Here is a 230,686-nt window from a genome sequence, read left to right as displayed (position 1 = left end):
ATAGGAAGAACACTTTAGAATAATTCTAAACTGATTCTCAATGATAATCAAGTCATTTCCTAAGAGCCCCTGTTCCTTGCAGGAAATATTATTCTATCTGATTCTATAATAAATGCCCAATTGAATCAAATGAGAAAACATCTTCGTCAGAGATAGACAGTGAGAAAAATCACAGTAAATCAACCTTTTATCTGATTCTTCTACGCTAATTAAAAAGGACTTATCCATATCGTGGACAAGTCCTTCCGTTAGTAACATTACATTTTGAGCATTTCGTTAATCTTCTGTGCCTGTTCGTCAAAATCCGCAACGTCCACCGCCGGCGTCATTTCGCGCGGCACTGAACCATTCGGAATGGAAATCCAGGAACGGCAACCATTATATTCAGGTAGTACTGGGATCTCCATCGGTTCATTCAAAAGGTACACACGTAGAATCAATACATGGAGCGGATCTTTCCGTTTCCATTTCAAACGGTCTTCGGCAAAATCCGCTGTCCACATATGAAAGTCAAAAAGCCGATCCAGCATCTCCTGATCTCGTATCTCCAGATCCTGCGTTACCTCGGCATATGCCGTAATGCGGATTGTCGAAGCTTCGGGCACCCATTCGGCCAATGATTCTTCAACATAGGATTGATCCGAGGACTTAATCAGTTCTTTACGCTGATGTTCATAAGTCGGATACAGGTAAAATGCCGGACTTTTCAGCTCAAAATGTCGGGTTTCCTCCACAATGCCTCCTTTGCGCATCACCATAATCTGGCGACCCGTTTCCAGTGCTTTAATTGCAGATGCCCATTCTTTTAAAGCCGGAATCGTTGGTTCTAACATAAGCGGTCCCCTCCTATCGTTCTTGTCAGCAGTATAGACGCTCACTGCGTTTCTGACAACATGATCCGGATCAGGAAGCTTACATTAAAAATCCACTTGAATAAGGTTTTATCGTGGATATATTAACCCAGGAAAGAGCGAAGCATCCACATATGTTTCTCCAAATCCGCCTTAAAGCCAGTCAGCATATCGGATGTTGGTTGATCTTCAGCTGCATCTGCAACTTCGATCCCTTCCTGATATTCGTTCGAAAGCGTAGCGAAGTCCTCAATCAGGTTTTGTACCATTGTCTTGGCGTCTTCACCGCCTGCTGCTTCCTGGATAGAGGAAAGCTCCAGGTACTCTTTCATTGTTGCTGTAGGGCTACCTTTCAGCGTAAGAATACGCTCAGCGATTTCATCCATTTGCACGGTAACTTCATTGTAGAATTCTTCGAATTTCACATGCAATGTGAAGAAGTTAGGTCCTTTAACGTACCAGTGATAGTTATGGATTTTGACATACAATACGTTCAGGTTAGCTACCTGACGATTAAGTACTTGTTCCACCGATTTCGCTTGATCTGTTTTGTTTTTTGTAGCCATATTAATCCCATCCTTTATTTAAAATTAGTCCGTCATGCTTGGTTCGCAGGTCGGGCCTGCAATGCATAACAGAGAGTTAATGATACGTCACCGCATGGTAGCGGAGAGGCTTGTTAACGGCGTTTCTCTCAACCGTCCGGCCTATTTGTTTTTACCCTTACACAGGAAGTTCGAATCAGGATTGACTTAGCTTGTCTCAAAAAAAAGTTCAAAAGCCGCGCTATTTCCGATATACTGACATATACCAAGCAAAGAAGTGGGTTTTCCTGTTTCTTCATATATATGGAGGTGGCACCTTTGTCCCAATATCGCCCTTTTACCCCCCAGGATGCAATTGAACTGGCCAAAACATTACCGGGTCCGTTTGCGGCAGATGCGAATCTGGATTGTCACGAGATCGGCGACGGCAATCTGAATTTGGTATTCCACATCACGGATCAGAACTCCGATAAAAGTATCATTATCAAACAGGCGCTTCCTTATGCGAAAGTGGTTGGAGAATCTTGGCCACTCTCTCTGGTACGCGCCCGAATTGAACGTGAAATTCTGCAGGAGGAGTATCGTCTATGTCCGGGGATGGTACCCGAAGTGTATCATTACGATGACGACCTCGCGTTAACGGTTATGGAAGATCTAAGTGATCATGTGATCATGCGTAAAGGCCTGATTGAAGGTGTTACCTATCCTCTTTTTGCACAGCATATTGGGGAATTCATGGCAAGAACGTTGTTCTTCACATCTGACTTGGGCATGGATCAGCAATTGAAGAAGGAACAACAGGGCAGATTCATTAATCCGGACCAATGCAAAATAACGGAAGATCTGATCTTTGATGAACCCTATCGGATCGCCGAGAAAAATAATTATGATGTTTCCATTGAAGATGAAGCTGAAGCGCTTCGTTCCGATGGAGAGCTTCACCTTGAAGTGGCCTTGCTGCGGGAAAAATTCCTGACACATGGGCAGGCACTGCTTCATGGAGATCTGCATACAGGCAGTATTTTTGTTACACCGGAATCAACCAAGGTTATTGATCCCGAATTTGCGTATTATGGCCCCATGGGATTCGATGTCGGTGCAGTACTTGCCAACCTGCTATTAAACTACGCATCCCTGCCAGGATGGATTCAAGAGGGGACGGCTCTGCGTAAGCGTGAAACGCTTTTGCTGAATATGGTTCGTGATGTATGGACTGAGTTCGAATCCCGTTTCCGTGGCCTCTGGGCTAACGACCTGGTTGATCCGATGGCAAAAACGCCAGGTTATCAGGATCTGTATGTGCAACAATTGTTCCGAGATTCGATCGGCTTCGCAGGTGCCAAAATGGTTCGCCGTATCGTGGGCCTCGCTCACGTGGCTGATATAGATACCATTTCGGATGCGACTGAACGTGAGCATGCTCAGCGTAAAGCATTGTCCATTGGCAAAGCATTGATCAAGAACAATCGTCGCTTGAATACCATCGGTGAAGTACTCGATATCGTATCTACAGCTGTCTCTACTACTAAGGCGTAACATAAAGAACGGAGGAACCATCCATGACAACCCCTGAATATCAGCCTCTGTCCTCTCTGATCTGGAAAAAGGACAAGCTTGAAATGCTTGACCAGCGTCTGCTGCCTGAAACGATCCTCATGTTGAAATTGTATACACCCGAGGAAGTATGGGAATCCATCCACTCCATGAAAGTACGCGGTGCTCCGGCAATTGGTATTGCTGCTGCATTTGGTGTCGTACTGGGTGCGAAATCATATGATGGAACGACCATTCAAGGCTGGCTGGATCACGTAAAATCCATATGTGCTCATCTGGCTACTTCCCGTCCTACAGCGGTGAACCTGTTCTGGGCTTTGGATCGCATGATGCAAAAAGCAAATGAGGTCGTTGAATCTGGTATGAGTTTGGAAGAGGGCAATGATGCTCTTGAAGTAGAAGCTCTGTTGATTCAGAAGGAAGACGAAGAAGTATGCCGCATGATCGGTGAGAATGCACTGCCTTTGTTCGAAGATGGTATGGGTGTACTCACCCACTGTAATGCAGGCGGACTGGCTACTGCAAAATACGGTACAGCAACCGCTCCGATGTATCTTGCACAGGAACGCGGCATTCATCTGAAAGTATTTGCAGACGAGACTCGTCCCGTACTCCAGGGTGCACGCCTGACTGCATTTGAGTTACAGCAAGCCGGCATCGACGTTACGCTGATCTGTGATAACATGGCAGGCATGGTGATGTCCAAAGGTTGGATTCAAGCGGTTATCGTCGGAACAGACCGTGTTGCAGCGAATGGCGACGTAGCCAACAAAATCGGAACCTACAGTGTGGCGGTGCTTGCCAAAGCTCACAACATTCCGTTCTATGTAGCGAGCCCGTTGTCGACCATCGACTTGTCCACTCCATCCGGAGACCTGATTCCAATTGAGGAACGTGCTGCGGAGGAAGTGACCGAAGGATTTGGTAAACGTACAGCACCGCAAGGTATTAAAGTATTCAATCCAGCATTTGACGTAACCCCTAACGAATATGTAACAGCTATCATTACGGAGAAAGGCGTTGTTCGCGCACCTTTCAAGGAAAACCTGGCTGCCTTGTTCGCGAAGGAAGAAGCTTAACTTAATAAGAGGATTTAAGAAGAGTCTGTGTATAGAATTAGTGGCTACGACGTGCCAGACTCTATATTAAGATGCTAAAGTAGAAGGGCTTCCCATAAGGGGAGCCCTCAGATTGTCGAGAAACCCGGTTCTCTTTCGAGAGTCGGGTTTCTTTGTTATCCAAGTAGACATACTTTCCTCGACCGGCAGGCCAAGAAGGCCGTTTAGGTCTTCTTGGCCTGCCGGTCGAGGTGGTTCGCTACCTTCTTCATATTCTGTACGGCAGCGGTTAGGAGAGCCTGCTCTGTCACATTCACGAGTCCACGCAGCCTAAAATAGCGAAAGCCATGCAGTTCTTTGGCATCGGCAAAGCTTCGCTCAATCGTCTCTTTTCGTTTGCGGTACAACTGCTTGCCCGAGCGGCTCAGACGGTTTTCCCGTATTTTTTCTTTGCTGTCTTCCCAGACATGGCGGGTCACCACTTTTCGCTGGTTCGCCGAGCGTGTGCAGGAGGTAAGCAACGGACAAATCCGGCAGATCGCTGGATCTGACGCGTACTGTCGGTAACCTTGGCGGTCTGTGGTGCGGTAAGGTAGCTCTTGGTCCTGCGGGCAGGTGTAGGTATTTAAGTGGGCATTGTACTTAAATTTTGTTTTGGGAAATAAACCTTTCACGGGCATGAATCTTCGGTGTGCAATGACGCCGTAAATCTGGCGTTCTTCCAAGCCTTTGCAGATTGGGTTGGTCAAATAACCGGCGTCTAGTGCCACAGCTTCCACGGGAAGACGAAATCGCTCACACTGTCGATCCAGGCGCGTGAGGTACGGCACGGAATCATGCACATTTCCTGGCGTTACATACACATCGGTAATCACATTGTACTTGCCGTCCACCGTGCGGTGGTCCAGATAGAAAAAACCTTCCGGCTTACCGTCACGTACCATGTAGCCGCTGTCGGGATCGGTTGTGCTCACCTTCACTTCCTTCGTTTCTTCCACCTCCTCTCGTTCTTTCAGAGCTTTTTTCCGTGTGCTTTTCGGTCTGCTTCTACCGCTGCATTTAGTTCATTTACATAGTCTTTTGTGTTTTGCAGTACTTCTTGTTTCATGTACTTATGTTTGTTGGCACTTGCTTTTATATGTGTGGAATCGGAGAAGAGCACACGCCCGCCCACCATTTTGTGCGAGATTGCCTGTAACACAATTTCATCGAAAATATCTTGGAAAATCGACGTATCCTTGAACCGAGTCCGACGGTTCCAGCTTATCGTCAAATGGTCTGGAACCTTGTCCGTCAGTCCAAGTCCCAAAAACCAGCGGTAAGCGAGATTCGTCTGGACTTCGCGTTCGAGCTGACGTTCAGAGCGAATACCATAAAAGTAACCAAGGAAAATCATCTTAAAAAGGAGTGTTGGGTCAATGGCTGGACGACCATTGTTTTCACAATACAAAGGGCGTACTTTTTCATCGATGAAAGAAAAGTCGATATATCGATCAATTTTACGTAGCATATGGTTTTCTGGAACCAGATCTTCGATCGAGACGAACTCGTAGGTTTGTTGTTTCTCTCGACTTTTACGCAACATGCGAACACCATCCAATCCTTAAAAGTTACCTATATTATATAACATTAACGCGGTGCCGTCATGAATTAGAAAGGCATGAAAAGGCTGCCGATACTTTCTCGACAGCCTGAGGGCTTCCCATAAGGGGAGCCCTTTTGTTAGTCATTAGATCATTTTCAATAAAGCCTCTACACCTGTCATACCAACCGTAATGCCCATGGTCTCGGCTTCTGTTGTCACCGACTCCATAGGTGCATGCAACAATTGCTCCAGTGTACGCACACCAACCGCCCGAGCTGCAATAATTTTGCGATCCCCGAGCTTCTCATTAAGTAATTCTACGTCGAGTGCTCCGCACATGATATATCCTTTGGATGTGTTAATGGTCAGCAACGTTGTTTTGGGCAGCTTGACTTCTACCCCTACCAATACATGCTCTCCAACTACAATGGGCTCCATCGTCACCATAATTTCCCGATCCACCTCCTCTTCCACAGGTCACGATAATTGTATGCCTCATTCTGGATTGTCGTGTGGACACCTGCGGAAAGACGTGAATACCGGGCTGTAATTGTAACTTTTTACCATTGCATCAACTCATTTTCCGCGTCTCTAACACTATGATTATCACCTTTTTAATGATATAGTGTATTGAAGCGTTTTTTTGAGCTGACATACTTTTTAACGGGGCTGGGATGAATGAAAGAAACCTTATCCAATCAAGAGGAAATCGGCTTTTTATTTAATGTCGATATACTTATTAAGAGCCGCTCAAATGCATTGGCACTGCAGTCCCTGTTGGAGTTCATAAACAAAGAGGAACAAATTGCGGACTTTCGGATCCAATCCGGCATAGAGCTAGGCAAAATTATTGAAGCGACACTCCAGTCCAAGAAGGACTCTTTCGTTACACTTCACAACGAACGTAAAAAATCACAAGCTAACGCAGCACAGAAGGCGTCCACTGCCACACAGACACCTGCCTCACCTGCTCCAGCCGAAACACAGAATCAGCAAGAAAAACCGGTTAGCGAGAAAAAGCCTGCCCCCCAAACATCCAATGTTTCCGGTGGAAATTCGTTTGATGCGTGGATTGACACGCTCATTAAAGAGAATAAACTCACCCGTATTGTTGTCAATAACAAGAACGGTAAACATCAGAGCATTCCATGCCGCATTTTGAATTTTGATCGGGATACAAGTATTGTGAGTATCTACCATGTAGATGAAAAACAAGTGTACACGTTCCGGACCAATGAAATCGATGAATTTCTGTAACTATGAGATCCAAAACATTAAAAAAGCAACTTATGTGGGAATTAACATAAAATTCTCACGCAAGTTGCTTTTTTTAGTTGATGATTAGAATCACGCTATAACGTTATTTTTCATATGTCCCGATTCGAAACAGGACGATACTCTTCCTGAATTAGGAGCGATCCTTACCTCGCTGCCATACGTCCACTGCGAGTAACAGCCACCCGGCAATAAAGGCTACCCCACCTATTGGTGTGATGGCTCCCAGAATCTTGATACCGGAAATACTAAGCACATATAAGCTACCCGAGAACACGATAATTCCAATAAATAAGAGGCGCGCCGCCCACTTCAGTTTCGTAGATGCCCCAAGTTGACCAGCCGTCAAGCCGATAATGAGCAAAGCAAGTGCATGAATCATGTGATACTGCACACCAGTCTCATATGTAGCTATGGCAGCCGGTCCAATCGCATCCTTGAGCATGTGTGCACCAAACGCACCTATTGCCACAGATAGCATGGTTAATACAGCTCCAAGCATCATCCATCTTCGTTGCATGTAAGTTCTCTCCCTTAATTCAACTCTTCACTCCCTTTATTGTAGCGAATCCACTCCTCCTTTACCAGTCGGCTCGGAGCTACGAAGAGTTATATGTCTGTTTATACTTACTAGTCCTATCCCTGCCCTACATATCATAGAAAACTGGGGCAAATCCTTGATTTTTATCGATAATTATGGAAAAGTAGACAGGTATGCCATCGTTCTATTCTAAGGAGAATTATTATACGCCGATTAGGTTAATAACACTCAGTACAATGATTAAGGGAGGGATATTACAATTATGGATAATCACAATTCGTACAATTCAGGTTCCAACAACACGGATCAGAACGCTAACCATGCAGATCAATACAATAACAATATCTATGAACCATACCCGCCGGATTATGAGAGGCAACCCTTGGCTCCACTAAAACATTCTGGACCTGGAATCGCCAGCTTTGTCATTGGATTACTTGCGATCTTAGGTTATATTCTGATATTCTTTATTGCCACCATGGCTATAAACGAGTCAATCGGAGTTCTCACCCCGTTGCAGGCAGAAGAACTGGCCTTGCATCCAGCGGTCATTCTGGCTTCTCTAGCCATTCTGATCTGCCTGATTCTCAATCTGGTCGGAAGCATCCTCGGAATTATTGGTCTAGTCCTCAAGAACCGAAAGAAAGTCTTTGCCATTATCGGGACCATATTAAATGGAATCATGATTCTGTTATTCGTTGGACTTATTTTGGTAGGCATGACGCTGATGTAACGGTTTGCATCAGCGTCATGTTTCCTTATAATTAAAATGAATGGGTTTACAACACATAAGTATAATCTATATTTTTCGCCAAAATTATTGTATTTCAAAGGAGATTGACATGTCACGAATCAAAATTTTTGCGGACAGCACAAGTGATCTGGCTCCAGAATGGATCCAGCAGCACGATATCGGCATCATCCCCTTGTATGTGGTGTTCGGTGAAGAATCACTGAAAGACGGTGCTGAGATTAAGCCAGAGCAGCTATATGAGCGTGTCAGTCAAGATGGGCGTCTTCCCAAAACGGCTGCACCTTCACCCGCTGATTTCATGACGGCATTTCAACCTTACATAGACCAAGGGGATGAAATTTTATATATCAGCTTATCCTCTGAACTTTCTTCTACTTACCAAAATGCACGACTCGCGAGTTCCGAGTTCCCGGAAGGTCGCATTTCTGTCATCGACTCACAGAATCTGTCATCAGGAATTGCACTTATGGTGATGAAAGCTGTCCATGCGGCCGAGAAAGGACAAACCCTGAATCAGATTACACACCTGATTGAGGCGATGAAAGCAAATGTGCGCACGGAGTTTGTCATCGATACACTGGAGTATCTGCACAAAGGCGGACGCTGCTCAGGTATGCAAAACCTGATTGGAAGTCTGTTGAAAATCCGCCCTGTCATCCGGGTTACGGATGGCAAGATGGCACCGGCTTATAAAGTGCGCGGCAAAAGGGAGAAAGCCCTGGAACAAATGCTGCAAAACACGCTCAGCGCAAAGGACCAGATTGATCCAGACCTGCTGATCGTTGTGCATACGATGGCTGAAGAGGATGCGCTCGACTTGCAGAAGTCTTTGCAGGAGCAAACCGGTGCCCGGGTAGAACTGACCACTGCTGGTTGTGTTATATGCAGTCATTGTGGTCCCAAAACGATCGGAATCATCTATAACACCGTTTTATAGAATTACACATACAACATCTTGTAATATCCCAGAATCCTTCTCATCTGGATTCTGGGGATTCTGATCGGTATGGTGTCACATCTAACGATTGCGCCCAACATACCAATACAACCTAAAAAGGGCATTCCGAGCTTCATTCGCTCAGGATGCCCTTTATATTTAGCTAAACTTTGGAAAGACTTAAGTCTAGCCCATTGGTCATTATGATAATGGATCAATAACTTTTGGTCCGCAGATCATCCAGACTTTTGAATGCGTACCCTTGTTTGCGAGCCTCATCAATGATGGAACCCAAGGCTTGAGTGTTGTCTTTGGATACTGAATGAAGCAAAATGACAGCGCCCGGATGGAGTTGTTTCAACACCTGTTGATGAGCATATTGTGCACCACGTTGCACATTGGTATCCCAGTCTTTGTAGGCAACAGACCAGAACACGTTCACATACCCTTGGGCATGACTCTCTGCCAGCGTACGATTGTTAAAAATTCCGCGCGGTGGCCGCAAAAAGGTCGCTTGTTGACCCGTCAGCCGATTGACCTCCGACTTGACCTTCTCCAGTTCCTCTCTAAGCTTCTCATTGGAGATGCGAGTCATATCCGGATGACTCCATGAATGATTACCCACAATATGACCTTCAGCCGCCATACGTTTGACCAACTCAGGTTGATCCTTTAGATAGTGACCTGTCACAAAGAAAGCAGCAGGTACCTTCTTGGCACGCAAAACATCCAGTATCGCAGGCGTGAGTCCATTCTCATACCCGTTATCAAACGTGAGATACAATTCCTTCTGTTTCGTATCCCCCAGGAAAATGGCATCGTTATGTTGTAAGATCGATTTAAAGCCTTCCTGATCAATCGAGGGCAGCTGACCGTTCTGGCTTTTCTTGAAGCCAAAGTGATAAGCTCCGGTAACCGGCGATGCTTCAACTTGTGCCGGAACCACACTGATGGATAATAGCCCCAACAGTATGTATAGAACCATTCGCTTCATTCTATCCGCTCCTGTTCCTGAAAAGATTTGGTTTGTCGTTTGCACACACGAACACCTTCAGGTAATATGCCACAGGAACGGCTAATGTATGTAAATACTTATCGATCAAAACGTTTATTTTCTTGGTGGCGGAGTTTGATGGAACAATTCCAGCAAGGTCTGGGGTTTTCCACTGGAAGCAAGCCATTCCCTCACCGTCTGTATGGCACGTGTCTGGCCATCTCCCCGATCACGCCATGTCAGCAACTCTATGACTTTGATAATCAAGGCCGACATATTATGATTATCCAGTTCAGACCGCTCTGCTCGCAGCTTGTGATACAAAGCCTCCTGTTCCCAATCAAGTAGAATCTCATCACCGATGGTTGGCTTCATAAGCGAATACGCTCGGTCACACCCCCCACAACGAACAGTACTTACTTGTTCGTGTATAAATTCTGCTCTTATATTCTGCTGGCAATCTGGGCATTTGAACCCAACCTCTATATTTTGAATGTTTTCGCTCATGATATTGTTCCTCCTGCTATGTATGTACTACATCTATACCCGATATTTTGTCGATTCACGCTTATTATGAAGAAAACCACAAGGTGCTATAATCTTGAAAATATGTTAAAATATAATACATATCATACCTATAGGAAGAGGCGGGATACCATGTCGAAGGAAGAGCGCAATATAACCTGGCAATCATCCAGCATTGATAGACAAGACCGGGAGAAACATAATGGGCACCACAGTCGAGCCATATGGTTCACCGGCTTATCCGGTGCAGGCAAATCTTCTCTTGCATTTGCCCTGGAGCAGTATCTCTACGAGCAAGGCGTACGCTGTTTTGTTCTGGACGGGGATAATGTACGTCATGGACTGAACCGTGATCTCGGTTTTACAGCTGCGGATCGTCAAGAAAATCTGCGCCGAATTGGGGAAGTATCGAAGTTAATGGTGGATGCAGGTTTGTTTGTACTTTCGGCCTTTATCTCTCCTCATGAACAGGATCGGGAGATGGTTAGACAATTATTCGAACCGGATGATTTCATTGAAATCTATGTGCGCTGTTCGATAGAAGAATGTGAGCGTCGTGATCCCAAAGGACTTTACAAAAAAGCCCGCAATGGTGATATTCCGCATTTCACAGGCATTTCCGCCCCTTATGATGTACCAAAATCTCCTTCATTCATCATCGATACAGAGCAATGGTCCATTGAGGAAGCCGTGCAAGAGATCGTACAGCATTTGGAGCAGATCGGTGCTCTTCATTTGCCGCTTCCTGCGAAAACAGCCGTTGTTCAATAAACCTTGCTCAATATACCAACCAATAATAAATGAAAGGCGCGCCCATCGTGGCGCGCCTCTTTACGCTGTATCGTGCCCATACTCGCGCTAGAACGTCTTCTGAATCTCAACTCATTTACTGTCCTACAACACCCGCTTGCATGTTCAAAAGCTTGCTGAACGTCCCTACCGGATCAGTAGATAGCTGTTGATATCCGCCCTCTTGAATTACGCGACCTTCATCCAGCACAATCACACGATCTGCCGTTCGGATCGTAGACAATCGGTGTGCAATCACGATAATCGTCACATGTCCTTTCAATCGTTCCAGCGCCTCATGGATGTACTGTTCATTCTCACTGTCCAGCGCACTTGTCGCTTCGTCCAGTACCAATACCGAAGGATTACGCAGCATAGCCCGGGCAAGCACCAATCGCTGACGTTCCCCCCCGGATAGCCGAATACCTCGATCACCTATGATCGTATCCAGACCTTGGGGTAACTTCCGTACAAAAGCTGCAGAGGATGAAAACTGCAAAGCCTGCCACATCTGTTCTTCACTTGCATTCGGATCAACCAGACGCAGATTCTCACGAATGCTCGTATGAAACAGGAATGGATCCTGGGAGACATATCCGATCGAACTTCGCCAATTCAGTAATCGTTCCTCTGACAGAGGTACACCGTCAATCAAAATGCGACCACTCTCAGGTCTGACAAGGCCCATAACCAGATCAATCAACGTGCTCTTGCCTGCTCCGGATTTGCCCACAATTGCGGTCATGCCCTTTGCCGGAATAGAAGCTTGCACATTCATCAACGAGTACGTATCACTTCCCTCATAACGATAACAGACATCCTGACACGTAATGGATTCCTTCAGTTCCATCGGTTGAATCCCATCAGATCCAGCATCTCCTGCTGAAATCTCTTCGCTAATCTCACGACTTTTCGCCGTCTGCGCTTGCAGTTCTCTTACCACCCGAAATGCAGGCAACATCGAGCTGATGTATTCCAGATTGGACTGAATTGCCGTAAACCTTGGCCATAAGCGGGAAAAGATAAGGATGATGAGCAGCAAACTTGCGGGAGGTACTGTCATTACACGAAGAGACAGATAGATGAATGCAGCAATAATAACAGCTGCGGACAGCCGATGAATAAGCTGTGTTCCACTGTTCAATTGGCTAAATTGAATGACGTTGCGTTCAATCTGTCTGCACATACGCTCAAACCAGTTCATGTGTGAGCGTTCGAGCATATTGCTCTTAATATCCTTGATTCCGTTGAAATGCTCCGTAATGCCATTATAATAACTTTGGGAAAATTGAGAGGTCTGATCCCCAATCTGCTTGGCCCGCTTGACGAATTTTCGTAAGACAAAAAATAATAACAATCCACAGACCAGCACAAGTGCCGTCAACTTGGCGGATAACCAGAAAGCGAGACCGATCTGAATTCCCGTAAAGATCAGAGAGGCTGCCATTTGCAGCATAATGCTCGTTCCCTGGCTCACACGTGCAAGTTCAGTGGTTAATATATGGTTAAAATCGGATTTTCGTTTTTGGAGAAAAAATGACCATTGCGCCATAATAATGGCACCATAGGTTTCCATGCGCAGCGTTCGCACAAATTGCTGCTGGATTCGAGTATTACGGATCGTCTGGAGACGCTGCATCCAGGCCTGTCCGGAGACAATCAACACAAAGGTGAACAGTACGAGTAACAATTGGCTATTCTCAGAAAAACGATTCAACACTTCTCCAATCCAGGGAATGTTCAAGCCTGTGGAGCCCATCTCAAATATGCCGATCAGACTCAGCATCGGAACAAGCATGTAGATGCCGATCCCTTCCATGAGACTGATACAGATCATCCCCAGCAGATTCCAATATAAAATGGGCCCCGTGACATGATGCAGCTTTCGCATGAAGTACTTTAATTCGGAGATCATACTTTACCCCTTTCCGTCATCGTATACCTTTTAATGCGCCGCCAGAACCAGAGAAACGGACGTAACGGAAAGTACAGAAAAAACAATGAACGTGGAAGCGGCAATTGATCCACATCCCATGTACTTGGATACAAACGTTCAATGAAAAAGAACCATTTCTGTTTCGTACTTCGCAGTTTAAACAGATACGATTGATAATTTTTCATGTCAGCTGGACTTTCGAGCATGTCATTCATGAATTTTGCGCCTTCGCTGGCTAATCGCTTGCCTGTACGGTCACTCAAGGACATCAAAGACCTATACGCTGCATCCAGCGGCGTGTTCAGTAGCTCCGAGGCAAGATAAAGAGCCTGTGAACCGATCGATAAACGTCCCTCCGCTTTCAGACGTCTTTCTACTTTCTTCACATCGAGTGGCATGCTGCGGATCATCTGGTCGATATCCAGTAACCAGCGCAGTCTGAACCAGCCGTGTCGTGCGCCATGGGTTACGAGATAAGCCCACAGGTCTTCTTGTTCGAGCATACGGACAGGTGTCTGTGTGTATGAACTGAACCGGCTGCGTTTCCACAGCAATTCAAAATCGGTTTCTTTCCCCGAATCCGGGTTGAGCCGCCAATGAATCTCGACTTGAGTCCGTTTGACCGGATGGGTGTAACAGATGTGGTGTTCACGCCACTTCCAGCTGCCAACCGTAGGTGTTCGCTCTCCTTCCTTGCACACATAACCAAGGGTTGCGAGAATGCTTTCAGCCGCCTCTACATCAGCCAATGGTATCAGGATATCCAGATCTTTGGAGGTACGCATGGATACATCCCCATAGAGATCATGAGCCAGCGCTGGTCCCTTCAGGGTAATATTGCGGATACCACATTCTCGGAATGCTCCGCACACCTGCTCCATCTCTGCTGTCAGATGCAACATACGGAACGTATTGGCCGTGTATTGTTGTCTCAGACTCTCGAGAACATCTGCCGGAATGATTGAAGAGTTCATTTCTTTCATTTTCAAGTAGAGGATAGAGTACAAGCGGTGATGATACACAAGCCGTAGAAAAAGCTGCCAATCCGTTCCCTGCAAACGCGCCTGGACTTCTTCAGGGGATAGAGACGTCAGCTCACCTCTAATCATGCTTAAGATCAGCTTAAGTTCCTTTGGAAATCCTGATGAATAGAGTTCAATTTCATGTGTCATAGACAATCTCCCCAGATCCCTTCTCCGGACAACGTTTGCCAAACACGCCGACAACCGTATATTGGTCCATAGTATCAGCTCCGGTCACGATCAATTTTCCACTTCGCAGCCAGGCATGAGCCATCATATGTCCTTGCTTGTTCCGTGCAGTCCCCATATATAACGTGCTACCTATCTTCCGTCGCTCAAGCATCTTCATCCCGGCGATCGCCATCACAAGGCAGCGGCTTTCCCATAGCGTATATTTGCTGGCGATCATAATCGCCTTGGAAATATTCCGTATAGCGATCACCTCGCTGCGATCCAACCCAGTCATCGGTGTTTCAACCATAGGCGTCCCCAGCCCTGGTGCAATTTTGGCGAATGGCATAGCCTTCTGTATGCGTGCCCAGCCAAGGAGGATATAGGCCTCCCATACCAGTTGACGTATCGCGCGCGGGAGCGAGAAATAAGCCTTTATTTTTCGCAGCATGTTCTATACTCCGCGAGTAACGTCGATTAATCCTTCACGGGACAGATGTTCAAGAAATTGCACCACCTGCTCACGACATACATCTGGCTCAATCTCATACTCCGCAGCCAGCACCTCAACCAGTTCACCCAGCGTCCGCTCCTCTGCGATCAGATCCCAGATTCGCCCACCGGTACTCCCGAGATTATAATATTTTCCAGTGTTAATGCTCATCATGACTTTCTCACTGCCCATATCACTAACCAGATTGCCTTCTTTCCGGGTTACCCGGTCCTCCACATTCATCGGCGTAGTCGCTGTCATTGTCCTGAATGCACTCCTTTGCGTATATGATCTGTGATTCGATCCACCATCTCAAATGCTGTAAATTCAGCACCCGTTCTGGTCAATCTGCCAATTTCCACACTTGCCGAGAGTCTGGAGGCGGTCTCGAACAGCCACTGTGCCAGCCCCTGTCTTGCAACCAGTCCACCACGGAACGTATGAGAGCACAATACATGCAATCGTTCCAGCCCCGTCACTTCAACCAGTTGAACGGACGTATGGTCTTCTTCCGGTTGTGGAGCAAGTTCGAATACCCCCGCTAGTGGCACAGCCATCTCGTGAAAATAATGCTGAACGGGTATCGCATACTTCGTAATCTCCGCGTGAACCGTTGCATAATCCTGTTCCTTCATGCCGAAGCCATCCAGACTGGGTTGCCATAACTTCTGTTGCGGGTAACCAGGTGAGACGATAGCTCTTCCTCCGGCATCCCAGGTCAGTGCGACAACATCATCGGTGAGAAGGGGATATCCACGTGATGCCAGTGCAGCCGACAACGTCGATTTACCTGCCCCCGAATGTCCGACAAATGCGTAAGCCCAGCCATCAATAACAACTGCACTACCATGCAATGGAAGAATGCCACTCTGCATCATAATGACCGCCATACAGGTGCCCAGGATGAATAATCTGACCTTCTTCTCATCCGCTCCTGGCTGAGGGGATACAACGATACGCTTTCCATGCTCCATTAGAAACAGGCCTGCATCTTCGATTTTGAAAAAAAGACTGCCTTCCCGTGCCACAAAGTTGTCATTGCCAACATCCCAGCTCTTCCACAGTGGGTTCAGATCTGAAGACTCAATGTGTACATCTACGGCATCAGCATTGTGCTCTGCACCCTCGGGTACGCACTGCAGTTCAGGCATTGGAATTTGGCTCGACCAGCGCAAGCCATACGCTACATAATGCACAGGCAACAATGAACGACGCCTCCTTCATAATAAAATGTAAAAAAAGCCCTTATATTCATGTTGCTCAATATAAGGGCGGAGGCGAAAAGCTGGATTGGTTCCATTTCCGCCCTTTAAGTATGATGACACGTTTTAAAACTAAACAACTTAGGAAGTTGGATCGTACAGATCCGCATCGTGAACTGTGATCCAGTCAATTTGTCTGTAGCCAGTACCGGCCATCGTTTGATTGACTTCCAACACTTCAAGAGCTGGTGCTTGCCATTCCTTTTTTTCCATTTGCATCGTATTCACCTCCCTTCATGTACTCTCATTCAGAATTTTCGAATGAACCGATAGACGATCAGACTATGCATCATCAATCGCAGATCTGGATGCGAAGCAAGTTCAGGTCTTGGGCTGGGGAAATTGGCCAGGGCAGACTTGATGCGCTCCGTGTTTAATATGCCAGCAACCTTGCTATCAGAACACAAGGCACGCAACTCGGCCGTAAAGGCATCCCAATTTGGAATGATGCGATGCAGCCAATCCGCCGGCTGTACACCCCGTACTCGCTGATTCAGTCTGACCTTGTCAGGCAACTCCGGTGAAGTTGCCCGGCGAATCAATGAACGATCCGTCCCATGTTTCACATATTGTTCAATCGGAACGGACAGACAGAACCGGATGACTCTGGCATCACTTGTTGGATCACGTTCCCAAGCCCGGTAACGGAGAGAACATTTCGTAGCTACAGCACCATTTTTGTTCGCAATGGCCAGATTATTGAATTTCTCGGCACGTACTTTGAGTGCATCAGCCTGGGCACCACCCTGCAGAACAATAATGGATTTGAGTCGTTCCAGTACACCTGTTCTTTGAGCAAAATCAGGATGGATTAATTGTACAGATGCGGCTTGACTCGCTCCCTTGGACATCGTTTTGAAGAATTCGGGATATGCCTTTCGACCTGTGATCTTGGCAATACGGGAGAAGGGCATCCCGGTCCGCTCACTATACTGCTGCATCTCACGGAACCAGCGGTACCAACGGCCACCTTTCAGTAAGCTTGCGTAATAATCCAGAGCTGGCCCCCAGGAGATGGTGAAGTTACCGCGTGCTCCTGTGAGCAGAATACCTGCATCCTGCTGGCTCGCTTTTTCATAGAATCCGCGGATCCAGAACGAATTTTCAAAGTATTTATAGGGCATTTCCATAATGTCGAGCCAGATGTCTACTTCACTGAGAGGACTTCTGCCTTCAAAATCCAGATAGTTCTCTGTGATATTTCCGACGTGATTAATGGTCGAACGTATGAATGGTCTCTCGTCAGCAAGCAACGTTTTCGACGTGTAATCCGTGAAATCCGGGACGGGAACATAGCTATAAGCATGCAGCCGTTTGCCCTGACTTCTTAGTGTTCCGGAAGCAAAACCAACCACGGCTCCCGAGTCCAGTCCGCCACTTAATGCAGCTGCCACCTGCCTGTGAGTTCGTAGTCGTGATCCGACCGCCTGCCCAAAGACCTCTCGAAACGCTTCTACATACTCACCATCGGATTTAAGCCTTAGAGGCTCCACTTCATCCCAGCGATGGTACTGCTTCAGTTCCAGCCTGCCGTCCCGGAAGACAAGTGTGTGTGCAGAAGGCAGCTGGCTTATTCCCTGATATACGGTCGAGTTGATATCTGCTGAATCATGCATGTCAGGAATGGCAAGGAACTCAGACAACCAGGTCTCATCAAGTTCTTTATGTACCCCTTCAAGCCCAAGCAACGGATTCATGAGTGTGCAGAAAGCAAAGCGTGAGCCATCATGTCGATAATAAAAAGCTCTCATGCCTGTAATGTCTCTCGCTGCATACAATTTACGATTACGATCATCCCAGATGGCAAATACAAAATCCCCTAGCAATCGGACAGCCACATCGTCTCCCCAGCGTTGATAGGCACGCAGGATCAGTTCACTATCCGCCAACATCGCCAGTTCAGCCCTGGATATCTGTAATTGATCCGCCAGTTGTTCCCGATTATCCAGAATGGCATCTGCCGTGATGGTCAGACCACTCTCTTCATCGTATAAAGGCAACTTCTCGCTAACCGATTCCGGTGTAATCCATTGAGCATGACAGCTAAGGAACGCCTCATTGCCTTTCCATACCCCTGTCGTATCTGCAGGGACATGCCCCAGGCTTGCGTACAAGCGCCAGCTATCTTCCCATAGCGCCTGCTGACCATCGTTGTGAACAATTCCTGCTATGGCGCTCATGACTTACCTCCCCGAAGTATCTTGCGCTGTGAAGCCCAGGCGCTGATCTGATGACCGAATGGTACCCATGATTTAATGCGTTGTATTTTACCTTGAGCAGAAGCCAGCTGGACTTTCAAGCGCTCTCGTTCACTGTATCCCCGTTCCAGACGATGATCTGCCGCCCGTAATGCGGCCTGCAGCTGCCTGATCGTTGCCAGTGCAGCCAGTGTGGGATCTATCTTTTCCGGTTCTTCGAGAACTGAATCATTCCGATTTTCATGGGAATCATGGACGAGAGAATCAGCTGGCTGCATCCGATAGTGCTGCTGCCAGTCGCAACCGGTCGCTGTCGTCAACTGATGCGTAATTCGCTCGATGACCTCTTGATCCGGACTTGCTTCATAACGAACACCCGTCCATTGTTCAGCTTCTGCCAACTGGTCACTGTACCCCATCCGATGGAAAAGATCCGCTCCCATCACACGGCAATACAGTTCAACTTCTTGGGGTTCCAATATGTTTTTCCAGTTGTTAACAGAACCTTGATGAGCCTCTTGATGTGAAGAGAGGAATGGATCGCCCACGCCCATACTGTAGAACATGTCAGATTTTGCACTGTCCAGAAACTGTCCATACTGCTCCATACCCTGTTCATATCGAATCCCCAAGAATGAGCATAGTTTCTCAAGTTCTTCTTGAGGTTTGGTGACCAATTGTTCATATTGCAATTCATATGCATTCGCATGCGGTTCGGCAAAATATTCATTCAAGCGGAGCATACCCAGTGTGAGATCTACGGATTTCATATTTAATTTGGAGCTCTGCAGACTATGGGTCAGGTCGAATCTTTCACCTGTATGGCGGTTTACCTTTTTGAATGATGCTGCTATGGCCAGAGGATTACGCTGGAGATGAATGCGCTTGGACTGTGGGAACAGACGATCCAGCCATTCAAGCATGTAATAATAACGCGGAGATTTATCAACGATGAAGTCTGCTCCGCTCCCTTCCAGGAATCCATTGTAGATCTCAAGAGCAAAGCTTCTGCACGCCTTTTCGAAGACATCCTCGGATACCATGGCATTGTAGAACTGACGCATGATGGAGCTGCCACCATAAGCACGTGAATCCGTTTTTGGCAGATCGACAAGACTCATCAGAAACCACATTTCCTGGGTGGCGAATATACGACTGTGATTTTGCAGCATGACTGTGGATAATGAACTACCACTGCGGGGAACACATAGTAAGAAAACAAGTCCGTTACCTTGAGCGTCGATCAATGGCAGCCTCTCCTCTGTTCAATAAAATAAGCATGCAGCCGGGATAGACCAGACTCTACTTTTGTGTTTGGTAAAACGATTACTACGCATACTATTAGGTCAGCATTTTGCAACATTACGTCGGAACCTTACCCGAGAGTGATGCAAAATACATGTATTCTTTCGACAACTCTCAGATACATTATGTATTCATAGTTTTACTCTATGATACAAAATGTATCATGTCAATCTTTTATTTTCACCTTTTCATAAATTCTTACTCTTTCACTGTATTCTGCTGTCTGTCGTTTAAGCACTTATTCATGATCAATTATGTTCTCATTGCACAAACGCGAATAAGCTCCAGACATGTTCTGTGAGGAACACTGCCTGAAGCCATGCGTAATCCGTTGAGAAACTTAATATGAAAACCGTTGAACAATCATCAGGTGAACCTTACATTTGAACTTTTCCCAGGAGCTCCGAAGCTCCCATTTCGCCCTTCCTCCTGATCTGCCAGTGTAGCATCCTGCATTCCCTTCTGTACCTTCACGCTTAACAATACAGCAATGCCCGCGACGAAAAAGAAGATAAGCGACAGAATGCCCCAACGCGTGGAACCTGTGATCTGTCCGACATAACCAAACACAAATGGACCGAAGATCGAAGAGAATTTGCCTGTAATATTCACAAAACCAAAATACTCTCCTGTTCTGCCTGCCGGCATCAGATTGCTAAACAGGGAACGAGCTGTGGATTGACTCACACCTTGCACGACTCCAACCAACCCGGCGAGCACATAGAAGTGCATCGCTTGTGTCATGAAATAACCCAGAATCACGATACATATGTATATCGATAGGCTAACGATTAATACCTGCTTTGCTCCCCAGCGCTGTGCCCATGCTCCCAGTAACAATGTGCATGGGAAACCGATGAACTGGGTTAACAGTAGTGCGAGCATCAAGTCGGCTGTGCCTATGCCTATACTTGTCCCATAGATGGTAGCCATCAGAATGATGGTATTAATGCCGTCATTAAAAAACCAGAAAGCCACCAGCATGCGGATTAACTGGGGAAAACGCCGCATCTGACGAAAGGTTTGCCGCAGTCTGCGAACTCCCACCGCAGCATACCCTTTCCACGATCCGGGCATATCCGGTGAAGCAGGCCTTCTCGGAGCATGGCGAAAGATCGGTATCGAAAACAGTAACCACCACAATGATACGGAGATGAACGCAAGCCTTGTACCTGCCAGTGTACTCTCCATTCCGAACCAGCCTGGTTGCTGAATCATCAGCATGTTCAAGGCAAGCAGCAAGCCTCCTCCAATGTAACCATAGGCATAACCTTTGGAGGATATCATGTCCCTTCGTTCCACAGGTACCAGATCCGGCAGCATTGCATCGTAAAAGGTGTTGCCACCCGCAAAACCAATGGTGGAAATGACCAGCAACGCCGAAGCAAGTAACCAGTCCCCTTCTCCGATCGCACTGAACCCTAATGTGGCAAGGACGCCTATAATGGCAAATACACGCAGGAAGTCGCCCTTCCGTCCTGACAAATCAGCCAACGTGCCAAGCAGCGGTGTTAGCAGAGCTACGCACAACATGCCAATGGAATGTGTGTAGGCCAGATAGGAGGCGGCTGTATCCGTATCCAGCGTTGCTGCAGCCACCGAAGCATAGAATACGGGCAGTACCGCTGCCAACACAGTTGTCGCATAAGCCGAATTGGCCCAATCATACATAATCCAGGCCTTGATTGCCTTTTTATTCACATAAATCCTTCCTTTTCATCTCTATTAAATGATTGATGTCTTTCTCCTATTGTAAAGGAAGGATATCACACTTGTTCACTGTTTCTGTAAAAAATGGAGCAGGTTCTGTTCTGAAGACTCACCTGACCTCCAGGGTGAACTTGCGGAATTGTATCATTTTATATCCGCTCTCATCACATATCGTCCTCGCCCGTGAATATACTTAATTACCGACAGGCCAAACTGTGCCGCGTAATCAATGGGGGGTGCCTACATGTCAAATTCACACCAGCCTTACTCGTTCGTCGTGTCGAAGGAAGATTGGTCGCTTCACCGCAAAGGGTACCAGGACCAGCAACGCCATCAGCAAAAGGTGAAAGATGTCATCAAGCAGAATCTGCCTGATCTGATCACGGAAGAAAACATCATCATGTCTGATGGAAAACAAATCATCAAGGTACCAATCCGCAGTCTGGATGAGTACCGTTTTGTGTATAACTACCAGAAGCAAAAGCATGTCGGTCAAGGAGACGGTGACAGTCAGGTCGGAGACGTCATCGGCCGTGATCCCGCTGCTTCGCAGAAACCCGGCAAAGGCGAAAAAGCTGGTGATCAGCCTGGTTATGATATTGTGGAAGCCGAAGTGAGTATTGAGGAACTGGAAGATATGCTCTTCGCTGAGTTGGAATTACCCGATCTGAAGCAGAAGGACAAAGACCTGATTGAGACACATACGGTAGTATTCAACGATATTCGTAAAAAAGGCATGCAGTCCAATATTGACAAGAAACGTACCATTCTGGAGAATCTGCGCCGCAATGCTACGACCGGTACGCCAGGCATCCATCACATCAGTCCGGATGACTTGCGCTACAAAACATGGGAAGACAAAATCATTCCACAATCCAATGCCGTTATTATTGCCATGATGGATACATCCGGGTCCATGGGTTCATTTGAGAAATACTGCGCGCGCAGCTTCTTCTTCTGGATGACCCGTTTTCTACGCCGTCAGTATGAGAAAGTCGAGATTGTTTTCCTCGCCCATCATACAGAAGCCAAGGAAGTGACCGAAGAAGAGTTCTTTACCCGTGGCGAGAGCGGAGGTACCATCTGCTCCTCTGTATATATGAAGGCACTGGATATTATTGACAGTCGATACCCGCCTTCCAGCTACAATATCTACCCATTCCACTTCTCTGACGGAGATAATCTGACCTCGGATAACGAACGGTGTGTGAAGCTGATCGGTGAGTTAATGAAACGCAGCAACATGTTCGGATATGGCGAGGTGAATCAGTACAACCGTAGCAGCACACTGATGTCGGCTTACCGTCATATCAAGATGGATCAGTTCATGTATTATGTGATCAAAGAAAAAGGCGAAGTGTACAAAGCTTTGCGCAGCTTTTTCCAGAAACGGGAAGGAGGCAGCGTTAGATGACAGATGAGATCCGCGACCTCGAATACGCCATTGCCGAGATTATGGAGATTGCCGATGGATTCGGTCTGGATTATTACCCCATGCGGTACGAAATCTGCCCATCGGATATTATTTATACCTTTGGAGCCTACGGCATGCCAACCAGATTCAGTCACTGGAGCTTCGGCAAAACATTTCATAAGATGAAAATGCAATACGATTTTGGACTCAGCAAAATTTATGAACTTGTCATCAACTCCAACCCTTGTTACGCCTTCCTGCTGGATGGCAACTCCCTGATTCAGAACAAATTGATCGTAGCCCACGTGCTGGCGCACTGCGATTTCTTCAAAAATAATGCCCGCTTCTCCAAATCCAACCGTAATATGGTCGAAAGCATGGCCGCTACGGCGGATCGGATTAGCAATTATGAGATGGAGTATGGTACCGAAGCGGTTGAAGCCTTTATCGATGCCGTGATCGCGATTCAGGAACATGTGGACCCACAGCTGATTAAACCCCGCCATTTGGACAAACAACGCTATATGGAGATGAAAATGCGGGAGCAGCGCGGTGAGAAAGCACCCAAGCCGGAAGGCCGCTATGATGATTTATGGTCACTTGATGATGTAAAGATCGAAGAAACACCGGCCGAAGGCATACAGGTCCATCACTTCCCCCCTGAACCAGAGAAGGATGTCATGTGGTTTATTCAGGAATTCTCGGAAGTGTTGACTGACTGGCAGCGAGATATCATGAGTATGATGCGTGAAGAGATGTTGTATTTCTGGCCACAGATGGAAACGAAAATCATGAACGAAGGCTGGGCTTCTTACTGGCATCAACGCATTATCCGTGAACTCGATCTCAACAGTGAGGATACGATTGAATTCGCGAAGCTCAACTCCTCCGTGGTGCAGCCATCCAAGCAAAGTCTGAATCCGTACTATTTGGGTCTGAAGATTTTCGAGGATATTGAACGGCGCTGGGATAACCCAACCCGGGAAGAACAGGATCGTTGGGGCCGTAAACCGGGCCAAGGTCGTGCCAAAATGTTCGAGGTACGTGAGTTCGATTCCGATACCTCCTTTATCCGCAATTACATGACCAAACAATTAACCGAGGATCTCGACCTCTACGTCTTTGAGAAAAAAGGCCCCGACTGGAAAATTACCGACAAGTCCTGGGAAAACATACGGGATCAGCTCGTATTTTCACGTGTCAACGGGGGTTCCCCTTATCTGGTCGTGCAAGATGCCGACTATCTGCGGACCGGGGAACTCGTACTGAAGCATCAATATGAGGGCATCGAGTTGGACCTGAAATATATGGAGCGCACCATGCCTTATCTGTATCGCCTCTGGGGGCGTACGGTACATGTGGAGACACGTGTTGAGGATAAACCGATCTGGTTTACGTATGATGGCAAGAAGCACCACCGCAAGTTTATGTGAGGTTCAAACAGGCCCTTTCCCTTTTGAAAAAGAGAACCTTCGTATCACGCATGAAGGATGGCGACATATCATAATAAAACACAAAAAGCGGCAAGTTCCTGATATACACGGGGACTTGCCGCTTGGCACATACTTCACTCTGATTATACCGTTGGTGTTCCATTGCCCTGCAACCGTAGCGGTACAAAAAAGTCATGTTCGACTTCACTTGCCGGCAGCGGACGACTGAAATAATATCCCTGAATCTCACGGCAGTCATTCTGCATCAGAATATCCAGTTGACCTTTCGTCTCAATACCTTCGGCAATGACTTCCATCTGGAGATTCTGAGCCATCGATATAATGGTCGCTACAATCGCCTGATCGCTGTGGCTCTCTGTAATGTCCGTCACGAATGAACGATCAATCTTGAGCTTGTGAATCGGGAAATTCTTCAGATAACTCAGTGAACTGTATCCTGTACCGAAATCATCCAGGCTGATTTTGACACCCAGTGCCGTGAGTTCTTTCAGGATTGCTGTGGAGACTGTTGCATCCATCATCATGCTCTCTGTAATCTCCAGCTCCAGATAACGGGCTTCTAGCCCTGTCTCATGGAGGGCGTTCTTCACCTGTTCCACCAAGTTGGATTGATGGAACTGCTGGCTGGACAAGTTAACCGATACCGGAATGAGCGGTCCGCCACTGGCATGCCAGAACTTCATCTGTCTGCATGCTTCCCGTAGTGTCCAGTTACCAATCTCATAGATCATGCCCGTCTCTTCTGCAAGCGGGATGAATACATTGGGTGCGAGCAGACCTTTGAGTGGATGATTCCAACGAATAAGTGCCTCCACCCCAATCATGCGGCTATCCTGGGTACGAATCTGCGGTTGATAGTACAGGACCATCTCATCGCGCTCCAATGCTTTACGCAAGTAACCTTCCAGTTCAATGCGTTCATAGAGCTCCGAGTCCAGTTGGGCAGTGTAGAATTGAAAACCATTCTTGCCGTTCTTCTTCACTTCATACATGGCGGAGTCCGCATGTTTCAGCAAAGAATCTGCTCCTGCTCCATGGTGTGGATACATCGCGATTCCGATGCTGGCTGTCACGTAAAAGTCATTTTCCTTCAATCGGTAAGGTAGCTGTATGGCTTCTACAATCTGTTTTGCAAGCTCGGCCACCCGAACCTCAGTCGCTTGCTCATGGGTTACCACCAATGTGAATTCGTCACCGCCTATACGGGCCAGCATGACATTGTCCATGGCTTTTGGATCAGAAGCTTCGATCGCTGCCATGATTCGGCTGCTGACTTCTTTTAGAAATACATCCCCAATGGAATGTCCCAGCGAATCATTAATCATTTTGAAACGATCTATATCCATCACCATAACGGCAAAAGAATGCCCTGTTTCCTCCGAAGCTTGGATCGTGTAAGCCAGCACGTCATCCAACTTGCGTCGATTGGGCAGCCCCGTCAGCGGATCATGCAGGGCTTGGTGACGAATGCTCTCCTGAACCCTCTTCTCTTCCGTTATATCTTTGATCAAAATGTGGCTTCCCACATGTTTACCATCAATGACAACAGGAACCACGACGATACTAAGGTCCAAAAGTTCACCCTGTACGTCCCTCATCTTGGCCATATAATGCGCCTGCTCAAGCCCATAATCATCCCAATCGATGGAATCAAATTCACTTATCCACTCGATATCGATCTGCTGAGCGATATCATCAATGGAACGATCCATGACCTCTTTTTCAGGGTATCCGGTGATCGTCGTTACAGCAGCATTAATGCCTTTGACAATGCCTTCCTTGTCCACTGAAATTATAGCATCGGAATGGTTATGATACAGGGCCTGATACCACTGCTCATTCTCATGAATCCGTTGATCCTTCTCAGACATTCGTTGATTGATAAATATGCCGAACAACGTCAAGCCCAATGCAATAAATGTACCTGATGCAATCAAATAGGCGAGAATGTCTGGCTCAATCTGCATGCCTGAACTTACCATCGTGCCATGTGAATGATGGAAATGTGCGGCTGACATCCCGGTATAGTGCATTCCTGAGATTCCGATGCCCATAATGAGACCGCTGCCCATCTTGTAAACCCAGGTATGTCTGGAATGACGATAACGGAAGAAAAACATAAGCCACAATGCCGCGAATGAAGCAACTGCTGCAATCAAAATGGACAACACCACTCTGCCTGGTTCATACGTAACAGGAGTCGACATGGCTGCCATGCCCACATAATGCATCGAGCTGATCCCGGCAGTCATGAGTACTCCAGCAATCATGAGCTTGCTTATCTTGCCGGATTGTCTGCCCGCAATGTTCAAGGCCACCCCGGATGCGACAATAGCGAGTAGAACAGATAAAACAACCTTCTCCGTGGAATAGGAGACCTGCGTAGGCAAAACAAATGCCAGCATACCCACGAAGTGCATGGACCAGATTCCCAGACCCATGGAGACTGCACCGCAGGTAAGCCATACATTCCGCGCTACCCCGCTAGCCTGACTTACACGGCCTGCAAGGTCAAGCGCTGCATAAGAAGCTAACGATGCAATAATATAGGATAAAATAACAAGTTCTAAGTTGTACGTACCATGTAGGTGCTCCACTCACTCTGTCCTTTCAACCGGGAAATGCCTCATATGTATGCAAAAATGTAAAAAAGAAGCGAGTGCGCTGTCTGGATGACAGGCACTCCCTCCGCATCATTTGACTTGTGAACACGGACTTAGTTCAAGCCAGTGTCATACATCGGAACCCGTTAATATCAATGTTTATAGTCTAAACGTCCTAGCCTTGGAAATCAACACTTTTTTCCAGAAACACGGATGTTTAATACCTGACATTTGCACATCCAAATACAGATCGAATATCTATTTGCGAGTCAGTAACAGACTGCCAAAACCGGAAGTGTCTTGATAAGAATTACCTGATGAATCACTCCAGATGGAGACACTGCTTCGCTTGCCGTCTCCGGCTCCATCATCATTAACCTGGAGATCAAATCCAATCCATCTTTTCCCTTCAGTCAGAACACTCTCCAGTGGTATTGCCACTTCAACTGTATATCCTTCACTGGTTAATCGGGTGGCTGATTTGAAGCTTTCTTTCTGTGCATTTCCTCCAAAAGAAGTCTCATTATCAAAGTTAACCCGGTACTGGGCGTCATCCTCCTGGTAGTATGTTGTCTGGTCTTTACTTGGGTCGATAAAAATCTCGATTGAATCCTGCTCATGTGCATTGGAACTTGACTTGCTTCGCAAAGGATCTTTGACGTCTGCCAGCACATATACATACTGTTCATCCCATAGGAGCTGTGCTGTCGCCGTTGCACCGGAATTTCCAAGCACCCAGACATCTGTGGAGATCGATGTTGCCTTTTTCCAGACTCGATCCTTCTGACCGTCTACAACCGGCGTGCCATAAGTGACCTTCACATGCTTCAGGGCAGAACCCAGCTTCAGTTTACCCCGATTGGCAGGTTTATCGGGCTGCTGATTGGAAATATCGTTCCATACGATCGTGGCTGTCTTTCCAGCAACATATTCGTCCATAATTCGAAAATCCAGAGACAGTACCTGCCCCTCTGTTAATAAAGCGGCTGACAAAGGCAGGGAGGCATATACGATATATCCCGTTTTGGTCTCCTGTACGCTGTATGCAATCTTATCCTTGCCTTTGCTTCCCTCCCGCTTGAACGTATACTGACCATTCGTGGAAGGCGGATTTTTTTTCTTGGCTGATAAAATCTCTCCAGAAGGTGCAGCGGCTGTGCCCTGTGTTTCTTCCGTAAGGAAAACCTGAAGCTGATCACCTTTGCGACGTGTCGTGTCCTTAACTTCCACTCGCAAATTCACCTTTTTGGCATCCCAGAGAACTCTCGCCTCACCGGTAACCCCGGATGTACCATCTGCCAGATCATTAATATTCAGTCCTCTTACAGCACCCCACAGCATATCTTCCTGCCCTTTGCGATCTGGGAGAGAAGGGCTAGCCTTAGGCGCTGTCCATTCATTTCGATATATCGGAAGAGTGGCAGGATCCACCAATGCCCAATAGGCCGGTTTCGCTTTCAATTTACGATCGAACAGCAACGGTGCGTCTTTACGTCCTTTGACCGGATGATTGTCAAGCCATGTCCCATCATCGGCAAGTCCCCATACGGTGACACTGTCCATTACGCCGCGTTTTCCCAAATCTTCGAACAGGTCGAACAGTTCACGATAACGATAAGCTTGTTGCAGCATTAATTCATCTGTGACAGGCATCTCCAGTTCTGAATTACTTGAATAGATCGAAACGTCCAGCTCGGTAACCTGTACATTCACACCAAGAGCGATCACTTTCTCAAAAGCCTCACGAATGAGCTTTACATCCGGTCCGTACATCGACACATGCATCTGGAATCCAACCGCATCAATGGGTGTCCCTTGCGCCAGCAGCTTCTCTACAAGCTTCACCATATCGTTCAGCTTGCTTGCACTGCCCTCCAGTCCATAGTCATTAATCACCAATACCGCATCAGGGTCAGCCTCGCGTGCATATCGGAAAGCCAGCTCAATGTAATCACTGTCATCTCCGTCGCCATCCACATCCCCTATAATGTCTCTCCACTTGGAACCACTAGCCTGATTGCGCAAGCCGCCTCCATCCGAGATGACTTCATTGACGACATCCCATGTGTGAACCTTTCCTTTGTACCGGGTCACGATGGTCTGAATATGTGTTTTCATCCGTGCAAGCAACTGTTCCCGCGTGGCAGGTTTCGAAGCATCGTTCGGATCGGTAAAGAACCACTCCGGCACCTGACTATGCCATAACAACGTATGACCTCTGACCTCCATGCCATTTGCCTCGGCAAAGTTCACCAGACGATCCGCTTCGGACCAGACAAATTGTCCTTCCTGAGGCTGCATCGCATCCATTTTCATAAAGTTTCCAGCTGTAATGCTATTAAAATGTTTCGTCAACAACTGGGAATGCGGATCTTCCGAATCCAGTGCAGACTGGTCGATTGCCGCTCCCATTGCATAATGTTGTCCGACGATATCCACTAGATCCGGAATGTTCGGCTCTATTTCAATTTTTTCAGCTTCCGTAATCAGAACATCATCCACGTAAAACGTGATCGTATCGGACGGTGTCACTTCCGCTGACGTCTTCCATGGTGTCTCTGCGTACATCCGGAATCCCGTGATGCCGCTATTTTCTCCAGGGATCACCACATCGGCCTCAATTTTTTTCCATTGCCCTTTGTTCAGGGTAGCAGAAGCAAACGTAGCATATTCTCGACTTGAGGCGTCGTTATTGTACTCCTTCTCCAGTGACCCGTTAATGACCTGACTGTCGGGTCCTTCATCGTACATGGCCCAAAACGAAATATGAACCGTACTGCCTTTCTGTACATGGTTTATTACCTCAATTAAGGGTCCATGGAACGTTTCTGTACGGGATGAGGTTCTCAGGCTGTGCGTACTGTCATGGCCCACTTCCGTCACGATATCGAGCTTCTCATTTCCACGTGGACGCCATTGTCCCAACACACCGTCTTCAAAATTAGCTTCAAACAGCGGTTCATCATTGCCTGTCTTCACGTCCGCAGCCGCTTGAGCATGTGCCCCTCCTGTTCCCATACTTGGGAACAGACTGAAGATCAATACCGCCGACAAGCACAAGCTCCACCATTTTCTCAAATGCATCCAATCTCCTCCTTGGTTAGTTGTTTGTGAAGAGTAACTTTTGCTCTGTCATGTGCCAGCCCTGTACAAGATCGTTGTGCAGGATTAGATAGACATTAATGAACAGAGAAATTGTAAGCACTTTCATTATACGATTGCCAGCAGACTTTGTTTACCCGTTAAACTATAGGACTTGCTCTAAATATGTTTAATCCTATTTAGGGAAGTATAGAACGACAAAAAGCACAGCTTGTTAGCTGTGCTCCGTGTTAACGTCATTACATAGTTACACCTTTAAAGGTGCTGTCGTCTGACGGATCACCAGATTGGAAGGTTCCGTAACGACGGGAGGAGAATAAGCCGGATTCTCGATCATGGCAATCAGATATTCGATAGACTTGATGCCAATGGAATAGATATTCTGATTCACCGTGGTCAACCCAGGTTTGAATACCTCAGCATAATATGTGTTGTCGAACCCGACAACCGAGATATCTTCTGGCACACTCAGTCCATGCTTTTCAATTTCATGAATTGCACCAAAGGCAGACATGTCTGAAGCACAGACAATTCCTGTGGGTTGATCCTGAAGTGCCAGCAATCGCCGGGCAGCCTTGCTTCCCCCATCGAATGAATAATCGCAAACTTCCAGATATACCGTTGAATACGGAATGCCGCATTCTCGCAGCCCTTCCCGATATCCTTCCAGTCGCAGATTGGCTACGGCAGGTCCTAGTGTCCCTGAGATATAGGCAATCTTGCGATGCCCAAGCTCATGCAGATGTTTGACACTCATCGAGATCCCGTTTGCGTTATCCGTAGTAATGTAACCCGCACGCTTGCCGAGCATGTCCGTATCAACAAACATCGTTGGAATCTCTGCATCCACCAGTTCCTGAATACTCGCATTTTCTCTGCCTTCCCCGAATACCACAACGCCATCTACATTACGACTACGGCAATGTTTGATGAACGAATAAGCCGGATCATCGAATCGAGTCGACAAGCGGACAAGATCATACCCACTGTTCTCCAGCGCAGTCTTGATCCCCTCCAGCAATTCTGATACAAAAGGGTTCGTAAACGGAACCGTTAACAGTACGCCTACCGTCCATGAACGGCGTTTTACAAGTCCACGTGCGACCACATTGGGTTGATATTTCAATAATTCGATGGCTATATTGACTTTTTTGCGCGTTTTTTCACTTACATCGGGATAATCGTTTATCACTTTGGAAACGGTTGCAACAGATACTCCCGCTTCCTTGGCCACATCATGGATAGAAGCCATCTGATCACCTCAACCTCTTTCAAATCCCCTGTCTCCGGCTGCATTTTCTATAACATCGGCAGGTTTGTCTACCCATTATAGCTTAAAACAGCCTGAAACGGTATGGAAGCTTCCTAATGGATTTAACGTCTATTCCTGCTGTTCCAGTTTCTTCAAATCCAGAGACAGTTTCTCCATTGTTGTTGCAAATACAGCGAGTTCAGCCGAGCGTGACGCTTGGCTACGTGCCCCTCTGGACGTATGATCCGACTCCTGCTGCACACTGCTCAGTTTCTTCATGATTTGCTCCAGATTAGACTGGATTTTACCTTGGGCATCCCGGGAGCTAGCGGCAAGTTTGCGCACCTCACTGGCGACCACTTCGAAGCCCCGGCCGAACTCGCCTGCATGAGCAGCTTCAATTGCTGCATTCAGGCCGACAAGATGACTCTGATCCGATATCTCGCGAATGAGTTCACCCATTTTTCCAATCTGATGGATCTCCCCTGTTAATTCGGTGAGCAGAACCTGAGCCTGATCCTGAGAAGCTGCTGTTTCTTTGGCTACACTCGATATAGCCATTGCATTTTCATTTAATTCACTAATCATGCCTGTAAGCTCTTGGGTAATCTGCGTAATCGCCTGCAATGTATGTTGTTGGTCATCGGCAAGCTCATGTAACTTTTCTTTTTCTTTCTTCTCATAGGCCTCAAGGACAAGCTGTGAATCCAGATTGAACATTTTGCTGAGGGCTTGAATGACACGATGCCAGGAATCAGGGATAACCTGTTGGAATATGCTCGTTGCAATATCAAGATAGACCATATAGGTACCCAGATAATAATCTTCAGACAGACCAATACGGGAATGCACAAGTGCAATCGCAATCCGTTGCTCAATATATGCGTCGTCAACAATTCCGTCCGTCATGGATAACCAGTACATTTTCTGTGTTTCTTTTAGACGATCAATGGTAGAGAAGCGAGCGATCAGATCTACCAATTCAGGATAATTTCCCACATGATTGTAGAAATGATCTACCACTTCATTAACGACTTTTTTAAAAACAGGCCGATGATCGGCAAGCAGTGCCAGATCCCCTGCGGTTAATCCCATGTAATCAAGTTGCTTCTGTCTTGTTGCGGAAATACTGCTCATATCGGGTTCAGTCAGCTCCTTAATAAACACTAAATTACTTTAAAATGTAAATATATGTATCGATTATAGACTAAAATACCTAAATATACATATACCATTAGAACTAATTCTCTTTAAAATTAACCTTATTTGTCAGCTTTTAGATTAATATGACCCTCATAGAATTAAAAAGGCCCTGACCCTGCTGTGAAGGAGCCTCACAGCAGGCATCAGGAGCCTGATCCGGAATGGTTCGTTGCCGATTAGCGATTAAGCAGACTGCCCACATAACGTAGCAGTTCATTCGCGCTGGCTGCGGTGTATCCATGTTCCTCAATTAAGCGTTTAATGACTTCATTCATACGTTTCAATTGTGTTGCATCCGGTGTTTTGGTTGAGGTTGTGATCTTGACGATGTCTTTCAGATCGGTAAACAACTTCTTCTCAATCGCTTCACGCAAACGGTCATGGCTGCTGTATTCGAACTTGCGCTCCTTGCGGGAGTATGCCGAGATTCGGATTAGAATCTCTTCCCTGAACGCTTTCTTTGCATTCTCGGAGATCCCGATCTGCTCCTCGATGGAACGCATCAGACGCTCATCCGGGTCCATCTCTTCATCCGTGAGCGGGTCACGAATTTTGGACCAGTTGCAGAATGCTTCAATGTTATCGAGATAATTCTCGAACAACGTTCTTGCGGACTCCTCGAATGAGTACACAAATGCTTTCTGCACTTCCTTCTTGGCCAGTTCATCATACTCCTTGCGTGCAAGAGCGATAAAGTTCAGATAACGCTCCCGCTCTTCCTTTGTAATCGAGGCATGCTGGTCCAGACCATCCTTGATCGCCCGCAGAATGTCCAGCGCGTTAATGCACTGAAGATTTTGCTTGATCAAAGCACTCGAGATCCGGTTAATGACATACCGTGGATCAATGCCGGACATCCCTTCATCCAAATACTCATTTTGCATCTCGCGCAGATCGGCTTCTTTGTAGCCTTCCACTTCTTCACCATCATACATCCGCATCTTTTTAACGAGATCCATGCCTTGTTTCTTCGTTTCCTTCAAGCGGGTAAGTATCGAAAAAATGGCTGCAGTCCGCAGTGCATGCGGTGCAATATGAACATGCTTCATGTCACTTTGTTGAATGAGCTTGGCATAGATTTTCTCTTCCTCGGACACTTTCAGATTGTACGGAATCGGCATGACAATCATCCGGGATTGCAGCGCCTCATTCTTCTTGTTGGAGATAAACGACTTATACTCCGATTCATTCGTATGCGCCACAATCATTTCATCCGCACTGATTAAGGCGAAGCGTCCTGCTTTGAAGTTCCCTTCCTGCGTGAGCGACAGGAGATTCCACAGGAATTTCTCATCACATTTCAACATCTCCTGGAACTCCATCAACCCACGGTTCGCCTTGTTCAACTCCCCATCAAAACGATAGGCACGTGGATCAGATTCGGAACCGAACTCCGTGATGGTGGAGAAGTCGATACTGCCCGTCAGATCGGCAATATCCTGCGATTTCGGATCGGATGGACTGAACGTTCCGATCCCCACCCGATTATCTTCAGAAACAATGACCCGTTCCACCGGCACCTTGCTGATATCACCACCATATTCGGTACGGAGTCTCATCTGGCAGGATGGGCACAGGTTACCCTCAATTCGGACTCCAATTTCCTTCTCCACTTCAGGACGAAGCTCCAATGGGATCAGATGCAGCGGTTCCTCATGCATCGGGCATCCATCAATGGCGTATATGGCACCTCTCTCTGTCCGTGAGAACTGTTCAAGACCTCGCTTCAACAACGTCACCAGCGTGGATTTCCCTCCACTTACGGGACCCATAAGGAGCAAGATCCGCTTCCGTACATCCAGACGACGTGCTGCCGAGTGGAAGTATTCTTCGACCAGCTTTTCAATCGAACGGTCCAGCCCAAAGATCTCCTGCTCAAAAAACTTGTACCGCTTATGCCCACCTACTTCTTCCACGCCAAACGATTCAATCATCTCATACACTCTGGCGTGAGCCGTCATTGCCGGAGTCGGGTCCTCTCTCAGCAGTGCAATATAATCTTCAAATGTTCCGTTCCATGTCAAACGGTCACTCTCTGCCCGATGTTCCGCAACGCGTTCAAAAATATTCATGCTTGGTACCTCCCATGGCTCCTTTAGTGTGATTGTCAACCATTCCGAATGGTATGAAGAAATCAATAGAATTGCGGCTCCTGCTTGAATACCAATCTTGCGGTCCTGTGTAGTCCCGCCACCCTCTGTTCAAACGTCTTGTATTGTTGTGAAAAGTGTATTACATACCTATGCGGCAATTCGGGTAAGTTGACCTCTTTTTTTCAATCCAAGGTTTCGAATTTTGGCTATTCCCTGTTCTATCAGACATCTTGTGCCTTCAGAAAAAAAAGAACGAATATGATATAATGAGGGTTCTAATTCAGGAAACCGGACAACGTATGGCCAGAGACAAGGACACTTCAGGAAAGGAGCAGGGACGATGGCAGTGAAATACGAAACCGAATTATATCCACCTGTGAAGGCTTTTTTCGAGCAGCGCGGCTTCGACGTCAAGGCGGAAGTCAGACATTGTGACCTCGTCGGGGTCAGATCGGACCAGGATGAACCACTGATTGTGGAGATGAAAAAAACATTCAACCTCTCCCTGTTGTTGCAGGGCATGCAGCGCTTGAAGCTTAGTCCGTTCGTGTATCTGGCCGTCGAGCGCAATCGCAGCAAACGTGGAGCTGTGAACCAACGCTGGAGTGAACTGACTGCACTATGCAGGCAACTTGGTTTGGGACTGCTGACTGTCACATTTTACAAAACCAAATCACCCCTAATTGATGTACTGTGCGAACCTTCCGTCCTGACAACCCCCACTAGCCGCAATGAAGTTGCCCGCAAAAGCGGTGTTCGGCGGAAACGATTGCTCAAGGAATTCGACGAACGCAGCGGAGACTACAATACGGGAGGCAGCACACGAAGACAGTTGGTCACGGCATATCGTGAGAAGGCCTTACGTGTCGCATCCGCTCTACGAACGAACGGAGAAGCCTCTCCCGCCAACCTTGCCAGACAGACAGGCGTAGGTTCTGCAGCGGCGATTCTGCAAAAGAATTATTATGGCTGGTTCGAACGCCTCTCCCGTGGGAAGTATATTCTGACGATTAGGGGAGTGCAGGCGTTAACCGAGCATGCACACATGCTTGAGGATAATGATATGATTGAACGAACCATTAATGAACTTGATGTAACGTTTTCCGTACCTGGTGAAAATAAGGACGACCTTGCACACATTGCTGAAGCAGCAGCGTTGTACTTGAAAAATACAGGCAATATCTGATCCGAAATCACCCGAAGTGACGGATGCGAAAAAATGAGAATGCAAAAACACCTGTAATCTCTACTCGAGACTACAGGTGTTTTTGTTTGTTCTATATAGATGATTGCTATTAGAAGCTTGCTGCTACATCGGAAGCCAATTTCAGACCTGCAGTAACGATTTCTTCAGCACGATCTGCAGAAGCGTTATGTCCTTCAACGATAACCACTTCAGGGTTTTGAATGCCCCACAAGCCGATAACTGTTTTCAGGAAGTTCAGGGACATTTCAGCAGCTGCCATTGGGCCTTCGGAATAAACGCCACCACGTGCGTTAAGCAAAGCTACTTTTTTGTCGCCAGCAAGTCCTACAGGACCTTCAGCAGTGTATTTGAATGTTTTACCAGCTTGGCTCAGGTAAGCAATGTAGTTTACCAATGGAGCTGGAACAGTGAAGTTCCACAGTGGGAATGCAAATACAACTTTGTCAGCTGCCAGGAATTGATCTTGCAATTGTGCTGCAAGTGAAGCTGCTTTTTGCTCGTCAGCTGTCAGTTCAAAACCGTTAGCTGCTTTGTAAGTACCTGTGATAGCTGTGTTACCATAGAATGGGAATTCTGTATTGTAGAGGTCCAGCTCAGTAACTGTGTCACCTGGGTGGGACTCTTTGTATGCGCTCAAGAATGCATCGTACAATTTAACGCTGACTGCTTGATCTGCAGGACGGTCATTTGCTTTTACGAATAAAATATTAGACATGTTGAATTTTCCCCCGTTAGATAAAATATATGAGTGCTTTTTCTGAACTCACCACAATTGCAGCTTATATAAAGAAACCAACAACTCATTAATTCATATTATATATAAAAATGTTAGTGGATGCAATAACGTAATCACAATGTTTATGAACCAATTTGGATTTTGCTACAATCTATTTTTCGATCCGGCTCAGCTGCGAGCCGTAAATTCAGATATGGTTTCACTGATCAGGTTCATGCCAAGCAGCAATTCATCGCGTCCCGGATGGCTAAAGTTCAATCGAATGTAGCGTTGATCCTGTACACCTGTGGAGCATAGCGATCCAGGTAGAAAAGATACACCTTTGGGCAGAGCCGCCTTGAGCAGAGCGGTACTATCCAATCCTTCCGGCAATTGTACCCACAGATACATTCCGCCTTCAGGGATATTGTATTGACACCCTTTCCATCCCGGTCTTTTCAACAGTTCAAGCATCAGTTTGAGCCTGGTCTTATACTCCCGATTCAACATGGATAGATGATCACTCCATCGAAAAGGGGAATGGGCGAGCAGTTGATATAACAGCCGCTGATTCATCGGACTGGACTGACCATCTGCAATTCGTTTAACTGAAGCCATGGCCTGAATCAGTGCAGGGTGCCCAGCGGCCCATCCGGTTCGAAGAGCGGGCGCTACCGTTTTGCTAAACGAACCGATGTAGAGAACATGTCCACCCTGGTCGGCAGTATCCAGTGCAAAGAGTGAAGGATATTTACGATAGAATTCCGCCGGCTCCAGGCCATCGAAATGAAGCTCTCCGTAAGAATCATCTTCCACAAGCAGTACACCATAGCGTGAACACAGATCAAGCACAGCCTCCCGCCGCTCCATACTCCACAAAGCACCGGTCGGATTCGAGAAACTGGGTGCAGCAAAAAGCAGCTTCGGTCTCACCTGCTGCATGTGATGCTCCAAAAGGTCAGGCAGTATCCCGTCCAGATCACCCATCACGGGCACAATTTTGGCTCCTTGCATCTCCAGAACCTCAAGACAACCTGGAGATGTAGGATGTTCAACCAGCACGGAGTCTCCTGGTTCAAGCAATAGACGCATCACCAGATCGATGGCCTGCTGGGTACCAGTGGTCAACAGAATCTGCTCGGGTACCGTTCGTATGCCTTTGCGTGCATTCCAGTCTTTGTTCAGCCACTCTCTTAAGGGGGTGTAGCCTGCAGGCTCTCCATATTGCAATGCAGAAGGGCCTGAACTAAAGACAGACACCGCTGCTTCTTCCAGCAATTTGAAAGGAAACAACTCCTCCGCAGGCAATTCCTCTGCCAGAGAAATGAAATAATCCCTGCCAGACATCTCACGTATGTCCCTCAGCGGTGATGACAACAGCCTGTTGGTACGGGAAGCAAAGAAATATTCCATCGATCCGATCCCCTTTCGTCCCTATCGAAACTGAACTCGCAGTCCGCAGCCCTACAACCTATTCCTGCTCGCCATCGAATATGACCGGATGCACACCTGACCTGTTGTGATGCTAGAAGAACATACCTGGTTCGTCAGGATACCGTCTTCGATTGCCTTGCATGCAAGGCATAACGTTCAATGGCCTGTGCTCTGCTGCTTACTTCCAGCTTCACGTATATTTTACGCAAATAATTATCAATCGAGCGCCTGCTAACGTTGATCTCACTCGCTATTTTATCATAGGTTACCCCTTGAACAATTCTTTCCATGATAAAAGTTTCGGTTTCTGTTAATTCAATGACATGTTCTTCTGTTGGAGACTCGACGGGTTGCGCCCACTCCGCACTGTTTAACCACGATAATGGAATGGATACATGGCCCTCACGTAACCCCGAGATCAGATGAATCAGCTGGCTAGGGGAAGCCTGTTTGGATAGCATGCCGCTTGCACCAAGACTTATCAGATGACGAAACAGTTTCACATTGTCTTCATCGGTTAAAATGATGATGTGACTATGTGCTGACAGATTCTTCATCTGGGCAATATATTGATCTGCCTGGCCCTCCGGAAGACGATAATCCATGAGAACCAGATCAGGCTGGTGAATGTTCACCAGTTCGAGCCCTTCTGTTCCGGTCGAAGTCATGCCACGTACCGTCAGATCTTGCTGCTCTTCCAAAATCAATTTTGTACCGAGCATGCTGGTGGGGTGGATATCTACGATGACCACCTGCCATACTTTTTTCATTGTTGTTCCCCCTGTTATGTATTGGATAAATAACTTCTACCTTCTGTCATGATGATTCCCTCGTCTTGCGACAGTCCGAGTATAGAAGAAGCACAGGTCGGATTATGTCGAAAAACATAAAAATACAGGATGCAGCTGTTAAAAAAGCTCTATGTTCACTTTATTTTGTTATAAAAACACCATGACGTTCATCTCTCCATGCCCGGAAAAGTCAAAATATAGTATAAATTTCCTGCATTTCTATCTAAAAAAGTCGAAAAACCTGCCCAAAGTTCCTACTTATTGCATCTATAAGAAATTGTATCCTAGGACTTCCTTCCGATGCAATCTCTTTTTGCTCTATTAAGTAAAGAATTTCATTTTTGCGTAATCAATAGGGGCATGATAGAATGAGGACTGGAAAAATTATTTTTGTACCTATAAATGACCAGGAGTGATGATATGAAACCATCTGCCCCGCCCTCTGACATCCATCACACCCGGAGTGCCAAAGGCAAGGCCGGATCTTCAATCAAGCTGTTTCTGGTAATGTGGATTGTTCTCATTGCACTAGGAGTCGTTGGAACCTACTATTATAGTAACCATCTCCAGCAACAGATGATTAACCAGCTTCAGGCCCATAATCAGCAGCAGATTGCAGCGCTAAAAACCGACTATGAAAAGCAGCTAACAACGATATCGAAGGAAGTAGCCGACCTGCAAGGACAGGTTCAATCCTTCAATGAATTGCTGACTTTTACCAAGGATAATGCAAGTGACAAAACGGATAACAGCAACAAACTGTATACCCAGCTGAGCGAAGTCAAAAAACAACTGGAGACACTCCAGAAAAAGATGGACCTGCTCAAATGATTACACCCGTCAAACAGGTTAATCGTTTTTTTATGCTTGCACTCGCTCCTTTTGTTGGATTGATATTATGTCTGCTGCTGCTTCGTCCTCCGCTTGAACCCGGAGGTTTGATTCCCACCGAGTTGTCAGAGGACAGCATTACTCCCCGGACCCAAGCAATTAGCCAAGAGCTTGCCGGGGCAAAAGACGCTGCTGTCCAGACTTCTTCTTCTATTAAAAGAACGACACAGCTCTACAATAAGACAACGAGTACGATGTCTACACTTGTGCAGAAGGCTACTGCTCAGGCGGATCGCCCAGAAAGCATTTATAACAAACGAATCTCATCCAAGCTGGGCGTTCCATTTGAACGGGTAGACAGTGACCGGCTGACGATTGAAATGTACAGAGTGAATCCTGGTAGCTATAAGGGCTATGCCATGAAGATTAAGCTAAAAGATCCCACGGCCATGCAGATGGCTCTGGATAGCGAACCTGGACGTTCTGAGACAACCATGCAGGCTGTGAAGCGTAACGGCGCAATTGCCGGGATCAACGCGGGAGGGTTCGCTGACAGTGGCGGCAAACGTTATCCTCTCAGCACAACCGTCATGGACGGGAAATACGTGAATGGTTTTCAGGCCAGTTTCAAAGATCTGTTCTTTGTAGGACTTAACGATGCCGGCAAGCTGGTCGGAGGCAAGTTCTTCGATAAAAACTCGCTGGATCGCCTGCAACCACAATTCGGGGCTACGTTTGTGCCGGTGCTGCTACAGAATGGGCGCAAAACAGCAATTCCCGATAAGTGGAAGGTATCACCCAAACGAGCACCTCGTACAGTCATCGGCAATTATAAAGACGATCAGTTGTTGATCATTGTGGTCGATGGATATAATGAAGGCGGAAGTTCTGGTGCTACCCTTGAAGAATTGCAAGGACGGTTGTACAAGCTTGGGGTCATTGATGCCTATAATCTGGATGGTGGTGGATCTTCCTCGCTTATTCTGAATAATCGGGTTGTGAATAACCCTTCGGATGGCAGCCTCAGACCGGTACCCACACACTTTTTATTTTATAAATGATGGGGTGAAGCATTTCTTTTCTACTTATAATGGTTATAATAGAAGAAATAAAAGAAAATGAGCTTGTGCAGGAGGTGCGAAGGGTATGTCGTTTTCACTGACATTCTGGATTATTGCAGTTGTATTGACTCTCTTCATAACAGGCATTCTCACTTCATCCTACAACAATGACAAGACAAAAGGCCTGTAAAGGCCAAGCCTCTCTCCGGAGAGGCTTTTTTTAATGCTTTATCCTCGAAAATAGCAAGAGACAAGGCTTAAAAGAATGCTTCAATTCTTCTAAGCCTTGTCTCTTGCTAGACGGGATCAATAGCTAACCGCCCGATCACTTTGCATTGGTATCATAGAATCAGACAGTGTAGGTCCACTCACCGACCCACCCTCAACCAGTGTCACGTAAATCCGTTCATGGTCAACGGGTTCTCCAGCAATAATCTTGATTAATTGTTCAGCAGCGAGTGATCCCCACTTGCGTTTGGAATAATCAATGCTTGCCAATCTCGGCTGCACGTATTTGCTCAGTTCAATATTGTCGAATCCGATGACATCAATCTCCTGACCAACGCCAAGTACACTGTCTGCGAGACGATCACACAGGCCAATAGCCATCTCATCATTGAGGCAGAATACAGCTGCAGGTCCATCATATGCCTGTACAATCTGATCTGCGGCTCGTTCTCCACCACTCTTCTCAAAATCCCCCGTGATCTCAATCCATTCTACATCGGCTTCACGTTCCGCAACCTGTCTTACAGCCTTCAAACGCTGCATAGAGTCAAACGAACCTTCTGGTCCCGTCACCACATAGATTTTCTTATGTCCCTGTTCAATCAGATGCTCCATGGCAAGTGTCGCCCCGGCTTTGTTATCCAGCAGAACCTGATTAATATTGGGATGATCCATCTCCCGGTCCAGTACAACGATTTTGTGCCCTCGATCGGCATATTGCATCAGTTCTTCACTTGCAAACGTATGATCCAGAATGATTGCACCATCAATCATCCGTTCTGGAAGCATGCGATGGGACTGTTTACCGCTGCACACGATCAGGTCATAACCTTGAGCATTACATACGGCTTTCATGCCACTCAGCAAGTCTCCATATACATCTCCGCTAAAATCGGTCAAGAAAACACCCAGAATTTTGGATTCTCTCTTCTTCAGTGTTCTTGCAGCGGCATTTGGAACATAGTTCAGCTCTTTGGCTATGGCCAAAATTTTGGAACTCGTCTCATCGGTCACTTTGTTGCTGCCATTCAGCGCATATGACACGGTGGATATAGAAACTCCCGCCTGTTTGGCGATATCCTTGATACTGACCACATTCTTCGCTCCCCTGTTATGTTGAATCAGGCCTCCCATAGTGAAAGGCCTGACACATTACTCTTTCCATCCATCGGATTACACGAGTCGGAATGATTTCTTTTGGGTATCCCGGCTGTTCGGACCAACAAGAAGATGGAATTCGCCCCGATCACTGCGATGACTTAAGTCGGAATGGTGATAACGAAGCTGTTTCTCATTTAATGTAAACGTGGCTGTACCACTCTCGCCTGGCGCAAGTGCAAGTCTCACATACCCTTTCAACTCACGCATCGGACGAACCACTTCACCCGTTACATCACGAACATACAACTGAACAGTCTCCACTCCCGCGCGCTCACCTGTGTTCGTTACACGAACCTGGATGCTCAAAGACTCATCAGCAGTCAACTCGTTACTTGACACTTCAAGATCACCATAAGCGAAGGAAGTGTAAGAGAGACCGTAACCAAATGGAAGCAAAGGTTCATTCGGGCTGTCAATATATTTGGATACATAACGTTCTTCCGTCTTTTCCGGGTTCAGTGGACGGCCTGTATTGAAATGGTTGTAATAGACCGGAATCTGACCTGCGGATTGCGGGAAGGACATGGTCAAACGTGCAGATGGATTCACTACACCTGTCAGAACATCTGCAATCGCAGCTCCACCTTCACTACCGGGGAACCAGGCTTCAAGAACAGCATCCGATTCATCGATTACACCATGCAGATCCAATGGACGGCCATTGAAAATAACGGTGGCAATAGGTTTCCCTGCTGCTTTGAGCTGTTTGACCAATTCCAATTGGGCCGCTGGCAGACGAATATCCGTACGTGAGCCACCTTCTCCGCTCATCTCGGAGTCTTCACCTAGAGCCAGGACGATCAGATCTGCTTTGCTTGCCACGTCCAGAGCTTCGGCAATCTGCTCAGCTGTAATGGTATGAACATCACTGCCTTGGGCAAATTGAACTTTCCCACCCGTCAGACGCTCTTTCAGAGCTGTTCCCAGCTTGACTGCATCTTCCTTAACCCCTTCACAAGACCACCAACCCAGAATGTCTGGACTCTGTGCAAAAGGACCAATAAGAGCTACATTAGCTTCCGGCTGAAGCGGAAGAACGTTGCCATCATTTTTCAACAGGACAGCTGATTTCGTTGCCAGTTCATACGATACCTGACGGTGCTCTTTGGAGAACACAATCTCGCGCTCACGTTCCGGATCAGCTGCACGCAGGGGATTATCGAACAATCCCAGCTTTTCTTTGAGTTGCAAAATTCGCAGAACGGCTTCATCAATGAGTTCCTCTTCTACTTCGCCGCTCTCAATCAGCTCAGGCAGATGATGCACATAACAAGGTGTCATCATCTCCATATCCACCCCTGCGCGAATGGCACGATATGCCGCTTCACGGTCATCTTCCGCAGCGCCATGGGCAATCATCTCGCGAATGGAAGCCCAATCCGAGATCAATACGCCATCAAAGCCCCACTCGTCACGCAATATACCGCGCATCAGCTTTTCGTTGCCACTCGCCGGAATACCGTCGACTGTATTGAACGAAGTCATGACCATTTCCACACCCGCATCCAATGCTGCTTTGTACGCTGGCAAATAGTACTCACGCAGGTTACGCTCGGACATATCCACGGTATTGTAATCTCGACCACCCTCAGCCGCTCCATACGCCGCAAAGTGTTTGACACAGGCAGCAAGGCGATCAGGCTCATCCTTCAAGCTATCTCCTTGATATCCACGTACGAATGCAGCCGCGAACAAGCTGTTCAGATAAGGATCTTCGCCAGTCGTCTCCATCACACGGCCCCAGCGCGGGTCACGAACCAGATCCACCATCGGTGCAAAGGTAACATGCAAACCAGATACAGCTGATTCACGTGCTGCAATTTCAGCACTTTTCTCAGCGAGTTCGGTATCCCATGAGCAACCGATGGCCAGCGGAATCGGGAAAATGGTTTTAAATCCATGTACAACATCAGCCATGAACAAGAGTGGAATGCCCAGACGACTTTTCTTCATATAAGCTTGCTGTACATCAATGATGGCCTGTGCACCGGACAACCCCAGAATGGAGCCACTGGCGTCCACGGACTGCTCCGTGATTCCCATTTCTTCCATCGGTCCTGTGATCTGACCTTCAACATTCGTTCCTTCATAAAAGTTGGCAGTCAACTGAAGAAGCTGAGCTGTTTTTTCCTCCAACGTCATCTGTTTCACCAGGTCTTGCAACTGCTCGTTATTCATCAATAGTATCCTCCACTACAAGTTGTTGAAATAAAGAACCCGGCTGCGTTCGGGGAGAGACCGCGCACCGGGTTCAAAATTAATTACTGAACGATTACTAGAATTTCTCGTTTAGCTCATCCAGATAAGGTTGAACCAGGGACATTTTACTGTTCACCCATTCTTTCCAGTTCGCCTCCAGATCTCCGCTTTTCAGAATCAGGTTGGCATATTCGTTCTGGTAATCGAATGAAGCTTGACTCTTAGCTTTGGAATCGTACAGGTTGATATCCCAATCATATGCTGCAAGTGATTTGCCTTCTGTACCGAGTTTTGCTTTTTCTTCGAACAATTTCACGGCTCTATCACGGTAATCTTTTTTGATTGCGGGGTTTACAACACTGAAGTCGTCACCCAACAAATAGAGACCTTCGAAACGTGCTGGATATTTGTCTTCCAATACTGTTCCTTCTGGCAACAAGCTAACCAGTTCTTGGTTCTCATCGTATTTCCAATCTGTTCCTTCAAAGCCCATGTTGATGAGCAACTGGCCTTCTTTTGTTGCGGAGTAATCGATCAGATCCATGATCCGTTCGAATTTCTCATCGCTGATCTCAGGGTTGAAGATCAGTGCGGACCAGAAGTTTGCTTGCTCCAAGTTACGGTATTTTCCGTCGTCTCCAAGAACAATTGCTGTGTGGACCAAATCATCACTGCTCACACCCAGATTTTTCTTCATATCAGAATCCAGACCTTGTCTGTACGAAGCCAGTCCGCCCAGACTTGTAACTGCAGCTGTACCTGTTACTTTGAAGTTATTTTGACCTTCATTGTTTTTCCAAGTGTAGAACTCAGGGTTAAGCAGTCCATCTTTATATGCTTTTTGCATCAATTTCAGACCTGTAAGTGTCTCAGGATCCGAAGGACCCCAGTGGAACTGGCCGTCTTCACCTTTGTAGAATGGAGCATCCGTCATCGCATGAGCACTATTTGGCATGATCATGTTTGTCATCGCATCTGCCGCATTATAGGACAGTGGTACAAGCTTGTTACCCACTTTACCTGGATCTTTCTCTTTTACAAGCGCTGCGAATTCATTCAGTTCAGTTGTTGTATACGCATCTTTCAGTTCAAAACCAACCGCTTCTGCCCAGTCTTTACGGAGTGCAATAACCCCGATTTGGTTGGTCAGTGGATTAGCAGGTTTGTTCTCATAATAGATTGGTCTAGGCAAGAGATACGTTCCACCTGTCAGTTCTTCCAACTTATCACCAAGTCCCGTCAAGTTGTACGCAGCGGCAACATTTGGCCAGCGCTCTTTCCAATCATCCGGGAATTTGTAGAACAGCCCTTGATCAATATTATTCAACGCATCGCCATGGACATAGTTCCATACCGATACATCCGGCAAATCGCCCGAGTTGATCCACAGACGAAGCTTCTCCCCCCATGAATCCCAATCGATATAGTTGTAGTCCCATGTTACGTTGAATTTGTCTGTCCAGAACTTATGGAACTCATTATCCAAATTTCCGTTTTTAATTTCTGTCAGGTTTGCCACGGAGATGGTCAGGTTATCTGTATAATTTCCTTCAGCATCCTTCTCGTTACTACCTTCAGAACCACCACTGGAACAAGCTGTCACCACCAACATCAAGAGACAGAGTGTGATGGCAAAGAGAGATTTAACTGACAACTTTCTGTTCGTTTCCATGCTTTTACCCCCATGTTTTTAGTCGAATTTGTAGTCCAAATCCTATGTGTATATCAGGTTTTGATTGCCCCTGTTAATACCCCTTTGGCAAAGTGCTTTTGCAGCATTGGGAAGAAACACATAATCGGTACCATCGTTACAAATACAGCCGCCATCTTCATACCCATGGAGAAGTTGCTCACTTGGGTTGCATCTACGCTGGATGCGTTGGATGCGTTCGTCTGGGATGTGACAATAATGGTCCTCAGTACGTTTTGCAGCGGTAACTGATCCGCTTTTCGCAGGAAGATCATCGCATCGTACCAACTGTTCCAGTAAGCTACACCGTAGAACAATGTGATCGTAGCCATAATAGGTGTAGCCAGCGGGAGAACGACGGAGAACAGGATTCTCCACTCCCCGGCACCATCCAGTCTCGCTGATTCCATCAGTGATTCCGGTAAGGTGTAGAAGTAGTTCATCATCAGGATCATGTTAAATGCACTGAAGCTTCCCGCCAGAATAACGGACCATAACGTGCCTGTAAGATGCAGTGATTTCATGATCAGATACAGGGGTACGATACCACCGTTAAAGATCATCGTGAACAGAACCAGGAAAAAGAGAAACTTCTTGAACGGGAAGTTACTGCGGCTAAGACCATAAGCCATACTTGTTGTCAGGAACAAGCTGAGCGGCAAGCCGATCACCAGCAAGATAATCGTGTTTTTGTACCCTGACAAGATACTTCCGTCAGCGAACAAAGCTTTATAGGAATCCAGTGTGAACTCTTTAGGGAACATCAAAAATGGATTTTCAGCGTACTCTTTTTGTGTTGCAAACGAGATCATGATGACATTCCAGAATGGAATCAAAATCATTAAGGCAAGTACAAGTAATATGGCAAATATGAAGTAATCGAGAAGTGTCATTCTTTCTGTGCCAATTCTCGGCTTTTTGTTAGCTTTCTTGCTCATCTCATTTCTCCTCCTCTCTTATCGGAACAAACCGTCTCCGCCAAGCCACTTGGCAAATCTGTCAGCGAGAAGCAGCAAGGCCATATTCACCAGGGAACGGAACAAGCTGACCGCTGTCGAGAAGGAGAAATCGGTTGATGACTGGAACGTAATCCGATAGATATATACATCGAGTACTTCCGATACGTTTTTGGTTGCTGCATTTGCCAAGTTGAAGATCTGGTCGAAACCGGAAGACATCAGTCCACCTACCGACAGAATGAACATTACCGTGATGGTTGGTAGAATGTTTGGCAAGGTAATACGGAACATCTGTTGCATACGAGAAGCTCCGTCAATCTGTGCCGACTCATACTGATCCTGATCGATACCTGAGATGGCAGCCAAGAAGATAATCGCGCCCCATCCACTTGATTTCCATATATCAGTCAACAGCAACATCGGTACAAAGTTGGATTCGGACCCCAGGAAGTTAATCGTTGGCAATCCGAGTAATCCGAGCGCGCTATTGACCAATCCGTCATATGCCAGGACATTGATGACAACCCCGGATACGATGATCCATGACAGGAAGTGCGGGAACGTAAGTACGGTTTGGAACCACTTTTTCCCTCTGCGCATCCGCAGTTCATTCAGCAACAACGCCAGAATAATCGGGAACGGGAACTGAATAATCAGTTTAAGAATATTGATGTACAGCGTACGCCATACCGCATCGATAAAGGTTGGATCACGGAAAACATATTTGAAGTTCTCGAATCCGCTCCATGGACTTCCCCAGATGCCCAGATTGGCCTTGTAATCTTTGAACGCCAGAGACAGGCCGCCCATTGGCATGTAGGCAAACAGGATTAGCCAGACAAGCCCCGGAATAAGCAGGGTGTATGTCATTCGGTGCTTCCAGATTTCAGTCCAGAGCGAATTGCCCTTCACGTTTCCCTTCAGCTTTTTGCTAGGTCCTTCGACTGCAGGTTTCACATTGCATCTCCTCACTCTACTTTGGTCTTGTCGTTGTACAGAAAATCAAACATCGTTCTCAGGTGGTGCTCCCAAAATCTCCATTCATGAGCACCCGGCGTCTCCACATACCGAAAATCAAAGGCAATACCCTGCATGTATTTCGCGTAATCGCGATTCATCTCCACGAAGGGATCACTATCGCCGCAGCAACTGAGGATTTCCGGTAAAGGTACACCCTGTTCCAGCAACTTGGCAGACAGTGCGTAAATATCCTGATCGGCTTTTACCTGTAACCGTTCTCCAAAAACCGCTTTCATTTCCTTGATCATAGTCGCTGGCATATGGGGATCATGAAGTCGTGTTTGAATATCTGTAACGCCAGATAAAGATACGACTTTGCGATAGCGCTCTGGATAAGTTAGCCCACATTTCAGTGCACCATATCCACCCATGGATAAACCGGCAACGTACGTTTTCTCCGGATCAGGATTTAGATTGAGAAGACGTTTGCAGACTTCAGGTAACTCCTGAGTGATGTAGTGGAAGTAATTCAGGCCGTATTCCATATCGGTGTAATAGCTTCGATTCGCTTCTGGCATAATGATGGTACAGCCGTATTGCGCTGCATACATCTCAATTGTGGTTAACCGCTGCCAGGTACTCGCATTATCGCCTGCCCCGTGCAACAAATATAGTGTACCGCCTGAAGTCTCTCCGGAGTCACTGGACACAACATGTATGCTCGTGTTCATGCATAATGTTGGCGATCCAGTTTCGATCGTTATATGCGCCATAATGTAACCCCTCTCATCATCGCCTGCTGTCTTTACTCATTCGCTTCTCTGGCGTTGGATTGCAGGCTGTTGTAGATTCCCTTGTATTACGATGGGTTATCGAAACGATTTTCTCGAATCGTTTCAAAACATAGCCAACGTTGATCCACATGGACTTGATTACAACACTTTTAATGTGGAAGCGATTTCTTCGAATCGTTTCGAATAAATCATAAGCCCGATGAGTAAATCCTGTCAATAACCTTTTTACAAATTTCGCGTTATTTTCTCGAAAAAATGCTTTTTCAAGTCTAAATTTGCGCCCAAAGACACTATTATTGCGAAAAAATGAAATTTTAGTCAGTGCTATTACAACTTTAATTGACACCCAACCAGGTTTATACTAACATGGGTTCTGATTTTGCATTCAAATTACGGAAACGTTTCACCAACCGATTTTACTCAGGTTTTACCTGATATTAGGGAGGTTAATATGTCTAAGCAACTCAAAGGCTTCGTTCAAACGATTACCGAACAACAATTGAATGTTTTCTCCATTCGCATATTACATAAAGGGCACCTGCTTGCCCATTGGGACAGGGACAGGGATCAGCGCCGTGTACAACATTCCATCAGCAAATCCTTCACCAGCATGGCCGTTGGTCTTGCGATTGAAGAAGGTCTTTTACATCTGGATGCCACACTCGGTGATTATTTCGCCTATAATCACGCACCCATTGCACAGCACAATATCCCCTCGCCGCGGGATTTGAAACTACGTGATCTTCTCCGAATGTCTTCGGGCCATGACTCTCCCCCTCTTTGGGCTGATGAACGAGCTTCATTGACCGAGAAGGATTGGGCAAAATATTACATGTCTCTGCCTCTGGACCGGGTACCTGGTGAACAATTTACATATAGCAGTGGTGATACCTTTATGATCTCGGCCATGCTGCAGGCTGCCACCGGGCAAACCGTGAAAGATTACCTGACTCCACGGTTATTCGAACCGCTTGGTATCCATGATGTAGAGTGGGAAACCTCTCCACTAGGCGTAACGCTCGGCTGTGCTGGTCTATGGATAAGCAATGAGGAACTAAGTCGATTTGGACAGTTCATGCTGCAGGAGGGTCTCTGGAACGGCACACAGCTTGTACCTGCGGATTGGGTCAGACGGGCTACGTCCCGGCAGATCGAAACGACTGGAGGCGGTGATTGGGGAGAAGGATACGGATATCAGTTCTGGATGTGTTCTCATGGCGCTTATCGCGCCGATGGAGCTTATGGTCAATTGTGTATCATCATTCCCTCAAAGGAAGCTGTCATATGTATCAACAGTGAGGAAGAGAATATGCAAGGTATCCTGAATGCCGTATGGAATGAGGTTTTACCCCTTTACACCCAGCGTTAGTCTACGTATTTTTCTTTTTTTCAATATTGAAATTATGCCATCTGCTGGATAATAAAACAAAAAAAAAACGCCACGGGGACATAAAACCCCTTGGCGTTACTTCTTACCCGTGCTGTGGAAGCTGAGTCATTTCATCTAAACATTGTGCGCATATGTAACGCTCTTTGAACTCGTTGACTTCCTCGATGGATCCGCAGAAAATACATTTTGGACGATATCTCTCCAAGATAATATGGTCCCCTTGTACTAAAATCTCTACAGGATCTCCCTCATTCATTTGATACCTTTTACGCAAAGATTTAGGCAATACGATCCTACCTAATTGGTCCACTTTGCGAACTACTCCAGCTGGCTTCATAGCTACGGCACACCTCTCCTATCTTACTCTAAATTTCTAGGTACATTTGTACTATGTTTATAGATTCGCCAAGATTTTGTCGAATCCTGCTGGAAATAAACATTTTTTGTCCTTTTTTTTGAAAAATGTTTTTTTACCGAATTCTAGTCGGCATGAATAACCTTAATTTATCCTTCTAACCCCGGAAAATTGAGCTGGCGTAATGCTTCATATACAATAATGGCTGCCGAATTCGACAGATTTAATGATCTAACATCACCAGTCATTGGCATTTTCATACATGTATCGGGATTGGCAGCAATTAATTCAGGCGGCAGGCCTTTAGTCTCTTTACCAAAGACGAGGAAATCCCCATCCTGAAATTTAAAATCACTGTATCGGTTCTTCGCCTTCGTAGTTGCGTAGAAGAAACGACCTTCCGAATATTTTTCCTGAACCTCGGCGAACGAGTCGTGGTATTCAATATGAACAGCATGCCAGTAGTCCAGCCCTGCCCGTTTCAATGTAGCATCATCTGTTCGAAATCCAAGTGGACGCACGAGATGAAGATGGGTGCCGGTTGCCGCACAAGTACGAGAAATATTTCCTGTGTTTGCCGGAATTTCTGGTTCAACCAGAACGATGTGTAAAGCCATATGTGTTCAATCTCCTTTTCATTTCATGTTGACGACAACCCTCTAATCTTAAAGAAAAGCCCTCCACACGTCAATGTGGAAGGCTCTGGTAAGGCACATTGATTAGACACTAAGGTCTATGACACAGTACCTATACTATTTATCCATTTGTCTTCTGAAAGTGGTTCATGAAGTCTGTGAGCGCCTTAACACTCTCATAAGGAGCAGCATTGTATATGGAGGCACGGAGACCACCCACACTGCGATGTCCTTTCAGACCTACGAATCCTTCTTCTTCCGATGCCTTGATGAACTTCTTCTCCAGTTCTTCAGAAGCAAGACGGAAGGTTACATTCATCAGGGAACGATCTTCTGGTTCGACACAACCACGGTAGAAATCACCGGAAGAATCAATCGTGTTATAGAGCAATTCCGCTTTTTTCGTATTTTTTTGCTCAATACCAGCCAATCCGCCCTGTTCTTCAATCCATTTCAACACTTCATTCACCATATATACCGAGAAGGAAGGTGGCGTGTTATATAGGGAGTTATTATCTACATGCGTGCTGTAACGAAGCATCGTTGGAATCGTTTTGGGTGATTCGCTCACCAGTTCCTCACGAGCAATAACAACCGTAATTCCGGATGGACCCAAGTTCTTCTGCGCACCCGCGTAGATCATGCCAAATTGATTGAGATCAAATGGTTTACAGAAGATGTCACTCGACATGTCAGCAATCAGAGGTACAGAACCCGTATCCGGGAATGACTTGAATTGTGTACCTTCAATCGTTTCGTTGGAAGTCAAATGCACATAAGCCGTACGTTCTGGCAGACTCAGATTCGAAACATCCGGTAATTTCATGAACTTCTCTGCTTCCGAAGATGCTGCGACATGCGTCTCGCCGATCAGCTTCGCCTCAGACAGAGCCTTCTTGGCCCAGCTGCCAGTCATGACATAACTTGCAGTCTGTCCTGCCCCAAGCAGGTTCATTGGCAGCATCGCGAACTGAGTGCTTGCACCACCCTGCAGAAAGAGAACCTTATATCCTTTTGGATTGCCTAGAAGCGACAATAAGCGCTCCTGAGCTTCATTATGTACAGACTCGTACACCGCTCCACGGTGAGACATCTCCATAATCGACATGCCTGTGTTACGAAAATCTACAAATTCCGCCTGTGCACGCTCCAGTACCTCAAGTGGCAACGCCGCAGGTCCTGCATTAAAATTATACGCTCTCTTTGTCACAAAATCCCCCGCCCTTTCCATCCGTAACTGACATACAAACGCATTTTGCACAATTCGATTAGAATCGCTCACGGGTATAAGATATAAGACGAATTGAATCATTTCGATCTATATCTTACTTATTGGAAGTCGCTCTATGGATTTGTGCAAAATGCTCTCAAAGTAAATATTATCGCTATGATAGCAGTATTCTCTATCTGCTTCAAGGGCAATATGCACTGAAGTGTTGATTTCAGGCCATCAAATTCCTTTATCACCCTGCAAAGTTAAAGCACTACATTCTTTAATTCAAGGAAAAGCCTCCGAGAGCGTGTCCCGGAGGCTTTAAGTTGGAACAAGAGCTGTTCCGACCCCGACCGATTAGCAGTCGAAGTAGAGGCTGTACTCGTGCGGATGAATGCGAATGGCTACTGCTTTTGCTTCATCACGCTTGAGGTTGATGTAGTTTTCAATGAATTCTTTTGTGAATACGCCGCCTTCAGTCAAGAACTCGTTATCAGCTGCCAATGCATCAAGTGCTTCTTCGAGGGAAGCTGGCACACTGCGGATGTTTTCTTTATCTGCATCAGACAGGTCATAGATATTTTTATCGAGCGGACCATATCCAAGCTCAGTTGGGTTGATTTTGCGTTTGATTCCATCCAGACCAGCCATCAGCATTGCTGAGAATGCCAAGTACGGGTTAGCTGTGGAGTCAGGTGTACGGAACTCGATACGACAACCTTTTGGTGTCACAGCTGCAACCGGAATACGTACTGCTGCAGAACGGTTACCTTTGGAGTAAACCAGGTTTACCGGTGCTTCGTAACCAGGTACGAGACGTTTGAACGAGTTCGTACTAGGGTTAGTCAAAGCGATCAGTGCCGGAGCATGGTACAGGATACCTCCGATGTAGTGCAGAGCCATTTCACTCAGGTTAGCATATCCCGCTTTGTCATAGAACAATGGGGAATCGCCATCGAAGATGGATTGGTGAACGTGCATTCCGCTACCATTATCACCGAACAATGGTTTTGGCATGAATGTTGCTACTTTACCATATTGACGTGCAGTGTTGTGCACGATGTATTTGTATGCAAGCAGGTTATCTGCTGTTTTCTTCAGTGTATCAAAACGGAAGTTGATTTCGGCTTGACCCGCTGTCGCCACTTCATGGTGATGACGCTCGATGGACAGGCCAGCTTCTTCCAAAAGGCGACACATTTCGCTACGAATATCTTGTTGTGTATCGACTGGAGCTACTGGAACATATCCGCCCTTAGTGCGAACTTTGAAGCCCAGGTTACCGCCTTCTTCTTTGCGGTTGGTGTTCCATGAAGCTTCTTCGGAATCTACATAGTAGGAAGAGCTGTTCGTACCGCTCTCATAACGTACATCGTCGAAGATGAAGAACTCGGATTCAGGTGCGAAGAATGCCGCTGTACCTACACCGCTCTCTTGCAAGTAAGCTTCTGCTTTAACAGCGATGCTACGTGGGTCACGCTCATAACGCTCGCCATCCGGAGTGAAGATATCACACATAACATTCAATGTAGGGTGTGCAGTGAACGGATCGACATAAGTCGCTTCAGGATCTGGCATCATAACCATATCGGACTCTTCAATTCCGCGGAAACCTTGGATAGAAGAACCGTCAAAAGCTACTCCATTTACGAACGTGTCTGCATCAACAGCCGAAGCTGGCAACGAGATGTGATGTGCACGACCAGCTAAATCTACAAAACGAAAATCTACCCACTCGATGTTGTTCTCTTGAATTGATTTCAATACGTTTTCAACCGACATGTATTCGTCCTCCCAAATATTCCGAACATTAAACAACCCCACTAAGAAAATGTCTAAATTCGAATTTTTTTCTGTCGTCATTATAAATTCTGAAATATGACATCGTCAATACTTATGTAAGGTATTTTTTGCGAGGATGTTAGATATACTCACATTTTATAAATATGATAAATGCATATAACAACATAACTACTATACATTTAACTGATTTAATGCGGTAAAGTGACCCCTTTTACATCCTAAATCATGGAAAAAACTTCACATCATAAATATTTCTTATCACTATTGATTAATAAATACGTTCAAAACTGCAAATTGTACAAAAAACCGGACATCAGCCTGCTTCCGTCGCAATGAACACGACCACAGGAGATGCCCGGAATTGATCCAGACTTTGACTATGATTTCTTAAATTATACGCCTACACGAGCCGGGAAAAACGCTGCCGGTTGTTTGGCTGTGCTGAATGATTTCCCTACGATTGGTGCCAATTTCTCCAAATCCTGCAGCAGGTTGGCGAATTGATCAGGGAACAAGGACTGCACACCATCTCCTGTCATGGAGTTATCCGGATCGGTATGCATTTCAATAATCAGACCATTGGCACCCGCTGCAACGGAAGCCTTCGTCATCGGTTCCACCAGTTCACGGCGTCCAGTACCATGGCTCGGGTCCGAAATAACCGGCAAATGGCTCAGAGACTGCAGAACAGGGATCGCTGACAGATCAAGCGTATTCCGTGTGTAGGATTCAAACGTACGAATACCACGCTCACACAGCATGACATTCGGGTTACCACCCGCAAGAATGTATTCAGCCGCATTCAACAATTCATCGTATGTCGCACTAAAGCCACGTTTCAACAATACCGGTTTGCCACACTCACCCAATTTGCGGAGCAGGTCAAAGTTCTGCATGTTACGTGTACCTACTTGCAGAATATCTGCGTACTCGGCGCAAATATCCACATACTCTGGTGTCATGACTTCTGTAATGGTCAGCAGATCATGTTTCTTGCCTGCTTCCGCCATCATGATCAATCCCTCTACGCCCGTTCCTTGGAAGCTGTAAGGACCTGTACGCGGCTTGAATGCGCCCCCACGTAGCACTTGCCCACCAGCAGCTTTCACTAGCCCAGCAATCTCATCAATCTGTGCAGCAGATTCAACCGCACATGGTCCGCCCATGACAACAAGTTCTTTCCCACCGATATCTACACCTTTGATGGAGATCACCGTATCTTCCGGATGGAAGTCACGGCTCGCTAATTTGTAGGATTTTGAAATCTTAACGACATTCTCAACGCCCTTCATTTGGCGAAGATGCTCTTGCATTTTAGGTTCAACTTTGCCAATTAGACCAATGATGGTACGATCCTCTCCGCGAGAGATATGCACCTGAAGCCCTTCTTTTTCGATGACTGCAACGATATCCTGAATCTGTTCCTCCGGAGTAGCTTTGCCTGCAATAACGATCATATAAATTCCCATCCTTCCTTGTATGAGAGCACAATACTTTATTAACGTGCGTCTGATTAAATATAAAAACTCTGTCGCGCTTAAACGCTTGTTCGCTTTTAAGCTTTTATCCACTAAAGTAAATATATCATAGTTCCCTTTTTGCGTCAAGGTACACATTCCTTATCCATATACAAAAGAACCCTGTTACACAGGCTCCGAATTCGGTTCTGTGTAACAGGGTTCTTCTTATTTCCACTTACATTTCGTCGACCTACGGTGTACGTGTCTTTTCTCTGACTGGCGGCAGCAATTTGCTCATGTTCACGGTACGCTTGATTTCCCACGTCTCCGGCTTGTCATGTTCATACTGTTCCAGATAAAGAATAACTTCCTTCGTGATCGGTGTAGGTGTTGAAGCACCCGAAGTAACCGCCACCTTATTTACACCTTTCAACCACTCCTGTTGAATCTCAGCCACATCCGATACCCGGTAGGCCGTAACACCCGCGATCTCCTCCGACACTTGTGCCAGACGGTTGGAGTTATTGCTGCGAGGATCACCCACAACGATAACCAGATCCGCCTGCCCTGCCTGCTCAGCGACAGCTTCCTGACGTACTTGAGTCGCCAGGCATATTTCATTATGAATCTCTGCGCCCGGGAATTTCTCCAGCAGACGACTCATAATGTGCTTGATATCCCATTGGCTCATCGTTGTTTGATTCGTAATCAGGATTTTGCCTGAAGGAACGTTCAGTCCATCGATCTCTTCTTCCTTCTCGATCAGGTGAACGAGGTCTGGCGCAACGCCAACAGCACCTTCTGGTTCAGGATGATTCCTTTTACCAATATAGATAATCTGATACCCTTCTGCTGTCTTTTCACGAATGAGATCATGTGTCTTGGTCACATCAGGGCATGTTGCATCCACTGTCGTCAATCCTTTGTCCCGTGCCAGCTTGCGCACTTCAGGAGACACACCGTGAGCTGTGAAAATAATCGTGCCACTCTCCACTTGGCTCAAAATATCCATCCGGTTCGGACCGTCCAATGTAATAATGCCTTCATCTTCAAAGGAATTCGTCACATGTTGGTTATGCACAATCATACCCAATATATAAATAGGCCGTGGTAAATCCAGATTGCGTGCCGCTTGACGCGCGAGCACCATCGCATCCACAACACCGTAACAATATCCACGCGGCGAAATTCGCAGTACTTCCACTTGGTTGCCACCCGCTTTCTTTCTCGGCAACGTTGCCGATGTAATTGCAGTCCTGTCTATTATACCTTTATTCTATAGGCGGAGCAAAGACAACCGGCAACCAAATAATAAAGGTCGTTCCTTCTCCGCGTCTAGTCACAACCTCGACCGATCCATGGTGTTCCTCAATAATCCACTTCGCAATCGAAAGTCCGAGACCTATGCCCGGTGTAGCCCCGCGGGATTCATCTGCACGATAAAAACGATCAAAGATGAACGGTACTTGGTCCCGATCCATTCCGATGCCGGTATCGCTTATACGTAATCCCACCTGACCTTTGTACAATATAGCATCAAGTGTCACAGCGCCCTCCGGCGTGTATTTAAATGCATTTTCGATGAAAATAAACAGCATCTGTTGCAGATAATCCTTGCTGCCGTTCACATAGATACCATTGAGAATCGAGAGATCACCCGGACGCCAGTCCGCATGATGATCGAGGAATTGCGATCTTCGCGCGACTTCCTGCACCAATATCTGCAGTGGTATCGGATTCAGTTCAATTTTCTGTCCTGTATCTGCTCTCGCCAATGACAACATGTCACTGATCAATCTGCTCATACGCTTGCCTTCATCGGCCATGTCTTCCAACGCTTCAACGGACATCTGTCTTACTGTTTCTTCATCCAGGTTGGGTCGGTCGGTCCCCTCCTGATCCCACAGTTTCTTCAGGAAGTCTACGTTCCCACGAATGGTAGTCAATGGGGTACGAAGTTCATGTGATGCATCAGATACAAACCTGCGCTGGGCAGCATTCGTCTCTTCCAACCCGCGGAAAGACAATTCTGTACGCTCAAGCATATTATTCACCGTTTCAATCAAACGCCCGATCTCATCCTTCGGCCCCGCATATTGAATTCGTACACTTAAGTCATCCCCGGATTGGATCTGATTCGCAGCATCAATGACATTCACGAGCGGGCGCATCGACTTCCGGGCCAGAACGAGACCTGAGGTTATAGCCAATGCCATAGCCACCAGCCAACCAAAGACCAGAATATTAAGCAATGCCTCCAGCAAGCGTTCCTGTGAACTTACATTGGCTCCCACTTGAAGAATTCCTCTGACTTCATTGGTGCCTTGAAGAGACAGCGGTAGCTGATTCACCAGAAATGGCGTTCCATCCACATAGATCTTGGAGATTCCACGCTCTTTAAGAATTTCATTGGATTTCAATACTGGAAACTGAATCCCCAGTTTCTCCATATTACCGGAAATTCTGCCTGAACGACTCTGATAATCCCAGAGTTGAATATAAATTTGCGCCTCCTGAAGCTGGCTCTCTGTAAATGGGTCCAGATCCAACGACTGTGAAAGAGGATTTACACCGATTTGCTCCGTTATCCGGGCACTCTTCACCTTTAATTGCTGTTCGACTTCCTGATAGGAGTTAAAATACACAAAGGCATAGATGACAACGCCCCAAAAAATAAGCACGGCGGCCAGGATACCAGAATACCATGCGGTTAATCTTAACCGGATGGACATGTCAGGAGTCACCTCTCAGAATATAGCCGGCTCCCCGGATGGTCTGGATTAGACGTTTGCCACCGTATTCTTCGGTCTTCTGTCTGAGCATGGCAATGTACACTTCAAGTACGTTAGACTCACCGCTGTAATCATAACCCCAGATTTTATCCATAATCAGATCGCGGGATAGGACCCGTCTTGGATTTTGCATAAACAGATTCAGCAGTTCGAATTCCTTGGCAGTCAGTTCCAGACGTTGCCCATCCCGCAATACTTCACGTGAGTCATTGTCCAGAATAATATCCTCGTACATCAGGCGATTGTCCGGCGTGCCCGCGATGTCTGACTTGCGACGCAGCAATGCACGAACACGTGCCAATAATTCTTCCAACGCAAAAGGCTTCACGAGATAGTCATCGGCCCCTGTGTCCAATCCGGTCACCCGGCTCTGCACTTCATCCTTAGCTGTCAGCATTAGCACAGGCACTTTGCTGCCTGCTTCTCTCAGTCTGCGACATACCTCAAATCCGTCAATCTGCGGCATCATCACATCAAGCACAACGATGTCCGGCTCTTTATCCATCAGTTTGCTGAGGCCTTCGGCTCCATTGGAAGCAGTCTGCACCTCATATCCTTCAAATGCCAGCCCCCGGCGGAGCATGGACACAATTTTTTCGTCATCATCGACAATCAAAATAGTTGAGCGCATGGTCTTTCTCCTTTATCCTAACGTTTTATCCCATTGTAACAGGCAGAAGCACAATCTGCATCTTCAAGCACGAGTCTCGAATCAAGCTTGCTCCATTGTTATCCCGTTAGTTCAGGGCAAAAAAACGGAAGGGCCTTCAAACCCTTCCGTTCTGTCAATCCTAACCCAATATTATGGTTGTTGTTGTGTACCTGTTGTTTGTGAAGTATCAAAATCATTTTTGTTTCCAATTTTGATCTTCAGATCCATCTTCTTACCATCACGCACAACATTCAATGTCACTTCACTGCCGATTTCCTGTTTCTTGATAAAATCAATCAGATCCTGACTTGTGGCGTAAGGCGTACCGTTCGCACCTGTGATGATGTCATATGCACGAAGATCTGCTTGGTAAGCCGGTGATTGGAAGATCGTGCTGGCAACAACAGAACCTTCGGTCACATCTGTTCCCATTTGTTTAGCGACTTCAGGTGTGAGAGCCATCAGAGATGCACCGATAAAGGGTACTGGCTCTTTGGGAACTTCTTTGTTCTCTTTAAGGTATTTAACCGCTTCAGAGATGACGCTTGATGGGATCGCAAAACCAATCCCTTGTGCATCTGCGCTAACCGCAACATTCATACCGATAACTTCTCCGCTCAGGTTAAGCAACGGACCACCGGAGTTACCTGGGTTAATGGAAGCATCCGTTTGCAGCAAGTGGCTGTATTCACGTGTTTTGCCCGTTTCTTCATCCGGAATGCTGATCGTACGTTCTTTGGCACTCAGTACACCTGCTGTAACGGTGTGTTCAAATCCTTCAGGATTACCGATAGCTACAAGCCATTCACCGACTTGAGTACTGTTGGAATCGCCCAGTGGAGCTACAGGGAAAGCATCGTCACCACTATTTTTCTCAATTTTTAATACGGCGAGATCCAGATCAAAGCTGCTTCCCAGTAATTTGGCTTCATAAGGCTTGCTGTTGTTTTCCAGCGTAACCTGAATCACATCTGCACCCTGAACCACGTGCTGGTTCGTCAGGATATATCCTTCTTTATCAAAAATGAACCCCGAACCAATACCCATTGGCACAAGCTGATTACTGCTTTGTGGTTGCTGGCTTTGGCCTTGATTGCCTTCCGTTCCGCCGCCATTACCGAAGAAGTATTGGTACAGCGGATCGCTTGTATTCGATCCACCCTGACCAGTACCTGTACGCGAGGACTGCTTCGCGAGTGTTTCGATTTTGACGACAGCCGGACTTGTACTTGTGACTACAGAAGAAACATCTTCTTTGCCTGTTGGCAGTAACGACGCTGTTACATTGTTGCCTCCGCCTGTGTTCGTGGATGTTTCCTGTCCCGAGCTTTGACTGTCCGCGTTCGTAAGTGCTGTCTCCGGTGTGAACATGTTCGTTCTGTCAGCTGTGTACATGAGAACGGTAATGACCAGCATCCCGGCAATAAAGGAAAACAGAAGTGATCTTACGGAAGAACGCGGCTTGCGGTTATTATAATTCCAGTTGCTGCCTTTGCCGCCATTCCCTTGATCTCCACCGTTACCTGAGCCGTTTCCGCCGCCTCCGGACGATCTTTTCGCTTGCTCGTATGATTCGCTGTTATAGTAAGTAGGTACGGGTCTCACCGGATCAGGTTTTGTAATCTCTACATTACCTTCTTCACGCTGATTATTGCTTCCCATGTGATTTGCTGTATCTTCCTGATTTACGGACTGAAAAGGTCCATAAGAATAATAATAGGAGGATTCGTCCGTTCCGGAAGAATTGCGATTCTCCGTTTGTTTGGTTTCGTTTTCATCGTCTTGACGGTTCGATCTATAATTACGTTCGTCCATGCCTCTCTACCTCCCAATCTCTTATTCGCAAGAGATATTCTTTAACTGTCCTTATTTTGTACTTTAAACCTTAACCGTACCTTAAAAACAATTAAAAAGGAGATAAAAGCACGTAAGAATAGATTATTTTCCCCGTCATGACAGCATTTTACCCTTTTGTTTTCACCCAGCCCTGACGATGCGCATAGATAGCCAATTGTGTACGATCATCCATCTCGCATTTCATCAGCAGGTTGCTCACATGTGTTTTGACGGTCTTGATACTGATATGTAATTCTTCTCCAATGTCTTTGTTGGTCTTTCCCTCTGCAATAAGCAACAGCACTTCCTTCTCTCGTTCAGTCAGACCAGATTCGCTCTCTCTCGCTGTACGCTGTCTGATTCCACGAGTTAATGCCTGTGAAACATCACCTGTCATCACAGGCATGCCTCTGTAAGCCCCTTGAAGAGCATAGATCAGTTCTTCGGCGGAGACCGTCTTCAGCACATAACTGACCGCACCCGCTTCAATCGCTTGAACAACAAGATCATCCTCCAGGAAACTGGTGAGCATCACAATCTTCATCTTCGGAAATTCAGTCATGATGGCTTTCGTTGCTTCAGCGCCATTCATTATTGGCATCATCAGATCCATCAGGATCAAGTCCGGCATTTCATTATCATTTAACTTACGCAACTGATCAAGAACATCCTGCCCATGGCTCGCTTCCCCCATCACATGAAAAGTAGGCTCCAGCATCAGATACGTTTTCAATCCCATGCGCACCATATCATGGTCATCCACAATCATCACGTTTACTTTACCACTCATTCCGTCTCCCCCTCTGGTTCACTCAGGAACGTTCGGGAATTTTGGGATAAATACCCGTACCGTCGTTCCCGCTCCCGGCTTCGATATAATCTGAACTTGCCCCCCAAGCTTCTCCGCCCGTTCACGCATGGTGGATAACCCGTATGACCCTGGACGCTCGGCTTGCTGTAAAAATCCCTGGCCATCATCGCTGATGCTCATACTGATCTGATGTTCACTTTCCCGTATGGACAGACTGACCAGCCCAGCCTCTGCATGCTTCACTACATTGGCAACGGCCTCCTGGATAACAAGAAACAGCTGGTGCTCAATGGCATCCGAAATTCCGCCATCCAGTTCCAGCTCTTTCACACCTTTAAGACCATTCTGCCTGCAATAATCAGGAAACCAGCTATCCAGTGCCGCGGAGAGATCTCGCCCCTCCAGCTCCACTGGTCGAAGCTGGGCAATAAGTCCACGCATCTGACGCTGTGCAATATGTGACATCTGAATCAACTGATCCAGTACTTTACCGCCATGTTCCGGGTTCATCTCCAGCAAACGCGGCAAGGACGAAGCAGACATATGCATCGCGAACAGCTGCTGGCTAACCGTGTCATGGAGGTCCCTTGCCATACGTTTGCGTTCTTCCAGCACCGCCCGCTCCGAGGCTTGCTCCTTCTCAATGACTTCCTGCTCACCGAGGCGCTGAAGCAGTCTCATCTTTTTCTCAATCGAATCCATCATGACATTGAACTCCTGATAGACACGACCAAACGAAGCATCGTCGGCTTCAGGCATACGAACCGCCAGATTGCCCTTGGACACTTTCAACATATTAAGATCCAGCAGATCGATCTTGCGCTGAAGCCGCAAAGCAGCGATGTACCCGATTATAACGGTGGCCAGCACAACAACGGCAACATAGGTCCATGCCCGCTGACGTCCAGCCCCCACCAGTACCTCTCCATACAATAGATAGAATCCGCCCAGCGTAATCAGACCGGTTAGCGCAAAATACATCATCAGTTCCCATTTGTTTGCCTTGAGAATCGTTCGAATCATGCGTTAACCCACCTTATTGACTTTGACGTCTCCGATAAACACACTCACAATAATCCGTACCTTTTTGCTTGCTTCACGATAGTGGGCTGTTTCAGCCTGGGCACTACTCAGGAATCCGCCACGTTTCTGGTTCAACAATGACATATCTCCAATGAAGGAATTCGTCGTTACTGTCACACCCAGATCCATATCTTCTGGAACAAATACTTTCACATCCCCAATAAATGAAGAAATGACAATCTTCGTCTCACCATAAGGAATCTGTGCTTTGGTCAAATCAATTACGGTATCTCCGATAAAAGCCGAGATGTTCATGGGTTTCAACGAGAATACTTCCTGCCCCATGTACAGATCACCGATGAACGCCGATTTGTTAATTGTATTGCCGCTCCCGTAATCCCCATAACCATTTCCGTAGCCATCATCATAATGTTGTCCATATCCGGTATTGTTAGAGTTATGCGATTGATATTTCTTCTTATCCTGTTGCGCTTGTGATGATGAATCCGTTGATCCTGTGAAATGAGAGCCATGTGAATCGTTCTTCTGTTCCTGTTTCGGTTTACCAAATGTTTTCTCGAACTGTTCGTCAAACGAGGACGGCATCTCCAGATCCTCCGGAGACAACGGTTTATAAGGTTGCTCAGGTGCTGGAGGTGGCTGCATCTTGTCATGATGTTTCCGATCACGACGTCGTGGCCCAATCAGCACGAATAATCCTCCGCCAATCAGCATAACCGGAATCAGATAACGGATGAACTCCCCCATAGAGTAATCAATCCATCCCAGGTTACGGGCTAGAAAGTAACCACCGATCGCGAGGACAACTACCGGTCCAATGAAGGCGTACCCCCCATTGCGACGAATCTCCGATATTCCTTTGACCCCCCACCAGATCAGAAATAACGGCCAATATGTTCTGAAAATATATCCAACATCAATGTCATATCCCAATTGTCTGAACAAGATCATCGCACCAATAGCAATAAGAGGTATGCCAACCCACCAGCGGTCACGCGTAGATCGTTTCATCGCTCATGTCTCCTTCGTCTGTATTATGTATCCAGTGTAACTCAGACAGAACAATGAGAACAGCGGCGGCAGATGGAAGTTATCTCGGTCTCGAGACTGAGATGGGAGGATATTTATGTAAAAAATTCGAATATGTAAAACACCCCGGAGCTTTTGCTCCAGGGTGTTGAATCTTTATCTTCAATTATTTCTGGAATTTCCCTGCACGGCCTTGGTTTGTTTGACCAGTGTTTTCTACACCGAACTCGGCATTGAATTTTTCATCAGGTGTTTGGAAATTTTCTTGTACTTTGTTTTGAGCGGATTGCTTCACTTTAGCTGCTACATCGTTTGTTCCATTTTCTTGACCAAACTCTGCATTGTACTTCTCGTTTGGCGTTTGGTACCCTTGAGTTTTCTTAGCCACAACGAATCACCTCTCTCTTCATATTTACGTTGCATTTCTGCTCCGCGGGGTTCGTCCCCAGTCAATATTATGTGAAGAGAGCACCTCAGTTATTCATGTCCAACACGCCAAATTAAATCGCCTTGTCCAGCCAAGAGTCGGGTACGGATTTGTACACATCGATCGCATCTGCCAACTCGTTCAGCATTTTTTCTGTGCACTTCCCAGCGCCTTGTCTGATCACTTGTACCTCAACATCCTTTTTGCCCCATTCCTTGTACACTTGCTTCGTTGTCGGAAAATACAGATCGATTTTATTGCCTTTGATCGCTGAACCGGTATCTGCGACAATCCCGTATCCGTAGCCCGGAATATACAGAATGGAGCCCATTGGGAATAATTTGGGATCAGCTGCAATCGTGGAAACCGTTTCTTTATCACGACGTACTTTTACACCGGAATACGTAATTCCGTATTGTGGGTGTTTAGGTCCTTTTCCTGTAGACTCGACCCCTGCCGTATATCCCGTTGCTGTCACCTTTTGTGTACCCAGTACTTGTTCTGAACGCGGAGCAAGCACCGGCATAGCTGGATCAGTCACTTGTTTCTCGGGAAGCTCAGGCCTTGGAATGACCATTGGTTGCGGTGACCATAGTAAAGCCATATACACCATGGTCGTCAGCTGAGCCTCATCGCTGTATTGATTGCTTACATGTTCCAGAAATTTCTGATGAGACTTGCTCGAAGTCTCGATGATCGAAGCTTCACTGCTTCGACTCTCGACATGCAGTACCGCACTTTCCTCTTCAAATGTATAAGCATCCGCCTGGTTCAGGCCGAACATCATTCCGGCGAACATCACACAGCCAACCAGTAAACACCGTATATTTATTTTTTGAATTGAGATTTGCTTTTTCATTGTATAACCTCCCCCTCACTGCAAAGGTTTTCCAAAAAGCAATTAATCTATACTTTTCACACCAAACACTACGAAAAAACGCCTGAATAACATAGGTTAATCCCATGGTATTCAGGCGTTTCTGATTGATCAGTGCAACTTATGCACTGGTTATTCGATAATACATTTGTTCAATTACACCAAACGTGTTGAAATCTCCTCTTTCAGTTGAGCGATAATCTCATCAACCGGTTTCATGCCCAAATCGCCTTCTCCGCGCTTACGAACAGAAACCGCTTCTGCATTACGCTCATTCTCACCTACGACAAACATATAAGGCATTTTCTCAAGTTGCGCCTCACGAATTTTATATCCAAGCTTCTCGTTTCGCAGATCGGCTTCAGCAGAGATTCCGGCACGTTTCAGCTTCGCTTCTACTTCACGCGCATAATCGTCGAAGTTTCCGGATACCGGGATAACCTTGGCCTGTACCGGAGACAACCACAGTGGGAAAGCTCCTGCAAAGTTCTCCAGCAAGAATGCTGTGAAACGTTCCATTGTACTAATTACCCCGCGGTGAATAACGACTGGACGGTGTTTCTGTCCGTCATCTCCCACATATTCAAGTTCAAAGCGCTCAGGCAACAGGAAGTCCAGTTGAACCGTAGACAATGTCTCTTCTTTGCCCAGTGCTGTTTTGATCTGCACATCCAGTTTCGGACCGTAGAACGCCGCTTCACCTTCAGCTTCATAGAATGGAAGGTCAAGTTCTTCCACAACTTCACGCAGCATGCGTTGGGACATCTCCCACATCTCGTCGTTTTGGAAGTATTTCTCGGTATCCTTCGGATCGCGATAGGACAGACGGAAACGGTATTCGTTGATACCGAAATCTTTGTATACCGTTTGAATCAACTCGATAACACGAGCGAACTCTTCCTTGATCTGATCCGGACGTGCAAAAATGTGTGAGTCGTTCAGAGTCATTGCACGAACACGGTGCAGACCTGTTAACGCCCCCGACATTTCGTAACGGTGCATCATGCCAAGCTCGGCAATCCGGATGGGCAGATCACGGTAGCTGTGCATGCTGGACTTGTACACCATCATATGGTGAGGACAGTTCATTGGACGGAGAACGAGTTCCTCGTTATCCATAACCATTTTCGGGAACATATCTTCCTGGTAGTGCTCCCAGTGTCCGGATGTTTTGTACAATTCCACGTTACCCAAAACCGGTGTGTATACATGCTGGTATCCAAGACTTTCTTCCAGATCCACAATGTAACGCTCCAAAGTCCGGCGCAGTTTTGCACCGTTAGGCAACCAGATTGGGAGGCCTTGACCGACCAGTTGGGAGAATGTGAACATTTCCAACTCTTTACCGAGCTTACGGTGATCGCGTTTGCGCGCTTCTTCAAGGAAGTGCAGATGCTCGTCCAGCTGTGCTTTCTTCACAAAAGCCGTACCATAGATACGTTGAAGCATTTTGTTTTTGCTATCTCCACGCCAGTATGCACCAGCCACATTCATCAGTTTGAACACTTTGATTTTGCTAGTCGATGGTACGTGAGGACCACGACACAAGTCGAAGAATTCACCTTGCTCATAAATGGTAATTACGCTGTCTTCCGGCAAGTCACGAATCAACTCAAGTTTGTATGGATCGCCTACTTCTTCAAACGTTTTAATCGCGTCCTCGCGGCTAACTTCCTTACGTACAATTGGCAAGTTCTCGTTCACAATACGTTCCATTTCCTTCTCAATCTTTTGCAGATCTTCAGGATTAAGCGGGTGTTCGAGGTCCATATCATAGTAGAAACCATCTTCGATGACAGGGCCAATGCCGAGGCGTACCTCTTTGTTACCGTATAAACGTTTCACTGCTTGAGCCATCAAGTGAGCTGTACTATGACGCATCACTTCAAGTCCTTCTGGTGAATCCAAAGTTACGATCTCCACCAATGCTCCTTCATGAAGCGTTGTGGACAAGTCCACCACAATACCATCCAGCTTGCCGGCTACGGCATTTTTGCGCAGTCCGCTACTAATCGAAGCCGCTACATCCTCAATGCTGCTGCCATCCGCGTACTCCCGTACCGAACCATCCGGTAATTTAATGTTCACTGCCATTTGTCTCATTCCTCCTGTAAATGTAACCTTCGTGTCCAGATGTTCATGGACTGATGTTCTATTGCTATTCCAGTCATTTTGGAAAGGAACGCAAAAAACACCCGTCCCGGCAAAGGGACGAGTGACATATACTCGTGGTTCCACCCTAATTCAGCTGATTCATTCCTATTTGGAATACAGCCCTCATTGGCATGGCGATAACGGGCATGACCCGGCAGATCCTTACTCGCGGATAATCCCCAATAAAGGCGATATTAGACTCCACTTTCAAAATTGCAGCTACAAAGGGGTAAACCATACGTGATATCCGGAGGAAATTTCAGCCTGGGGTTCCTCTCTCTGCACCGATCTTGCGTGTGGTTGTTGTCTTTGTCAACGCTTTTGATTCAATGGTAAACATGTAAAATTCATGGATCAACAGTTATTATAATTGCCGAGATCACTTGCGTCAAGACCTGTCAACAATCCTGAGCGCAGCACTTCGCATTCCGGACATTGATGACATATCTGCACCTTGTCTTCAAAGATCTGGCATATGGTCGAGATAATCGGCAGATCGGGAGTGCGCGTATGCAGCATAACTTTCTCAGGAGAGATCGAGATGAGTGTACTCACAATCATATCTTCGATATCCATTTCAAGTTCTAGACCCGGCATCTCCACGACAACCTGCTCATCCTTCTGCACGGGTAACAGATTAAGTCCAGCATCAAGCACCTGAAATTCATGCATGCCCTTGTGTACAAGATGGACCAAAGGTACTTTGGCTTCCTGAAAGAATACAAAATATTTTAACAGTCCCATAAACTCTTCATACTGCCGATCCATCCAGAACTCATCGAGCGCATACTCCACTAATTCCTGAAGCTCCTGCTTATATGCCCGTATGCGAAAATTGATAATGCCTTCAAGGTGAAAAAAGTGAACATCCTCCAGATCCTGCCGTAGTCCACTTGCCAACGTAGTACGGCGACGTTCCCGAAGTCCAGGCTGATCCAGATCCCCATTTAATAATAGCGGCATACAGATCCGATTGACCTTCTCCACCTCATGCTCATCCATAACAGAACACGCTTTGGCGATCATATTCTCCACCATGTTCCGTTCTTGTGTATCCATAATGAAGTCGGCGAGTCCAAGGGAGAGAAGATCACTGATTCGGGGAAGCCATTGCTGGAAGTCTTCGTGATTCTCATTCCCTCTGCACACCCAGGCTGCTCTTCCATCATTATGTTTGAAGGTGAGCCGAAATCCTCTTTTACTTATATGTAAACCTTTAGTTTTTTCTTTGACACAACGATAAAATTGATCTGCTTCCTCTTGCCCCGATACATCGGTCCATACAGCGAACAGTTCCACTAGAATCACTCCTTTCCTTCCTGTTCAAAGTATATGGCAAGGCCGATGGGGATATACGAAGCGGATTGATGGAAAGCGTGTCATGATTTCTCAGTATAATATGAAGAGGTTTGGAGTTAAGACAAAAATGTGTTATTATTTTAATAACAGTATGTTTCACGGAAAAGGAGGGAAGCCAAAATGAGACAACAACCTAGAATACTCCACTACACCATTATTATCATTTTGTGCGTTTTCCAAGCCTTGTGCTTCCCTATTCCAATGCAGTCCGAATCTGCCGTTGGGGTGTCTGTTGATGCAACTTCCAACAAGGAAGTTTTGTTGCAAACATCCGAATCCCAGCAGAAACCTGTCATTCGCAAATACCCACAAGTCATGTCCAAGCTGATTGCGATTACGCATAATAAGCCTGTCTTTCTTGTCCTCGCATTGGTATTGATGCTGCGAATCCCTACACCGGGTCTGTCCTTTAAACCGTGGTATTGTCTGTTTAAACGCAGATTATTTCTGCTACCTATCAAGTTTACCAGCATGTATGTATCCCTCACCCCTATGGCACCAAAATACGTGAACGCTCTTCACTAGACGTTACGACGTATTTACAGGTTGCTTTGCATGGAGACACCTCTGTATTTATTAGACGGTGTGCTTGTGCATAACTTTTAACCCTTTTAGTACACGTTAGATACAAACCATTCGTTTATGACAGAACCTATTTTTGTTGTACCCACACCGACAAATTCAAATCATATGGCTGTGTCAGGAATTTCTGGCTCTGTTTACCCGCATCATTTGATGTTCCTTTGAGCAGCAGACTATCTTTCTCGGGAAATAAGCCTGTCTTCTGTGGCCAGCCCCTAATTATAAGGAGGCAGTATCCATGGATGTACGCGAAACAGACTTGCCGGGAATCGGCAAAAAATTTCAGATTGAAACAAGCAGCGGTGATAAAATTGTCATTATTATTCACGATGACGGTCGCCGGGAAATGTACCACTTCGAGTATGATGATCCCGATCAAAGTATCTCGATGATTACGCTTGACGACTACGAAGCACGACAGATTGCTGCGATTGTTGGTGGATTAACTTACAAACCGAAGCAGCTTGAAAATATTGAAGTTACGTTTGACGACCTGATTATCGAGTGGTACAAAATCGAAGCATCCTTCGGATCTATCGGTAAATCCATTGGTGAACTGGACGTGCGTCAAAACTCTGGGGCAACGGTAATTGCCGTTGTTGAGAAAAATCACAAAAAACATATCAGCCCAGGTCCGGAGGTAGTTATCAGTGCAGAATCTACGGTGGTAGCCGTTGGCGAACGCAATCAACAGAAGCTGTTTAAATCCCTCCTCCTGACTGGAAGGGGGTAAATAAATGGATCACCTGATTTTTGAAGTAGGTCTGGCCCTTGTGCTCATTGCGGCAGCCGGCCTTTTATCGGCAAAACTAAGATTTTCGGTCGTTCCGTTTTATATTCTGATCGGAATGGCCGTTGGGCCACATGCCATGCACATATGGCATCTGGACTTCCGTTTTATTGAAAGTCAGCCTTTTATTGAATTTATGGGTCGAATCGGTATTTTGTTCCTTCTCTTCTACCTCGGACTTGAATTCTCGGTAGGTCGTTTAATTAAATCGGGCCGCTCTATTGCTGTTGGCGGCTCGATCTATATCGGGATCAACTTTACACTGGGACTGGTTTTTGGTTTTGCTTCAGGTTTCCCGGTTGCGGAAGCACTCATTATCGCTGGTATAACCACCATATCTTCCAGCGCCATCGTAGCCAAGGTACTTGTCGATTTGAAACGAACGGCCAATCCCGAAACAGAAATGATACTGGGTATCATTATGTTCGAAGATGTATTCCTCGCTGTATATATCTCGATCTTGTCCGGGCTTGTGCTTAGTGATTCATCCTCCATCGGTGGCGTCATCATGTCCGCACTTATTGCCCTCGGATTCATGCTTATCGTGATTATCCTTGGACGCAAAGCGACACCGCTACTCAACAAATTGCTTAAAATTCGATCGAATGAGCTATTCTCTCTCGTTGTATTTGGCGCTTTGTTCCTGGTAGCCGGTTTCTCTGAAACCATTCATGTTGCCGAAGCGATCGGTGCCTTGCTGGTTGGATTGGTTCTTGCTGAAACAGAACACGCGAAACGGATTGAGCACTTGATTCTGCCGTTCCGTGACTTCTTTGGAGCAATCTTCTTCTTCAGCTTCGGATTGTCCATTGATCCGTTGTCACTGGGGGGCGATGCCGTATGGTTGGCTCTGATTGCAGTTGTTATTACATTGTTCGGTAACTTCCTTGCAGGCATGCTGGCTGGACGCAGTGCAGGACTATCTCCGAAAGCGTCGGCCAATATTGGATTGACCATCGTGTCACGTGGTGAATTCTCCATCATCTTGGCTAATATGGGTAAAGCCGGAGGACTGTTGCCACTGATTCAACCTTTTGCTGCATTGTACGTACTGATTCTAGCCATTCTGGGTCCTTTATTAACCAAAGAGTCCAAACATGTATTCCGTATCTTAGATAAGATATTCAAGTTCAAAGATAATCGGAAAAAGAAAGAAGAACCGAAGGTTTTGCCGAAAGAAGGATAATTCCTTATGTCTGTACATGACAGACATACTATCGTACTTCGCGGCTCTACGCCGATCTTTCTGTGACTAACCCAGGGAGAATGGATCGAAAGCCGCACTAAGGAGGATGACCTATGAAAGCACCTCTGATATCGGCTAATCCGGTGCCAAACACCGCCAAGACTAGAATAACGTCTACCCGCCGCTGGTTGAACCTATTGCTCGTGATCGCGGGCGGAATTCTGGCCTCCGTGGGACTTGAATTGTTCTTACACCCTAATAAGATCATTATTGGAGGCATTACAGGCATTTCCTCACTATTCGCCCACTGGACCGAAATGAGGATTGGATTGTTCTTATTTTTATTCAACGTTCCGTTTATATTTCTGTCCTACAAGATTGTGCAGAAGAAATTTGTTCTCGTAACTGTTCTAGGTCTGGTTGTCTTTTCGATCGGTGCCATTGTGCTTCATCCCATGCCGCCACTTGTAGAGCATCCGCTGGCTGCCGCCATGTTTGGTGGTTTGTGTCTCGGACTCGGAATTGGGCTCGTCGTACGGTATGGTGGGACACTGGATACGCTGGAAATCGGTGATCCGTCTTCCCGCCCACCTGAACGTGTATTTAGCGGAAAACGGATGCTTATCGAAAAAATAATCATGCTGTTTAACTTGTTGATACTGACAGCCGCTGGTGTTGTCTTTGGCTGGGACCAAGCGATGTATTCCGTAATCGCCTACCTTATTGCTTATGAAATGGTGTACATCTCGTTCAGGGGCTTCTCTTCCAAACGCAGAATTTGCATTTTGACCACACAAAGCTCTCAAGTTGAAAAAGCTGTACGCAAACGGCTGCGCCGTGAACCTGGAACGCTGGAAGCAGCTTCTGACTCAACACAACTTGCTATGGCTGAAGGATGGATCAAGCAGATCCCCGGTGCGCTTTATTATGAAGTACATGTCTTGGAAATGATCTGGCTAAAATCCATTGTTCGTCACATTGATCCACATGCGGGGATTGTGACGAATCCGGAAAAATAATAGCTCATATAAGTTGCACTAAAGATATTTACACTGACTACGATGACAGAATAACCTTCCAATCGCTGTTATCCCCAGATTTTTTCAATTCCCTTTTCTGAAGGGAAAAATCCGGGGATAGCGTATGCTTTCGATGTAGCTTTCTTTTAGAAAGCTTTTAGGCTAACGCTTCGCTTTTTCAGGTTTTTTCTGTCCTCTTCGTTATCGTGTAATTTTAATTCAACTTATATATTATACAAAACAAAAAAAACGCTCTCTTACCCATGGATGAACAGTTTTGTCCAACAAGGTCAGAGAGCGTTTTTTTCTTTTTCTGTTATCAGAATTACTTGATATTATAGTTCAACAATCGCTTTGACTACATGTGAATCTGGCAATAGCCATTGGTCTATTGCAGAAGGTAACTCATCAAATTGCACGCGGTGCGTGATGTACCCATCCATACTTAATTTCTTATGACGTAAGGTTGATAGGACTTGTTCAAAATCTTCACGGGTTGCGTTCCGGCTGCCCAATATGCTCATCTCGCGCTTATGAAACTCAGGATCATGAAAGGTAATATCGGCCTTCACCAGTCCTACAAAAATGAGCTGACCACTATGAGCCACATATTGAATGGCCTCATTCATCGAATTCACGTTACCCGTTGCATCGAAGACAGCTGTAGCATAGTCACCTCCCGTGATTTCTGCCACTTGCTGCACAGTACGTTCATTGGCCTGAACCAGGTCATCTGCTCCAGCCCAAGTCCGACTGAGCTCCAGCCTGTCCAGATTACGATCAACGGCAATAACACGCGCCCCCGCCTGTTTGGCGAATGCCATCACACCAAGTCCAATGGGACCTGCTCCAATCACAACCACATGCTCACCAGGCTTGATTCCTGCTCTCCTGACGGCATGGGCACCAATACTTAATGGTTCTACCATTGCTGTTTCATCCAGCGTTAAGCCTTCTGCTGAGAGCAGATGTGAGACAGGTACGCTGACTCTCTCTCTCATGCCTCCGTCTACGTGCACACCCATGACTTGCATGGATACACAGCAATTACTTTTTCCACCGCGACAAGCAACACAATGACCGCAGTGCAGATACGGGATAATGCTAACCTGATCGCCAGGCTGTAACCCGGCATCGTTCGGACCGATCTCTTCAATAACACCCGCCAGTTCATGACCCAGAACGCGTGGATAGGTAAAGAATGGCTGGTTGCCTTTGTACGCATGCAGATCCGTTCCACAGATACCAATCCGCCGAATGGCAACCAACGCCTCTCCTTCTGCTCGTTCCGGTTGAGGCAGGTCCTGGAGCTTCAATTGATCTATTTCTTCACATACAATGGCTCTCATCGTTGTTCCCCCTTGGATGCTTCTGATGTCATGTTGCTGTGCTTCGTATTATATTCAGGACGTCCGCTTGACCACGTCTCATTATGCAATGGAGCCAGAATATGTAGCACTTCATCCAGCAGATTTTGATCTATCGATTCTTCTATCCACGTTGCGTTATTGACGATATTGCGCTGGTTGGCACTGCTAACCAGCGTTGTTGGAATTCGTTCATTTGCCGTCGAGAATTGCACGGCCATCTTGGCAATGTCACTGCCTTGTTCTGCACAGAAGCGGGCAGCCTTCAGACAGAGCTGTTTCACCCGTTCATCTGCCGGATGCCAGGCAGGAGCACCACGGGTACTTAACAAGCCCATAGAGAGAGGCGAAGCATTGACGAGGCCAATTTCTCTCTTTTCCAACAGCGGCAGCAACGATAACAATGAGGTATCATTCAATGCGTAATGGCAGTACGAGATGATGGCATCCGCATCGATCTGTGGCAGAACCTCCTCAAACAACGGCAAAGGCAATCCGCAAATCCCCGCATGACGAATAACTCCCTGCTCTTTTAGACGCAGTAACGTTGGAAAGGCCTCTTCAACAATGATCTCTGCTGGTACAAACTCAATATCATGCAGGAACAAAATATCAATATAGTCCGTATGCAGTCGATCCAGGCTCTCTTGCACACTATTCAGAATCCGCCGACGTGAAAAATCAAATTCATTTTCTCCATACCGTCCGGCTTTGGTGGATAAAATATAAGAACTGCGCGGCAAACTGCGAATGGCCTCCCCCAACACCGTCTCTGCCTTCGTCAGTCCATAGTACGGCGAAACGTCTATGTAATTCATCCCCGCATCAACGGCAGCATGTACGGTACGAATACCTTCATCCCGATCTATATCACGAAATACAGAACCGAGTGAGGATGCTCCAAAGCTCAATACAGGTACGTCCAGTTCTGTCTTTCCAAGAATTCTTCTCTTCATCGGTTGGCTTGCCCCTTTCCAGCATGTCTGACTACACAAGTTCCTTCTCATTGTAACAGTTCAATTTCAACATAAAATATCGGCAATTGCGTAACATGTACTGTTTGATGACCTCGATCCGCGGAAAGAAATCAAAAAACCCGCCGTCTCTCCAAACAGAGCAGTCAGCGGGCTTGCTTCATAAATACTCATCGAATGATCAGAATTTATGGGAATAGTATTAAATTATTTAGGATTAGTTCTGCATTACGAAATCTTCATGCACGGAATTCTCTTCGTCGAACATGCGCACGATGTCATATCGGGTGTTACGTTGTGCCGGAATATAACCGGACTCCCGAATCAACCGAAGGATGGATTCAATGTTAACTTTGTACGTTGCACCTGCAGCAGATACAACGTTCTCTTCGATCATCGTGCTACCGAAGTCATTACAGCCAAATTCAAGCGACTTCTTACCGATCTCAGGACCCATTGTTACCCAAGAGGATTGAATGTTCTTGATATTATCCAGCACCAGTCGGCTGATGGCTACAGTCTTCAAGTACTCTTCCGGCGTCTGACGCTCCAGCTTGAGATTGGTATTATCCGGTTGGAAAGTCCACGGAATGAACGCCAGGAAACCTTCGGAATCATACTTGTTCGCAATACATTCATCCTGTGCTTCACGTACACGGAGCAAGTGCAGTGCACGCTCTTCCATCGATTCACCAAGTCCGATAACCATCGTTGCGGTGGTGTTCATACCGATTCGGTGTGCCGTTTGCATAACGTCCATCCAATCCCGCCATGAACCTTTCAAACGGCTGATCTTCCGACGTGTGCGGTCATCCAGAATTTCAGCACCGCCGCCAGGCAAGGAATCCAGTCCAGCTTCATGTATAGCACGAACAACCTCTTCCAATGTAAGCCCATCGGATACTTCAACCATTTTCATAATCTCAGCTGGTGAGAAAGAGTGCATCGTGATGTTCGGGAAACGCTCCTTGATGGCTTTCAACAGGTCTGTGTAATAGCTGAAAGGCAAATTCGGATTCGTTCCGCCTTGCATCAGAATCTCGGTACCATTCACATCTTCTGTTTCCTGAATTTTCTGAAAAATGACTTCGTCTGGAAGTACATATCCTTCCTCCGAACCAGGTCTGCGGTAAAAAGCACAAAAACGGCAGTACACATCACACACGTTCGTGTAGTTGACGTTACGCCCTATTACAAATGTTCTGTATGGTTCAGGGTGCATGCGTTTCATAATGACATTAGCAGCTGCCCCGATTTTGTCCACTTCATTCGATTCGAATAGCTGAATCGTGTCTTCCAAGTCTAAACGTTCGCCCCGAAGGGCTTTATCTAAGATACGGTCTACCGTACTCATCGTAAAAAAGCCTCCCTCATGAAGAGAAATTATATAACGATCCGTCCCAACTTGTTCAAGAGAAGCAAGTTCTGGTGGCAACATCGTATTTCTGTACTCCACATATCGTAACACAGGTTACATGTGAAAAAAAGCACCTTATGAACAGGTGCTTTAAAAATAAATAAAAATTTTTACATATGAAATCCAATTAATTTGATATTAAATGATATGCATAGACGTATTTCGGTACCACTTTTCTAGGATTCCTGAAGTGCTTGTTCCAAATCGGCAATCAGATCATCGATGTCTTCCAGACCTACCGAGAAACGAAGTAATCCATCTGTAATGCCACGGTCACGGCGAACCTCAGCCGGCATTGCCGCATGAGACATCATCGCTGGGTAAGACAGGATGCTCTCTACAGCTCCCAAGCTTACAGCCACAATGGGTAACTTCACCTGGTTAAGAACTGCTTTTGCTCGATCCCCTGAACCGACGTCAAACGAAACGACAGCTCCATAACCTGTTGACTGGCGCTCATGTGCCTCGCGGCCCGGATGATCCTGCAACCCCGGATAAAAGACAGCGGCAATATCACTACGCTCATTAAGCCATGCGGCCAGTTTGGCTGTGCTCTGTTCACTGTGAGCCATGCGAGCCCCCAAGGTTTTCATCCCGCGCATCAGAAGCCATGATTCTTGTGCCCCGAGTACCGTTCCGAGTCCATTTTGTAACTGTTTCAGCTGTACGCCAAGTGATTCCGTGCGAGCAACGGCTAACCCTGCCAATACATCACTGTGACCCCCGAGAAACTTGGTAGCACTATGTACGACGATATCCACACCAAGCTCAATTGGACGCTGATAGTACGGTGTCATAAAGGTGTTATCCAGAATCGTAATCAGGTCATGTTCCTTCGACCAGTCAGTTACGGCAGCGATATCCGTAATTCGCAGGGTCGGGTTAGACGGTGTTTCCATATAAACTGCCTTGGTGTTCGGTTTGAGCGCCGCTTTTACTTCATCTATATTGGTCATATCTACAAAGGTCGTCTCGATCTGCATACGACTCAATATGGAAGTAAGCAAACGATACGTACCTCCATATACGTCTTCCGTTACAATCATGTGATCCCCTGCCGAGAACATCATGAACACGCTGGAGATCGCAGCCATTCCGGATGAATAGGCGAATCCTCGTGCTCCACCTTCCAGCAGTGTGATGTAATCTTCCAATGCCTGACGTGTCGGATTACCCGAGCGACTGTAATCATGTTGAGGCGGATTGAAAATATCAAAATGATGGAATGTGGATGCTTGATAGATCGGCACACTGGAGGCCCCAGTCGTTTTGTCGATCTCGTCGCCGAAATGGAGCAACTTCGTATCAAATTTCAACTCGGAATTCGGCTTGTTGTTGGACTCACTCATGAGTGCACGCCTCCTTCAACTTCCTGTTGTGCAGCTGTCAGCGCATTGCCGAGATCTGCAATCAGATCATCCGAATGTTCAATACCTACGGAGAACCGGAGCAGTCGGTCATCCACACCTACGGCGTCACGAATTTCAAGCGGTATATCCGCATGAGTTTGTACTGCCGGGTAGGTCATGAGTGATTCCACTCCGCCGAGACTTTCGGCAAAGGCAATAAGTTTGATATGACGCAGCAAAGGTTCAACATAACGAGCATCCTTCACTTTGAAAGAGAAGATACCTGTGTTACCGGTGGATTGTTTGTTCTGTATTTCATAACCCGGATGATCTGACAGGCCTGGATGATACACTTCAACCACCGCTGGATGCTCAAGCAAGTATTTGGCAATGGTAAGTGCATTGTGCTGATGACGCTCCATGCGAAGAGCTAGCGTTTTCATGCCTTTCATCAACTGATAAGAGTCACTTGGAGACAATACAGCTCCAATGGAATTATGCAGGAAAGCCATTTCCGCGGATAATGCCTCACCCTTGGTTATAATTAATCCGGCCAGTACATCATTGTGTCCGCCCAGATATTTGGTAGCACTATGAATGATGATATCGGCACCCAGTTCAATCGGACGTTGGAAAAATGGAGTGAGCAACGTGTTGTCAACAATGGTCAACAGGTTGTAACTTTTCGCCCAGGAAGCGACGGCTTCTACATCTGTAATCATCATCAGCGGATTCGTTGGTGTCTCAATGAATACAGCTTTGGTATTCGGCTGACGAACATTCTCCAGTGCTGCAAGATCATTCGTGTCCACATAACTTGCGGTTACGCCAAAACGGGACAAGATGCGTTCAAGCAGACGATAGGTTCCGCCATACAGATCCAGCGATACAATCAGATGATCTCCCTGACCAAACATGGCAAAGATGGTTTGCAGCGCGGCCATGCCTGAGCTACAGGCAAATCCTGCGTCACCGGATTCCAGCGCTGCAGCTGCTTCTTCCAACACTTTGCGGGTTGGATTGGTTGTACGAATATAATCAAATCCCGTGCTTTGTCCAAGCTTCGGGTGGCGAAACGCAGTGGATTGATAGATCGGAAAGTTAATGGCGCCTGTTACCGGTTCATTGATGGACCCAATTTGTGCTAAGCGGCTTTCGATTTTCAACTTGTTGTTGTCTTCCATTGCTGCATCCTCCTGTGGTCTCGATTAGATTTGCGGGCCAATATCGTAAGGTGTTTCCTGATACACATAGTAATTAAGCCAATTAGAGAATAATAAGTTGGCATGAGCGCGCCAAGTAGCTGGTGGCACACGGGAAGGATCGTCATTCGGATAATAATGCCTAGGCAGCGCGATATCCAACCCTTTCGCTACATCCCGGTCATACTCCCACTTTAATGAGAAGGGATCATACTCGGCATGCCCTGTGGCAAAAATCTGTTTGCCATCTTTGGTAGCAACCAGGAAGATACCCGCTTCCTCGGATTCAGCCAAGATCTCTAACTTCTCGTTCTTTTCAATATCTTCACGTCGCACTTCCGTATGACGGGAATGCGGAACATTGAATACTTCATCGAATCCACGCAGCAACGGAACATGGGGTTTGTTGATGGTGTGCGGGAAAACGCCAAAACACTTTTCATCAAGTGCAACCTTGGGTACGTCAAAATGGTGGTATAAACCAGCTTGGGAGGCCCAACATATGTGCAGGGTTGATGTCACATTGGTTTTGGTCCATTCGAAAATCTCCTGGATTTCATTCCAATAGTTCACGTCTTCGAAATCCATCTGCTCCACAGGAGCACCCGTGATAATCATTCCATCAAAGCGGCGGTGCTCAATCTCATCGAACGTTTTATAGAACAAATCCAAATATTCCTGAGACGTATTCTTCGAGGTATGGGATTTGGGATGTACCAGAACGACATCCACCTGAATGGGCGTATTTCCTACCAGACGAAGCAATTGTGTTTCCGTCGTTTCCTTTGTGGGCATCAGGTTTAATATAGCGATACGGAGTGGACGAATATCCTGCTGGTATGCAGAAGTTTCATCCATGACGAAGATATTCTCTCCTTCAAGTACTTCTTTTGCTGGCAGAGTATCAGGTATTTTGATTGGCATGGTAAGTCTAACTCCTCCTTGTGCATTGATAGATGCAGCTACCGCTGGCTTGATGTGTCCACATCAATGCAGTTATAGGCTGCCATGAGTTTGTCTACATATGTTGGATTACAAGTCCATCCAAAGAAAGTTACAGACAACCTCAAGTTCCTTAGCGAAAATCACTGCTGAGAAGTCGGGGCATACGACAAAGACCTTCCTCGGATTTCGAGAAAGGTCATATGTAAATAGATATGCGCCTCTCTCATCTCTCAGTTACAACAGTGCCACTTGGGCACTTGGTCGCTGCAAGAATTAGCACCGTGCGGTATACCGCCGGTTGCCGGGTTTCATCGGGCCAGTCCCTCCACCTACTCTTGATAAGATTTCGCTGTATTTGATTGTAATTTAATATGGTTCACCGTCTACTTTATTACATTAATGCCCTCACGTCAAGTTGCAGTTCAATGTCTGCTTTCCAGATCGGAACCGTTCATCATTCGTTGTCATACACTGCCTCAGAGCGCGAAATAGACACATTTTTGCGCTTGAAAGCACCTTGTACCAGCGGTATACTAAACAAGGTGTTATAAACCCTTATGTGAGAGGTGACATATTAAATGGATGGCGACCCGAGGCCTGACTGGCAGCCGAATTCCGACAAACTGCATAGAGAATTGACATCAGCATGCCGGCAGCGGGACGTAACTTCCGTTTGATTATAAAGTGAACGCAGCCCTGATCTCCAGGCTCCGCTGCCGACCGGCTGATTTGTTCTTTTTGCGCCCATAATGATAATATCCGCCAGGTTGGCGGGTGCAGAAGGAGTAGATTAACGATGAAAATCCGGTTGGTTAACAACGGTGTATTTATTCCGGTGGACGACATTCAGCAGGCGCTGACTCCACCAGCGGAAGGATTTTACTGGATTGATGCGGATGTAGACGATTTGGCGGTACTTCAACCGCTCTTCTTAATGCATGATCTGGCTGTGGAAGACTGTCTCAGTGACGAAGAACAACGTCCGAAAATTGAGATATATGAGAACCATTATTTTATTGTGATTAATAGCATTCGTTTTGATGATGAAGAGATATTTCTACGTGCGGTCAACCTGTTCCTCGGCAGACATTTCATTATAAGTGTTACGAAACAGAAGGTCAGCGAATTGCGCACATTGAAACCCATCCTGTGGGAACAGGAAATCAGTACACCCGATCGTCTGCTGTACCTGCTGGTTGACTTGATTGTTGATAATTATTTCACCGTAGGTGACCGAATTGAAGCTCGGATCGAGAAGCTTGAGGAAGATATTCTGATGCACACCAAAAAGTCTCATCTGAATGAAATCATCGGGCTACGCAGTGAGATTCTGTGGCTGAAAAAAGTGCTCGGACCTCAGAAAGAGGTCATTAACACCCTTAACAAAAAAGATCTGCGTCTCATTGATGATCAACTTCAAAAATATTTCAGTGACATCTATGAGAATGCCGTAAAAATATCTGAAACCTTTGAAACCTACCGCGACCTGATGGGTAACTTGCGAGAAGCCTATCAATCCAGTATTGCGAACCGGGCGAATGAGATCATGCGTGTGTTTACCGCCATTACTACGGTCTTCATGCCGCTGACGGTCATTACCGGTATATACGGCATGAACTTTACGAATATGCCAGAACTTAACTGGAAATACAGCTATTTTGTTGTGATTGGCCTGATGGTAACGCTGGGCCTGAGCATGTTCTTTATTTTCCGCAAAAAAGACTGGGTATGAACTCGTATGAAATAACGAAGACGAAGCGCTCCTCCGGGAGAAACGCCTCGTCTTTTTTCATTTCCGATCATTAACCAACATGCTGCTCTGTCTCTGCGTGCCGACGAAAGCGGATTCGAATCATGCGCAGTCTTTCATAGACCTGCTCCAGACTTCCTCCGTCGGGCTTCTCTCCTCCATACACCTTATGTAATACCGGCTTCAAGAACGTATCTCCCAGCTCCTCATATGCACTCCATACGGCCTCTTGTTCGTTCTCTGGCATAACTGCCAGCTCCACATCCAGAAGACAATCGGTGTCATAACCTTCGAGATCCAGTGTCTCCAACAGCTCAATCAATTCGCGTCGAGATAATCCGGATCGATTAACAATCTCTTCTAACGTATGCCCGTCCTTCATGCCCTCAAGCACCTGCTTACGCGTGGTGAACCTATCGAGTTCCTGCTTGTACTTCTGCTCTCTCTGCTTGTATAACCAGCTTTCATATTCTTCTTCCTTCAGAGCTGTGTATACCCAATCCAGCGGGAACGTTGTTGAACGCTCCAATCCATTCGTAATCTCCATCCACTCCGTACCATACTCGGTCGCTTTGCTCTCCCCTACGCCAGGCAGTTGCATGAGTTCATCCATCGATTGCGGAACAAAGGCACTGATCAAACGCAGCAGACGGTTCGTTGCAATAAAATAGGGTGCCTTCCGGTCAGATACAGCTCTCTTCCTGCGCCACGTGCACAGATCCGTATATAACTGCTCATTGCCGTATAGTTCACTGTAGCAATGGAGTCGCTGACCACCATAACTGCGTGATTTCAGATCATCATTCTCGTGAAATAAACCCTGCAGCTGCGGTCGGTATCCTTCGCTCATCTGTATGGCAAGCTGATGACGGTAGATATGAAGCAGCTCCTCCCAGGAAGTTCCTTCGAACCAGATGCTGTCCTCTCGCTCACCTTCCTCGTAGCGGCTCCATCCCAGTTGCCAGCTATCTTCCTCTTCCCCAATCCATAACTGCGCATACTCTGCGTTCTGATCTGACATTCTGGACAATCTGTTCATAAAAATAACTTCCATTTTCGTTCCCTCCCTTAGAATATTCAGCTTATACGAGTTAGATCTGCTACCTACAGGCAGCACAAAAAACACCTCTCCTGCAAAATCCATGCAAGAGAGGTGCTTCCTCATTAACCGTACTATGCTGTTGCCCATATCATACCACAATGGTAAATTTCGTCAATCCCTTATTGATCTAGATATTCAATGCCAACTTGGCAAGCGCCAGCGAACCACACAGCCCTGCATTGTCACCAAGTCCTGGTGAAACAACATACTGGTCAATGTCAGATTGAATTGCTGGATGCTGAACGTATCCAGCAAGCAACTCCTGCAGTTTGCTACGAACCATCGGGAACAGATGCTCCTGCTTCATTACTCCGCCACCCATTACGATTTTCTGCGGAGAGAGAATCAGAACATAATTCATCAGTGCATGTGCCAGGTAATGTGCTTCGATCTCCCATGCTTTATGATCTGCGGGCAGTTCATAAGCCGGTTGCTCCCAACGTTTGTTGATGGCCGGGCCAGCTGCAAGACCTTCGAGGCAGTCCCCATGATACGGACAGAAACCCTCGTATGTATCCTCCGGATGTCTGCGCACAATGATGTGTCCCATCTCTGGATGTGACAATCCATGGACCATTTTACCGCCAACCACAGCGCCTGCACCAATGCCTGTGCCCACAGTGATATACAGACAACTCTCAAGACCTTGTGCAGCGCCCCAGGTTGCTTCTCCAAGTGCAGCACCATTCACATCCGTATCAAATGTCATCGGTACATCAAAATGCTCCTTGAGATTGCCAATCAGGTTGTACTGTCCCCAATGTGGTTTGGGTGTTGTTGTGATATAACCATACGTTGGGCTTCCTTCAATCGGGTCAATCGGGCCAAATGAACCTACGCCCAGCGCTTCAATGCCTTTGCCTTCAAAAAAAGAAATCACTTGAGCCATTGTCTCTTCCGGTGTCGTCGTTGGAAAACTTACGCGTTCAAGAACTTCTCCATTTTCCGTGCCAATACCACATACAAATTTGGTTCCGCCTGCTTCAATCGCGCCTAAGATCGTCATGTTAGTCACACTCCCAAGTTAGTTTAAAAAAGGATTGATCGTTCCTTACTGGATGACACTATAATTACCCTGCTACTCGATATCCAGCTTGGACAGTCGTTTCATTAACGTCTGCCTCCAGCTGTCTGACAGTGCAGAAATGGCCAGCAGCGCCCGAATCCCTTCGGCATCTTCTTTCCCCTGATGCATAATTCGATTGGCTTCAAGAACCGTCATGGATGATGGATCAGTGCTGATTCGTCGAAATATCGACGAAGGCCGTACCTCCCCTTCTTGCAGTACACGAAAGTAAAAGCCGGTATGTCCACTCTCCTGAAAATATACAGGCAGCTCCTTATAATCATACCGTGCACCCAGCTTAAAACATGGTTGTCTGGGCTGACTGACCTGCACTGTAGCCTCGCCCAACTCGTACACGTCACCAATTCGGACATCTTCTTCGGCACAGCCCTCAACCGTCAAATTTTCACCACAAGCTCCCCAGTCCAGCTTGCGATCCATCCGTTGTTCTAACGCCGGATAACGACTGTAATCGTATACACAAACGGCCTTGTCGGGTCCGCCATGATGCACCAGGTCCGCCTGCGCATCCCCTGTCATTCCAGTGAATGACAGGAAAACCGCGCCGGATACAGGATGTTTCACAATGCCGCTCATCACTTCACGCTTTTGCCCAGGGAGCGGCCGCGGCAGTCCTACATTAATAGCCAGAACAGCTGTGTTGCCTTCCCCCAGCTTTTGATCAGATGTGAGTGTCATTTGCATCATACCTCCCATAATCACTTTCTTTTAACGCACAGAGCCACCAAATACCAGCGTATTACTCAAGAGTCGGCCCGGAGAAGTTAGCATTTTACCCCCGGCATACATGCCTGAGGATGCACCTCCGTCCAGATTCATGGCCTGTTTGGCACCAAGTTTCTGCATCACCGCTGCCCACTCCTTAACTGTCGCTCCGGAAACAGTAGCCAGCATTACGGAACCATCCGCCATGATGGCGATACCACTTCTGGCTCCGGACGCGGTAAGAATCTTGGCATCCTTGAAACCTTCACTCGCCGGGTTTACAGCTACCTTACCGTCTTTGACCAGACGTGGTCCTGCTCCAACAGCGGTCACTACATCTTGCCATGGGATCTCTTTGCCTGCTGCATTTGTATACTTATAATTCATTTCTACGGTTGAGCCAACAGTGAAACGGTCCGAAGAAGATTTCTGATTGCCGGTGAAGACCAATACCGAGCCATTCTTAGGAATCGCTACATTGGTGTTTGGCACCTTTTTGGTCACAATCCCCTTCTCCATGACAACCGCAGTACCACCTTTGAATCCGACTGTCGCACCTCGTTCAGGCGTATACAACATTGTAATGCTGGCATTCGCTGAAGGCGTTCGATTAATAAAGGTCGCATACCAACTGCGTGATTTGCCTTTCGTATCTGTCACTTTACCTGTCAGGCTCACCTGAAGTGAATCCATAATCGCCGAGCCGTCTTCCTTGAATCCGATGGATGTTCCGTATCTTCCAATATGTATGACCTTGCCATTTGCTATTAACATGCCATATGGATCTGGTGCTCCATTATACGCTTCAAAAAATGCTCCGTTAATGGCTGCTTGTGCGCCATAGGCTTTCACAATCGATGGCAGTGTTGCCGTCTGGCCAACTTGTTTCTTCGCAAGTCCCACAGTAACCGGTGTTCCTTTTGGAATCGTAACCGTCTGCACGGTAAAATTGCGTCCTGCTGCTTTTACTTTCTGTACTTTGGTGCTAATTGCTGCTTTGGCATCCACTGTCTGTGGCGCACTTACTGCTCCCGAAAGAATCACGGGCAAGGCCAGGACGAGGGCCATAGCCCCTGTCCACCACTTTTTGCCTGTTCGTACGTTCTGCATGTTGCTCACCCTATTGCCACTCCCATCCAAGAGCCAAGGCTCTTCATCTCAAGTTGTTCAAACTTGTCCATCACCATATCCGGATCAAGACGCAATTCACAGATATCCAGCGCACAGGCAACCGGAACAGCGCAATGAATCTCTGCCAGTTTGCGGGACAGATGAAGCATGTCCAGATCATTCTCAATCTTGTTACGCACCGAAGGGGTAAGCTTGTCCATGTTGCCCAGAATCCCTTCAATAGAACCGTACTCCTGTACAAGCTTCAACGCTGTTTTCTCACCAATTCCCCGCACTCCGGGATAATTGTCGCTGGCATCTCCCATCAGACCCTTCATGTCAATGACTTGACGAGGGGTAAGTTGTTTCTCTGCCATGAGCGTTTCAGGGTTATACACCATGTAGTTGCCATGGCCTTTTTTCATAATAATGATACTCGTGCGGTCATTAATCAGTTGCAGCATGTCATGGTCACCCGTCAGTACCATTACATTCATATCTGTCTCTTCGGTGTAATACTTCGCAAGTGTTCCGATGCAATCGTCGGCTTCGAATCCTTGTGCACCTATATTCGGAATACCCAAGCTATCCATCACTTCACGGATCAGGGCAAACTGGGGAATCAGGTCATCCGGAGCTTCGGCCCGGTTGCCTTTGTAAGCTGCATATTCTTCACCGCGGAACGTCTTACCGCCCATATCCCAACAACATACAACATGACTTGGCCCAAAAGTCTGAACCGCATCCCAGAAATAACGGATAAATCCGTAGACTGCGTTGGTAGGCAATCCTGCCTTTGTACGTCTGATATATCCGCTCGCAGATGTCGCATAAAAAGCACGGAACAACACCGCCATACCGTCTACCAGCAACAAAGTAGGTTCATTACGTTGATTCACTTGAATTTGTTCTCTCCTATCTAAATCTAGCATATAAATTATCGAAACTAATTCTATCATTATAGCATAGTTCCGCCAACCATCGTTCAGCCAAAAAAGCCCTGAATTTTGAACAATTCAAGGCCGGTAATCACCAAGCTTATGCGTTATTCCATTCCTGCTCATACGTTTCTTCCTTGAATCCAACGGTCACCTTTTCTCCATTCGTAACGATCGGGCGTTTGATCAGACGACCATTCGAAGCCAGCAAACGAATCTGCTCATCAGAAGACATGCCCGGCAGCTTGTCCTTCAATTGTTGTTCTTTATATACTTCCCCACTCGTATTAAAGAACTTCTTCACTTCGAGTCCGCTCTGTTGGATCAGCTCGGTTAATTCCGCTTCCGATGGCGGTGTATCGAAAATAGGGATTAGCTCCAGCTCATGTCCTTGAGCTTCAAGCCATTTTACAGCTTTGCGGCATGTCCCGCATTTGGCATAATGATATACTTTTAAGTTGCTCATGTTGTGTTCCTCCGTTTGCTCCGGTCTCGACTTCTCGCTTCCCTTGGTTTGCTTCGCAAATCCAAAAGTCGCTCAAAATCGATACCATCGCCATGTAATTTTACTGATTTTTGCGAATGAGATCAAAAACACACATTCGCTATATTTTTTGGGATCAAAATCTTACAGCTTTAATATCTTTAAAAGCTTCAAAAGATTTGAAATCTTAAAAGATTTAACATGAAAATGCTAAACATCAATACATTAAACCATGGAACCGTAAAGATTAGCCTACGGCATGCTGTTCGGGTACATTAAGCATCCCTCACATAGGTAAGCAAACAGCGTTGTCCCAAACAGGACGGGCCATTGCTAGAAAAATGCGACACAGGGTGCAGATCTAAGGCCTCGTCGCAGCTTCTACAGTTCTTCTCTGGGAGCTGCCTCATCATTCAAACGCTTCTCAAGCGCGGCCATATCTGCTGGAAAAGGAGCCTGGAACGTCATGCGTTCCTGTAGAATTGGATGGTCAAACGTCAATTCACAGGCATGCAATGCCTGGCGTTCGATCCAGCTTTCCCGTTCCTCCCGAACAGCCAAAGTCTGCTCATCGATCTCGTGCACAGGTAGTGTCTTGTACATTCGATCGCCGATTAATGGACAGCCGATGGACGTCATATGTACCCGGATCTGATGGGTTCTGCCACTTTCCAGCTTGAGGCTTATCGCACTGGCGCTGCCCCCTGACCAACGTGTTAAGGTCGTGTACAGCGTTCTTGCTGCATATCCGTCAGGTGTCACGATTCTGCGGTGTGGCTCTTCAGGATCACGATCAATCGGTCCATCCACTGACCCTTGTTCCGGGACAGGGCTACCATGCACAAGTGCAATATATTTCTTGTCCACTGTTCCAGCGATCATCTGTTCAGACACATGCTGATGCACATAGGGATTCTTGGCTATCGCTAGTACTCCTGACGTTTCTTGATCAAGCCGATGAATCGGTCTGAACCGGAATCGCTCGCCCTTTGATTTCCAGTAATGAACGACGCCATTCGCCAAAGTACCTGTGTAATGCCCATGTGTCGGATGAACAATGATGCCCGCATCCTTGTTTACAACAAGCAAGTGCTCGTCTTCATACAGAATGGTAAAAGGAATAGGTTCAGGCAATATATCATCTGATTCCTCTTGCACCATCCGAACTTCAACGACATCGCCCGCAGCTACCTTGACGCTAATGTATACACGTTCTCCATTAAGCATGACACCTTGCTCGGTCAGCTTGATTTTGGATAGAAGCTTGCGCGACACCAGCAACCGACGCTGAAGCACGGTCTTCAGCAGCCAGCCATCTTCTTGTTCGGTCACCGTGTAGACAATCGGCGAATAGTAGTGGCTCATTCTTTGCGGCGGAACACTTTTTTGCTCCGCACATATTCAATATCAGCCACCTGTTGTCTTGCGTTGGCCGTCCGTGCAACCACGAAGAAATAATCAGACAGTCGGTTTAAATACCGTCGTACAGACGGGTTAATGTCCGTATGTTGTCCCAGTGTTACCGTGCGACGTTCTGCGCGGCGACATACGGTACGGCACACATGAAGGGCGGAAGACAGCGGGCTGCCACCAGGAATAATGAATCGTTCCACTTTTGGATTCTCAGCATCATACTGGTCGATCCATTGTTCCAGACGCGTGACCATCTCATCTCTGACCTTATATTTGGTTTCACTAATCTTCACGAAGGCCAGATCGGACCCACAATCAAACAATTCCTGCTGGACTTCCAGCAGATGTTCGCGCAGATCTTCGAATTGCCCTTGAGCAGAATCAATGAGGCTGATCGCCTGACCGACAAAACAGTTCAGTTCATCAATCGTACCGTAGGCCTCAACTCGATCATCATCCTTGATGACGCGTCCACCGATGACCGAAGTCTGTCCTTCGTCACCTGTTCGTGTATATATCCCCACCGTAATCCCTCCAATTGTTAATTTAATCATGAATACGAGAATGCCATTTTTTCAGAAACCAGTCCATCGCTTTACACGTATATAAGAATTGGTGTGCTCTGCCGAGTATACGACAAATCGAAGGAAACCAAAAGTAAAGGAGACGATTATGCAAAACTGGATAACCGATTTCATGGAACAATACGGCTACATAGGCATTGCACTTATTATTGCTTTAGAGAACGTATTTCCCCCGATTCCATCCGAAATCATCTTGCCGTTTGGCGGATTCATGACCACCTATACCAGTCTCACACTTCCAGGTGTTATTATTGCCGCTACCATCGGCTCCGTCCTTGGTGCTGTGCTCCTGTATGGTATTGGACTACTCATTGACGTCGAACGCCTTGAAAAAATTGTGGAACGCTGGGGACATGTTCTACGCATCAAAAAAGAGGATATTCACCGTGTCGATGCATGGTTTGACAAATATGGCATGTGGACCGTATTGTTCTGTCGAATGGTTCCCCTTGTCCGTAGTCTCATCTCAATTCCTGCAGGCATGTCCAACATGAAATTTGGTTTATTCCTTCTCTTTACAACCATTGGTACATTGGTATGGAATATTATTCTTGTCTCTGTTGGCGCTGCGCTCGGCGCATCATGGGAGAGCATTTTGCACTTTATGGACGTCTATTCCATTGTCGTGTATGTTATTTTGGCCATCATTGTTATCGGATGTATTATCTGGTGGATCAGACGTAGCCAAAAGCAGAAATAAATAATGACAGACTCAATAAATAAAGCCTCCTTGCCACCATTTCGTGGTCGAGGAGGCTTCTTCATATCACCCGTTTATGTCATCTCGCTACCGTTCATCTTCATCTCGCATTCCCTGACGCTTAAGATCGATAGCCAGACCGGATACCAGCATGTACATCTTTTCAGCACGTGTCTGCAGCATCCGGTTAACCGAAGCCATTCTCGCTGTAAATATTCGTTCTTCCTCTGTGGGATGCAATGTGCCATGCATTTCATTGGTAATCACAAGCAACTTCCCCTGATAAGACAATAATGCATCAAGCAAAAGCTGCGTCTCTGCACGCTGGTGATTCAGATCCTCTGTGGCCCTGAAGCCGGCAGCCATCCAGGAGGTAAGACTGTCTACAATTACAATTCGCTGATCCGCCAAAAACAGATTGGATTCCCGATTAATCTGGGTGATCACCTCTGTCAGATGCTGACCGTTCCCGGCATGAATGGCACGATAATGAGCGGATGGCAATTCGGGAATAACGGGATCATGATCACCAGTGGATAAATATACGCCCTCCCGGCTAATGCCGGCTGCGTACTTGAGGGCAAACCGGGTTTTACCACTACCTATGCCGCCTGTGACCGTAATCAACAATCCGCTTCCCTCCTTCCATAGCCATTCTGTATTTCGTTTACTCTGTTAGCGCCTTCAGCACTTTTTTGGATTCTTCGACATTGGAAGCTGATACCGGAATGGTGGCAAACAGATTACTTGCAGCATATTCTACATCTTTAAACATCTTCATGTCTTCGAGTGGAATGCCGTAAAGATGTGATTCTTGCTTGAGATCTGAACCTGCATCTCCTTCACCTTGTTCCACTAAGACCCCACCGTCAAATACACCACGTTCATACTTCTTGGGATCAAAGGTATCATCAAGCGGAACATTGGAGCCATTACTTCCGTATTGTTTCATGTCGGATTCAGGCAATATGAAGATATCATGTCCTCCAGCCGCATACTCTACCATAATTTTCTGAACATCATACATTGCACTGGTGATCACTTCCACCTGGGGCTCCTCGCCCAGTTTTTGTTGCAGATTGGCCTGCAACTGCTCCGAGATTACAGATGGATTTCCTTGGTTATCAATGATAAAAACGGAAAATCCATCCTTACCCCCACAACCCGCCAACAAAAAAATCACAGAAATGATCGCAGTAAGCCCCCAAAATCTCTTCATTCCAGTTCCCCCTTTAGTCTCCTATGTCCAATATATCACAATTGTTCCACGCAAAAAAATAACCTGGCTTATCGGGGGATATCCCTTGCTCTACACACAAAAAAGAAGACCCTCTCAGGTCTCCTGTTCTAACTCGATTAATGAAACGTTTCAAAATCCAGCGAAAACGTTATTTCCCTTTGATCGGGTTAGCCTTCATGTATTCATTAATCTTTAAATCCAGCAAACTGCTGATTTCAATTACAATATCGGATGTGAATGATTTCTCTTCAAGGAAGATCTGTTCCATCTTGCGACGAAGCATATGAATCTCATCTTCCAAGGAAATGTCATGCAAGGATGCGTTATCAGGTTTCACCGACCATCGGTCGCCATGATCGCCTTCTGCCAGATAGTGCCCACGATTAGTCGGTAAATCATATTCAACACAAAACAAAGCCAACCCCTCCTTGGAAAAATGGTTTCCAAATATATGAAAACTTATTTCAAATTGAAATTATATCACAATATTTTGTAAAAGAAAGTTATTTTTTTACAATGATAAAATGTATATCTGTGTAAAAAGATTCTAATTTAGTATTAACCCTCTTTTTGCAATTTGTAAACGAAGTTTCCGATTCGTTCCAATGCTTCATTCAATTGGGTTACGGAAGTAGCATACGAGCAACGCAAGAAGCCTTCACCCTGAGGACCGAAAACATTCCCAGGAACAGCAGCAACTTTATTCTCCGTTAACAATCGCTCGGCAAACAGGTCTGAACTCATGCCTGTCTTTTGAATACTCGGGAATGCATAGAACGCTCCCTGAGGTTCATGACAGTCAAGTCCAATATCCCGGAATCCCTGCACAATCAAACGTCTGCGCTGATTATATGATTCTACCATCCGGTCTTTCTCACCCAGACCGTTCGTCAAGGCCTCAAGTGCAGCAACCTGGCCCATGGCCGGCGCGCACATTACCGTATACTGGTGGATTTTGAGCATGGCTGCAATAAGTTCAGGGTGACCACACATATATCCAATCCGCCATCCTGTCATTGCAAAAGCTTTGGAAAATCCGCTTACCAGAATGGTCCGCTCCTTCATGTCCGGAATAGCTGCAAAGCTGACATGCTTTTGCGTATAGGTCAATTCAGCATATATTTCATCCGCGATCACGATCAGATCATGCTTTTTAATCACTTCAGCAATGGGCAGCCACTCTTCATAGGTCATGATGGCCCCTGTTGGATTACTTGGATAACACAGAATAACCACTTTCGACTTCGGTGTGATGCCTGCTTCAAGCGCTTCAGCCGTTAGCTTGAACTGATCTTTCGCATAGGTTTCAACACCGACCGGTATACCTCCACCGATCGAAGCGATTGGTGAATAAGCCACGTACGAAGGTTCAGGGATGAGAACCTCGTCGCCAGGTACAATTAATGCGCGCAAAGCCAGATCAATCGCTTCACTGCCACCCACGGTAACAATAATCTCATCCTTGGGATCATATTTGGTATCAAACTGTGTATCCAGATAATCGCTGATGGCTTCTCTCAGCTTAGGCATGCCTGCGTTGGATGTGTAGCTGGTCATACCTCTTTCCAGCGAGTATACACAGGCTTCACGCATATGCCAAGGTGTAACAAAGTCAGGTTCACCCACACCCAATGTGATAATATCCTTGTTGTCTCCAACCAGATCGAAAAATTTGCGAATTCCGGATGGAGGTATCTGCTGCACAAGAGGTGCCAGATATGATGTCATTTTCTTGTTGTTCCCGGTTGTCTGTTCATTCACTATCATGACACATCTTCCTTTACGGCGAGATCATGAGACGGTTGTCTTCCTGATGGTCTTCAAAGATAATCCCGTCCTGCTTATATTTTTTAAGAATAAAATTCGTTTTGGTTGAAAGTACAGAGTCAATCGGAGACAGTTTCTCCGACACAAAATTAGCAACTTCACGCAGGTTGCCACCTTCCACTTCAACGAGCAGATCGTAAGCACCTGACATGAGATATACGGACTTCACTTGCGGGTATAGATAAATGCGTTCAGCAATCCCTTCAAAGCCACGACCACGCTCCGGCGTAATCTGCACCTCAATCAGGGCCGTTACTTTCTCATCATCTATTTTGCTCCAGTTCACGACGGTTGCGTATTTCACGATGACGTGGTCTTGTTCAAGCTGTGCCACGGCGTTTTTGATCTTGTCTTCCGACTCCCCCAGCAGCGTCGACAGCAGTGCGGGAGTCCTTCTCGCGTCTTCCTTAAGAAGATCCAGAACTTTTAATTGCAGATCGTTCAAATCTTTCATGGTTTTCCCTCCAGCGTCATCCAGGTTCCTGAAAATGAATTAATACTTATATTACATGAATTTAACGTTGATGCAAAGACAAAAGACCGCCTGCCCTGAATTCAGGCAAGCGGTGGTATGGGCCTGGATCGTTAGGTGCTCAAACCTCTTATACACAGGTTACATGTAATAAGGGTTACCGTAATTCGGCTGATGCTGAGGCACATTAGGAGCTTGGCTATATGAGCTGTTCTGCATGTTCTTTTCTTGAATGAATTGCTGACACTTCTGTTGGATCTGTTGTGCAGACTGGATTTGTTTGTCCACATCCTGACGAAGTGCTTTGGATGGAGCGGAATACATGTTGTTTTGTTGCATCAGGTTGAACAATTCACCTTGTAATCTTAATGTATCGTTCGTTAACTCATTGAACATTCTACGAGTTGTGGGGCAGGAAGATTCAGTAGTTGCTGTTGTATATTCACGTGAAGTTCGTCTTAAATCTGCAAGAATCGACTTCAACAAGTCTTGTTCTTGCATAAAATTCCCACCAGATGACAAAGATTGAGTGTACACGTATTTTCCTCCTATGCTTTGGAATGACTTATCATTGTTTTGAGCTTTACTGGGATTGCGCTGGTGCAAGAGATTGATGTTGCTGTAACGCATTGACAAGAGTGCTCAGATGCTGTTCATGTGAGTGAACATAATGATTCAGTGCCTGTTGAATTTGCGGATTATGTGTGATGGAAGCTGTAGCTGCACATTGTTTGATCAGCATTTCCTCATTGGAAATTGAATCCGCGATATAGTTCAGTTCCTTGGGGCTCAGTGCTTGCATTTGTGAATTTTGCATGTATGTGTGACCTCCTTAACCTAAAGTTATTGCGAATTTATTGTTACCCTAACCTGAAGAAGTATACTTCAACTATATTTTACAGAGGTGATTATTATGGAACTTATTAACGGGGAAACGTTCTGGCCAACCACCTTTGATTCTCATCCCCATTATCCTGTTTTGAAAGAAAATCTGTCCTGTGATTGCCTAGTCATCGGCGGTGGATTGGGAGGCGCACTCTCTGCCAAGCTTCTGATAGATCAGGGGATTGATACTGTTGTTATTGACAAAAGAGATATCGGTCATGGCAGCAGCATGGCAAATTTGGGCCTGCTCCAATATGCGAACGACAAAACGCTCACCTCTTGTATCCAGACATTTGGGGAAGAACGCGGTGTTCGATTCTACGAATTATGCCGTGATGCCATGCAACATCTTAAAAAAATTTCCTCGAAGCTTGAGATTGATCCTTGGTTTGTGCCTCGCACAAGTCTGTATTGCGCCACTCACGAGCAAGATGTACCGTTGCTGGAGGAAGAATATCGTAACCTGAAACATTATGGATTTGATGTAGAGCTGTGGAATCAGGAAAAAATCAGTTCACTGTTCCCGTTCAGCAGACGCGCTGCACTATACACAAGCGGGGATGCCGAGGTTAATCCGTATCGTTTGGTTCATTCACTATTCCACTCAGCCTCACGTCAAGGAGCTAAAGTCTATGCTCATAGTGAATTCACCCACTGTGATTACGATGGAAATGGTGTCCTATGTTACACACCTCATGGCACTGTACGTGCCAAACATGTTATTTTCTCAACAGGCTATGAAACACAAGAAATCAAAAAGGACAGAGGGGCATACCTGCAAAGCACATATGCTATAGCTACCAAGCCAATACAGGATCTTAGCAGCTGGTATAAGCAGTGCATGATATGGGAGACCGAACGACCTTATCTATATATGCGCACGACTCCAGACGGAAGAATAATGGCTGGCGGACTTGATGAAGATAGTCCTCAAGAAGAACAACGGGCTATCAAGGCGGTTCACAAAGGTGAGATTTTGTTGCAGAAGATTGCCGAGTATTTTCCATTACCTGATCTCGAAGTCGATTACGCTTGGGAAGCTGTATTTGGTAGCACCCATGATGGTCTCCCGTTTATCGGTCCACATCCAGATTATCCGAATTCGTACTTTGTGGAAGGTTATGGAGGCAACGGTACCATATACAGTATGATTGCAGCCTCCCTTGTTGTGGATGCCATTACGGGCAAGCAGAACCCTGATATGGATCTATTCTCACTTACACGCACAAGTAAACCATCTCCTGTATAACCAACTACATAACCAATACAAATACAAACAGGGTACAGTACAAGGAAAGTTCTCTCTTTCCCTGCATTGTACCCTGTTTGTATATTGAAAGACTGCTAACCCGACGACTCTTGACCTTCCGTCCGATTCAATAATTTACGCATAAATAACCAGCCGATCAGCGGGAAAGCACCCAGAACGATAATAAGCCAGGTTAACATGCGCAGGGACGGAGTATTCAAGACCGTTACAATAAATATGGTCAACCCGAATAGACGGCCACCCATCAGACATAACTCTCTCAATACGACAAGTTCAACCCTTTTCTCCACATTTTCGCCACTTGTACCCATCATGTCGAATCCCGCTGATATCATAGGTAAAATATACAATGGCATCGCAACTGCACTTCCAATCCCCACGATTAACAGCGTAATATAGGTCACTTTCCACAGAAGAGGAATCAGTACAACCAGCAGAATCAGAGCTCCGATGAACATGCCTCTCGATCTATACTGTGGTTTAAACCATTTCCCCACTGCCCAATAACTTATTAATGCCACGGCAGAAGTGATGAGTGAGAACTGTCCCAATTTGTACTCCTGTGCAGTGGCCACGTATACAAGCAGCCCAATCAAAAAGGCAAAAACCCCTTCACGCGCACCCTGAGCGAACAAACCCAAAGCCAAGGTCCTCCAGGGACTATCCGGTTTGGATAACTGTATCCAGGGTTCAGACCAGCGGTATGTACCGCTTACCTTTCTCTTTTTGAGAAAAAAACTAAAGACTACCGCGATAACATAAATGACGAGAGATACCGTAAATATGAGCCGATACCCAGTGTTGTCCGTCATTCGGGTAATAATTAGACCGGAGAACCATGGACCTATAATTCCTGTCATCGAGCCAAGTAATCCGACCCAGCCATTGAATAGATCTCTGTTTTCCCGATTCGTTATTTCAAAATACACGACATTAAATGCGATCCAAAATAGCCCCAGAGAACACCCCAGGAGTATGCCCAGAGGCCAAATCCAGTCTACAGCTTTGGAACCGGCCCAGAGGACAACCATATAGAAAAGGCCGGACATTGCAGTACCTAGTCGTAAAGCACTCATTTTATTGTGTTCCTTGACCCATTTGCCAGCAAGCCAGAACGTGAGTCCAATGGCCAATTGCTGACTGATTGTGAACCAACCCAACATGGCATAATCCGGACGGCTTTTCCACAGAAACACATTCAAAAAGGTTCCCGATAGCGCTCCGGCTAACGCAAACAATCCATTCACGCCCAAAAGCAGAATGGATTGTCGGCCTAAAGTAATCTTCATCTGCTCCTCCTTCATCCACCTGAAGTGAACTGTATACAGGTAGGTCTCAGGGTTAACGTGCCCCAAGCTAGAGGAAAACATGATAAATCTTCAGGATTGCTATGAAATTGGTATGCATTTCCGAATGCTATCTATTTATGCGCACTCAGGTTCTTAATCAGACGCAGACGGTCATTCTCAGATAGACTATATTGAACTTGGAAACATCCCGAGCACACATAAGTTTGAACCGTAAATGGTGGTGACAGTAGGGAGCCTTCACCCGAAGCTGCGTTAGCAACTGAAGTAAAGTTATCCTGCGTTGCAGCTTGAGTGCCCGCGAGAATCATGAATTCCCGACAATTCGGGCACTCTGGCACTTCTTCCTGATGATCAAGTTGCTTCTGAACACCTTGTTCATATTGAATCAGGTCATTACCTTCATCCGCGTATTTGGTTAACGTTCGCAACTCAGGCAGTTTAAGCTCAACCTCATCCCCCCACAGATCTGAAAGATCCGTAGTCTGTTTCTCATCGTTTGCATGGTCCACATCATAAATGTCGTCTTCAGCTTCATCGTGCTCTTCATCACCGATGTCAATGTTGAGCGTACGATATCCCTTCAATTCATTGTGGCAGTATGGACACTCTTCTTCAGGCCCGAGTTCCTCATCCCATACAATCTCCGTGTGACACCAAGGGCATACTGTTGTTTCCATATTGAATCAACCTTTCTCTTTCAAATAATCATGTATTCATTACATAGATGACACCGATGGCAAAGAACACAATCGAAGCCGCAAACAGAATCCGTATCAATATCTTCATGACCGGTCCTCCTAGATAATACTCGCGCCAATAACAAACGACAATGAGATGGAAATAACCATGGATATCAATCCAACAGCTCGGTTGTCCGCTTCGATCTCCTTATCAATGGAGAACACGGGTGTCAGGAATTCAAACAAAAAATAGGCAACGAGCAGAAGGAAGAACCCAACAATTGACCACGTCATGGCTTCGTACACCGAAGATTTAGCCTGTATGCAGAAACGCAGTACGTTACAGATTCCGAAGATCTTGCCTCCTGTCGCCATGGCAACAGACACATTGCCCTTCTTGATCTCCGACCAGCATTTATATTTGGTCACCAGTTCGAAGCAAGCCAGAAATAAAAGCAGCTCCATAATCGCGACCGAGAAAAAACCGAGTACCATCCCCAAGGGATGAGACAGCAATTGGTCAATGCTTTCTTTCACGCACCGTTCCCCTCTCCCCATCTGCGACCTTCATGAATAAGGCCGCAGAATATCATTGATTCATGGTCCGGCTATTCCAATTCTGCAACGGTTACACCGTTCCCGCCTTCTCCGTAATTGCCCAGCCGGTAACTTTTAATATGTTTATGCTTACGCAGGTAATCCTGAATCCCGGAACGTAAAATCCCTGTACCTTTACCATGAATAATATATACTTGGCCCAGGTTGGCGAGGAAAGCTTCATCAATGAAACGGTCTGTCTCCATCAGGGCTTCTTCCAGGTTGGTACCACGCAGATCCAGTTCACTCTTCACATTGTCATCACGCGTGCGTTTCATACCAGTTACCGGTTTTTGCTTCGGTTTGGCTGCCGGAGCCGATTGCTGCAGTTCCAGGTCATCCAGAGAGACTTTCATTTTCATGATCCCCAGCTGCACCATGGCGTCTTTGCTACCCGACATCTCCACAACATGGCCTTTTTGATTCAAACTATAGACTAACACTTCATCACCAGGACCGATGGCACGAGTCTTCGGTGCTGCCGCCGTCTTCTTGATGGTTTTCCTGCGTTTCTCCGGTTCAGCTTCGTCCAGCTGTTTGCGGGCAGCAATGAGTTTGTGCTCCTTCACGGAAGCACCTTCTTCCATAGCCAGCTGGCGAAGATCTGCTATAATTTTTTCCGCCTCCACACGAGCCTTGTCCACAATGCCCCGTGCATCTTCTTCTGCTTTCTCAATCCGACGATCACGCTGCTGTTCCAGCTTTTCCAGTTCAGTCTGATGCCGACTGCGTAATTTCTCCATGTCCTGACGCAAGATCTCCGCCTTCTCACGCTCTTGCTCTGCCGTAAGTCGGTTCTCTTCAAGAGAAGCAATCATGTGCTCGATCCGTTGATCCTCTTCCTTCACTTCGCCACGAGCGTAGTCGAGAATGTAACCCGGCAGCCCCAGACGCTCTGCAATGGCAAATGCATTACTTCGTCCTGGTACACCCACCAGAAGGCGATAGGTTGGACTCAGTGTATTGATGTCAAATTCCATACTGGCATTAATGACGCCTTTACGCTCGTATGCGTATGCTTTCAGTTCACTGTAATGGGTAGTTGCAACCATGCGACATCCCGTCCGGTGCATATGCTCCAGCATAGAGATCGCCAGTGCGGAACCTTCAGCCGGATCAGTTCCTGCTCCAAGTTCATCGAGCAATACCAAGCTTTTCGGTGTCATATTTTTCAGAATGCGAATGATGTTTGTCATATGACTGGAAAAGGTACTCAGATTCTGCTCAATACTCTGCTCGTCACCAATATCGGCGTAGATCGCATCAAATACACATAGCTGACTGCCATCCTCTGCCGGAACGAATAAACCGGACATTGCCATCAGGCTCAGCAATCCAATTGTTTTGAGCGTTACCGTCTTACCACCCGTATTCGGACCTGTCACGATGATGGATGTGTAATCATTGCCCAGCTCAATGTCAATTGGGACTACATTTTCAATCGGAATCAGCGGATGACGCCCTTTCTTGAGCTTAAGGAATCCGCGGTCATTCATGCGTGGCAACGTTGCTTTCAGCTCACGAGCCAGGCGTGCCTTGGCAAAGATAAAATCAAGAGAGCCCAGCAAGTCGACATCATACAGCAGCCATTCTCCCTGTTCGCTGACAAGCGCCGTCAATTTCTGCAAAATGATTTCTATTTCGCGTTCTTCCCGAATCCGGGTCTCGCGCAATTTGTTGTTCATTGCAACGATGGATTCCGGCTCAATGAACAATGTTGCACCTGAACCGGATTGGTCATGCACAATCCCACCGAAGTACGAACGATATTCCGCTTTCACCGGGATAACAAAACGGTCCCCTCTGATCGTAATGAGCTGATCCTGCAACATCTTGGATACGGTAGAGGATCGAATCATGGAATCCAGTTTCTCGCGAATCCGTGCTTCTCCGCCTCTAAGCTCACGACGAATCTGCGCCAACGTTACGCTTGCACTGTCGGCAACTTCTGCATTATCGTCGATACAGATTTTGATGGCATCCTCAAGCGTTTTTTGCTCTGACAGTTGTTCGCTGATATAAAACAAGGATTCAATCGTCTCATCTTCATGCAGAGTGGCGATCAGGCGTTTCAAACGCCGTGCAGCAAAGGTCGTATTGGATATTCCCAAAAGTTCGTGAGGATTAAGCGTTCCTCCAATTTCAGCACGTTTGATCGAGGCCGTAATATCTACAATCCCTCCAAAAGACGGCGAGCCTTTCAGACGATCAAATGTGAATGCTTCATCGGTTTGCTGCAGCAACCGCTTCACTTCTTCAAGCTCACTGATCGGTTCAAGTTGCTCCGCTTTCTTTTTACCCATCGTAGTTTGGGCAAAGCTAAGCAATGTATTTAAAATCTTGCGATATTCCAGTGTGTGTAAAATTTTCGTGTCCAAGTGTACAACTCCTTCCAAACTATATCTGTATTATAACGAAAGAAACTTTCTTGCGCTATTTAACGAATCCTTCCACACATAACTTCAACCATAGCACCACAAACTACAGGTGTCAGGATTGTGCAACCTCTCCAAACCCTTGGAGAACCCTGCTCAGTTCAATCCGAATAAAAGGAGGTAAACACCATGAATTTTCTGGGACATGTCGTGCGATTTGTCATCGCCGCAATTGTTTTAGTGGTGGTCAGCTGGATCGTTCCCGGATTCGCCGTTGGTGGCTTCTGGAGCGCTCTGTTGCTTGCTCTCGTCATTGCCCTGCTCGGCTGGATCATTGAAGGTATCTTCGGCAAAAGGGTCAACCCCTTTGGTCGCGGTATTGTCGGGTTTATCGTTAGCGCACTGGTGATTTGGCTAGGTCAATATGTTGTAGATCATGTTGAGGTCAGCCTGCTCGGTGCCATCTTGGCCGCACTGGTTATCGGGATTATCGATCTGTTCATCCCCGTATCCACCCCTTTTGATGCCGGACGAAGCTCCAAAAGCTAATATCAGTTTCTCCTTTTCGTGTGCATGAATACTCCTAAACCTCTGAAGGCCTTTGCCGGAAGAGGTTTATTTCATTCGGGCCGTAACGATAGTGCAACAAACACATACAATTTTCAAAAAAAACGACATACGCAGCGTGTACAGGCATCCACATATTGCGGTATGATGACTGGAGCAATCATTCACATTTTACCCATATTACCCTAAGGAGGCACATGATGAAGAAAGGCATAGCATGGCTTGCTGCCTGTATGTTAATTCTGGTCCTCGCTGCATGCGGAGGAGCGAATCAGTCCGCAGACTCTGACAGCAACGGGTCAGATGCTGACGTTACAGCCAGTGAAGAACTGGTCATCAAGGCAAGCAACTACGAATTTGATCAACCCGAGTACCATCTTAAAAAAGGTGTCCCGGTTAAAATTGTTTATGAAAATGTAAACGGAAACCACGGTATTCTCGTGCCTGAGCTGAATCTTACGCTCGACACCAGAAATAGTTCCAAAGTGATCACCCCGGACAAAGTCGGTGAATTTGAAATGTCCTGTTCGGTCTTCTGTGGTTCCGGACACAGCAGCATGATCTCCAAAATTATCGTTGAAGAATAGTATTCAAGACAAGGAGCCCCCGCAGCGACGGGAGCTCCTTCTTTAGTATAACAAATTGTACCAGAGTGCGTTGCACACGAGCCAGTTCTGCTACAATCAATCCGCTAGGTCTGGTCCTGTTCAATCAATTCAATCCATTCGTTATATTCCGTCTGCAATTTCGTATATTCATCATGCAACTGACGATATTCCTTATTCAGATGCTCTGCCTTTTCCTGCTCCATTTCGCGTTCAACCTGTAACAAACGTAATTGATTGGCCGCTAGTTCGTAACGCTCTCCCATCTCAAGCAGTTCATTTTCAATGGTCTGTTTCTCCAGGGTTGCCTCAGCTCGTAACTTGTCCAGCTGCTGCCGTTCTTGCTCCAGTCCCTCCAGCAATTCGCTACTTGCCGCACTTTCTCTCTTCCATACCGTGAGTTCATTCTCAAGCGCAGCCCAGCGTTCCTGCCAGGATTGTTCCTGAGCCGCCCATTCATCTGCACGCCGTTGCCACACCTGGTCGTTCTGCTCTGCTTGTTCAACACTTGAGCGGAGTTCTTCTTCACGTCTTGTAAGCTGCTCCAGACGAGATGACAACTCAGCCTGTTTGACTGCCAACTCTTCGTGTTTGATCTGCCACTCCAACGCTTCTTCTTCGGTCTGGGCTAACCGGCTCTCTTGCTCCGAGTACCGCTCGGACAGTTTCGCTGAAGACTGTCTTGTTTCTTCAAGCGCACTTACAATCTCTTGTTTCTCCTTACTCAATTCATCAAGCTTGGAACTGTAATTTTCTTCTCGTTGTAATGCATCACTGTAATCATTACGGATTTGTTTATAACTATCCTGAAGTCGGTTCAACTCTTCCCGGACCCCATTTAACTCAACTTCAAGTTGTTTGCACTTCTCTTCCAAAAGCTCTGCGTCCTTTTGATAATGCACAGCCTCCTCATGATTGAAACGAGATTCTTCCTTCACCACGGACAATTCATCATGAAGGGATTGCACACCAGACTCCAGCGTTTCATTTTGTTCAGCAACTTCGAGTATCTGATTCTCCAGGTCGCCGATCTCAGCCAATCGCTGCTCAGCAAGGTCTTTCCAGGACTGCTCACGTTCCGTGAGTGTGCTGATCTCATGCTGCAATGTACGCACCGCAGCATGAGCCTGTTCAAGCACCTTATGCAACCTGCGCTGTTCCTCTTCCGACTTCACTTCAGCCTGACGAAGCTTTTGGGCTTCCTGTTCAAGCTGTGTGTGTTGCTCCTGAAGTTTGCGTAGCTGGGCTGTGAGAGAGGCTTCTCTATCAACAGTTTCATTATACTTCTGCTTCCATTGTTGCTGTGCATCACGAGATTGCTGAGCAGCCTGCTCCGTTTCACGGAGAAGCTCCTGTAACTGGGAACGATCCTCTTTCAACTGTGCCAGTTGCTGCTCCAGTTCCGTGATTCGGCGAGCCTGAACTTCCTGCTCCTGTTTACGACCCTCATACTCATGACGCAACGTTTCCAATTGATCACGCTCGTGCTGAAGCTGCTGTTCTTGCTCTGCAACCATGTCCTGTGCACTGATGAGCTGGGTCATCACTTCTTCCAATTGCTCTTCGACATCTAATAGTCGAGTCTCCGCCTGTTTACGTTGTTCCTCAAGTTGCTGCTTAAGCTTGCCCCGTTCTTCTTGCAGTATGGCCTCTGCAGCCGATGCGGCTTCTGTTGCCTGGGATGCTGCTGCTTCCTTGGCTTGCTGCAATTGTTCCTCGAGGGCTGCTTCTTTCTCCATCCATTCGAGTTCCATCTGCTCGGATAACGCCTTGAACTCCGCATTCAACTGATTTATCTCAGTCAGGCGCTTCTGCTCCGCTTGTTCCTGCAAATCAGCCCGTTCCTGATTCGCCTGATCCGTGAGCGCTTGCGTCTGTTGCAGCGCTTTTTCTTCAGCCTGTTGAAGACGAAGTTCCATCTGTTGCTGAAGTTCATTATATCGCAGTGTCGCTTCTTCCTGAGCTTTCTTCAGATTGCTCTCTGCCTGCTCCAACTCGGACAAAATGGCCGACTCGGCTTCTTCCTTCGCTGTCCGAACCTGTTGCGCAGCCGTGGCTTCAATCTGTTGACGTTCTGCAACGGCACGGCTTTCGGCTTCTTTCAATTGAGCTGCAGTCTTGTCCTGCAACTCTTTATATTGCGCCGCAGCTTTTGCCTGCGCCTGCTGCAATTCAGCTGCAGAACGGTTCTGAGCTTCTTTTAGCTGGGAAGCAGCCTGTGCCTGTGCATTTTTAAGCTGATTAGCCGCTTTCTCTTCCATTTCCTTCAGCTGTTTCATGCCCTTGGCTTCTGCTTCCTTCAGTTGTGCCGTCGCTTGGGCCTGCAATTTCTGCACTCGCTCCGTTGCTTGAGCACGTTCTTGCTCCAGCAGCGTATTCAACTTGGCTACCTCTGATTTTTTGTCCGTTTCGGCCTTTTGCAGGGCCTGTTCGGCTTCGAGCTTCAGCTTCTGCAATTCAGCAAGAGACTGATCACGACGTTCCAATTCTTCTTGATGTTCATTTTGTATGGCGTTCAACCGATTCAATTCGTTTCTCAGTTCTGTACGTTCTCCAGTAAGCATCTTCAGTTCATTCCGGATTTCATGAGTCTGAAGAGACTGTTCAGCCATATGTACAGCCGCCAGCACCGCAATACGCGGAGTATCCAGACGGGAATTTTGCTTGGAGATCGCGCTCATACGCTCATCTACCAGGTTAGCTACTTGTTTCATATAGTCGGCACTGCTGCCAACCAGTTTATAGGAAGTCCCGTAGATCTCTACGGTGACGCGTGTACGATCAGGTGTAGTCACAGTTGTGCCCTCCTTCAAGTCTGTATGTTGATTCTAAGCTGTAATCACAAAAAAGTCACATCGATCCTCTAATGCTAAGGATTCGATGTGACTTCAAACAATTCCTGCTAATCTTTGTTCAAAAAATCTTCTTCTGTCCTATTTACGCAATTCCGCTCCGAATTGCTCTTCCAGACGAGTCACTACACGGGCGTGAACTTCAGTAACTTCCTCATCGGTCAGTGTACGTTCACGATTCCGGTACACCAGTGCCATCGCCACGCTCTTCTTGTTTTCACCCAGTTTGCTGCCAGTAAACACATCGAATACCTGTACGTTTTGTAACAATTCACCTGCGGATTCACGAATGGCGCGCAGCATATCTCCAGCTTCAATATCCTCATTCACAACAACCGCGATATCACGTTCCATGGCTGGGAAACGCGGAAGTTCACGATAACGAATGTCAGCGTCCGCTTCACTGTAGATCGATTCAAGTGCAATCTCTGCGATGTACACATCATTCAGATCATACTGCTGTTGCAGTTCCGGATGCAGTTGACCCAGCGTACCGATCAATGTGCCTTCCCCGCCATCTTTCCCTTCCAGGTAAACCGATGCGGAACGTCCCGGATGGAATCCTTCAGGGCTGTTCGCTACCAAGCGAATGCGTTGTTCCAGACCCACATAGGCGAACAGATGTTCAAGCGCACCTTTCAGATCGAAGAAGTCTACTTTCTCTGCTCCAACATTCCACTGCTGGGTTGCACGATTCCCAGTGAGCAGTAAGCCCAGTACTGGAATCTCATGCGGTTGCTTGGTCAACTGATCTTCTTCAGTGAAGAACACATTGCCCACTTCAAATACTGCCAGTGAATCCTGTTTACGGTTCATGTTATACACCGCTGCATCCAGCATTTGCGGCAAAATACTCGTACGAAGCACACTGCGGTCCTCACTCATAGGCATCGCTAGCTTCACAGCTTTACTGCCTTGTGTCAACGCCGGGAACAGTGTCACTTTATCCGGGTGTACAAAGGAGTAACTGATCATCTCCTGCCAGCCACTGCCTGAGAGCAATTCACGAATGGTGCGACGCATCGCTTGTGAGCGTGTATAAGCCCCCGGAGTCGTCGGCCCTTCAATCCATGTGGTTGGAATGTTGTCATATCCGTACAGACGCGCGATCTCTTCAAACAAGTCTACATCGAGCGTAATATCCCCTCTGCGTGTTGGCACTTCCACATCCAGTAATCCTTGATCAGCATCACCACATGCAAAGTGCAAGCGAGCGAAGATGGTTTTCACCTCAAGCAATGAAAGATCTGTTCCCAGATAACGATTCAGTCTGTCCAGCGACAATTGAATTACACGTTTCTCTGCCGCTTCTGCTCCAGCTTCCACGATTCCCTGATGCACTTCACCTTCAGCATAACGTTGAATCAGTTCGGCTGCACGATCCAAAGCCGTAATGACTGCACCCGGATCTACTTCCTTTTCAAAACGCATGCTTGCTTCGGAACGCAGCCCCAGTTGGCGCGACGTTTTCCGAACGGTTCCGCCGTCAAACTTGGCGGACTCCAGCAACAGATTCACTGTGCCTTCCGATACCTCGGAATTCTCGCCACCCATAACCCCAGCGATAGCTACTGGCTTCACGCCATCTGTGATGAGCAACATGTGCGGCTCTAGCTTCCGCTCCTGGCCATCCAGCGTAACAATCGTTTCGCCTTCGTTAGCCATCCGCACTTCAATATGGCCTTTATCCAGCTTATCCGCATCGAATGCATGCAGCGGTTGACCATATTCCAGCATGACATAGTTCGTGATATCAACGATATTATTGATCGGACGAACACCTGCAGCCATGAGACGGTTTTGCATCCACAGCGGGGAAGCACCAAGCTTAATGCCGGTTACATAACGAGCCGCGTAGTGACTGCATTGCTCCTGCGCCTTAATCTCTACAGAGATATGATTCGCAGCCGCATCACCAACCTCAACCAGTTGGTCTTTGGGACTCGGCAGCTTCACTTCACGACCCAGGATGGCACCCACTTCATAAGCCGCACCACGCATGCTGAGACAGTCGGAACGGTTCGGTGTCAGGTCCAGCTCAAGCACATGATCGTCGAGACCAAGAACCTGGCTGATTGGCGTGCCAATCTCCGTTTGTTCTGGCAGAACGAGAATACCTTCCTGCTGATCTTTAGGCAGCAATTTATCGTTCATGCCCAGTTCTTTGGCGGAACAGATCATGCCAAGGGAGACAACGCCGCGCAGTTTGGCTTTTTTGATATCCAATCCACCTGGGAGCTTCGCTCCAACCAGAGCTACGACTACCTTTTGGCCTGCATCCACATTTTTCGCACCACACACGATTTGCAGATCTTCTTCCTGGCCGGCATCGATGACACATACATTAAGTTTGTCTGCATCGGGGTGTTTCTCTTTGCTCTTCACATAACCCACAACAACTTTATTCACGCCCTTGTTGCGGTTCTCCACTACATCAATCTCGACTCCCGCCCGGGTGATTTTCTCTGCCAATTCCTGTGGCGTCACACCTTCAAGGGAAATATAATCAGACAGCCAATCTGTCGATACTCTCATGGACGTTCACTTCCTTCATCTATAAATTGGTGTTGCCGTTCCTAACGCTTGCTCTATGAATGCAGATCTATTTATTGTAAAGTTACAGCCGTCCGAATTGCTTCAGGAAGGTCAGATCACTGTTGTAGAAGTGACGGATGTCATCAACACCATACTTCAGCATGGCGATACGCTCTACGCCCATACCAAATGCGAAACCACTATATTTCTCCGGATCATATCCGCCCATCTCAAGCACTTTCGGGTGAACCATACCGCCGCCCAGAATTTCAAGCCAGCCTGTTTGTTTACATACCCGACAACCGCTGCCGCCGCATTGTACACAAGTTACATCCACTTCCGCACTTGGCTCCGTGAACGGGAAGAAGCTTGGACGCAGTCGAATTTCCGTGTGGGAACCGAACATTTCGCGCACGAATTGCAGCAGGGTTCCTTTCAGATCGCTCATACGAATGTTTTCGCTGATGACCAATCCTTCCACCTGATTGAACTGGAAAGAGTGCGTCGCATCGTCGTCATCACGGCGGTATACTTTACCTGGGCAGATGACTTTGACAGGTACTTCGCCCTTCATGCCCTGCATGGTACGAACTTGAACCGGAGACGTATGGGTACGCATCAACAAGTCTTCTGTAACATAGAAGGAATCCTGCATATCGCGCGCCGGGTGATTCTTCGGCAGATTCAATGCTTCAAAGTTGTAATAATCCATTTCGACTTCAGGACCTTCCGCAACGCGGTATCCCATACCGATGAAAATATCTTCGATCTCCTGTACCACTTTGGTCAGTGGATGCAGTCCGCCTTGACGTCCACGACGTCCTGGCAGGGTTACATCAATTTTCTCAGATTGCAGACGCTTCGCTGTCTCTTCCTTCTGGAACTGATCTTGCTTGCTGTCGATGACTTCCTCAATGGCAGCACGAACATCATTGGCTACTTGACCAATAACTGGACGTTCCTCCGCACTAAGCGCACCCATACCGCGCAAAATTTCAGTCAATGCACCCTTTTTCCCCAAATACTTCACACGCAGATCACTCAGCGTCTGCGGATCACTCACACCAGACAACTGCTCCAGCGCTTCGATCTTCAATGCCTCTAAACGTTCTTTCATGTGTAATTGCCCCCTTTTTGTGGTGTTTTTGCAACAAAAAAAGGCCTTCTCTCCCCTGAAGGGACGAAAAGACCGTGGTACCACCCTTGTTAGACATCCATTGCTGCACAACCCACTCGGTCTGCAACTGGTTCTGTCTCACTTTGTACGGAATAACGACCGTTAACCGTTTGCCCCTACTGTTGTCTCTGTGTTTACACACAAACAGGTTCAGGGAACCGCTTCGGAGTGAATTTCAGCAGCCTTGTTCTACAGAAACGCTCTCAATCTACGGCGCTTCCTCCCTGTACAGAGGCACTGCTTACTTATCTCCATCATCACGTTTACTTGTTAGTTATACCTACTAGAGGTTGTTTAAAAAGTCCGCTTTTGATTACGAATGATGCCTAGCGGCATCATCAGCTTCGAATATGGCATTCAGCCGAAATGTCCGTGTCTCACGTAGTTCTCCTACGCTCCGCTACTCCATTTCTATCTTCATCCCATCTTCTTGGTACTGAAAACCGATCTTTTTGAACACTTACCTGTATCGATGTAATCATCGATGATCGTTCATAATTATATGCAAAATAGATCGAAATAGCAAGTCGTCCATGTTCTATTTTATGCTTGCACCCTTATCTTTCAATTGTCTCAAGCGCTGCTGGATTTCTCGAATCTCCGCTGCCTCGGCTGCTCGTTCATTCGCATGTTCGGGCAGTGTTAGACTGTCTTTCCCAGCAGTACTCACAGGAGATAGCAATTCAGATAATCGCATTTCAAGTCGCAATCGCTCGTCATCGGATTCCCGGGTCTCCAGCGCCATTTCCCGGAGTTTGCTGGACTGCTCCCAATCGGATACACCTCCTTCAAACAGGGTTGCTGTGCCTCCAGCCTCCAGATCGCACAACCGATTCGCGAGTGTCTTCGTTAGCATCCGGTCATGAGATACAAGCACCAAAGCACCTGACGTCTGTTTCAATACATTCTCCATGACTTCCTGGGTATCGATGTCCAGGTAATTGGTTGGTTCATCCAACACCAGCAGATTGGCTCCGCCAAAGTATAGCCTTAGAAATGCCACTCTGCACTTTTCCCCCATGCTCAAATCCCCGATCCGCTTGAATACATCATCCCTGGAAAACAGAAAACATCCCAGAATGGTCCGTGCCGCACTTTGTGTCATGGATGGAAGGGTAAGCAAGCTATCCAGAAGCGTCTGATTCTCGGGAAGCCCTTCCAGTTCCTGTGAAAAGTAACCAATTCTCAGCTGTGGATGCCGTGTTACCTTGCCTTGCGAAGGTTCCAGCTCACCAATCATCAACTTCAGCAGTGTCGTCTTGCCCGTTCCATTAGGGCCCCGTACAGCAAGCCGATCTCCGCGTTCCACAGTAATTCGAAGATCGCGCAGCAGTGGCTGGTTACGTGTATACGAAAAACTCACCTCTTCCAGCGCAAGCAGCTGACGTGCAGCCAGTGTGCTCATCTGTAGTTCCATGTTCAACTTGGTAGCTTCACGAGGTTTATCCACCCGTTCCTTTTCCAAACGCTCCAACTGTTTTTGTTTTGCATGGTAACGAGAAATATTTTTGTTGGCTTTGGCTTTGTAAAAGCTCTGGGTGATCTTCACCTCCACATCGGTCGCTGAGTTATGCGCTTTATGGAACCATTCCTGATAATTTCGAATCGTCTCTTCCAGCGCCTTACGTTCCAACTCCTGCCTGCGGTAGATCGTTTCCTGTTCCCGTAATTCACGCTCTTTGTGGATCTTGTAGTCGGAGTATCCGCCCTTATATTTGGTCAGAGCCTCTGCACTGAACTCAATGACTCCTGTAGCTACCTGATCAATAAACGTACGATCGTGAGATACAAATAACAGCGTACCTTCATATGAGGACAACCACTCTTCAAGCCAGCGCATGCTTCCCTCATCCAGATGATTCGTCGGTTCATCCAGTATCAGGAATTTGGGCTTGCTGACAAGCAGACCAGCCAAACGGGCCTTTGTTTTTTGCCCACCGCTTAAGGAATGATAGGGTCTGTTCCAATGTTCTGCGGACAATCCAAGGCGTGTCAGCACCTTCTCTACTTCGGTCTCCCACATATAACCGTTCAACTGTTCATATTGAACCGTCACTTGCGTATAGGCTGCAAGCAGCTCATCATCCGCCTCACTGCTGATGCTCAAGCGTTGTTCCAGTTCCTCCAGTTCCCGTTTCACTTCATAGATCTGACCGCTCTCACGTCGGACCGCATCAAGTACATTCATCCCCATCTCAATCTCCGAGCGCTGACGCATGAACCCCCATTCCTGCTGAGGAATATGACGTTCAATCCGTCCACTACCATGCTCTTCACCCAAAATGATACGTAACAACGTTGTCTTGCCGCATCCGTTGCGACCCAGAATGGCGAGCCGCTCGCCCTCATTAATCTCCAGATTCAATCCTGTAAATAATTCTTTGCCGTTCCACTCTTTTGATACTTCATGTAAGCGTACCAATGTCATCATGAGGCCTCATCCTTCCTGCATCCTTTTTGCTGAACAAAAAAAACCGCTGGCATCAGCCGGCGGTTTGGCAATTCAGGATTGCATTCAAAGACAGAACTAGGGTAAGCTACGGCATGAACAAAAGAAACCCCAAATACAGGGTACACGTAAACCTCAAAGGCTTACTGGTTCCACACCTGATCCCATAGCTGAATTTGGACACACGAATCCCCTCATTGCTCAGCCGCTCTGGCTGACTGCGTTATAAAACCGTCTGCAGTTAACTGGGGTTCAATTCATGTGTTTTACTTCATGGGACGTATGGTTACCTCTCATTCATGTGTAGTATCAATTTCTCAGTTATTGTACCAGATTATTGTAAAAAAGCAAAGGTTATATAATCAGAACTAATAAATCCATACACTGGTCACTCCGATGCCAGACAATCTTCTGATCGCTATTACACCCAGATTCTTTTAGGACAAAAAAAAGCCCCTGCATCGCAAGGGCTTTGGTACTGCTTAATGAAGCGGGTGATGGGAATCGAACCCACGCTATTAGCTTGGAAGGCTAAAGTTCTACCATTGAACTACACCCGCATGAATGACGATGAAGTTAACAGTGATTTTACAAAGAATAATATACCATGAACCTCTACAGCATGCAAGTCGTATTTACCATTTATTTCATTACGCATCCATATTAAAAAGCAGGAGCACTCACGCGCCCCCACTGTTCGCTATCCTGTGGGTTTATCCACATCTCTTAAAAACTGCTTTTCAAAATCAGCCGCCTCAATTGGTTTACTGAAGAAATACCCCTGAGCCTCATGACAATGTTGATTACGAAGAAAGACCATCTGATCTTCGTTCTCCACGCCCTCAGCCGTCACTTTCAGATGTAAATGATGCGCCATTGAAGTAATGGTAGATACGATCGCAGCGTTATTGCTGTCCTCCATGACTTCATTAACGAACGAACGGTCAATCTTGAGCCGATCAATCGGCAGGTCCTTCAGATAATGCAACGAGCTGTACCCCGTTCCAAAATCATCAATACTGATATGCACACCAATTTCTTTAATTTTACGCAACTGCTCAAATGCCCGATCTTTATCAAATGTCATACTCTCCGTGATCTCCAGTTCTAGCCATACAGGCTCAAGCCCTGTCTCCTTGAGAATGCCATTGATATTGTCCAATAGATGAGAATGCCTGAACTGTCTCATGGACAGATTCACCGAAACACACAGTTTACGATAACCAGCTTCCTGCCATTGCTTGTTCTGCGCACAAGCTTCACGAAGTACCCATTCGCCAAGCGGCACAATCAGCCCACTTTCTTCTGCCAGGGGAATGAATTCTGCCGGAGATACCAAGCCCCGCTGCGGGTGCTGCCAGCGTACCAGTGCTTCCATACCAACAATCAACCCACTTTGCAGATTAACCTGCGGCTGATAAACCAAATAGAATTGACCTCGATCCAACGCCTTACGCAGATCGTTCTCGAGCTGCAAACGTTCCTGGGCCTTCATCTGCATCGTATGTGCAAAACGATTCAATTCCATACCCTGTTCCTTGGCACTATGAAGAGCCGTATCTGCATTCTGGATTATCTCCTGTGGAGACTCACCATCATGAGGGAAAATCGCCATGCCGATTCCAAGCGTAAGGTGGTACTCATTGCCGTCAACCAAGATCGGCTTCTCAAAAAGCTGCAGAATCGATCTCGTCCGCCGCAACGCTGTATCGGTTGTACTGAACTCTGTCATCGTTATTGCAAATTCATCTCTTCCCAAGCCGAATACTTCTTCCCCTGGAAGTGATGAATGTTTCAGACGTTGACCTACCTGGTGCAGAACCCGATTGGCCGCTTGCTGTCCGAGCGAATCATTAATGGTCTTGAAGCGATTAATATTCAGGACCAGCATACCGACAAGCTGCTCCTGTACCACGGCATCATCCATCATCATTTTTAAGCGCTGCGAAAGGCGACGACGGTTTGGAAGTCCCGTTACATCATCATGATGAGCAATATAGTTCATCTTGGCTTCTGCAACCTGCTGTTGCAGGAACGGCGTATCCACTACGGACGTGTACAGCCCTTTTTGGATGAAGAAATAGGCCATACAGTTACTGAGCAATCCGAATAGTAGATTGAGATCGTTCAACCCTGTTGCGGAAACAAAATAACATTCCCCAAAGAAGAAACACAGGATGCCACATAGAATCAATGGCAAATCACCATCTCTGGTTTTTTTCCACTGGACAAACAAAATAACGGCAATAATGCCATACAGCAATCCGACCATAAAATGAACCCGGGTGAAAAATCCACCTAACACTTCACCCTCAAGTATGTGGGGCAACATGCTCCATTCCTGAATAGCCAAGGTGTATAAAATAACAAAGGTACCTAATGTCCCACTGAACAGTAAAAATTTGCGTGGTAATGCAATTTCCTTCTCATTTAAGGTATACACGAGCAGCAACCCCACTGAACATACCAAAGATCCCATGGTTGACATCATCAAGGAGAACTCTGATTCCATCATTGCTCCGTTGGGAATCTCTTCTGCAAAGGACACAATATGAACCAGTTCAAATAGACCTATTAATAAAAAGAGCGTTGTTAGCAACACCCTCCGAAGTGTCAATTTCTGTGTCCGAAACAACCAGCATTGGTTATAAATGCCGATACAAGCCGCTACTGCAGCGAATCCACCCAAGAGTGTCAAAACCGGGTAACCCGATATGATCAGATCAGAGCTGGAAGAACGAAACCATTGACTTGCGAGGAAACACAATAAGCCACATACAGCGACCCAACCTATTTTTCTCTGATCTTGCAGATTAACCTTCATGCCGTGTTTTCCTTCCCGGGGTCACCTATCCTGAATTACATAACCAAACTTGTCAAATCTGCTACACAATTCGACAAAAAACATATTTACCAACGTTCAATTCACATGTATACACATGCTATCTGGTACATAATAACATTTAATTCTGTATACGTGAACTAAAAAATAGTTACTCCTAGGAATATTTATTCATAAAAATGGACAAAAACAAGGCATTAAGAACTAAAAAACATGGATCTCCAGGTGGAGTCCATGTTTCCCTAGTTTGCAACTGTATTTAAGACTATATTACTTATCGAAATTCACTTCAGGTGTTGTTAATTTATCATAGAAATCAACAACCTTGTCCTTGTCTTCCGATGAACGAAGCGCCATGGCCGAACGCGGATGCTCGTCCAATGCACCTGTAATCATGTAAGGAAGTATGTAGCCCCATTCTTCTTTTTCTCTGAGCGGTACCATCAACTGTTCCAATACACCGAGTACTGGGCGCAGATTGTATTTCGTACCTTTCAGATGAGCTACGAGCAATTCCGTTGGGCAGTTACCTGCCGCACGTCCCATACCATACACAGAAGCATCAAGCAGTTCAACTCCCAGTTCAGCCGCAACCAAAGTGTTTGAGAACGCCAGTTGCATGTTGTTATGTGTGTGAACGCCAAGACGCTTGTTAGGCAAGTGGGTCTTGAACTTCTCTACCAGGTATTTCACATCATTATGGTCCAGGCTTCCGTAGGAATCTACAATGTAGACAACATCCACAGCGCTTTCTTTGATCAATTCAAATGCTTCCAGCAACTCATTCTCCATAACATTGGAGAGGGCCATAATATTAAGTGTTGTTTCATATCCACGATCATGGAATGTTTGAACCAGTGCAAGTGCCTTGTCTACATCTTTGCTGTAGCACGCAACCCGGATCAGATCCAGCATACTCTCACTGCGAGGCAAGATATCATTCTCGTCCACACGTCCCACGTCAACCAGTGCAGACAGTTTGGTATTGCCCTTTTGAGGAATAACTTTACGCAGGAAATCATCGTTCAGGAAACGCCATGGTCCTGCTTCCTCGGCACCTTTAAGCAATTTCGGAGAGTTCTTATATCCAATTTCCATATAATCAACGCCAGCTTCATTCAATCCAGCATACAACTGTTGAACAAAGTCCACGCTAAAGTCCCAATTATTCACCAGTCCGCCATCACGGATCGTACAATCTACAATTTTGCAATGATTTGTCTTCATTAATGTCTGCTCCTTTTCTGACCAACTTGTGTATTCCTCTCATGATACTTGAACGTGACAAGAAAAGTAAAGGGATTCCGGGCTTATTTACTTCGATAAGATTTCCAGATTCGATCAATCTCAACCATATCGTTGCCGTCAGGAGCTTTCTCTCCATAACGAACGGCATTATACGTATCTGGCAGTCTCTTGGACAGCTCATCTTCTTCCGGCTTCACACCATTCTGAATAATGGTCTGTGCAGCCTCCAGCGGAGTCTGCGTCCCCTGTATTCCCACGCCTCGGTGAGCAGCCCTGTCCATCCATGTCCGGTAGTAATATCGGATACGTTCAGCATCCTGTACTGGTGGCGCTTCTTTCTTCCGAAACCAAGGTTTTCGGACTTTTGCCGGTGCCTCAAGTGTCTCACTGACATCCATATATTCCGTCCGTGGTTCTGCCTTCTTTTCACCGGGTTGTAATATCCCCTTGAATCGATCCATAAGTCTGTTTATCGCCTTCTGTCCCAACCGGAGAAGCAGCCACAGGATTGCTCCTGCTACAGCACACATCACTACCCATCCGAGAATGTTCCAGAAGACCGAGGGCTCGGAAGGTGGCTCTCTCCATTCCTGCGGTATATTTAACGGCTGATTAGGGTCGTCCATGGGTAGTCGTGGCTCCTCACTGGAAATCGGGCCAAACCATCCCCGAATCCATGCGAGCAAACGGTCGCGTAGCGGTCTCAACCACGCAGCCAAACTTGGGAAAGCACCGATGGCGACGATGACAATAAACATCCACATGAAGCGCTGATGATTCGCACGCGCAAAATCGCGCAGTACTAATTTTCGCTTGCCGTCATTGAGTATTGCCCGGTCCAGTTGTAGCATATATCGTCCAACCAGCCAGAAGGCAAAGCTGATCACTCCTGCAATATAGATCCATATCGTGTAGGCTTGCAATGGCTGCATGAATTGCAACTGGTCCGAAGCAACCGTAAGCACGATCGCACTGATTATCCCTATAATCTGCAAGCGCCATAACAAAACAGAATGAAAGGCTGGCTCGAAGGTCAGACCTGCATAAACCGAGATGACTCCACACAGTGCCAGTGTGATGATATTCGGCAACGGGAGAATGAGGCTCATCCCAATAAAGAGTGCGAAGAGAAGTCCTATGACGAGTGCCGTTACTCCACGAATGAATGTACTTTTCTCACGATAACCCGGAATTTTATGCTGAATGAATTGTCCCAACCAACCCGCGAGAACAACCAGGATGAATAATGTGTACGGCAAATGTTCCATTGTGTAGAATGAAGCGAGCGTAAATATTGGAAAAAGGTACATGCCCGCCACCATGACAGACAGCATCGCTATGAGCGCCTTGATAGTCGCTGTATGTCTGTCCCTCATGCACTCACCGCCTTCGTATCGCCCTTCATGTCCTCTACGGGCAGAATCGTCACGCGATGTCCTTGTTCGTGCAGACGTGCAATCTCGTGCTCCATAGCGGCAGATACATAGGATGTAATCAACAGATAGCTGCGGATTTGCTGCGCTTCTTCATTCAGACGTACTTCATCATTCAGGAATTGCTCCATCGGCACCATACATTTCAACTCTGTCTCTGCCATAGCCTCCAGTAGCCTCTCCAGATGAGGTGTACCATAATCCGGCTCAATTCGAAGTGCATCCCGACCTCCACCCACATGATAACCATTATGGGCGAAGCCTGCAGGCAACCCTCTTCCGATGGCATCCACTGCAGCCGTGGCCGCGTAACGAAGTGCCCGTTCAATCTTTTCCGGACGAGTGACCACACTCCACATATCTGCCGACTCCTGAATGTTGACTACAATCCAGGATTGCGGATCTGCTGTCCATCCTTGCTTGTAGACTTGTAATTCACCCGTACGTGCGCTCGCCTTCCAGTGAATGCGATTCATGGGGTCACCTGCACCGTAGGGACGAACACCCAGAATCAGGAACGGATCTTCGACGATCCATCGCGACACTTCCACTTCCCCCTGCCACACTTGATAGATCGCCGGAAGATCCTCTGTATTCATTAATGAAGGATACACGACCATGGACATATGCAAAGGAATCGGTTTGGTGGAGCGCCACACGCCAAAGAGATCTCCCCCTGTCATGCTTGCTGTATTGAGTGGATAGATCCCACGCTGGGTACATACAAACGGATGCTTGCGTGTAATACGAGTAAAAGGTTTCAGTGTAAAAATGCTCTTATGATTCTGATAAATCTCGCCTTGGCTAATATCCATACCCGAGCCGGAACGAAATACAAACGACACAGGCATCATCGATTCAAGTCTGAGCCACGGTACGGAGACTCGTTTTTCATTCGATATCGTCTCCACCATCTCAAGTTCATCTCCAGCGTAACAACGCAGCTTGCTGAATTGTCTGCTGTACTTGAGCTTTCGTAGTGCAGGTCGTCCGAACCATACACCGTGTATGCCAACGACAATGCCTCCAACAAGGACAAGCCATAATAATGCCATAAGACTAGCGCCCGCTTGTAGCGAGGTTCTCTGTGGGTACTTCTATCTGATTCAGAAGCTCCTGAATGATACGCTCCGCCAAGCCCTCTTGTTGTCTGACCCGGTTACGGAATACAAGTCGGTGGGCCAGCACAGGTTCCGCCAGAACTTTAATATCATCCGGCAAAACAAAGTCTCTGCCATGCAGTGCAGCCCAGGCTTGACTTGCCTTGAGTAATGCCTGAGCTCCTCGTGGACTTACACCAAGCGAGAGCTCCGGATGTTGCCTTGTCGCTTCGGTTAACTGAATGATATATCGTAGCAAATCTTCGTTGATTTGAACTGTTTTATACATATCCTGTGCCTTCAAAAGTTCTTCACGACTGATCACAGCCGACAGATCGTCAACAGAGCGGCTTGCCACCGTGCGTCTCAGAATTTCTACACTCTCTTCACTGCTTGGATAACCCATACGAATTTTCATCATAAAACGATCCATCTGTGCCTCAGGTAGCGGAAAAGTTCCCTGGTTATCTACGGGATTCTGAGTGGCTATAACGATAAATGGCCGTTCCAGCTGTCGCGTTGAACCATCGATACTGATCTGACGCTCTTCCATGCACTCCAGCAAGCTTGATTGCGTACGCGGCGTAGCCCGGTTAATTTCATCGGCCAATACAAGATTGGCGAACAATGGGCCAGGTCGGAATTCAAAATCTCCATCTTTTTGATTAAAGAAATGAATACCTGTCAAATCAGATGGAAGCAAGTCCGGTGTAAACTGTATACGCTGGAATGTACAGTCCAATGAAGAGGCTACCGATTTGGCAAGCATCGTTTTTCCGGTACCTGGCACATCCTCCAGCAGCACATGTCCTGACGCTATGATCGCTGTCATGACCAGCTCTATGGTATGCTCTTTCCCCACAATGACTTTTCCCACATGATTCATCAATTGTTGATTCATTTGTTCCATTCCTTGGATATCCATCGCATTCCCATCCTTCCGTTAATGGAGCTTATGTATTCGCATTCATAACTAACTATAACCTTAATTGCCAACAAAAAACAAAGGAATCGGCCATTTGCCGACTCCTTTACTCATCATTATTCTCAAAAAACCAAGGGTAACATAATCTTAAACCGTGTACCTTCGCTTTTTTTGCTATCTACCGAGATGGTACCTCCGTGGTTCTTAATAATGCGATAACTCACCGAGAGTCCGAGTCCTGTTCCGCTCTCCTTGGTCGTAAAGAATGGATCAAACAGACGCACAAGCGTGTTATGGTCCATCCCATGACCATTATCGGCGATGGAGATCTCCACGAACTTGTTTTCCGTGGAAGTTGATATTCGAATCAGACCGGTATGTTCTTCGCCAACTTCTTCAATAGCATCCATTGCATTTTTCACCATATTCAAAATAACCTGCTTAATCTGTTTGACATCAATGGACACATTCAGTGGGGCATCCCCTTCATCCAGCGTAATCTCGCATCCCTTCATCAACCCTTCGCTCTCTGTTAACAAGACCACTTCTTTGAGCAAAGAGTCAACGGACATGACCGTCTTCTGTGGTGCTGACGGTTTGGAAGAATTCAAAAATTCGTAGATGATATCATTTGCTCGATCAATCTCCGTCAGTATGATGCGCGCGTACTCATCTTTGCCAAGCTGCAGCAGATGGGGCCGCAGCAACTGAATGAACCCGCGGATTGCTGTCAACGGATTACGAATTTCATGAGCAATAGACGCTGAAATGCGCCCCAGCATCGCAAGTTTGTCATTTTGATAAGCGGTCTGCTCAATCTGTTTATAATCAGATACATCCTTGACACTAAACAAGAAGTCACCATCCATCTGATCACCGTACGTCACAGTAACCAGCCAATGCCTTCCATATTCATCAATCAACTCATGATAGCGCTTACGATGAAAGATGGTTTCCCGATAGATACGTAAAATTTTCTTTTTCTTGAATCGGCTCATCTGTGGATGATGTAGCATTTGCATCAGGGTGCAGCCGCTGAGCAAACTTCTCGGAAGCTCCAATAACTTTGCCATCTGAACGTTAATAAACGTCAATACACCGTGACTGTCAAACAACATAATACCGCTATCCAGATGCTCCAGTACATTCTCATACTTGTTGTTATCCAGATGTACAGGCGGGAATCCATCCGTTGATTGAGGCACTGTATCCTGAAATTCACTAATCATGTCAGGTTCCTCCTTTTCACGTAAATGATAAACTTGCCATTCGGACATCATATCATCACAGAAACAGGAAGGGCCGATTTTATTGTTCATTACCGGTGCCCTTTCGTTGGGGGGCTGAGCCGAAAATATGGATGGCATGTCCGGAACTCAAGCTGGTCTATTCCCGGTAACCAACAGTTGATCCGGAAAATCACATACGTTTGTTCCATTCTGACCTTCTCCTATTCCCAAACACGAACATTTATTTGCTCCGCCTCTTTTGCAAGTCTGTTTTTATCATAGACAAGTTTATAGAAGGGAGTCAATCGGAGAAAGTGTCGAATGGGAATTATTTTAAAAAAAACCTCGAATTAGTTTCGAAAGAAAGCACAAAAACGAAGCCGATTCACCCGACAGGCAATTTCAGCTTCGTTTATATTATCTTTACTTTTTGATATATCCGAGATCATCTATAGTCCGGTCTTATTATGCTGAATTTTCAGTCTGCGCTGACTCATCACAGCTAATCGACGTTTAAGTTCGCTTTCCCACTTCTCGTCTTTTGTTTCTTTTGCGAGCCTGAGCAAATCCAGAGCCATATCAATCTGGCGCTGCACAATGACCATGGCATCCTCACTCTCACGGTTTACACAGTTTTCGAAGATAGCATCCTCGTCTTCTGTTACATAATCCTGAAAATCGATCTCGGATGCACCGTCTCCATGCGCATATTCAGCGAGAATTTCATATTCATTTTCCACTTTATAATGCACCTCAACCCGGTGACACACCGGGCAAAACAGCAGGGGAACATTATGAACCTGGGTGCGGTAATGCTTCAGCGTGCCCTTCGTTCCAACCATACTTGCCCCACAACAGTAACTCATTTTTGTTCACCCTCCTTATTCGTGCCGGGACTTTTTTGTTAAACATTCAATCCCGTACACTTCCAGCACTTCCGAAAAGGAATAGTTCCATCAGTGTATCACATTCATGTACAGATTATAAATGCAGAGCACCGGAATATTTACCGGGTTTCCATACCCTATTCGCCTTGAAGGCCATCAATTCCTCTTTCAACAGATAAAAAGAAGACTTTCTTTTATTACATCATTAACACGTTCAGCCGCTTGTTCAAACACTTTTGATTAACTTCGTGATAACTTCCGGCAAAAGGGTGCAAAAAGCCCTCAATCCCTAACGGGATGAGGGCTTGAACAAAAACCGTTCAAGTTGACTTGGCTTACAGGTTAGTGTCGCCTGGTTTCCAGTTCATTGCACACAATCCGCCGGATTGCAGTGCTTGCAGTACACGAAGTGTTTCTTCAACACTACGGCCTACATCGTTGTGGTTAACCACTTGATATTTCAGTTCGCCTTCTGGATCGATGATGAACAGACCGCGCAATGCTACGCCTTCTTCTTCGATCAGAACGCCGTAATCTTTAGCCACTTGCTTCGTGATATCGGAAGCCAGTGGGAAGTTCAATTGACCCAGACCATTGCTGTCTACAGGTGTGTTGATCCATGCTTTGTGGCTGTGTACGGAGTCTACACTCACGCCAAGGATTTCCGTATCCAAAGCTTTGAATTGCTCAGAAGCAACGCTCAAAGCTGTAATTTCAGTTGGGCACACAAATGTGAAGTCCAAAGGATAAAAGAAGAATACGAGCCATTTACCACGATAATCGGACAGTTTAACGGAACCAAAGTCTTGTCCGTCTCCCGATACTGTTTCCATTGCGAAATCCGGTGCTGGTCTACCTACCAAACGTTCTGCCATAACTAAAAATTCCTCCTTTGGGATTATGTAAGCATCCATATGGATTGCTCATCATCAAGAAAAACGCGAACGCTTTTCCTGTAATTAAAATGTTTTGATACTTGATAACAAGTACAAGTAAAATGTTATCATCCGGACTTCCCAAAGTCAAGATTATAAACATTATTTTTTTATAATCATTATAAATAAGGATTTTTCGTGCCAAAATCATAAAGGAACAGCCCTCTGTACATTCCATAATTGGAAACAAAGGGCTGCCATGTTGTTGGTAATATAATTACGCCTGTTTCTGAATAGCAGCGACGATCAAATCGCCCATTTCAGTTGTGCTGATCGCTGTGCTCTTGTCTACAGCAATATCACTCGTGCGGTGTCCTGAGTTCAACACATCAGACACAGCTGCTTCAATGGCATCCGCACCTTCTGCATAACCAAAGGTTGTACGGAACATCAGCGCCAGCGAGAGAATCGTTGCAATCGGATTGGCTAATCCTTGACCTGCGATATCCGGTGCAGAACCGTGTACCGGCTCATAGAGTCCGAAGCTGCCCTCTCCCAGTGATGCAGATGCGAGCATGCCGATGGAACCCGTCAGCATCGCAGCTTCATCACTCAAGATATCCCCAAACATGTTTTCCGTTACGATGACATCGAAGCTGGATGGACGACGCAACAATTGCATCGCGCAGTTGTCCACAAGCACATGCTCCAGTTCAACATCCGGATAATCCGGTGCTACCCGGTTTACAACTTCACGCCAGAGACGGGACGTTTCCAATACGTTGGCTTTGTCTACAGAAGCCAGTTTTTTGCGACGTCCTTGCGCAATTTCGAACGCCTGACGAACGATCCGCTCCACTTCTGTAACATTATATGCGCACGTATCTACTGCCTCTTCGCCCTGTGCACTTTCACGTCTGAACTTCTCTCCGAAGTAGATACCACCTGTCAACTCACGTACCACCATCAGATCTGTACCTTCAAGGACTTCAGGCTTCAGAGTTGAAGCATCCTTCAAGCAATCAAATACGACAGCTGGACGAAGGTTGGAGAACAATCCGAGCGCTTTGCGAATACCCAGCAGGCCCGTTTCCGGACGAAGCTCCTTGCTGTTGTTATCCCATTTTGGACCGCCAACCGCTCCAAGCAGGACGGCATCTGCACTTTTACATACTGTCAGCGTTTCTTCAGGAAGAGGTGTACCCTTCTCATCAATCGCGATTCCACCGAACAGCGCATGCTCTGTCTCAAAACGATAACCGAATACTTCCTCTGTACGTTTAAGAACTTTCTCAGCCTCAGCTACGACTTCAGGACCGATTCCGTCACCTGCAATAACTGCAATTTTTTTCACGTCTGCCATGGGTTGTCCACTCCTTATATTTCATTCATTAATTATTCATAAAGTAACGTCTCATATTAACTCTCTCTTTTGTATCATATTCCAAGGTCATTTGACCAAGATATACAATCTATGACTTTAATAGATTTTACCTATAAGCTAATAGAGAATAGCATTGCCAAGTTGTTCTGACCTCCCGACTGGGGTAAAATATAGCTGAATTCAAATCAGGTACGCAGGAGGGATAAGCAACATGCAATATTCGTATTTGGGTAAATCAGGCCTTAAGGTCAGCCGAATCTGTCTCGGTACCATGAATTTTGGGCCTGCTACAGATGAGAAAGAGGCTTTCCGCATTATGGACGCAGCACTCGATGCAGGTGTGAACTTTTTTGATACCGCTAACATCTACGGCTGGGGTGAGAATTCCGGGCTTACCGAAGAAATTATCGGACGCTGGTTCAATCAGGGGGGTGGCAGACGTGAAAAAGTAGTTCTGGCCACCAAAGTCTATGGCTCCATGCACGATGATACAGACGGCCCCAACAACGAAGCAGGCCTTTCTGCATTCAAAATCAGACGTCATCTGGAAGGTTCCCTTCGCCGCTTGCAGACGGATCATATCGAGCTGTACCAGATGCACCATGTGGACCCTGCCATATCGTGGAACGAGCTGTGGGGCGCATTCGAGAATGCCGTTCACCAGGGTAAAATCGGTTATGTAGGGTCAAGCAACTTTGCTGCATGGCAGATTGCAATTGCTCAGAGCGAAGCCAAGAATCGCCATTTCCTCGGCCTGGTATCCGAACAACACAAATATAGTCTCAACTGTCGTTTACCTGAGCTGGAAGTGCTGCCTGCCGCCAAAGAACTGGGCCTCGGTGTCATTCCATGGAGTCCACTGGATGGTGGGTTACTGGGACGTAATGCGCTTCAGAAGCTGGAAGGAACACGCAGCGGAGGCATCGCTGGGCGGATCGAGCAACAGCAGACTCAACTTGAAGACTTTGCCGCTCTCTGTCGTGATCTCGGCGAACCACAGGATACGGTAGCTTTGGCCTGGGTTGCTGCCAATCCGGCAGTAACTGCCCCGATTATCGGACCGCGTACACTGGAGCAGTTTGAAACCGCACTCAAATGTCTGGATGTGACTCTGGATGAGGCCGTGCTCAAACGTCTGGATGAGATTTTCCCGGGTCCAGGTGGACATGCACCTAATGCTTACGCGTGGTAACAGCTTGATGGCGTAAGCCAATGCAATAGAAACCATATACAACATGCACTGAGTTTTTACTGTCATAATCATATAAATAAAAGCAAAAGAGTCTGACCCTCACAAGAGAGTCAGACTCTTTACATATCTCACTGAACGGAGTAAAGAAAGCCGAACGACCTTCTATATCCATTCAGATTAAGACAGATCACTCTAACGGCTTAAATGAGTTCCAACTCCCAGTTCAATAAAGAGTTCGTGCTTGCTGCACCGGAATCTACAGGTTCACATTTACACGATTCGTGTATGTTTTACGCTTCTCAATCAATTGATTCAGTCCGTCCACATAGGCACGTGCACTTGCACCCAGTATATCCGTACTCACACCACGTCCCTGTACCGAAACCTGATTTTGAGTCAGCACAACATGTACCTCACCCAATGCATCCTTACCATGCGTTACCGATTTGATGGAATAGTCAGACAACGTTACGTCTTCCCCACTCACCTGGTCAATCGCATTGTAGATTGCATCTACCGATCCATTACCCTCTGCTTGCTTCTCAACCGTATCCCCGTCAAGCATCGCAATGCGGACTTTGGCTGTTGGTACCGCTTCATCACCGTACGTAACAAAGATCGATTCCAGTTTATACACCTCAGGTGCATCCTGCAATTTCTCTTCAATGACTGCGAGCAGATCTTCGTCAGTAACTTCCTTCTTCTTATCAGCCAATTCTTTGAACTGAGCGAAAGCACGATTCAACGCTTCTTCTTCCAGCTCATATCCCAGATCAATCAAACGCTCACGGAAGGCATGACGACCGGAATGTTTACCCAGTACGAGTTTACTTTCCTTCAAACCGATGGACTCTGGAGTCATGATCTCGTACGTTGTTTTTTCCTTCAGCATGCCGTCCTGATGAATTCCGGATTCATGTGCGAAGGCGTTCGCTCCAACAATGGCTTTGTTGCCGGGCACAACCATACCTGTCAAACGGCTAACGAGACGACTGGTCCGTGCAATTTCTGACAACTGCAGCGATGTCTTCGCCTGGAAAAATTCCTGACGCGTCTCCAGTGCCATGGCAATCTCCTCGATCGCCGTGTTGCCTGCACGTTCACCGATGCCATTGATCGTTCCTTCGATCTGATCGGCTCCGTTCAGAATCGCTGCAAGTGTATTGGCTGTCGCCATACCTAGGTCATTATGACAGTGGGCACTTAGCTGTACCTTTTCAATACCGTGAACATTCTCCTTGAGATGTTTGAAAATGTTTCCGTATTCATATGGACTCAGGTAGCCAACTGTATCCGGAATATTCACAACGGCTGCACCCTCTTCAACAGCCATATTCACCATTTCCACGAGGAAATCATACTCCGTACGACCTGCATCCTCCAGCGAGAATTCAATCTTTGAAAATGTTTTCTTCGCATAACGAATCGCGGAACGAGCCGTATCCAGTACTTGCCCTTTATCCATACGCAATTTATGTTGGCGGTGAATAGGCGAAGTTGCCAGGAAAACGTGAATGCATGGGTCCTGTGCACCTTTAAGAGCTTCCTTAACCGCATCGATATCTTGCTCTCTGGAACGGGACAAGCCAATTACGGTCACATTTTTGACCGCTTTTGCTACTGCATTGACAGCGGCCAGGTCACCTGGAGATGCCGCCGGGAAACCAGCTTCCATCCGGTCAATGCCAAGCCGCTCGAGCTGATGGGCAATTTCCACCTTTTCACGCGTGTTCAGATTGACTCCCGGGGATTGCTCTCCATCACGCAGCGTTGTGTCAAATACATAGATTTTACGCACGCTTCGCACCTCCTGTACTTGTAATATAATGTTTCTCTGAACCAGCAATAGCGGCTCACGCATAAGCACGGCCGCTATTCCCAGTTAAAGCTCTAAGTTTACTTGAATACCTTATAAGTGCATGTTCTAAAAGTTAATGCTTACTTCTTGATCCAGTGCATCATCTCACGCAATTGTCCGCCAACCACTTCGATTGGGTGTTCAGCTTCGTTACGACGAGTTGCTGTCAAGAATGCACGTCCGGATTGGTTCTCCAGAATGAAGTCGCGTGCGAATTTACCTTGTTGGATATCCGTCAGGACTTCTTTCATTGCTTTCTTCGTATCTTCAGTTACAACGCGAGGTCCAGTTACATAGTCACCGTACTCAGCTGTGTTACTGATGGAATCACGCATACTTGAAAGTCCGCCTTCATACATCATGTCAACGATCAGCTTCAGTTCGTGCAGACATTCGAAGTATGCCATTTCAGGAGCGTAACCCGCTTCTGTCAATGTTTCGAATCCAGCTTTTACCAAAGCACTTACACCACCACACAGAACAGCTTGCTCACCGAACAGATCTGTTTCTGTTTCTTCACGGAAGGAAGTTTCGATAACCCCTGCGCGAGTACAACCGATACCTTTTGCATAAGCCAAACCGATTTCTTTCGCTTTACCTGTTGCATCTTGCTCAATCGCGATCAGGCCCGGTACACCAAAACCTTCTACATAAGTACGACGTACCATGTGACCAGGGGACTTAGGAGCTACCAGCAATACATCGCTGTTTTTTGGAGCAACGATTTGACCGAAATGAACGTTGAAACCGTGTGAGAAGAGCAATGCAGCGCCTTCTTTCAGGTTTGGTTCGATTTCGTTCTTGTATACAGAAGCTTGAGTTTCGTCAGGGAGCAAGATTTGAACTACATCTGCGCGGCTTGTTGCTTCAGCCGGGGACAGAACTTCAAATCCGTCATTTTTTGCAGTGTCGAAGGATTTACCTTCACGAAGTCCGATGACTACGTTCAATCCGCTATCACGAAGGTTTTGAGCTTGGGCGTGGCCCTGGCTACCATAACCGATTACCGCGATCGTTTTTCCTTTCAATACGTTAAGCTCTGCATCCTGTTCATAATAAGTAGTTACTGGCATGTTTATAAGTCCTCCTTTGTATTGTAAAGAACCCTTCATTAATGAGCGGGTGTCTCAATGGACCGGCTCGCTTGAAGTATTGAAAGCGTCTCTGGTCTGATCCGATCCGTTCAGACACCCGCCCATTAATGCGGGAGTGTGGCTATCATTTCAAGCGTTACATCACTAAAATGTTACCTTATAACTGTTAAGGGACTGACAATCTCACATAAGATCAACTGTATATGTTAGCTAACCGTCGTCCCCTCTTCATTCATTATAGCCTTATACGTTGCCGCGTACCAATGCAGTTATGCCTGTACGGGACAATTCGCGAATGCCGTATGGCTTGAGCAATTCAATCATCGCATCAATTTTGTCCGTATCTCCGACCACCTGCACAATCAGGCTGCCTGGACCAACATCTACAACGGATGCGCGGAAAGTTTCCACCACACCCAGAATTTCAGGACGCTCGGAAGGCTCTGCTTTCACTTTGATCAACGCGAGTTCACGGGCTACCATCGGTTTCAGGCTGAAATCAACCACTTTAATGACATCGATGATTTTGTACAATTGTTTCTCAATCTGCTCCAGCGTTTTATCGTCACCAATAGTCACAATAACCATCCGGGAGAGTCCGGGTTCTTCCGATTGACCCACTGTAATACTCTCAATGTTAAATCCGCGTCGACCGAACAACCCTGATACCCGCTGAAGGACGCCTGGCTGATCGTTAACCAATATTGAAATCGTATGTCTAATCATTCCTCAGCATCCCCCATCAGCATTTGATCAATTGTTGCTCCCTGTGGAACCATTGGATACACATTCTCTTCCTTGCGTACCACGAATTCTACAACGACTGGTCCTGGTGTATCCAGAGCTTCCTGCCAAGCCCGCGCCGCTTCTTCTTTATTCGTTGCACGTAATCCTTTCACACCATATGCTTCAGCCAGTTTTACAAAATCCGGACTTCCTGCCAGATCAATGTGACTGTAACGGTTCTCATAGATGAGTTCCTGCCATTGGCGAACCATTCCAAGTACCTGATTGTTAATGATAACAATTTTTACCGGTATATTGTTAATGGCACAGATCGCGAGTTCTTGGGAACACATCTGCATTCCGCCATCACCGTTAATGGAGATAACGAGTCTGTCCGGATTGGCCATCTGAGCACCAATTGCAGAAGGGAATCCAAAGCCCATCGTTCCGAGACCACCCGAAGTTACCCATGAACGTGGTTGATTAAACTTATAATATTGTGCTGCCCACATCTGATGTTGTCCCACATCCGTCGTCACAATCGCTTCACCTTTGGTTGTATCATTCAGCATTTCAACAACCCACTGAGGTTTCAGCACTTCGTCTGAATCCGTATAGCTGTAAGGCTTCTCTTGTTTCCACTGTTTGATCTGGTCTCTCCATGCATCTGCACGCTCTGCACGCTTAACTTCTTTGTTGGCTATCTCCAGCACCGTCTTCACATCACCAACAATTGGAATATCCGTTGCGATGTTTTTACCAATCTCTGCCGGATCAATATCGATATGAACGATTTTGGCATGTGGAGCGAATCCGTCCAGCTTACCTGTTACCCGATCATCGAATCGTGCGCCGATATTAATCAGCAGATCCGACTGTTGGATGGCCAGGTTGGATGTGTATGTTCCGTGCATTCCTGGCATCCCTGTCCATAGTTCATGCCCACTTGGGAATGCACCAAGACCCAGAAGGGTTGTCGTAATTGGAATGCCTGTCTTCTCAACAAACTCGAACAGTTCTTCATGTCCCCCCGAGTATACCACACCGCCACCGGCCAGAATCATTGGACGTTCTGCTTCCTGAATGGCCTGAGCTAAACGGTCAACCTGCAGTTTGTTTGGTACTGTCCGTGGATTGTACCCTCTTAATGTAACAGGTTCAGTACTCGGTTCAAACAAGGTTTTGTTGGCTGATACATCCTTCGGAATGTCGATCAGTACAGGACCTTTACGACCGGTATTCGCAATGTGGAATGCCTCATGAATGATACTCGACAAATCCTTAACATCTTTTACCAGATAGCTGTGTTTGGTGATCGGCATTGTAATACCGGTAATATCAGCTTCCTGGAAAGCATCCGAGCCGATCAGGCTGGAATTAACATTTCCCGTAATAACAACCAGTGGCACAGAATCCATATACGCTGTTGCAATACCGGTAACCAGATTCGTTGCTCCTGGTCCAGAGGTAGCGATACATACACCCACTTTTCCGCTTGCCCGTGCATATCCGTCAGCCGCGTGAATTGCACCTTGTTCGTGACGGGTTAAGACGTGCTTAAAGTCCTCGAAACCATACATTGCATCGTAAATGTACAACACTGCGCCGCCCGGGTAACCAAATACACAATCTACACCTTCAAGCAACAAGCTTCTCAGCAGAATTTCTGATCCGCTAATGACCTCCGGCTTCATCCATTTTTCACGTAATTCATCTGTTGACCGTACTTCTGGAATTTGAGCTCCCATCAGTCATCCTCCTCTCGGAATTTACATCATTCTGACATTTAAAGTTACAAAAAAAACCTTCCATCCCTGCAAACAAGTTCATGCTTGCGAGGGACGAAAGGTTATCGCTTCCGTGGTACCACCCAACTTTGTCCGAAATTTCGCAATAACGGACCTTACCAGGTACAACAAAACGATAGCTCAAACGAACATAGTCGTTTCCCATACCTGTTGTCTGTAACGCAGACATACGATTTTCCCTAATACGCGAAAGGAGTGACATCCAGTGCTTTTCAGGAAAACAGCTCCGAGGTGAGCTCGTATATAAGGGATAATGGTGGTGGTTTCAGCAATTCCAGCCACTCTCTGAGCAAAAGAGCCCTTAAAACTTCGTCCTCTTCATAGCCGATGAAATATTCTCGTTAAATGTTAGGAACATTATATGATTCCTCCAACCGATAAGTCAATACCTGTTTTGCATAAAAATTCAGAGAGCCTTCCATCATGCCTCTTCAGCCTTTAACGTTGCCCTAATCCTTGTGCTTCATTCAGTCACCTTTTATCTTGCTTCGGGCATAGAATATACGAGCAGCACGACTGGTCCTGAAAGGAGGCTCCGCATGGTGATTCGGCAACGCACATCCAAGCTGGATGATGGCGCCATCATGAAGCTGATTGACACTCAACTTGTTCCTTTATCTCATATGAGTGAAAAAGAAATTAATAAAATCCGCAAAGAAATACCCCTGCGAATGAACAGGGGCATGACCTTTGTTGTCTCGCCGGAGCCAGACAAAGCTGCTGTCGCATTCATCCATTTTCTCATGCATGGTGAACTGCTCTATGTCGATATGATGGCCGTTAGTCCGAAAGAGCAACGCAAACGTTACGGGCAGACTTTGCTGCTCAAAGCAGAGAGCTTTGCTGCATCTCGGGGTTGTAGAAGATCGAAAGTGATGGTGGATGAAGGCAATACCAAAGGGCTTCAGTTTTATCAAAAAAATGGGTATAGTGCGATTCGATACATTATGGTAAGTCACTGCTACGAAATGGAAAAAAACATTATAGAATGACCTAGAAAAATCCTGGTGGACGTGGACCCGGACCATATGGGCCGTAACCAGGGCCAGGGCCAAAGCCGCCACCAGGTCCTCCAGGTCCATATCCCGGTCCGTAACCTGGACCATATCCAGGGCCTGGCTTCGGTCCAGGTCCATATCCCGGACCGAAGCCAGGGCCAGGACCATAAGCATAAGGCAGTGTGGCAATAGCGAGCAGATCAAACAATACCAGCGGCAGAATCGCTTTTGTACGTACTTTTTTGCCATTCAGACGCTTCAGTACCAGTTTGTTACCCGATACTTTCAACAGCCTTCCCGTAACCCGAGTGCCGTCTTTTTTGATTGCAACAATATTTTTGCCTATTAATTTCATCGCTTCATCACGCGTAACTTGTTGTTTCATACTTTCCCCTCCTCCTCGGATCGTTCAAAACAGTGTATTCGTCCATGACTGGATTCGCCTGTTTCTTTGTCCCTATAATTTAAAAAGTATAAAGAGAACAAAAACTCCACTCCTGCTTCTACTATTTTGCTAAATTAAATATATTTCAGTAATTCGAATTCATAATTTATTTAGTATTAAGAAGGAAATAAGCAAAGAAACCATGCGCACATAAAGTCCGCATGGTTTCTTTGCTTACACCTAAAATTACGTCTAAAATCTTACGTCTCCGGGCCAATGCACAGTTGAAAATAAATTTAAATCGCTAACCGTAGCACTGATTCCTAAAGTGGTTGCTCCACCAAGAGAAAGCCCTACATTACCAGTAACAGATGAAACTCCACCTTTATTATAGAAACTTCCTTTTACGATATAATGAATCTTATTCGCATTTTCTAAGTTAACATATACAGTACCAACAAAAGTTTTCGCGACATAAACATCCTCGCGTACATATGATAATGGATTTAAGTCTGTATTTAGAATCTTAACAATCCCACGAAAAGAACCGCTCTCATTCGTTTCACAGTAAAACTCTAAACTAGGAGTGTAACCCCTGAATTCTGGAAGGTACTGCTTTATTGTTCTAAACTTAGCCGCCTTGGCAGACACTACTCCTTCAGAGTTATTAGTTCTGTTTAAGCTTTTAGAATTATCTGTAGAGTTTTTCAAAATTATTTGCTGCGCTTCAACTTCAGTAATACCTTTATTTTTTGCCATTTCAGCAGCCAATTCATCAAATGTCATAACTTCACTTACTACAACCTCTTCAGGTAAGTTATCCAAACCATTTTGAAGATCAATCGTTGGAATATTTCCATCAACGTTCGAACTTACTTCAACATTATTATTTTCATCTGCAAATGCAGGTGATCCTACTGCTAAAAGACATACTGTAAAGCCGCTAACTATTATTTTCTTTAAATACAAATTACATCACTCTCTTTCTTTTTTTGGGATATTTATATAATAATACTAAATACATAATTTGTAAAGTTAAATAATGTAAATTTTTTTTATCTATTGTTTAGCTGCAACGTTATCAAAAGGGATTTTCAGCAAAAAAAAAAAAAAAACTTCTGTTAAGTAAAGCTTAAGACACAGTAACAAGATGTCTCAATGCTCTACTTTAACAGAAGAAATGATACGAATTAAAGAAATCTATTATTTTAAAAGATAATATATTTTCTAAGAAAGCTACTCGTGTAGTCTATTTATTATTGGAATCTATCTTTTTCCAGGATCGTAAGCTTCTCCCAGTGCAGACGGAGCTGAAGAACGTCCTACGGCCGCTACAAGTACGATAAGTGTCAACATGTAGGGCAGCATATAGATAATTTCCTGGGGAATACTTTGGGTCCATTCAAACATCTGTACATAGTTCCTGATTGCTTGCGAGAATCCAAAGAACACTGCCGCACCGAATGCACCGATTGGATTCCATTTACCAAAAATCATCGCTGCAATGGCAATATAACCTTGGCCGGAAACCGTATTGTGTGAAAATGTACCCGTGGTTGTCAATGTAATCGCAGCTCCACCAATGGCCGCAAGCGCACCACTGATCATAACTCCAATATAACGATAACGAAGGACTTTGACGCCAACCGTATCTGCTGCACTTGGGTGTTCACCCACTGAACGAAGACGAAGACCAAATGGTGTTTTGAACAAAATATAATATGTCAGAAACACAAAAAGGATCGCAAGATATGTTGTTGGATATACATTTTTGAAGAAGGCCTCCCCTAATAGAGGTATATTCTCCAAGAAGGGTACATTAAACTTATTAAATCCTTGTACCAAAGGAGAATCTCCTGCCCCTTCAAACAGTAACTTAACTAAGTAAAGCGTACTTCCCGCTGCCAAAAAGTTAATCACAATACCACTTATAATCTGATCTGCTTTAAATGTAATTGACGCAACAGCATGGATAAGTGATACCAGTACGCCCAATATAATCGCGAGCACCACCCCCATCCAAGCTGATGTTGTTCCACCCATGCCCGCTTCTTGCGCGTAATGCGCTCCTATTCCAGCAGCAAAGGCTCCAAAGACCATGAAGCCTTCAAGTCCAAGATTTGTCACACCTGATTTTTCCGAAAAAATTCCGCCAAGTGATGCAAAAATCAATGCCGTAGCAAAGACAAGCGTCGTATTGATAATTTGCCCAATTGTCAACAAGTCCATCTACAACACCTTCTCTTTCTTGCGCTTCGAATAGAACGGTTTGAGTATCCAGCGCACGATGCCTTGTGCCGCAATGAAGAAGATAATCGAACCGATCACAATCCGAATAATCTCAGGTGGGACATCCGCAGCAAAACTCATTCCTGCAGATCCATACGTGAGGGTACCAAACAAAACTGCTCCTAAGAGAACGCCGAATGGATGATTTAGACCGATGAGAGCTACGGCAATACCATCAAACCCGGTTCCTGGTGAACCTGTCATCAATGTTTGATACTGGAATACACCCAATACCTGAAAGGCTCCACCAAGTCCTGCAAGCATACCACTAATAAACATAGCTTTTACAATATTACGATTCACATGCATACCCGCATATTCAGCCGCGTTGGGATTAAGACCGACAGCTCGAATTTCGTATCCTTGTTTTGTCTTCCACATGTAAATGTAAAAGATCACCGCTATAACTAAAGCGATTAATGTACCAAGATGTACACGTGAGTTCCCCATTAACTCAGAAAGCCAAGTCAAGCTTATGGAAGCTGTTTCACTAATGTCTGCCGAACGATTCTCACCTGGAAGTAAGAGAAATTGACGAACGATCAGATTTGCCATGTACAGACCAATCCAGTTCAACATGATACTACTGATAACTTCATTGACCCCACGTGCTGCTTTCAGATAACCCGCAATCGCGGCCCAAAGACCACCAAACAATGCACCAGCAATCAAAGCCAGTGGCGCATGGAGGTAGATCGGTAAACCTACAAACTTCACACCAACAAATGTTGCAGCTGTCATACCGACGAGAAATTGACCTTCTCCCCCGATGTTAAACAAACCTGCACGTGATGCAAATGCAAATGCAAGTCCAGTCATGATCAGTGGTGTCATTTCCCGTACCGCTTCACCAAAGTTGTACATGTCTCCAAATACTTTGGTGAACAATGCGCCGTAGGCTTCAATCGGATTGTACCCACCGATCAGCATGACAACCCCACCGAGAATCAGACCCATAACAATGGCGACGACAGGCAAAATAAATGAATCCCGAGTAAACCATTTCAATACGTTACTCATGCGCAGTACCTCTCTTTTGGGTGCTGCCCGCCATCATCAGGCCGAGCTCCCTGTCATTGGTTTCTTCCGGCAGCACCTCGCCTACGATCTGGCCTTCATAGATGACAGCAATTCGGTCAGATACATTGATAATCTCATCAAGCTCAAATGAAATCAACAGAACAGCCTTACCTTGATCGCGTTGTGCAATCAGTTGCTTTTGCACGAACTCAATCGCCCCTACGTCCAGACCACGAGTTGGCTGGGCAGCGATAAGCAGTTCAGGGTTTTTATCCACCTCACGGGCGATAATGGCCTTCTGCTGGTTTCCTCCGGACAAGGAACGAGCTTTGGTCTCGATGCTTGGTGTACGCACGTCAAATGCCTCCACAAGCCGCTTCGCCTGCTTTTTGATCGCATCGAAGTTAAGGAACCCTTTACGGGTGTATGGTGCTTTATAGTACGATTCCAGAACGATATTTTCACTCACTGAAAAATCAAGGACAAGTCCGTGTTTGTGTCGATCTTCAGGGATATGGGCTACACCCGATTCCGAAATATGGCGTGGAGAATGATTGGACAGCTCCTTGCCCTCCAAACGAATCGAACCGCTCTCGACTTTACGAAGTCCAGTAAGGGCCTCAATGAGTTCACTTTGACCGTTACCATCCACGCCTGCGATTCCGACAATCTCTCCTGCACGCACATTCAGGTTAAGTTGGTTCAGAACCGAAATACCTTCTTTATTCTTCGCAGTCAATTTACTAACTTCAAGCACATTAGCTCCAGGTGTAGCCGGTTTTTTGTCCACTTTGAATGTGACATTCCGACCTACCATTTTCTCTGCTAGTTCATTCGGGTTGGTTTCCGATGTTTTGACCGAATCAATGACTTTACCCCGACGGATAATCGTTACTGTGTCGGATATCTCCATGATCTCTTTCAGTTTGTGCGTGATCAAAATAATCGACTTGCCTTCTGCTACGAGCTTCTTCATGATGATCATCAGTTCTTTGATCTCTTGAGGAGTCAAAACGGCTGTTGGCTCGTCAAAAATCAGAATGTCTGCACCACGATACAACGTTTTAACAATCTCCACACGCTGCTGCATTCCGACAGAGATATCATGAATCTTGGCATGCGGATTCACCTTGAGTCCATACTGTTCGGACAGACGCTGCACTTCAGCGGCTGCTTTTTTATAGTTAATATTGAGACCCTTCGTTGGTTCAGATCCCAAAATAATGTTCTCTGTTACCGTGAACGGCTGTACAAGCTTAAAGTGCTGATGCACCATGCCGATGCCAAGATCGATCGCTCGGTTAGGGCTGTCGATGATGACAGGCTTGCCATTCACTTCAATGGAACCTTCATCCGGCTGATAGAGACCAAATACAATATTCATCAACGTTGACTTACCAGCGCCGTTTTCGCCCAGTAGCGCATGAATCTCGCCTTTACGAAGCTGAAGGCTGATGGCGTCGTTGGCAACAATGCCTGGGAAACGCTTCGTTATTTGTTTTAACTCAACGACGGGGGTTGCTGCACCCATGTAATCACCCTTATAACTGATATAGTGTGGTTCCGCAAACGAAAGAAAAGCTCCTACCGGAGCGTTGATATACAGTGACCTTGTACAATTGTTATGATGACTTGATCAAATGTTCCTGTTCTTGCAATCATAAGGCCGGTCAAGACCGGCCCCAATGATTATTCTTTTGCAACTAAGATCAAATTACTCAGTAGGTACTTTGATTTCGCCGCTGATGATTTTTTCTTTGTACTCTTCCACTTTTGCAAGTGTTTCAGCAGATACATTGGCAGTGGAAGTATCAGCAATACCCACGCCATTATCCTTCAAGGTCAAAGTTTCAGAACCACCAGCAAATGTTCCATCAATAACTTCTTGGTTAACGCGCTTAACTGCTTCGTCAACTTTTTTAATCATGGAAGTCAAAGTTACTTCATCACCAAACTCAAGGGATTGGTCTTTATCAACACCGATAACCCATACTTCTTGACCTTGTTTCTTACGAGCAATTGCTTCGTTGAACACACCATTACCTGTAGCACCGGAAGCGTGGAAGATAATATCTACGCCTTGGTTGTACATTGTAGCAGCTGCTGCTTTACCAAGATCAGGTTTGTCAAAAGCACCTGTGTAGTTTGGAATAAATTGAGCATCCGGATTAACTGCCTTAACGCCTTCTCTGAAACCTACTTCAAATTTTTTGATGAGCGTACTTTCAGCTCCACCTACAAAACCAATTTTGTTCGTTTTTGTAGTCAATCCTGCAACTACACCTACGAGGAAGGAACCTTCTTCTTCAGCAAAAGTTACGGACTTAACATTTGGAGCATCAACTACACTATCAATAATCGCAAGCTTAGAGTCTGGATTCTGATCAGCTACTGCTTTGATAGCTTTCTCTAATTGATAACCAATACCCCAAGTCAGATCATATCCGTTTTTAACGAATTCGTTCAAGTTAGGAATGTACTCTTCATCGGATTTACTTTGCAGGTATTTAACTGCAGTACCTGTTTCTGTTTCAGTCGCTTGCAAAGCTTCCCAAGCGGATTGGTTAAAGGATTTGTCATTAACTCCACCTACGTCAGTAACCATACCGATTTTAAGATCGGATTTTGCTTCAGTGGATGTGCCACCTGTATCTCCTCCGGCATTTGTTTCTTCATTCGGTTTGCTACCGCAACCTGCGAGCATAACCGATACCGCCAGCAACATTACCAAAGACAAGCTGAGCATCTTTTTCATTTCTCTTTTTCCCCCTTAATGATATATCCTTCATTCCAATCCAGCCTACAATTGAACGGTTAACAGATAGCAGGAATGACTTTTATGCAGAATGTATGGTTTCTTCGACATTAAAAGCGCATTATCACCCTTGAAGCATCCAATCATCTGTCGAAAAACCGAACATTATGACATGGAGAGAAAAATTAGGACTTGCCTACTAGAGGTGATTATACAATCAACCCGTGTTAAAATCCAGATGTTTCATCATCAAATATCACATATTTTCGTTCTTTTTTTATTGAAAACGCTTAATAATTTAGCGTTTTAACACACTAACGTTACAACGATGTGATGTTATATAACAAAAACATACCGCGAACTTTAGTGATATATGGATTTCACTCGTTTTCTTTTGTACTATTCCACCGTTCGTATTTATGTATTCCCATGGTGTGTTATTCACCCGTTGTATGGTCTCATTGTTCCCGTCCAGCTTATAGCCTATTCGTTCTATTCCTTCAGAGATTCATCTCCGAATTCCCTCAAAGCCGTAAAAAAAGCCGCCATATAGGTACGGCGGCTTGTATCATACAATTTAAGCGTTGATTTTGCCTTTAGCTACAGTAGCCAAAGAGTTGAACGCATTGATGTCGTTAACGGCCAGATCAGCCAACATTTTGCGGTTCATGTCTACACCAGCAAGTTTCAAACCATGGATCAGTTTGTTGTAAGACAAACCATTCATACGTGCTGCTGCATTGATACGAACGATCCACAGTCTGCGGAAGTTACGTTTCGTGTTGCGACGGTCACGGTATGCGTATACCAGGGATTTCATTACTTGCTCGTTTGCTGTTTTAAAGATACGGTGTTTGGAACCGAAATAACCTCTTGCTAGTTTCAAAACCTTTTTATGACGACGACGTACTACAAAACCGCCTTTTACTCTTGCCATATTAAAGAACCTCCCAAATAAATATAAATGTATCCGTGGTATGTGTACGGCCTTAGCCGATCCCCCATACGGAATGTACTAATCAGAATTAGCCTTTCAAGTTAGCCAAACCTTGTTTCAAACGTCTAACATCCCCGGCAGCCATAACTGGGTTACCGTTCAGAACGCGCTTAGCACGTTTGGATTTGTGAGAAAGCAAGTGGTTTTTGTGAGCTTTGTAACGAAGGACTTTACCGGAACCGGTAATTTTGAAGCGTCCTTTCAAACTGCTGTGTGTTTTCATTTTAGGCATTTTGTGTTTCCTCCTCCAATGTTATCAGGCTTTAGGAGCCAAAATCATGATCATACTGCGGCCTTCCAATTTCGGTTGACGTTCAATAGTACAAAGTTCTGCAACTTCTACCTTAACACGTTCCAAAATCCGTTGACCAATCGCGGCATGTGCAATTTCACGTCCGCGGTAACGAACAGAACATTTCACTTTGTCGCCTTCGTTCAAAAACTTAACTACATTACGAAGCTTCGTTTGATAATCGTGCTCCTCAATATTGGAACGGAACCATACTTCTTTAATGTCAACAATTTTCTGGTTCTTACGGGCTTCTTTTTCTTTCTTTTGTTGCTCATAGCGGAATTTGCCATAGTCCATAATGCGACACACCGGCGGTTTAGCCTGTGGTGCCACATTGACCAGATCCAAATTCAGGTCAATCGCCATTTGCAGTGCTTCGCGAATGGGCGTAATCCCAATTTGTTCTCCTTCAGCTCCGACAAGGCGTACTTCCTTCGCCCGAATCTCATCATTAATCATGTGATCTTTACTAATAATCGTCCACCTCCAGGTCATTTTGAATATCCTGTTACACAAAAATAAAAGGGATGCCGGTCAAGTCACCGACATCCCTGTAATCAACACAATTCTTCATGAGTATACACTTCATAAATTATTGGGATCGTTGACCAGCCAACATAGTGTTGATCAGGTGAGAAGTCGGACTTCTACTTGTGATTCCATTGCTATTCGTTTTAACGCACTTGAATACTATAACATCCACGAAATACCTTGTCAACATCTTCACAACTTTTTTAGTAATTATACATTTGTTATATCAGATGCAACAACTCATGCATGCCTGTTCCTTACCCTTGTTTGCTCTGTACCTCATCCAAACGTACAACACGCGTATGCTGAGTGTGGCTCCACTGTTTGTTGTTCTGCGTGAAGAAAGCGTAGAACGTAATCGGGTACCATGACAACAGGTAAATCGGGAACAAGATCAGGTATAGATAAACTTTGGCAAAGGTAACCTTCTCTAACGCCATCGACAAGAGGAACGTCAGGATGTTCAGACCAATAGCCACAAATCCAACCCATAGCGGGAAGTATCCATAAATATTTGCAATGTGCGGACCTTTGAATATGGCCATGTCTACCCACATCGCAGCAGTCATCAGGAATGTAAGCAATACAACATAGACATTGGCTCCATAGATAGCAAGGTCAAACTTCACCAAGCTTCTTTCCTTAATAGACTGCCAGAGCAGTGGGAAGAAGTATCTGCGGGCAACCGTAAAGTGACCTTGCATCCAGCGGAGACGCTGTCTCGCTGAAGCTTTGAACGTTAATGGCTTCTCATCAAATACTTTGGCGTCGTAGTTGAAAACAGGATATACATTACGTTGCACACTACGCATCGTAAACTCCAGATCCTCAACCAGACTTGTTGCGCCCCAGCCAATTTCCTTCAACAGGTTGGTCTCGAAGCACATCCCCGTACCTCCAAGGAAGTTCGCCATATTCAAGTTATGACGAGACAACTGCCACAGACGGTTGATGTACCAGTAAGATACACCGTATGCTGCAGTAATCCAGGAATCCTCCGGATTTTTCGTATCAATGTATCCTTGGATAACGCGCGAACCATTGTTCAAGTCATCATTCATCTCAAGCAAGAAGTTACGGTCAACCAGGTTATCCGCGTCAAACATGACAACTGCGTCATACTGACGTGGCAATTTCCACAGGTACTTAAGCATCCATTCAATGGCATACCCTTTACCTCTTAGATCGGCATTGGTACGCACACAGGCATTTAACCCATGTTCTCTGACAATCTGAGCCGTTCCATCGGTACAGTTATCACAGATGACAAACACATCATACAGATCTTCCGGATAATCAAGTTGTTTCAAGTTCTCCATCAAGGCACCAATGACCTGTTCCTCATTGTGTGCTGCGACGAGTACAGCGAAAGATTTTGTCGCCGGATAATGTTTCTTTTTCTTTTTCTTAATCAGACCGAACAGCGAAAACGTGAATTGGTACACGGCTAGCAGTGCCAGAATGACCTGCATCGTGACGAATATAGCGTCCAACATCGTTCTCTGTTACCCCCTTTTTTTCGAAACCCAGTTTACTAAAGCATTTCTCTTCCTGATTCTGCAAGTTATTTTTTTTTGATCTGCAGAATATGACCCTGTTCTTTTGTGTACTACGCGAATATATCAGGCAATGTTTCAACGCTTGGTTGCTATCAGTTGGCTGCTTTATCGATTCTGTATTCTTTTCAGTCATTTGTCAAAACCCCAATTCCACTTTCTAAAGCAGAAATGTGATCTTTAAACGCTGAATAGACACTTCGTGATACCACAACCTCGCATTCATGCCTGTTATATCTTATTTTCAGCCGTTTACTTGATTTTTATTTCTAAAGTCCCTGCTTTTTTCATCAGCATGTTATTCTTCGTCAGAGGCTCTATAACAAATAACGTAAACAGACCTCAAAAAGTTTAAAACAAAACTCACATTTTTTTACCTCATTTCAGCCATGTTGAATCATTGTATCTTTTTTGGCTGACTCAAGTCAAAAAGTTAAGATGGATATGTATCCACTCTTTAACATGAATTTTACGTTCTTTACATGTGTTCTTCTTGAAAAGGACAACATTTAAAAATATGATAAACATATACCTGAAATAACCTCAAGTTCGCGAAAAACGGTTATATACTAATCAGGACGAAACCGGATGCAGAAATTCACCGGAAATACTGCCGCCATTACGGGCGGCCTGACTGGCAGGAGGCCAATATGAGCCGTTTATTCTTAAAGTTTCAAGAGTATGATCGAAATGTTTTTATGTGGATCAACGGCCGGCTTCATAATCGTTTTATGAATTTTTGGCTGTATTATTTCACTCATCTGGGTGGAGCAACTTCTTCTATTGCAGTATCCTTGTTAATCTGGCTGCTTGCTCCGGCTCCATGGAGCACAACAGGACTTCAGGCTTGTATCGCTCTTGCGGTCAGCCATATTCCTGTAGCCATCGCGAAAAAATTGTATCCTCGCATTCGGCCTTATCTGGCCTTGCCGGATACCATTACGTTTCGTAATCCCCTGACGGACCACTCGTTTCCTTCAGGACACACAACTGCCATTTTTTCGGTCACGGTTCCATTTATGACCGCTGATCCGATCTTATTGCTAATATTGTTGCCTGTGGCTCTTATTGTCGGATTCTCTCGAATTTATCTGGGATTACACTATCCTTCCGATGTTCTCGCAGGTGCCACAATAGGTACTTTAGTCGCACTTGCAACAGTTGCATTCTGGTCTTAAAGCCGATATGTTAGACTCAGAAAAACCTAGCAGGAACAGGTGAAGCAAGCGTGGAGAAAAAAAGAATATTACTATTATCTGAAGGCTTTGGTACGGGTCATACTCAAGCTGCCTATGCACTGTCCAGCCATTTGCGAAAGCTGTCGCCAGACGTGCAGACGAAAGTGCTTGAACTGGGAAGTTTTTTAAACCCCAAGGTTGCACCTCTTATTATAACGGCATACAAAAAAACGGTTACTAACCAGCCCAAACTCGTCGGGTACGTATACAGGCATCAATATAAAAAATCATTGAACCGGCTGACAACACTGGCGCTGCATAAACTGTTCTATACACATACACGTAGCGTCGTGCGTCAGTTACGTCCCAATGCGATTGTCTGCACCCATCCGATCCCAAGTGCTGTCATATCCAGACTGAAGCGACTGGGTGTACAGATTCCCCTTTGTACAGTCATTACCGATTATGATGCACATGGGACATGGATTAACCGTGAAGTAGACCTTTACCTGGTTTCTTCAGACGAGGTTAAGTCCAAACTAATATTGCGTGGCGTACCTAAAGACAAAATTCGAGTCACAGGCATTCCTGTACATCCAAACTTCTGGGAGCATCCCCGTCGAGATGAGATCCGAAGCAGATTCAATCTCAAAAACATGCCCACTGTACTGGTAATGGGCGGGGGTTGGGGAATGCTCAGTGACAAGTTAGTTCATCCGTTACTGACACGCTGGCATGAAGATATTCAGATCATTTTCTGTCTCGGTCGCAATGATAAAGCACGGATCAGCATGGAACAGAACCCCATGTATCGCAAAGAAAACATCCATATTATCGGATACACCAACGAGGTCGACAAATTGATGGAAGTATCCGACCTGCTGATCACCAAGCCTGGCGGAATGACTTGCAGCGAAGGATTGGCTAAAGGAATTCCAATGTTGTTCCACAACCCTATACCAGGTCAGGAAGAAGAGAACGTTCATTATTTTACCGCACGAGGTTTGGGAGAACCCATAACTTCGCTCGATATAGTAGTTAAATGGATGAATAAGTTGCTGAATCACTATCCGGATATCGTACGTAAACGCAAACGCCATCTGGCGGAAATCGCCAAGGTTCATCCGATGGAGAGCGCTCAAAGTATTATTGACCTGCTGGAGGACGTTCGTCCTTCATCCGCAGAAGAGGCCCGTTTATGATTTTATCCAATCATGCCTCTAATCAACGGCTTCAAACAAGCCTGCAACCACATCGAAAAGGTGCCTTCGAATCGGAAGGCACCTTTTCTTATGAAGGAAAGTACAAACTATTGAATGCCAGTTGACTTCAAGTACTCCTGCCACTGCTTGGTGTACTCCGCCTGAATTTTTTCCAAACCTGCTTGTTTTGCCTTCTCCATAAACGTGTTCATTCCAGCCTCTACGTCTGCCACCAAACCTACATTAAGCGGATACAAATATTGTTTTTCCACTTGTTCCAATGCAGCCTTCTCGGCTTGGTACGGCGTCCAGTCTTCAGCAAATCCGGTATAAATATCAGGCTTTTTGATTTTGTCGAGATCTTCAAACATGGTCAGCACGTCATCAAAGGTTTTGTCATAAAGCATGTATTCCGGATTACGCCATGCCCAGCCATTCATGCCCTCACGCGGGAAGCCGTTCGTTTGTGCATCGCCTACCATTTTGTAGTATCCATTATCTACCTCGAAGTTTTTGCCCTCAACGCCGTATTCAGTCAACCAGTTATATCGTTTGTCAGTCACCAGCTTCTCATAAAAGGCCAAGGCTTTTTCAGGATTTTTACTGCTACGCGGAATCGCAAAACCGTTGTGAATTGGGTGAACCGGCTGTGCAAACCCTTTCGCATTCGGGTACGGGAAATATGCCAGTTTCCAATCGGGATGAGTAGACTGCACCTTGATGACATCTGCATTAAATTTGTTGGGGTTCTCCCCAGACAGAACAACAGCTGCTTTTCCATTTTGCAGCAATGAGTTGGAAGTATCCTTTACATTTAGTACGTTTTTCGGGAAAAAACCTTTGTCCATCCACCGCTTGTATGTTTTCAGGTCTTCGAGATGTTGCGTCGATCCCCAATAAGACGTCACAGTGGACGGCGTGTCATACATAATATCCAGTCCATATGGGAGTTGACCTGCTGTATTCACCAGCTTGGATGTCAATTGACGAATACCGTGGGTGTGGTTGGCATTACTGTCTGCGATCGGAATCATATTCGGTTCGTTGGCTTTGATTCCCTCCAGATACGCTTCGAGAGTCTCCACCGATTCCGGCTTCGGAAGATTGTACTTCTCGCGCAAATCTTCGCGGTACGCAATTCCCTCTGTTACATATTCGATCCATGTCGATGGAACGGTATAGATTTTGTCATTAATTTTGACTGCATTCCACATGTCATCAGGTACATGGGCTTTCAGTGCTGGCGCTGCCGTAGGCAGCATTTCATCCAGAGGCAGGAACGCCCCCTTCTTCGCATAAGACTGGTAGAATGTCCAATCCGCTGTGAAGATCAGATCGATGGGCTGTCCGGAAGACAGCAGCAGTTTATATTTTTGATCCCAGTCCGTCCAGGAAGTGTAGTTGAATTTTACATTGACGTTCAGATCAGCCTCAGCCAGCTTATTGATCTCGGATTCAATGACAGGCAGATCTTTGGGAGCATCCCCGAGCATGTAAAATTGTAACGTGACTTTCTGGCTTTTATCTGATGATCCTCCCTGCTCGTTTCCTTGCGTCGATCCCCCCGAACCGTTATTACATGCGGCAAGCACCCCGGCGAACAACATCAGGGCAAGTACCAGAGACAGGTGCCGAATTGTTTTGTTACGCATACGCATCCTCCCTTTTTGTGGTGAACCTTTATATGTTAGCGCAGACTCGCCATGCTTCAGACCGAAGATGATGCCAATGGCCTGACACAACGTGTTCACGTTCTAACCTTTTACAGCACCAATCGTAAGTCCCTTGACAAAATAACGTTGTACAAACGGATACAGGAACAAAATCGGCCCCGTCACAACGATTGCCATCGCCATCTTGGTTGATTCAGTTGGTACACCCTGGCTGAGCGTAATCCCTGTGCCAATCGCCATCTGGTCAATGAAGGTAATCGTATTCATTGTGTTATAGAGATAAAATTGTAGCTGATACATATCCGGATTGTTAATGAAGAGAGATGAAGTAAACCAGTCATTCCAGTAACCCAGTGCCAGAAACAGACCTACAGTTGCGATACCGGGCATCGCCAGTTTCAACACAATGCTGATATAGATGCGGAAGTCATTGGCTCCATCCATTTTGGCGGACTCGATCAACTCATCCGGCACAGCCGAACGAATGAAGTTTTTCATCAGGATAATGAGAAATGGCGTCATTAACCCCGGGAAAATCAGTACAGTATACGTATCTGTGAGGTTGAAGTAATTCGCCAGCATAATGTACCAAGGCACGAGCCCCCCACCAAACAACGTTGTGAAATAGATAAAAAATGAGAACGTGTTCCGATATTTGAAGTCCTTGCGCTGAAGCACAAATCCGGCCATCGTGATCAGGAAAAGTCCAAGCGTAGTCCCCACCACCGTTGTAAACACCGTTACCCCATAAGCTTTGAGTACCTGAGTCGGGAATTTGAACACCATTTTGTAACCTTCCAGAGAAAAGTCCGTCGGAAAGAGGTGATAGCCATCCCTCACAATGGACTCGTTGCTGCTGAACGAACCGGATAGAATGAGCAGAAACGGCAGCAGGCACATGATTGATAAAATGATGATGACGCTGTAGGCAATCAGTTGAAACATCAAGGTGAATTCCGAATCTCTGAGACGAGTATTCGTACGAGTGCGCGTATTCATTGGCGTGTTCATGATCGTTCTCCCTCCTGCCCTGCGGGCGTTCTAGAACAAGGCGTAGTCCTCATTTACTTTGCGGATAATATAGTTGACGGTCATGATCAGAATGAAGCCGAATAACGACTGATACAAACCGGCAGCAGTGGCCATTCCGATATCAAACGTTACTTTCAGTGAACGATACACATACGTATCGATGATATCCGTAGCGTTGTACAGCACCCCGTTGTTTCCAATTAGTTGATAGAAAAGGTCGAACTGACCCTTCATAATGCTGCCAAGCGAGAATAGGAGTAGGATGACAAACGTTGGTTTCAGCATCGGTACCGTAATGTACCAGATTCGCTGAAAAATATTGGCCCCGTCAATCCGAGCAGCCTCATAGTACTCATCACTGATGCCTGTTATGGCGGCCAGATAGATGACCATGCTGTATCCAAGATTTTTCCACAGATAAAAGATGATGATCAGAAACACCCAGATCCACGGTGTGTTATAAATGTCGACCGGGCCCGCCTCGAAACGTTTGAGCACTGTGTTCACGAAACCAGACTCATAGTTGAACATGTTGTAAGCGATTACACTTAATAGTACAAATGAGATGAAATACGGCAAGAACATGACGGACTGCGTAATTTTTTTGAATAACCTGCCCCGGATTTCACTAAGCATGATCGCACAGAAGATCGCAAGGCCGTTTCCTAATATAATGAAGGCGAGATTGTAACCCACGGTGTTCGTTGTGAGCTTCAGCAGCATTCCGGATTGCCATAGGAACTTAAAGTTCTCCAGACCGACAAATGGACTGCCAAATAATCCTCCTTCAAAATCATACCGGGTGAACGCATAATAGATACCGACCATCGGAAAATACGAGTTAATCAGAAAAAAGATCAGCGTGGGCAACAGCATCAGAAACATGATTTTGTTCTTGTTCAATTCTTTGAGCATGGCTCGATCCCTCCCGAATTTCTTGCGGCGCTACGTGGTGGAGCTCTCTTTTTATTGTAGATGCTCGCTTAGCTCACGAATACTGAAGCTTACCGTCACAAAATGAACGATTCTGCGAAATGAAATATGAACAAACCGAACGAACCATGAAATGAACAGACATCCACACACATCCGTTCACAAATGTTGATATCGTGCATAGGCTAAACCTGGTGAACAATTCAGCGAAAGTTGAACTTTATGTAGAGAAAGCAGGCAAAACCGCCTGTCCAATATTGATGTAAACGCATACATAATATATAATTCAAGATACTCTTGCTCTTCTGCGCATCGTATATGAAGTCTGGCTTAGGTTATGAAGTTAACCGTTGTTCACCTATACAGGGAGGTCCGAGGAGGGGAAGGCAATGCGTAAACGTTCAGAGGACAGTCAAAAGGTCTTCACACGGATTCTGATTGGTATTATTATCAGTACCGTCGCTACCTTGCTTGTGGCTTCTTCCATTTTGTACGTCAATTATAATCGGATCGCTCTTCGCCAGGTATATCGGACAGATATGAACAGTCTTACTCAAGCAAGCCGTGAAGTGGCCAAAATGACCGAGACTGCAAAATCATTGTCATATCAGATTTATCAGGACTACACCATCTCTGCATTGTTGCTCTATTCCAAACCAAATATCTATGAAATCACATCGGCGATGAAACAGCTCGACAACTACCGAATGTCCCTTCCCTTTATTGAATCCATCTATGTATATAACTCCAAAAGTAATGAATTTTTTATCAGCTCCAACGAAGTGCGCAATGGGCAGCAGTCCATCTCGGAGATTGACGACCAGGGCATTACTGGAATCCTCCAGCGCTTTCATGACTATAAACCGTTTGTTCCCATCCCGCGTACATACCAGGTCGGCTCTACCGAAGCAACAGAAGTTAGCAGCTATACCTACCTCTGTTATGACACCATTAACGACAACGCCAAACTAAACTATGCGGTCATTGTGAATATCAAGGATGACTGGCTCAGCCCGAATATGAATGCTGTGGATCAACCAGGCAAGACCTTTATCGTGAACGAGAACGGAGATCTGTTATCTGACTTTGGCAACCGTGCATTGATGAATAATCTCTACAACGAAGCTTTTATGCAGCCGATTATGCAGGAAGCAAAACAGTCCGCTTACTTTACCGAGGAGGTCGATGGAGAAAAATCGCTCATTACCTACACCGCTCCCGATAATCTAGGTTGGCGCTATGTAAGAATAACGCCCTATGATCTGATTACCTCAGATATACGGAGCATGCGCACACATACTGTTCTGTTTTGTGTCGCACTTCTCATTGCAGGCGTGCTGCTCTCTTACCTCGTCTCCCGAAAACTATATCATCCCATTGATAAGGTGCTGGTTCGTTTGCGTGTGATGGAAGCGGAGCGTCGTGGCAGTCTTCATCTTTTGCGGCAGGATTTTCTGCGAGGGGCACTGCAGGGCCGTGAAACAGTGACTGGCGGCATGCTGGAAGAACGAATGAAGTTTTACGGTTCCTCAATTGATGTTCAGCGTGCATCCCGGCTGGTATTGTTGCGTATTGACCATTTTACCGAATTCAATGAAACGTATCGTGACGAGACCCAGCTTGTAAAATACGCCCTGATGAACATCTGCACCGAAACAGCGGATCTCCACTACAACGCGGAAGCGGTGGATATGGGCGGCGACCTGATCACACTCATTTTTAATGAAAAAGAAGAAAGCCCTGAACTTGGGCAACCCGCCCCTAGCCGGATCGAAGAATTGCTGCGCATGATGCAGGCCGCCGTGATGACACACCTGAAATGCTCCATCTCCTGTACCATCGGCACGGAAGAACGTTCATTAGAAGATAGTATTGCTTCTTACACCAGATCAGCCGAAGCTTCACTTCATCGTTTGTTCATGGGAGCGGGCTGTCTGATCTATACCTCTGACATCATGGCTTATCACGCCAAAGAATACGCATTCCCCGCAGGTAAGGAAAGGCAACTTGTCGATTATCTAATGACAGGCAAGACAGGAGAAGCCAAACAAGTCTATGCAGACATTGTCGGCGAAACAGCCGCATATCCGTTTACCGTCTTCCAACTAGCCTTATCCCATCTGACGATGACACTAAATCATGTACGAAATACGCTCAAGAAGAATAATCAGCTTACGCTTGATTCTGTCTCCGATGGTTTAATGCTGCCTGTTAAAGACGCTGAGGACATCAGTGAGGTACATGAACACTTCTATCGGATGTTTGATGAGCTTGGTTCCAAAGTTGAGGAGAAACGTACACTGAAGCATGAAGAGTTGATTCGTAGAATCAATGGCATTATTGAACGGGACTATGCAGACCCTAATCTCTGTCTAACCTCTATTGCAGATGAACTGGGCATGTCGCCAATCTATGTGAGCCGGCTCTACAAACAACTCACCCTGAAAGGGCTCACCGATGTGATTAACGAAACTCGTATAGCCAAGGCCCAGCATCTATTGGTGGAGACGGAGAACTCCGTTGCCGACATTGCTGAGAGAACCGGATTCACCAACAGTTCCTACTTCTACCGCATGTTCAAGAAGTTCAACGGCGTTACCCCGAACGATTATCGCCGCAAAGAGTTCCATACAGAGAACTTTTGAAAACTTCTGAGAACATATAAGACATGAGTTAATGGATCATTGTGCAACGAGCGTCAACGAAAAAAAGAGCGACTGATGAGATGAATGGTTCATTCTCATCAGTCGCTCTTTCTTGTATGAAGTTAATTTTATTCCTGTTCCTGATCTTCGCCAGACTCATCCGAAGCTTCACGAACTTTATACTTGTCCAGACGTGTCTGTTGATACTCACGTAAAGCCTCTTCACCAACAATTACTTCAACCCGGTGAATGTTCATCCCTTTACCCATGAATTTCTGCTCGTACTCTGTCATCACATGCTCTTCGTTCAAGCCATCACGATGCAGGTTCAAAGACAGGTTGGTCATTTGCAGGCCGAAGTCGGCAATTGCGTTGAGTGAGAAATCGAACAGCGTCTCCGAATCGGTTTTGAAATGAATCTGTCCTTTCGGATTAAGCAATTCCGTATATTTTTTCAGGAAGCGTGGGTGCGTCAATCGACGGCGAGCATGCTTGGCTTTTGGCCAAGGATCACTGAAGTTCAAATAAATGCGTTCCAGTTCTCCCTGTTCGAAAACTTCCTCAATCTGTTCAATATTCGCCAGCGCAAGCTTCAGGTTCGGTGGTGTCTCCACATCAGCCTGACTCCATGCATTACGAGCTTTCTCACTGGCACGACGGACCAGCTCATCATACATATCAATTCCGATAAAATTAAATTCCGGATATTTATAACTCATTTGGCTGATAAATTGACCTTTACCCATACCAAATTCCACGAAGATCGGATGGTCATTGCCAAACAGTTCAGCCCATTTTCCTTTGTGCTGCTTGGGGTCCAGTACAACAAGATCGACTTGTTGCTCCAGATTTTCTCTTATCCCTTTTCTGCCACGTAAACGCATTTTATTCCTCCGTTTGTCCCATACTTGTCTCAGACTTATTTTGCCGAAGAACTGGCAAATTGTAAAGAGCAATGAAAAGGGAATCTTCGGATCTGCCACTTTGGGCAAATCTCAAAGATTCCCTCTTCGATTTATTTGGAATTGGGGTCCAACTACTTTAGTAGTTCATAGTCTACCTTATCTTGGTGTGAAAAATCAAATGTCTTTTCGAAAGCAACGCGAACTTTTTGTCTTGCAGCCGCTTTCACTTTCGGATTTCCATTAAAACGAACACCTGTTAAGGCCAGTGCTTCTTCTGGCGTCAGTTCAACAGACACATGATTCAGTTCTTTGTTTTTAACTTGGGAATTCATTCATATCACCTCACGGTATAGTATGGTCCATGACGTCAACATTGATGCAAATGCTATGATGAATAATACCCATTAGATGGTGTCTGACGTTGATTTAAATATAACACAAGGTGTAAACTATAGCAAGGAGAAAACCTTGATTTTACGGCCTATTTTTACGTTTCGATTCCCTTTTTTTTCAGTTTTTTGATACAATGATAAAAGTTCATGAAGACACCTAAAATCGCTATCGATCGTCATTGACGGAAATCGCATAGCGCTTCTATTTTTGTTCCCGTATGATTACTGTAATTCGACAGCCAAAGGAGTACCCTGAAGATGAATGCACCTGCATTACAGTCCCCTCTGTTGTGGGGAGATAAACGATTCCATACCTGGAATTATGAGATGCGAGATCAATTTAACAATAAGGTTTTCAAAGTGATGCTGGATGCTGGATTCACCTGTCCCAACCGTGACGGTTCCATTGCCAAAGGTGGCTGCACCTTCTGCAGTGCGCGTGGTTCAGGCGATTTTGCTGGCAGCAGACGTGAAGATCTGGTCACCCAGTTCAATACGATTCGAGATAAACAGCACCTAAAGTGGCCTACAGCTCATTATATTGGCTACTTCCAAGCCTATACGAACACGTATGCTCCAGTTGAGGAGCTGCGCGAATATTTTGAAGAAATTCTAGAGCAGCCAGGTGTTGTTGGTTTGTCCATCGCCACTCGCCCGGATTGTTTACCAGATGATGTTGTTGATTATCTGGCTGAACTCAATGAGCGCACTTACCTATGGGTCGAGATGGGGCTTCAAACCATCCATGATTCCACATCAACATTGATTAATCGGGCACATGACACCAAGTGCTATGAAGAGGCCGTTGAGAAACTGCGCAAACGAAATATACGTGTGTGCACACATATCATATATGGTCTGCCTCAAGAGACGCATGAGATGATGTTGGACACTGGGCGGGCAGTCGCCAATATGGATGTACAGGGAATCAAGATTCACCTGTTGCACCTCATGCGCAAAACACCAATGGTGAAGCAGTACGAAGCTGGTCTTCTACGTTTTCTGGATCAGGACGAGTACATCAAGCTGATTGTAGATACGCTGGAGATGCTTCCACCGGAAATGATTGTACACCGCCTTACAGGCGATGCACCGCGTAATCTGCTGATTGGACCGATGTGGTCTCTGAACAAATGGGAAGTGTTGAATTCCATTGATCGTGAGTTGCGAGAGCGGGACTCATGGCAAGGGAAGTATTGGAGGCGAGCATAGATGGGCTTCCTTTCGGTTCTCAGCTGTGCCCATCAGTGGATTGCTTCCCGTCTACAGCCTGGTGATCTGGCGATAGATGCAACAGTTGGCACAGGAGCAGACACGCTATTTTTGGCACAAAAAGTAGGCAGACGTGGTCAAGTGATCGGATTCGATATTCAAAGTGAAGCCCTCACCCTGGCACAGGCCCGAATTCGAAAACAAGACGACGAAGCGAAGCTTGGCTCCATCTCCATGCTTCAACTAAGCCATGATCGAATGGCAGAAGCTGTGCCTGAATCATGGGTTGGTGCGGTTGGCGCGGTCATGTTCAATCTGGGTTACCTGCCTTCAGAGAGTGCTGATTCTTCCATTATAACCGAGACAGACAGCACAATCGCTGCACTCGAGGCTGCACTGGCATTATTACGTCCTCGCGGAATCATTACGGTTGTTCTCTACCCCGGTCATGACGGTGGCTCACAGGAAGCGGAAGCCGTATTGAAATGGTCCTCTGCCCTGCCGGTAGAACAGGCACAGGTCGTGATGTATCGCCAGTTGCAGCGAGAAACTTCGCCTTTTCTGATCGGAATCGAGAAAAAATAATTTCCTTTGTTCACCAAATACAATAAACTAGACACAATCGCAAGGTCGAGCCAGTACTGACTTTCTTTTACTGCGATCTGTGTTCTACATAAACATATGCAAACGTATTCACTTGTTTGTACATGGGGACTACTTGCCCATGACTGATTAAAGCGATCCATCATTTCATATACTAGAGGAGAGATTACTGATGTCTACGCCATATCCATTACAATTCCAACCTGAATTCAAAGAACGTGTGTGGGGCGGTCGTGCTCTGGAGCAATTCGGCCTTACGCCCCCTGAAGGACATATTGGTGAAGGATGGATGATTGCAGATCATCCCAACGGTACAACCAAGGTATTAAATGGAGCACTTGCTGGCAAAGGTCTGGATGAAGTTCGCGAACAGCTGGGCACCGAATGGCTCGGAACGAAAGGTGTTTCCGAGAAAGGTGGGCGTTTCCCCCTTTTGATTAAGTTGCTCGACTGTAATGATGATCTATCCGTTCAGGTTCATCCAACAGATGAGTACGAGGCACTTCCTCCTGGCGAGCTTGGCAAAACGGAAATGTGGTATGTACTGGACGCGAAACCGGGCGCACACATCATCTATGGCTTAAATGACGGCGTGGATCGTGCAACATTGAAAGAAGCACTGGAGAACGGTACAGTGATGGATACCCTCCGTCAGGTCCCTGTTGAAGCTGGAGATACGTTCTTTATTCCTGCGGGAACAGTACATGCCCTCTGTGCGGGTGTAGTTGTCGCTGAGATCCAGCAAAACTCGGATACGACGTACCGGATCTACGATTACAATCGTCCAGGGCTCGATGGCAAGCCACGTGAACTGCATGTTGAAGATTCGTTGAATGTAACGGCCTATGAGGGCGCAGGTGCTTCAACGATGAAAACAAATAACGCCACTCCTGGTGAATGGCTCAAACTTGCGGAATGCCCTTATTTTGTGGTGGAAAAAGGGATTGTAACGGATCGTTGGGAACTCTCCACAAGTCCTGACAGCTTCACGATTCTCGTTGTCTGTGAAGGCGCTGGAACACTCTCGTGGGCTCATGCTGAATCAGACAACATTGAATTGAAGGCTGGGCAATGTTATCTCTTGCCAGCCAATCTGGGTTCTTATACATTAGATGGGAATACGACTGTTCTTCGCTCTTATCTGCCATAAATCAACTTTTTATATGTAACCTGTGAAGGAGGAATTACACGAGATGCAGGAATCTACCTTTGCCTTGGTCGGTAGTGAAGGTACCCGTATTCATGTGTACCGCTGGCTTCCCGATCCGGAATGTAACGTGAAGGGCGTAGTGCAAATTGCACATGGCATGGGTGAGACCGCGGCCCGATACGCCGAATTTGCCGAATTTCTCACCAGACACGGCTACGCGGTCTATGCTAATGACCATCGGGGCCATGGCAAAACCGTGGAGAGTGCCGCTCTGCTCGGTAATGCTGGCAACGATGCCTTCCGCTGGATGGCAAGTGATATGATCAACCTGGGCGAAGTTGCCGTCAAAGAGAACCCCGGAGTGCCCCTGTTTCTAATGGGACACAGTATGGGCTCGTTCTTGGTACAGCATCTCATGTACGCTGGTCATGAGCAGTACCATGCCTTTATTTTATCCGGGACGAATGGCAGACGCGGTCTCCTACGGTTTGGAGAGAAACTGGCTTACTTGCAGTGTGGCATTCAGGGGCCCACTCATCCCAGCATGCTGCTCAACGCGATCGTATTTGGTGGATTCAACCGCTCTTTTCGCCCAGCGACGACACCGTTTGATTGGCTGTCACGGGATTCGCAAGAGGTTCAACGGTTTATTGATGATCCCCTGTGCGGAGCGGTCTGTACAGCAGGATTTTTCCGCGACTTCTTCAAATTGCTGCTGGAAGTACATCTCCCACACAATATGGAGCTCATACCCAAACATAAACCCGTATATCTGTTCTCAGGCGAGAAAGACCCTGTTGGACTTCATGGCAAAGGCGTTCTTAATCTGGTCTCCCAGTATAAGAAGCTTCACCTGGAGAATATTGAGTATCATCTGTATCCGGGTGGGCGCCACGAAATGCTGCATGAGACGAACCGGACCGAAGTGGCGCAGCACGTTCTGAACTGGCTGGAGCGGAATACACCTGACTCTAGTGAATACCACCGAGCAGTGAGCAGTGCAGCGAGCCCTGCTGCGATATCTGAATCTATGTAAGTAGTCATTCCATAACAAATAAAAGAAACACAAGAAGCCCCTGAATTGGATGTACAGCAAACGCTGCGCTCCAGTTCAGGGGCTTTCTAGTATACGATATGAATAATAGCTAGGTTATAACTTATGGATTATCCTTCAATCAACAGGGATTCCGGGTCTTCCAGCAGTTCTTTCACGGTCACAAGGAAACGTACCGCTTCACTGCCGTCGATAATCCGGTGATCATAGGACAACGCGATGTACATCATCGGACGGTTCTCCATCCGTTCTGCATCAATCGCCACTGGACGAAGCTGAATCTTATGCATACCCAGAATACCCACTTGAGGTGTATTCAGGATTGGCGTAGACAACAAGGAACCAAATGTTCCGCCATTGGTAATGGTGAACGTTCCGCCTTGAAGATCAGACAACGCCAGTGTGTTGGAACGAGCTTTGGATGCCAGGTCTGCGATACTCTTCTCGATCTCAGCAAAGCCCAGACGATCAGCATCACGTACAACCGGTACAACCAGTCCTTCCTTCGCAGATACGGCGATACCGATATCATAATACTTTTTGAGCACAACATCTTCGCCATCAATCTCTGCGTTGATGGTTGGGAACTTTTTCAGAGCACCCACAACCGCTTTGGTGAAGAAGGACATGAAGCCCAGGTTAATCTCATGTTTCTCTTTGAACTTGTCCTTACGGCGTTTACGTACATCCATGATGGCTGTCATATCTACTTCATTAAACGTAGTCAACATGGCTGCAGTCTGCTGAGCCTCTACCAGACGTTTGGCAATCGTAGCACGGCGACGAGACATCCGCTGACGCTCTACCGGCTTGGTATAGGTGGAACTTCCAGCTGCCGGAGCACTTGGTGCCGCTGGAGCTTTAGTTGCAGGTGGAGCAGCAGGAGCAGGCGCCTGATTACTATGGCTCTTCACATCATCCTGATATACCCGTCCAATCGGATCTTTGCTCTGCACCTGATCCAGCTCGATACCACGCTCACGTGCAAGCTTGCGAGCGGACGGTGAAGCCGTCTTGGCACTATCAGATGACTCTGGCGCTGCGGCAACAGATGCCGATGGTGTTGGAGCTTCAGGTCCAGGTGCAGCAGCCCTTTTCTCTTCCGTTGCTGCCGGTTCGGAAGCGGGTGCACCGCTTCCTCCTCCAGATCCAGCGGAGAGTGTACCGATCGTTTCACCGATCTCTACGGTCTCTCCTTCCTGACGAATGATTTTCTCCAGCACACCACTTTCTTCTGCGCTGATCTCGATATTTACTTTATCCGTTTCCAGTTCAAGAAGCACATCGCCCTGATTAACGGGTTCTCCTTCTTTGACCATCCATCTGGATACAGTTCCCTCAGTTATAGACTCACCCATTGCAGGTACTTTAATTTCACTCACAGCTGTTACCTCCCCAGTGGAATATTATTCTTCGTCGTTTGCTTCAACGCAGATGTAAGAATCTGTTGCTGTTCCATACTATGCACAAGCTGATAACCGCTGGAAGGACTTGCATGTTCCGGGCGACCTTCGTATCTAACGGTTGTGCCTTCCGGGGCGACTTCACGAAGACGAGGCTCCATGTATGTCCAGGCACCCATGTTTTTGTTCTCTTCCTGTACCCATACCAACTCTTTTACATTACTGAAACGTGCGAGTACACGTTTGATCTCTTCTGCCGGGAACGGATACAACTGTTCCACACGGATAATGTGAAGCCATGACCGATCTGCTTTATCTTTTTCAATAGCATCTTCCAAGTCGATGGCAATCTTGCCACTGCACAGAATAATGCGCTCTACACGATCCGGCTGTGTCCCCAGTCCAGCTTGCTCCAGCACAAGCTCAAACTTGCCTTCACTGAATTCGACTGCTGGTGATGCAACACGCGGATTACGAATGAGACTTTTCGGTGACATCATCACAAGTGGACGAGCATCTTCCGTTTCAGTCAACGAGGCTTGACGACGCAACAAGTGGAAGTACTGGGAAGCACTCGACAAGTTGGCAACCGTCATATTGTCTTCTGCACACAATTGCAGGAAGCGTTCCAGACGAGCACTTGTATGCTCAGGTCCCTGACCCTCATTCGCATGTGGCAACAACATCACCAGACTGGACTTCTGAGACCACTTGGCGCGGCCCGCTGATACAAACTGGTCAAATATAACCTGTGCACAGTTGGCAAAGTCTCCGAATTGAGCTTCCCAAATGACCAATGTATCTGGTGAATATACGTTATAGCCGTATTCGAATCCAACGACGGATTCTTCAGACAACGGACTGTTATAGATCGCAAAGGATGCTTTTGCCTGTGGCAAGTGATGCAACGGACAGAACTTCGCTCCGTTCTCCGAGTCATGCAGTACCAGATTCCGATGAGCGAATGTAGCGCGCTCGGCATCCTGTCCACTAATCCGAATCGGTTTGCCATCTGCCAGAATGGTTGCGAATGCAAGTGTCTCTGCAAGGCTCCAATCCACTTTTTCGCCTTCATTCAGGGAAGTGCTCCGGCGCTGCAAAATCCGCTGCAACTTCGGATACACATTGAAATTCTCAGGCCATTTCAGCAGATCAGCATTAATGCTGCGCAGATTCTCAATCGGTACCGCAGTAGGCGTAATCGTAACAGCTTCCGGCTCGCTGATTTTCCGCTGGTAATATTCATGTACTTCATTTTTCTTCATCTGGTCATAAGCTTCTTTTAACTTGTTCATAACTCCATCGCGAATGCTCGTAATGGAAGCATCATCGATAACGGATTCCTGCTTCAAATGATCCTGATACAAGTGACTTACCGTTGGGTGGTTCTTCACCTTGTCATAGACGATAGGCTGCGTCGTTTCGGGATCATCGGTTTCATTATGGCCGTAACGACGGTAACCGATCAAGTCGATCAGGAAATCCTTTTTGAAACGATTACGATACTCTGCAGCCATTCGAATGGCTGCAATACAAGCTTCCGGATTGTCCGCGTTCACGTGTACAATCGGAATTTCGTACCCTTTAGCAAGGTCACTTGCGTAGTACGTTGAACGGGAATCACTGCTATCTGTAGTGAAGCCCAGACGATTGTTGACGATAATATGAATGGTTCCGCCATTCTGATAACCTGGTAAGGCCTTGAAGTTAAGCGTCTCTGCAACGATCCCTTCTCCAGGGAATGCTGCATCACCATGCATCAAAATGGTGGCTGCTTTCGTTACGTCCTGTTTCGGATATCCAGGATCACGGCGGTCATCTTGAGCCGCACGCGCAAACCCTTGTACAACCGGATTAACATACTCCAGATGGCTTGGGTTATTGGCGAGGGTAAGGCGGGCCTGTACGGTTTCACCGTCTTTTACAAAACGGTTGGCACCCATGTGATATTTGACATCCCCCGTCCAACCATAGTTGATTCCGGTCGAACCCTCCGATGGAACCATGTCTTTGTTCGGAGCATGATGAAATTCAGAGAAAATTTTGCTGTACGGTTTACCCAAGACATGAGCCAGTACATTCAACCGCCCACGGTGGGCCATCCCCATCAGAATGTGGCTAGATCCAGCTTCTGCCATGATGCGAACTGCTTCATCCAGCATCGGTACAAGCACATCGTTACCTTCGATGGAGAAACGTTTCTGACCAACAAACGTTTTGTGAAGGTAATCTTCGAATTGCTCAACTTCAACTAACCGTTCCAGCAACTTCTTGCGTTCCTTCGGCGTTAGCGGGGCCGGTGATGTCCGAGATTCCGCACGACGGTTCAGCCACTCACGCTCTTGAACTTCGTGCACATGACTGAATTCATAGGCCATGGGACCAGTGTAGATCTGACGCAAGCGTTGGATTGCATCCCATCCGGTTGCTGTCTGCCCATCTGCACCTTCCCAGATCAGGGAAGCAGGTAGAGCTTTCAGATCTTCTTCATTTAATTCAAAATGCTGAGGTTCCAGCAAAGATGTATCTGTATCTTCACTGATTCCAAGCGGATCTATGTCTGCAGCAAGATGACCATAGGTACGGATATTCCATACCAGTTTCCCCGCTGTAACCGCTTTCTGTAATAGTTGAATGTCTACGTTTCCGGAAGCAGATTGGGCGTTGCCGGAATTCGAAGTTGTGCGTGCATCCCTGCCAGACATCGGCGGTGCACCCCATTGTTCAAATAGTTCCCGATAGGCCGGTGTAACCGAACCAGGGTCTTGAGTGAATAATTCATATTGTTCCTGTACGTATCCCATATTGGGGCCATAGTAACTTTCCCAGGGCTTCTTGTTGCCTTCCACGATCGTCATCGACGTTCCCTCCGTCTTGATTTAGTCATAAGTTTTTGACGGAAATCATTGACTAAGCCGTAATTTGCGTTCGTTCAACATTTTAAGCGAAATTTTTCATGAAGTCCAATAATCGTGCTGTTGGTGGTAGTAACGTTAGTCCGACGCTCCCGTCAAGGTTTGTCTGCGTTTTCAAAATCATAGTAAAAAAATGATTGTATATACCGTCGCACAGATGTCGAATACTGTCCTGATCCGTTCGAAGGTTACACCTTCTCCTCTTTTTCAAGTGAAGTCCGTGTTCTAATATCTATTCTATAAACTTTTACGCTCAGGAGCATTTCCTATTTTCAGTCCAATTGATGCATAAATTAGATGAATCGAATAAATCGAGCAATTTGAGCAGAACAATGAACACTTCATTACATCAAAATAGGCATTGGCTCCCCATTTTACCTCCTTTATTGAATTGTGGTCCATCGCGGGCAAAAACAAACCATCAAGTTAAATATTAACCAATTGGCATCACATTCAACAAATAATTGGATTTTTCTGATTTTTCTTCAGGAGAACATTAGAAAAAAGCTGGCCCAGACAAGAAATATCCGAGCAGCTTCTTTGGAAACAACAAGTTGAGTTAACAATATAATTGATGATGCGCATCAAGCTCTACTTTGACTAATCATATACTCTGCAAACGGCGTTAGAGACAGTTCTCTAACCTGCTCCAGTGTAAACCAGTCCGCGCCTAACGAATCTTCACCATCGGGTTCCTTTTTGATATGATTCGGCTGACTGGCTGCGGTCAAAGCGACATCATACAACATCCCGATATGGTGCAGCTCTTCCGGCTCACCTTGATGCACCCATTCCAGTAGACTAGACTCCGCAGAATTAATCACCAATTGTAGATGGGTCAGGCCGGTCTCTTCTTCAATCTCACGATGAAGAGCATCCTCTGGATGCTCACCAAATTCCAGCCTTCCGCCTGGTAAATCCCATTGCCCCTGATATGCTCCGCGAGCCTTATGAATCAACAGGAATTGGTGCTCCCAAGCGACCAAGCCATATACCCCAATATGTGTATACCGTTTCAATTAGATCTCTTCCCCTCGTCCGTAAGATGTTACCTTACTTCTAGCGAGTACTTCCTATTTCTTTTCATCCTCTGTAACAGCATCCAGATCTATGGCCATACGGATCATATCCACACAAGGGATACCGTCCTCTATAATCTCTTCCTCATAATGCCTTACAAAGAAGTCTCGGTCGACCCCAATAATACGGAAACCGCAACGTTGGTATAACTTCAATTGATGAAAGCTTGAATTACCTGTACCAATCTCGAGAATCCGGCAGCCCAGTCTCCGTGCAGCTTCCATCGCTTCTTTAATCATATGTTTGCCTACACCTTGTCCCTGCAATTCTTCCTGTACGGCAATATTAACAATCTCCGCAGTCTCTGGACGAGTCTTCAACAATACGAACTCCCCAACCATCTCTCCTTCATACTCGGCAATAAAACAAACACCCCGGCTCAGGTATTCATCAACAATCGCTTTTGAAGGATCAGCCATCAATAAGAGTTCATACGGTCTCTCTTCTTCCCAGTCCAGAATTCGGAACGACAATTTCATGCCAATCTCCACCTTTTCATCGTACAATATTCATTTACGTCCTGTTTGCAGAAGCCTATGTATGGCAAATCTACAAATATATCATTCACGTCCGATACTAGTTCACTCAATTTATTAACCAAATATTACTCGCAGACCAGTCATCTCCCATTAAATAGTAAACTTCATTATATCATAATATCTGGATATAAATATATAGATTTGGATGATATATTATGAGGCATTATTTTTACTCCTCACCCAAGCTTAAATGCTCATGGATTAATTTCCATTCCCCATCAACCCCAGCAACAAACACATTCGTAGCCCGACCTTTTCCATAAGCCGGTTCTCCCTGATAGATTCCTTTCCAGTGGTAGGTATAAATACAAACTGCCTGATCTTTGCTAGTCGTAATCCACTTAACATCTTCAGCACGATATACTTCTTCCTTGACTGTCTCCCAGGCGTTCTCAAAATAAGCCCGAATTTCGTTTGGGGTAGTACAAGAGGTTCCCGTAAACCAATATACTGCATTTGGCGATAACCATTTGCTTACTTCATCAAACTGATGTGTATTCGTCGCCGCAATGTATCCTTCCAGGGCATGCTGGTATCCCATGATTTTTCCTCCTCCTGACCGTATTGGCTTATCTAACTTCACTCTGTTCAAGAACCGAATCGCTATACACCATAAATGTCTCTTGCAGGGTACGTCCGGATGACTTCTCCCAGATCACGCTCCGCTCAAAAGTGCCTTTTTGAAAAAAACGGGGAACACGCTCAGCAAACCAATCCTGCATAGGTAGCTCAGACACCTGCTTCATTGGCACCCATAACAGTTCGCCTTCTGGCGGATCTTGCAATAACTCGCCCACGAATGAAGTCGCTAGATAGTTAAATACCATATACCTCAATCCTTGTTCGGGATCACAGAACTCATCAAGTCCTTTATATGTAATCTCATTCACCGCCAGCCCTGTCTCCTCCAGAACCTCCCGCACAGCACCATCCACGATACTCTCAGGAAAATCTACCTTCCCCCCAGGAGCGATGTATCCCGGAAAACCTTTGCGATCCGGCCGATTCATCAATAACACCTGATCATTCTTTTTGTCCCAGACCATACACATCGTTAATATCTCTATTCTGGTATTCATATGTGTCCTCCCCGCTAAGTGCTTTTCTAAGTTGTACACTAACATTTCTGGGAATAACATGTGTTTTCCTTCTTTATTCCCACTCTGATTCATCGGGTATTTTCACCGTTCTCTCAGTATCGTCCACGATAATATATGAGCATACGAAAGGCGGACACCCTGTAACATCAGAAGCCCGCCTGTTTTGTGATATTCTATGCTGTTTATACCTCAAGCTTGGAAGTTGACGTTCTTAGCTCAATTCCGTAATCAACACCCGACGTTCTTTCCATTCAGCCCGGCGATAAGCCTGTTGCATACCGAATTTACGGATACTTGCCTTTGGTACCGATTTGTAAGGTAAAACGACCGTAAAGTCCTCATCAAACGGAAAATACGACAGGCCTACTTTTTCATTGGATAACCACTCCGCCTGAATCGGTTGTCTGGAACAGGCATCAAACGTACAACTAAGCCCCTCTGCAAAAAAATCATATCGCGCAGCAGGTGTTCCTGGTTCCTCCATACAGAGAAACAGACTGAGCTGATCACAGAAAAGCATAATTTCCACATCGCTTTGCAGCCTTCGTTTCAGCGCTTCAGCATCGTCACCCAGCTGATTCTCCAAAATCAACTGACGTTCGCGTTCTTCCTGCAGATACTCTCGGATGTCATCATCATCCTGAGCATTGGCCCCCAGATTTTTCTGAAACAGCTCCGTATACATCAAGCTGCACAATAATCCGGCATAGAGGTTTTTCTGCCGAACCTCTTCAATGCCTTTATGGTAGAATACAAAACGCGGACGCAGCGGAAAATCACGAAACGAATAAGGCGATTGACTGTAATCATTCCAGAACGGTGACGAATCCAGTTCGATCCAGCCCCGATCATGTTCTTTGGCCGCCAAGACTAGCTCATCCCGATGCGCGGGATCGGCAAGCAATTCATTTTTCCAGTGGGAAGCCATCTCGCCGGCCACTAATCCATGCTCATGCTGTGCGGTCAAAACAAAATCATGCTCTCTCTCATATACGATCATTTGCTGTCACCCTTCCGCATGGTATACGTTGACTTTAACATAAATTGGGTTAAACTTTCCTATAAGTTGCTTTTTGCTCCAATTTAACGAAAGGCATCATGGAATGGACAATGTAAATGTGTTGTCAGTTTCCTGAAATTTGGTACACTAAGGGTTGTGTCCACGATAATATTACATACAGAAAGCGGGATCTCATGAATTCATACTCTCCTTACATCGAGTTTAACCGCAAGGAATGGGCTGAACTTAAAGAACATCAGACCACTCTTCCACTGACGGAAGCCGAATTAGAACAGTTAAAGGGATTGAATGAAGAGGTATCGATTCAAGAAGTCGAAGATATATATCTGCCTCTTACCCACTTTATTGACTTATATGCAAGAGTTTCTCGAGATCTGAATCGACTGACGGCCTCCTTTATGAAAAAAGAAGCATCCCCTACTCCTTACATCATTGGAATCGGGGGAAGTGTTGCCGTGGGCAAAAGTACTGCTGCCCGGTTGCTTCAGGCGTTGCTCGCCAGAGGCAAGAACAGACCCAAGGTTGACCTGGTCACAACCGACGGTTTCTTATACCCCAATGCCGTGCTGCAAGAGAAGGGCATCATGAACCGCAAGGGGTTCCCGGAAAGCTATGATATCAAATCCCTGATTCAATTCATGGGCGATGTGAAATCAGGCAAACCTGAAGTGAAAGCACCGGTCTATTCTCACCTCGCCTACGATGTCATTCAAGGGGAAGAGAAGCAGATCTGTCAGCCGGACATTCTTATTATTGAAGGCATCAATGTGCTTCAGATCAAAAAGGAAACGCCCTTGCTGGTCAGTGATTTCTTTGATTTCTCCATCTACATTGATGCGGAAGAAGAACATATAAGACACTGGTACGTTGAGCGTTTTAAGTTGCTCCGTAATACAGCGTTTCAAAACACGGACTCCTTCTTCCATCAACGATTCGCCAATATTGATGAAGAGGAAACCGTTCAGACAGCCAACCAGATCTGGCAGGATATCAATGCCAAAAACCTGCATGAAAACATTTTACCCACCAAAGGACGGGCCAGATTGATTCTGAAAAAGGAAGCAGATCACTCCATTGGGCAGATTCAATTACGCAAATTGTAAACAGCATTCGGGGAGGACGACACTGTGGTGTTGTACCTAATTACCCTTAAAAGGAGAGAAAAACACATTGCAAACCCTGATTATCCTCGGCAGTATTATGATGTTCTTGGCTGTCGCTTTGGGTGCATTCGGCGCACACGCGCTCAAGCGCAAATTATCCGCTGACATGATCAAAATCTACGAAACCGGTGTTCAATATCACCTCATCCACGGACTTGGGATCATCCTGATCGGACTGCTGGCAGACCGTCTCGAATCCTCTTCACTCGTCATGCTTGCCGGATGGCTGTTGTTCGCGGGAATTATCCTGTTCTCTGGCAGCCTGTACGCATTAAGTGTAACGGGTGTTCGCAAATTGGGGGCCATTACCCCACTTGGCGGAGTCGCATTTCTGGCTGGATGGGTAATGATCATGATTGCCGCATTGTAAACATGCCCATAGATAAACGAAAAGAGTGTTCTGGCTGATATCCTATCGCTGGAGCACTCTTTTGTTGTTCAATCTGTCCAAATTCTGCGAATGGTGGGCAGCTCTCCTTCTGACCTTTGTCGCTCCAGCACATACACATCCGGGTTAGAGAGTTTGGTCCACTCTTCATAGCCAAAGGATGGTTCATATTGGCGTATAAGCAGAGATAACAAGTTCCCATGCGTAACCACAGCTCCGTGCTGTTCCGGTCTGCTCCACAGCTCTTCCAGTAATGCCATTCCTCTTGCAGCCGCAGCCCTTGAAGATTCCCCACCTTCTTCTACCCAATCCACATCGTCATATGTACGTTTCAGCACATCCATCCAGTTAGACAGATCCAGGGAGCTGAGTATTCTCTCCTGGAGACGTTCATCCGTATGTATATGTTGCAGCGTTGCTATGCCCAGTGGCATAGCCGTCTGTACGGCCCTTTTCCATGGACTGGATACAATGTACGTTATGGTATGATGAGCCAACATATTGGCAAGTTTCTCAGCCTGCCTGAGCCCTTCATCGGTAAGCTCTGCATGGGGTTCCTGCCCAGTCGCTTTGGCGTGACGGATAAGATAAATGGACTGCATGGCTGTCACCTCCTATGGTGTAACCTACATGGAACTCTTCTCAAGATATTGGAGTGCACCGTACATCTTCTCCTGCTCTTCAGGTCGGCCTGATGAACTGAGGAAAGTGACTTGTTCCCCTGTTCTGCCTACATGCTGACCCACCAATTGAAGCCGCTGCTTCAGGTGGTTGACCGTACCTGTACTGCCATCAATAATCTGTATATGATCTGGCAAAACCGTTCGCAGAATGGACGTATAGAACGGATAATGCGTGCAGCCAAGCACCACTGTGCCATACCCATGAAGATCGAGATCTGCCAGCTTCAACCGGAAATAATCAGCAATTTTGCTCGGATCAAAATCCAGCTGTTCACACCACTCCACAAGTTCCGGCAGCGCAATGGAATCCACACTATGGTGATCATCAACACGCGATACCAGTTCGTTATACTTGGATTGGCTCAAGGTGAGGGCCGTAGCAAATACAAGCACTCTCTTCCCGCTATCGCGATTCATCTCCACGGCTGGTTTCACCGCAGGCTCCATGCCAATGATCGGAATATCATACTTGGCGCGCAGATCCCTAACAGCCAGACTGGTCGCTGTATTACAAGCAATCACAATGGCTTGAACATCTTCCTGAACGATTGCTTCCACGCAATCAAAAATATGGCCCCTGACCTCATCCGCAGACTTGGTTCCATAAGGAACATACCTGGTATCCGCATAATACAGGAATTGTTCTTCCGGGAATTGTTGCAATGCCTTATGCAAAACGGTTAAACCACCGATGCCTGAATCAAAAAATGCAATTTTCTTAGTCAAGGATTTCACCTCTATCATGTATTCTTCTGGGTTCAAGAACCTCTCAATGCTGCTCATGCTGACTGGAGGTGAGGTTTGTACTTCCGGCTCATCACACACTACAGTGCTTGACGACTTGCGGGAATCATTCCGGTTACGGATCGTTCTTCTGATCGCTGTTGTCTCCAAATTTTCTTGAATAACCTTATAGATGTATAAATTCGGAGACAAAGGCGAACGCTATCGCTTCTTCAGAATCGATTCCGCCCCCTCCATTACTTCCGCTAAGTCAGATACTATAGATGATGAGCCATTACTCTACGTTCATCTTATACTGCCTGAGCCAGTCCTTGCCACTATGCCACGCCTCTACAGGGTTATGCTCTCCAAGCAATTCAGTACTTGCCTGAGCCATAATCCATTCCTTAAGACCGTTATCCGGACTGGATTCGAGCTGCTGTAGCAGGAAGTGCATTCCTGCTTCACCCGTGTTCAGGATATCCTCGTAAGCCTCCGGATTACCAGCAATATAATCATTAGGATTGCTGCTGGTCATGAGGACAGGGTCGTGAACCATCTTCTGCAGGTTGCTTTCAATTGTTGCTGATAACACTTGTTCTTCCGTCCGAGTCGAACACGCTGTCACCATCAATGCAGTGCATAGTGATACCAAGCCGAGAATCTGTCTCCTACGATTCACCGTCCCACTCCTTTCAACAAAGAGAGTTATAGAGCAAGTTCCCATTTCTCCTCGGTAAGCTCTTGACCTGACAAAACCTGCTTGCGGACTTCCTTCACTTCAAAGCCCACAGATTGATATAATCTGCGTGCACCATCCAAGGACGCGTTGGTCCACAGAATCATGGAAGTATAGTTCTTTACTTTTGCAAAAAGAACGGCCTGTTCAATAAGCTGTCTCCCCCATCCTGCACCTCGTGCTGAAGGTTCAATCAGAAACCAGCGCAGTTGAGCTGTATTTTCATTTACCTGAGTAAGACCTATGGAGCCGAAAGCTGACTGATTCAGCTCAACAATCCACAACATCTCCTTTGAGTAATTGCCCGTAAGTCCAAACGAATTCACCGCATTCGTGATAAATTCAGCAAAGCTATCATCATAATTATACTCTTTTCGATAAATACGGATATGCGCTTCAATGACATATTGCAGGTCCTTTTCTACAAACGTGCGGATCACTGTACATTACACCCACTTTTCGAACCAAAGGTTGTGATACTGAAATCCACACCAAACTGAATTAACCCCAGTTTACGGGCAACATGCTGTGAAGCAAGATTATCCCACGAAGTACTGTAGATCGGCACGCGTCCACTCTCCCTGACATAATACTGCCAGCATTTTACCGTCTCCGCTGCATACCCATGGCCTCTAAAACCCGTTGCAGTATACAAGCTCGCCTCTGTACCATGACTGGAGACCCTTGCAGAGCAGCACACTGCCACAGCAGAATCGTCAATAACATAAGCGGCAACAGGCCATTTTTCGTGCACGTGATCCGTTAATTCCGGGAGATGCTCTGCCAGCATATAACGCTGCTCCTGACCAATTAGTTGTACGTTCCGATTCCAATCGCCAGATGTCTCAGGAAAAGCATAGGCTGGTCCCATCCACACATGGCTAACTGGCTCAAAGGTTTCCACCTTCCGAATCAGTTTCGGAATATCCAATGGAAGCTCACTATCCCTACCTAACTCATCCGTTAGATCCGGCGGTAACTGCTCATGGTAATAGATTAGTGAACCGGCCGAAGTCATGCCGATAAAAAGGGCTGGAGCCTTCCCACCACCCGGCTCGTTAATACTTAGAAGACGTTGTTGCTCGTTGATCGTATATAAAGTGCTCGCCTGTATCTTCAACATCTCCATAGGCGACAGGTTCGATTTTGGAACCATATCTATGAAGTCAACCTTTGCAATAATCGTTCGCCTACACTACCTTTACCCGTTTCCTGCTGCTCCAGAAATTCGGGCAATTCACGTAAATCAGTCGGACGATATCCAGCCCCGCACCCGCAATTATGATAGGTAAAGCCATGACGATACAGCATCATCACTTTGGTCCATTGTTTGGTATCATTTTGCTTCGGAGCCTGGAAATCCTGTCCCATGCTAATCATAGATGAGGCACATTGCGGGCACTTATATTCAAGCTTTGCCACCACTTCAGGGCTCAGGTCATGTCTGGAAACTTGTTTAAATGATTTGCGACAGTTGAAACAGGCATAGATGTCCTTATATGGTCCTGACATGGCATATCTGCACATCATCTGCACCTCCCAATTAATTTCCATTATACGGGATTTCCAGTGCGGATACGACTTGATTTTGCACATTTGCGAAAATTATGCCACTCCACTTATTCATCTTGCATCGCTGCTTGTTTCCAGGCCTCACCAAGTTCCGCAATCGTTGCGTACCGCTGGGACCGATCGGCGTTCACTGCACGCTTGGCAACCTGATACAATGCTTCTCCAACATCCCATCTCGCATAAGAACGATCTTTCTCCCCGCCAAGCAACCCGAACGCCATGGCTCCCATATTGAATACATTGGTAACCGCATCTATGGGTGCGCCTAGCTCAAACTCTTCGGGAGACATAAAGCGGGAAGACCCCCACATACGTCCCATGGTATTGGTAAAAGAGCCCTTCCGATACAGATCAATATCGCAAATTTTCATCAAGTGTTTGTCAAAATCATAGATCAAACTGCCGTCATACAAATCAACAGCCACATAACCTCTCCGTTCCACCTCGATATGAAAATTCAGAATCTGCTCCATTGCCTGAATACGTGTCTGCACTGGGAGTTGTCTGAACCGATAGTAGGGCGAACGCGGATCTTCATATTTGGCCGGAGGCGGGAAATACCAGTGCGAGTGCAGACATTCCCCATCCACCCAATCGAAGACACAGGTATAGCCCTCATTCGTTGCAAAATGATCCGTTAGTCGAATCAACGTGTCATGCGCCAGATCCTCATAGACGGAAACAGATGATTTCAGATTACGAATGGCTTCCGGGGGACTTCCCGTATGATTCGCATGAATTGTATGTGCTCCCGCATACTTAACGAACAACTTATTTCCATCCTCCTGCACGATCCCGAAGCTAAGGTTCCCTGAATCCTGCTGATCGAATACGCGAAAGGCCGTACCCAAGGGCTGTAACCAATCGAAAGAATGGGCTTCTTTTATGACAAACGAAACACCGTCGATCTCAAGTTCAACCTGATCTGTCATAGGACACCTCCTGTGTTAACATCATCATCCAATCTTGAGTGCTCTGTATAAAAGTAATTCATATGCGCCTCATCATATCCCTGACCATGGACTTCCAATGCGTTACGCTCGATGCCGTAGACTTCAAATCCATATCGCTCATATAAACGTCTGGCTGATTCATTCGTTGTAACAACACTCAGATTAATCTGCTTCATGTCCTCCAGATGCCTTCCCCGATCCAGAACCTCGCGGAGCAAACGCGAAGCCAGCCCACATCCCCGATATTGCGGAGCAACATAGACACCCCAGATCATGCCTTTGTGCCTGAGTTTTAGGCCGTACTCCCTTTTGAAACCCATCATTCCCGCCAGTGTTCCTGCTTCTGTGTATGCTCCCAGAATATAATCATCCGGTTCATTATGTATGCGCTCCTGTACTTCACTCATGGGGAGTTGATTGGACAACTCGAACGAAGCCCCGAAGGCTTCAGGATGTGTTTTCAGTGCTTCCAGTCGCAAAGGCCAGTAGAGGTCTGCTTCATCCCGCTGAATATTGCGAATGATATAGGTCTCTTGCTCTCGATCTTTGTTCATTCTTCGACCACTCCCTGCATCTGATAAGGGTAATCGATCTGAAGTTTTACATTCGCTGCCGCTTCCTGTCCTGCAAGCAACCCAACAACATAAATCCCCAGATCAATAGATGTAGCTACCCCACCGGCAGTAATTACATTTCCATCTTTTACAATCCGCTTCGGAATCACCTCATCGACATACGGCTGAAGCAGATCATATACCTGAGGATGTGTCGTTGCTTTTTTGCCGGATAAAAAACCAGCCGCACCCAGCAGCAGAGAGCCTGTGCACACCGAAACCTTCAAAGGCACAGACTCAGCCTGTCTCAGCCAGCCTACAAATGCCTCGTCATACCGCAGCTTACGCGTTCCCATGCCTCCCGGGATAAACACGAGATCATAATCCGCCAAGTCAGGCTTCACTCGGTCCACCTTCAACGTTAAACCAGACTCATCCGTGACCTGATCTGTCATTGCACAAGTTTCCCACGTCGTTCCTTTGGTTTGTTCAAAGAAATTCAACCGATTGATCACATCATAAAATCCTGCAAAGTCAAGAAAAGTCAGTCCATCAAACAAAACGAATGCAATTTTCATATGAAAAACCTCCGTGATTTTTATTTCGAAGCTTTACGAACCTTATCACGTTCCATTACTTCCTTACTTTTATCTTAATCCACGGGCGATGATCCGCTCCAGCCACTTCCACGGTAGCAGTGCTTTGCCTACGATGAGCACACGCGAACCTTTTCCGAGCGCATATCGAAGTCTAGGTGCACGCATCCGTGCAATTCGGCCGATCAGATCTGCCACTTCCTGTGGATCAGGTGCCGTCTCGCTCGCATGCTTGGAATACCGAAGAACAGCATCCAGCTTATGCTTATACGGAGAATCCTCGTTTCTGTGAATTTCCCCCAGACCCTTATTCCAGATCGGCGTGCGATAAGCACCTGGCTCAACCAATACCACCCGAACACCGAACGAAGACATCTCATGCCGCAGACTTTCGGTGAATCCCTCCACAGCGAATTTGGAGGCAGCATAGGGCGCATATCCTGGAAAACCCGATAAACCGCTGACGCTGGACAAGTTAACAATTAACCCCTGCTTCTGTTCACGCATCATAGGCAGGACGGCACGTGTCACAGCGATCAATCCAAACAGATTCGTTTCCATCTGGCGCCGCCAATCGTCCATCGATACTTCCTCAATGAACCCGCCCACCGCAAATCCCGCATTGTTCACCAGCATGTCGATTCGTCCATTGGTTTGAAGAACGGTCCCCACCGCTTTGTCCACTGATACAGCATCGGTCACATCCAGTTGCACATATTGCAAACGTTCGGTTATCCCCGCCTGTTCAGCCAGCCTTGCCAATTCTTCTTTCCGACTCAGGTCACGCATCGTAGCAACAACAAGATACCCCTGCTTGGCTAGAGTAATTGCGGTGAGCATACCGAAGCCACTGGAGGTACCCGTAATTAAAGCCACCGGAGCGTTCGCTCCTTCCTTGGTCTTCTTCACTACATCAAGACCCGTATTGATTCGTCCCTGCCCGTCCTCTGTTAAGTGTTCCTCTACTGTCACGGTGTGTCCTTCTTTCCTCGGTAAATTGCTTACTTCCGTTCCGACCTGTACCGCACGACTCCTGATTAATCCGCCACTCCATTATGCCGTCTCTCCACCCTGCGCAGCTTCGTGATTCCCGGTTCGAACGTATACGGAACGAATCTAACCTCAGGCAAAGTGCATTCGAGCCGCTCTCCCAGCTTTATCAGTTCCCGCAGTACATCAGCCTCAACCTGTTCCAGCACTGCGCTCCCGCCAAGCCGAAGGGATACTTCCATTGTCCCGTCTCCTTGCTGCACCACACGATAATGTTCAATATCCGGCGAAGCCGCAATGACCGAACGGGTGACAAAATCCGGAAAGACGGGTACCGCCTCACCCGTATGCAGTTGTGAAAAATAAAGCGTGTCATCACAGCGGCCTTCAATCCGCTCAATCGCGGTAAACGGAGAACCACAGGCACATGGCATCGCTGCTTCCGTCAGAATATCATTCAGTCGATACCGGATGATCGGCTGTGATGTTCTGGAGAAGTCCGTAATAATGGGCACGAACCGCCGGGTGGCGGGATCAATGAACTCTTTTTCAATATGAACGATGTCTTCATTCAAATGCAGTGTGCCATAACGACAGGTGGCTCCAAGGAAACCTTCTGTGCACTGGTAGACTTGATGAACGGTCTGTCCGAAGACCTGTTCCAGCACCTTGCGATCCAAGGGGTCCAGCACTTCGGCAACAGAGATGATTTTATCCGGTACAGCGGTCAAATCGCCGGCCACATAAGCATCCGCCAACATGCGCAGCATGGATGGAGGAGCTACCCACACGGTAGGTTGATACGTTTCAAGTCGCTTCACCAAGGTATCCACACGCTCCAGCAGATCAAAGTACTGGAACTGCAACTTGCCACGCTGCACCGATTCATACAGATTACTATTGGCCCGCAGGAAAAATGCAATCTTGGCAGGTTTCCACAGTCCACCAGGCAACAGCTTAGCCAGCACCGTGCCGGTCCAAGCGTCCTGCTCCCGATCACTCACCAAAAATATCCCCCGGTTCCCTGACGTACCCGAAGACAGTCCAACCGTCACCCCTTGAATGGAAGGTTTGAAATCACGTGTTTCTTCACTTTCGCCTGCAAGAGCCAGCGCTTCATCTTTGGTAATGCCCACCGTGTTCAATGTATCGAAATGTTGCATCATGATCGATTTGTCAATCAACGGAAATCTTCTCCAGTCGGATGCGTCCACGTCCCCCCACCAATTCCGGTAAAACGGAGATCGGGCACGGACCTGATGGACATGCCGAATAATCCGTCGTTCTTGCCAGCGCTCAAGTTGTTCTCGCGTTTTCCACTTTCTCAGCCCACGTGCGAGAGCATAATGAACCACAATACGAAGGGTATTGCTCATCGTTTCTGCCCTCCTGTACCCCAAGCGTCCAGTACCTCTCGGCAATGACTTGGCACAATACGAATGTGGGGAAACTGCTGATGCAGCCGAACTAGTCGGTCAAAGTTTCGTCCATACTCATGTCGATCCGACATAATGATTCCAGCGAGTATATTCGGTCTACGCCTTTCACGAAAAGCTCGACTCGACCACACCGCGTCCGCGCATAGGAAATAGTCATGTTCTTTCGTACGCAGCAGGAGCCCCATCATTCCCTCCGCATGACCAGATACATCCACCCCCAGTAGGCTGCCATCGCCAAAGATATCGTAGACCTCATCAAAAGGGAACTCTTCCCCCGCTCCCGTCCAACGCTCAAGCTGACGCGTAACAGGCAATGATCTGGCCGCAAAATCCTGGGGCAACAGTCCAGCAAGAAAACCTGCCCTTACAGCCGCAATCGGACCGAGTGAGCGCACAGCATCATAGGCTCTTGGCAGATAGATGAATTGTGCCTCCGGGAAGTCTCGTACACCCGCGATGTGATCGCCGTGAAAATGCGAGAGGATGATATAGCGAATATCCGTAGCTTTCAGTCCAATTCGAGCCAGAAGATGAACGGCACTGTCCGCTTCACGATAGACCACAGGCGTAATATGACGATACAGTGCGTTAGGCAGATGAGCCGTTTCCTCGAAAAAGCGGGAACTATAACCCGTGTCCAGCAGGATCGGTCCATGTACGGGATGAATGATGCAGGCAAATCCTGCCGGGAAAGGCACCGGGCTCAATCGACCACCGCGCAGCGTCAGAAACTCTGGATGTGTGCAGTAACCCGCCGCACCCAGATATAATTCTACCGGAGTTGTCGTCAGCATGATTCAGCCCTCCACCAGTCTGCAAATTGTTGCAAACCCTCTTCAATGGATACGCGAGGGACGTACCCCAATTGCTCCCGTGCATCTGTAATATCCAACGTCTGTGGAATAGATAAGGAGCCAACTGTATACCTCGTTAATGGAGGTTCACCCAACACAGGAATAAAGCCATGAACTCGCTCCAGCAATGCTGCCGCACCATATGCCGTCCGATAAGGAATGTTTCGACGACGCAAAGGCATATTCAGCATGCCAAACAGGCTGCTTACCAACTCACTGAATGCCCTCGGATCTCCATTGGAGATATTGTAAGCTCTACCAAGTGCTTCTGTTGAGGCATCGCGGCACAATAATAAGGCATCCACCACATTATCCACACATGTCAGATCGATTAATGCCTGTCCATCACCGATCATGGGCACGCCCGATTTCGCGTTTGCTGTGACAATCCTGGGAAATAACGTCTGATCATACGGACCAAAGATGGCTCGCGGTCGAATGATGATCGACGGAAGCCCCTTCGCATGCCCCTCCATTACAACCTGCTCAGCAAGAAGCTTCGAAGCTGCATAATGATTGGCTGGTTTGGATGGCAACGGGTCATTCTCATGTACGTTATAACGCGGTATGTAGTTAAAATATATACTTGGAGTCGAGACATGTATGAATCGCTGTATCTCATTATGCAGGCAGCCATCCATGAGGTTTTGTGTGCCTTCTACATTACTGCTATAAAAGTCACGATATTTACCCCATGGCGATGATAGTGCCGCACAGTGAAACACCATATCTTGTCCTGCACAAGCTTCGTTTACTGCTGCCTTATCCCGTATATCTCCATTGAGGAATCGAATTCCTGCCGATTCAAGTGCTGCACCAACCTTTGACTGTCGGCCCATACCAGTTACTTCCCAACCCTCTTTTGCAAGTCGTATCGCGAGGTGTCTACCCAGACATCCCGTAGCACCTGTAACCAATGCTCTATTCATTGTTGTTCACCGTTCCATTCTATGTCGTGAGTCAAAGCTTCAGTCAGCGAGATCTTCTGCGATCTTGCCAGATGCCAGGCGGCCAACACCACTCCGAATTGTTCAAATATTGGCTGGATATCCTGCCCTACATAGACCACATCCCTGGTTCCACGCCACGCAGTTATCCATGCACGGAGCTTCCCTTTGCCAAAGATCTGCTGTACTCCGCTTCCCAGCATGGGAAGCATGAGCATGGCTTTGCTGCCTCGTGCGGGCGTGATCATTCTTCTTTCTTTGACCAATGTCTCCGGTTCAGTCAGTGCACGCACCAAGTCACCTCCGGGATGAAACAGATGAATCCCACTCGTTGCCCTCGGATTACACTCAATCGCGTATACTCGCCTATCCTGACCTTCTATAAAATCAAACCCAATCTGTCCACTAAAACCCGTTGCCTCAACATATTGTCTCACCCACGCAAGGGCACCCTCATGTTCCACCTGTTCAAAATAGACACTGGCTCCCACGCTACCTGTACGATAGCGGCTGTCGTAAGTGGCATGTGCAACCAGTTGCCCTTCATGGGCTATGCTGTATGTACATAACATCTGACCAGGAATATAGGCCTGGGCAACCCAAGGCGAAGCAAAGGATAATTGCCCGTGTTCCGGAGGATCGTTGCGTAAATGTCGTTGATTCTTATGGCTTACATCCCATTGCTGATCATTCCCTGCCCCAGTGTCATAGGTCATGAGTCTCGGCATGCGTACTTTTGCGGCAAAGCGGGAATACACCGGTTTCCATACCCAATTCCCTACCGTTTGCAGAACAGACTGAGTTTCAATCCATTCCTGCTTATTATTGATCAGGCGTGTATCCGGAACCGAGAGGCCGAGTGATTCTGCAAGCTGGATAAAGTTATATTTATGGTGCAGCTTATGCAGCTGTTCCAGAGTCGTAACCAGAACATGGCAATATGTACGCAGTCTTTCTGCCCCTTGAGCAACATAGAAGACTTCTTCACACATCGGAATCAACAGATCGATCTGCCAATCCTGAACCAACCGTTCCAGTTCCGCCAGATATGCACATGTGTCATGACGCGGCGATGGGACCACAGCGCACTGTTCCACTGCACCCGATGATCGGGTCAGATGCCGTGCTGCACTCTCCGCAACATACACTTGGTGACCTGCCCGATGGAGCATACGTGCCAGGTCAAGCGTTACAGGAGCCCTTCCGCCGGTAAGCAACACACGGAGAGAAGCAGATGCACGATGTCCGGTTCCCTCAGATCTAGTAATCAAAAATAAGTCCTCCTAAAGATAATCCGGCGGCCGTGCCAATCATCAGCACCCGATCCCCACGCTGGATTCGCTGCTGCTTAATCGCTTCATGTAGCCCCATTGGGATAGATGCAGCAATCGTATTGCCGTGATTTCGCGTAATATCCATAAACCGATCTCCAGCAATATTGAGCTTCTTACGGATCAGTCTCATCGCCATCGCACTCCCCTGATGAGGAATAACCAATTGGAAATCGTCCATCTGATTGCCCGTCGCCTGCAATATATCGCCGATAAATCCAGGCAGAAGTCTGGAAGCCATGCGGAAGATGGCCTGTCCATCCATATGAAATAGGTAGGGTTCCGGCTGATCCGCCTTGTACTTCGAAGCATGCAGCCGTGTACCTCCACCTGCAATCTCTGAGAAGCGAGCACCTCGGCTGTAAGTTCGAAGTGAAGCATGTACGATCTGCGACGATGACCCTTCAGGCGTGCGCTCAATAATAACGGCGGCCGCTCCATCTCCGAACAGGGCCGCACTCTCTTTATCAGACCAATTTAATCCGGCCGAAGCAATCTCAGTCGCTACGAGCAGTACTCGCTGGTAACGTCCGGCATCTACCATATAGGAGATCACATCCAGTCCGTTCAGGAAACTCAGGCAGGTCGCATCCATATCGAAGGCGGGTATGCCCGAATCTTGCTGTCCCATGGCCTGCTGGATAAACACCGCTGTACTTGGCAACGGTTGTTCCTTCGTGCCACTGGTGCACACCAGGCAGTCGATATCCCGGAATTGCAGTCCTGCATCCGCCAGTGCAGCTTCGGCAGCCCGCGCGCCCATGAAAGAGGACGTTTCTTCGCCAGAGGCATAATGGCGTACACCTATGCCTGTTGCTTTGCTGACCCATCCGGCAGGCACGCCCAAGCGGCGATCCAGTTCCTCATCGGTGATTTCCTTTTCAGGCAGGTACTTCCCTGTTCCCGCGATCCTTACTCTTCTAAGTTGCATTTCCCCAACCTCTTTCTGTTCATCTGACTGATTAATAGTAGAAGCCTTAAAATATATAATAGAAGGGCAGATTCCTCTGCCCTTCCTGTTGTGTTTTCTTTTGTTATTAAGTGCTGTCATTTCTTCTTATTCAAAATCTCGGCAAGTGCCGCATCTAGCGTACCGTATGTGAAAGTGAAGCCTTCCCTCTCCAATCGCTCAGGAATGACCCAACGACTTTTGAGAACCAGTTCCGTCTCGGTCTGAATGAAGCGTGCACCCAGTTCAAGCATCCAGCGAGGAGAAGGCAATCCGATTCGAACACCCATCTGCTCTCTCAGGCTCGCCATCAGCTCCCGATTCGTAACCGGATGGGGTGAGGAAGCATTGAACACACCATTCAGTTGCGGATGCTCCTGCAGGTAGATCACCATACGGAACAGATCCTCGATATGAATCCAGCTGAACTGCTGTGTTCCTGCGCCTTGCGATCCCCCTAAGCCAAAACGGACCAGGTTCGTCATGGGCACCATCACACCGCCCTCACCCAGCACTATAGCAATCCGCAGTGCAATCTGACGCGTAGATGGCAGACTGAATTCAAAGAAAGCCTGTTCCCACGCCTTGGCCACGTCGACCGAGAATCCGGAGCCAATCTCGCCCTCTTTTTCCGTCATGGGACGATCTTCAGCATGTCTGTATATGGTTGCTGTACTCGAATTAATCCATAGTTCGGGAGGACGGTTACAAACCAAGACGGACTCGCCAAGAATACGTGTTGTACGGGTTCTGGATTCCAGAATGACTTTGCGATTCTCATCCGTATAACGGCAGTTCACCGATTTACCTGCCAGGTTAATCAACACTTCTGCTTCTTCCAGTGCCTCAATGATCCCTGCACGATCTTCCCACGCAATATGACCGGGCTGACGCGAGATGATCAGCACTTCATAACCCAGCTTCCTGAACCTTTGGACAAAATCCTGTCCGACAAATCCCGTTCCACCAGCCAATACAACCTTCTTCACGGTATCCCCTCATTTCCCATACTGGGTAAAGAATTCGCAAGATATAGATTGGAATGCTTCTATGCATGCATAATGCCTATATAAGAATAAACACCGCCAGTGACCATTTGGTTTGATTAATTCGCACCCAGAGCTGCGTACAAGCGATCCCGCTCTTCGATAGCCCATGCATTTGCAGGGTTCTGCTCCAATTGATATCGGAGTTCATCATAAAAGTCATGGATCATGAATCCGTCTGGCAAATTGCCAAGCATGGCGGTAAAGTTGTACTCCGGCAGTGTTCTCTTTCCTTCACTGACCTGCTTCAGCCAGTCCATCCACTTCGCAAGAGTAAGCACTTCCTCCTGCCATAACTCGGCTTGTAACCCAAGCGCATCCTGAAGCTGCTCGTACGCCATTGGATCAGCGAAGGCCCGGCAGGCCTGAACAGCCAGTTCGTACAACTCGTTCACTGCACGACCTACCTCATGCTCAAGTTCGATCTCCAATCCTGCCATGTAATCCTGAACTTGAATACTCTGTCCATCATCATATAGTAGCGGTGCCTGGGCCAACAGGCGTACAATCTCTTCCATCTCTTGCATTGAAACTTTCTTCTGCCCATAAAGAGCAGGTAATTGATATGCTGTAATGATCATTCACTCCTACATCGTTCTTCTATTAATGACGTATATTATAGCATGGTTTGGCAATCACCTATCAGGATAACTTGACTATCCACTACAAGTTGTAGTATTTTATACATACTACGTAGTGTAGTAATACAATCGTTATGGACGCATAACGATGTTAAGGAGTGTTCACGGTGAACCAGATTCAAAAATTATCCGAAACAGAAATGGAGTTAATGGTCGTTATATGGTCAAGCGCTCCACCCGTCACCTCGACAGAACTATTACACATATTTGCTGAGAAGGGGAAAGCGTGGAAAGCACAGACCATGTCTACCTTTCTGTCAAGGTTGGTGGATAAAGGCGCCCTTACCGTTACGAGACGTGGACGGACCAATTATTATGAGCCTCTTCTAAAGCCCGAAGATTACAAACTACAGGAAACGCAGCACGTTCTTGATGGACTCTATCAAGGTTCAGTCAAAAATTTGGTTTCGGCCATGTATGACGGTGACAAGCTTTCAGACGATGACATTTCAGAACTGAAAAAATGGCTTTCGGAAAAGTAGGTGCAGATGATGAACATCCTTTTTGAAATTCTGTGCAGCCTGACCGTGGCTGGAAGTATCGTTGCCGTTTGTATTTTGGCACTGAGACTCATACCCGTATCTGTTTTTCCGACCAAGTGGCTCTACAGACTCGGTAAACTGGCTCTCTTGTTTTATCTTTTCCCGGTATCTCTCGGCCTTTCATGGCTTTTGGATATTGCATTCCAAACGACATCAACTAAACCGGGTACGGAGAATGCAGCAGTTTCAGGTTTACTTGCAGGAACACTTATCCCGGTACAAACCATTTCTGTAACCACAGCCTGGTTCTTGTTATGCATATGGGGCATTGGAGTCATTGGTTTTTCTGCATGGCAGTTGTACTGTTATCGGAAATTTCTGAATGAATTATCTCGTACACGTACCCCAGTCCTTCGTCATAGTGAAGCAGCTATACAGCTACCATTAATCAAAGAGGCTTTGGGTGTCAAAAGCAATATCACGCTTGCGCACAGCACCATAGTACGAAGCCCTATACTGGTTGGCTTTTTTAAACCAACGATATATCTTCCACCAGAAAATACGGTAAAGATGGACATCAGCATGGTAATTCATCATGAATTGGTGCATCTGAAACATAGAGATCTGTGGGTCAAGGCCTTTACCTTGGGAGTTAGTGCCCTGCACTGGTTCAATCCTCTGATTCATATGATTCGACGGGACATTCATAGCTGGAGCGAATTAGCCTGTGATGAAGATGTGGTGAAAGAGATGTCGCATGAAGAGCGCAGACGATATGGTGAGACGATTTTAAATGTGATGGCGGGATCCCAGCGTATACCTGCGCAATTTTGTTCATCCCTGTCCGGCGAAGGAAAACAATTAAAAAGGAGATTGATGATCATGTTTAATGTAAAGAAACTGCAAAAGAAACACTGGATGCTAAGTGTAGGCGCCCTATTGCTTATTACAGGAGTAAGTACGTCCACCGCAGTATGGGCATCAAATAATACGGTTAAGGTGGAGGCCAAGTTATCTGAAGCTGTGCCTGTTCCTTTGGTACCTGAAACTCCTGAGATCGTATCTTCTCCCTATAAAGCTGGGGTTTCCGTAGCCGTAACTGCTCCCTCTCCTTCCGAAACTCCTGAAATCGTAGCTCTCCCTTCCGAGGCTGAAGTTTCCGAAGCTGTGCCAGTTCTGTCTGCTACTGTACCTTCTACTACTGAACCTTCTGAGGCTAAAGTTGTAGAATCAGCCACTGTTCCTTTTACGGGTAAATCTCCTGAAATCGTAGCCGTCCCTTCAGAGGCCCAGGTCACCGAAGCTGTACCTGTTCCTTCAGAAAAATAACCTATCTTTAAGGAGTAATAGCCATCCTTATATGAAAACAGGACGAAGCATAGATCATAGATCTCCGCTTCGTCCTGTTTTCGTTTTTCTGTCATGTACATTAGATAAACGTTTTGATCGTAGCAAAATATTCACGGATCATGTTGATGGGTTTCAAATATCCCGGTGACGGGGCCGATATGCCGTATTCTGCCGCATAACCGTTCTTGGCAGCGATATATTTGGAACGAAACATATGATAGTCACTGGTGACGATCATGATCTCCGGGTGCTCCAACCCGGATTCAAGAATGATTTTTTTGGAAAAGGCCATATTCTCCTGTGTGCTTGTGGAACGATCTTCCATAATCACTTGGGTGGGGCTAATCCCTTGTTCAATCAGATAGTTTTTCATCGCGAGCGCTTCAGGAATGGATTCTCCAGGTCCTTGCCCACCCGATACAATGACAGGTGTCTGAGGATGACTGCGAATGTAGTCTAGACTGGCATCTAACCTTTGTTTTAGAGTCAATGACAATTCCGTTCCCCGGATGCCTGAACCCAGAATAATGACATAGTCCGCCTCTTCCGGATCATTCGCACCAAGCTGTGTAAATACAAGCGCTTCAATAATGACAAAAGAGACGGCAACCACGCCAAATCCGGTAAGGATAATCCGTTTCAGAATAACATGCTTCTGATAGTCGATCCGCCTTAGTACGATAAAAGCCACCGTGATCATTCCGAATAACATAACTGGGAATCTTTGGCCCCAAAAGGCCAAAAACGCCACAAAACATGCCAACAGAACAAGATCAATGATCAGTCCATTTTTTTGTAAGAACTTTTTTATCAAATCCGTAGACACTCCTTCTTGTACCACAATTCCTCAAATCACTTATTATTCAAGCAGTTATTATCATTAGTTTCGGCCATTGTTCCTGCCAGCACTTCTTTTGTACGCGCTGATTGTAATAATCAGTATCCGTGAAGAACGGACTTTTGCGGACCACGAGGTGATACAGATCATACAAACCATGCGGAGCACAGATGTTCACCTGATCCTCTTCATCCAACTGTACTCCTATGGCAGTCACAACTTCTGGCCAATAACGAAGAGCATCTTCAGTAGAACGATAAGGAACTGTGCCATTGCGCAGATGCATTCTCGCCTGGTTTTTGACCGACCACTTTGAATTGCCAGTCTCCTCACGAAGCTGTTGTTCAAGCTGTATGTCTCGCTCCTCACGCACGTCTTGCGCATCATAATAGACAACATCAATATCGCTATGAAGTTCACGAAGATCATATCCATGAAGGACATCCCAGATATAATTACGAATATATCCTGCACCTATGTAACATTGAGGCAATTGCAGACTTCGAACTCGTCGCAGGTCGTGCATTAATTCCTCGTGCTCCATAATCGCTTGAACGAATTTCTCCTCATGCAACATATCTTGCCCCTCCTGCGGTTCACCTTATTGGCCTCTTATAGAGATAAACCCTCGTTCCAATATATCATGTTTACCTAGCTACAATAAAATGAAAAACGCTCGAACATCCTCTGTACTACTTCGAATTTCTGAACAATCACATACAAAATAACCCATAAACAGCTTCGGTTATCCGAGTGTTTACGGGCTAAAGTTATGAGTTGAAACGGTTAAAATTTATTTAATCGGTATCCAGATTTGTGGCGGCTGATTGGGACCAGGGTATACTTCCAGCTCCGGCATATACGCGTGCTCATAAGGATTGGATGGAAAGCATTGATCCACAACGACACCGAGTAACCCTGGAATATCCCCATTGTTCAGTTCAAATAAACGATCTTCTGTACCGCTCGTCCATACTTCCTGCCACATCTTCCCGATCCCTTGCAGATGTTCCCCCTCTGCATATGGGAATGTAGTTCATATAACCCCTGCTCACAAAATTTGACAATGTAACCGATTTACTATAGCCTTTGGGTATAATGATCGTTCTATCTTATTTTGAAGGGAGAGTATCACTGATCATGAGCAGCAAAAAGGAAATGCTGTTGAACGTGGCTGAAGAATTGTTCTACCTTCACGGCTTCCATTCCATTGGCTTGAAGCGGATTATCAGCGATGCCGGGATCGCCATCATGACGTTATATAACCATTTTGAGTCCAAGGATGATCTCATTGTCCAGGTGCTCTTGCGACGCGAACAGCGTTATTTAGAACAGCTCAGGCAATATGCAGACAATAAATCACAACCCATGTTCCTCAATCTGGCTGAAGGCCATGCACGCTGGCTGAAGGAACACGAATCAAGAGGGTGCTTATTTTTACGCGCCAAAGAAGAATTCGGAGGTCATGCAGACCATATCATCGTCCAGACAGTGAATGCGCATAAAAGACATATGAGAACTTTAATCCAAACATTGGCGCCTGCTGCAAGTGATCGGGATCTATTGCGATTCTCCCTGCTGCTGGAGGGTTCCACGGCACTCGCTGAGACAGAAAACGTAAATGACGTCTGCCGTGAACTGATCCATATGACGCAAACCAGTTTCAAATAAAGCTATTCCGGGTGAGTTAATATTTCAACTCACTTTTTTATTTCATAAGAAATAGAATGATCGTTCTATCTAAAAGGCGGTGGATTTAATGAAAAAAATTATCTTTCCAGGCATTGCGCTTATCGCTGTATGTTATGCGTTCGGGCGATTCAGTTATGGATTGTTTATGCCGGAAATTTCGGAAGCCTTACAATTGAATGATGCAGCCTCTGGCGCGATTAACTCAGGAACGTATATTGCCTACTGTCTGTCCCTTCTAACTGCACCACTGTTAATTAATCGCAGGGGACATCATTATGTCATTCAGTTGGCAGGGATCAGCGCAGTGCTCGGATTAACCGGCATTGCCTTGTCTCAAAATGCATGGGTTCTTGCATTTAGTGTATTTCTAGCCGGTTTGAGTACAGGCTGGGCGTCTCCAGCCCTCGGTAACACAGTTAATGCCGAGCTTGCACCCGATCTGCAAGCAAGAGGCAACAGCTGGATTAACACAGGGACCAGCTTCGGGATTGTAATCTCGGGTCCCCTCTACTGGCTGTTCACGGATTACTGGCGTCTAACCTACATCCTGTTTGCTGTAATCGGTGTTGTGGTTCTGTTTTGGAACAGACGTGTTATTCCGGCAACCAAGACACTGCCTTGCACCAAGTCTATCTGGGCATGCATGAAACCAACCAGACCAGGGTCAGCTCTGCTCATGGCTTGTCTGTTGACAGGTTTCAGTTCTGCAATCTATTGGACCTTTGCCCGAAATTTCCTCACGGACGAGAAAGGGGCCTCCGATTCGGAAGCCGTGTTATTCTGGATTGTGATGGGGGTTATGGGGATACTCGGCGGATGCGCTGGTCGCATTATTGAACGTATCAAGATTGGGTCGTCCTACCGAATAGGCATACTGTTATTGGCTATTTCGCTCGGAGTCATTCTTTTGCCATCGATGACTGCCAGTCTGATCTCTGCCATCATGTTTGGCAGCACGTATATTTTCCTGACCAGTGTGTTTATTGTATGGGCAACGAGACTATTCAGTCCGAATGTATCCATCGGAATCAGCCTTGCCTTTCTCGCGCTGGGTGTCGGGCAATTTCTCGGCTCTTCCATGGCAGGTTACACCATTGAAGTGTTTTCCAATACTACGGCATTCCTGTCCTTTGCTGTACTCGGCCTGTTCGGATTGCTAATTCGAGTGAAATGAATAACAGAACAACCTTCTGATCGTGTTATTCTACTCGGCGAACACTTCCGGTCACTCCATGTTGAAGCTGTACATCTGTAAAAGTAACCTTCGTCCCTTGCCCAATTGGGGACTGGGCCACAATGCCAACTTTGATCTCATCCGGGCAGTCGAGGCCGAAATAACGTACCAGCTTCCACTTCTCTCCATCCTGAGAATAATGGAAAGCAAAGCTGTTGCCTGCCCGGGCTACACGTAAATAAGGCTTGTTAACGTCTACAGGTGCTGATACACAATCATCCGAGTTTCCACGAGTAACGACACTAAGAATGGAAGGCTGTTCTTCGAAATACTCAAAGCAAACTTTAGCCCAATTCGTATCGTCCACCCTCACCATCAGACAGCCCGAATCATACTGTTCTTTCATCTCCACCTGTACTTGAGTGACGATGCTGAAATCTCCCTTGATTATCGTATGTAAAAATGGAGCTGAGGCTTTCACCGGCTCACCTCCTGGATCAATGAAAAAATCACTGATCGGCGAAACGGTTATCGTTACTTTGCCGTCTTCGATGGACCAATCTGCTGGCTCGTTCAGCCATCCCAGGTTGGCAGATAATGTTTTACCTGAACATTGTTCGAATAGATTCGTCATGTGGCACACCCTTTGTCTGTGATTTTGAATTCGCTGAGTTCTCTGTTGTATTCGTGAAATAACGGAATTATCCTTTCGGATCAGTAAAAGGAAAAAAGCGACTCACATGAGTCGCTTGTATTCCTTTCATATATACATAATCGTATTCGGTATGTCATATCAATAGCACGCTATACCGGCAATACATCAGATGCACATCTGAAACCGATATGTCCGGTGGATGTATCCGGCGTATTGGAAATCCGTGCTGCCACTCTGTACCGATTGCAATAGGAACGGTGGCATAGGTAGGAACCACCTTTTAACACCTTGCGAATTTCATCGGGAGAAGCAACAGTCTCAGCAAGTATAGACTGCTCATGATCCCTGACGTAGTTGTCAGCGCACCATTCCCATACATTACCTGACATGTTGTACAGTCCAAATCCGTTGGCAGGAAAAGATCGGGAGGGTGCCGTGCCCGCATAACCATCAGCCGCATTATTTTGAGTTGGAAAGGTACCTTGCCAGATGTTACATTGGTGCTGTCCATCCGGCCGCAGAATGTCCCCCCAGGGATATTTCTTTTGGATTAATCCACCACGGGCTGCATATTCCCACTCAGCTTCTGTAGGCAGGCGCTTACCCGCCCATCCACAATACGCATTGGCATCGTTCCAGGAGATATGAATAGCGGGATGGTCAGCCCTGTCGTTCACATCAGAGTCAGGTCCTTCGGGATGAGACCAGTCCGCACCTTCGACAACCCACCACCAGGGCGTTTGCTGCACCACGTTACGAACATGCGCAGCCGTTTGCGAAGAAACGAATACATGAAAAACAAAGGACCAGCCGAATCGCTCGGCCTCTGTTCGATACCCAGTCTCCCGCACAAACCGTCTAAACTGCGCATTGGTCACCGTGCATTCATCCAGGTAAAAGGAGTCTACCTGAGTTTCCCTGACAGGCCCTTCCCCATCTCCTGCAAAAGCTTCCGGGTCATTGGTGCCCATAAGGTAACGTCCACCTTCAATTAATATGCTGTTCCTGTCGTTTCGTCCGGCGATGTATTCATCGTCTCCCGCCAGCGCATCAGGCGGTAGACGGTCAACGAAAAGTGGAGATACATGGTCGGACGCTGCACTCACCTCACGGGAAGCCGTCGATTCAGGCATGTCCTCTGATCGAATTCCCTCCTTAAGCCTGCCGCTCCGACTTGCAGAGCAACAGCAGGAAGTTCCCTTTTCGGGTATCTGACCATGCATCTGAAACATCCCCTTTCACTGCTTTAAGACTCCTGATCCCCATTGTACAAGACAGGACGAATGTTCGGAACCGTTGGTGTTGTCATTCCTTCACCCAGATAATAGTCAGTCAACAAGGATTGCATATATCCTTTCACCGCCAGTCCATTGCGGTAAGCCGGATTATGCGACAGCGTGTAGATGCGGACATCGGACGGTATCGTTGTTGTGTACAGACGCAGTTCTTTGAAATCACTCGTTTCATAGAGAATTTCCTCTCTCCAATCCCCCAGCAGATCGCCATAAAGTACTGGGGCGTTTCTGGAATTCACGCGAACATCATCAGCTGTAAACAGACGTGTTGTCGTGTTCTGCTCCCAATCCCACTTTTCCACAAAGTTCTTATCCAACAGCTCGGCGAGCACATCACCATCCCACCAAATTCTGAAATTGGTCGAGGGCTGGACTGAGCTGATCACTTCACCGTGCACATTGTAGATATTGCCTGAACTGGACCACATCTCAAGCCCATTGTGCCGTGGATCAATATCCGCCAGCGTTCCCCGTGCCACGTCCTGCGGAATTTCCCCTGTACGAATAATATCGCCCGTTGCCGCATCGGCATAAAACCAAGGAAATTGATTGACGTTTCCATTCTCCGCCTGCTGAATCCCGAATTGCTCCAGCCCCGGTCGATCCGGATCAATGTCAGTAATGTGGAAACGATCGCCATGGACTACACCCGGCAGACTGTACAAGGTCTCTCCATTATCATCCAGTGCCCAGCCTCCGAATGACACCTCATCCTTCCCATCCCCGTCAAGATCCAATATACGAATCTGGTGGAAAAACTCACCGTCCGCTCCAGCATGTCTCCAACGCTCGGTCAGGGCACCGTCTGCATAATCATAGGCTGACGTCACATACTGAAAATTACGGCTAAGCGCACGATTCTTGAGCGCCGTAATCAAGCTTGGATGTTCACCATCCAGATAAGCAATGCCAAAGTGCCACTGAGCGGACCATCGGCTGCATAATCATTGGTTATCGCTGTGCGTGCCGCTTCTGTTCCGGTCAGTCCATCCACGACGGACACATATTGAGCACGCTCCGTTGTCGCAGGAACGACCTGACCATCTGCAAACCTCACTCCTTCAAAGGTACGCAGCAGTACTTCAGCCTTCCCGTCACTGTCCAGATCAAATACCGTTATATTGTCGTTGTCCCGCCAGCCTCCAAGTCCCGGCACTCCAAATTCACTGACGGAAGCAGGCGGCGCATTATATGTATCTATCGTTGTGACACTGTATGGACCCAGATCGATCCGCCACAGGAAACCTTCGGTCAGACTGTAGGCTTCCACATATTTATTCCCTCCGTTCACCGGAATTCGGGTGACCACGTATTCATATTCCCCATCACCGTCCAGATCCCCAGGCCAGCCATGCTGCACAAAATAATCGGACGCATTGGACGTTATATTTTGCAGCGGAATACTGAAATAATTACGGATCTCGGGATTGACTGCCAATACAACCTCGGCACTCGCACCCTGTAACCCACCGTCCACATAAGATTTCACGATATACGTATGGCTCTGGGTTACGTCCACATTCGTATCTGTATAATTGGTTCCCTGCGTCAAAGGCTGGTCGTTCAGCTTCACCTCTTCTGTGCCCGTCCGACGATAGATATCAAATGTAACCTGCTGCGGTTCGGTCCCAAGTAGACGCCAGCTCAGATATACCTTGTTCTCTCCCAGATATACGGCAGAAAGGCCTCGTCCCAGATCTTCAACCAGACGTGGTGCAGACCCCTCTGCGGTATCTGCCTGAAGTACTCCCCCTCCCGGTGATACAATACCTGTCCATCCAATAACTCCACTTAACAGCAATGTGAGTAGTACTTTCGTTCCTTTGGCCACAGTTGATTTGGTTTTCATTTACAATTCCCCTCCATCGATGGTTAGTATATGCATAAAAAAAAGCAAAGCCTGTTATCTCTGTCCCTACGAGCCAATCTAATGAGATCGACTGATCTGGTTCAGCAATAACTGCTTTGCCTCCGGATGCCCGGTCAACATGGTCTATCTACCGCTCTAACGGCTTGGTTCCTCCACGATCATAGAAAAAGGGGCCTTTCGCCCAACTGACAGCCAGATGCATCAGCAGTTCGGTCTTTAATTGCTCCCGAATTACAGCATGCTGCTCCTCATCATACAGGTTCGTCCACTCATGAGAGTCAACCGTCAGGTGATACAATTCACCCTTCGTTTCATGCACTCTCGATGCAGACTCCGCGACAGAGCCTTCCATGTACAGAATGAGCTTCCACTCCGCAGTCCGCCACATATAGGCCGGAGCCGAATGAGGTGCCGTTACTCCCTTTCCATGGAATTCACAGAACGTTCCGCGATGCCTGAGATCGCCCAGCAGATCGACACCAGGCAGCATCGGATTCGCTTCAAGTCCAGCTGCGCGTGTCAATGTCGGCACCAGATCCACCAATTCCGCAGGCATCAGATCAATCGTTCCGCGCTTCTGCTCCTGAATGTGGGTACCAGACAATATGAGCGGCACCCTTACACTGCTGTCATACAGATTATATTTGGTGAAGCGAAACTGTCGTTCCCCCAGCATCTCTCCATGATCCGAGACAAATACAATCAGCGCGTTATCCAACCTCCCCTGGTTCTCCAACTTCTCCAAAGCGAGTCCAAAGTAATGATCGAGCCAGGAGCAATTCGCCCAGTATCTGAGCGTAGTTCTCCTTCGCTCCTCCAAACTGCGCTGGTCCCATACCTTCTTCTTGTCGAGGTACGACTGTCGACTATTCAAATTCAGTTCATCGGAAGCTGCCAGGTGAGTCTGCATTTCATCCTCCCAAGGCGGTTGCGGGATATCCGGAATATCTTCCAGCCTGTACAGGTCTTCAAATGCTTTGGGTACATTGAACCCGGCATGTGGCTTCAGGAAAGACAGATAAAAAAATAACGGTCGCTCCGGGTCTATCCCTTCATCCAAAAATTGCAGCGCCTGTTCGGCTACCCAGCCATCCCGATGCTGATTCATTGGAATCTGACTCGTAAGCCCTGTATAGCCATTGACATTTTCCTCACCGCTACCAAAATCCTTGGTCTCCTGATGGTAAGCTTCCAGTGCTTCGGGATGGGAGTCACCCATCATTGTCGCTCCCTGTTCATAATGACCACTTTGACGAGAAAGTCCGATGGATCTTACTTCGAACCCTCGAGTTGAAGGCTCATCTACGCCCTCGCTATGGTTCCAATGTGTTTTTCCGAATCCGGCTGTCTGATACCCTGCGCGGTGCATTAACTCCGGCAAAGGTTCGGAAGGCAGCTTATCTTCCTCGAACAATCCGCCATAATTCGTTCGGACCCCAAGCTGCGACGGATAATATCCCATCATCATAGAGCTTCGGCTTGGCGCACACATTGGCGATTGGCAGACCGCATCGCGGAAAGTGATTCCCTCGGCTGCAAGTTTATCGAGATTCGGTGTATGAATATGTTCATTGAACGTTCCAATACAGTCCCATCGCTGCTGATCCGTCATGAGAAAAATAATATTTGGCTTGTCCTGTGACACGTCACATCCCACTCTCCTTTGGGCTGAAAACTAGGGCGTGATTTAAACGGAGCGGTTACCCCGATTGTGCCCGGTATGCTTGTGAATCTCTTCCCGGTAACGACTTGGCGTCGTTCCCTCGCTTTTCTTGAATAGACGATTAAAGTAACTGGGCTGATAGCCCACCTGCTCCGCAATTTCACTGATCTTGACGTCTGTCGATTCAAGCAACTCCTTGGCCCGGTGGAGCCTTACCTCAGTCAGATAGTCCACAAAGTTCTGCCCGAATGCCTGCTTGAATGCCCGGCTTAATGTGTAGGAATGAATCCCGTGAAGATCTGCCAATTCATCCAGCGATAACGCTTCTGCATACTGCTGCTGCGCATGCTCCTTCATCTGATGAACAGCCATCTGTATCTGCTTCTCTTCCTTGCCTGTGAATTCCTCTACACATACGTGCACAATCCGTTCCCTGAACCACAGGAACAGTTCATCCAGATCATGCAGATGCAGCACCTCTTCATACATTCCTACACCAAACAGTTCAACCGGGTCTTCCCCTAATTGCAAAAGGGTATGTTGTATGCGTGCCAGCAGTTGGAATAAAGCCTGACGAACATGCTTCTCTGGCGCTTCAGATCCGGCATACATGCCTATAAATATGCTGAACTGTTCCAGAGCAGTGTCCTGTTCACCACTACGTAATGCCGAGATGATGGTCTGCTCCAGCTCAAGCGGATAAGCTCCATGTTCATTCACATCCTGCTCTGCCTCCTCATTCATATCAATGATGGTCACATTGGAAGAGAACTGTCTTTTCCTCAACACAGCCCTCGATTCTCTGACCAGCTGTGGGATATGGGAGGCATCTGATGTGTGTTTGCTGATCGAGACTGTCATGCGAACGTTCCATTCCGACTGCACGGCTTCCAGCCAATGCTGGGCCATCCGAGATAATTCTCGCCTGAATTCAGGCATCTCTGGTTGAACCTCTGGAGGGACAGCAAGTAACAGCGCAATGGACATGTCATGGTAATTGATCGTTTCAGCCCGGTAAGGAAGTCCCTCCAACTGCCTGTTCAGCATGTCCGTTGCGGCAAAACTGATCCACTCCTGAGATTCGCTCCGATTTCGCTCTTTAGCCCCATATAGAAGAACTGCACTCGGACGCATGTGAGCAAACAGAATGATGAACCGCTCATCCCGAAGGACCCAGCCCAGCTGTGCCAGGCGTTTTTTCCATTCATGGTCGGATGACAATAACAGATGACCCAGCGTGAGCTGAATCAGCAAGCTTTCCCGGGCGAGTGGAAGCTGCTCTTCCAACCGTTGCTGCAACAATTCTCTCTCCTGATTAACGCCGATCCAGCGCTGTTCAATATGCTTGATTTCATCCAGTTGTACAGACCCATTTGAGCGGGTAGAAGCTGCGGACAACAATTGGGGAGAGGATAACACTTCTGGCGCTATAGCCTCGACCGGTGCTCCAGTCACGGTAAATATTCGCAGTAATTTCGTAAACGGTTTATAGAGCTGGAGCGAACCGACCCACGACAGGATCAGAGCCAGCAATAGTCCCGATCCGTTGACGAGAAGAACAATTCGGGGTACAGACACAATCGGAGCTACAATTTCATTGAGGGGAACCGCAGACAGATAAGTCCAATCGGTACCCAGTCTGCGGAAGGTGCCCGATTGAACCGAGTAGGTCAGTCCCTCATATTCCATCAGGAAAGAAGACAGATTCCCTTCCAGGTTCAACATATGTTCACGGACAGCATGTTGTAATCCACCAAGCGCTTGGTCTTGTGGGAGCATGGGCTTGCCCTGCTCATCCAGCAGAAATGTCGTCCCGCCATTATACGGGGACAAGGTCTGTAACATGTTACCCAGTTGCTTGTTATCCAGCGTGATTGTTAATGCACCCAGTGCATCGTCGCTTCCACCCGGAAGCCGATTCACCATCATCATGGACATGCCATCCATGGAGCGGGACCAATATGTGGCCTGGGGCTGGTGAGTTAGCAGTTCATACTTCTCAATTTCCCCAGCGTCTTTAACAAAATCATATCGTTCAGAATCCATCTTCACGGCCCGTGGTTCCCCCAGATACAACTGAACTTTGCCGATCAGTGTATTGGAATTCTGGATCATCAGCAGCAATCGGTATAGTTCGTGAACCTGTTTATACTTGAATACAAAATCGAGCTCTTTCAGACGGTTATCGAAAACCGGATCGAAGGCCCACTGCGAGAAGGTCAATTCAAGCGCATCCAACTGTTCGCCAACCCACACGGTACGTTGCTCAAACTGATGCAGATGCGTTTGCTGCAAAATCTTTTCCATTTTGACGGTGACCCAGCCATACAACAACACCCCTGTAATGACTCCCGGAATGCAGGCGATCAACAGAATCATCATCAGGCTGCGCCTGAAATAACGTCCTTTGGGTAATGGATCAGCTGTGCGCTTGAATATCATCTGTATGGACCTCCTTTCCGGGAATACCCGCCTGAATGCAGACTTATCCTTTGACCGAGCCGATCAGGGCTCCTTTGGCAAAGTGCTTTTGTATAAACGGATAAACCACCAGTACTGGCAATATGGCTACAATGATCGCGGCCATCTTCAACATTTCTGTCGGCGGTGTCTCCACCTGCTGTCCAGGCGCAACCAGATCAATGTTGGATGCATTCAGCAGCATATTTTGCAGCAATACTTGAATGGGCCATTTCGCAGAATCGTTCAGATATAACAGGGCCGCGAAGAATTGATTCCAGTACCCTACGGCAAAAAACAATCCAAAGGCAGCAAGCGCAGGCATCGATAAGGGCAACACAATCGTGTACCAGGTTCGGATGGCACTACAGCCATCAATGGACGCTGCTTCGCTGATCTCTGCAGGCAGGCTGTCGAAGAAATTTTTCATCAGCAACACCGTCCAGCCATTGGCGAGCGCAGGCAGGATCAGTGCCCAGATATTATTGATCAGCCCCAGTTCCCGCACCAGCAGGTAATTTGGAATGATGCCCGGGCTAAACAAGATGGTTAGTACAATCAGGAACATCAGTATTTTTCTGAAGTGAAATCGCTTCTGGGACAGCGCATAAGCCAGAGAGGATGATACAGCCAGGCTGCACACCGTGCCGACGGTTGCCAGAAATGCACTGTTCCCCAGCGAGCGTGCAAAGGCAGGCGTGGATAACAAATACGTATAGGCTTCAACAGACCAGCGTTCCGGGAAGAGTACGATCTTCTTTTGCAAATACTCTCCGGGGTCCGTGAATGAAACAACGAAAACATAATATAGCGGGAAAAACATGACCACAGCCAATAGTCCAAGCGTAACCACATTCAGGGACTGTCCAATCCGCTCACTCCATTTCATGCGATGCATTCGAAACCTCCTCTCCATTGATCAATGGCTGGTACGGATATGGGTAGGGTACCGGTACTAACTAATAGACGCCTTCCTGACCCAAGCGCTTTACCACACGATTTGCGACAACGACCAGCACCAGACCAATTACGGATTTGAACAGTCCAACCGCTGTACTGTAGCTGAAATCGCCCTGCTCAATCCCTGTGCGGTATACATAGGTGTCGAATACTTCGGCCACTTCAGATACAGCGCCGTTGTACATAAGGAAGATTTGCTCAAACCCAACCTCCATGATATCTCCTAGTCTTAAAATCAAAAGCACGATGATGACACTGCGGATGGCAGGCAGCGTAATGTGCCAGATCTGGCGCAATCGTCCCGCTCCATCCATGCGTGCCGCCTCATACAGCTGAGTATCCACACTCGCCATGGCGGCCAGGAACACAATCGTGCCCCAACCTGCTTCCTTCCACATTGCTTGCAGGGTGACCATGATCCAGAAGCTGTCGGGGTTCGTCAATATATCCACGCGGGGCCATCCCCATAAAACGAATAACTCGTTAATCAGCCCCGTTCCTTTGGCGAACAGCAGCAGCGTTAAGCCGGCAATGATTACCCAGGAGAGGAAATGCGGCATGTAGATAATCGTTTGAATCAGTCTCTTATACGCCACACTTCGCAGTTCATTGAGTCCCAGGGAGATCAGGATCGGAAAAGGAAAGAAGAATATCAGATTGAGCAGGCTGATCGCCAGCGTATTTCGAAACAACAAGGCAAAGTCCGGATTATCAAAGAGTGCTGTAAAGTGCTGCAAACCAACCCACTCACTGCCCTGAATCCCCCGAAAGGGCGAGTAATCCTGAAACGCAATGATAATGCTCCACATCGGGATGTATTTGAAAACGAGGAAGAACAATATGCCTGGCAGTGCCAGCACATATAACGACCGGTCACGCCGAAGTGCGGACAGCAGGTTTAACCTTTTCTTTTTGGATGAAGTCTGCTTCCCCTTAACCGTACTCATTCGTTGCTCATGGGTGCTCATGGTTTGCAGCTCCTTCCCTCAGATTCACTGTCCATTTCTTTTCTTGTAGGCTTCGGTCATCTCATCACTCACGGCCTGGAAATTCAAATCATTCCGCAGGGTTTCCACAAAGGCATCCCAAGCTTCAATCGGCTCCCGGCCCAGAATAATCTTTGCTTTCAGATCCTGGATCTTCTTGTTGAGTTCAGGCAGCACCTTCTGCCCGGTCTCGGATTGAAGGCCAGCAGCCAGATCCGCCACGCTCGTTTTGTCTCGCTCTGCCTCCACTTTTTTGAACAGTTCATTGGCCCGGGTCTCTTCATCGGTTTCACCAGTGGTATCCCAAGGCAGGTCGATGACGTTAACGATATGATTGAAATCCGACGCGTTATCCGCCGTCAACTTTTCACTACTTGCGACCTTTTTGCCATCGACCACTTCATAATGTGTACCTTCAATCCCGAACTGCTGGATTTCAAACACTTCCGGATTCATCCAGGTATCGACGAGTTGGAGAATTCGTTTCATCTTCTCTTCCGGCACACTGGCAGGGATCGCCAGAATACCGTTGTACCCCGAACCCTTCGGATTATATCCATTCAGATTGGTCAGAGGATAGAAATCCGTATATTTGAAAGAAGGATCGACCTTCTTCAGGTCATCGGCATAGATTTTGCGCATCGTGCCTGTCTTGTCCACGATAATACCCGCCTGATTGCGCTTGAACAGTTCTCTGGCCTGCGTCAGCTTGAGCGAAAGCAGATCTTCCGGCATCATGCCGCTGCTATAGGCTTTGGTTAGATATTGAAGGGATTCTTTCACCTCGGGCAACAGCTCCCTGTAGACCAGCTTCCCCTGAGACTCATCCCATTTCCAACTGCTATTGGTTCCGATAAAAGAACTCTCAATGGCACCGAGAACGGGGCCCAGATTACCTCCCCAGCCGAGATCATCGGGACTAATATACGCGGCAAGTCCTGTGGTATCTTTGGTTCCGTTACCATCAGGGTCCTGCTCTACAAAAGCCTCCATCACGTTGAATAACTCATCCGTGGTCTCTGGCACCTGCAAATTCAATCGGTCAAGCCAATCCTTGCGGATGATGAAAAAAGAATCTCCAGTTACCGGACGAGGCCGCGGGATACCATAATTGTTGCCGTCTGCTGCCTTGGTCGTATCCCATGCAATATCAGGAATGCCTCCACTGAGATTCGGATAGTCCTTGATATAAGGGGTGATGTCCCAGAAAGCACCTTGTTTGACCATCTTGGTGAAGGTACTTCCAAACGGATCATTAATCATGATCAGATCAGGTATATCCCCGGAAGCCAGTGTCAGATTGAGCTTGTCACCATAAATATTGTTGGAGACCCACTGGATATTCATTTTGGAATTAGTCGCTTCTTCAATGGCGCGTTTGATTACATTATCATCAGCAGCGGGGACAGCACTTGGCGTGATGGTCATAATGCTGACTTCCAACGGATCGTCTGCATTGCCGCTGCGGCCACTTACCTGTCCTTCTTCTGTACTTCCGCATGCACTAAGCACCACGGACATGACCATGACAACCGATATGATCCAGGCCAGATTACGGGTGTTACGTTTCCCCACTTTTTGCATAGGCTTTCCCATCCTCCTTAGTCTCTTAAACCTATAGTCTTAATCGGATTAACGATTAAAAAAGGGGCTTTGACAGGCCTTTGAAGAAGATTCTTCCTGACCGGTCAAAGCTTTCACTCACTATAACGAACACCCGTATTTCCTGCAATTGCACTTTTTTGCACCTGTTAGAAACGGTAGAAATGCGCCATGAACGCTTTCACTTCAACGATAGGGTCTGATGATGCGCTCGTCCCATACTTATGCTCTTCGGATGGTCATATAATCCATTGATCGCTGACTGGCAAAATTCCGGCCTTGATCACGGATTTGTTGAGTAACTGCCTTCATTAGACAGGCTTGAGAGATTTCGGAAAGGACCAAGACTTTTTTCAAAATAATGATACGCGTTCAAATCCGCCATACGAAATTCCACCTCCAACAAATCACTCCGTATCCATATTCGTTAGTCATAGTGTACATCATGCCAACATTTATGGAAATATCTGTGGCAAAATATTACCATTGGATAAAGTTACACTTGGGTACTTAATTGCACGGGGGAAATTCACTATTATCAAGGAAATATTAACCAATAAGTGGTAGACTAATAAAAAGTATTTATCTTCAGCAAGCTTAATGGGAGGTCTTTATTATGTTTGGTGTTAACGTGAAAAAAATAGAAGATCAACTGGTCATCCGGTGGCAGTTTTCCAAAATTGAAATTCCCATCGCACATATCACATCGGTCACCCTGGATGATACATATGGTGGTAGCGAACCATCCGCCATTCGGATCGGTCCAGTCAATGGAACAAGCGAGAGGATTCTGATTCGCACGGTTAATCAATCGTACATTTTATTCACTTCCAGCGTAAATTTATATACCAATATCCAAGCTATGCTTCACCCGTCAAACTAGATTCTTGTTCGAACCGGATTCCCATGTTTCTCGGAAGAGGGGTTCCATTTACATATGTACGCCACAAAAAAAAGCATTAGTATTCGCATTATTTCTTACAGCGAATACTAATGCTTCTCTGATTCCAATACATGCTTGGCAGTGGAGTTCTTATAACCAACTCCACTTCGGTAACTGATCGAGCGTAATAACCTCTGCGCTATGGTACACTTCCTTCAAAAATGCCACATCATTATGCGTCCCGTCTCTCAGGAATCCACCTGTCCAGGTACAGAACCAACTCCAGTGTACATCCTGTTTCTTCATCTGCTTGGGGTCCGGAATGGAGCCGTTCTCGGCCAGTGCAATGATTTTGCTATCCTTCACAAGTTCACGCAGGTTGGCGTAACGTGTAGCCAGCGGGCTGTGGTCTCCTGCTTCAGGGTATACATCTACACTGACAATATCCACAACATCATCACCTGGATACCATTCCGGTTTTTCCGAGTTCCAGACCCAGAGGAGATTGTGCAGCTGATGCTCTTGAACCAAGCGATCATACAACAAACAATATAGCTGTTTGGCAGGTTCGGGCCCTTTCGCTCCCCACCAGAACCACCCACCTTCTGCTTCATGAAGCGGTCGGAATAATACAGGTACACCAGCATCCTTCAACTCTTGCAAGTGAACTGCAATCGCATCGACATCCCGGATCAATAACTGATATGCTTCCGATTCAGTATCAGCCAGCGCGGAGGCAAGATCATAGGTGGTGGCATCCGTATAGAACCCCCTCCACCACTCTTTGCCAGGTTCATCTAGCAGATCCGTTGGTGCGTTCCAGTGCCAGCATAGTGTCACGATCCCGCCTTGCTTGTGCCAGTCTATCGCATCCCGAATCTCCTGAGAGACCGCACCGCGATCTGTTCTTGAAGGGGAATATTCCATGAGATCAAAGCCAATAACAGCTGGCTTCCGGCCTGTATTTTCATTAATCCAGTTAAGATTGCTGTAATCCTGCTGGCCTGACAACATCCCTTTTCGATAACGCTCGACCAGGAACGCCATCAACTCTTTTGCTTCGGATGTCGCTGCTTTATTCACCGGAACTCTGCTGATCTCACGCACTGTCATCTCTACACCTCCAATTGGGTTTACCATGTTAACCCACTACACCAGAACGTTCAATACTCTCCACGAAATAACGTTGCACGAATAGGTACAAAATAATCAGCGGTGCAATCGCCAGCAAAATGCCTGTATCCACGATCATGGCCACATAGTTTGGATCGGCCTTGATGCCCGAGTTCGAGCCAAAGCCCATCAGTTGCGGAATCAATTGGTTCGCCTGAGCCGGTAAAGAAGCCACTTTCAGTGAAATCAGCGGACTTTCGCTCATGAACAGTGCCGAATAAAACGTATCATTGTACTGCCAGACAAACGAGAACAGAATGACCGTAATCAGCGGCGAGATTGCATTAGGCAACATGATACGGGCAAATGTCTTGAATCCACCTGCGCCGTCAATCAGTGCGGCCTCCTCGATTTCCTTCGGCATCCCCTTGAAAAACTGCCGGAAGATATAGATGAATAGCCCCGCCTTCAGCCCTCCTGCCGTAGCAGCCGTAATCATTGAAGGCCAGTACGTATTGAGCAGGTTAATCCCGTTTTTCCCCGTGAACAATTGGATGATGCCCATAAAGTCGAAGCTGCGGAAATGCAGATACATCGGTACCATGAGCGTACTTGTCGGCACCAGAATAGTCAGAATCACCAGGATAAAGAGCACATGGCTACCCGGAAACGAGAACCGGGCGAAGCCGTATCCGGCAAGTGCACAGGATATCGCTGTCAGAAGCGTTGTGATGGTAACAAAGAGTAAGGTGTTCGCCAGCAAGGGAAGAAAATCCATCACTTGGGCTGCAAGCCGGATGTTATCCAGTGTAAAATGCTGGGGAATCATATAGATCGTCGGATTGTAGATATCCTTCTTATCCTTGAACGCGACTGAAACTTTGAGAAATAACGGATATAAAATAATAAATGAAATTCCGATGACCAGTGCATATCTGAATATGGAATAGAGAAGGTCCGATGTCTTGTTTCGCACCCGCTGCATGTGGTAATTCTGTTTTGGAACCACCACCATTCGATCTGTTCCTGACGCAGCCATAATCTGAAGCCTCCCTCAACGTTAAACCGTCAGTTGTAATGAACCCGCCGTGACAATACCCAGCCCACTACGATCAGTACAAGGCCAATCACCAAGGTATATAACCAGGACATCGCCGAGCTTAAGCCAAAGTTCTGGGTTTTGAATGCGGTCTGATAGATAGCCTGTGTGACCGGACTTCCGGCAAATGAATCAATAATGGTATAGATGACATTCGTCAGAATCAACGGACTGACCATGGGAAATGTAATTTTCCAGAATGATTCATAGGCTGTTGCTCCTTCAATCTTGGCAACCTCGTACATCGATCCCGGCACCGATTGCAGCGCGGCGAGGAAGATCAGAATCTGGACACCTGAACTGCTAATAATCTCATAGATCCGCATGATGGCTTCTACAATATAATCCACATAGGCCATCGGCAATCCCACATCCGCCAGCATCCGCACAATGGATACCACGTTGAACGAAGCCCCGCCATCCGCAGATGCATCGACCGCACTCGCATCCCCCATCAGATTGATTAATCCCGCAGACTCAGCTGCTGCAACTGCACTGGAAGCCAGAATAACCGGCAAGAAGAAGATTGCACGCGCCATCGTTCTGCCTCTGAACTTCTGGTTAAGCAGTGTCGCCGTGAACAGACTGAAAAACAGTATCATCGGCACATTCAGCAGCATCGCTCCAACCGAGTCGACCAGAATCCGGTTGAACGTCGCGTCAACCAGAAGCGCATCCTTGAAGTTTTTAAATCCAACGTATTCCAGGACGTATCCGCCCGGAGCAACAGACAGATTACTCAGACTGAACCGGATGGATTGCAGGAGTGGCGTGGCAAAGAGGAAGATGAAGCCGACCAGCCACGGCGATATAAATGCAAGTCCAAGCAGCGCTCTCCGTGACTTCAGCGATAATCGAATGGTTCTCATCGGTTCACTCCTTCCACCACATAATCCGTCCCGCCAACTGTTGTTCCATCAACAGTAACTGAATCCACATTGTAATTCACAAGGATGGATGTACCGCCCGTATAAGTGATCCGGACCACGCCATCCTGGATGCGTTCATGCTTCAGGATCTGCTCATTCTCCAGTTCTCCCAGCACTTCATTCGCCTGCTTATACAAGGCAACAGCGTCATCCACCCAATAGCCATACTCAGTCGCGTAGGCCGAATCATAATTCGTAAGTTTCAGCCGGGAAGATGGTTCATATGTCCATTGAAAATACGGAGCTGCCCCAAGCTCCAGGCTGCGCAGCAATTGTTTGCGGAGATCCTGATCCCCCGACGTGTTCATCGGAGATGCAGCATAGTTCATGTATCCATGAATAACCATCGCATAAAAAGGAACTTCTTCATCGGTAATATTGAACCGACTCGACCCTGCGGGTACATTCACAACATGTTGTGCACTTCCCCAAGCGTAGCTATTTGCTGCTGATATCATCAGGTTTGGATAGGATTGTTCCAGCTGTCCCAGCTGTTCCTTCACAATGTTCTTCGCCGTCTCCCGATGAATTACCCGACTATCCCGATAATCGGAAGTCAGGACTTGCCCAAGATCACGGAGGGATAATCCGCCGAGGTCCAGTTTATTGAATTTATTGACAAACTCAGTAACCACATAAGGGAGCTTGGCCGCTGAGAGCAGAAAATAGCTGTCCTTGCTCTGATCCATGCGATTAAGGGCAGGACTGTATGGATACAGTTCTGCTGTCTCTTTCGTGACAAAGCGTGCCGCATCCGAAGAGGGAGCAAAGCGCATATCATCGTGATAAATGTGCTGGAAAGCCACATCCGGGAACAAGGCTCCGCCAGACTGCCCAAGCTTAGCGGACAACGCCTGAAGTTCGGAACGACTGCCTACTTCACTGTCCAACTTCACCTGGGTTGGCATATGATGACTGATCCCACCGCCGAACCATCCCTGATACCGCATTTGCACGCGGTTTACACCTTCCTGCTGCAACTTCGCCGCCATTTCAGTAGCCTGTTCGTACGTGGTCATAGCTAGAGTGGAACGATAGGGCACGCCCAGGAACGAAGCCTCTTTGTCCACCGCACCAAGTACATCTACATAGAACGGCAACTCCGTCTGTTCTGCGCGTGGCTTCAATATATCCTGCTCTATCAATTGCTGCTGATACAGACGGGCCATGCCCGAGTAACTGGCATCTTCTCCATGAAGGAAATGATAACGCACCTGGATATCTCCACGGAAAGGCTCTTCGCTAAGCAGCTGAATCTCCTGCATTTTCTGCGAGGTATACATCTCTAGCTCATCCTCACCCCGCAGGGAGAAGGTCGCATGCACATGGTTGTAACTGTTCTGCCTGCCTCCAATATCTGCAGAGATACTGGCAATGCCGTCCCCTTTTTCAATCACCGCAAACCAGGCATTCTCCCCGTTCTTCAGACCAAACACAGGCATATACGCTGATTCACTAACCTGAGGACGACTGAGCGAATTATCATTTGGGTCTGCGCCATAGACGCGCTGTACATACTGTTCTTCTTGGGTTTTCCCGTTGTTCAGGTGGATCAGGCTGCCTGAACCGTCAGGCACGAGCATGTAACCCTCGCCCTTTGTATCCGCGGCACCAAAATAAGCGAGCAAATCAATATTCCGAATGCGGTATTGCCCACTTTCCTGAACTTGACTCAAAGGGACGGTTACGACAAGTGCGCCCTGATCCAGCCGGTATTCCACAGGAATCACGAAGCTGGGCTTATCCGATACGCCTCCGCCTTCGACCCCGTTCTCCTGATTGTCAAAGGCCAGATCGTCCGCCGTGTAACCCGCCGTCTCAAAGGCTCCCAACATCTTGTTCAGCACAAGCTGCTTCGAGATCTGTCCATCCAGCCGCTCCAGAATATCCGGATTGTTCTTGGTTGGATAATAACGGGCAGATGTGTATCTTGCGACAGTAGCATCCAGTTTGGAAAGAACCTTCTCCTTCAGGCGCTGTTTGCTGATCAACTTCGGCAGTGCGTCAATGCCAAGCGACGTATCACCAAGCGTATAGTTCACCCGAATCCCCTGATCGATCTGCCCCACAGTGAATTGCTTGTTGCTGATGCTGGAACTGAAATTCGGAAAGTTCTCCAGTGTACCCATAGCATCCCGGAAAGACACGTTCAGTTGGGAGGACAGCACTTCTTTTTCATATGCGGAAGCGAGACTGTCCCCATCCCGTTCTTTCGGGTTACTATACCAGATCTCTCCACTTTTCCCGTCACGTACTGCAATTTCTGTTGTCTCCTCGTTGTAGTACAGGGCCAACCCCTGATCTTCGGCGACCAGTTGCATACCAGGCACCCCCTGCGAAGAGTCGCCAAGGAACTGCAACGGTTTCTCCGTGACGGGCATGGCTTGGGTTGTTGTATCCAGATAAGCCGCGGCTTCTACGGCAGGAACCCCCCTGTTGTTTATATACAGCAGCCCGGCTGCAATCATGATTACAGCTGCACCACCAGCCAGCACCGTATATAGTCGTTGCCTTTTGTTCACGGATGCCGCCTCCTTTAGGTCCGAAAAATCAACTCACGGTAAATGTTATAACCGAATTCGTACAACTGTTGCAGCATGCTGAAGACGAGGGCGCCAAGGAATACGATAATGCCCATCACAATGAGCGTTAGCACCATGGTGATGATTGTTTTAATCACGGTGTACTGGTGAACCGTCATCATGCCAATGAACAGGAGCAACACAAACCAGAAGAACGCGATGCTATTAAAAAGATAATAAAAAGCTGTCTCCTCCTGCACCATGAAGCGACTGATCACGATCATCGGGGCATAGATCAGAATAACCGGAATGAGCGAGTATCCTGTCGCCAGAACGATTTCTCTGAATTTCCCTTCCCCTTCCATCAAGGTCGTTACTGCCCAATTGGCTGTGCACCATAGAAAGAACGGGATAGCAACTGTGGCGATCTCGATGATGCTGTTAATCGTACGAGGATCGATATAATTGACGAGAAATCCTGCGTACTGCTTTTGCAAAATCATCATGATGATGGTGAGCACGAGCGCTGCAAATGCAACGAGCAGCCGTCCCCGGTTATCCGACTTGAGGTCCCAAAATGCATCAATGGGGTGAAAAATGAGATGCAGCGGAAACTTAATGAAATCCTGCTTCACGATCAACCTGCCTCCTCCGTCTCCATTTAACCGCCACTCGGGTCAGGATCAGAATGAAAATCAGCGCGATCGCAGCGGTCAGGAATGTGCCGAAGTGTTCCTTCATCATCTCCCGCCGATGCCTCTTGAACGCGACAGAATAACTCTTGCGGTCCATCCCAAGTTCGAAGTAACCCAGCGCTTCCTCGTTTTTCTTCTCCATTAATAAGGACTTGCCGATACCAATATAGGCGATGTCATAGTTGGCATTTAGCTTCAGCACTTCTCTCCAAATATTCACGGCCTCCGTGTCCTCACCCCGATAGTGGAGTGCCACCGCTTCATTCACACGGGAACCAAAACGGGTTGGCTCATAGACGACAAGATTGTTCTTGCCCCGATCCAGAACCAAGTGGTGCTCACCGGATTGTTCAATCGCGACAGGCGTTTTGAGGGTACCCACCTGATTTCCTTTGCCACCGTATATGTAGAGCAGATGACCTTCATCGTCGTACGTGAACACCCGATTTTGTGTCGCATCCAGTACACTGTACATGCCGTTACCCAGCACTTTCACATCAATCAGTTTGGATGGACCAGGATTGTTGCGGAACCGGATATCGCCTTTGACGTCAACATAACCAAACCGTTTCAGTACATCTTCGCCAGATGGGTTGAGGCGTTTGATCGGTTCATTCGAGCCGGGATCAATATTCGTCGCGTACACGAATCCTTTGTGGTCGATGTCCGCATTGGAGAACTCCGTTGGGACAAACAGGACCATCTGTGCGCGCTGGGCTTTGGTTGATAACATGCGCCAGATATATTCGCCGTAGTCCCGCTCCACTTTGTTGGTACCGACGTATCCGATAAATTTCCCACTCTCGTCAAACTGCATAATGCCCTCGTAGACCCCCTGTGCCACAACGTACACCCGGCCCACATGGTCAACCGTCAGCTTCAAGGGTTGGAACTGGAATTGGGTCGAAAGGATATCCGACTCGGGCTTCGTGATCGTATGAATCAGCGCTCCTTCTCCATCCAGAATGACCACACGACTGTTGCCCGTATCGGCAATATAGATGTGTTCTTCTTCATCCACAAACAATCCGCCCGGAAGGTTGAATGTCTCCTTGCTGCCATCCATCATGAATCCATCAATGACGCGCAGCAGCTTAAAACTGGTGTCCAGTACGATAATTCGACTATTGCCGCTATCCAAAATATAGATCAACCCGGAAGGAGAAACGTTCACATCACCGGGGTCTTTAAACTCACTAATGCCGAGGTCACGACCTGATATGGTACGCTCGGGCAGATAGGCATCCGGTGAGGGAACAGCCTCTTTCCAATAGTTGTAGTTGTAACTCTCATACGGCGCCGGGGAGGCCGCCGCAGGCACGGCATTCACCAGCAGCAGAGATACTGCCGCCAGGAGAACAAGCCATCTTTTCACTGTGCGTGCCATATCGTTCCCCCTTAATCCTTCATGCCCGAGCTCGCCATCGTCTCAATGATTCGGCTCTGAGAGAAAATAAATAGCGTGATCGGCACACTCATCAAAATCAGTGCTACCGCAGCACCCGCTCCTGCCCGGGATATTCCGCCCTGAATAATCTGACCCGCTGCATAGTGCAGGGTCTTGAGCTGCTCGCTGTAGATGTATCCATTCCCATCACTGCCCCATAACATCTGGAACAGCAGAATGATCAATGTAAGCCAGGCTGGCTTCACATTGGGCATGACGATGGACCAGAAGATCCGGTATTCGCTGGCACCGTCAATCTTGGCTGCTTCTAGCAGCGCATCCGGGATCTGCTCCATGAACTGCTTCATCAGGTACAACCCGAGTGAATAGGCAAATGCCGGAATGATAACAGCCCAGTACGTGTCAATCCATCCGAGCCATGACATGATCATATAGTTCGGAATCGCCGTCACCGCAGGTGTGAACATCAGTGACAGTACGACCACTTGGAACATGAATACTTTGCCTGGAAACTTGTGCTTGGCAAGCGGGTAGGCCGCTGCGGAAGCTAGCAGCACATGGCCTACGATTCCGATACCTGTAATAAATACCGTGTTGAATATATAACGTGAGAACGGCACCCACGAGTCACTCAGCAGATTCAGCAGATCCGTAAAGTTGCTGAACGTGGGATTTTTGACAAACAACGTTGGTGGAAAGGTAAAGATTTCATCCAAAGGTTTGAATGCATTGTTGATCGCATAGATCAACGGCAGTACCATGAAAGCACCGAATACGAGCAGAAGGGCAAACAGGGAGAGGCTTCCCGATAGCGAGCGATTCACCCGCTTTTTGCCTGTCGCAATTGCAGCCATAGCTATTCTCCCACCCTTCGAAGCAGTTTCTGTACCAGCAAGTTGGTGCCCACCATAATCATGAACAGCACGGTGGCAATCGCCGATGCGTATCCCATCTCAAACCGCGTTGTACCAAAGTCGATCAAATGGGTCACCACAGTCTCTGCTGCATAGTTCACGCTCGGGAACCCGGCCAGCGCGATCGACACATCGGCCACGGCAAACGAGGTTGTAAGCTGAATGACTGCGCCGAACATCAACTGTGGACGCATCGAAGGCAGGGTAATGTACCATAGTTCCTGCCAGCGATTCTTGATCCCATCTACCGCTCCTGCTTCATATAACGTCCGGTCTACGGTCTGCAAACCAGCGATAAACGCCAGAAATCCGGTTCCGAGACTCAGCCACAGCTGCACAAGAATGAGGATGGGCATAATGTAAGCTTCTGTCTTCAGCCACTGGATCGGCTCCAGCAGAAAACCCCATTTGATCAACAGCCCATTTGCAATACCATAACGATCTCCAGAGAAAATCATCAGCCAGATAAAATACACGTTGCCCGAGATGGAGGGCGCGTAGAAGATCAGCGTCATGAACGCTCTCCATTTCGGTGTTAATTCATTAATGATCCACGCGAAGACGAAACAGGCAATATAACTGATCGGCCCGGTAATAATGGCGAACAACAACGTATTCTTGATCGCAATCAGGAATACATCATCCTCCAGAAACAGGCGGGTGTAGTTCTGCCAGCCAATAAACCGCGGGAATTCCAGCATGTTAAAGTAGGTGAAGCTGAGTATGATCGAGATGACAACCGGAATCACGGTAAACATGATGAACAGGAGCATATAAGGTGCAAGCAGAACATAGGAATGTTTGCTGGCCTTCATTTCCTGGAGCTTCCAGCTCCACCACGATTTCATGCCCATCCTTGACGCTTTCTCAGGAGGACTGTTTTGTCCGTCTCGGAGTGATATTTGTGGCACGATTAACCCTCCCTCTGCTTACGGAAGACCAAATTCATTACGCTTGACGCGAATCTCGTCCTGAATATATTGGGTATAATCCATGATGGATTCCCTGGCTTCCACTTGGCCAACAACGGTTTTGTAAAATGCATTGAACAGATGGCGGCCTGTAAAATAACCACCAGGTACTTCGGGAATACCCTTCACGGTTTCGAATTGGGCTTTGAGATTCGCATAATCCTCCGCAGGCCAAGGCAGGGAATCCAGCGCCTTGATGTTGGCCGTTGGATAACGGGCAGCCGCACCCATCAGTCCTTCCATCTCCCGTCCGAATTCAGCTTGAATCGGCGTACTGGTCCACCACTTCATGAACTCCCAGGCCGCGTCCTGATCCTTGGCACTCTCCAGCATCATGACCGCGCTGCCTCCACCCGGGACGTCACGATTCAAGGTACCATCTGCCTGAACGGTTCCTGGGACAGGAACGAATCCCCACAGTCCCCGAATCTCCGGTGCAAATACAGACAGCTGGTTGTACATGGTGTAATCCGTTAGTCCAATAGGCATCTGTCCTGTACGGAAACGGTTGGCAAAATCATATTCCCGCTCCAGCTTGTAATCGGTATAGAATTCGGTCCACTGCTTAAAGGTCTCGATTCCGATCCGGGAATCCAGATCCGATTCCTTGTCATCGTTACGATAAAAGGCGCCGCCGTTCTGTAGCAGCATCGTTGCATACTGCGAGTTCGGCGGAATATTGACACCCTGCATATTCGCCTGGGTCACAACCGGCATGCCAAATTCCATGTGATTTTTGCTCAGAATCGCGAGTAGAGCCTCGACATCTTCCCAGTTCTGAGGCACTTCAAGTCCGAGTTCTTCGAGCACATCTTTACGATAAAACAGCATGTTAAAGGTTTGCGTTTCCGGGAGGGCATATACGCCCGAATCATAGGCATACGGTACAATTGCACTTTCCCTGAACTCCTGTTCTACGGTGCTGTAGTCGCTGAATTGCGTCAGATCTACAGCCGAGTTCCGCATCGCAAAGTTCACGGGCAGGTCATTACCGATCTGCATGGCAACATCGGGTCCCTCACCGGACAAAGTCGCTGGCAGCAAGGTTCCCATGTTGACCAGCTTCAGATTCACGTTAATGCCACTGTCTGGTGTGAAGGTCTTGTCAATCATCGCCTTCATCGTATTCGCCTGGTCTCGTCCGCTACCAATCCAGACCGTTACCGTGCGTTGATCTTCTGAAGTGGCTACATTGCCGATCTGGTTATAATCAATGAAGAACGAATGATAGAATATCTTTGCTTCATGACCGAGCTTCGCGAGTGGTCCCATGCCTGCTCCGGGAATATCACGGTCGATCGAAGTGACGTACAGTGCATCGATTTCAAGGGGTTGCTCTCGTGCCTGTTGCACCCAAGTTCCGAGACCGCCCGTGTTGGTTTTATATGCCGCAAGCCGTCTCGGAATGGTATCCGGCTTGTCGATCATCTCATCTAGTTGCAGCGCCATTGTCTTGATCAGCGCTTCCTGATCACTAGACTGGCCTGATAGAAGACGAAGCTGTGCGGCCACGTCTTTGAGTCGTTTACTTTCCCCGCTGAACACTTCCAGCAGGTTCGGAATCTGTTTCTCCACCCGGTAATCCCGGAATTCATCAGGCTTCGTGCCTGTAATCATCAAAATTCGTCGGTACATGGAGTTCAAGTTGTACAGACTGTCCTCCACATTGCGGATAAGGGGCGCAAAATCACCGAGGCTGTTCTCAAGCCGTAGCACATGCTTTCCTTTTTCCAAGTGAAACTTGTATGCTTCCTTGCCGCCCATGACGTCAATGCGATAGTCACTCTGATAACGGAAAGGGGCTTTGGCCATCTCTGCAAACGGAACTTCACCATCAATGGTGAGCTTGCGTGTGGAATAGATGCCTTTGACAAAATTCTGCTGTCCGGTAAAACCGATATGATACAGTCCGCTCTCCGGCACATCCACTTCCCATTCAATCCATTGTCCTGGCAGACGCCAGTTAAAGCCGCCAATCGTATTAATGCGTACCTGGGAAGCGCTGTAAGGAGATACAGCAGAACTTGACCTTTCGCTGGTCGGGTATAACGTAGGTGAAGATTTGGCAATCGCGGCTTCTCCTTCAATGCGAATAAGTACATCCTTCGGCTGCCCGGAGGAATCCGACTGTTGTGCACCTGCAGTTTCCGCGTAAGGAACAGCTGTCTTCTCATTGAAAAGACGAATGGACCGAATCACCATGGGTTCACGCGATGATTTCAGCGTTAGCGTGTGCTCTCCTTTTTCCAGGTAAAACTTGAATGGAGCCTGTTCATACCCGTCGGAGTCCTGGAACGTTTCTTCCATCCAGCGAGGTTGCTCCACTTGTCTCGGACGAAGATCATTGCCTTGATTATCCTGCTCAACGACATCTTTCTCATTGGCCCACACCCGGTCAAACTGCAAATAGGCGGCTTCCGCAAAAGGAAGTTCACCATCAATGTACAATGCACGCTCAATGGCTGAGCTCTTGCCTTCAACGGGATAATAGATGGCGGACAGGTTATACAGCCCGGTCTCCGGCACGTTAATGGTCCAATCGACTTGTCCGGTCTCTCCGGTATGGAGAGATACACCATCCATTCCCTCATAATTAGTCAGTTTGCGGACGTCTTCACCTTCGGCTTTTATGTAATCTCCTGCTTCAATGGTGATGTCCACATTCGGCTGTGTAGCCTGATCCGTTCCGGATCGATACTGTTCGTATCCCTTTTTCTGCCGGGTCTGCTGCAAGACTGCATCCACTTCAATGGCAGGCAGACTGCCAGGTGGAATGTTTGCACTCTTCACATCAGCGCCGGAAGTTACATATAGAATGATGCAGGCTGCCGCCACGATGATTACTGTGGACAATATCCATTTCTTACGTTGTAGAATTCCAGCCATCCTACGAGTCCTCCTCATCAAGGCTGATGCCAGCAATGCCGATTTGGTGGTTAAGGAAAAAGGAGCTACGTGCAACATTGCCGACACGAGCCCCTGCCTGAATCGTTTGCTGGTGATAAGTGTTGTTATTGCTTGCCGAGTTTATCAATTGCAGCTTGTGCCTGTGCTTTGTATTTCTCGGCTGTTGCTGTCACGGAAGCGTTGTTTTTGATGATATCGTTCACGTAATCTCCAAATGGGTAACCCGTGTAAGCATCATCCAGTAAAATGCGGCCCGTTCCAGCGATGTGCTCGCGAATGATCGCAATATCCTTCTCATCGGTATAACGACTCTCCAGATAATCTTGACCTGGATACTCTTCGATCTGCGGGATGTCGAAGGTCTCTTCATAGATTTGGTAGACGATCTTCGGATCTTCCACACCTTTCGGAATGAACTTCGCTGATGCCGCGTTGTTTGCATACGTTACCTCTTCGCTACCCTGTGGCCCGTTCGGAATCGGTACAACACCGACAGCAAAGGTGAGGTCGCCCAACTGCCATTCAGCAGCGGTGAACAGAGCTACGTCTCCATCCTTGAACGTATTGCTTTCCTCCCAGTTGGTTTTGTCGCCGGTTTTGACCTTCACGACATTCTCCACGTTATACAGGCGTTTGACGAATTCGGCAGCTTCAATCGTTTTCGGATCGGATAATCCTTCTTTGCTATTTGCATCATCCACGATGGTTCCACCGTTGGCTGCAGTAAAATGACGAACGACATCAAGGGCCCAGCCAGAAAATCCGTATACATCTGTTTTTCCGTCATTATCCGTATCTTTGGTTGCCTGTTTGGCGAGTTCCAAGAATTTATCCCAATTCCATTCACCTTGGCTATACAGTTCCTGCGGATCAGGTAATGACAGTTTTTTGAACAAGTCACGATTATAGTGAAGTCCCAGACCGATGCTGGTTGGAGATTCGAAGGCGTATTCGTTACCTGCAATGGCAGGGAATTTAGCAATCAGGTTTGCCTCTTGGTTGATGTTGTTCTCAGGTGTAGTGAATTCGGAGATGGGCAACAATTGCCCTTTGAGGATGGCAGGTAGTGCGGATTTATACTCCATCTGAACGATGTCGGCAAATGGTTCGCCAGCGAGCGCAGACGTTGTGAATTTGTTCATGTACTCTTCGAAGGGCACGTTTACGAACTCCAGTTTTACGTTGTATTTCTTCTCTACCTCTGCAATTTTATCGAGTCTGGCCTTATCCGAGGCCGTCTCTCCCGCCGGTTTCAGATCCCACCAGGCCGCAACCTTGATGACACGTCCACCCAGATCAGGCACATTCGCCACAGCTTCTTCCGCTACGTCCTTTTTCTCTGTTTCAGCGACTTCGGTGCTGTTGCCTGAGTTCGTTGTTCCCTCTGCATCGGTCCCCGTCTGCGTTGCCCCCCCACCACTGCAAGCGGATACAAAAAGAATCACAGCCAATAACATCAGAGGTAGAACATTCCATCTTCTAATCATGATTTTAACAACCTCCCCGAATGTGTATACCAATCATGGTCCACCCTAAATCATTAACCCCGCTCATCAACCAATCGAAAATAAACGACCACCACCATTTGTTATTTTCTTGTTTGTTTTTGACAAACAAAATTTAACACAGCAAAATGTAAGCGTCAACATTTTTGTTGTTAACATTTTCTATTTATTCTGATAAAATACTCACAAAGCTATATTTCAGCTGTATTACAGCTTATTCATCAGTTCAGTTCCTAAGTACACACTTGTTATAACCAGCACTAAACTCCACTTGTTTGTTATTTTATTTAAATAACAAAATAATAATTTATAAGACAACATTCGTCATACTATCTGAAAATGTGCTTATCTTCACGTTGGATGACTATCGTAAAGCGCTGTGAATCACCAACATTTTGAATTCTCTGTCCGTTATTAGTTTAAGAGAAATACATCATGCTATACTAGAATCAGTTGGATATCGCTCCAAATAAGGAATACGGCAGAACTACGAGTGTAAGGATGGTATGATGAAAACGAAGGTAACAATTCAGGAAATTGCACATTTTACGGGTTTGTCGAAATTCGCGGTGTCACGAGCTTTGTCAGGAAAATCGGGAGTTAGTGATCAGACGAGGGATGTCATTCTCAAGGCCGCCGGCAAACTTGGATATTTCAAAGACAACAGCATGTTGTCTGGTGAACTGTCTCACAGCAGTGAATCACATGACCCGAAGAACACACGTTCAAGCGGTACCATCTTGATTTTGTTTCCCAATGTTCGTTATCAAAATCAAGAGTCCGTATACTGGGGACCTGTCTTTAACGGAATCTCGTCCAAGCTGAACCAGAAAGGTATAAATATCCTGACCTTGACGGAACCTTCAGCAGATCAGTTGTTCACGCTATTGAATCCGGATGCTATTCGGGGCATTATTACCGTTGGTTCCATCTCGACGCCGATTCTACTTGAAATCAAGCGTCTGGGTATTCCGGTTGTGATGGTAGATCATCTGGACCCTGTTTTCCACAGTGACAGCATATTTACCGATAACTTTGCTTCCATGCGCGAGATCATGCTCTATTTGCTCCGCAAGGGCTTCAAAACCTTCCAGTTCGTCGGGAATATCAGTGATGCCCATAGCTTCTATGAACGCTGGATTGCTTATACTTCTGTGCTCATGGGTCATGGAATGGAGATACACCAGATTCCCGAGCTAAGTAATCAGGCATTGGATGAGTTCCGCCAGACGTTCACTTCAGTGATCCATGAGGATAACCTGCCTGAAGTGTTTGTATGTGCGAATGATTTCTATGGGCTATACACCATAGAAGCCCTTGAGAGTATGGGCATTCGTGTACCCGATCAGTGTGTTGTCACCGGATTTGATAATCTATACGACAATATTCCCTTACTGGCCACAGTCAATGTGAACAAGGAATTGCTGGGCTCACGTGCAGTGGATCAGATGTTATGGCGCATTGCCAACCCGGAGAGCAGCGTAGAGAAAAAGCTGATTCTTGCTGACGTTATTATTCGTGAACAGTTCAGCAGGCATAGCGGCTAACAAGGTAGCATACATGGTGGTATATATGTGAGTATACATAGTGAATCATATACGGAATAACACTTATGCCACACAGAACAGCAAGCCAAATACCCCTTTAACCGTAATTGTGCGGCTTTGAGGGGGGATTTGGCTTGCATTATTTTATGTTGGGCCGTTCTACGTATCCGTGCGCACATCATCCCATTCCTGATCCAGGTAACAGATCAGCCAGTTCAATGCACGGTGACGTTCATAAGCCACTCCGCCATTCAGTCCAACGGGAGGTGTTCTGTCATTCACTCGACTATCCACACACACCCAGTTGTAACGATAGATCAGATCTGCCTCATCCAGAATCTCACTCTTGCTACGCAGGGATGCATCCGCGAGAAAGTTCGTAAAGCTATCCTTCTGCTGCAAATAACCGACATCCTTCCCTACGTTACACAACTCCGTTGGTGCGCCCAGTTCCTTTACATAACCAAGCGCCCATAACATCACGTGGTACGCCTCATATCCCCAGGAGAAGGCAATGATCTCCTGCTGCTCTGCTCCGTGCTGGTCGATAAACCTCTTCTCTACGGGTGAGAAAAAGGATTCAGCCTCATACTTGTCAATCACTTCCTGAACCAGAGCTGCGGTATCTTCCGCACTTTCGCCAGCACCCAGACACTCTCCTTTAAGCGCAGCAAGACACAACGAAACCGCCCGGCGCGCGACTTCCGCTTCACTTCGAATCGTCGTGTGCTCGTCCCCGGATCTTGCCGGCAAGTTCGCATTAAATGGAACCCCCTGTTCGGTTAAGCGTTGTTCTGACCGCGTTTTACGTTGAATTGCAGACTCCGATTGGGATCTGGAGTCGTCAAGGAAACTGGTGTGCGCTGTCACCGTGTAATCCTCCACCTCAGATTCTCCATTCACATCCAGCAATAGCTGACCTTGTGCATTGAGCAGAGCCCCACCTCCCCAGAAGATGACGGCATCCAGCGCATCAGCCACACGCAATAACTCGCCAAAGAATTCTTCCGAGATATCCTCTTCCGTCTCAATACCAATCACCATGTTCAGTGTGGAACATTTGATCAGTACCTTTTCCTGGAGCGCAGCATTGCGCCCTTCAATCTGACTCAAAAAACCAAGCATCCCCTGAATCATTGTCGTAAATTCCTCAGGATGTGTCTGACTGGTCATGATATTGAAGCCCTTTGATTTCTTACTAAACCATTTCTTCTGAGTCACTTGAATGTGAGTCTTGTCTTCCTTACGCTCAATGGTATCCTCTGGATAAATGGATTGAACCACTTCAAACAATTGATCCAGGTCAAACTGAGAGCTGTATATTGCACAATTTCTCATGAAGTTCACCTTCTTTTCTGACTAATCCTTATACGGATCGAATTCATTGCCTCCGGCCATGGCAACGCCTAACGGGCGCAGCACATGGTTGATTTTCAGCGTATTCGCATGCGCGTTCAGTACGTCTTGCAGTTTCTTGTACACAAACGGACTTTCGTCCGTGCCCGCTCCCCGGAGCTCAACGCCATAGGCACGAATTGCTTCATGCATCTGTGCTTCGCTAATCTCACCGCCCATGCGTGTACGAAGCTTGTAGTTCATTTTTCCAGCCGCCTGGGTTCTGCTCATCGTACGCCCTGCTCCGTGTACAGTGCTGCGGAATGATTCGGTATTCTCTTCGCTGTGGATCCCCTCCACAATTACCGAAATATCTCCCATGCTTCCTCCGACAAAACCAAGCTGCCCGGGCGCCAACGGCGTTGCGCCTTTGCGAACCACGACTACCTCTTCACCCATGTGCTGCTCTTTCCAGGCAAAGTTGTGATGGTTATGAACGGCATATTCAGCACTTGCCCCGAGAATTCCAAGCACCTGTTCAATGACATAGTCACGCCCTGCATAGGCATACCGGCCTGCCAAAGTCATTGCGTCCCAATACATATCACCCATTTCGCTATTTAGGTCAAACAACGTAGGCGGCTGATCCATCGATTCGCCCGGAGCTTTACCACTGAACTCGCGTCCTGCAGCGAGGTTAAGGAATCCACTCGCCACTTTGTGACCGAACCCACGGCTGCCAAAATGATTCGCGATCCATACCTTTCCCGTTGCCTCTTCTACAAAAATATCCACAAAATGATTGCCACTGCCTACGGTTCCAAGCTGGTTGCGTGCGAGTGTCTTCAGCTTATGCTGTAATCCCGGCTCAATGGTATCCAACAGCTTCCAGCTCGCATCATCAAACAATTCATGATCCACCGGTGTTGGATTATTGCGGCCTACGCCGAAAGAAATGGTCGAATTGATGTCATCCATGATCGTTGCAATCTGATCCCGAATATCCTCCCACATCAGATTCGTGCGCACAGCCTTGTTGCCACAGGCAATATCGTATCCGACACCTGACGGAGTGATCATATTCCGGTAAGCGACCACACCACCGATGGGCTGTGAGTAGCCTTTGTGATGATCGGCCATCAGAGCCACACCCAGTACATCTCCATATTGCGAGCAAGTCACCGCCTGACTTACGGCGTTCTCCAGCGGCTCCCCCCAGACTTTAATGTTATCTACGATCTGCATGATTGAGTTAACCTCCTATGTACTCTTTTCAACTAGTATAATTTAATCCATTCTATCAAAACGATGACTCTGAAACACGAAATCCTTATATGGAGAGCATAAGCCAGCTACAGAGGGCTAATCCCATAAATATTTGGCCAAGATTTGTTCCCGCCTGAACGAAACCGCAAGAACCAATTCTATTTTCAGCCCTATCAGAAATAAAAAAGATCGCATTTGAATTCCTAGGGTTGGCCCCCATATTCAAAGTAGCGATCTTTTTTCTAAACGCGATATTCAGTTTAAACAAGATGCCTATCAGCATTCATGCCAATAAGCTCAGAAATCTTCCGCCTCAATAAGTTGTTTGAGTTTCTGACGTTGACGCTTCTCCTTTTTCCGGCGCTCCTTGTCTTCCCACTGCAAGGCTTTGAGTAGCGAGAAGCACATCCCCATTAGGACAACTGCGAATGGCAAGGCCGCCACAATCGAGGCTGTCTGAAGCCCGTCTAATCCACCGCTAAGCAGCAATACGACCGCAATGGTTGACTGCATGATTCCCCAAGTAATTTTCACTTTGGTGCTTGGATTCATTGCACCGTCTGAAGTTAGCATGCCAAGTACGAATGTCGCAGAGTCCGCCGATGTAATGAAGAACGTCATAATCAACATCGTGGCGATAAACGCAATTAACGCTCCCAGTGGGAGGCTCTCCAACATGATGAACAAGGCACTCGTTGTATCTTCCTTAACGGATTCAGCCAAATTGGTCGTTCCGAACAATTCCATATGAAGTCCCGTTCCACCGAAGACAGAGAACCAGAGGAACCCGAAAGCGGTCGGAATGAGCAACACATAAATAATAAACTCTTTAATTGTCCGACCTTTGGATACCCGAGCGATAAACGTACCTACGAATGGCGCCCACGCAATCCACCATGCCCAGTAGAAAAGCGTCCATATGCCTGTCCAGGTTCCTTGTGAGAAAGGAGTCAGATGCAAACTCATGTTAATAACATTTTGCATGTAGTTCCCCAAGCTTGTCGTAAAGATCTCAAAAATAAAGGGAGTCGGCCCCATAACTAAAACAAACAAGAGGAGCAAGACAGCAATAACCAAGTTGGTGTTACTTAGAATTTGGATTCCTTTATTTAAGCCTGTGCTCGCAGAGATCAAGAACAAAACGGTCGCAATTCCGATGATAATAACCTGCGCCACCGCGTTGTTCGGTACTCCGAACAGGTGACTCAATCCGCCATTAATTTGAAGCGCACCGAGACCAAGCGAAGTCGCAACACCAAAGACCGTGGCAATGACGGTCAGAATGTCGATCGTTTTGCCAATCCATCCATTTACTACGCGCTCCCCCAGAAGCGGGATAAACGTCGAGCTGATCAAACCTTTGTATCCTTTGCGGAACTGAAAGTAAGCAAGCACAAGCGCGACTACTGCATAAATCGCCCATGGATGCAGTCCCCAGTGAAAGAAGGAATACTGCATAGCCAGTCTCGCTGATTGCGTCGTTCCTCCTATAGCATTCTCAGGTGGTGTTAGATAGTGAGAAAGCGGCTCCGCTACTCCCCAGAATACAAGTCCAATCCCCATCCCTGCGCTGAACAGCATGGATAACCAGGAAAGAGTGGAATATTCCGGCTCGTCGTCATCGTCACCCAACCGGATGCTTCCGAAACGGCTGAACGCCAGATAGAAAGCAAACACCAATAGAAACAACGTAACCAATAAATAGAACCAACCAAAATTTCGAATTGAAAAGTCATAGGCCAGGTTGGCAATATTAGCTAGCTGATCAGGAGCAACAGCTCCCCATAAAGCAAATAATGCAACAATAATAATTGAAATTATAAATACCATAGATGCCCCTCCATTTTTCCCCGCTATCGTTCTCTCAGTATGTACATAAGCCGGACACACTTATTCAATTTCCATAGGGAAATTTGGAAAAATCTCATGTTGTCAATGTCTTTCCATAAACCTTCCACTAAACAGCCGACTTCATTTTGTTTTCAGCTATCTTTTTAGCTTATTATTTTTTTCTAGCGTGACAACCCTAACCTTCCATCTCCTTTCAACAATAAATTCACTATATTATATATACCATTCTTAGGCACAAAAAAACGAAGCTTTGAAGATCGTCCAAAGCTACCCTCTTACATCATCAACATATTTCCCAGATTTGAAACGGTTTTTCAGCGCATTGTACATGAGGAAGATGATATTTAAAGACCTTAACTTTTTCCATACGAATACCGTAATTTCTTAAAGTGGATATAGCATTCAGTTTCTACATAAAACAGAGGGCTACAATGTGCTTGCCTATGAGAGCGGTCCTCTCTAACACATCATTAGCCAACGTCATAATAAATTAAAAAAGCTCAGAGCAAACAATGAAAAGCTCCATTTACGGCGTCTGGTGGTCCATAGAAATTTACCCTTGCTTGATTATCTCAAAACGAGCGCCTCGCCTAACTCGAAAGAATAATCGTAAGTAAGACTACAAAGAGAGAGCGCCACTGTCTCTCTCTTTGTAGTCTTTTAGTTAAAGTGTTTTCGATAACCCTGAACCTTCTCATCCTTGAAACCCAGCTTCTCATAGAAAATATGCGCTTCCTTACGCTGATCGCCTTATTTCTGCCCTCTCCGTTATCGTGTAAATGTTCCGTTGAACATATATGACTAATCCTTGTACGGATCGAATTCATTGCCTCCGGCCATGGCAACGCCTACCGGGCGCAGCACATGGTTGATTTTTAGCGTATTCGCATGTGCGTTCAGTACGTCTTGTAGTTTCTTGTACACAAACGGACTTTCGTCCGTGCCCGCTCCCCGGAGCTCAACGCCATAGGCACGAATTGCTTCATGCATCTGTGCTTCACTAATCTCACCGCCCATGCGTGTGCGCAGCTTGTAGTTCATTTTGCCAGCCGCCTGGGTTCTGCTCATCGTACGCCCTGCTCCGTGCACAGTGCTGCGGAATGATTCGGTATTCTCTTCGCTGTGGATCCCCTCCACAATTACCGAGATATCTCCCATGCTTCCACCGTCAAAACCTAGCTGCCCGGGTGCCAGCGGCGTTGCGCCTTTGCGGACCACGACTACCTCTTCACCCATGTGCTGTTCTTTCCAGGCAAAGTTGTGATGGTTATGAACGGCATATTCAGCACTTGCCCCGAGAATTCCAAGCACCTGTTCAATGACATAGTCACGCCCTGCATAGGCATACCGGCCCGCCAAAGTCATTGCGTCCCAATACATATCACCCATTTCGCTATTTAGGTCAAACAACGTAGGCGGCTGATCCATCGATTCGCCGGGCGCTTTTCACTGAACTCGCGTCCTGCAGCGAGGTTAAGGAATCCACTCGCCACTTTGTGACCGAACCCACGGCTGCCAAAATGATTCGCGATCCATACCTTTCCCGTTACCTCTTCTACAAAAATATCCACAAAATGATTGCCACTGCCTACAGTTCCAAGCTGATTGCGTGCGAGTGTCTTCAGCTTATGCTGTAATCCCGGTTCAATGGTATCCAACAGCTTCCAGCTCGCATCATCAAACAATTCATGATCCACCGGTGTTGGATTATTGCGACCCACGCCGAAAGAAATGGTGGAATTGATGTCATCCATGATCTCTGCGATCTGATTTCGAATATCGTCCCACATCAGATTCGTGCGCACAGCCTTGTTGCCACAGGCAATATCGTATCCGACACCTGACGGACTGATCATATTCCGGTAAGCGACAACACCACCGATGGGTTGCGAGTAGCCTTTGTGATGGTCGGCCATCAGAGCCACACCCAGTACATCTCCATATTGCGAGCAAGTCACCGCCTGACTTACGGCGTTCTCCAGCGGCTCCCCCCAGACTTTAATGTTATCTACGATTCTCATACTCTATATAAACCTCCTGTCTCATCAAACACTTTGTATATATTACCAGAATTATGCCGTATGGGCAGTAAATGAATTCCTGCCGGATGATACACATTGCCACTTCGATTGCAGCGTACTCTACCAATCGCTGTACGTTATTGTGTAACCTTAGATTGTTTTATCTTATTATATTGTATTTTATACCAAACAAAATGACATATATATATTGCAAAAGGACTCAAATAATATTATCATGAAGCTTATAAGGAATATTTACCACATTATTTTCAATCTCTTTGAAGGAGAGGTCAATCATGAAATGGTTTAAAAAAAACGGAAATCAGGATGAGCGTATCGTCAATCTGAAAAACAAGGTGTACAAGGAAGCTTACACTTTAATCATGTGGATCTGCGGCATCTCCATCCTGATCAAAAGCTTTCTCAGTTGGGAAACTTACTCCATGCTGACGGAAGTGATCGTCCTTCTCGCAGGAAGTATCTATTTCGGGGTTCGTTCCGTCATGCTGGGCATTTATTCGGATGAAGTTGAGGTCCATGACCAGACGAGCAAAATTTCATATAGCCTGCGCAACATAATTACGGGTCTAATTATTGGTATCTCAATGGCCTTGTTCCTGGGCATACGAAGTTCCGTTTTGTTTGCCGAAACGGCGAATGAGAAGTGGTGGTTTTTCTTCCTCGTTTTTATTATTTCACTGCTGCTTTACATTCCGTTCTTTGCGGGATTCAATGTCATCGTTCATCACTTCGCAAACAAGGCGAGTCAAAAAGCCGCTCGTGAAGATCAGTGGGATTCATAGAAAGGATACAAGGGTGAATGGGCATGAAAAATATACGATTGAAAGTCGCCCGGGTAGAAAAGGATCTATCACAGGACGATCTGGCGCGGATCGTTGGTGTTTCGAGGCAAACTATCGGTCTCATAGAACTCGGAAAGTATAACCCGTCCCTCAGCTTATGTATTGCCATATGCAAGGCGCTCTCAAGAACACTGAATGACCTGTTCTGGGACGAAGAGCAGACATAAGCCGGATGGTTACAATACTAAATCATTTATTATCACCTACATGATGAAGGAGGCATTATTTTGATTTATTTCAGGAAAAGAAAAACGGGTGCTGTACTTGCACTGACTACAGCCATACTGGCGAGTTTGCTCTATCCAACAGGGCATGCAGGTGCTGCAGTATCATCCGCCATGGAGACCATACAGGGTCAGGTAACCCAAGTGCAATCCGCGAAAACGTCGGATGAGAAAATTGGGGAGTGGAACGAATGGGCTAAAGATCACGCGTATCGATTGGACAGCATCCAGCCTGTGAAGACAGGTCAGGAGCCCGATTCCTTTTCGGATCTGAATATGCTGAAGCCTCTATTGCATGACAAGCGAATTGTATTTCTGGGTGAGAGCTCCCATGGGGTTGCCGAATTTAATCTGGTGAAGACCCGGCTGATCCAGTTTTTGCATCAGGAAATGGGATACAACGTTCTTGCCTTTGAAAGCGGTCTCTCCAACACATCACTGGCTAATGCCACGATTAAACAGCAAACTCCGGAGCAAACGATGAAAAACTCCATCTTCGGCGTCTGGTGGTCCAAGGAAATCACGCCCTTATTCGATTATCTCAAAACAAACGCACAAACCGAACAGCCTCTGATCCTGACCGGTTTCGACATGCAGCTGCAATTCCCGTTGTTGGACGGTAACTGGCTGAAGGATAAAAAGCTCGCCAAGCGCCTTGCACAAACTGAACAAAAGCTGTCCGAATTCTCCGCCGGAACGGATCTGAAAGCCTACCGCGCTGAGAAAAATGAAATCATCAAGGTATACAAAGATGTCATTCAATCCCTGAAATCCGAAGCGAACCAGACCTATCTGCAAAAAGAATACCCGGATCAACCGAAACTTTCCATGCTGCTGGAGCGAAGCCTCAATGATCGAATTCGTGTAGCGATGGAATATGTCGATCTTTCGATCCGTGCAATGGCTGAAATGAATGAAGGCAAATATGAGTCGTTTTTTGATTCAATGGAGTGGCGTGATCAGGCGATGCATGATAATCTCATGTGGCTCGCTACCGAAGTGTATCCAAACGAAAAATTTATTATATGGGGGCATAATGATCACATACGAAAAGCGCATAGCGAAGTCATGGGTTCGCCCTATCCCATAACCATGATGGGAGAAAAACTTTCGGAAGAAATGAAAAAGTCAAGTTATGTTCTGGGATTATATGCACCCAGCGGTCAAACAGCCGATAATACCGGCGGACTTCATACCGTTGAGCCAGCAGAACCCGGTTCCATTGAAGGCATTATGTCAGCAACGAATACACCCTACAGTTTCTTGGACCTGCGGTATCAGAACAGGGAAACAGGTAACTCATGGATGTTCGAACCACGATTTGCATACAGCTGGGGCATGATCCCTGAGAGTTTTGTCCCACGCGATCAGTATGACGGCATTTTAATGATTGATGATGTTCATCCACCGCAATATATCCGATCATCCTCATCCGGTTCCAAAGAACAAAGCAAGGAATAAATACAAAAAGAGAGCTGCCAGCTCTCTTTTTTTGTTTTCCAACTCACGTGTCTCTGTTTACCTTGGTCGACTGCACCATAACTCCACGTCGATGTGTTAGCTAATAACAATCGCTGTTTTCGGTCACGGAAACAGAAAGAATGGTCAATTAGGATGCTTCCGGTACCCCTGAACCTTCTCATCCTTGAAACCGAGTTTCTCATAGAAAATATGCGCTTCCTTACGCTGATCGCCAGACACCAGAATCATGTATTCACACCCAAGATCTCTCGCAATCCGCTCAATCTGGAGCATAAGCTTCTGACCAATCCCCTGTCTGCGCACCTGATCCGATACAATGACATTCTCCACAACCATGAACGGTTTGCATTGGCCTACCAGATCCATACATTCAATCCCCATAACGGACCCGATCAGTTCGCCATTGTAAAATGCACCCAGAACATGATAATGACCATTCTGCTGTATGTAATCAAACATCTTCTGCATCTGCTGCTCGTTCGAAGGCGTTCCGATTAACTCATGATACAGTTTGCTTAAAGCCGACAAATCCTGTAGTTCAATGGCCTTGATCGTAACCATAACCTGTCCCCCTGACATTCTCTCTTTATTTGGTATTCTATTTCTATCTTAAGTGAGGTCCTTCTTGAAATAGTAATGATGATGCCCTCTTGGTGCATTCTCTATCGTTGTGATCAATTGGTATCCGTGCTTCTTGTAGAATTCTGGTGCCTGGTAAGAGAACGTATTCAACATGACAAAATCACAGTCCTTCTCACGCGCAAGACGTTCGACCTCATGTAACAATTGGGAGCCGTAGCCCCGATGCCGCTGATCAGAATCTACCCAGAGAATATCAAGTTCCACCCAGTTCCAGCAAAGTGTACTGAGCACTCCTGCGACAATTTCTCCAGCCTCATTTTTGATATTAAAATTCAATTCTTCGTACCGATTCCTTAATTCCTCACTCACATGGGTCGAATTGAATGCGACTAATTGCTGGCGAACATATTCCGAATCTTGCGCCGTACTTGGAGTTATATTCCCTTTAAACATCTCCTACACTCCTTTTATCTCAGTAGTTTATAATTTACGATAATATAATTCATCCCCGATAAGAGAGTAACTCCTGCTGCAACCCATAATAATGCCACGTCCACCCGCACCTCAGTCAGCAAACTAAACGGAACATTGTTCAACAAAATGGCAATGATGGCTGCCACCTGAAGCACCATTTTGATTTTTCCATACCGATCGGCTGCAAGAGCAATGCCCTGCTCTGTCGCTATCATTCGTAACGCTGTAATGATAATTTCACGTCCAATAATGATTACAGCGATCCATGAACTGATCATATTCTCCTGAACCATCATGACCAGTGCTACCGCAATCAACAGTTTATCCGCCAGTGGATCAAGCAGCTTTCCCAGATTCGTGATCTGATTATATTTTCTCGCCACATATCCATCCAATTTATCCGTACCTGCCGCTACTGCAAATATTATTAGTGCAATCATCACGCTTGGCTGATTGAGGAAACAGATCATAAACAATGGAATCAACGCGATTCTAGCCAACGTGATTTTATTTGCCAGATTCATTAGATATCTCCACTCCTCACATCCATGTTGGCTAACTGACCTTTTTTCCATTTACGTATTCGGGTCCGAAAGGATTTAAACGGAGCTACGGAATTAATCTGGATCCACTTCACCATAGCCCACCCGGGCTTTGTACCCGTCCACTGTCTCATCCCTTGTTCAAATAATTCCTCTTCACTCAGGGAGTCAATCCAGTTTTGCCATTGTTGTTCTGTCTCTTGAAACAAAGAGCGCAGCTCCTCCAGTGTATAGCCTGAATACCTTTCGTAAAATGATTCATTTAACGGCCCCAATTGGTTCCATTTATATCCTGGTGCCGGCATATGACATTCATGTCCCGACTGTTCATTTCGCTCCCAATCCATCACCAGGTTCATCCATCCCAACTGGTAGGCGATCATCTGCGCAGGGGTCTTATCCACACCTTCAACCCACTTATCTTTGTCGCTATTATGGATGTCATTGAATTCACCCTCAAACAATACATAGGTGCGTCGAATCGTCTCACTTAACTCATTCTTCGATGCATAAAGAACTCCAGGCACGCTACTTCACTCCCCTCGTTTCACCGTTATACATGAATCAGATTCTTGGACTCTATCATCATTTCGACTTGATTCCATAATCATCCTTTTTTTCACGAAGCTATATTCATTTTCCAGATATCCTTTAAACAAAGTGACTAATTCCATTATACTTATCTGTAAGATTGAGCAAGGTAAATGAAGAGTGAAGAATTAGCAAAGGATGATGATCATGAATAACATATCGACAACCCTATTAACGATGAAACGTTCTTTTGATGCACCTGCGAATCAGGTGTTTGACGCTTGGCTGAATCCTAAGCTCATGAAGAAGTGGCTGTTCACGAGCGAAACGACAAATAAAGTGATACAGAACGAACCGAAAGTTGGCGGTACTTGGGAAATCGTGGACCATCGTGAGGGGAAAGATTACAGAGCTATCGGAGAATACCTGGAGATTGATCCGCCTAACCGATTGGTGCTTACATTCGAAATGCCACAATTTAGCGATACCGTAGATACGATCACCGTTCAAGTCACTTCTCATGGGGAGAGTTCCGAAATGACATTCACACAACATATTATCGTTACCCATGAAGAAGGCTGGAGTGAAGACGATATTGAAAAAGCAATCCTTGAATACAACACCGGTTCTGAGCAGGGCTGGCATCTGATGTTTGAAGGTTTAAAACAACTGCTCGAAACGGGTGAAATCAACTACCCAGCCGAGTAGAAAGCAAAAAAAGGGCAGTCTGTATACATTACAGCTGCCCATTACTCAACCTATTTTGCTATATCAGCATACTCCTGAACCCAATTCTACAAGGCTTCCTTAATCACCCGCTTATAGTACCACACAGACAACAGACCAAAGATCGAATATAACAATGTATAGACCATCATGACAATGACCGTAGGTGTCGCCAGCTCCGTACCGAAAAAGAACCAACCTGATTTCACGGCAAAATAACTATGACTCAACCCCACCACAAGCGGAATACCGAAGTTAAACAACTGCTTGATCTGAATGCCACGTAACAAATTACCTTGCGTAAATCCGAGCTTTCGCAGAATGGTATAATTGCCCTTCTCCTCTTCACTCTCATTCATTTGCTTAAAGTACAGGATACACCCCGATGTGATTAAGAATGTTAAACCAAGGAAACCAACAATGAACATAATCAGTCCCATATTGTTACGTTGGTTATTTTTCAACTCAATCTGGGAGAAGCTCGGCGCTTCCAACTCCAGCTTCTTATATACGGCATACGCCTCTTCAGCCTGCCCCTCGTTCAGTATACGCACACCATAGTAGTCAACCCGCTCGGGTTTCTGCAGCTCGGGATCGATATCCTGTCGCAGCTGCTGGTATACCATTTCATCCACAACCGCAACTGGCGTGCCCCCAGTATAGTACGAAGGAAGTACCCCCTGTTTGGTGGTTCCGATCAGTTGTTGGTCCAGCGTTCGCTTCAACCCATGCAAGACGATTGGACCTGTCTCCTGAATGGAAATCAACTGCTGAATGGCATTTCCGTATCCCATGAAGACCACTTCACTTGGTTGCAGATCGATGTTATCTACCATATTGTCACTGACTACACTACTGAACAGGTATTGTTCCGTCATGGACTCATCCATCACTGCTTGAGCATCAATTTCAATGTAAATGGGCTGTCTATGCTTCTCTTCATATGGAATTTGTTTGTTATCCAACTCCGCTACAAAGCGACTTTTCACATCTGCCTGGGCAAAAGAAAAATCCTCCGGCAAGCTTTCCTTGGCCTGCGCCTCTGCCGAATAATACGAAATGTAACTGAGTGACAACATGCCAATAGCAAGCGCCGACACGGTTGTAATAATCGTGAGCAGCAATGCATTGGACTTCATGCGGAACATAATTGAAGATAAAGACAACACCTCATGAATGGTAAGATAGCCGTTTTTGCTTTTGCGGATCAGATTAAAGATAAAACTTACCGAGCCCTTATAGAACAGGTATGTCCCCAGTATGACCGAGAACAGAATCAAGATCATCGTATACATCAATTGCTGCATATCCATTGCCTCACCACTGAATAACCGTGCAGACAGGAAGTATCCATACACAATCAGGGCAATGCCCAAGACGCCAATAATCATCTGTCCGAGAGACATCTTCTGCACCTGCTGTTCCGAAGTGGCCGACACCCGAAAGAGCGAGAGAATACTCTGTCTCTTGATAAAGGTGTAGTTCATCAGCATGATGAGCAGATACATCATCGTAAAGACAATCACCGTTTGCATCAGTGCCATGGGAGAGAAGTACAGTTTCGTAATCGCGTCCACACCGAGAATTTTGAACAATATCATCAATACCAGCTTGGACGCAAGGAACCCAACCAACACACCGATGACCATGGAGCCAAAATAGAGAATACTGTTCTCCGCACTCAAAATGCCAAAAATTCTGCCCTTCGTCAGTCCGATCAATTGAAATAATCCAATTTCTTTGCTGCGCCGCTTGATAAAGATCGTATTGGCATAGAGCAAGAAGATGCCGACAATGACGATTAACAGTACCGAAGATGCGCCTATGGCCGCAGCCCCTTTCGTTGAAGCAGCTACCTCATCCATGGAAGGGTCATACTGTAACGTCACAAAGGAAAAATATAAGGCCACACTGAACACGAGCGCAAATACATATAGATAATAATTCTTCAGATTTTTCCTGAGATTACGGAAGATGATATAACTCAAGCTCATTGTTGCACACCACCCAACACGCCCTGGGTTTTGATAATGTCGTTGAAGAACGATTGCCGGGACTCGTCTCCTTTATTCAGTTGGGTGTAGATCTGACCATCACGAATGAAGATCACTCTGCTGCAATAACTTGCGGCAACCGGATCATGGGTAACCATAATAATGGTCGCCTTTCGTGCACTGTTCATATCACTTAACTTGCCGAGTAGATCCGAAGCGGACTTGGAATCCAGCGCTCCTGTCGGCTCATCCGCAAAAATGATACTCGGCTCGTGAACAAATGCTCGTGCTGCCGAAGTCCGCTGCTTCTGACCCCCAGAAATCTCAGATGGATACTTGTCTTTCAGTTCGTAGATTCCCAATTCCCGGGCAATCTGTTCAAACTTCCGGTGTGCCTCCTGCTTTGGAATGTTCGTGATCGAGAGCGGCAATAATACATTTTCCTTCACCGTTAGCGTATCCAGCAGATTGTATTCCTGAAAAATAAAGCCCAGATGATGCTTGCGGAACTCAGCCAATTGTTTCTCCTTCATTCCGGTAAATTCCTTGCCCTCAATATCAATCGTGCCCTGGCTCACCCGATCGATGGAGGAAAGTACATTAAGCAGCGTCGTTTTGCCTGAACCCGAAGGCCCCATAATACCGACAAACTCTCCCTTGCTTACCCCGAGATCAATCCCCCTCAGCACTTCCTGTTTATTTAATTTATTACCGTAGACTTTATGAATTTTTTTGGCTTCCAGTATCCACATATCCCACTCACTCCTCTTTGATCTTCTGCAAAATGCTCATGTCTATATCATAATCGGGATGTGCAGTGTTATCGTGCGATTCACCGAACAAAACCAAAAAGCATGTGACATTGTTGTCACACGCCTGCAAGATGCACCATGTCGTTTTTTCGTGGAAAAGTAAGTGTGACGGTTGTGCCCTCTCCAGGAGAAGATTTTACATGAATGCTCATATGAAGCGTCTGGACCACCTGACGAACCAAATACAGCCCCATCCCGGTAGCCGCCCCATCCATTCTGCCTCGGGTGGACGTAAATCCTTTATCAAATATACGTGGCAGATCTTGAGCCTCAATCCCTCTTCCGTGATCCTGAATCATCAGTATACTGTGCCCATCTTGCTCCCGACTTTCAATGACGATATCCGATGAATCACTATATTTCACCGCATTGCTCAGCAACTGCCGGATAATAAATCCTAACCATTTGCTGTCTGTCAGCACGCGAGTAACCGTGAGCGAGACATCAAAACCAATGCCTTTGGAAATGCACCACGATCTCAGGGCTCGAATCTCGCCCTTCAGCACCGGTTCAAGTTCCGTCACTTCGATGAACAAGTCATTGTGCATAAATGGAATCCGCTTCTGGTGAAGCTGCTGATCCAGCAACTGATGGATTCGTAGCCATTCATATGTCATTTGGCTCTGTAACTTGTCATCTGGCAAACGCTCGATCATGAGTTGCAGCGCAGTCAGGGGTGTCTTCACCTCATGAATCCAGGATAACATCTCATCCTTCTCCTGTTCCAGAGCGATAAAATGATGTGATGACTCCTTACGATAACGCTGCGTCTGGGAGGTAATGGCCTCGTGTACGATAAGTTCATACGGACTCTCGGCGATATCAAGCTCCCCAAGATCATAGGTATGATCCCAGGTATTTAACTTTTTATAGAAACGGGACTCTTTCGGGTATCTCGCCCAGATAAAAACAAGGCATGCCACCACGTTGAGTACTACGATATACATCACAGATCTGAATGGAATGGACGAGTCCATGTAGGCCACAAATAAGATAATAAGCTGCATGCTTACCAGTAGCCCTAACCAACTAGCCTTTTCTCGTATGTACTTGCCGATCATGCTTCCGCCTCTTCCGTTGCCATGTAGCCCTGACCTACTTTGGTTTCAATGTAACCGTCCAATCCAATAGGTTCAAGCTTCTTCCGTAATCGATTAACGTTAACCGTCAGCGTGTTGTCACTCACAAAATGCTCATGATCCCACAAGCTCCGGATGAGATCTTCACGGGTAACAATCTGATTTTTGTGCTCGACCAGCACTTTAAGGATGAACATCTCATTTTTGGTCAACAGGACAGATTCATCCCCGCAGGTCAACGAATTTTTCACATATTCAATAGCAGCACCGCGCCAGGTTCGGAGTTCAGTATGCTCTGTATTATAGTTGTACACCCTCCGCAAAGTCGCTTGGATCTTGGCAATCAATACATCGAAGTGAAAAGGCTTCTGGATAAAATCGTCTGCACCCAAATGCATGGACATGACCATATCCGCAGGATGATCCCGTGAGGACAAAAAAATAATCGGCACATTGGAGTGCGAACGAATAATCCGGCACCAATGAAATCCGTCATATTGAGGCAACTGAATATCAATAATGACCAATTGCGGCTGAATCACGCTGTACTCCTGCAATACCTTGCCAAAGTCCTGCACGCCATACACATCATACGACCATTGGGACAAACGTTCCTTGATTTCACTGAATAACGATTCATCGTCTTCAATGAGCATAATTTTAAACAAGAGACTTCACCTACGTTTCTGATCTTCTAAGGTTGAAAAAGTCATTAGACTCCGTTATTACGGGTGACCGTTACCGTTACGAATCGTTCTTCCGATCGCTGTTACCAGTGTACAGGGAAATTCACAAGAAAACGAGCAAAACTACGTATACGATATTAACTCTCGGTGGAGTGTATAACATGGCTTGCATCACTGTGTTCGTCGATCCGTTCGATCAACTGCTTCGCTACATCTTGTGGCGATCTTAATTGGCCTGCCTCATATACCTGACTGAATAGCCCGGATAGCGCAAATTCCTCTGCATTCTTTCCGCGTGCAACAGCCTGTAACTCCGTGTCGACCATGCCCGGATCAAAAGCAATCATCTCTACAGGGTTCAGCTTTCCCGTTTGCTCCAAGGATACACATTGGGTGAACATGTTCATGCCTGCCTTGGATGTACAGTACACTGTCATGGAAGGCGCGGGATAACTTCCTGAACCTGAAGAGAGATTAACAATTTTACGTCTAGCGGACAGGTGATTCGTGTGTTGAATAAAAGAGGAACTCAATATCATTGGGGCTGCGAGACTGATGTTGAGACTCTGACTTATCTCTGCCGCACTGCATTGATCTATAGGTCTTAATGGCTCCAGCATCGCTGCATTATTAATGAGTCCAATGAATTCAGCTTCCTGAGAAGGTATTTGGTCCAATATGCGTGTAATCAAATCGTCAATCCCGGTCAGGTCGGCAAGATCGTACTGAACATGGCGGTAACGCCCGCTCCATTCCTCGCTTGATTCCAACAGATCGGAGCTCCCGCGTGAAATACCGTAGACCCAGTCACCCCTGGCTAATAACAACTCTGCAAGCTGTAGACCGATTCCTTTCGATGTACCTGTAATGATAAAGTGTCTTCTTCCTGTTCCTGTTCCCATTCCGATACCACGCCTCCTCTATTTTCAATCGATCATATCTCCAAATAGGCTTACGAATCTTTCTTTCTCCACAACGTAGCCCATAGAAACGGTACACCAAAATACGGTTCATGCTGCTCCATCGCCCTCATTGCACGGAACTCCACACATTCGAAGCCATCTTCCAACATGTAACGTAGCTTCTCCTCCGTGAACGCCAGACCACCTCGCATCGACTTCTCTTGATACACCTGCCAATCATTCATAACGATCTCCGGCCCACCAATATCACCAAAACCCGGAGCGAAACAAGTCATTCCAAAGTATCCTCCAGGCCGGAGTGCATCGTGGATCATCTCTATGTAGGGAATGCGCTGATGTGGTAGCAGATGGTGCAGACACCCCGAGTCGTAGACAAGATCATATTCTTGCTCCGGGGCCAGTTCGAACACAGATCGACATTCAAAATTCACGTCCAGCTGCTCTTCTGCCGCTCTCTCCTTAGCCCAGGCAATAGCTGTCTCCGAAAGATCATAAGCATCAACCTGATATCCTTGGCGGGTTAGATACAACGCATTTCTGCCCGGCCCACAACCCAGTTCCAGTGCCTTGCCGCCACGTAACAAACCTGCGTTCACATGCGTTACCAGGTTCTCATCCGGTTTGTTTGGAAAAAAGGGAATAGGTCTGTTCCGATCCTCATAGAAAGGTTCCCAAAACTGCTTGGCCGATCTGAAGTCCGCATCGAGCATATCATATAGATCCTGCACACTTTTAATCGTCTTATCCACAACCACATTCCTCCTTTAACTTTCCATCCCAATCTTCATTTATGACTAATCATTTCTCGTAACTTTCATTAAATCAGCCACACTCTATTATAACATTTTTACCCAGTAGTTCTCTATTTCTCTTGTGCTTTTTCACTCATAAATACAGGTATGTTCTCAATAAAAAAACGACCGACATGGGATGTCGATCGCTTGAAATAGTATCTGTTTTCAGTTGTAATTTACTTTGCCCGTTCCAGGACAGCGAAGTAATTCCCTTCGTTATCGGCAAAGTTGAAGACACGTCCGGTTGGCATCTCGACAATCTCTCCCACCGTTACATGTTTACCAGACAAGTCGGCATATAATTGATCCAGATTTTCAGTGAAGAACATTAACGAAGGTGTGCCCAGATTGACACCCGCCGACATCCGCTCCACGAATTCTTTGTCATGAAGAATAATGCTCGTCTGCGAATCCGGGGCAGGCGCAATCTCGATCCATCTCATGCCTTCATCCAGGTTTACTTCATCCACAATATGGAATCCCGCAACTTCCGTCCAAAATGCCAGTGCTTCATCTTGATTGTTGACATACAACATAATCTGACCGACTTTGCTAAACATGCATCGTTCACTCCTCTATTCAAGTAATCTCCCAACATCCTGCTTGTCCATTCCTCAAATTCCAATAGAGTATAACATGCAGGATGGCTTTTTCATCATCTTTTTTTGTATGCACACTTACGCTACATGAACGGCTTATAACTTCTTCGTCAGATATAGTACAACATCATCGTCTATTATTGTTTCTTCACCCGGCTGAATGTAATGATCGTGCTTGTGAACACCGTGGCCGTCTGGTATGTATCCGCGATGGGCATATAAAATTTGCGCTTTGCCATAATCAGAAAACACACCTACACCAATGCCTGCTACATCCGTTCGTTCCAGAATAACTTCCTCTGCTCGGTCCATAAGCCGCGAACCAATACCTTGACGTTGATACTTCATCAGCACATTGAAATCGTTGATTTCGGGAATGCCTTGTTCCCTGAACGCTGGATAATGTGATACCCATAATACATTAACGTATCCGGCAAATTCTCCATTCAACTCCGCAACCAAGGTCACACGTTTCCCATTCTGCTGTTCAGTCAGGTAATGAAGATACTGCTCGGCAGATTTCTGCCATCCCTGCGCTTGAAAAGCCTGCGAGATTACAAGTGGATCATTCTCATTCAAGAGGCGTGTCTGTATAATCATCACGGCACTCTCCCCTCACAACAGGTTTGTTGATTCTTTATATCCCTAGTTTTTCTCTAAGCGATGTGATGTGGGCAACATGGTGTTTGCCATGCCAAGCATACATGCCCAGATTGTAATCCAGTCTCGTCGTTTCTTGCGATGAGGGATGATAGAATTGTTTGGCATAATCTGCATCTGTCAACGCGTTTAACAGAAACACCCAGCGACGATGCAGCGCATCCAGAATTTGCAGCGAGAATTCGATATCCAGGTCTCTTGAATCACTCAATTCAGCCCAACGCTCTTCATAATAAGGCCGAATCGTAGGTGTATCCTCTGTCAGTGCCAGCTTGAAACGAATCATACTGTTCATGTGGCTGTCTGCCATGTGGTGAATGACCTGTTTGAGCATCCATCCACCTTCTCGGTACGGCAGACTTAATTGCTCTTCACTCAGTCCTTTAACCGCTTCTCGGGCGCGTTCAGACAACTCAGCAATGTCCTGAATCCACTGCTCTCTCTGTGCAGACGTAACCTCGCCTGTGTGTACAAATGGTCCTATCGGAAATCTTTCATCCATCCATCATTCCTCCTTGTGTGTGTTATTCACTATAACTTAAGCTGCTTAGAGGAAGTATATTCCATTAGCCAGCAATCTCTCATCTGTCCTTCATGCTGCTCATGCTTCTCCAACAGTTTGATCCTTTGGAAACCACATTTCTCATAACAGGAT

Annotated in this window: 208 protein-coding genes, 1 tRNA gene, 1 pseudogene and 1 riboswitch (1 of these 211 cut by a window edge); of the genes and pseudogenes, 42 read left to right on the top strand and 168 right to left on the bottom strand. The window is 46.7% G+C overall.

Features of this window, described 5'->3' with window-relative positions; translation table 11 throughout:
* Positions 1 to 257: 257 nt before the first annotated feature.
* Both M1D71_RS08755 and M1D71_RS08750 read right to left on the bottom strand, forming a co-directional pair.
* The gene (locus M1D71_RS08755) at positions 258 to 833 is read right to left on the bottom strand and encodes a DUF1802 family protein (RefSeq protein ID WP_458126127.1); all 576 of its coding nucleotides are present in this window, start codon (positions 831 to 833) and stop codon (positions 258 to 260) included.
* 122 nt (positions 834 to 955) lie between these two features.
* The gene (locus M1D71_RS08750; protein ID WP_145319641.1) at positions 956 to 1,417 is read right to left on the bottom strand and encodes a Dps family protein; all 462 of its coding nucleotides are present in this window, start codon (positions 1,415 to 1,417) and stop codon (positions 956 to 958) included.
* A 297-nt stretch (positions 1,418 to 1,714) separates the two neighbouring features.
* Between M1D71_RS08750 and mtnK the strand changes: the two genes are divergently transcribed.
* Together mtnK and mtnA are read left to right on the top strand one after the other, a co-directional pair.
* Entirely contained in the window at positions 1,715 to 2,932 is a 1,218-nt protein-coding gene (mtnK, locus tag M1D71_RS08745; protein WP_458126126.1) for an S-methyl-5-thioribose kinase, read from the top strand.
* A 23-nt stretch (positions 2,933 to 2,955) separates the two neighbouring features.
* Positions 2,956 to 4,029 carry an S-methyl-5-thioribose-1-phosphate isomerase gene (gene mtnA, locus M1D71_RS08740; RefSeq protein WP_458126125.1) on the top strand — a complete coding sequence of 358 codons (1,074 nt, stop codon included), beginning with the start codon at positions 2,956 to 2,958 and terminating at the stop codon, positions 4,027 to 4,029.
* Between the two features lie 203 nt (positions 4,030 to 4,232).
* On the opposite strand, the gene M1D71_RS08735 is transcribed toward mtnA, so the two are convergent.
* Together M1D71_RS08735 and M1D71_RS08730 are read right to left on the bottom strand one after the other, a co-directional pair.
* Positions 4,233 to 5,593 (bottom strand): IS1182 family transposase gene (locus tag M1D71_RS08735; RefSeq protein ID WP_458126124.1). Its coding sequence is split into 2 segments (ribosomal slippage): positions 4,233 to 5,026 and positions 5,026 to 5,593, totalling 1,362 coding nucleotides; the frame shifts between segments, so codons are not numbered across the junction.
* Between the two features lie 144 nt (positions 5,594 to 5,737).
* Positions 5,738 to 6,040, bottom strand: a complete 303-nt coding sequence (locus M1D71_RS08730; protein ID WP_458126123.1) for a YunC family protein — start codon at positions 6,038 to 6,040, stop codon at positions 5,738 to 5,740.
* A gap of 231 nt (positions 6,041 to 6,271) precedes the next feature.
* Between M1D71_RS08730 and M1D71_RS08725 the strand changes: the two genes are divergently transcribed.
* Entirely contained in the window at positions 6,272 to 6,850 is a 579-nt protein-coding gene (locus M1D71_RS08725) for a hypothetical protein (RefSeq protein ID WP_458126122.1), read from the top strand.
* A 151-nt stretch (positions 6,851 to 7,001) separates the two neighbouring features.
* Here the strand turns inward: M1D71_RS08725 and M1D71_RS08720 are convergent, their stop codons facing one another.
* Positions 7,002 to 7,388, bottom strand: coding sequence for a DUF423 domain-containing protein (locus tag M1D71_RS08720; protein WP_458126121.1), 387 nt, complete (start codon positions 7,386 to 7,388; stop codon positions 7,002 to 7,004).
* A 283-nt stretch (positions 7,389 to 7,671) separates the two neighbouring features.
* On the opposite strand from M1D71_RS08720, the gene M1D71_RS08715 reads away from it, so the two are divergent.
* Positions 7,672 to 8,142, top strand: coding sequence for a hypothetical protein (locus M1D71_RS08715; RefSeq protein ID WP_458126120.1), 471 nt, complete (start codon positions 7,672 to 7,674; stop codon positions 8,140 to 8,142).
* A 109-nt stretch (positions 8,143 to 8,251) separates the two neighbouring features.
* Positions 8,252 to 9,100 carry a DegV family protein gene (locus M1D71_RS08710; protein WP_458126119.1) on the top strand — a complete coding sequence of 283 codons (849 nt, stop codon included), beginning with the start codon at positions 8,252 to 8,254 and terminating at the stop codon, positions 9,098 to 9,100.
* Positions 9,101 to 9,314: 214 nt separating this feature from the next.
* Here the strand turns inward: M1D71_RS08710 and pdaA are convergent, their stop codons facing one another.
* Positions 9,315 to 10,094 carry a delta-lactam-biosynthetic de-N-acetylase gene (pdaA, locus tag M1D71_RS08705; protein ID WP_458126118.1) on the bottom strand — a complete coding sequence of 260 codons (780 nt, stop codon included), beginning with the start codon at positions 10,092 to 10,094 and terminating at the stop codon, positions 9,315 to 9,317.
* A 114-nt stretch (positions 10,095 to 10,208) separates the two neighbouring features.
* Entirely contained in the window at positions 10,209 to 10,601 is a 393-nt protein-coding gene (locus M1D71_RS08700) for a hypothetical protein (protein WP_458126117.1), read from the bottom strand.
* 150 nt (positions 10,602 to 10,751) lie between these two features.
* Here M1D71_RS08700 and cysC point away from each other — a divergent pair, with 150 nt between their 5' ends.
* Positions 10,752 to 11,390, top strand: a complete 639-nt coding sequence (gene cysC / locus M1D71_RS08695) for an adenylyl-sulfate kinase (RefSeq protein ID WP_458126116.1) — start codon at positions 10,752 to 10,754, stop codon at positions 11,388 to 11,390.
* Between the two features lie 115 nt (positions 11,391 to 11,505).
* On the opposite strand, the gene M1D71_RS08690 is transcribed toward cysC, so the two are convergent.
* The 9 genes from M1D71_RS08690 to M1D71_RS08650 all read right to left on the bottom strand — a co-directional run bounded on the left by M1D71_RS08690 (position 11,506) and on the right by M1D71_RS08650 (position 21,496).
* The gene (locus tag M1D71_RS08690) at positions 11,506 to 13,320 is read right to left on the bottom strand and encodes an ABC transporter ATP-binding protein (protein ID WP_458127203.1); all 1,815 of its coding nucleotides are present in this window, start codon (positions 13,318 to 13,320) and stop codon (positions 11,506 to 11,508) included.
* Positions 13,320 to 14,516, bottom strand: a complete 1,197-nt coding sequence (locus tag M1D71_RS08685; protein ID WP_458126115.1) for a nucleotidyltransferase domain-containing protein — start codon at positions 14,514 to 14,516, stop codon at positions 13,320 to 13,322. The genes M1D71_RS08690 and M1D71_RS08685 overlap by 1 nt, the downstream gene beginning before the upstream one ends.
* Positions 14,506 to 14,988 (bottom strand): lasso peptide biosynthesis B2 protein, encoded by a 483-nt coding sequence (locus tag M1D71_RS08680; RefSeq protein WP_458126114.1) that lies wholly within the window; start codon positions 14,986 to 14,988, stop codon positions 14,506 to 14,508. The genes M1D71_RS08685 and M1D71_RS08680 overlap by 11 nt, the downstream gene beginning before the upstream one ends.
* 3 nt (positions 14,989 to 14,991) lie before the next feature.
* A complete protein-coding gene (locus M1D71_RS08675; RefSeq protein WP_458126113.1) occupies positions 14,992 to 15,291 on the bottom strand; it encodes a lasso peptide biosynthesis PqqD family chaperone in 300 nt (99 codons plus the stop codon).
* Positions 15,288 to 16,235: an aldolase gene (locus tag M1D71_RS08670; RefSeq protein WP_458126112.1), complete on the bottom strand. Its 948-nt coding sequence runs from the start codon at positions 16,233 to 16,235 to the stop codon at positions 15,288 to 15,290. The genes M1D71_RS08675 and M1D71_RS08670 overlap by 4 nt, the downstream gene beginning before the upstream one ends.
* A 138-nt stretch (positions 16,236 to 16,373) precedes the next feature.
* Positions 16,374 to 16,511 (bottom strand): paeninodin family lasso peptide, encoded by a 138-nt coding sequence (locus M1D71_RS08665; RefSeq protein WP_174806426.1) that lies wholly within the window; start codon positions 16,509 to 16,511, stop codon positions 16,374 to 16,376.
* 29 nt (positions 16,512 to 16,540) lie between these two features.
* Positions 16,541 to 18,472: an asparagine synthase-related protein gene (locus M1D71_RS08660; RefSeq protein WP_458126111.1), complete on the bottom strand. Its 1,932-nt coding sequence runs from the start codon at positions 18,470 to 18,472 to the stop codon at positions 16,541 to 16,543.
* Positions 18,469 to 19,737 (bottom strand): sulfotransferase family protein, encoded by a 1,269-nt coding sequence (locus tag M1D71_RS08655; protein WP_458126110.1) that lies wholly within the window; start codon positions 19,735 to 19,737, stop codon positions 18,469 to 18,471. The genes M1D71_RS08660 and M1D71_RS08655 overlap by 4 nt, the downstream gene beginning before the upstream one ends.
* 424 nt (positions 19,738 to 20,161) lie before the next feature.
* Positions 20,162 to 21,496, bottom strand: a complete 1,335-nt coding sequence (locus tag M1D71_RS08650) for an MFS transporter (RefSeq protein ID WP_458126109.1) — start codon at positions 21,494 to 21,496, stop codon at positions 20,162 to 20,164.
* Positions 21,497 to 21,749: 253 nt separating this feature from the next.
* Between M1D71_RS08650 and yhbH the strand changes: the two genes are divergently transcribed.
* Both yhbH and M1D71_RS08640 read left to right on the top strand, forming a co-directional pair.
* Positions 21,750 to 22,919, top strand: a complete 1,170-nt coding sequence (gene yhbH, locus M1D71_RS08645; protein WP_458126108.1) for a sporulation protein YhbH — start codon at positions 21,750 to 21,752, stop codon at positions 22,917 to 22,919.
* On the top strand, positions 22,916 to 24,352 hold the full coding sequence (locus tag M1D71_RS08640) for a SpoVR family protein (protein WP_458126107.1): 1,437 nt from the start codon (positions 22,916 to 22,918) through the stop codon (positions 24,350 to 24,352). Before yhbH ends, M1D71_RS08640 begins: the two co-directional genes overlap by 4 nt.
* Before the next feature lie 143 nt (positions 24,353 to 24,495).
* On the opposite strand, the gene M1D71_RS08635 is transcribed toward M1D71_RS08640, so the two are convergent.
* The 5 genes from M1D71_RS08635 to M1D71_RS08615 form a co-directional block, all read right to left on the bottom strand.
* On the bottom strand, positions 24,496 to 26,970 hold the full coding sequence (locus tag M1D71_RS08635) for an EAL domain-containing protein (RefSeq protein WP_458126106.1): 2,475 nt from the start codon (positions 26,968 to 26,970) through the stop codon (positions 24,496 to 24,498).
* 264 nt (positions 26,971 to 27,234) lie between these two features.
* The gene (locus tag M1D71_RS08630) at positions 27,235 to 30,060 is read right to left on the bottom strand and encodes an endo-1,4-beta-xylanase (protein ID WP_458126105.1); all 2,826 of its coding nucleotides are present in this window, start codon (positions 30,058 to 30,060) and stop codon (positions 27,235 to 27,237) included.
* 265 nt (positions 30,061 to 30,325) lie between these two features.
* Positions 30,326 to 31,330, bottom strand: coding sequence for a LacI family DNA-binding transcriptional regulator (locus tag M1D71_RS08625; RefSeq protein ID WP_145319714.1), 1,005 nt, complete (start codon positions 31,328 to 31,330; stop codon positions 30,326 to 30,328).
* A gap of 129 nt (positions 31,331 to 31,459) precedes the next feature.
* Positions 31,460 to 32,467, bottom strand: coding sequence for a protoglobin domain-containing protein (locus M1D71_RS08620; RefSeq protein WP_458126104.1), 1,008 nt, complete (start codon positions 32,465 to 32,467; stop codon positions 31,460 to 31,462).
* Between the two features lie 242 nt (positions 32,468 to 32,709).
* Positions 32,710 to 34,605 (bottom strand): PrkA family serine protein kinase, encoded by a 1,896-nt coding sequence (locus M1D71_RS08615; RefSeq protein WP_458126103.1) that lies wholly within the window; start codon positions 34,603 to 34,605, stop codon positions 32,710 to 32,712.
* Between the two features lie 361 nt (positions 34,606 to 34,966).
* Here M1D71_RS08615 and M1D71_RS08610 point away from each other — a divergent pair, with 361 nt between their 5' ends.
* Positions 34,967 to 35,812 carry a DUF2161 domain-containing phosphodiesterase gene (locus M1D71_RS08610; protein ID WP_458126102.1) on the top strand — a complete coding sequence of 282 codons (846 nt, stop codon included), beginning with the start codon at positions 34,967 to 34,969 and terminating at the stop codon, positions 35,810 to 35,812.
* Positions 35,813 to 35,921: 109 nt separating this feature from the next.
* On the opposite strand, the gene M1D71_RS08605 is transcribed toward M1D71_RS08610, so the two are convergent.
* The 3 genes from M1D71_RS08605 to M1D71_RS08595 all read right to left on the bottom strand — a co-directional run bounded on the left by M1D71_RS08605 (position 35,922) and on the right by M1D71_RS08595 (position 38,752).
* On the bottom strand, positions 35,922 to 36,548 hold the full coding sequence (locus M1D71_RS08605; protein ID WP_458126101.1) for an FMN-dependent NADH-azoreductase: 627 nt from the start codon (positions 36,546 to 36,548) through the stop codon (positions 35,922 to 35,924).
* Between the two features lie 189 nt (positions 36,549 to 36,737).
* Positions 36,738 to 37,961: an aminotransferase-like domain-containing protein gene (locus M1D71_RS08600; protein WP_458126100.1), complete on the bottom strand. Its 1,224-nt coding sequence runs from the start codon at positions 37,959 to 37,961 to the stop codon at positions 36,738 to 36,740.
* Positions 37,962 to 38,095: 134 nt separating this feature from the next.
* A complete protein-coding gene (locus M1D71_RS08595; protein WP_458126099.1) occupies positions 38,096 to 38,752 on the bottom strand; it encodes a response regulator in 657 nt (218 codons plus the stop codon).
* Positions 38,753 to 39,193: 441 nt separating this feature from the next.
* On the opposite strand from M1D71_RS08595, the gene M1D71_RS08590 reads away from it, so the two are divergent.
* A complete protein-coding gene (locus tag M1D71_RS08590) occupies positions 39,194 to 39,604 on the top strand; it encodes a uroporphyrinogen-III C-methyltransferase (protein ID WP_062833490.1) in 411 nt (136 codons plus the stop codon).
* Entirely contained in the window at positions 39,601 to 40,665 is a 1,065-nt protein-coding gene (locus M1D71_RS08585) for a phosphodiester glycosidase family protein (protein WP_458126098.1), read from the top strand. Before M1D71_RS08590 ends, M1D71_RS08585 begins: the two co-directional genes overlap by 4 nt.
* Before the next feature lie 306 nt (positions 40,666 to 40,971).
* Here M1D71_RS08585 and M1D71_RS08580 read toward each other — a convergent pair whose 3' ends face one another.
* The 6 genes from M1D71_RS08580 to M1D71_RS08555 all read right to left on the bottom strand — a co-directional run bounded on the left by M1D71_RS08580 (position 40,972) and on the right by M1D71_RS08555 (position 48,635).
* Positions 40,972 to 41,988: a LacI family DNA-binding transcriptional regulator gene (locus tag M1D71_RS08580; protein WP_458126097.1), complete on the bottom strand. Its 1,017-nt coding sequence runs from the start codon at positions 41,986 to 41,988 to the stop codon at positions 40,972 to 40,974.
* Between the two features lie 78 nt (positions 41,989 to 42,066).
* Positions 42,067 to 44,232 carry a glycoside hydrolase family 3 N-terminal domain-containing protein gene (locus M1D71_RS08575; protein ID WP_458126096.1) on the bottom strand — a complete coding sequence of 722 codons (2,166 nt, stop codon included), beginning with the start codon at positions 44,230 to 44,232 and terminating at the stop codon, positions 42,067 to 42,069.
* A 97-nt stretch (positions 44,233 to 44,329) separates the two neighbouring features.
* The gene (locus M1D71_RS08570) at positions 44,330 to 45,925 is read right to left on the bottom strand and encodes an ABC transporter substrate-binding protein (protein WP_458126095.1); all 1,596 of its coding nucleotides are present in this window, start codon (positions 45,923 to 45,925) and stop codon (positions 44,330 to 44,332) included.
* A 53-nt stretch (positions 45,926 to 45,978) separates the two neighbouring features.
* Complete coding sequence (locus M1D71_RS08565; protein ID WP_458126094.1) at positions 45,979 to 46,881, bottom strand: carbohydrate ABC transporter permease; 903 nt, start codon at positions 46,879 to 46,881, stop codon at positions 45,979 to 45,981.
* Between the two features lie 18 nt (positions 46,882 to 46,899).
* Positions 46,900 to 47,859 (bottom strand): ABC transporter permease, encoded by a 960-nt coding sequence (locus tag M1D71_RS08560; RefSeq protein ID WP_458126093.1) that lies wholly within the window; start codon positions 47,857 to 47,859, stop codon positions 46,900 to 46,902.
* 11 nt (positions 47,860 to 47,870) lie between these two features.
* Complete coding sequence (locus M1D71_RS08555) at positions 47,871 to 48,635, bottom strand: alpha/beta hydrolase (RefSeq protein WP_458126092.1); 765 nt, start codon at positions 48,633 to 48,635, stop codon at positions 47,871 to 47,873.
* A gap of 472 nt (positions 48,636 to 49,107) precedes the next feature.
* Here M1D71_RS08555 and M1D71_RS08550 point away from each other — a divergent pair, with 472 nt between their 5' ends.
* Positions 49,108 to 50,025, top strand: a complete 918-nt coding sequence (locus M1D71_RS08550) for a serine hydrolase domain-containing protein (protein WP_458126091.1) — start codon at positions 49,108 to 49,110, stop codon at positions 50,023 to 50,025.
* Positions 50,026 to 50,128: 103 nt separating this feature from the next.
* Here M1D71_RS08550 and M1D71_RS08545 read toward each other — a convergent pair whose 3' ends face one another.
* From M1D71_RS08545 to M1D71_RS08470, 16 genes are all read right to left on the bottom strand, one after another.
* Positions 50,129 to 50,383 (bottom strand): AbrB/MazE/SpoVT family DNA-binding domain-containing protein, encoded by a 255-nt coding sequence (locus tag M1D71_RS08545; protein ID WP_036610032.1) that lies wholly within the window; start codon positions 50,381 to 50,383, stop codon positions 50,129 to 50,131.
* Positions 50,384 to 50,550: 167 nt separating this feature from the next.
* Positions 50,551 to 51,018 carry a tRNA (uridine(34)/cytosine(34)/5-carboxymethylaminomethyluridine(34)-2'-O)-methyltransferase TrmL gene (gene trmL / locus M1D71_RS08540; protein WP_145319754.1) on the bottom strand — a complete coding sequence of 156 codons (468 nt, stop codon included), beginning with the start codon at positions 51,016 to 51,018 and terminating at the stop codon, positions 50,551 to 50,553.
* Between the two features lie 139 nt (positions 51,019 to 51,157).
* Entirely contained in the window at positions 51,158 to 52,246 is a 1,089-nt protein-coding gene (serC, locus tag M1D71_RS08535) for a 3-phosphoserine/phosphohydroxythreonine transaminase (protein WP_458126090.1), read from the bottom strand.
* A gap of 360 nt (positions 52,247 to 52,606) precedes the next feature.
* Positions 52,607 to 54,031 (bottom strand): type I glutamate--ammonia ligase, encoded by a 1,425-nt coding sequence (gene glnA, locus M1D71_RS08530; protein ID WP_074094318.1) that lies wholly within the window; start codon positions 54,029 to 54,031, stop codon positions 52,607 to 52,609.
* 413 nt (positions 54,032 to 54,444) lie between these two features.
* Positions 54,445 to 55,509, bottom strand: a complete 1,065-nt coding sequence (aroF, locus tag M1D71_RS08525; protein ID WP_150364800.1) for a 3-deoxy-7-phosphoheptulonate synthase — start codon at positions 55,507 to 55,509, stop codon at positions 54,445 to 54,447.
* A gap of 253 nt (positions 55,510 to 55,762) precedes the next feature.
* Positions 55,763 to 56,716 (bottom strand): 4-hydroxy-3-methylbut-2-enyl diphosphate reductase, encoded by a 954-nt coding sequence (locus M1D71_RS08520; RefSeq protein WP_458126089.1) that lies wholly within the window; start codon positions 56,714 to 56,716, stop codon positions 55,763 to 55,765.
* Between the two features lie 67 nt (positions 56,717 to 56,783).
* The gene (locus tag M1D71_RS08515; protein ID WP_458126088.1) at positions 56,784 to 58,244 is read right to left on the bottom strand and encodes a sensor histidine kinase; all 1,461 of its coding nucleotides are present in this window, start codon (positions 58,242 to 58,244) and stop codon (positions 56,784 to 56,786) included.
* A 1-nt stretch (position 58,245) separates the two neighbouring features.
* Positions 58,246 to 58,935, bottom strand: a complete 690-nt coding sequence (locus tag M1D71_RS08510) for a response regulator transcription factor (protein WP_145319764.1) — start codon at positions 58,933 to 58,935, stop codon at positions 58,246 to 58,248.
* A gap of 171 nt (positions 58,936 to 59,106) precedes the next feature.
* Complete coding sequence (locus M1D71_RS08505) at positions 59,107 to 60,771, bottom strand: S1C family serine protease (protein ID WP_458126087.1); 1,665 nt, start codon at positions 60,769 to 60,771, stop codon at positions 59,107 to 59,109.
* 148 nt (positions 60,772 to 60,919) lie between these two features.
* Positions 60,920 to 61,582 (bottom strand): response regulator, encoded by a 663-nt coding sequence (locus tag M1D71_RS08500; protein ID WP_458126086.1) that lies wholly within the window; start codon positions 61,580 to 61,582, stop codon positions 60,920 to 60,922.
* Between the two features lie 18 nt (positions 61,583 to 61,600).
* Positions 61,601 to 62,626, bottom strand: coding sequence for a histidine kinase (locus M1D71_RS08495; protein WP_458126085.1), 1,026 nt, complete (start codon positions 62,624 to 62,626; stop codon positions 61,601 to 61,603).
* A gap of 3 nt (positions 62,627 to 62,629) precedes the next feature.
* Positions 62,630 to 63,658 carry a cell wall-active antibiotics response protein LiaF gene (gene liaF / locus M1D71_RS08490; RefSeq protein WP_458126084.1) on the bottom strand — a complete coding sequence of 343 codons (1,029 nt, stop codon included), beginning with the start codon at positions 63,656 to 63,658 and terminating at the stop codon, positions 62,630 to 62,632.
* Between the two features lie 184 nt (positions 63,659 to 63,842).
* Positions 63,843 to 64,064, bottom strand: a complete 222-nt coding sequence (locus tag M1D71_RS08485; protein ID WP_458126083.1) for a hypothetical protein — start codon at positions 64,062 to 64,064, stop codon at positions 63,843 to 63,845.
* 112 nt (positions 64,065 to 64,176) lie between these two features.
* Entirely contained in the window at positions 64,177 to 64,716 is a 540-nt protein-coding gene (locus M1D71_RS08480; protein WP_458127202.1) for a 3D domain-containing protein, read from the bottom strand.
* A 420-nt stretch (positions 64,717 to 65,136) separates the two neighbouring features.
* Positions 65,137 to 67,074, bottom strand: a complete 1,938-nt coding sequence (gene thrS, locus M1D71_RS08475) for a threonine--tRNA ligase (RefSeq protein WP_145319773.1) — start codon at positions 67,072 to 67,074, stop codon at positions 65,137 to 65,139.
* Between the two features lie 414 nt (positions 67,075 to 67,488).
* Positions 67,489 to 68,442: a putative sporulation protein YtxC gene (locus M1D71_RS08470; protein ID WP_458126082.1), complete on the bottom strand. Its 954-nt coding sequence runs from the start codon at positions 68,440 to 68,442 to the stop codon at positions 67,489 to 67,491.
* A gap of 171 nt (positions 68,443 to 68,613) precedes the next feature.
* Between M1D71_RS08470 and M1D71_RS08465 the strand changes: the two genes are divergently transcribed.
* The 4 genes from M1D71_RS08465 to M1D71_RS08450 all read left to right on the top strand — a co-directional run bounded on the left by M1D71_RS08465 (position 68,614) and on the right by M1D71_RS08450 (position 72,070).
* Positions 68,614 to 69,018 carry a hypothetical protein gene (locus M1D71_RS08465; RefSeq protein ID WP_458126081.1) on the top strand — a complete coding sequence of 135 codons (405 nt, stop codon included), beginning with the start codon at positions 68,614 to 68,616 and terminating at the stop codon, positions 69,016 to 69,018.
* 295 nt (positions 69,019 to 69,313) lie between these two features.
* Entirely contained in the window at positions 69,314 to 69,808 is a 495-nt protein-coding gene (locus M1D71_RS08460) for a cation:proton antiporter regulatory subunit (RefSeq protein WP_458126080.1), read from the top strand.
* A gap of 4 nt (positions 69,809 to 69,812) precedes the next feature.
* The gene (locus tag M1D71_RS08455; protein WP_458126079.1) at positions 69,813 to 71,051 is read left to right on the top strand and encodes a cation:proton antiporter; all 1,239 of its coding nucleotides are present in this window, start codon (positions 69,813 to 69,815) and stop codon (positions 71,049 to 71,051) included.
* A gap of 113 nt (positions 71,052 to 71,164) precedes the next feature.
* Positions 71,165 to 72,070, top strand: a complete 906-nt coding sequence (locus tag M1D71_RS08450; protein ID WP_458126078.1) for a YitT family protein — start codon at positions 71,165 to 71,167, stop codon at positions 72,068 to 72,070.
* 335 nt (positions 72,071 to 72,405) lie between these two features.
* On the opposite strand, the gene M1D71_RS08445 is transcribed toward M1D71_RS08450, so the two are convergent.
* The 6 genes from M1D71_RS08445 to metA all read right to left on the bottom strand — a co-directional run bounded on the left by M1D71_RS08445 (position 72,406) and on the right by metA (position 79,303).
* Positions 72,406 to 73,419, bottom strand: a complete 1,014-nt coding sequence (locus tag M1D71_RS08445; protein WP_458126077.1) for a zinc-binding alcohol dehydrogenase family protein — start codon at positions 73,417 to 73,419, stop codon at positions 72,406 to 72,408.
* Positions 73,416 to 74,393 carry an aldo/keto reductase gene (locus M1D71_RS08440; protein WP_458126076.1) on the bottom strand — a complete coding sequence of 326 codons (978 nt, stop codon included), beginning with the start codon at positions 74,391 to 74,393 and terminating at the stop codon, positions 73,416 to 73,418. The genes M1D71_RS08445 and M1D71_RS08440 overlap by 4 nt, the downstream gene beginning before the upstream one ends.
* Positions 74,394 to 74,628: 235 nt before the next feature.
* Positions 74,629 to 75,765 carry a cyclic dehypoxanthinyl futalosine synthase gene (mqnC, locus tag M1D71_RS08435; protein WP_458126075.1) on the bottom strand — a complete coding sequence of 379 codons (1,137 nt, stop codon included), beginning with the start codon at positions 75,763 to 75,765 and terminating at the stop codon, positions 74,629 to 74,631.
* 239 nt (positions 75,766 to 76,004) lie between these two features.
* Positions 76,005 to 77,177: a trans-sulfuration enzyme family protein gene (locus M1D71_RS08430; protein ID WP_458126074.1), complete on the bottom strand. Its 1,173-nt coding sequence runs from the start codon at positions 77,175 to 77,177 to the stop codon at positions 76,005 to 76,007.
* Positions 77,174 to 78,361: a PLP-dependent transferase gene (locus tag M1D71_RS08425; protein ID WP_458126073.1), complete on the bottom strand. Its 1,188-nt coding sequence runs from the start codon at positions 78,359 to 78,361 to the stop codon at positions 77,174 to 77,176. The genes M1D71_RS08430 and M1D71_RS08425 overlap by 4 nt, the downstream gene beginning before the upstream one ends.
* Positions 78,362 to 78,385: 24 nt before the next feature.
* Positions 78,386 to 79,303: a homoserine O-acetyltransferase MetA gene (metA, locus tag M1D71_RS08420; protein WP_458126072.1), complete on the bottom strand. Its 918-nt coding sequence runs from the start codon at positions 79,301 to 79,303 to the stop codon at positions 78,386 to 78,388.
* A gap of 241 nt (positions 79,304 to 79,544) precedes the next feature.
* A riboswitch (SAM riboswitch) is annotated at positions 79,545 to 79,669 on the bottom strand.
* Between the two features lie 451 nt (positions 79,670 to 80,120).
* On the opposite strand from metA, the gene corA reads away from it, so the two are divergent.
* Entirely contained in the window at positions 80,121 to 81,056 is a 936-nt protein-coding gene (gene corA / locus M1D71_RS08415; protein ID WP_062833460.1) for a magnesium/cobalt transporter CorA, read from the top strand.
* A 70-nt stretch (positions 81,057 to 81,126) separates the two neighbouring features.
* Here the strand turns inward: corA and M1D71_RS08410 are convergent, their stop codons facing one another.
* The 8 genes from M1D71_RS08410 to M1D71_RS08375 all read right to left on the bottom strand — a co-directional run bounded on the left by M1D71_RS08410 (position 81,127) and on the right by M1D71_RS08375 (position 88,437).
* A complete protein-coding gene (locus M1D71_RS08410) occupies positions 81,127 to 82,128 on the bottom strand; it encodes an HRDC domain-containing protein (protein WP_458126071.1) in 1,002 nt (333 codons plus the stop codon).
* Positions 82,129 to 82,303: 175 nt separating this feature from the next.
* The gene (locus tag M1D71_RS08405; RefSeq protein WP_458126070.1) at positions 82,304 to 83,182 is read right to left on the bottom strand and encodes an ROK family protein; all 879 of its coding nucleotides are present in this window, start codon (positions 83,180 to 83,182) and stop codon (positions 82,304 to 82,306) included.
* Between the two features lie 72 nt (positions 83,183 to 83,254).
* Complete coding sequence (locus M1D71_RS08400) at positions 83,255 to 83,941, bottom strand: MOSC domain-containing protein (protein ID WP_458126069.1); 687 nt, start codon at positions 83,939 to 83,941, stop codon at positions 83,255 to 83,257.
* 30 nt (positions 83,942 to 83,971) lie between these two features.
* Positions 83,972 to 85,078 (bottom strand): phosphodiester glycosidase family protein, encoded by a 1,107-nt coding sequence (locus M1D71_RS08395; protein WP_458126068.1) that lies wholly within the window; start codon positions 85,076 to 85,078, stop codon positions 83,972 to 83,974.
* 5 nt (positions 85,079 to 85,083) lie between these two features.
* Positions 85,084 to 85,977 (bottom strand): 5'-3' exonuclease, encoded by an 894-nt coding sequence (locus tag M1D71_RS08390; RefSeq protein WP_458126067.1) that lies wholly within the window; start codon positions 85,975 to 85,977, stop codon positions 85,084 to 85,086.
* Between the two features lie 139 nt (positions 85,978 to 86,116).
* On the bottom strand, positions 86,117 to 86,482 hold the full coding sequence (locus M1D71_RS08385; protein WP_458126066.1) for an arsenate reductase family protein: 366 nt from the start codon (positions 86,480 to 86,482) through the stop codon (positions 86,117 to 86,119).
* A gap of 399 nt (positions 86,483 to 86,881) precedes the next feature.
* The gene (locus M1D71_RS08380) at positions 86,882 to 87,865 is read right to left on the bottom strand and encodes an RluA family pseudouridine synthase (RefSeq protein WP_458126065.1); all 984 of its coding nucleotides are present in this window, start codon (positions 87,863 to 87,865) and stop codon (positions 86,882 to 86,884) included.
* Positions 87,862 to 88,437 carry a cob(I)yrinic acid a,c-diamide adenosyltransferase gene (locus tag M1D71_RS08375; protein WP_336760669.1) on the bottom strand — a complete coding sequence of 192 codons (576 nt, stop codon included), beginning with the start codon at positions 88,435 to 88,437 and terminating at the stop codon, positions 87,862 to 87,864. Before M1D71_RS08375 ends, M1D71_RS08380 begins: the two co-directional genes overlap by 4 nt.
* Positions 88,438 to 88,585: 148 nt before the next feature.
* Here M1D71_RS08375 and M1D71_RS08370 point away from each other — a divergent pair, with 148 nt between their 5' ends.
* Positions 88,586 to 89,197, top strand: coding sequence for a DedA family protein (locus tag M1D71_RS08370; RefSeq protein ID WP_458126064.1), 612 nt, complete (start codon positions 88,586 to 88,588; stop codon positions 89,195 to 89,197).
* Between the two features lie 87 nt (positions 89,198 to 89,284).
* Here M1D71_RS08370 and M1D71_RS08365 read toward each other — a convergent pair whose 3' ends face one another.
* The 7 genes from M1D71_RS08365 to M1D71_RS08335 form a co-directional block, all read right to left on the bottom strand.
* Complete coding sequence (locus M1D71_RS08365; protein WP_145319813.1) at positions 89,285 to 89,827, bottom strand: bifunctional adenosylcobinamide kinase/adenosylcobinamide-phosphate guanylyltransferase; 543 nt, start codon at positions 89,825 to 89,827, stop codon at positions 89,285 to 89,287.
* 37 nt (positions 89,828 to 89,864) lie between these two features.
* A complete protein-coding gene (locus tag M1D71_RS08360) occupies positions 89,865 to 90,416 on the bottom strand; it encodes a hypothetical protein (RefSeq protein ID WP_458126063.1) in 552 nt (183 codons plus the stop codon).
* Positions 90,417 to 90,585: 169 nt separating this feature from the next.
* The gene (locus M1D71_RS08355) at positions 90,586 to 90,807 is read right to left on the bottom strand and encodes an aspartyl-phosphate phosphatase Spo0E family protein (RefSeq protein ID WP_176872852.1); all 222 of its coding nucleotides are present in this window, start codon (positions 90,805 to 90,807) and stop codon (positions 90,586 to 90,588) included.
* 188 nt (positions 90,808 to 90,995) lie between these two features.
* On the bottom strand, positions 90,996 to 92,204 hold the full coding sequence (locus M1D71_RS08350; protein WP_458126062.1) for an aminotransferase class I/II-fold pyridoxal phosphate-dependent enzyme: 1,209 nt from the start codon (positions 92,202 to 92,204) through the stop codon (positions 90,996 to 90,998).
* A gap of 13 nt (positions 92,205 to 92,217) precedes the next feature.
* A complete protein-coding gene (locus tag M1D71_RS08345) occupies positions 92,218 to 92,718 on the bottom strand; it encodes an Lrp/AsnC family transcriptional regulator (RefSeq protein ID WP_024628343.1) in 501 nt (166 codons plus the stop codon).
* Between the two features lie 159 nt (positions 92,719 to 92,877).
* Positions 92,878 to 93,273 (bottom strand): spore coat protein, encoded by a 396-nt coding sequence (locus M1D71_RS08340; RefSeq protein WP_458126061.1) that lies wholly within the window; start codon positions 93,271 to 93,273, stop codon positions 92,878 to 92,880.
* A 46-nt stretch (positions 93,274 to 93,319) separates the two neighbouring features.
* Positions 93,320 to 93,553: a hypothetical protein gene (locus M1D71_RS08335; protein WP_458126060.1), complete on the bottom strand. Its 234-nt coding sequence runs from the start codon at positions 93,551 to 93,553 to the stop codon at positions 93,320 to 93,322.
* A 96-nt stretch (positions 93,554 to 93,649) separates the two neighbouring features.
* Here M1D71_RS08335 and M1D71_RS08330 point away from each other — a divergent pair, with 96 nt between their 5' ends.
* On the top strand, positions 93,650 to 94,870 hold the full coding sequence (locus tag M1D71_RS08330; protein WP_458126059.1) for an NAD(P)/FAD-dependent oxidoreductase: 1,221 nt from the start codon (positions 93,650 to 93,652) through the stop codon (positions 94,868 to 94,870).
* A 95-nt stretch (positions 94,871 to 94,965) separates the two neighbouring features.
* Here M1D71_RS08330 and M1D71_RS08325 read toward each other — a convergent pair whose 3' ends face one another.
* From M1D71_RS08325 to M1D71_RS08310, 4 genes are all read right to left on the bottom strand, one after another.
* Positions 94,966 to 96,180: an MFS transporter gene (locus tag M1D71_RS08325; protein WP_458126058.1), complete on the bottom strand. Its 1,215-nt coding sequence runs from the start codon at positions 96,178 to 96,180 to the stop codon at positions 94,966 to 94,968.
* Between the two features lie 131 nt (positions 96,181 to 96,311).
* Positions 96,312 to 96,878, bottom strand: a complete 567-nt coding sequence (locus M1D71_RS08320) for a hypothetical protein (protein ID WP_458126057.1) — start codon at positions 96,876 to 96,878, stop codon at positions 96,312 to 96,314.
* A 120-nt stretch (positions 96,879 to 96,998) separates the two neighbouring features.
* Positions 96,999 to 97,439, bottom strand: coding sequence for a DUF350 domain-containing protein (locus M1D71_RS08315; RefSeq protein WP_458126056.1), 441 nt, complete (start codon positions 97,437 to 97,439; stop codon positions 96,999 to 97,001).
* Between the two features lie 50 nt (positions 97,440 to 97,489).
* The gene (locus tag M1D71_RS08310) at positions 97,490 to 99,856 is read right to left on the bottom strand and encodes an endonuclease MutS2 (RefSeq protein WP_458126055.1); all 2,367 of its coding nucleotides are present in this window, start codon (positions 99,854 to 99,856) and stop codon (positions 97,490 to 97,492) included.
* Positions 99,857 to 100,042: 186 nt separating this feature from the next.
* Between M1D71_RS08310 and M1D71_RS08305 the strand changes: the two genes are divergently transcribed.
* Positions 100,043 to 100,402: a phage holin family protein gene (locus M1D71_RS08305; RefSeq protein ID WP_458126054.1), complete on the top strand. Its 360-nt coding sequence runs from the start codon at positions 100,043 to 100,045 to the stop codon at positions 100,400 to 100,402.
* Positions 100,403 to 100,620: 218 nt separating this feature from the next.
* On the top strand, positions 100,621 to 101,007 hold the full coding sequence (locus tag M1D71_RS08300; RefSeq protein ID WP_458126053.1) for a cytochrome C oxidase subunit II: 387 nt from the start codon (positions 100,621 to 100,623) through the stop codon (positions 101,005 to 101,007).
* 104 nt (positions 101,008 to 101,111) lie between these two features.
* Here M1D71_RS08300 and M1D71_RS08295 read toward each other — a convergent pair whose 3' ends face one another.
* The 14 genes from M1D71_RS08295 to leuB all read right to left on the bottom strand — a co-directional run bounded on the left by M1D71_RS08295 (position 101,112) and on the right by leuB (position 121,940).
* Positions 101,112 to 103,820: a hypothetical protein gene (locus tag M1D71_RS08295; RefSeq protein ID WP_458126052.1), complete on the bottom strand. Its 2,709-nt coding sequence runs from the start codon at positions 103,818 to 103,820 to the stop codon at positions 101,112 to 101,114.
* 138 nt (positions 103,821 to 103,958) lie between these two features.
* Positions 103,959 to 106,412: a phenylalanine--tRNA ligase subunit beta gene (gene pheT, locus M1D71_RS08290; RefSeq protein ID WP_458126051.1), complete on the bottom strand. Its 2,454-nt coding sequence runs from the start codon at positions 106,410 to 106,412 to the stop codon at positions 103,959 to 103,961.
* A gap of 82 nt (positions 106,413 to 106,494) precedes the next feature.
* A complete protein-coding gene (gene pheS / locus M1D71_RS08285; protein WP_458126050.1) occupies positions 106,495 to 107,529 on the bottom strand; it encodes a phenylalanine--tRNA ligase subunit alpha in 1,035 nt (344 codons plus the stop codon).
* A gap of 598 nt (positions 107,530 to 108,127) precedes the next feature.
* Positions 108,128 to 110,020: a ribosomal protection-like ABC-F family protein gene (gene abc-f, locus M1D71_RS08280; RefSeq protein WP_458126049.1), complete on the bottom strand. Its 1,893-nt coding sequence runs from the start codon at positions 110,018 to 110,020 to the stop codon at positions 108,128 to 108,130.
* A gap of 507 nt (positions 110,021 to 110,527) precedes the next feature.
* A tRNA-Gly gene (locus M1D71_RS08275) sits at positions 110,528 to 110,598 on the bottom strand.
* Between the two features lie 140 nt (positions 110,599 to 110,738).
* The gene (locus M1D71_RS08270) at positions 110,739 to 112,862 is read right to left on the bottom strand and encodes a bifunctional diguanylate cyclase/phosphodiesterase (RefSeq protein WP_458126048.1); all 2,124 of its coding nucleotides are present in this window, start codon (positions 112,860 to 112,862) and stop codon (positions 110,739 to 110,741) included.
* Positions 112,863 to 113,150: 288 nt separating this feature from the next.
* Positions 113,151 to 114,107, bottom strand: a complete 957-nt coding sequence (locus M1D71_RS08265) for an aldolase catalytic domain-containing protein (protein WP_458126047.1) — start codon at positions 114,105 to 114,107, stop codon at positions 113,151 to 113,153.
* An 83-nt stretch (positions 114,108 to 114,190) separates the two neighbouring features.
* Positions 114,191 to 115,504: a DUF4129 domain-containing protein gene (locus M1D71_RS08260; protein ID WP_458126046.1), complete on the bottom strand. Its 1,314-nt coding sequence runs from the start codon at positions 115,502 to 115,504 to the stop codon at positions 114,191 to 114,193.
* Positions 115,501 to 116,616, bottom strand: a complete 1,116-nt coding sequence (locus tag M1D71_RS08255) for a DUF58 domain-containing protein (protein WP_458126045.1) — start codon at positions 116,614 to 116,616, stop codon at positions 115,501 to 115,503. The genes M1D71_RS08260 and M1D71_RS08255 overlap by 4 nt, the downstream gene beginning before the upstream one ends.
* A gap of 4 nt (positions 116,617 to 116,620) precedes the next feature.
* On the bottom strand, positions 116,621 to 117,586 hold the full coding sequence (locus M1D71_RS08250; protein ID WP_458126044.1) for an AAA family ATPase: 966 nt from the start codon (positions 117,584 to 117,586) through the stop codon (positions 116,621 to 116,623).
* Between the two features lie 122 nt (positions 117,587 to 117,708).
* A complete protein-coding gene (locus tag M1D71_RS08245; protein ID WP_458126043.1) occupies positions 117,709 to 118,815 on the bottom strand; it encodes an ATP-binding protein in 1,107 nt (368 codons plus the stop codon).
* 449 nt (positions 118,816 to 119,264) lie between these two features.
* The gene (locus tag M1D71_RS08240) at positions 119,265 to 119,681 is read right to left on the bottom strand and encodes a hypothetical protein (RefSeq protein WP_017689649.1); all 417 of its coding nucleotides are present in this window, start codon (positions 119,679 to 119,681) and stop codon (positions 119,265 to 119,267) included.
* Positions 119,682 to 120,037: 356 nt separating this feature from the next.
* Entirely contained in the window at positions 120,038 to 120,577 is a 540-nt protein-coding gene (locus M1D71_RS08235) for a peroxiredoxin (protein WP_036610146.1), read from the bottom strand.
* A 277-nt stretch (positions 120,578 to 120,854) separates the two neighbouring features.
* Positions 120,855 to 121,940 (bottom strand): 3-isopropylmalate dehydrogenase, encoded by a 1,086-nt coding sequence (gene leuB, locus M1D71_RS08230; RefSeq protein ID WP_458126042.1) that lies wholly within the window; start codon positions 121,938 to 121,940, stop codon positions 120,855 to 120,857.
* 232 nt (positions 121,941 to 122,172) lie between these two features.
* On the opposite strand from leuB, the gene M1D71_RS08225 reads away from it, so the two are divergent.
* Positions 122,173 to 123,153 carry an aldo/keto reductase gene (locus M1D71_RS08225; protein ID WP_458126041.1) on the top strand — a complete coding sequence of 327 codons (981 nt, stop codon included), beginning with the start codon at positions 122,173 to 122,175 and terminating at the stop codon, positions 123,151 to 123,153.
* Positions 123,154 to 123,409: 256 nt separating this feature from the next.
* On the opposite strand, the gene M1D71_RS08220 is transcribed toward M1D71_RS08225, so the two are convergent.
* The 4 genes from M1D71_RS08220 to ilvB form a co-directional block, all read right to left on the bottom strand.
* The gene (locus M1D71_RS08220; protein WP_458126040.1) at positions 123,410 to 124,951 is read right to left on the bottom strand and encodes a 2-isopropylmalate synthase; all 1,542 of its coding nucleotides are present in this window, start codon (positions 124,949 to 124,951) and stop codon (positions 123,410 to 123,412) included.
* Between the two features lie 140 nt (positions 124,952 to 125,091).
* Complete coding sequence (ilvC, locus tag M1D71_RS08215; protein WP_036669754.1) at positions 125,092 to 126,084, bottom strand: ketol-acid reductoisomerase; 993 nt, start codon at positions 126,082 to 126,084, stop codon at positions 125,092 to 125,094.
* Between the two features lie 264 nt (positions 126,085 to 126,348).
* Positions 126,349 to 126,831 carry an acetolactate synthase small subunit gene (ilvN, locus tag M1D71_RS08210; RefSeq protein WP_024628317.1) on the bottom strand — a complete coding sequence of 161 codons (483 nt, stop codon included), beginning with the start codon at positions 126,829 to 126,831 and terminating at the stop codon, positions 126,349 to 126,351.
* The gene (gene ilvB / locus M1D71_RS08205; RefSeq protein ID WP_458126039.1) at positions 126,828 to 128,579 is read right to left on the bottom strand and encodes a biosynthetic-type acetolactate synthase large subunit; all 1,752 of its coding nucleotides are present in this window, start codon (positions 128,577 to 128,579) and stop codon (positions 126,828 to 126,830) included. The genes ilvN and ilvB overlap by 4 nt, the downstream gene beginning before the upstream one ends.
* Positions 128,580 to 129,178: 599 nt before the next feature.
* On the opposite strand from ilvB, the gene M1D71_RS08200 reads away from it, so the two are divergent.
* Positions 129,179 to 129,631, top strand: coding sequence for a GNAT family N-acetyltransferase (locus M1D71_RS08200; protein ID WP_458126038.1), 453 nt, complete (start codon positions 129,179 to 129,181; stop codon positions 129,629 to 129,631).
* 1 nt (position 129,632) lies between these two features.
* On the opposite strand, the gene M1D71_RS08195 is transcribed toward M1D71_RS08200, so the two are convergent.
* From M1D71_RS08195 to M1D71_RS08150, 10 genes are all read right to left on the bottom strand, one after another.
* Entirely contained in the window at positions 129,633 to 130,022 is a 390-nt protein-coding gene (locus M1D71_RS08195) for a hypothetical protein (RefSeq protein WP_458126037.1), read from the bottom strand.
* Positions 130,023 to 130,274: 252 nt separating this feature from the next.
* The gene (locus M1D71_RS08190; RefSeq protein ID WP_458126036.1) at positions 130,275 to 130,991 is read right to left on the bottom strand and encodes a hypothetical protein; all 717 of its coding nucleotides are present in this window, start codon (positions 130,989 to 130,991) and stop codon (positions 130,275 to 130,277) included.
* Positions 130,992 to 131,288: 297 nt separating this feature from the next.
* A complete protein-coding gene (locus M1D71_RS08185; protein WP_458126035.1) occupies positions 131,289 to 132,251 on the bottom strand; it encodes an ABC transporter permease in 963 nt (320 codons plus the stop codon).
* Positions 132,252 to 133,331, bottom strand: coding sequence for an ABC transporter permease (locus M1D71_RS08180; RefSeq protein WP_458126034.1), 1,080 nt, complete (start codon positions 133,329 to 133,331; stop codon positions 132,252 to 132,254). It lies immediately after the preceding gene.
* The gene (locus M1D71_RS08175) at positions 133,324 to 134,862 is read right to left on the bottom strand and encodes an ABC transporter ATP-binding protein (protein WP_336760611.1); all 1,539 of its coding nucleotides are present in this window, start codon (positions 134,860 to 134,862) and stop codon (positions 133,324 to 133,326) included. Before M1D71_RS08175 ends, M1D71_RS08180 begins: the two co-directional genes overlap by 8 nt.
* 183 nt (positions 134,863 to 135,045) lie before the next feature.
* Positions 135,046 to 136,086 carry a BMP family lipoprotein gene (locus tag M1D71_RS08170; protein WP_458126033.1) on the bottom strand — a complete coding sequence of 347 codons (1,041 nt, stop codon included), beginning with the start codon at positions 136,084 to 136,086 and terminating at the stop codon, positions 135,046 to 135,048.
* A gap of 577 nt (positions 136,087 to 136,663) precedes the next feature.
* Complete coding sequence (gene rplT / locus M1D71_RS08165) at positions 136,664 to 137,023, bottom strand: 50S ribosomal protein L20 (RefSeq protein WP_017689664.1); 360 nt, start codon at positions 137,021 to 137,023, stop codon at positions 136,664 to 136,666.
* Between the two features lie 88 nt (positions 137,024 to 137,111).
* Entirely contained in the window at positions 137,112 to 137,315 is a 204-nt protein-coding gene (gene rpmI, locus M1D71_RS08160; protein ID WP_017689665.1) for a 50S ribosomal protein L35, read from the bottom strand.
* 24 nt (positions 137,316 to 137,339) lie between these two features.
* Positions 137,340 to 137,834 carry a translation initiation factor IF-3 gene (infC, locus tag M1D71_RS08155; RefSeq protein ID WP_062833422.1) on the bottom strand — a complete coding sequence of 165 codons (495 nt, stop codon included), beginning with the start codon at positions 137,832 to 137,834 and terminating at the stop codon, positions 137,340 to 137,342.
* Positions 137,835 to 138,163: 329 nt separating this feature from the next.
* A complete protein-coding gene (locus M1D71_RS08150; protein ID WP_169478871.1) occupies positions 138,164 to 139,402 on the bottom strand; it encodes a glycosyltransferase family 2 protein in 1,239 nt (412 codons plus the stop codon).
* Positions 139,403 to 140,112: 710 nt separating this feature from the next.
* Here M1D71_RS08150 and M1D71_RS08145 point away from each other — a divergent pair.
* A complete protein-coding gene (locus tag M1D71_RS08145) occupies positions 140,113 to 140,640 on the top strand; it encodes a phosphatase PAP2 family protein (RefSeq protein WP_458126032.1) in 528 nt (175 codons plus the stop codon).
* A gap of 50 nt (positions 140,641 to 140,690) precedes the next feature.
* Positions 140,691 to 141,842, top strand: coding sequence for an MGDG synthase family glycosyltransferase (locus M1D71_RS08140; protein ID WP_458126031.1), 1,152 nt, complete (start codon positions 140,691 to 140,693; stop codon positions 141,840 to 141,842).
* Between the two features lie 107 nt (positions 141,843 to 141,949).
* Here the strand turns inward: M1D71_RS08140 and M1D71_RS08135 are convergent, their stop codons facing one another.
* From M1D71_RS08135 to M1D71_RS08125, 3 genes are all read right to left on the bottom strand, one after another.
* Complete coding sequence (locus M1D71_RS08135) at positions 141,950 to 143,500, bottom strand: ABC transporter substrate-binding protein (RefSeq protein WP_458127201.1); 1,551 nt, start codon at positions 143,498 to 143,500, stop codon at positions 141,950 to 141,952.
* A 96-nt stretch (positions 143,501 to 143,596) separates the two neighbouring features.
* Positions 143,597 to 144,460 (bottom strand): carbohydrate ABC transporter permease, encoded by an 864-nt coding sequence (locus M1D71_RS08130; RefSeq protein WP_458127200.1) that lies wholly within the window; start codon positions 144,458 to 144,460, stop codon positions 143,597 to 143,599.
* 96 nt (positions 144,461 to 144,556) lie between these two features.
* Entirely contained in the window at positions 144,557 to 145,462 is a 906-nt protein-coding gene (locus M1D71_RS08125; RefSeq protein WP_017689672.1) for an ABC transporter permease, read from the bottom strand.
* 407 nt (positions 145,463 to 145,869) lie between these two features.
* Between M1D71_RS08125 and M1D71_RS08120 the strand changes: the two genes are divergently transcribed.
* A complete protein-coding gene (locus tag M1D71_RS08120; protein ID WP_458126030.1) occupies positions 145,870 to 148,125 on the top strand; it encodes an AraC family transcriptional regulator in 2,256 nt (751 codons plus the stop codon).
* Between the two features lie 128 nt (positions 148,126 to 148,253).
* Here M1D71_RS08120 and trmB read toward each other — a convergent pair whose 3' ends face one another.
* Positions 148,254 to 149,009: a tRNA (guanosine(46)-N7)-methyltransferase TrmB gene (gene trmB, locus M1D71_RS08115; protein WP_458126029.1), complete on the bottom strand. Its 756-nt coding sequence runs from the start codon at positions 149,007 to 149,009 to the stop codon at positions 148,254 to 148,256.
* 152 nt (positions 149,010 to 149,161) lie between these two features.
* Positions 149,162 to 149,362: a hypothetical protein gene (locus M1D71_RS08110; RefSeq protein ID WP_458126028.1), complete on the bottom strand. Its 201-nt coding sequence runs from the start codon at positions 149,360 to 149,362 to the stop codon at positions 149,162 to 149,164.
* 318 nt (positions 149,363 to 149,680) lie between these two features.
* On the opposite strand from M1D71_RS08110, the gene M1D71_RS08105 reads away from it, so the two are divergent.
* The 4 genes from M1D71_RS08105 (at position 149,681) to M1D71_RS08090 (ending at position 153,423) form a co-directional block, all read left to right on the top strand.
* Positions 149,681 to 150,634 (top strand): TIGR01212 family radical SAM protein, encoded by a 954-nt coding sequence (locus tag M1D71_RS08105; protein WP_458126027.1) that lies wholly within the window; start codon positions 149,681 to 149,683, stop codon positions 150,632 to 150,634.
* Entirely contained in the window at positions 150,635 to 151,219 is a 585-nt protein-coding gene (locus M1D71_RS08100) for a class I SAM-dependent methyltransferase (protein WP_458126026.1), read from the top strand. It abuts the gene before it with no gap.
* A 190-nt stretch (positions 151,220 to 151,409) separates the two neighbouring features.
* Complete coding sequence (locus M1D71_RS08095; RefSeq protein WP_458126025.1) at positions 151,410 to 152,387, top strand: type I phosphomannose isomerase catalytic subunit; 978 nt, start codon at positions 151,410 to 151,412, stop codon at positions 152,385 to 152,387.
* A gap of 43 nt (positions 152,388 to 152,430) precedes the next feature.
* Positions 152,431 to 153,423 carry an alpha/beta fold hydrolase gene (locus tag M1D71_RS08090; RefSeq protein WP_458126024.1) on the top strand — a complete coding sequence of 331 codons (993 nt, stop codon included), beginning with the start codon at positions 152,431 to 152,433 and terminating at the stop codon, positions 153,421 to 153,423.
* A gap of 128 nt (positions 153,424 to 153,551) precedes the next feature.
* Here the strand turns inward: M1D71_RS08090 and odhB are convergent, their stop codons facing one another.
* From odhB to M1D71_RS08055, 7 genes are all read right to left on the bottom strand, one after another.
* Positions 153,552 to 154,823, bottom strand: a complete 1,272-nt coding sequence (gene odhB, locus M1D71_RS08085; protein ID WP_458126023.1) for a 2-oxoglutarate dehydrogenase complex dihydrolipoyllysine-residue succinyltransferase — start codon at positions 154,821 to 154,823, stop codon at positions 153,552 to 153,554.
* A 5-nt stretch (positions 154,824 to 154,828) separates the two neighbouring features.
* Positions 154,829 to 157,702, bottom strand: a complete 2,874-nt coding sequence (locus M1D71_RS08080; protein ID WP_458126022.1) for a 2-oxoglutarate dehydrogenase E1 component — start codon at positions 157,700 to 157,702, stop codon at positions 154,829 to 154,831.
* A 641-nt stretch (positions 157,703 to 158,343) separates the two neighbouring features.
* Positions 158,344 to 158,778 (bottom strand): NUDIX domain-containing protein, encoded by a 435-nt coding sequence (locus M1D71_RS08075; protein WP_458126021.1) that lies wholly within the window; start codon positions 158,776 to 158,778, stop codon positions 158,344 to 158,346.
* Between the two features lie 54 nt (positions 158,779 to 158,832).
* Positions 158,833 to 159,318, bottom strand: a complete 486-nt coding sequence (locus M1D71_RS08070) for a GNAT family N-acetyltransferase (RefSeq protein ID WP_145319893.1) — start codon at positions 159,316 to 159,318, stop codon at positions 158,833 to 158,835.
* 229 nt (positions 159,319 to 159,547) lie between these two features.
* Positions 159,548 to 159,919, bottom strand: coding sequence for a YybH family protein (locus tag M1D71_RS08065; protein WP_458126020.1), 372 nt, complete (start codon positions 159,917 to 159,919; stop codon positions 159,548 to 159,550).
* 28 nt (positions 159,920 to 159,947) lie between these two features.
* Positions 159,948 to 160,457 carry an NUDIX domain-containing protein gene (locus M1D71_RS08060; protein WP_458126019.1) on the bottom strand — a complete coding sequence of 170 codons (510 nt, stop codon included), beginning with the start codon at positions 160,455 to 160,457 and terminating at the stop codon, positions 159,948 to 159,950.
* A 232-nt stretch (positions 160,458 to 160,689) separates the two neighbouring features.
* Positions 160,690 to 161,478, bottom strand: a complete 789-nt coding sequence (locus M1D71_RS08055; RefSeq protein ID WP_458126018.1) for a DUF3891 family protein — start codon at positions 161,476 to 161,478, stop codon at positions 160,690 to 160,692.
* Positions 161,479 to 161,672: 194 nt separating this feature from the next.
* On the opposite strand from M1D71_RS08055, the gene coaA reads away from it, so the two are divergent.
* Positions 161,673 to 162,602, top strand: a complete 930-nt coding sequence (gene coaA, locus M1D71_RS08050; RefSeq protein WP_458126017.1) for a type I pantothenate kinase — start codon at positions 161,673 to 161,675, stop codon at positions 162,600 to 162,602.
* Positions 162,603 to 162,669: 67 nt separating this feature from the next.
* Positions 162,670 to 163,032, top strand: a complete 363-nt coding sequence (locus M1D71_RS08045) for a DUF423 domain-containing protein (RefSeq protein ID WP_458126016.1) — start codon at positions 162,670 to 162,672, stop codon at positions 163,030 to 163,032.
* A gap of 68 nt (positions 163,033 to 163,100) precedes the next feature.
* Here the strand turns inward: M1D71_RS08045 and M1D71_RS08040 are convergent, their stop codons facing one another.
* From M1D71_RS08040 to M1D71_RS07960, 17 genes are all read right to left on the bottom strand, one after another.
* Positions 163,101 to 163,652, bottom strand: a complete 552-nt coding sequence (locus tag M1D71_RS08040; protein ID WP_458126015.1) for a histidine phosphatase family protein — start codon at positions 163,650 to 163,652, stop codon at positions 163,101 to 163,103.
* A gap of 24 nt (positions 163,653 to 163,676) precedes the next feature.
* Positions 163,677 to 164,477 carry a glutamate racemase gene (gene murI, locus M1D71_RS08035; RefSeq protein ID WP_458127199.1) on the bottom strand — a complete coding sequence of 267 codons (801 nt, stop codon included), beginning with the start codon at positions 164,475 to 164,477 and terminating at the stop codon, positions 163,677 to 163,679.
* Positions 164,478 to 164,751: 274 nt separating this feature from the next.
* Positions 164,752 to 165,138 (bottom strand): hypothetical protein, encoded by a 387-nt coding sequence (locus M1D71_RS08030; protein ID WP_458126014.1) that lies wholly within the window; start codon positions 165,136 to 165,138, stop codon positions 164,752 to 164,754.
* Positions 165,139 to 165,164: 26 nt separating this feature from the next.
* Positions 165,165 to 165,635: a GNAT family N-acetyltransferase gene (locus M1D71_RS08025; RefSeq protein WP_458126013.1), complete on the bottom strand. Its 471-nt coding sequence runs from the start codon at positions 165,633 to 165,635 to the stop codon at positions 165,165 to 165,167.
* On the bottom strand, positions 165,632 to 166,351 hold the full coding sequence (locus tag M1D71_RS08020; RefSeq protein WP_458126012.1) for a GNAT family N-acetyltransferase: 720 nt from the start codon (positions 166,349 to 166,351) through the stop codon (positions 165,632 to 165,634). The genes M1D71_RS08025 and M1D71_RS08020 overlap by 4 nt, the downstream gene beginning before the upstream one ends.
* Positions 166,352 to 166,353: 2 nt before the next feature.
* Positions 166,354 to 166,725, bottom strand: coding sequence for a hypothetical protein (locus M1D71_RS08015; protein ID WP_458126011.1), 372 nt, complete (start codon positions 166,723 to 166,725; stop codon positions 166,354 to 166,356).
* A gap of 89 nt (positions 166,726 to 166,814) precedes the next feature.
* Complete coding sequence (locus M1D71_RS08010; RefSeq protein ID WP_458126010.1) at positions 166,815 to 167,699, bottom strand: serine/threonine protein kinase; 885 nt, start codon at positions 167,697 to 167,699, stop codon at positions 166,815 to 166,817.
* Entirely contained in the window at positions 167,696 to 168,274 is a 579-nt protein-coding gene (locus M1D71_RS08005) for an N-acetyltransferase family protein (RefSeq protein ID WP_458126009.1), read from the bottom strand. The genes M1D71_RS08010 and M1D71_RS08005 overlap by 4 nt, the downstream gene beginning before the upstream one ends.
* Positions 168,271 to 168,852, bottom strand: coding sequence for a DJ-1/PfpI family protein (locus M1D71_RS08000; protein ID WP_458126008.1), 582 nt, complete (start codon positions 168,850 to 168,852; stop codon positions 168,271 to 168,273). Before M1D71_RS08000 ends, M1D71_RS08005 begins: the two co-directional genes overlap by 4 nt.
* A 69-nt stretch (positions 168,853 to 168,921) precedes the next feature.
* Positions 168,922 to 169,842, bottom strand: coding sequence for an SDR family oxidoreductase (locus tag M1D71_RS07995; protein ID WP_458126007.1), 921 nt, complete (start codon positions 169,840 to 169,842; stop codon positions 168,922 to 168,924).
* Positions 169,843 to 169,907: 65 nt separating this feature from the next.
* The gene (locus M1D71_RS07990; RefSeq protein ID WP_458126006.1) at positions 169,908 to 171,236 is read right to left on the bottom strand and encodes a F390 synthetase-related protein; all 1,329 of its coding nucleotides are present in this window, start codon (positions 171,234 to 171,236) and stop codon (positions 169,908 to 169,910) included.
* Positions 171,233 to 172,093 (bottom strand): MBL fold metallo-hydrolase, encoded by an 861-nt coding sequence (locus M1D71_RS07985; RefSeq protein ID WP_458126005.1) that lies wholly within the window; start codon positions 172,091 to 172,093, stop codon positions 171,233 to 171,235. Before M1D71_RS07985 ends, M1D71_RS07990 begins: the two co-directional genes overlap by 4 nt.
* Complete coding sequence (locus M1D71_RS07980) at positions 172,087 to 173,082, bottom strand: NAD-dependent epimerase/dehydratase family protein (RefSeq protein WP_458126004.1); 996 nt, start codon at positions 173,080 to 173,082, stop codon at positions 172,087 to 172,089. The genes M1D71_RS07985 and M1D71_RS07980 overlap by 7 nt, the downstream gene beginning before the upstream one ends.
* Complete coding sequence (locus M1D71_RS07975) at positions 173,079 to 174,371, bottom strand: ATP-grasp domain-containing protein (RefSeq protein ID WP_458126003.1); 1,293 nt, start codon at positions 174,369 to 174,371, stop codon at positions 173,079 to 173,081. Before M1D71_RS07975 ends, M1D71_RS07980 begins: the two co-directional genes overlap by 4 nt.
* Positions 174,361 to 175,362, bottom strand: a complete 1,002-nt coding sequence (locus tag M1D71_RS07970; protein WP_458126002.1) for a beta-ketoacyl-ACP synthase III — start codon at positions 175,360 to 175,362, stop codon at positions 174,361 to 174,363. Before M1D71_RS07970 ends, M1D71_RS07975 begins: the two co-directional genes overlap by 11 nt.
* A gap of 116 nt (positions 175,363 to 175,478) precedes the next feature.
* Entirely contained in the window at positions 175,479 to 176,369 is an 891-nt protein-coding gene (locus M1D71_RS07965; protein WP_458126001.1) for a TIGR01777 family oxidoreductase, read from the bottom strand.
* A gap of 116 nt (positions 176,370 to 176,485) precedes the next feature.
* Positions 176,486 to 177,007 (bottom strand): hypothetical protein, encoded by a 522-nt coding sequence (locus M1D71_RS07960; protein WP_458126000.1) that lies wholly within the window; start codon positions 177,005 to 177,007, stop codon positions 176,486 to 176,488.
* 167 nt (positions 177,008 to 177,174) lie between these two features.
* Here M1D71_RS07960 and M1D71_RS07955 point away from each other — a divergent pair, with 167 nt between their 5' ends.
* Both M1D71_RS07955 and M1D71_RS07950 read left to right on the top strand, forming a co-directional pair.
* Positions 177,175 to 177,549 carry a BlaI/MecI/CopY family transcriptional regulator gene (locus M1D71_RS07955; RefSeq protein WP_458125999.1) on the top strand — a complete coding sequence of 125 codons (375 nt, stop codon included), beginning with the start codon at positions 177,175 to 177,177 and terminating at the stop codon, positions 177,547 to 177,549.
* A 6-nt stretch (positions 177,550 to 177,555) separates the two neighbouring features.
* Positions 177,556 to 178,878: a M56 family metallopeptidase gene (locus M1D71_RS07950; RefSeq protein WP_458125998.1), complete on the top strand. Its 1,323-nt coding sequence runs from the start codon at positions 177,556 to 177,558 to the stop codon at positions 178,876 to 178,878.
* A gap of 100 nt (positions 178,879 to 178,978) precedes the next feature.
* On the opposite strand, the gene M1D71_RS07945 is transcribed toward M1D71_RS07950, so the two are convergent.
* The 3 genes from M1D71_RS07945 to M1D71_RS07935 all read right to left on the bottom strand — a co-directional run bounded on the left by M1D71_RS07945 (position 178,979) and on the right by M1D71_RS07935 (position 180,725).
* Complete coding sequence (locus tag M1D71_RS07945; protein ID WP_458125997.1) at positions 178,979 to 179,713, bottom strand: YdcF family protein; 735 nt, start codon at positions 179,711 to 179,713, stop codon at positions 178,979 to 178,981.
* A gap of 49 nt (positions 179,714 to 179,762) precedes the next feature.
* Positions 179,763 to 180,314, bottom strand: a complete 552-nt coding sequence (locus tag M1D71_RS07940) for a nucleotidyltransferase family protein (protein WP_458125996.1) — start codon at positions 180,312 to 180,314, stop codon at positions 179,763 to 179,765.
* Positions 180,315 to 180,530: 216 nt separating this feature from the next.
* The gene (locus M1D71_RS07935) at positions 180,531 to 180,725 is read right to left on the bottom strand and encodes a hypothetical protein (RefSeq protein WP_458125995.1); all 195 of its coding nucleotides are present in this window, start codon (positions 180,723 to 180,725) and stop codon (positions 180,531 to 180,533) included.
* 152 nt (positions 180,726 to 180,877) lie between these two features.
* Here M1D71_RS07935 and M1D71_RS07930 point away from each other — a divergent pair, with 152 nt between their 5' ends.
* Both M1D71_RS07930 and M1D71_RS07925 read left to right on the top strand, forming a co-directional pair.
* Positions 180,878 to 181,408: a TetR/AcrR family transcriptional regulator gene (locus M1D71_RS07930; RefSeq protein ID WP_458125994.1), complete on the top strand. Its 531-nt coding sequence runs from the start codon at positions 180,878 to 180,880 to the stop codon at positions 181,406 to 181,408.
* 88 nt (positions 181,409 to 181,496) lie between these two features.
* Positions 181,497 to 182,603 (top strand): MFS transporter, encoded by a 1,107-nt coding sequence (locus M1D71_RS07925; protein ID WP_458125993.1) that lies wholly within the window; start codon positions 181,497 to 181,499, stop codon positions 182,601 to 182,603.
* Between the two features lie 25 nt (positions 182,604 to 182,628).
* On the opposite strand, the gene M1D71_RS07920 is transcribed toward M1D71_RS07925, so the two are convergent.
* From M1D71_RS07920 to M1D71_RS07880, 9 genes are all read right to left on the bottom strand, one after another.
* Positions 182,629 to 183,237, bottom strand: a complete 609-nt coding sequence (locus M1D71_RS07920) for a DUF1349 domain-containing protein (RefSeq protein ID WP_458125992.1) — start codon at positions 183,235 to 183,237, stop codon at positions 182,629 to 182,631.
* Positions 183,238 to 183,407: 170 nt separating this feature from the next.
* The gene (locus M1D71_RS07915; RefSeq protein WP_458125991.1) at positions 183,408 to 184,481 is read right to left on the bottom strand and encodes a formylglycine-generating enzyme family protein; all 1,074 of its coding nucleotides are present in this window, start codon (positions 184,479 to 184,481) and stop codon (positions 183,408 to 183,410) included.
* Between the two features lie 23 nt (positions 184,482 to 184,504).
* A complete protein-coding gene (locus M1D71_RS07910) occupies positions 184,505 to 185,431 on the bottom strand; it encodes a rhamnogalacturonan lyase family protein (RefSeq protein WP_458125990.1) in 927 nt (308 codons plus the stop codon).
* Positions 185,428 to 186,402 carry a rhamnogalacturonan endolyase family protein gene (locus tag M1D71_RS07905; RefSeq protein WP_458125989.1) on the bottom strand — a complete coding sequence of 325 codons (975 nt, stop codon included), beginning with the start codon at positions 186,400 to 186,402 and terminating at the stop codon, positions 185,428 to 185,430. The genes M1D71_RS07910 and M1D71_RS07905 overlap by 4 nt, the downstream gene beginning before the upstream one ends.
* Positions 186,403 to 186,550: 148 nt before the next feature.
* Positions 186,551 to 188,068 (bottom strand): sulfatase family protein, encoded by a 1,518-nt coding sequence (locus M1D71_RS07900; protein ID WP_458125988.1) that lies wholly within the window; start codon positions 188,066 to 188,068, stop codon positions 186,551 to 186,553.
* A 42-nt stretch (positions 188,069 to 188,110) separates the two neighbouring features.
* Entirely contained in the window at positions 188,111 to 190,528 is a 2,418-nt protein-coding gene (locus tag M1D71_RS07895; protein WP_458125987.1) for a helix-turn-helix domain-containing protein, read from the bottom strand.
* A 43-nt stretch (positions 190,529 to 190,571) separates the two neighbouring features.
* The gene (locus M1D71_RS07890) at positions 190,572 to 191,444 is read right to left on the bottom strand and encodes a carbohydrate ABC transporter permease (RefSeq protein ID WP_074094251.1); all 873 of its coding nucleotides are present in this window, start codon (positions 191,442 to 191,444) and stop codon (positions 190,572 to 190,574) included.
* Positions 191,445 to 191,505: 61 nt separating this feature from the next.
* A complete protein-coding gene (locus M1D71_RS07885) occupies positions 191,506 to 192,474 on the bottom strand; it encodes an ABC transporter permease (protein ID WP_458125986.1) in 969 nt (322 codons plus the stop codon).
* Positions 192,475 to 192,498: 24 nt separating this feature from the next.
* Positions 192,499 to 194,076, bottom strand: coding sequence for an extracellular solute-binding protein (locus M1D71_RS07880; protein ID WP_458125985.1), 1,578 nt, complete (start codon positions 194,074 to 194,076; stop codon positions 192,499 to 192,501).
* Between the two features lie 634 nt (positions 194,077 to 194,710).
* Between M1D71_RS07880 and M1D71_RS07875 the strand changes: the two genes are divergently transcribed.
* Positions 194,711 to 194,977, top strand: coding sequence for a SunI/YnzG family protein (locus tag M1D71_RS07875; RefSeq protein ID WP_458125984.1), 267 nt, complete (start codon positions 194,711 to 194,713; stop codon positions 194,975 to 194,977).
* A gap of 150 nt (positions 194,978 to 195,127) precedes the next feature.
* Here the strand turns inward: M1D71_RS07875 and M1D71_RS07870 are convergent, their stop codons facing one another.
* The 10 genes from M1D71_RS07870 to M1D71_RS07825 form a co-directional block, all read right to left on the bottom strand.
* Positions 195,128 to 196,090, bottom strand: a complete 963-nt coding sequence (locus M1D71_RS07870; protein ID WP_458125983.1) for a glycosyl hydrolase — start codon at positions 196,088 to 196,090, stop codon at positions 195,128 to 195,130.
* Positions 196,091 to 196,118: 28 nt separating this feature from the next.
* Positions 196,119 to 197,129 carry a carbohydrate ABC transporter permease gene (locus M1D71_RS07865; RefSeq protein WP_458125982.1) on the bottom strand — a complete coding sequence of 337 codons (1,011 nt, stop codon included), beginning with the start codon at positions 197,127 to 197,129 and terminating at the stop codon, positions 196,119 to 196,121.
* A gap of 29 nt (positions 197,130 to 197,158) precedes the next feature.
* Positions 197,159 to 198,058: a carbohydrate ABC transporter permease gene (locus tag M1D71_RS07860; RefSeq protein ID WP_076327086.1), complete on the bottom strand. Its 900-nt coding sequence runs from the start codon at positions 198,056 to 198,058 to the stop codon at positions 197,159 to 197,161.
* Positions 198,055 to 200,640, bottom strand: coding sequence for a DUF5696 domain-containing protein (locus tag M1D71_RS07855; protein ID WP_458125981.1), 2,586 nt, complete (start codon positions 200,638 to 200,640; stop codon positions 198,055 to 198,057). Before M1D71_RS07855 ends, M1D71_RS07860 begins: the two co-directional genes overlap by 4 nt.
* A 14-nt stretch (positions 200,641 to 200,654) precedes the next feature.
* On the bottom strand, positions 200,655 to 201,275 hold the full coding sequence (locus M1D71_RS07850; RefSeq protein WP_145319964.1) for a YIP1 family protein: 621 nt from the start codon (positions 201,273 to 201,275) through the stop codon (positions 200,655 to 200,657).
* A complete protein-coding gene (locus M1D71_RS07845; protein ID WP_458125980.1) occupies positions 201,256 to 202,722 on the bottom strand; it encodes a gluconolactonase in 1,467 nt (488 codons plus the stop codon). Before M1D71_RS07845 ends, M1D71_RS07850 begins: the two co-directional genes overlap by 20 nt.
* 11 nt (positions 202,723 to 202,733) lie before the next feature.
* Positions 202,734 to 203,597, bottom strand: a complete 864-nt coding sequence (locus M1D71_RS07840; protein WP_017689719.1) for a carbohydrate ABC transporter permease — start codon at positions 203,595 to 203,597, stop codon at positions 202,734 to 202,736.
* A gap of 2 nt (positions 203,598 to 203,599) precedes the next feature.
* Positions 203,600 to 204,511: a carbohydrate ABC transporter permease gene (locus M1D71_RS07835; protein ID WP_062833376.1), complete on the bottom strand. Its 912-nt coding sequence runs from the start codon at positions 204,509 to 204,511 to the stop codon at positions 203,600 to 203,602.
* 75 nt (positions 204,512 to 204,586) lie between these two features.
* Entirely contained in the window at positions 204,587 to 207,514 is a 2,928-nt protein-coding gene (locus M1D71_RS07830) for an extracellular solute-binding protein (protein ID WP_458125979.1), read from the bottom strand.
* Between the two features lie 125 nt (positions 207,515 to 207,639).
* The gene (locus M1D71_RS07825; RefSeq protein WP_458125978.1) at positions 207,640 to 209,022 is read right to left on the bottom strand and encodes an ABC transporter substrate-binding protein; all 1,383 of its coding nucleotides are present in this window, start codon (positions 209,020 to 209,022) and stop codon (positions 207,640 to 207,642) included.
* A 527-nt stretch (positions 209,023 to 209,549) separates the two neighbouring features.
* Between M1D71_RS07825 and M1D71_RS07820 the strand changes: the two genes are divergently transcribed.
* Complete coding sequence (locus tag M1D71_RS07820; RefSeq protein WP_458127198.1) at positions 209,550 to 210,587, top strand: LacI family DNA-binding transcriptional regulator; 1,038 nt, start codon at positions 209,550 to 209,552, stop codon at positions 210,585 to 210,587.
* A gap of 159 nt (positions 210,588 to 210,746) precedes the next feature.
* On the opposite strand, the gene M1D71_RS07815 is transcribed toward M1D71_RS07820, so the two are convergent.
* From M1D71_RS07815 to M1D71_RS07800, 4 genes and pseudogenes are all read right to left on the bottom strand, one after another.
* A complete protein-coding gene (locus M1D71_RS07815; RefSeq protein ID WP_458125977.1) occupies positions 210,747 to 211,925 on the bottom strand; it encodes a DUF4272 domain-containing protein in 1,179 nt (392 codons plus the stop codon).
* Between the two features lie 21 nt (positions 211,926 to 211,946).
* Positions 211,947 to 213,167: an RtcB family protein gene (locus M1D71_RS07810; protein WP_458125976.1), complete on the bottom strand. Its 1,221-nt coding sequence runs from the start codon at positions 213,165 to 213,167 to the stop codon at positions 211,947 to 211,949.
* 318 nt (positions 213,168 to 213,485) lie between these two features.
* Positions 213,486 to 215,018: a glycine betaine uptake BCCT transporter gene (locus M1D71_RS07805; protein WP_458125975.1), complete on the bottom strand. Its 1,533-nt coding sequence runs from the start codon at positions 215,016 to 215,018 to the stop codon at positions 213,486 to 213,488.
* A gap of 822 nt (positions 215,019 to 215,840) precedes the next feature.
* A pseudogene (locus M1D71_RS07800) lies at positions 215,841 to 217,060 on the bottom strand (RtcB family protein).
* Between the two features lie 296 nt (positions 217,061 to 217,356).
* On the opposite strand from M1D71_RS07800, the gene M1D71_RS07795 reads away from it, so the two are divergent.
* The 3 genes from M1D71_RS07795 to M1D71_RS07785 are packed head-to-tail and all read left to right on the top strand — an operon-like array spanning position 217,357 to position 219,608.
* On the top strand, positions 217,357 to 217,863 hold the full coding sequence (locus M1D71_RS07795; protein WP_458125974.1) for a DUF6773 family protein: 507 nt from the start codon (positions 217,357 to 217,359) through the stop codon (positions 217,861 to 217,863).
* Positions 217,864 to 217,886: 23 nt separating this feature from the next.
* Entirely contained in the window at positions 217,887 to 218,090 is a 204-nt protein-coding gene (locus tag M1D71_RS07790; protein WP_175399435.1) for a helix-turn-helix transcriptional regulator, read from the top strand.
* A gap of 60 nt (positions 218,091 to 218,150) precedes the next feature.
* The gene (locus M1D71_RS07785) at positions 218,151 to 219,608 is read left to right on the top strand and encodes an erythromycin esterase family protein (protein WP_458125973.1); all 1,458 of its coding nucleotides are present in this window, start codon (positions 218,151 to 218,153) and stop codon (positions 219,606 to 219,608) included.
* 144 nt (positions 219,609 to 219,752) lie between these two features.
* Here the strand turns inward: M1D71_RS07785 and M1D71_RS07780 are convergent, their stop codons facing one another.
* Genes M1D71_RS07780 through M1D71_RS07765 form a run of 4 tightly spaced genes read right to left on the bottom strand, consistent with a single transcriptional unit; the run spans position 219,753 to position 221,754 of the window.
* Positions 219,753 to 220,190 (bottom strand): GNAT family N-acetyltransferase, encoded by a 438-nt coding sequence (locus M1D71_RS07780; protein WP_458125972.1) that lies wholly within the window; start codon positions 220,188 to 220,190, stop codon positions 219,753 to 219,755.
* A gap of 48 nt (positions 220,191 to 220,238) precedes the next feature.
* The gene (locus M1D71_RS07775) at positions 220,239 to 220,664 is read right to left on the bottom strand and encodes a GNAT family N-acetyltransferase (RefSeq protein WP_458125971.1); all 426 of its coding nucleotides are present in this window, start codon (positions 220,662 to 220,664) and stop codon (positions 220,239 to 220,241) included.
* A 14-nt stretch (positions 220,665 to 220,678) separates the two neighbouring features.
* Positions 220,679 to 221,209 (bottom strand): CDP-diacylglycerol--glycerol-3-phosphate 3-phosphatidyltransferase, encoded by a 531-nt coding sequence (gene pgsA, locus M1D71_RS07770; RefSeq protein ID WP_458125970.1) that lies wholly within the window; start codon positions 221,207 to 221,209, stop codon positions 220,679 to 220,681.
* Positions 221,209 to 221,754, bottom strand: a complete 546-nt coding sequence (locus tag M1D71_RS07765) for a ClbS/DfsB family four-helix bundle protein (protein ID WP_458125969.1) — start codon at positions 221,752 to 221,754, stop codon at positions 221,209 to 221,211. The genes pgsA and M1D71_RS07765 overlap by 1 nt, the downstream gene beginning before the upstream one ends.
* Before the next feature lie 211 nt (positions 221,755 to 221,965).
* Here M1D71_RS07765 and M1D71_RS07760 point away from each other — a divergent pair, with 211 nt between their 5' ends.
* Positions 221,966 to 222,466: an SRPBCC family protein gene (locus tag M1D71_RS07760; RefSeq protein WP_458125968.1), complete on the top strand. Its 501-nt coding sequence runs from the start codon at positions 221,966 to 221,968 to the stop codon at positions 222,464 to 222,466.
* A gap of 86 nt (positions 222,467 to 222,552) precedes the next feature.
* Here M1D71_RS07760 and M1D71_RS07755 read toward each other — a convergent pair whose 3' ends face one another.
* From M1D71_RS07755 to M1D71_RS07710, 10 genes are all read right to left on the bottom strand, one after another.
* Entirely contained in the window at positions 222,553 to 224,478 is a 1,926-nt protein-coding gene (locus M1D71_RS07755; protein ID WP_458125967.1) for an FtsX-like permease family protein, read from the bottom strand.
* Positions 224,475 to 225,230 carry an ABC transporter ATP-binding protein gene (locus tag M1D71_RS07750; RefSeq protein ID WP_458125966.1) on the bottom strand — a complete coding sequence of 252 codons (756 nt, stop codon included), beginning with the start codon at positions 225,228 to 225,230 and terminating at the stop codon, positions 224,475 to 224,477. The genes M1D71_RS07755 and M1D71_RS07750 overlap by 4 nt, the downstream gene beginning before the upstream one ends.
* A 116-nt stretch (positions 225,231 to 225,346) precedes the next feature.
* On the bottom strand, positions 225,347 to 226,351 hold the full coding sequence (locus M1D71_RS07745; protein ID WP_458125965.1) for a sensor histidine kinase: 1,005 nt from the start codon (positions 226,349 to 226,351) through the stop codon (positions 225,347 to 225,349).
* Entirely contained in the window at positions 226,348 to 227,037 is a 690-nt protein-coding gene (locus M1D71_RS07740) for a winged helix-turn-helix domain-containing protein (protein ID WP_458125964.1), read from the bottom strand. Before M1D71_RS07740 ends, M1D71_RS07745 begins: the two co-directional genes overlap by 4 nt.
* Before the next feature lie 155 nt (positions 227,038 to 227,192).
* Positions 227,193 to 227,957, bottom strand: a complete 765-nt coding sequence (locus tag M1D71_RS07735) for an SDR family NAD(P)-dependent oxidoreductase (RefSeq protein ID WP_458125963.1) — start codon at positions 227,955 to 227,957, stop codon at positions 227,193 to 227,195.
* 50 nt (positions 227,958 to 228,007) lie between these two features.
* On the bottom strand, positions 228,008 to 228,727 hold the full coding sequence (locus M1D71_RS07730; protein WP_458125962.1) for a class I SAM-dependent methyltransferase: 720 nt from the start codon (positions 228,725 to 228,727) through the stop codon (positions 228,008 to 228,010).
* 221 nt (positions 228,728 to 228,948) lie between these two features.
* The gene (locus M1D71_RS07725; protein ID WP_458125961.1) at positions 228,949 to 229,332 is read right to left on the bottom strand and encodes a VOC family protein; all 384 of its coding nucleotides are present in this window, start codon (positions 229,330 to 229,332) and stop codon (positions 228,949 to 228,951) included.
* 135 nt (positions 229,333 to 229,467) lie between these two features.
* The gene (locus tag M1D71_RS07720) at positions 229,468 to 229,971 is read right to left on the bottom strand and encodes an N-acetyltransferase family protein (protein ID WP_458125960.1); all 504 of its coding nucleotides are present in this window, start codon (positions 229,969 to 229,971) and stop codon (positions 229,468 to 229,470) included.
* A gap of 37 nt (positions 229,972 to 230,008) precedes the next feature.
* Positions 230,009 to 230,533, bottom strand: a complete 525-nt coding sequence (locus M1D71_RS07715) for a YfiT family bacillithiol transferase (RefSeq protein ID WP_458125959.1) — start codon at positions 230,531 to 230,533, stop codon at positions 230,009 to 230,011.
* Positions 230,534 to 230,562: 29 nt separating this feature from the next.
* Positions 230,563 to 230,686, bottom strand: the 3' end of a protein-coding gene (locus tag M1D71_RS07710; protein WP_458127197.1) for a GNAT family N-acetyltransferase. 434 nt of this gene lie beyond the right edge of the window; the window shows 124 of its 558 coding nt (coding positions 435–558); the start codon falls outside the window, past its right edge; its stop codon occupies positions 230,563 to 230,565.

The organism is Paenibacillus sp. Z3-2, assembly GCF_054161325.1.
This window is presented reverse-complemented; position numbering and strand designations above follow the sequence as displayed.

Coding starts and splice junctions, on each gene's coding strand:
- M1D71_RS08755 (WP_458126127.1), bottom strand. CDS start 833: ATGTTAGAACCAACGATTCCGGCTTTAAAAGAATGGGCATCTGCAATT.
- M1D71_RS08750 (WP_145319641.1), bottom strand. CDS start 1,417: ATGGCTACAAAAAACAAAACAGATCAAGCGAAATCGGTGGAACAAGTA.
- mtnA (WP_458126125.1), top strand. CDS start 2,956: ATGACAACCCCTGAATATCAGCCTCTGTCCTCTCTGATCTGGAAAAAG.
- M1D71_RS08730 (WP_458126123.1), bottom strand. CDS start 6,040: ATGGTGACGATGGAGCCCATTGTAGTTGGAGAGCATGTATTGGTAGGG.
- M1D71_RS08725 (WP_458126122.1), top strand. CDS start 6,272: ATGAAAGAAACCTTATCCAATCAAGAGGAAATCGGCTTTTTATTTAAT.
- M1D71_RS08720 (WP_458126121.1), bottom strand. CDS start 7,388: ATGCAACGAAGATGGATGATGCTTGGAGCTGTATTAACCATGCTATCT.
- M1D71_RS08715 (WP_458126120.1), top strand. CDS start 7,672: ATGGATAATCACAATTCGTACAATTCAGGTTCCAACAACACGGATCAG.
- M1D71_RS08710 (WP_458126119.1), top strand. CDS start 8,252: ATGTCACGAATCAAAATTTTTGCGGACAGCACAAGTGATCTGGCTCCA.
- pdaA (WP_458126118.1), bottom strand. CDS start 10,094: ATGAAGCGAATGGTTCTATACATACTGTTGGGGCTATTATCCATCAGT.
- M1D71_RS08700 (WP_458126117.1), bottom strand. CDS start 10,601: ATGAGCGAAAACATTCAAAATATAGAGGTTGGGTTCAAATGCCCAGAT.
- cysC (WP_458126116.1), top strand. CDS start 10,752: ATGTCGAAGGAAGAGCGCAATATAACCTGGCAATCATCCAGCATTGAT.
- M1D71_RS08685 (WP_458126115.1), bottom strand. CDS start 14,516: ATGACACATGAAATTGAACTCTATTCATCAGGATTTCCAAAGGAACTT.
- M1D71_RS08680 (WP_458126114.1), bottom strand. CDS start 14,988: ATGCTGCGAAAAATAAAGGCTTATTTCTCGCTCCCGCGCGCGATACGT.
- M1D71_RS08675 (WP_458126113.1), bottom strand. CDS start 15,291: ATGACAGCGACTACGCCGATGAATGTGGAGGACCGGGTAACCCGGAAA.
- M1D71_RS08665 (WP_174806426.1), bottom strand. CDS start 16,511: ATGCAAATGGAAAAAAAGGAATGGCAAGCACCAGCTCTTGAAGTGTTG.
- M1D71_RS08660 (WP_458126111.1), bottom strand. CDS start 18,472: ATGAGCGCCATAGCAGGAATTGTTCACAACGATGGTCAGCAGGCGCTA.
- yhbH (WP_458126108.1), top strand. CDS start 21,750: ATGTCAAATTCACACCAGCCTTACTCGTTCGTCGTGTCGAAGGAAGAT.
- M1D71_RS08640 (WP_458126107.1), top strand. CDS start 22,916: ATGACAGATGAGATCCGCGACCTCGAATACGCCATTGCCGAGATTATG.
- M1D71_RS08630 (WP_458126105.1), bottom strand. CDS start 30,060: ATGCATTTGAGAAAATGGTGGAGCTTGTGCTTGTCGGCGGTATTGATC.
- M1D71_RS08625 (WP_145319714.1), bottom strand. CDS start 31,330: ATGGCTTCTATCCATGATGTGGCCAAGGAAGCGGGAGTATCTGTTGCA.
- M1D71_RS08620 (WP_458126104.1), bottom strand. CDS start 32,467: ATGAGCAGTATTTCCGCAACAAGACAGAAGCAACTTGATTACATGGGA.
- M1D71_RS08615 (WP_458126103.1), bottom strand. CDS start 34,605: ATGAATATTTTTGAACGCGTTGCGGAACATCGGGCAGAGAGTGACCGT.
- M1D71_RS08610 (WP_458126102.1), top strand. CDS start 34,967: ATGGCAGTGAAATACGAAACCGAATTATATCCACCTGTGAAGGCTTTT.
- M1D71_RS08605 (WP_458126101.1), bottom strand. CDS start 36,548: ATGTCTAATATTTTATTCGTAAAAGCAAATGACCGTCCTGCAGATCAA.
- M1D71_RS08600 (WP_458126100.1), bottom strand. CDS start 37,961: ATGGAATATTTCTTTGCTTCCCGTACCAACAGGCTGTTGTCATCACCG.
- M1D71_RS08595 (WP_458126099.1), bottom strand. CDS start 38,752: ATGAAAAAAGTATGGCAGGTGGTCATCGTAGATATCCACCCCACCAGC.
- M1D71_RS08590 (WP_062833490.1), top strand. CDS start 39,194: ATGAAACCATCTGCCCCGCCCTCTGACATCCATCACACCCGGAGTGCC.
- M1D71_RS08585 (WP_458126098.1), top strand. CDS start 39,601: ATGATTACACCCGTCAAACAGGTTAATCGTTTTTTTATGCTTGCACTC.
- M1D71_RS08575 (WP_458126096.1), bottom strand. CDS start 44,232: ATGAATAACGAGCAGTTGCAAGACCTGGTGAAACAGATGACGTTGGAG.
- M1D71_RS08570 (WP_458126095.1), bottom strand. CDS start 45,925: ATGGAAACGAACAGAAAGTTGTCAGTTAAATCTCTCTTTGCCATCACA.
- M1D71_RS08565 (WP_458126094.1), bottom strand. CDS start 46,881: ATGAGCAAGAAAGCTAACAAAAAGCCGAGAATTGGCACAGAAAGAATG.
- M1D71_RS08555 (WP_458126092.1), bottom strand. CDS start 48,635: ATGGCGCATATAACGATCGAAACTGGATCGCCAACATTATGCATGAAC.
- M1D71_RS08550 (WP_458126091.1), top strand. CDS start 49,108: ATGTCTAAGCAACTCAAAGGCTTCGTTCAAACGATTACCGAACAACAA.
- M1D71_RS08545 (WP_036610032.1), bottom strand. CDS start 50,383: ATGAAGCCAGCTGGAGTAGTTCGCAAAGTGGACCAATTAGGTAGGATC.
- trmL (WP_145319754.1), bottom strand. CDS start 51,018: ATGGCTTTACACATCGTTCTGGTTGAACCAGAAATTCCGGCAAACACA.
- glnA (WP_074094318.1), bottom strand. CDS start 54,031: ATGTCGGTTGAAAACGTATTGAAATCAATTCAAGAGAACAACATCGAG.
- aroF (WP_150364800.1), bottom strand. CDS start 55,509: ATGATCGTTATTGCAGGCAAAGCTACTCCGGAGGAACAGATTCAGGAT.
- M1D71_RS08515 (WP_458126088.1), bottom strand. CDS start 58,244: ATGTCCATCCGGTTAAGATTAACCGCATGGTATTCTGGTATCCTGGCC.
- M1D71_RS08510 (WP_145319764.1), bottom strand. CDS start 58,935: ATGCGCTCAACTATTTTGATTGTCGATGATGACGAAAAAATTGTGTCC.
- M1D71_RS08505 (WP_458126087.1), bottom strand. CDS start 60,771: ATGGACGAACGTAATTATAGATCGAACCGTCAAGACGATGAAAACGAA.
- M1D71_RS08500 (WP_458126086.1), bottom strand. CDS start 61,582: ATGAGTGGTAAAGTAAACGTGATGATTGTGGATGACCATGATATGGTG.
- M1D71_RS08495 (WP_458126085.1), bottom strand. CDS start 62,626: ATGATTCGAACGATTCTCAAGGCAAACAAATGGGAACTGATGATGTAT.
- liaF (WP_458126084.1), bottom strand. CDS start 63,658: ATGAAACGATCTACGCGTGACCGCTGGTGGGTTGGCATACCTCTTATT.
- M1D71_RS08480 (WP_458127202.1), bottom strand. CDS start 64,716: ATGGTGTATATGGCTTTACTATGGTCACCGCAACCAATGGTCATTCCA.
- thrS (WP_145319773.1), bottom strand. CDS start 67,074: ATGGCAGTGAACATTAAATTACCGGATGGTTCGGTACGGGAGTACGCG.
- M1D71_RS08465 (WP_458126081.1), top strand. CDS start 68,614: ATGAGACAACAACCTAGAATACTCCACTACACCATTATTATCATTTTG.
- M1D71_RS08460 (WP_458126080.1), top strand. CDS start 69,314: ATGGATGTACGCGAAACAGACTTGCCGGGAATCGGCAAAAAATTTCAG.
- M1D71_RS08455 (WP_458126079.1), top strand. CDS start 69,813: ATGGATCACCTGATTTTTGAAGTAGGTCTGGCCCTTGTGCTCATTGCG.
- M1D71_RS08450 (WP_458126078.1), top strand. CDS start 71,165: ATGAAAGCACCTCTGATATCGGCTAATCCGGTGCCAAACACCGCCAAG.
- M1D71_RS08445 (WP_458126077.1), bottom strand. CDS start 73,419: ATGAGAGCCATTGTATGTGAAGAAATAGATCAATTGAAGCTCCAGGAC.
- M1D71_RS08440 (WP_458126076.1), bottom strand. CDS start 74,393: ATGAAGAGAAGAATTCTTGGAAAGACAGAACTGGACGTACCTGTATTG.
- mqnC (WP_458126075.1), bottom strand. CDS start 75,765: ATGAGTACGGTAGACCGTATCTTAGATAAAGCCCTTCGGGGCGAACGT.
- M1D71_RS08430 (WP_458126074.1), bottom strand. CDS start 77,177: ATGAGTGAGTCCAACAACAAGCCGAATTCCGAGTTGAAATTTGATACG.
- M1D71_RS08425 (WP_458126073.1), bottom strand. CDS start 78,361: ATGGAAGACAACAACAAGTTGAAAATCGAAAGCCGCTTAGCACAAATT.
- metA (WP_458126072.1), bottom strand. CDS start 79,303: ATGCCAATCAAAATACCTGATACTCTGCCAGCAAAAGAAGTACTTGAA.
- corA (WP_062833460.1), top strand. CDS start 80,121: ATGAAAATCCGGTTGGTTAACAACGGTGTATTTATTCCGGTGGACGAC.
- M1D71_RS08410 (WP_458126071.1), bottom strand. CDS start 82,128: ATGGAAGTTATTTTTATGAACAGATTGTCCAGAATGTCAGATCAGAAC.
- M1D71_RS08405 (WP_458126070.1), bottom strand. CDS start 83,182: ATGACGATCTTAGGCGCGATTGAAGCAGGCGGAACCAAATTTGTATGT.
- M1D71_RS08400 (WP_458126069.1), bottom strand. CDS start 83,941: ATGACACTCACATCTGATCAAAAGCTGGGGGAAGGCAACACAGCTGTT.
- M1D71_RS08395 (WP_458126068.1), bottom strand. CDS start 85,078: ATGCAGAACGTACGAACAGGCAAAAAGTGGTGGACAGGGGCTATGGCC.
- M1D71_RS08385 (WP_458126066.1), bottom strand. CDS start 86,482: ATGAGCAACTTAAAAGTATATCATTATGCCAAATGCGGGACATGCCGC.
- M1D71_RS08380 (WP_458126065.1), bottom strand. CDS start 87,865: ATGAGCCACTACTATTCGCCGATTGTCTACACGGTGACCGAACAAGAA.
- M1D71_RS08370 (WP_458126064.1), top strand. CDS start 88,586: ATGCAAAACTGGATAACCGATTTCATGGAACAATACGGCTACATAGGC.
- M1D71_RS08360 (WP_458126063.1), bottom strand. CDS start 90,416: ATGAAGAGATTTTGGGGGCTTACTGCGATCATTTCTGTGATTTTTTTG.
- M1D71_RS08350 (WP_458126062.1), bottom strand. CDS start 92,204: ATGATAGTGAATGAACAGACAACCGGGAACAACAAGAAAATGACATCA.
- M1D71_RS08345 (WP_024628343.1), bottom strand. CDS start 92,718: ATGAAAGATTTGAACGATCTGCAATTAAAAGTTCTGGATCTTCTTAAG.
- M1D71_RS08335 (WP_458126060.1), bottom strand. CDS start 93,553: ATGCAAAATTCACAAATGCAAGCACTGAGCCCCAAGGAACTGAACTAT.
- M1D71_RS08330 (WP_458126059.1), top strand. CDS start 93,650: ATGGAACTTATTAACGGGGAAACGTTCTGGCCAACCACCTTTGATTCT.
- M1D71_RS08325 (WP_458126058.1), bottom strand. CDS start 96,180: ATGAAGATTACTTTAGGCCGACAATCCATTCTGCTTTTGGGCGTGAAT.
- M1D71_RS08320 (WP_458126057.1), bottom strand. CDS start 96,878: ATGGAAACAACAGTATGCCCTTGGTGTCACACGGAGATTGTATGGGAT.
- M1D71_RS08315 (WP_458126056.1), bottom strand. CDS start 97,439: ATGGGGAGAGGGGAACGGTGCGTGAAAGAAAGCATTGACCAATTGCTG.
- M1D71_RS08305 (WP_458126054.1), top strand. CDS start 100,043: ATGAATTTTCTGGGACATGTCGTGCGATTTGTCATCGCCGCAATTGTT.
- M1D71_RS08300 (WP_458126053.1), top strand. CDS start 100,621: ATGAAGAAAGGCATAGCATGGCTTGCTGCCTGTATGTTAATTCTGGTC.
- pheT (WP_458126051.1), bottom strand. CDS start 106,412: ATGAGAGTATCGACAGATTGGCTGTCTGATTATATTTCCCTTGAAGGT.
- pheS (WP_458126050.1), bottom strand. CDS start 107,529: ATGAAAGAACGTTTAGAGGCATTGAAGATCGAAGCGCTGGAGCAGTTG.
- abc-f (WP_458126049.1), bottom strand. CDS start 110,020: ATGATGACATTGGTACGCTTACATGAAGTATCAAAAGAGTGGAACGGC.
- M1D71_RS08270 (WP_458126048.1), bottom strand. CDS start 112,862: ATGAAGGTTAATCTGCAAGATCAGAGAAAAATAGGTTGGGTCGCTGTA.
- M1D71_RS08265 (WP_458126047.1), bottom strand. CDS start 114,107: ATGAAGACAAATCATTGCAAAATTGTAGATTGTACGATCCGTGATGGC.
- M1D71_RS08260 (WP_458126046.1), bottom strand. CDS start 115,504: ATGAGGGACAGACATACAGCGACTATCAAGGCGCTCATAGCGATGCTG.
- M1D71_RS08255 (WP_458126045.1), bottom strand. CDS start 116,616: ATGGCATTATTATGGCTTGTCCTTGTTGGAGGCATTGTCGTTGGCATA.
- M1D71_RS08250 (WP_458126044.1), bottom strand. CDS start 117,586: ATGGATATCCAAGGAATGGAACAAATGAATCAACAATTGATGAATCAT.
- M1D71_RS08245 (WP_458126043.1), bottom strand. CDS start 118,815: ATGATTAGTGAATTTCAGGATACAGTGCCTCAATCAACGGATGGATTC.
- M1D71_RS08240 (WP_017689649.1), bottom strand. CDS start 119,681: ATGAGTTACTGTTGTGGGGCAAGTATGGTTGGAACGAAGGGCACGCTG.
- M1D71_RS08235 (WP_036610146.1), bottom strand. CDS start 120,577: ATGGCAGAACGTTTGGTAGGTAGACCAGCACCGGATTTCGCAATGGAA.
- leuB (WP_458126042.1), bottom strand. CDS start 121,940: ATGGCAGACGTGAAAAAAATTGCAGTTATTGCAGGTGACGGAATCGGT.
- M1D71_RS08225 (WP_458126041.1), top strand. CDS start 122,173: ATGCAATATTCGTATTTGGGTAAATCAGGCCTTAAGGTCAGCCGAATC.
- ilvC (WP_036669754.1), bottom strand. CDS start 126,084: ATGCCAGTAACTACTTATTATGAACAGGATGCAGAGCTTAACGTATTG.
- ilvN (WP_024628317.1), bottom strand. CDS start 126,831: ATGATTAGACATACGATTTCAATATTGGTTAACGATCAGCCAGGCGTC.
- ilvB (WP_458126039.1), bottom strand. CDS start 128,579: ATGGGAGCTCAAATTCCAGAAGTACGGTCAACAGATGAATTACGTGAA.
- M1D71_RS08200 (WP_458126038.1), top strand. CDS start 129,179: ATGGTGATTCGGCAACGCACATCCAAGCTGGATGATGGCGCCATCATG.
- M1D71_RS08195 (WP_458126037.1), bottom strand. CDS start 130,022: ATGAAACAACAAGTTACGCGTGATGAAGCGATGAAATTAATAGGCAAA.
- M1D71_RS08185 (WP_458126035.1), bottom strand. CDS start 132,251: ATGGACTTGTTGACAATTGGGCAAATTATCAATACGACGCTTGTCTTT.
- M1D71_RS08180 (WP_458126034.1), bottom strand. CDS start 133,331: ATGAGTAACGTATTGAAATGGTTTACTCGGGATTCATTTATTTTGCCT.
- M1D71_RS08175 (WP_336760611.1), bottom strand. CDS start 134,862: ATGGGTGCAGCAACCCCCGTCGTTGAGTTAAAACAAATAACGAAGCGT.
- M1D71_RS08170 (WP_458126033.1), bottom strand. CDS start 136,086: ATGAAAAAGATGCTCAGCTTGTCTTTGGTAATGTTGCTGGCGGTATCG.
- rplT (WP_017689664.1), bottom strand. CDS start 137,023: ATGGCAAGAGTAAAAGGCGGTTTTGTAGTACGTCGTCGTCATAAAAAG.
- rpmI (WP_017689665.1), bottom strand. CDS start 137,315: ATGCCTAAAATGAAAACACACAGCAGTTTGAAAGGACGCTTCAAAATT.
- infC (WP_062833422.1), bottom strand. CDS start 137,834: ATGATTAATGATGAGATTCGGGCGAAGGAAGTACGCCTTGTCGGAGCT.
- M1D71_RS08150 (WP_169478871.1), bottom strand. CDS start 139,402: ATGTTGGACGCTATATTCGTCACGATGCAGGTCATTCTGGCACTGCTA.
- M1D71_RS08145 (WP_458126032.1), top strand. CDS start 140,113: ATGAGCCGTTTATTCTTAAAGTTTCAAGAGTATGATCGAAATGTTTTT.
- M1D71_RS08135 (WP_458127201.1), bottom strand. CDS start 143,500: ATGCGTATGCGTAACAAAACAATTCGGCACCTGTCTCTGGTACTTGCC.
- M1D71_RS08130 (WP_458127200.1), bottom strand. CDS start 144,460: ATGTTTCAACTGATTGCCTACAGCGTCATCATCATTTTATCAATCATG.
- M1D71_RS08125 (WP_017689672.1), bottom strand. CDS start 145,462: ATGCTCAAAGAATTGAACAAGAACAAAATCATGTTTCTGATGCTGTTG.
- M1D71_RS08120 (WP_458126030.1), top strand. CDS start 145,870: ATGCGTAAACGTTCAGAGGACAGTCAAAAGGTCTTCACACGGATTCTG.
- trmB (WP_458126029.1), bottom strand. CDS start 149,009: ATGCGTTTACGTGGCAGAAAAGGGATAAGAGAAAATCTGGAGCAACAA.
- M1D71_RS08110 (WP_458126028.1), bottom strand. CDS start 149,362: ATGAATTCCCAAGTTAAAAACAAAGAACTGAATCATGTGTCTGTTGAA.
- M1D71_RS08105 (WP_458126027.1), top strand. CDS start 149,681: ATGAATGCACCTGCATTACAGTCCCCTCTGTTGTGGGGAGATAAACGA.
- M1D71_RS08100 (WP_458126026.1), top strand. CDS start 150,635: ATGGGCTTCCTTTCGGTTCTCAGCTGTGCCCATCAGTGGATTGCTTCC.
- M1D71_RS08095 (WP_458126025.1), top strand. CDS start 151,410: ATGTCTACGCCATATCCATTACAATTCCAACCTGAATTCAAAGAACGT.
- M1D71_RS08090 (WP_458126024.1), top strand. CDS start 152,431: ATGCAGGAATCTACCTTTGCCTTGGTCGGTAGTGAAGGTACCCGTATT.
- M1D71_RS08080 (WP_458126022.1), bottom strand. CDS start 157,702: ATGACGATCGTGGAAGGCAACAAGAAGCCCTGGGAAAGTTACTATGGC.
- M1D71_RS08070 (WP_145319893.1), bottom strand. CDS start 159,318: ATGAAATTGTCGTTCCGAATTCTGGACTGGGAAGAAGAGAGACCGTAT.
- M1D71_RS08065 (WP_458126020.1), bottom strand. CDS start 159,919: ATGGGATACCAGCATGCCCTGGAAGGATACATTGCGGCGACGAATACA.
- M1D71_RS08060 (WP_458126019.1), bottom strand. CDS start 160,457: ATGAATACCAGAATAGAGATATTAACGATGTGTATGGTCTGGGACAAA.
- M1D71_RS08055 (WP_458126018.1), bottom strand. CDS start 161,478: ATGATCGTATATGAGAGAGAGCATGATTTTGTTTTGACCGCACAGCAT.
- coaA (WP_458126017.1), top strand. CDS start 161,673: ATGAATTCATACTCTCCTTACATCGAGTTTAACCGCAAGGAATGGGCT.
- M1D71_RS08040 (WP_458126015.1), bottom strand. CDS start 163,652: ATGCAGTCCATTTATCTTATCCGTCACGCCAAAGCGACTGGGCAGGAA.
- murI (WP_458127199.1), bottom strand. CDS start 164,477: ATGATAGAGGTGAAATCCTTGACTAAGAAAATTGCATTTTTTGATTCA.
- M1D71_RS08020 (WP_458126012.1), bottom strand. CDS start 166,351: ATGGTTCCAAAATCGAACCTGTCGCCTATGGAGATGTTGAAGATACAG.
- M1D71_RS08015 (WP_458126011.1), bottom strand. CDS start 166,725: ATGATGTGCAGATATGCCATGTCAGGACCATATAAGGACATCTATGCC.
- M1D71_RS08010 (WP_458126010.1), bottom strand. CDS start 167,699: ATGACAGATCAGGTTGAACTTGAGATCGACGGTGTTTCGTTTGTCATA.
- M1D71_RS08005 (WP_458126009.1), bottom strand. CDS start 168,274: ATGAACAAAGATCGAGAGCAAGAGACCTATATCATTCGCAATATTCAG.
- M1D71_RS08000 (WP_458126008.1), bottom strand. CDS start 168,852: ATGAAAATTGCATTCGTTTTGTTTGATGGACTGACTTTTCTTGACTTT.
- M1D71_RS07990 (WP_458126006.1), bottom strand. CDS start 171,236: ATGAGCAATACCCTTCGTATTGTGGTTCATTATGCTCTCGCACGTGGG.
- M1D71_RS07985 (WP_458126005.1), bottom strand. CDS start 172,093: ATGCTGACGACAACTCCGGTAGAATTATATCTGGGTGCGGCGGGTTAC.
- M1D71_RS07980 (WP_458126004.1), bottom strand. CDS start 173,082: ATGAATAGAGCATTGGTTACAGGTGCTACGGGATGTCTGGGTAGACAC.
- M1D71_RS07970 (WP_458126002.1), bottom strand. CDS start 175,362: ATGCAACTTAGAAGAGTAAGGATCGCGGGAACAGGGAAGTACCTGCCT.
- M1D71_RS07960 (WP_458126000.1), bottom strand. CDS start 177,007: ATGATCATTACAGCATATCAATTACCTGCTCTTTATGGGCAGAAGAAA.
- M1D71_RS07950 (WP_458125998.1), top strand. CDS start 177,556: ATGATGAACATCCTTTTTGAAATTCTGTGCAGCCTGACCGTGGCTGGA.
- M1D71_RS07940 (WP_458125996.1), bottom strand. CDS start 180,314: ATGTTGCATGAGGAGAAATTCGTTCAAGCGATTATGGAGCACGAGGAA.
- M1D71_RS07935 (WP_458125995.1), bottom strand. CDS start 180,725: ATGTGGCAGGAAGTATGGACGAGCGGTACAGAAGATCGTTTATTTGAA.
- M1D71_RS07930 (WP_458125994.1), top strand. CDS start 180,878: ATGAGCAGCAAAAAGGAAATGCTGTTGAACGTGGCTGAAGAATTGTTC.
- M1D71_RS07925 (WP_458125993.1), top strand. CDS start 181,497: ATGAAAAAAATTATCTTTCCAGGCATTGCGCTTATCGCTGTATGTTAT.
- M1D71_RS07920 (WP_458125992.1), bottom strand. CDS start 183,237: ATGACGAATCTATTCGAACAATGTTCAGGTAAAACATTATCTGCCAAC.
- M1D71_RS07915 (WP_458125991.1), bottom strand. CDS start 184,481: ATGCATGGTCAGATACCCGAAAAGGGAACTTCCTGCTGTTGCTCTGCA.
- M1D71_RS07905 (WP_458125989.1), bottom strand. CDS start 186,402: ATGAAAACCAAATCAACTGTGGCCAAAGGAACGAAAGTACTACTCACA.
- M1D71_RS07895 (WP_458125987.1), bottom strand. CDS start 190,528: ATGATATTCAAGCGCACAGCTGATCCATTACCCAAAGGACGTTATTTC.
- M1D71_RS07890 (WP_074094251.1), bottom strand. CDS start 191,444: ATGCATCGCATGAAATGGAGTGAGCGGATTGGACAGTCCCTGAATGTG.
- M1D71_RS07885 (WP_458125986.1), bottom strand. CDS start 192,474: ATGAGCACCCATGAGCAACGAATGAGTACGGTTAAGGGGAAGCAGACT.
- M1D71_RS07880 (WP_458125985.1), bottom strand. CDS start 194,076: ATGCAAAAAGTGGGGAAACGTAACACCCGTAATCTGGCCTGGATCATA.
- M1D71_RS07875 (WP_458125984.1), top strand. CDS start 194,711: ATGTTTGGTGTTAACGTGAAAAAAATAGAAGATCAACTGGTCATCCGG.
- M1D71_RS07870 (WP_458125983.1), bottom strand. CDS start 196,090: ATGACAGTGCGTGAGATCAGCAGAGTTCCGGTGAATAAAGCAGCGACA.
- M1D71_RS07865 (WP_458125982.1), bottom strand. CDS start 197,129: ATGGCTGCGTCAGGAACAGATCGAATGGTGGTGGTTCCAAAACAGAAT.
- M1D71_RS07860 (WP_076327086.1), bottom strand. CDS start 198,058: ATGAGAACCATTCGATTATCGCTGAAGTCACGGAGAGCGCTGCTTGGA.
- M1D71_RS07845 (WP_458125980.1), bottom strand. CDS start 202,722: ATGGCACGCACAGTGAAAAGATGGCTTGTTCTCCTGGCGGCAGTATCT.
- M1D71_RS07840 (WP_017689719.1), bottom strand. CDS start 203,597: ATGGCTGCAATTGCGACAGGCAAAAAGCGGGTGAATCGCTCGCTATCG.
- M1D71_RS07835 (WP_062833376.1), bottom strand. CDS start 204,511: ATGGGCATGAAATCGTGGTGGAGCTGGAAGCTCCAGGAAATGAAGGCC.
- M1D71_RS07830 (WP_458125979.1), bottom strand. CDS start 207,514: ATGGCTGGAATTCTACAACGTAAGAAATGGATATTGTCCACAGTAATC.
- M1D71_RS07825 (WP_458125978.1), bottom strand. CDS start 209,022: ATGATTAGAAGATGGAATGTTCTACCTCTGATGTTATTGGCTGTGATT.
- M1D71_RS07820 (WP_458127198.1), top strand. CDS start 209,550: ATGAAAACGAAGGTAACAATTCAGGAAATTGCACATTTTACGGGTTTG.
- M1D71_RS07815 (WP_458125977.1), bottom strand. CDS start 211,925: ATGAGAAATTGTGCAATATACAGCTCTCAGTTTGACCTGGATCAATTG.
- M1D71_RS07810 (WP_458125976.1), bottom strand. CDS start 213,167: ATGCAGATCGTAGATAACATTAAAGTCTGGGGGGAGCCGCTGGAGAAC.
- M1D71_RS07805 (WP_458125975.1), bottom strand. CDS start 215,018: ATGGTATTTATAATTTCAATTATTATTGTTGCATTATTTGCTTTATGG.
- M1D71_RS07795 (WP_458125974.1), top strand. CDS start 217,357: ATGAAATGGTTTAAAAAAAACGGAAATCAGGATGAGCGTATCGTCAAT.
- M1D71_RS07790 (WP_175399435.1), top strand. CDS start 217,887: ATGAAAAATATACGATTGAAAGTCGCCCGGGTAGAAAAGGATCTATCA.
- M1D71_RS07780 (WP_458125972.1), bottom strand. CDS start 220,190: ATGGTTACGATCAAGGCCATTGAACTACAGGATTTGTCGGCTTTAAGC.
- M1D71_RS07775 (WP_458125971.1), bottom strand. CDS start 220,664: ATGTTTAAAGGGAATATAACTCCAAGTACGGCGCAAGATTCGGAATAT.
- pgsA (WP_458125970.1), bottom strand. CDS start 221,209: ATGAATCTGGCAAATAAAATCACGTTGGCTAGAATCGCGTTGATTCCA.
- M1D71_RS07760 (WP_458125968.1), top strand. CDS start 221,966: ATGAATAACATATCGACAACCCTATTAACGATGAAACGTTCTTTTGAT.
- M1D71_RS07755 (WP_458125967.1), bottom strand. CDS start 224,478: ATGAGCTTGAGTTATATCATCTTCCGTAATCTCAGGAAAAATCTGAAG.
- M1D71_RS07750 (WP_458125966.1), bottom strand. CDS start 225,230: ATGTGGATACTGGAAGCCAAAAAAATTCATAAAGTCTACGGTAATAAA.
- M1D71_RS07745 (WP_458125965.1), bottom strand. CDS start 226,351: ATGATCGGCAAGTACATACGAGAAAAGGCTAGTTGGTTAGGGCTACTG.
- M1D71_RS07735 (WP_458125963.1), bottom strand. CDS start 227,957: ATGGGAACAGGAACAGGAAGAAGACACTTTATCATTACAGGTACATCG.
- M1D71_RS07725 (WP_458125961.1), bottom strand. CDS start 229,332: ATGTTTAGCAAAGTCGGTCAGATTATGTTGTATGTCAACAATCAAGAT.
- M1D71_RS07720 (WP_458125960.1), bottom strand. CDS start 229,971: ATGATTATACAGACACGCCTCTTGAATGAGAATGATCCACTTGTAATC.
- M1D71_RS07715 (WP_458125959.1), bottom strand. CDS start 230,533: ATGGATGAAAGATTTCCGATAGGACCATTTGTACACACAGGCGAGGTT.